We start from the raw sequence: 167,859 nt of genomic DNA on the forward strand, positions 1-167,859 counted from the left end.
AAAACCCGCTTTCGCGGGTTTGATCTGAATTTGGTGCCCAGGAGAAGACTCGAACTTCCACGACCTTGCGATCACCAGCACCTGAAGCTGGCGTGTCTACCAATTTCACCACCTGGGCAGCATCAACAACGTTGCTGTCGTCGATGGCGCGCACTATACGGAGCGATATTTGAGCTGTAAACCCCTGCCATGAAAAAAGCCTGGAAAATTTCGCCACTGGTCGTGCAAGGTGCGCTCCGGGGGCCGCAAAGGGCTTTTAAACGCTTGTTGATACCTGAAATTTCCCGTTTCAATACGCGTATGCCAAACTAACCCGCATATAGACAAGGTGAAAACTCTCTAATGGCCGATTGGCAGTCCCTCGATCCCGAGGCCGCTCGTGAAGCGGAAAAATATGAAAACCCTATTCCTAGCCGCGAACTGATCCTGGCGCACCTCGCCGATCGTGGTTCGCCTGCTAGCCGTGAGCAACTGGTTGAAGAATTCGGTCTGACCACCGAAGACCAGCTCGAAGCCCTGCGCCGCCGTCTGCGTGCGATGGAGCGCGATGCTCAATTGATCTACACCCGTCGTGGCACTTACGCGCCGGTCGACAAGCTGGACCTGATCCTGGGTCGCATTGCCGGCCACCGTGACGGCTTCGGCTTCCTGATCCCGGACGATGGCAGCGACGACCTGTTCATGAGCCCGGCGCAAATGCGTCTGGTGTTCGATGGCGACCGTGCCCTGGCGCGGGTTTCTGGCCTCGACCGCCGTGGTCGGCGTGAAGGCGTGATCGTCGAAGTGGTGTCCCGCGCCCACGAATCCATCGTCGGCCGTTACTTCGAAGAAGGCGGCATCGGCTTCGTTGTGCCGGATAACCCGAAGGTCCAGCAGGAAGTGCTGATCACCCCGGGCCGTAATGGCGCCGCCAAGGTCGGCCAGTTCGTCGAGGTGAAAATCACCCACTGGCCAACGGCGCGCTTCCAGCCCCAGGGCGATATCGTTGAAGTGGTCGGCAACTACATGGCGCCGGGCATGGAAATCGACGTTGCCTTGCGCACCTACGATATCCCTCACGTCTGGCCTGAGGCCGTGCTCAAGGAAGCCGCCAAGCTCAAGCCGGAAGTCGAAGAGAAAGACAAAGAAAAACGCATCGACCTGCGTCATCTGCCGTTTGTCACGATTGACGGTGAAGATGCCCGCGACTTCGACGATGCGGTCTACTGCGAAGCCAAGCCTGGCAAGCTGCGCCTGTTCTCCGGCGGCTGGAAGTTGTACGTCGCGATTGCCGACGTGTCCAGCTACGTGAAGATCGGTTCGGCCCTGGATAACGAAGCCCAGGTGCGCGGCAACTCCGTGTACTTCCCAGAGCGCGTGATCCCGATGCTGCCCGAGCAGCTGTCCAACGGCCTGTGCTCCCTGAACCCGAAAGTCGACCGTTTGGCCATGGTGTGCGAGATGACCATCTCCAAAACCGGCGAAATGACCGACTACCAGTTCTACGAAGCGGTGATCCACTCCCAGGCACGCCTGACCTACAACAAGGTCAGCACCATCCTGGAAACGCCGAAGACCAGCGAAGCCAAGGCCCTGCGCACCGAGTACGCTGGCGTGGTGCCGCACCTCAAGCAGCTGTACTCGCTGTACAAGGTGTTGCTGGGTGCCCGTCATACCCGTGGCGCGATCGATTTCGAAACCCAGGAAACCCGCATTGTCTTCGGCTCCGAGCGCAAGATTGCGGCGATCACCCCGACCACCCGTAACGACGCGCACAAGCTGATCGAGGAGTGCATGCTGGCGGCCAACGTGGCCACTGCCGAGTTCCTCAAGAAGCACGAAATTCCTGCGTTGTACCGTGTGCACGACGGCCCGCCGCCGGAGCGCCTGGAAAAACTTCGCGCCTTCCTCGGCGAACTCGGCCTGTCCCTGCACAAAGGCAAGGACGGCCCGACGCCGAAGGATTACCAGGCCCTGCTGGCCAGCATCAAGGACCGTCCGGATTACCACGTGATCCAGACCGTGATGCTGCGCTCGCTGAGCCAGGCGGTGTACAGCGCCGATAACCAGGGCCACTTCGGCCTGAATTACGAGGCGTACACCCACTTCACTTCGCCAATTCGCCGTTACCCGGACTTGCTCACGCACCGGGCGATCCGCAGCGTGATCCATTCCAAGCAGAACACCCCGCACGTCAAGCGCGCCGGTGCCATGACCATTCCGAAAGCACGGATCTACCCGTACGACGAAGCGGCCCTGGAACAACTGGGCGAGCAGTGCTCCATGAGCGAGCGCCGCGCTGACGAGGCCACCCGCGACGTGGTGAACTGGCTCAAGTGCGAGTTCATGAAGGATCGCGTGGGCGAGTCGTTCCCGGGTGTCATCACCGCCGTGACCGGCTTTGGCCTGTTCGTCGAGCTGACCGACATCTACGTCGAGGGCCTGGTGCACGTCACCGCCTTGCCGGGTGATTACTACCACTTCGATCCTGTGCATCACCGCCTGGCGGGCGAGCGCACCGGTCGCAGCTTCCGCTTGGGCGATACCGTTGAAGTGCAGGTCATGCGTGTCGATCTCGACGAGCGCAAGATCGACTTCGGCATGCCTGACAAGCCGGCAGAGCCTGCGGGTCGTAAAAAACGTGGTGAAACCACGGCGCCTGCGTCCAAAGGCAAAGCGGCCACCCCAAAAACCACGGCCGAGCCTGCACCTGCCAAGGCTGGTCGTCGTTCTTCCGCCAAGGACAAGGCCCCTGAAGCCTACCGCCCAAGCGACGCGGCGGCGAAAAACGCCGAGCTGCGCAAGAGCCGCGAGTTGAAGCAGCAGTTGCTCAACGAAGCCAAAAGCGGTGGTAAAGCGGCGTCTGGGGGAAAGTCCCACGGGGCGGAAAAGCCGTCGAGCAAGCCAAGTAAACACCGTAAAGGCCCGCCAAAAGCGGGTTCGGCTCCCGCAAAAAGCGGCGGGTCGCGCAAACCTAAGGCCAAGTCATGAGTCTGGAAAAAATCTACGGCGTGCACGCCGTAGAAGCACTGCTGCGTCACCATCCCAAGCGCGTCAAGCAGGTGTGGTTGGCCGAAGGTCGCAGCGAGCCGCGCGTACAGGTGCTGGTCGAGTTGGCTACGCAGAATAAGGTTGCCATCGGCCAGGCCGAGCGTCGTGAAATGGACGTGTGGGTCGAAGGCGTTCACCAAGGTGTGGTGGCTGACGTCAGTCCGAGCCAGGTGTGGGGCGAGGCGATGCTCGACGAGCTGCTCGACCGTACCGAAGGTGCACCGTTGCTCTTGGTGCTGGACGGCGTGACCGACCCGCACAACCTCGGCGCCTGCCTGCGTTCGGCGGATGCTGCCGGTGCGCTGGCAGTGATCGTGCCCAAGGACAAGTCCGCGACCCTGACGCCGGTGGTGCGCAAGGTCGCCTGCGGTGCGGCGGAAGTGATTCCGCTGGTGGCCGTGACCAACCTGGCGCGTACCCTCGAGAAGCTCCAGCAGCGCGGCCTGTGGGTCGTGGGCACGGCGGGGGAGGCTGAGGTCAGCATTTATGACCAGGACCTTACCGGCCCTACCATCCTGATCATGGGCGCCGAAGGCAAAGGCATGCGCCGCCTGACCCGTGAGCATTGCGATTATCTGGTGCACCTGCCGATGGCCGGTAGTGTCAGCAGCCTCAATGTGTCGGTGGCGACGGGCGTGTGCCTGTTTGAAGCCCAGCGTCAGCGTGGTGCGAAGGCTAAGGCCAAGCCCAAGAAGTAATCACCATGTGGGGCTTGCCCCAATCCTGATGTAGGAGCGAGCTTGCTCGCGAAAAACGTCAACGATAACGCGGGCTTCCTGAATGAGCGCGGTGTCTGTGAGTTTTTCGCGAGCAAGCTCGCTCCTACATTTGTGTTTGTGGTGCTTGGGGTTGTTCAAATAATCACCAATTGCCTTGCGCCGCTTCTCCCCCTTCTCTACAATTGCGCCCCTTGCCTTCCTGGCAGGCACCGATGTGCCTCCCCTGCGGCAAGATCCATAAGTGTCATTCACTCCTTGTCTGACCGTTTTTGAGCGGCAGGCTACAACCCGTAAGGAGCATTCATGCGTCATTACGAAATCATCTTTTTGGTCCACCCGGATCAAAGCGAGCAAGTCGGCGGCATGGTTGAGCGTTACACCAAGCTGATCGAAGAAGACGGCGGCAAAATCCACCGTCTGGAAGATTGGGGCCGTCGTCAACTGGCCTACGCAATCAACAATGTTCACAAGGCTCACTACGTGATGCTGAACGTTGAGTGCACTGGCAAGGCCCTGGCCGAGCTGGAAGACAACTTCCGCTACAACGATGCTGTGATCCGTAACCTGGTCATCCGTCGCGAAGAAGCCGTTACTGGCCAATCCGAGATGCTCAAGGCTGAAGAAAACCGCAGTGAGCGCCGTGAGCGTCGCGACCGTCCTGAGCACGAAGGCGCTGATAGCGCTGATAGTGATGACAGCGACAACAGCGATAACGCTGACGAGTAATCCACGGACCTTTTAAGGAGCCTATCAAATGGCACGTTTCTTCCGTCGTCGTAAATTCTGCCGCTTCACCGCTGAAGACGTGAAAGAGATCGATTACAAAGATCTCAACACTCTGAAAGCCTACGTATCCGAGACCGGCAAAATCGTTCCAAGCCGTATCACCGGTACCAAAGCACGTTATCAGCGTCAGCTGGCCACCGCTATCAAGCGCGCCCGCTTCCTGGCCCTGCTGGCCTACACCGACAGCCACGGCCGCTGAGACCGGGCAGTCGACAAGTAGTAAGGGATTGAATGCATGCGCGCCTTAGCTGAGTTCATCATGCGCGGTCGCGTGCAGGCCACTCTGGTAGTGGCTGGATGTGCGGCATTGCCGTTGCTTTATTGGTTGGGTGCTGCCGCAGGTTGCCTTGTGCTACTGCGGCGCGGTTTGAAGGACGCCCTTGGCGTTCTTGCCCTGGGTTTGTTGCCGGCCTTGATCTGGTGGCTGCAAATGGGTGATCCACGGGTACTTCTGGTACTGCTGGGGTCATCGAGCCTTGCGTTGGTTTTGCGCGCAAGTGAGTCCTGGGTCCGCACGCTGCTGGTCAGCGTGGCATTGGGGTTGGTGTACTCAGTGATGCTTGGCGCGGCTTTCCGCCCGCAGATCGAGGCGCTGGCGCAGGAGATCGTCAAGATCCTGCCGTTGGCCCTCGGGGATCTCTACCAGCATTTGTCGGTAGATGAGCGAGCGCGGTTTGCGTCACTGATTGCCCCGGTCCTGACCGGCCTGATTGCGGCTTTGTTGCAGGTCGTCAGCGTGCTGAGCCTGATTCTTGGGCGTTATTGGCAGGCGTTGTTGTACAACCCGGGTGGTTTTGGTCGCGAGTTTCGCAGTATCAGAATCCCAGCGGGGCCGGCGATGTTGCTGCTGGCGTGCATGGTTGTCGGGCCGAACTTCGGCCCACAGATGGCCTTGCTGGCGCCGATTTGCAGCGTACCGCTGGTGTTTGCCGGGCTGGCCCTGATTCATGGGCTGGTTGCGCGAAAGCGCCTGGCCAGGTTCTGGCTGGTGGGGTTGTACGTCACGCTGTTGCTGTTCATGCAGCTGATCTATCCGTTACTCGTGGTCTTGGCCATTGTTGACAGCCTGATTGATTTTCGCGGTCGTCTGGCGTCGAAAGACGCCGATAACGCGAACGGTGAAGGTTAAAAGTTAGAGGATTTTCACATGCAACTGATCCTTCTGGAAAAAGTCGCCAACCTGGGCAACCTGGGCGACAAAGTGAACGTTAAGGCCGGCTACGGTCGTAACTACCTGCTGCCATACGGCAAAGCCACCGCTGCAACCGCTGCCAACCTGGCTGCGTTTGAAGAGCGTCGTGCTGAGCTGGAAAAAGCCGCAGCAGACAAAAAAGCGTCGGCCGAAACTCGCGCTGCCCAACTGGCTGAGCTGGAAGTGACTATCACTGCCACCGCTGGTGACGAAGGCAAGCTGTTCGGTTCGATCGGCACCCACGACATCGCTGATGCACTGACCGCCTCCGGCGTTGAAGTGCAGAAGAGCGAAGTTCGTCTGCCGAACGGCACCATCCGCAACGTAGGCGAATTCGACGTAGCCGTGCACCTGCACGCCGAAGTTGAAGCCACCGTACGCGTTGTCGTGGTAGCAGCTTAAGTCGCACCTAACTGACTGGCACCTCGCGTGCCAGCCGGTTAACATCGGGCACGATCCTGTTTACAGGTCGTGCCTTTTGTTTTTCTACACACCCCAAATTCCAAGTGGCCATGAACGAAATCTCCGCTCCTGAGCAATACGATCTGCAAACCGCTGCCCTGAAGGTGCCGCCGCATTCCATCGAGGCCGAACAGGCCGTGCTCGGTGGCTTGATGCTGGACAACAACGCCTGGGAACGCGTGCTGGATCAAGTCTCGGACGGTGACTTCTATCGTCATGACCACCGCCTGATCTTCCGCGCCATCGCCAAGCTGGCCGACCAGAACTCACCGATCGACGTGGTAACCCTGGCCGAGCAGTTGGACAAGGAAGGCCAGACCTCCCAAGTGGGTGGTCTGGGCTACCTCGGTGAGCTGGCAAAAAACACGCCGTCCGTCGCCAACATCAAGGCCTATGCCCAGATCGTCCGCGAGCGCGCCACGTTGCGCCAGTTGATCGGCATCAGCACCGAAATCGCCGACAGCGCCTTCAACCCCGAAGGCCGCACCGCTGCCGAGATCCTTGACGAAGCCGAGCGCCAGATCTTCCAGATCGCCGAGGCCCGCCCGAAAACCGGCGGCCCGGTCAGCGTCAACGACCTGCTGACCAAAGCCATCGACCGCATCGACACCCTGTTCAACACCGATGCCGCGATTACCGGTATTTCCACCGGTTACACCGACCTCGACGAAAAGACCAGCGGCCTGCAGCCGTCCGACTTGATCATCGTCGCCGGTCGTCCGTCCATGGGTAAGACCACCTTCGCGATGAACCTGGTGGAAAACGCCGTGTTACGCAGCGACAAGGCGGTGCTGGTGTACTCCCTCGAGATGCCAGGCGAATCGTTGATCATGCGTATGCTCTCGTCGCTTGGCCGTATCGACCAGACCAAGGTGCGTTCCGGCCAGCTTGAAGACGACGACTGGCCGCGCCTGACCTCAGCGGTCAACCTGCTCAACGACCGCAAGCTATTCATTGATGACACTGCGGGTATCAGCCCGTCCGAAATGCGCGCGCGTACCCGGCGCCTGGTGCGTGAGCATGGCGACATCGCCCTGATCATGATCGACTACCTGCAGTTGATGCAGATCCCCGGTTCCAGTGGCGACAACCGTACCAACGAGATTTCTGAAATCTCTCGTTCCTTGAAGGCCCTGGCCAAGGAATTCAACTGCCCGGTGGTGGCGTTGTCCCAGCTCAACCGTTCCCTGGAACAACGTCCCAACAAGCGTCCGGTGAACTCCGACTTGCGGGAATCCGGAGCGATCGAGCAGGACGCCGACGTGATCATGTTCGTGTACCGCGACGAGGTGTACCACCCCGAGACGGAACACAAGGGCATTGCCGAAATCATCATCGGCAAGCAGCGGAACGGCCCGATCGGGTTTATCCGGTTGGCGTTCATCGGCAAGTACACGCGTTTCGAGAACCTGGCGCCGGGTAGCTACAACTTCGACGACGACGAGTAGTTTCAAGCGCCTGTAAGGGCCTCATCGCAGGCAAGCCACAATTCCGACTACTACCGTCGGAATTGGTCAAAATTTGTGCTATATTCCGCGCCCGCGATTTTTCATCTTCACACCGGTCACCGTCATGCAAACAGCCAAGCCGTTATTTGACTATCCCAAGTACTGGGCCGAATGTTTCGGTCCTGCGCCATTCCTGCCGATGAGCAGGGAGGAGATGGATCAGCTTGGCTGGGATTCGTGCGACATTATCATCGTCACCGGTGATGCCTATGTTGACCACCCATCGTTCGGCATGGCGATCATCGGCCGGCTGCTGGAGTCCCAGGGCTTTCGCGTCGGGATCATCGCGCAACCGAACTGGCAGTCCAAAGACGACTTCATGAGGCTCGGCGAGCCGAACCTGTTCTTCGGCGTCGCGGCCGGCAACATGGACTCGATGATCAACCGCTACACCGCCGACAAGAAAATCCGCTCCGACGACGCCTATACCCCTGGCGGCATGGCCGGCAAACGTCCCGACCGTGCAAGCCTGGTGTACAGCCAGCGTTGCAAGGAAGCCTACAAGAACGTGCCGATCGTGCTTGGCGGCATCGAAGCTTCCCTGCGTCGTATCGCCCACTACGACTACTGGCAGGACCGCGTGCGCAACTCGATCCTGATCGACGCCACCGCCGATATCCTGCTGTACGGCAACGCCGAGCGGGCCATCGTCGAAGTTGCCCAGCGTTTGTCGTGGGGCCACAAGATCGAAGACATCACCGATGTGCGCGGTACCGCGTTCATCCGCCGTGATACGCCAGCCGGTTGGTACGAAGTGGATTCCACGCGCATCGACCGTCCGGGCAAGATCGACAAGATCATCAACCCGTACGTGAACACCCAGGACACCCAGGCCTGCGCCATCGAGCAGGAAAAGGGGCCGGTGGATGATCCGGAAGAAGCCAAGGTTGTGCAGATCCTGGCCAGCCCGCGCATGACCCGTGACAAGACCGTGATCCGCCTGCCATCGGTGGAAAAAGTCCGCGGCGACGCGGTGCTCTATGCCCACGCCAACCGCGTGTTGCACCTGGAAACCAACCCAGGCAACGCCCGCGCCCTGGTGCAGAAGCACGGTGAAGTGGACGTATGGTTCAACCCGCCGCCCATTCCGATGACTACCGAAGAAATGGACTACGTGTTCGGCATGCCTTATGCCCGCGTACCGCACCCGGCGTATGGCAAGGAGAAGATCCCGGCCTACGACATGATCCGTTTCTCGGTGAATATCATGCGTGGCTGCTTCGGCGGCTGCACCTTCTGCTCGATCACCGAGCACGAAGGCCGCATCATCCAGAACCGTTCCGAAGAGTCGATCATTCGCGAGATCGAAGAGATCCGCGACAAAGTGCCGGGCTTCACCGGCGTGATCTCCGACCTCGGCGGCCCGACGGCGAACATGTACCGCATCGCCTGCAAGAGCCCGGAAATCGAATCCGCGTGCCGCAAGCCGTCGTGCGTGTTCCCTGGCATCTGCCCTAACCTGAACACCGACCACTCGTCGTTGATCCAGCTGTACCGCAGCGCCCGTGCGTTGCCGGGTGTGAAGAAGATCCTGATCGCTTCCGGCCTGCGCTACGACCTGGCCGTCGAGTCGCCGGAATACGTCAAAGAGCTGGTCACCCACCACGTCGGTGGTTACCTCAAGATCGCCCCGGAACACACCGAGGAAGGTCCGCTCAACCAGATGATGAAGCCGGGCATTGGCAGCTATGACAAGTTCAAGCGCATGTTCGAGAAGTACACCAAGGAAGCGGGCAAGGAGCAGTACCTGATCCCGTACTTCATCGCCGCCCACCCGGGCACCACCGATGAAGACATGATGAACCTGGCCCTGTGGCTCAAGGGCAATGGCTTCCGTGCCGACCAGGTGCAGGCGTTCTACCCGTCGCCGATGGCCACCGCCACCGCGATGTACCACTCGGGCAAAAACCCGCTGCGCAAGGTCACCTACAAGAGCGACGCGGTGACCATCGTCAAGAGCGAGGAGCAGCGCCGCCTGCACAAGGCGTTCCTGCGTTACCACGACCCGAAGGGCTGGCCGATGCTGCGTGAAGCATTGACCCGCATGGGCCGTGCCGACCTGATCGGGTCGGGCAAGGACCAGTTGATCCCGCTGCACCAGCCGTCCACCGACAGCTACCAGAGCGCCCGGCGCAAGAACTCGACGCCGGCCGGCAGCCATAAGGTCGCCAAGGAAACCACCACCAAGATCCTCACCCAGCACACCGGCCTGCCACCCCGTGGCAGCGACGGCAGCAACCCGTGGGACAAGCGCGAGCAAGCCAAGGCTGCGGCCCAGGCGCGCAATAAGCAGGCGGCCAAAGAGCGCAGCGATGCGGCCAAGGGCAAGGGCGGCAAGCCTACGCGCAAGCCGGTTGTACCGCGGTGATCGACGTCTGAAATGCAAAACGCCAGCCTCGTGCTGGCGTTTTGCTTTCTGGTCGGTGGTGAGTCTGTTTGGTAAGGTGGCGCCCATTAGATTGCTATCGCAGGCAAGCCAGCTCCCACAAGAGAATGTATTTCAAGCGTGGGAGCTGGCTTGCCTGCGATGAGGCCGGTCTGGGCACTCTCGATTTCAAGGAAGAACACTTATGGGCAACCCCTTGCTCAACATCGGCATGGACTCCAACCGCTCCCAATTCATGGCGCGCCAGCGCATTGAGAGCCAGATCAACCTGCCGCGGCTGTTCGCCGTCATTGACGCCGACCCCAGCATCGTCGGCGCTGGCGTGGTGTACATCGACGCCGACTTCAACGTGATCACCCTGCGCGAATTCAAGCCCATCTGCAGCATCAAACCCAAGCGCGTCATTTTGCGCGAGGCGCAGAAGTACATCTCGCCGGCGCAGTTTGTCGAGCAGGTGAAGACCGACCCCCGTGAAGGGCGCCTCCAGAAGGAGGCCTTTGACATGGGGCTTTCCTGTGGGGCGGCGGTGATCGGCTGGATCGTGGTGTTCAGTGGCAGCGTCGCCGTACCGTTCACCGCCGGTGCCAGTGCTTTTGTGGTGGGTATCGGTGTCACGGCTGCGCTGGCCAGCAGCGCTCAGTGCGGGTTTGGCGTGGCCCGGACCTATAACGAGATCCTTGACCCAGATGCCAACGACCGCATGGACGACGCCCAGTGGTATGGCGCGGTGTCACCGATTCTCGATGCCGCGTCGTTGGTCGGGATCGGAACGGGAGCTTTCACCACATTAAGGCTGCTCAAGGCCAAAAAAGCCGCTGCGTTGGGCAAGAGCTGGTATGAATTGCTCAAGGGCTTGAATCGCCAGGAGCGCAAGAAGTTGACCCAGGAATTGCTCAGTCTCAAAGACCCAAGCCTGACCCCCAAGTTGCTCAAGTTGCAGCAGCGCGCCGGCACGTTGCCCAAGCGCTACAGCTCCACGGAAATTCGTCATGCCACGCTCACCCAGCTCAAGGACGCCTTGGGCGGCATGTTGGGTATCTGGGGCAGCTATCGAACCGGTCACGTTGGCTCGGCGTCGACGCTTGCCATTGGCCTGTATGAGGAACTGACGGAATGAAGGGGTTTCCCGATAGGCGCAGTTTCCTTGCGCGTTATTTTCCGGTGTTCATGGGCACCATCTTCATGGCGATTTTCTCTGGTTCGGTGGCTGTGTCCACGGCGGGCGTAACCTATTTGCGCGGGGTTGAACCGGCGCTCAAGGCCAACTACTCCGGGGCTGCAATCCTGATGCTGGTAGCGGTGCTGGTGTTTGGCAATGTGATGATTGCACGCGGATTCCCCTGGGCGACCCGGCTGGTGGCGAGCTACTTGGTGTGTTGCCTGCTGTTCGTTTTGCCGATGATTCAATACGGCCTCAATACCCTGGTGTACGGTTCGGCGGTGCTGTTTCCGCTGCTGGGTTTGTTGCTGCTCAACAGCAAGCGCCATCGTGAAATGCGTCAGCGATTACTCGAAATACGTCACCTGCGTCGGGCGGCGATTGCGCAACGCAAGACCCGTTGATTAGATAGGTTTATTGGCGGTAGGTGGCCTGTTTGTTAGGGGGGCGCTCATCAGATTGCTATCGCAGGCAAGCCAGCTCCCACAGGGGAATGCATTTCAAGTGTGGGCGCTGGCTTGCCTGCGATGAGGCCGGTCTGGGCACTTTCAATTTCAAGGAAGAACACTTATGGGCAGCTCCTTGTTCAACATCGGCATGGATTCCAACCGCTCTCAATTTATGGCGCGCCAGCGTATCGAGAGCCTGATCAACCTGCCACGGCTGTTCGCCGCCATCGATGCAGACCCCGCCATTGTCGGTGCAGGTGTTGTGTATATCGATGCCGATTTCAACGTTGTCACCCTGCGCGAATTTCAGCCCATCTGCAGCATCGCACCCAAGCGTTTGATCCTGCGTGAGGCGCAGAAGTACATCGCACCAACGCAATTCGCTCAGCAGGTGCAAGACAATCCGCGTGAGTCCCGCTTGGTGGGCGAAGCGGTCAATACCACGCTATCGTGTGCCGGCGCGGTTATCGGTTGGATCGTGGTGCTCAGTGGTTCCGTCGCAGTTCCGTTTTCGGCGGGGGCCAGTTCGGTGGTCGTGGCGCTCGGCTATACGGCCGCGGCAGCCAGTTCTGTGCAGTGCTTTGCCAGCGGCTATCGCACCGTCAATGAGATCCGCAACCCCGCGCGCAATGATCAGCTCGACAGTGAGGAGTGGTACCAATACACCATGATTGCCCTGGATGCGGCGTCGTTGGTTGGGGTGGGTTCATCGGCATTGGCAACGGTCAAGCTGGTGCGGCTGAATAAGGCCTCTACCGGGAAAAGTGTGAGAGAGGTGCTCAGGGGCCTGAATCGACAGGAGCGCGCCAAGTTGACCAAAGAGCTGCTGAGCATCAACGACCCACGCTTGACGTCCAAGATGATCAAGTTAAAGCAGTTGTCGGGCGAGTTGCCTAAGCGGTTCACGCCCACCGAGGTCAAGCATGCAACGGTCACGCAGATCAAGGACGCGTTGGGCGCAGCCATCGGTTTTACCGGTAGTGCGGTGTCAGGGAACGTACGCACAATTGCCATAGGTCTGTATGAGGAGGCCGAACAATGAACGAGCTGCCTAGCATTCGCAGTTTTCTGTCGACGTATTTCCCCGTCTTTATGGGGGCGATATTCGTCTGCATTTTCACCCTCGTGTTTGCGGTTCCGGTGTTCTTCGATAGCTATATGCCAAGCCTGTCCATGGCAGATAATGCCAAATACTCCTTCCTGGCGGGTATCGCACTCACGCTAGTCATTGTGCACTGCAATTTCATGATCGCACGCGGGCGTCCCCAATGGATTTGGCCGCTAGTGTTGCTGCTGGGGGTATGCTTTCTGGGTGTATTGCCAACACTCAATGATCAACCGAACGGGGTGGTATATGCCTTGAGCCTGGTGTTTCCATTAATTGGGCTATTGCTGTTCAACAGCAAACGCCACCGTGAAATGCGCCAGAAACTGGTCGAAGTCCGCTGCCTGCGCCAGGCCATGATTGCCCAACACAAACACCATTGATTGGGTAGATTCACCACCTGCCCTCAGCCCGGCGCTACAAATGTGTGCAGCGCCTGCACCATAGCCACAACGTTGGCGCCGTTTTGGTGCTGTACTGCACCGGGCCTGACGTTTTAGTGCAATGACTGCTGCTGTGGCATAAGTCTTGCGCGCGTTGTGCTTATGCCCTGGCTCGCAGGAGGCCGCCGTGTCGATTCATGTCGCGTTGCACCACGTTACGCATTACCGCTACGACCGTGCTGTCGAACTCGGCCCACAGATCGTTCGGCTACGTCCGGCAGCCCATAGCCGTACGCGAATACTGTCCTACGCGCTGAAGGTGTTGCCCGGGCAGCATTTCATCAACTGGCAGCAAGACCCCCAGGGCAATTATCTGGCGCGCCTGGTGTTCCCGGAAAAGACTGACGAGTTGCGCATTGAGGTCGACCTGGTCGCCGAGATGGCGGTGTTCAATCCGTTCGATTTTTTCCTCGAGCCCTACGCCGAAAAAATCCCGTTCAGCTACGCCGCCGATGAGCAGCGCGAGCTGGCGCCGTACCTGGAAACCTTGCCGCTGACGCCAAGGTTTGCCGCTTACCTGGCCGGTATCGATCGCACGCCGCTGCCTGCTGTGGATTTCCTGGTCGGCCTCAACCAGCGCCTGGCCGCCGATATCGGTTACCTGATTCGCATGGAGCCGGGTGTGCAAACCCCGGAATTTACCCTGGAAAACGCGTCCGGCTCCTGCCGCGACTCGGCCTGGTTGTTGGTGCAATTGCTGCGCAACCTCGGGTTGGCGGCGCGATTTGTCTCTGGTTACCTGATACAGCTCACCGCTGACGTCAAAGCCCTCGACGGCCCGTCCGGTACCGAGGTGGACTTCACCGACCTGCACGCCTGGTGCGAAGTGTATCTGCCCGGCGCTGGCTGGATTGGCCTGGATGCCACGTCCGGGTTGTTCGCCGGTGAAGGGCATATCCCCTTGGCCTGCAGCCCCGATCCATCGTCTGCCGCGCCCATCAGTGGGTTGGTTGAGCCGTGCGAATGCGAGTTCACCCATGAGATGTCGGTGGAGCGCATCTGGGAAGCGCCACGGGTGACCAAGCCCTACACCGAAGCACAATGGTTGGCGATCCAGGCCCTGGGCCGGCAGATCGACGGCGACCTGCTCAAGGACGACGTACGCCTGACCATGGGCGGCGAGCCGACCTTCGTCTCTATTGACGACCCAGACGGCGCCGAATGGAACACCGCAGCCCTGGGCCCGGACAAGCGTCGCCTGTCGGCCGAGCTGTTCCAGCGCCTGCGCCAGCACTATGCGCCCAAGGGCCTGGTGCATTTCGGCCAAGGCAAGTGGTATCCCGGCGAGCAACTGCCGCGCTGGTCGCTCAATTGCTACTGGCGCCGCGACGGGGTGCCGATCTGGCACAACAGCGCACTGATCGCCGATGAGCAAGAAGACTACGGCGCCGATGGGGTGATGGCCGGGCGTTTCCTGGCCAGCGTCGCCGAGCGCCTGAAACTGCCGGCGCGCTTTGTGTTCCCGGCGTTCGAGGACAATTTCTACTACCTGTGGCGCGAAGGGGCGCTGCCCCAGAACGTCACCGCCCAGGACCCGCGCCTGAGCGACGACCTGGAGCGTGAGCGCCTGCGCAAAGTGTTCAGCCAGGGCCTGGATAAAGTCATCGGCCAGGTGCTGCCGCTGGCACGTACTGCGGCCAATGACCGCTGGCAGAGTGGGCGTTGGTACCTGCGCGACAACCATTGCCGGTTGGTGCCGGGTGATTCGCCGCTGGGTTACCGGCTGCCCTTGGCTTCCCAGCCCTGGGTGACGGCGGCTGAGTATCCGTTCATACACCCCACCGACCCGAACCAGGACCAGCCCGAGCTTCCCACTGCGGCGCAATTGCGCAGCCATGGCGAGCCGGCCCCGGACGACGAGCGTGTGCCCAAGGTCGACGAGTCCGCCGACTGGCTGACCCGTACCGCGCTGTGCGCCGAAGCACGGGAAGGCCGCCTGTACCTGTTTATGCCGCCGCTGGAGCGCATCGAGGATTACCTGGAGCTGGTGACTGCCATTGAGGCCACCGCCGAAGAGCTGCATTGCCCGGTACTGCTGGAGGGCTACGAGCCGCCAGCGGATACGCGCCTGAGCAATTTCCGGGTCACGCCAGATCCCGGTGTCATCGAGGTCAACGTACAGCCGTCCGCCACCTGGGACGAGTTGGTAGAACGCACCGAATTCCTCTACGAAGAGGCCCGGCAAACCCGCCTGACCACCGAGAAGTTCATGATCGATGGGCGCCATACCGGCACCGGTGGCGGTAACCACTTCGTACTGGGCGGTGCGACGCCCAAGGATTCGCCCTTCCTGCGCCGACCGGACCTGCTGCGCAGCCTGATCAGCTACTGGCACAACCACCCGTCGTTGTCCTATTTGTTCTCCGGACTGTTTATCGGCCCCACCTCCCAGGCGCCCAGGGTAGATGAGGCGCGCAACGATGCGCTGTATGAACTGGAAATCGCCTTCGCGCAGATGCCTGCACCGGGCGAGGAGTGCCCGCCGTGGTTAGTGGATCGCCTGTTGCGCAACCTGCTGATCGACGTGACGGGTAATACCCATCGCGCCGAATTCTGTATCGACAAACTTTACTCACCCGACGGCGCCACTGGCCGCCTGGGGCTGCTGGAACTGCGCGCCTTTGAAATGCCCCCCCATGCGCGCATGAGCCTGACCCAACAGTTGTTGCTGCGGGCGCTGGTCGCGCGGTTCTGGCGCGAGCCCTATGCGCCGCCGAAGCTGGCGCGCTGGGGCACTGAACTGCATGACCGTTTCCTGTTGCCGCACTTTATCGAGCAGGACTTTGCCGACGTGATCGTCGAGCTGAACGCGGCCGGCTACCCGCTGCGTGCCGAATGGTTCGCGGCGCATCTGGAGTTTCGTTTCCCCAAGGTGGGCGACTACGCCGTCAGCGGTATCGAACTGGAACTGCGCCAGGCCTTGGAGCCTTGGCATGTGCTGGGCGAGGAGGGCGCAGTGGGTGGCACGGTGCGGTATGTGGATTCGTCCCTGGAGCGCCTGCAAGTGAAGTTGAGCGGGTTGCCACCGCAACGCTACCTGCTGACCTGCAATGGCGTGCCGGTGCCGCTGCAACCAACCGGCCGCGTCGGCGAGTTCGTGGCGGGCGTGCGTTACCGCGCCTGGCAACCGGCCAACTGCCTGCAACCGACCATCCCCGTGCATGCGCCGCTGGTATTTGACCTGCTCGACACCTGGATGCAGCGTTCGTTGGGTGGCTGCCAATACCATGTGGCGCACCCGGGCGGGCGCAATTACGACAGCCTGCCGGTGAACGCCAATGAGGCGGAGAGCCGGCGGATGGCGCGTTTTTTCCGCTTGGGGCATAGCCCGGGCAAGCTGCCAGTGCCGACTGTAACGGTAAACGATGAGTTGCCAATGACCCTGGATTTGCGGCGTTTCACAAAAAATAAGGAATGAACATGATCCAAGTGTGGGAGGGCTTTTGTGGCGAGGGAGCTTGCTCCCGCTGGGGTGCGAAGCACCCCCAATAGCAGGCGACTGCTGCGCAGTCGAGCGGGAGCAAGCTCCCTCGCCACAACAAGCCAGCCCCCCACATTGGATCGTAGTGAATTTGAGTTAACCTGACTTCCCTTGCCTCTGCCGAGCGTTCCATGTCCGACTTGCTCGACCGTTACCCGCTCACCGCGGGCACCTATCACGAACTGCTGGACGCCAGCGGCGCGGTGCGTGCCCATTGGCGACGCTTGTTCGATCACCTGCAACGCAGCACGCCCGCACAACTGGCCCAGCGCCAGGCGTTGTTGACGCGTCAGATCCAGGAAAACGGCGTCACCTATAACGTCTACGCCGACCCCAAGGGCGCCGACCGCCCCTGGGAACTGGACCTGCTGCCTCATGTGCTGGCGGCCGAGGAGTGGCAGCAACTGTCGGCCGGCATCGCCCAGCGTGCGCGCCTGCTCAATGCGGTGCTGGCCGACCTGTATGGCCCGCAGCGCCTGATCAAGGAAGGCTTGCTGCCGGCCGAACTGGTGTTCGGGCATAACAATTTTCTGTGGCCGTGCCAGGGCATCCAGCCGCCCGACGGTGCGTTCCTGCATCTGTACGCGGTCGACCTGGCGCGCACGCCGGACGGCCGCTGGTGGGTCACCGCCGACCGTACCCAAGCCCCATCGGGCGCCGGCTACGCCCTGGAAAACCGCACCATCGTGTCCCGCGCCTTCCCGGACCTGTACCGGGATATGCAGGTGCAGCACCTCACCGGTTTCTTTCGCACGCTGCAGGAAACCCTGGCGCGTCAGGCCCCTGGCGATGACCAGCCGCCGCTGATCGTGCTGCTCACGCCGGGGCGTTTCAACGAAAGCTATTTCGAACACCTGTACCTGGCGCGCCAGCTCGGGTACCCCTTGGTAGAGGGCGGCGACCTCACCGTGCGCGACAGCACCGTGTTCCTGAAAACCCTTAGCGGCCTGCGCCGGGTGCACGCGATCATGCGTCGCCTTGATGATGATTTCTGCGACCCGCTGGAGCTGCGCACCGACTCCGCGCTCGGCGTGCCGGGCCTGCTCGACGCCGTACGCCAAGGCAATGTGCTGGTGGCCAATGCCTTGGGCAGCGGCGTGCTGGAGTCCCCGGGGTTGCTGGGCTTTTTGCCCAAGATCAACGAGTTTTTGTTCGGTGAAGCCTTGATCCTGCCGTCGATTGCCACCTGGTGGTGCGGCGAAGCGCCGGTGCTTGCCGAAGCCCTGGAAAAACTCCCGGAGCTGCTGATCAAGCCGGCATTTCCCTCACAAAGTTTCGCCCCGGTGTTTGGTCGCGACCTTGACGACGAACAGCGCCAGGCCCTGGCTGAACGCATGCGTGCGCGGCCCTATGCCTATGTCGCCCAAGAGCTGGCGCAACTGTCTCAGGCGCCGGTATGGCACACCGTGGATGACCACCTGCAACACCGTGCCATTGGTATGCGTGTCTACGCCGTGGCCAGTGAAGACGGTTATCGGGTACTGCCCGGTGGCCTGACTCGCGTGGCGGCCGACGCCGATGCCGAGGTGGTGTCGATGCAGCGCGGCGGGGCGAGCAAGGACACCTGGGTACTCGGCGAACGCGTGCCGGGTGGCGAGCAGTGGCGCGCCCAACGCACCATTGGCGCCTATGACCTGGTGCGCCGCGATCCCTATCTGCCCTCGCGCGTGGTGGAAAACCTGTTCTGGTTCGGTCGTTACTGCGAGCGCTGCGACGACAGTGCGCGCTGGCTGCGCATTGTGCTGGCGCGGTATGTCGACGGCGACGATCCGCTGGCGTTGCAGGCCGCCGTCGAACTGGGCGAAAGCCTGCGCCTGTTGCCTGAGGAGGGCGAGCTGCCTGAGCGCCTGCTCGCCGCTTTGCTGGGTGATGACTGGCCTTCAAGTCTGCGCGCCAACCTGCAGCGCCTGCAGTGGGCGGCATCCCAGGTGCGCGGCAAGTTGTCCAGGGAAAACTGGCAAGCCCTGGTGGAGCTGCAACGCGAAGCCATGGAACTGGAAAGCGACACTGCAGACTTTGGCGAGCTGCTCGACTTTCTCAACCGCCTGGTGATGTCCCTGGCGGCACTGTCCGGTTTTGCCCTGGACGACATGACCCGCGATGAAGGCTGGCGCTTTTTGATGATGGGCCGGCGTATCGAGCGTTTGCAGTTTCTGAGCAGCAGCCTTGCGGCGTTCCTGCGCGGTGTGGCGGTGTTCGATCAGGCCGGGCTGGAATGGTTGCTGGAGCTGGGCAACAGCAGTATCACCTACCGCTCGCGCTACCTGGCGGTGCCGCAGTTGATCCCGGTGCTCGACCTGCTGCTGCTCGACGAGCAGAACCCCCATGCGGTGCTGTTCCAGCTCAAGTTGGTGAGCCGCACCCTGCGCCGTCTCAATGATGATTTTGGCGTGCCCCGTGAAACCGGGCTGGTGCCTTTGGTCGAGTGCCTGGCGCGTTTTGACCTGGGCTGCCTGGAGAACGGCCTGTTTGGCGAAACCAGCGTGCGTGCCGCGCTGGACGGCCTGGCCGACCTGTTGCAAGCGGTGGCCGATGAAAGCGGGCAAGTGTCGGATCGCCTGGCGCTGCGCCATTTTGCCCACGTGGATGATGTCAGCCAGCAAACGGTGTCGGTGTAATGAGCGCGCGCTACCAGATTTTCCACGATACCCATTACCACTATGACAGCCCGGTGTCCCTGGCCCAGCAACTGGCGCACCTCTGGCCAAGGCCGTGCGCCTGGCAGAAGTGCACCTGGCAGCAGTTGGATATCAGCCCGGAACCCACCTCGCGCCGCGACGAACTGGACGTATTCGGCAACCCGATCACTCGCCTGGCGTTCGAACGGCCCCATGATGAATTGCTGGTGAACGCCGGGCTCACCGTGGAAGTGCTGGCGCGACCCGCTCTGGACTTCCAGCGGTCGCCGCCCTGGGACCACACCCGCGACAGCCTGACTTACAGCAGCCAGGCATTGAGCTCCGAACTGATCGAAGCCTGTCGTTATCGCTTCGAGTCGCCCTATGTCCATCTGAAGAAAACTTTCGTCGAGTTCTCCGAAAGCTGCTTCCCGCCCGGCGAGCCTTTACTGCTGGGCACGCAGGTATTGATGGAGAAGATCTTCAGCGAATTTACCTTCGATGCCGAAGCCACCCAGGTCGCCACGCCGCTGGTTGAAGTGCTGGAGCGCCGTCGCGGCGTGTGCCAGGACTTCGCTCACCTGATGCTTGCCTGCCTGCGTTCCCGTGGCCTGGCGGCGCGCTATATCAGCGGCTACCTGCTCACCCAGCCACCGCCCGGCCAGCCACGGCTGATTGGCGCGGATGCTTCCCATGCGTGGGTTTCGGTGTTTTGCCCGGTATCAGGCTGGGTGGATTTTGACCCGACCAACAATGTGCAGCCGGCGCTGGAGCACATCACCCTGGCCTGGGGCCGGGACTTTTCTGATGTGTCGCCATTGCGGGGGGTGATTCTGGGGGGAGGCAGCCATGACCCGGAGGTGCGGGTGACGGTGATGCCGCTGGAATGAAAAACGATCATTCCCACGCTCTGCGTGGGAATGCCTGCTGTGACGCTCTGCGTCACCCTTGCGCTGGCTTCAAGCCTGGTGCGGGACGCGGAGCGTCCGGGGCTGCATTCCCACGCGGAGCGTGGGAACGATCATTCAGTTGGGGCTTTCGGGGTTTCGGTCTCGTCAGGTGCCGCTTCACCTTCGGCATCCGGGTTCAGCGCGCCGGCTTCTTCCTCAGCAGCGGCTTTCTTGCGTTGCAGCTTTTCCTCTTTCTTCTGTTCCTTGGCCAAGTCTCTCTGACGTTTGGCGAAGGAGTAATTAGGTTTGGCCATGGGCGATCCTCTAGGGTCGAAGGTGAGGGTGGGCGGCGCGCAGCTGCCTCGGGTCGTCATGGTAGCAGCTTCGGGGGGGCGTTTGCTTTCACTTACCGCAGGCGTAGGCAGCCAGGAGGCCGTTGAACAGGTGATTGAGGTGCATGGCATGAACTCCCGTGAGTGATGGGCCGATCATAATCAGGGTGCGGCAGTTTGGCTGGTTGATTGTGTTGATGAAGCTGATAGCCTAAAGTTGTATACAATCTGTTGATTCAGATCATAAGAACTCAAGCCTGATTGAGGCACCCTTACCGCAATCCGCGTTTTTAAAACCCTGCCTTGGAGATTCACATGTTTGCCAAACTCGTTGCTGTTTCCCTGCTGACTCTGGCGAGCGGCCAGTTGCTTGCTGCAGAGTGCAAGGTCACTGTCGACTCCACCGACCAAATGTCGTTCAACACTAAAGAAATCACCATCGACAAGAGCTGCAAGCAGTTCACCGTTGAGCTGACTCACTCGGGTAACCTGCCCAAGAACGTGATGGGCCATAACTGGGTGCTGACTACCGAAGCCAATATGCAACCGGTGGCAACCGACGGCATGGCTGCGGGGATCGACAAGGATTACCTGAAAGCCGGTGATGAGCGCATCATCGCCCACACCAAGATCATCGGTGCTGGCGAGAAAGACTCGGTGACCTTCGACGTCTCCAAGCTGAAGGCCGATGAGAAATACAGCTTCTTCTGCTCGTTCCCAGGCCACATCTCGATGATGAAAGGTGCTGTGGTTCTGAAGTAAGACCGCGTTATCGTTCATCGCAGACAAGCCAGCTCCCACATTCGACCGCATTCCCATGTTGGAATCCGGTCAAGTGTGGGAGCTGGCTTGCCTGCGATGGCGATGTGACAATCAATGCAAAACGATCAGGTTCACCTCAAGGCGCAAACGGCATCACCCGCTTGTGCTCAGTCTTGCGATAGGTCTCGCAGATAATTCTGAACGCCTCCTCACGCACCGGCTCACCCTGCAGGAACGCATCAATCTCGGCATAGGTCACGCCATGTGACGCCTCGTCCGGCTTGCCCGGCGACAGGTCTTCGAGGTCGGCGGTCGGCACCTTCTCCACCAGCGATTCCGGCGCGCCAAAGTGACGGGCAATGGCCCGCACCTGATGCTTCACCAGCCCGCTCAACGGTGCCAGATCGCACGCGCCATCACCGAACTTGGTGTAGAAGCCCATCACCGCTTCCGCCGCATGGTCGGTGCCGATCACCAGCCCACCGGCCGCGCCGGCGATGGTGTACTGCGCCACCATACGCATGCGCGCCTTGGTGTTGCCCAGCACGAAGTCACGGGACGCCGCGGCCTTGCCTTCAAATGCGGCCACTTCATTGGCCAGGGCTTTAACCGCCGGGCCGATGTTCACGGTGTGACGTTCATCCGGCTCGATAAAGTCCACCGAGGCCTGGGCGTCGTGCTCGTCGAACTGGGTTTCGTAGGGCAGGCGCACGGCGATAAAGCGGTACGCCTCATCGCCGGTGCTGGCGCGCAGTTCCTGCACCGCACGTTGGGCCAACAGGCCTGCGGTCAGGGAGTCGACACCACCACTGATGCCGAGCACCAGGGTCTTGAGCCCGGAATTGCGCAGGCAGTCCTGGATAAAGGCCACGCGCCGGGCAACCTCGGCTTCGAGTGCGGCCTGGTCCTTGAACGGGGCTTGCACCTTGAGCTGTTGTGCAATCTCACGCTGTACGGCTTGCATGATTCACTCCTTGCTGGATAGGGCAGGTACTTTGAAAACGTGACGCAAATAGGCGACAAAATTCGGGTCGGTGCAATGGGTCTTGCCCGCTTCATCGGAAATCTTCGCGACGGGCTGGCCATTGCAGGCGGTCATTTTAAGCACGATGCTCATCGGTTCCACCCCTGGAATATCACAGGTCAGGTTGGTGCCGATGCCAAAGCTCACATTAATGCGACCGCGCAACGCCCGAAATATTTCCAAGGCTTTGGGCAATGTCAGACTGTCGGAGAACACCAGGGTCTTGCTCATCGGTTCGATGCCCAGCTTGTGGTAGTGAGCGATGGCTTTTTCTGCCCACTGGATCGGATCACCGGAGTCATGGCGCAGGCCGTCGAACAGCTTGGCGAAGTACAAGTCGAAGTCGCCGAGGAACGCGTCGGTGGTGATGCAATCGGTGAGGGCGATACCCAACAGGCCACGGTACTCGCGCACCCAGCAATCAAGGGCGGCGATCTGGCTGTCGATCAGGCGCGGGCCGAGTTGCTGGTGGGCCATGATCCACTCGTGGGCCATGGTGCCCAGCGGCTTCATATCGAATTCGCGCGCCAGGTGCACGTTGCTGGTGCCGACAAAGCGCCCAGGGAAATCGTGCTTGAGCACGCTGACCACTTCCTCCTGCACCCGGTAGGAAAAACGCCGGCGCGTGCCGAAGTCTGCCACTTGCAGCTCCGACAGCTCATCGCTGCTGGCGTTGGCGGTCAACCAGTCGAACTTGCGATACAGCTGCTCGCGGGCCTGTTCAAGGATCACGGTCTGGTAGCGGTAGCGGTTACGCACCTCGCTGACGATGGCCAGCATTGGCACTTCAAACAGGATCACATGCAGCCACGGTCCGCGCAGGCGGATAAACAACTCGCCGTTCTCGATGCCGGTTTGCACATACCGCAGGTTGAAGCGAAACAGCCCGAGGAAGCGCAGAAAATCCGGCTTCATAAAGCTGATGCGTTCCAGGAAACCCAATTGATCGGGGCTCAGGCTCAGCTCGGCGAGGCGCTCGATCTGGTAACGAATCTCCGCCAGGTAAGGGCGCAGGTCTTCGCTGTTACGGCAACGAAACTCCCATTCAACTTCCACGTTCGGGTAGTTGTGCAGCACCGCCTGCATCATGGTCAGCTTGTAGAAGTCGGTGTCGAGCAGGTTCTGCACGATGCGATCGGCAAACACACTCTCGCTCATAACGGGAATCTCCAGACGGGTCGGCGATGGAGGCCGGCCTTTACGCACAATTGAGGAAGGGGGTTAGTGGCGCATAGACTTGTGGGGTTTTGCCAGTGATTTTTTCAGTAAGGCCACTGGCGCCATCGCAGGCAAGCCAGCTCCCACATTTGGAGTGCATTCCAAACGGTGGGAGCTGGCTTGCCTGCGATGGCGATTCTCCAGGCGCTAAAGCACCTGCTCCATCATCCACTTCACAAACTCGCGCACCTTGGGCACCTCCGCCGAATGCTCGGGATACGCCAGGTAGTAAGCATCCTGGCTCGGCATCGCATGTTGCCAGGGGATCACCAACTTGCCCTCGGCCAATTCCTCCTCCACCAGAAAACGCGGCAACAGCGCCACGCCGCATCCCACCTGCGCCGCACGAATACACATATAAAACGTGTCGAACCGCGGCCCATGGTAGCTGTGCTCGGTATGGAAACCCTGGCTGGCGAACCAGTCATGCCAGCCCTGGGGCCTCGAAGCGTTTTGCAGTAGCACCAGTTCACTCAGTTGTGTGGGGTCGGTGAAGGGCTGGGAGGGCAGGCTGTCGGGCGAACACACCGGTACCAGTTCTTCACTGAACAATTTCAGGCTCTCGGTGCCGGGGCGTGCGCCCTGGCCGAAATAGAACGCCATGTCGGCCTTGCCTTGCAGTAACTCGTCCGGCTCCTGTTCGTTGCACAGGTCCAGGTGGATCTGCGGGTGGCGCAAACGCCAACCCTTGAGGCGCGGCACCAGCCAGCGTGCGCCAAAAGTGTAGGGCGTGGACACGCGCAGCACTTCGGTTTCACCGCCGTAGGAGCGCAGGTAGTGGGTGGACATTTCCACTTGGGTGAGGATCTTGCGCACTTCCACCAGGTACAGGTCGCCCGCCGGAGTCATCTGCAAGCGGCGGCGCACGCGGCGAAACAGCAGGTGTTGCAACAGTTCTTCCAGCTGCGCTACTTGTTTGCTCACCGCGCTTTGGGTGAGGTTCAGTTCCTCGGCGGCGCGGGTGAAGCTCAGGTGGCGGGTGGCCGCTTCGAAACACTGCAGGGCGGTGATCGAGGGCAAATATCTTTTGTTCAGCACGGCATGCCTCTTTTTATTCTTTGCATGAATAAAGGGAATGATATCTCGCCTAATCGTCGTTTGTTGGCAAGTCTTGGGCCAGCTACAAATAGGCTCAGGATCGCCGTGCAAGCAGCGGCGCGATTTTTCTACGCAGATTTGAAGGAGTGACCCATGGTTGCCGCATTGCTTGATCGTCTCGGGGTAAACCCGGCGCTGTACCAGGCTGGGAAACAACCCGTGCATTCACCGATTGATGGCAGCCGTATCGGCAGTGTCCATTGGGAAGGCGCCGCCGAGGTGGAGCAACAGGTCAGTCGCGCCGAGCATGCATTCGAAGCCTGGCGCAAGGTGCCGGCGCCGCGGCGTGGCGAGCTGGTGCGCCAGTTCGGCGACGTATTGCGCGAGTACAAGGCCGACCTGGGCGAACTCGTTTCTTGGGAGGCCGGCAAGATCACCCAGGAAGGTTTGGGTGAAGTGCAGGAAATGATCGACATCTGCGATTTCGCCGTCGGCCTGTCGCGCCAGTTGTACGGCTTGACCATCGCCTCCGAGCGCCCCGGCCACCATATGCGTGAAACCTGGCACCCGCTGGGCGTGGTCGGCGTGATCAGCGCCTTCAACTTCCCCGTGGCCGTGTGGGCGTGGAACACCGCGCTGGCCTTGGTGTGCGGCAACGCGGTGATCTGGAAACCGTCGGAAAAGACCCCGCTCACTGCACTGGCGTGCCAGGCCTTGTTCGAGCGCGTACTGAAAAAATTCGACGGTGCCCCCGAGTACCTCAGCCAAGTGATCATCGGCGGCCGCGACGCCGGCGCTGCGCTGGTGGATGACCCGCGCGTTGCCCTGATCAGCGCCACCGGCAGCACGCGTATGGGCCGTGAAGTGGCACCCAAAGTCGCCGCGCGTTTCGCCCGCAGCATCCTTGAGCTGGGCGGCAACAACGCGATGATCCTCGGCCCAAGCGCCGACCTGGACATGGCCGTGCGCGCTATCCTGTTCAGCGCAGTGGGCACCGCCGGCCAACGCTGCACCACCCTGCGCCGCCTGATCGCCCATGAGTCGGTCAAGGAAGAAATCGTCACCCGCCTCAAGGCCGCCTATTCCAAAGTGCGCATCGGCCACCCACTGGAAGGCAACCTGATCGGCCCGCTGATCGACAAGCACAGTTTCGACAACATGCAGGACGCCCTTGAGCAAGCCTTGAGCGAAGGCGGCAAGGGGTTCGGCGGCAAGCGCCAACTGCAAGACAAATTCCCCAACGCCTACTACGTATCGCCGGCCATCGTGGAAATGCCCGAGCAAAGCGACGTAGTGTGCAGCGAAACCTTCGCGCCGATTCTTTACGTGGTCGGCTACACCGACTTCGCCGAAGCCCTGCGCCTGAACAACGCCGTGCCACAAGGCTTGTCATCCTGCATCTTCACCACTGACGTGCGTGAAGCCGAGCAGTTCATGTCGGCGGTGGGCAGCGACTGTGGCATTGCCAACGTCAACATCGGCCCGAGCGGCGCGGAGATCGGTGGCGCGTTCGGGGGTGAAAAAGAAACCGGCGGCGGGCGTGAATCGGGCTCGGATGCGTGGCGCGGGTATATGCGCAGGCAGACCAATACCGTGAACTACTCGCTGGAACTGCCGTTGGCACAAGGCATCACGTTCGACTGACCAGACTGATCGTTCCCACGCTCTGCGTGGGAACGCATTCTGTGACGCTCCGCGTCACGACAATGCGGACGCGGAGCGTCCAAGGCTACATTCCCACGCAGAGCGTGGGAACGAGCGGTGGTGAATTCATCCCGGAGTCTGGCAATGGCACTGCGCGAAACATGTTTATGGGAACACCTCACTCCAGGCCGCCCCGACCGAGCCGCGCTCAAGGGCGCGGTCAAGGTGGATGTGTGCGTGATCGGCGCTGGCATCACCGGTTTGTCGGCGGCCATTCATTTGCTGGAACAGGGTAAAAGCGTCGCCGTACTCGAGGCCCATCGCACCGGCCACGGTGGTTCGGGGCGCAACGTCGGGCTGGTTAACGCCGGCCTGTGGATTCCACCGGACGAGATCGAGGCCGGTTTCGGCACGGCGGTGGGCAGCCAGCTCAACCGCATGTTGGGTGCGGCGCCGTCCCTGGTGTTCAGCCTGATCGACAAGTACAACATCGACTGCCAATTGCGCCGTGAAGGCACCTTGCACATGGCGCACAACGCCCGTGGCGAGGCGGATTTGCGCAGCCGTGAGCAGCAGTGGAAACGCCGTGGCGCACCGGTTGAGTTACTCACCGGCCAGGCTTGCGAGCAAGCCACCGGTACTCGGAAAATCGCCGCCGCATTGCTGGATCGGCGCGCAGGCACCTTGAACCCCATGGCCTACACCACTGGGTTGGCGAATGCCGCCGCAGCGTTGGGCGGGCAGTTGTTCGATCATTCCCCGGTCACCCAGCTTGAACGCCAAGGCGCCGATTGGTCGGTGCAGACCGCCGAGGGCGCGGTGCAGGCCGCGCAGGTGGTGATCGCCTCCAACGCCTACACCGAAGGCGAATGGACCGAACTGCGGCGTAACTTCTTCCCCGGCTATTACTATCAGGTGGCCTCGGCGCCGCTGACCGATGACGCGGCCAAGCAGATCCTCCCCGGCGGCCAGGGTTCGTGGGACACTCGCCAGGTCCTGAGCAGTATTCGCCGCGATGCCGACGGGCGCCTGTTGCTGGGCAGCCTGGGTAACGGCAGCCAGAAACCGGCATGGTTTCTCAAAGCGTGGGCCGATCGGGTGCAGCAACACTACTTCCCGTACCTCAAACCGGTGCAATGGGAATTCACCTGGACCGGCTGCATCGCATTCACTCCCGACCACTTGATGCGCCTGTTCGAACCGGCCCCCGGCCTGGTGGCGGTTACCGGTTATAACGGACGCGGGGTGACCACCGGCAGCGTGGTGGGCAAGGCGTTTGCCGACTACCTGTGTCACCAGGACACCCAAGCCTTGCCGATCCCTTTTACGCCCATGCAACCCTTGGCCGCGGTGGGCTTGCGCAGCTGCCTGTATGAAGCCGGCTTCTCGCTCTATCACGCCGGGCAATGCCTGAGGATCGTGATCTGATCAGCGAAATACCCCTCAAAAGCCTGCGTTTTCTTAGCAGGCTACCCATCTGTATTGGTGCAAGTCGTAGCAATCACGCACTGTAAATGTGCAGTTCCGTTACGCACATTGTTACAGCTGCAGGAACTGTCGTTTATGCCTGGGGTTGCAGGTGCGACCTGCCAGGGTTGTACTTTTTTGAAGTGTTGGTTGCACCTATAGACGCTAGACGGTTGCACGTCCTGGCAAAAGGCGTCGAAACGCCTGTAATAACAATGACACCGTGTCTTTTTGAAGAATAAAAAAGTAATGGCACGCGGCTTGCTCTGAGCTTTCGGTGAAAGGTTTGAATGCAAGTTGTCGTGCCAAAAATCAAAAATATCGGAGCACCACTCATGTCCCAGACGTTTTACAAGAAAGGTTTTCTGGCCCTCGCCGTTGCTGCGGCGCTGGGTGTTTCTACGTTTGTTCAAGCTGATGTGAAAATTGGTGTGGCGGGCCCGATGACGGGTGCCAACGCCGCTTTCGGTGAGCAGTACATGAAGGGTGCCCAGGCGGCAGCCGACGTTATCAACAAGGCCGGCGGCATCAACGGTGAGCAGATCAAGCTGGTGGCGGGCGATGACGCCTGCGAGCCCAAGCAGGCCGTGGCCGTGGCCAACCGCCTGGCCGACCAGGACAAAGTGATCGGTGTGGTCGGGCACTTCTGCTCATCCAATACCATCCCGGCGTCTGAGGTTTACGACGAAGCAGGCATCATCGCCATCACCCCAGGCTCCACCAACCCACAAGTGACCGAACGCGGCCTGGGCGCCATGTTCCGCATGTGCGGGCGTGACGACCAGCAAGGCATCGTCGCCGGCGACTACATCGTCGACGTGCTCAAGGGCAAGAAAGTCGCGGTGATCAACGACAAGGACACCTACGGCAAAGGCCTGGCCGACGCCACCGCCGCCCAGTTGACCAAGCGCGGCGTCAAGCCGGTGCTGGAAGAGGGCCTGACCCGTGGCGAGAAAGACTTCAGCGCCCTGGTCACCAAGATCCGCTCCCTGGGCGCCGACGTCGTGTACTTCGGCGGCCTGCATCCGGAAGCCGGCCCACTGGTGCGCCAGATCCGTGAAGCGGGCTTGAAAGACGTCAAGTTCATGTCCGATGACGGCGTGGTCACCGACGAGTTGGTGTCCACCGCAGGTGGTGCGCAGTACGTCGATGGCGTGTACATGACCTTCGGCGCCGACCCGCGCCTGCTGCCGGACAGCAAGACGGTCGTGGAAGAGTTCCGCAAGAACGGCACCGAGCCTGAAGGCTACACCCTGTACGCCTACGCTTCGATCCAGGCCTTGGCCGCCGGCTTCAACGGTGCCAAGTCCAACAAGGGCGAAGACGCTGCCAAGTGGCTCAAGGCCAACCCGGTTAAAACCGTCATGGGCGAAAAAGCCTGGGATACCAAGGGCGACCTGAAAGTCTCTGACTACGTGGTTTACCAGTGGGACAAAGACGGCAAATACCATCAGCTGGAAAAGCAGAAGTAAGTACAAGCACCACGGGCCTAAGGTTAGGGGGGCTTGCTGTGGCGAGGGAGCTTGCTCCCGCTGGAGTGCGTAGCACTCCCAACCGCTTACCGAAATACATCTGATGTATCTCGATTGCCCAGTTTGGGGCTGCTTCGCAGCCCAGCGGGAGCAAGCTCCCTCGCCACATAAGCCAGCTCCCACAGAGGGCGTGGTTGCCTGCTCCATTGCAACAAACCTGTCTTTTCCTCCAGAAGCGCCGCACACCCACCGGTGTGCAGGTGCTCACCGCGTGAGATTGCGTTATGGATGGTATTTTCCTGCAGCAACTGGTCAACGGCCTGACCCTCGGGTCGGTCTATGGCCTGATCGCCATCGGCTACACAATGGTCTATGGCATCATTGGCATGATCAACTTCGCCCACGGCGAGGTTTATATGATTTCCGCTTACCTCGCGGCGATCAGTCTGGCACTGCTGGCTTACTTCGGCATCGAATCCTTCCCGCTGCTCATTCTCGGTACCTTGATCTTCACCGTGGTCGTCACCGGCGTGTACGGTTGGGTGATTGAGCGTGTCGCCTACAAACCCCTGCGTAACTCCACCCGCCTGGCACCGCTGATCAGCGCCATCGGTATCTCCCTGATCCTGCAGAACTACGCGCAGATCGCCCAGGGCGCCAAGCAACAAGGCATTCCCACCCTGCTGGCCGGCGCCTGGCGCGTCGATATCGGCACCGGGTTCGTGCAACTGACCTACACCAAAGTGTTCATCCTGGTCGCCGCTTTTGCCGGCATGGCCTTGCTCACCTACATCATCAAATACACCAAGCTCGGCCGCATGTGCCGCGCTACCCAGCAAGACCGCAAGATGGCCTCGATCCTGGGCATCAACACCGACCGCGTGATCTCCTACGTGTTTGTCATCGGTGCCGCCATGGCCGCCCTGGCCGGCGTGCTCATCACCCTCAATTACGGCACCTTCGACTTCTATGCCGGCTTCATCATCGGCATCAAGGCGTTTACCGCGGCGGTACTCGGCGGCATCGGCTCCCTGCCTGGGGCGATGCTGGGCGGGATCATCCTCGGTATCTCCGAGTCGCTGTTCTCGGGGTTGATCAACTCTGACTACAAAGACGTGTTCAGTTTCTCCCTGCTGGTGGTGATTCTGATTTTCCGTCCCCAGGGCCTGCTTGGTCGCCCACTCGTGGCGAAGGTGTAAACATGTCTGCTGCCAAATCCATTGATATCAAGAAAAGTGTGGTCGATACGGTACTCGCGGGGCTGATTTCGCTGATCGTGTTCGGCCCGATTGTCGGCGTGGTGCTCGACGGCTACAGCTTCAACCTGGAACCTGCGCGGGTTGCCGTGCTGGTCGCCATCGTGATGGCCGGGCGCTTTGCCCTCAGCCTGTTCCTGCAAACCCCCAAGGGCGTGAAGATCCTGCAGGGGTTCGAGAGCAGCGGCTCCGGCGTGCACGTGCTGCCACCGGATTACAAGTCGCGGCTGCGCTGGATCATCCCGGCGCTGATCGTGATCGCCATCGTGTTTCCGATCTTCGCCAACAAATACCTGCTCACCGTGGTGATCCTCGGGCTGATCTACGTGTTGCTCGGCCTGGGCCTGAACATCGTGGTGGGCCTGGCGGGCCTGCTCGACCTGGGTTACGTGGCCTTCTACGCCATCGGTGCCTACGGCCTGGCGCTGGGTTATCAATACCTGGGCCTGGGCTTCTGGACGGTCCTGCCACTGGCGGCCATCGCGGCGGCGTTGGCGGGGTGCATACTCGGCTTCCCGGTGCTGCGAATGCACGGGGACTACCTGGCCATCGTGACCCTGGGTTTTGGTGAAATCATTCGCCTGGTGCTCAACAACTGGCTGTCGTTCACCGGTGGCCCCAACGGTATGCCCGTGCCGTCACCGACCTTCCTGGGCCTGGAGTTCGGCAAGCGTGCGAAGGATGGCGGCATTCCGTTTCACGAGTTTTTCGGCATCGATTACAACCCCAACATCAAGTTCATGTTCATCTACATCGTGCTGTTTTTGGTGGTGCTGGCCGTGCTGTACATCAAGCATCGCCTGACGCGCATGCCGGTCGGCCGCGCCTGGGAAGCCCTGCGCGAAGATGAAATCGCCTGCCGTTCCATGGGCCTGAACCATGTGCTGGTCAAACTCTCAGCCTTCACCATCGGCGCGTCCACCGCCGGTTTGGCCGGGGTGTTCTTTGCCAGCTACCAGGGCTTCGTCAACCCGTCGTCGTTTACCTTCTTCGAGTCGGCGTTGATCCTCGCCATTGTGGTGTTGGGCGGCATGGGCTCGACGGTTGGCGTGGTGATCGCAGCGTTCGTGTTGACCGTGGCGCCGGAACTGCTGCGTAGTTTTTCCGAGTACCGCGTGCTGCTGTTTGGGGTGTTGATGGTGGTGATGATGATCTGGCGACCGCGTGGCTTGATTCGGATTAGCCGTACCGGTGTGACGCCACGCAAAGGGGTAGCGCCATGAGCAAGGAAGTCGTGCTGTCCGTCGAACACCTGATGATGCACTTCGGTGGTATCAAAGCCTTGAGCGATGTAAGCCTCAAGGTTGAACGCAACTCGATCTTCGCCCTGATCGGCCCCAACGGCGCCGGCAAGACCACGGTGTTCAACTGCCTCACCGGCTTCTACAAAGCCAGTGGCGGCAAGATCGAGCTCAACGTGCGCGGCAAGCAAACCAACGTGATCCAACTGCTCGGCGAGCGCTTTGAGGCCACCGACTTCGTGTCGCCCAAAAGCTTCCTCAGCCGCGTTTACTACAAGATGTTCGGCGGCACCCACCTGGTGAACCGTGCCGGCCTGGCGCGCACCTTCCAGAACATTCGCCTATTCAAGGAAATGTCGGTGCTGGAAAACCTGCTGGTGGCCCAGCACATGTGGGTCAACCGCAACATGCTTGCCGGCATCCTCAACACCAAGGGCTACCGCAAGGCCGAAAGCGATGCGCTGGACTGCGCGTTCTACTGGCTGGAAGTGGTCGACCTGGTGGACTGCGCCAACCGTCTGGCCGGCGAGCTCTCCTACGGCCAGCAGCGCCGCCTGGAGATCGCCCGCGCCATGTGCACGCGGCCGCAGATCATCTGCCTGGACGAACCGGCAGCGGGCCTCAACCCGCAGGAAACCGAAGCCCTCAGCGCGATGATTCGCCTGCTGCGCGACGAACACGACCTTACGGTGGTGCTGATCGAACACGACATGGGCATGGTGATGAGTATTTCCGACCACATTGTGGTGCTGGACCACGGCAACGTGATCGCCGAAGGCGGCCCGGATGCGATCCGCAACGACCCGAAAGTGATCGCCGCCTACCTGGGCGCGGACGAAGAGGAGCTGGTATGAGCGCACCTATCCTCGAAATGAAGGACCTGGACGTGTTCTACGGCCCGATCCAGGCCCTGAAAAAAGTCTCGCTGCACATCAACGAAGGCGAAACCGTCAGTCTGATCGGCTCCAATGGCGCGGGTAAGTCCACGTTGCTGATGTCGATCTTCGGTCAGCCTCGGGCCGAGTCGGGGCAGATCCTCTACAACGGCGTCGACATTACTCACAAGTCGTCCCACTACATCGCTTCCAACGGCATTGCGCAGTCGCCGGAAGGGCGGCGGGTGTTCCCCGACATGACCGTCGAGGAAAACCTGCTGATGGGCACCATCCCCATTGGCGACAAGTTCGCCAGCGAGGACATGCAACGCATGTTCGAGCTGTTCCCCAGGCTCAAGGAGCGACGCAACCAGCGGGCGATGACCATGTCCGGTGGTGAGCAACAAATGCTCGCCATCGCCCGTGCGCTGATGAGCCGGCCCAAGCTGTTGTTGCTCGATGAGCCAAGCCTGGGGTTGGCTCCGATTGTGGTGAAGCAGATCTTTTCCACCCTGCGCGAGCTGGCGTCCACCGGGATGACCATTTTCCTGGTGGAACAGAACGCCAACCATGCGTTGCGCCTGTCGGACCGGGCGTATGTGATGGTCAATGGTGAGATTCGCCTGACAGGCACCGGCAAGGAGTTGCTGGTGAACGAGGAAGTGCGCAACGCCTACCTGGGCGGTCACTGACCTAAGATCCAGGCGCATCAACCCTGTGGGAACCGGGCCTTATGTGGGAGCCGGGTTTGCCCGCGATAGCATCACCTCGGTTTAGCTGGCATACCGAGGTGGCCGCATCGCAGGCAAGCCAGCTCCCACCCAAAGCCGGTTCCCACATTTGTTTTTGCGGTGTCAACAAGCCCTCCACCAAATTGTGGAAAACAAATCCAGCCCACCTCAAAAGCGCGACATATAGCCGCCGCAAATCCCTGTTTTGTCACAGTTTTGACTTGTCCCCATCCACTGTGGAACCGGCTGTGGGTAACGTGGGAGTAGCTGGCTGAAAGCCTTTAACCACGTGGCTTGTAGCGTATTGGTTGTTTTTCGATCAGGGTGTTTTTCACGACCGTCTCAAGGGTTTGTCAACCTGTTTAAAGACACAGGTATATGAACGAAATAAGTTCTTTCAGCCTGTGGATAAGTCTGTGACTAAACTCTGGAAAGACTTGCGCAGGGGCCGGAATGACTGGCCTGGAGCCATCGTTGTGTTTTTCTGCATTTGTCAGCGGCTACATAGGCGCTCGCCCAGGTCAAGCAAAAAACTTTATAAAACCGCCTGAAACCCTTGTACACAGCGGCTTTGAGCCGTTTGCACTTGCCCCCAAAGACTGTGGGCGCAGTTGTGGATAACCTGCGCGCATATGGCTGCAAGCTACGGTTTATAAGGCTTTGCTTCGATTGATTAAAAAATGATCAGCCAAGCATGCGTGTGTGTGCACAGCGGTTGCCGCAAACGCGGCGTAAAGGCATTCTGCTGGCTGTTTTTTTCCCGATGCCCGCAAGGAGAACACCATGTCCGACACGCTGTTTATCACTGGCGCTACTTCAGGTTTCGGCGAAGCCTGTGCCCGTCGCTTTGCCGAGGCCGGTTGGAAACTGGTGCTCACTGGTCGTCGTGCCGAGCGCTTGAACGCCTTGGTCGAAGAGCTTTCCAAGCAGACCGAAGTGCATGGCCTGGTGGTGGATGTACGCGACCGCAAAGGCATGGAGGAGGCCATCGCCAACCTGCCGGCGTCGTTCGCCACGCTGCGCGGCCTGATCAACAACGCCGGCCTGGCCGTGGGCACCGACCCTGCGCCCAAGTGCGACCTCGACGATTGGGAAACCATGGTCGATACCAACATCAAGGGCCTGCTGACCACCACTAACCTGCTGTTGCCGCGCCTGATTGCCCATGGCCGCGGTGCCGGGATCATCAACCTGGGTTCCATCGCCGGTAACTACCCGTACCCGGGCAGCCATGTGTATGGCGGTTCCAAGGCGTTCGTGAAGCAGTTCTCGTTGAACCTGCGCTGCGACTTGCAAGGCACCGGCGTGCGCGTGACCAATATCGAGCCGGGCCTGTGTGAGAGCGAGTTCTCCCTGGTGCGCTTCGGCGGTGACCAGGCGCGTTATGACGCCACCTACGCAGGTGCGGAGCCGATCCAGCCGCAGGACATTGCCGATACGATTTTCTGGGTGATGAACACTCCGGCGCACGTGAACATCAACCGCCTGGAGTTGATGCCGGTGAGCCAGACTTGGGCGGGGTTTGCTATTGAGCGTGGGGCCAAGGGCTAAGCGCCTGCGCGACACACGCTGATCGTTCCCACGCTCCGCGTGGTAATGCCGCCGGGGGCGCTCTGCGCCCCGCTTTCTGCTGGTGACGCAGAGCGTCACGCGATGCATTCCCACGCGGAGCGTGGGAACGATCAGTGGTGGCAAATCGGTCAAAATGCGGCATAAGGTACACTGCCCGCCTGAAAACCCCACCGCACCCAGCGGTTTAAAGGTTTTGACAGGAGGCAATGTGAGTAACCGAGGTGAGCAGGCACTGCTCAAACAATCGACTATCCTGATGTTCGCAGTCGCGATCGCAGGGATTGTCACGGGTGTGATATCCGGCGCCCAATCCATTCTGTTCGACGGCTTTTTCTCGCTGATCGCCACCGCCATCAAGGTGCTGATGCTGATCACGGCCAAGCTGATCGCCAAGAAAAGCAACGAGCGTTTCCAATTCGGCTATTGGCACCTGGAGCCGATGGTGCTGTTGATCGAAGGCAGTTTCCTGCTGCTGATCGCCATCTACGCGTTCCTCAATGGCGTGTTCGGCATTATCAATGGCGGGCGCGAAATCGAGCTGGGGCTGGTGATCATTTATGCGGCGGTGTTTACCGTCGTGGAGTTCGCCTACTTCTTCTATGTGCGCTACCGCAATCGCACACTCAAATCGTCATTGATCCAGTTCGACAACATCAGCTGGCTGGTGGACGCGATGCTGTCGGTGGGCTTGCTGATCAGCTTCCTGGCGGCGCTGTTGCTCAAGTCCCAGGGCTATGGCGAGTGGGCGGTCTACGTGGACCCGTTGATCCTGATCCTGCTGGCCCTGAGCATGCTGGCGCCGGCGTTCAAGATCCTGCGCCCGGCGCTGCGCGAAGTGTTGGGGATCGCGCCGGATCACTTGGACGACAAGGTCCGCGAGGTGATGGACGCGGCGCAGGCCAAGCATGGTTTCGACGACTACGTGTCCTATGTGCAGAAGCACGGGCGGGCGCGGTTTATCGAGATTCATGTGGTGCTGCCAGCGGATTACCCGGTGGATAACGTCGCCACCCTCGATGGGCTGCGTGAAGAGATATCCACAGGGCTGGGGGCGGCGGATGCGGCGCGGTGGTTGACGATCAGTTTTACGGGCGACCGCAAGTGGATTGCCTAAAGTCTGTTAGAGCGAGGTGAGGCTATCGCAGGCAAGCCAGCTCCCACATTTAAATGTGCGAACACAATCAACTGTGGGAGCTGGCTTGCCTGCGATGGAGCCCTGCAGGTCAGCCCAGATGCTGGACCAAACCCTGATAGCAAGTCGCCAAATGATAGGGCGTAGTCGAAGGCATATCCCGCCGGCTCACCTTACCCTCGGCATCCAGGCATTCATGCCAACCCTTGGCATGCAAAAAGCGCTGTTGCAGCGCCTGCAACTGACGCTGCAGCATCGCTTCGCTGCCTGGCCGCAAGGTCAGTGCCCGCAGGTACTCCGCCTGAGCCCAGATCCGTTGGGTACCGTCGCGCACCGTGCCATCCAGCGCCAGCATGCCGCTGACCGCACCGCTTAACTTATCCACACCCTTTTGCTCGGCATAGGCAAATGCCCGTGTCAGCGACTCATGCAGTGCAGTGCCGCGCAGCACAGCTGAAGATTCCAGCAAAAAGAACCATTCGAACTGGTGCCCCGGCTCAAACCAGTTATCCACAGCGCCCAAAGGTTTCTCCATCATCACGCCGTGCTCGCGGTCGATGAAGCGTTGCTGCATGGCCGTCGCCAGTGCCAGCAGGGCCGCTTGTACCTGGGCGTCCTCACGCACCGCGAGGGTAGCCAGGAAACCTTCGGCCAGGTGCATCAACGGGTTTTGCAACGGGCCGGAGTCGAGCGAGGCCCAGTTGCGCTCCAGTACGGCCTCGTACAAGCCGTCACCGGTGGCAAAGCGTTGGGCGACGACTTCCAGGGCAGCGTTGAGCACTGACTCTACCAACGGCTCACGCACCTTGGCCCAGTAATGGGCGCAGGCAAAGATAATGAAGGCGTGGGTGTAGAGGTCTTTGCGCTCGTCCAGCGGCTGGCCGGCGGGGTCGATGCTGTAGAACCAGCCACCGTGTTCGGCATCATGAAAGTGCCGTTGCAGGGAGCGAAACAGCGCCGCCGCACGTTCTTCGGCGAAAGCCGCGCCGGGTTCGCCGATCAGGCTGGCGAACAGGTACAACTGCCGGGCGCAGGCCATGGCGCGATAGCGCTGGGGGGGCAGTGGCTGGTGATCGGCATCCAGTGCCTCAAAGGGCAGTGCCAGGTCGGCATTCCAGCCCGGGCCTTGCCAGAGAGGCACGATCAGGTCATGGAAGTGCGTGAGCACAGGCGTCAGGGAAGAGGGGGAAGCGATGGGCATTGGCTGGCGTCGTCACGGCAGGGGTGTAGGCGCGCATGGTAGCAGGCTGATCGTTCCCACGCTCTGCGTGGGAATGCATTTTATGACGCTCTGCGTCATGCTTTGGGACGCAGAGCGTCCTAGGCTGCATTCCCACGCGGAGCGTGGGAACGATCTTTTCCTCAGCCTGCCAGCAACCACACCCCAGTCGCCGCCGAAGCCGCCCCGGCCACGCGCACCAAGGGTGCCGCAGATGCCGGCAAAAAGCGCACCACTGCATAACCCGCAGCGTGCAACACGGCTGTTGCCCCCACGAACCCAGCCGCATACGCCCAAGGGCTGGTCATATCCGGCAGTTCCAGGCCATGGGCCACGCCGTGAAACAGCGCAAACAACGCCGTGGCGCCCACGGCCACGAACAGTGGCGGCCGCACCGCCAACGCTACCGCCAGGCCCAAGGCCAGCACCGATGCAGCAATCCCGCCTTCCAGCGCCGGCAATTGCAGCCCTTCGAAACCCAATACCCCGCCGATCAGCATGGTGCCGACAAAGGTGCACGGCAGCGCCCAGCGCGCGGCGCCTTTTTGCTGGGCCGCCCAGAGGCCCACCGCAAGCATGGCCAGCAAGTGATCGAGGCCGCCCAGGGGGTGGCTGATACCGGCCACCAGGCCATTGTCGCCATGGCCCGGATGGGCGAAGGCCAAGGCAGGGGCGAGCAGCAGCGCGGCGGCGGCGAAAAGTCTGTTGAGTCTCATGGACAGGTTCCTTATGGGTTGATCAGGCGGCGGTCAGCAGGCCCTGGCGTTCGATGAAGGCGACGATGTCGTCCAGGCCGACCCCGGTCTTCTGGTTGCTGAACACAAAGGGTTTGCCGTTGCGCATGCGCTGGGTGTCGCTGTTCATCAGTTCCAGCGAGGCACCCACCAGCGGGGCCAGGTCAATCTTGTTGATCACCAGCAGGTCGGATTTGCAAATACCGGGACCGCCCTTGCGCGGCAGTTTGTCGCCCGCAGAGACATCAATCACATAGATGGTCAGGTCCGACAGTTCCGGGCTGAAGGTGGCCGACAGGTTGTCGCCGCCGGACTCCACCAGAATCAGGTCCAGGCCGGGAAAACGGCGGTTGAGTTGGTCTACGGCCTCCAGGTTGATCGAGGCATCTTCGCGAATCGCCGTGTGTGGGCAGCCACCGGTTTCCACGCCGATGATGCGCTCCGGCGCCAGGGCCTGGTTACGCACCAGGAAGTCGGCGTCTTCACGGGTGTAGATGTCGTTGGTGACCACCGCCAGGTTGTAGCGATCGCGCAGCGCCAGGCACAGGGCCAGGGTCAGGGCGGTCTTGCCCGAGCCTACCGGGCCGCCGATACCGACGCGCAGGGGTTGTGTGTTCATGTGCTTCTCCAGAATCAGGAACGGAACAGGCGGCTGTACTGGCGCTCGTGGGCCATGCACGCCAGGGACAGGCCAAAAGCGGCGCTGCCCAAATGGTTAGGGTTAATGCGTTCGGCATCCTGCTGTGCTTGTTGCAGCAGCGGCAGCAGTTCGCTGGTCAACCGCTGGGCCGCTTGCTGGCCCAATGGCAGGGTTTTCATCAGTACCGCCAGTTGGTTTTCCAGCCAGCTCCATAGCCAGGCGGCAAGAGCATCGCCGGGGTTGATGTGCCAGGCGCGTGCGGCCAAGGCCCAGCCCAGGGCCAGATGCGGTTCGTCGCGTTGTGCAAGAAAATCACGGGCGCTGTCGTCCAGTTCCGGCAAGCCGTTGAGCAGTTGTTGCAGGGAATAGCCCATCTGACGACTCTCCTGATACAGCTCCCGGGTCTCACGGCTGGCGCGATGCTCGTCGCACCACTGCGCCAATTGGGCCCAGTCCTGTTCGACGGCTGCGCGGCAGTGGGCGAGCAGCAGCGGGGCTTCGAAACGCGCCAGGTTGAGCAGCAACTGGTCACTGATCCAGCGCCGGGCGCTCGCGGCATCCTGCACGCGGCCGTTGTCCACCGCCATTTCCAGGCCTTGGGAATAGCTGTAGCCGCCAATCGGCAGTTGCGGACTGGCCAGGCGCAGCAGCGCCCAGGCTGGGTTCATAGACGCACGCCGAACTGATGCAGCTTGGGCGCGTAGTTGAAGTCTTCATCACCATGCCGTGAATGATGATGGCCGCCGCCATAGGCGCCGTGCTCGGGTTGAAACGGCGCCTCGAGGGTCTGCGCATCGGCACCCAGTTGTTCGAGCATGGCCTTGAGCACGTAGTCATCGAGCAGGCGCAGCCAGCCGTCACCGACTTGCAGGGCCACGTGGCGGTTGCCCAGGTGATAGGCGGCACGGGTGAGCTCGAAGGCGTTGCGGCAGGTGACGTGCAGCAGTTGTTCAGGGCGGGCGCATACCCGTACGACGCGTCCGTCTTCTGCCTGCAGGAATTCACCATCGTGCAAGGGCGGCTGGCCCCGCTCCAAAAACAGGCCGACGTCTTCACCGTCGGCACTGAAACAGCGCAGGCGGCTTTTGCTGCGGGCTTCGAAGTTGAGCAGCAACTCGGCGGCCCAGAGGGCTTGGGGGGCGATTCGGCGGTGTATCACCAGCATCAGAGAGCTTCCAACTGTGAGCGATGAAAGACCTAGAGCAAGGGGCTTGCCAATCAGGGAATCGAGTAGGAATTCCCTGTAGTCAGGCAGGCATGCTGCTCAATAGGGCGTCGGATGATTTCCGCGCGTGTATCAATTTGGTGCGTGCCGAGGTTTATAGCACCGGGGAAGGGCATTCTGCGTTGATGGCGCCGCTCAGTTTGATGAAGTTTCTTTCATCTTTTTCTTTGTTGGTGTTTTTTAGGATTTTTCCTACGAGTCATCAGGATTTGGAGCTCATGAGATTACCTGCGGGTTCTTTAGGCTATGCGGCCTGTTTAATTCCACCGCGACGTTCATCATGCTTCGATCAATTTTTTGTGTATGCCTTGTCAGCCTGACCTGCTTTATTTCATCGGCAAAGGCCAATTTCCAACCCCGCGCCACCTTCAGCTCTTCGCTGCAAAGCATCAAGCCGGCCTCTATCGACGATGTCATTGATCGCGCCCATGAGTTGCTGGGTACGCCCTATAAGTGGGGCGGCACATCGGCAGAGCAGGGCTTCGATTGCAGTAGCTTCCTGGTGTACTTGTTCAAGACCCAAGCCAATATCCAGCTACCCCGCACCACTGCCGCCATGCACCGTTCATCGGCGACAACCATCAAACGCAGTGCTTTAAAGCCAGGGGATGCAGTGTTTTTCAAAGGCAACGGGCGGGGCCAGGTCAGCCATGTCGGCCTTTATATCGGCCAGGGCAAATTCATCCATTCGCCGCGTACCGGCAAAACCATCCGTATCGATTCATTGAGCAATAGCTACTGGAACAAGCACTACACCACCGCCAAACGGTTCCACACGGCGGGTTGATTGACTTACTCGGTACTGCCCAGCCCTTGCCAATGTTTAAGGCCGATAAAGATAAAGCGCAGCTGCTGGGTGATTTTCGCCTGGGGCGTAAGGTGGGCCGGCAAGGCGTGGGCCGGTGGGTCGATGATATCGGGCAGGGTGGCGAACACACTCTTGACGATCAGGTCGGCCATCACGTGCAAACCTTCGGCATCCAAGTGCTGAAGTTTGGGCATCAGTGTCAGGTCGGCGGCCAGGTCGCGAGTGATGTCTTCGCGCAGGGCGGCGATGGCTTGGCGCACGGCCAGGCAGCCGCCGTACTGTTCGCGAGCCAGGAACAGGAACTGAGAGCGGTTGGCCGAAACCACATCGAGAAAGATGCGCACCGAGGCATCAATGATGCCGCCCATCACGAATTCGTTGTGGCGCACCAGGCGGATCGTGGCGCGAAAGGTCTGGCCGACCTCGCTTACCAGTACCAGCCCAAGTTGGTCCATGTCGGCGAAATGGCGATAGAAACCGGTGGGCACGATACCCGCGGTCTTGGCCACTTCGCGCAAACTCAGGCTGCCAAACCCACGGCCACACTCCATCAGATGGCGGGCTGCGTCCATCAGGGCGAGGCGGGTCTGTTGCTTCTGTTCGGCGCGGGGCAGCATGAGCGGATGAGCTTTGTCGGCAAGTACAGCGACGCACTCTAGCAAAAGCGCTTTGCCGGCGTCGAACTTGGCAGGGGCGGGGCGTGACGCGTTCTATATAAAAGCAAAAGCCCGATCGGCAGATCGGGCTTTTTTCTGGGCCACCACAGGCTTAGCTCTGTGCTTGATGCAGTTCTTGCAGACGGTCGGCACCGCCTTCAGCAACGCCTTCGGTGTAGGCGCGTTTGTTGGCTTGTTCAGCACCGCCTTCGACCAGACCTTTCTCTTGCAAGCGGTTGTAGCCATTTTCAGCTACGGCGCCTTTGGCGTAATCACGGTTTTCGTCTTCTTGCGAACCGCTGCGAGCCACGGTTTGGCTGGTTTGCACGGCTTGAGCTTTGTTCTGCGGGGTGGCCTGTTCGGCAGCTGGCAGGGCAAAAGCGCTGGAAGCCAGGACAGATAACAGAACGGTAGCGAGTAATTGGCGTTTCATGATGGTTGCTCCTAGGGAGGGCGATAAAGTGGGTACAGGGCTAATGTTACCCTTGATAAGTCGATATAAAAGTTCATAAACACAATGGTAATAATCAACAGAATTGATTGTTCTCGCCGGAGGCTCTAGATCGAGCCTCTCAAGCCCGCGGCTTTGCACCGATGTGGGTATTTTCGACACGAGCCTGGGTAACAATGGTGCGTCGTCGATGGGGAAAATTGTCTGGTTGATCAGGAAAATCGCTTTTTTCGGTTAAATCCGCGGTTGTGTTAAACCCCCAGGCACTTTGCCAGTCGTAGTCCTATAAGCTGTTTAAAAGGCTGTTGCCCAGCCAGTCGTATTCAGGAGTCCTGTGCAATGACGCGCACTCGTAAAATTCTCGCTTGGAGCTGCGCCAGCTTCGTTCTGTTGATTGCCATCGTGGTACTGGTGTTGGTGTTCTTCGACTGGAACCGCATCAAACCGCCCCTCAATGCCAAGGTCTCCGAAGAACTGCATCGTCCGTTCGCCATCAACGGCAACCTCGCCGTGGTGTGGCAGCGTGAGCCCGATGAAGGCGGCTGGCGCGGCTGGGTGCCGTGGCCCCATGTGATTGCCGAAGACCTGACTCTGGGTAACCCCGATTGGTCGAAACAACCGCAGATGGTCACGCTCAAGAAGGTTGAGCTGCGCATTTCGCCCCTGGCCTTGCTGGTGCAGCGTGTGGTGATCCCGCGCATCGACCTCACCGAACCCAGTGCCCAGTTGCAGCGCCTGGCTGATGGCCGCGCCAACTGGACGTTCAAGTTCGACCCCAAGGACCCCAACGCCGAACCGTCCAATTGGGTGGTGGATATTGGCGCCATCGGCTTTGACAAAGGCCATGTGACCCTTGACGATCAAAGCCTCAAGACCCAGTTGGATGTGATCATCGACCCGCTGGGCAAGCCGATTCCCTTCGGTGAAATCGTCGGCGATGCCGATGCCAAAAAAGCCCTGGAAAAAGGCTCGGCGCCCCAGGACTACGCGTTCGGCCTCAAGGTCAAAGGCCAGTACCACGGCCAGAAACTCGCGGGCACTGGCAAGATCGGTGGCTTGCTGGCCTTGCAGGACGCGGCCAAGCCGTTCCCGCTGCAAGCCCAAGTCAAGATCGCGGACACCAGCATCGCCCTGGCCGGCACCCTGACCGACCCGCTGAACCTCGGTGCCCTGGACCTGCGCCTGAAACTGTCGGGCAGCAGCCTGGGCAACCTGTATCCGCTGACCGGCGTGACCCTGCCGGATTCGCCGGCCTATTCCACCGACGGCCACCTGATCGCCAAACTGCATGAGGCCAGCGGCGCCTCCTTTCGCTACGAGAATTTCAACGGCAAGATTGGCAACAGCGACATCCACGGCGACCTGGCCTATGTTGCCAGCCAGCCACGGCCCAAGCTCAGCGGCGCGCTGGTGTCCAACCAACTGCTGATGGATGACCTGGCGCCGCTGATTGGCGCAGATTCCAATGCCGAGCAAAAAGCCCGTGGCGGTGAAAGCAAGCAACCGGCGACCAAAGTGCTGCCGGTTGAAGAGTTCCGCACCGAACGCTGGCGCGAGATGGATGCCGATGTGGAGTTCACCGGCAAGCGTATCGTGCACAGTGCCGACTTGCCCTTTACCGACCTCTACACCCACCTGGTGCTCAACGACGGCCAACTGAGCCTTGAACCCCTGCGCTTTGGCGTGGCCGGTGGGAAGCTTGATGCGCAGATTCGCTTGAACGGCCGCACTACGCCGATGGAGGGCCGCGCCAAGCTGACGGCGCGCAACTTCAAGCTCAAGCAGCTGTTCCCGACTTTCGAACCGATGAAAACCAGCTTCGGTGAACTCAACGGCGATGCCGATATTTCCGGGCGCGGCAACTCGGTGGCGGCACTGTTGGGCACGTCCAACGGTGACCTGAAGATGCTCATCAACGATGGCGCCATCAGCCGAAGCCTGATGGAAATCGCCGGGCTCAACGTGGGCAACTACGTGGTCGGCCGCCTGTTCGGCGACGAGGAAGTGAAGATCAACTGCGCAGCGGCGGACTTCGGCATCAAGACTGGCCTGGCGACCACGCGGCTGTTTGTGTTCGATACCGAGAACGCGATCATCTACATCGACGGCACCGCGAATATGGCCACCGAGCAGTTGGACCTGACCATCACGCCGGAATCCAAGGGCTTTCGCCTGTTCTCCCTGCGTTCACCGCTCTACGTCAATGGACCTTTCATCAAGCCCAATGCTGGCGTGAAAGCCATTCCGTTGGCGCTACGCGGTGCGGGCATGGTCGCCCTCGGCGTGATCGCCGGGCCTGCTGCTGGCTTGCTCGCCTTGGTTGCCCCAAGCGGTGGCGAGCCCAATGAGTGCGCACCGTTGCTGCAACAGATGAAGGAAGGCAAGGCGCCCAAGACCGTGAAGTAACTGTGGGAGCGGGCTTGCTCGCGATAGCGGAGTATCAGTCAATGATTTATCAACTGATCCAACGCTATCGCGAGCAAGCCCGCTCCCACAGGGGGATGTTGCGGTGTTAGTTATTACAGATCCTGCAGAATATCCGCCATATCGTCGGCGTGTTCTTCTTCCTGAGCCAGGATGTCTTCGAAGATGCGACGGGTAGTCGGGTCTTTGTCACCGATGTACTGGATGATCTCGCGGTAGCTGTCTACCGCGATCCGCTCGGCCACCAGGTCTTCGTAGACCATTTCCTTCAAGGTGTTGCCCGCCACGTATTGCGCATGGGAGTTTTTCGACAGCAGGTCGGGGTTGAACTCCGGCTCGCCGCCCAGTTGCACGATACGCTCGGCCAGTTTGTCAGCGTGCTCGGCTTCCTGGGTCGCATGTTCCAGGAACTCATCAGCAGCCACGCTGGCCTTGAGGCCGTTGGCCATGAAGTAGTGACGCTTGTAGCGCAACACGCAGACCAGTTCGGTGGCCAGCGACTCGTTGAGCAGGCGGATGATTTCTTCGCGGTCGGCGTCATAGCCTTCGGTCACGGCGCCGTTTTCGACGTTCTGGCGGGCGCGGCTGCGCAGGGTTGCAACGTCAGTCAATCGTGCTTCAGTCATTTCAATCTCCTGGGGCTAATCCGGTTGTACGCCACGCTCTGCCGGCGTGATCGCTATTGGTTGTGAGTCCCGGGCCAGGCGAAAAGTTTTATCGGATTTAACAGGATGTGTCCTGAGGGCGTCTGACCGGTGTGGTCCAACGCTCTGACAGAATTACTCCACCCAGGGTCAGCAAGCCCCCCACCAGGTGATACAGCGCCAACTCCTCCTTCAGCACCACGGCTGCAATCAGCGCGGTAATCAACGGCAGCAGGTTGAAAAACAGTGTGGTACGGCTTGGCCCCAGGGTCTTGACCGAGTGCATCCACGCCAGCGGTGCCAGCATCGAAGCCAGCAGGCAGGCATATAGCACCAGCGGAATATTCGCCCAGCCCAAACCGGCCTTGGCCGAGAACAGATACAGCGGCAGCAGCACCACCACCGCGACCAGCACCTGCAAATACAGCAGCACCAAGGGCGGCAGGCGCAGTTGCCATTTTTTCAGCAGGGTGCTGTAGACCGCATAAGCCAGGGTCGCCACCAGCATCATGCCGTCGCCCAGGTTGACCCCATGTTGCAGCAAGGCGCCCAGGCTGCCGGCCGACACCACCACTACCACGCCTGCGAACGACAGCACCGCGCCGGTCAGCGCGCCAAAGGTCAGGCGTTGGCCGAGGCTGATAATCGCGGCGGTCAACGCCATCAGTGGCATCAGCGAGAGGATGATGCCCATGTTGGTGGCACTGGTCAGCGTTGCGGCGTAGTAGGCCAGGCTTTGATACACCGCCATGCCGAGTACGCCGAGGATAAAGATCTTGCCCAGGTTGGGGCGGATCTGCGGCCAGTGGGCGATCACCGGCTTGAGCATGAACGGCGTGAACAGCAACGCAGCGAACAGCCAGCGGTAAAAGCCGATTTCAGCCGGGAAGATCGAGCCCACGGCCAATTTGTTGACCACGGTGTTGCCGGCCCAGATAAAGATAGCCAGCAGCGGATACGCGTATTGCATTGAAAAGAAATCCAGTGTGTTGACGAGGCAGGATTATCCTCTGTCTGGATCGAAGCCTATACTGCGATCCAGACAACTAAGCGTTGAATCCAGACAATATGTCCCGACATACCGTGCGCCTGCCCGATTTTGCCCGCCTGCCAAGCCCGGTGTACTTTCGGTATTCCGATTTTGCCCCGGACACCGAATGCACCCCGCACCAGCACACCTGGGGCTCGCTGGATTACTCGGCCAGCGGTGTGATGCGCATGGAAGTGGCGGGCAATCGCTTCATGTCGCCACCGCAATACGCGGTGTGGGTGCCGCCGCATACCGAGCACAGCTCCTACAATGCCGAGGCGATTGTCTACCACTCCGTAGGGCTGGCGCCGCAGCTGTGCGAGCAGTTGCCACAGCAGCCTTGCACGCTGGCGATCAGCGACATTCTCAAGGCGATCCTCAAGGATTTCGCCCTGCGCGATGTCAATGCACCGCGCACCGACGCCGACATCCGCCTGGCCCAGGTGCTGGTGGACCAGCTCAGGGAGGCGCCGGTCCACGACTGCTTCCTGCCCTACGCCCGCCACCCGGGATTGCTTGGGGTCTTGGAGGGCATGCAGGCAGAGCCGGGAGACAACCGGCCACTGGCGCAATGGGCCGAGCAGGTGCATGTGAGCGAGCGCACCCTGGCGCGCCAGTTTGTGCGCGAGCTGGGCATGAGCTTTGGCGAATGGCGCCAGCGCCTGCGCTACCTGGCGGCCATCGAGGCGCTGGACAGCGACCGCAGTGTGCAACACGTGGCGTTTGATCTGGGCTACAGCACCGCCTCGGCGTTTATCGCCATGTTCCAACGTCACGCCGGCTGCACGCCGGAGCAATACCGGCGGGCGAATATTCGTGGCCGGTGAAGTTGTAACAGGTTTTGACTACACTGCGCTGTAGGTCGTGCCCGTCGGCACGGTAACAGGGAGAAAACTCCATGAAGATGCTGCGTATTCCGTTGTTGATGATGGGCCTGCTGATGTGTGCCCAGGGTTTTGCCGCCACTGCCCAGCAGAACAAAATGACCACCTGCAATGCCGAGGCCACCACCAAGACGCTCAAGGGCGATGACCGTAAGGCCTTCATGAAGACCTGCCTGTCGGCACCTGCCGCCAACGACGCCAAGACCCTGACCCCGCAGCAGCAGAAGATGAAAGATTGCAATGCGTCGGCGAAAACCCAAGCCTTGGCCGGTGATGCGCGCAAAACCTTCATGAGCACTTGCCTGAAGAAATAATAGCCCCGGGCCATAGAAGGCTGCGACACTCGCACACAGCCCCTTTGTAGGAGCGAGTAAGTGTGGCGAGGGAGCTTGCTCCCGCTGGAGCGCGAAGCGCTCCCAAACCGAACAGACGAGTATGCCTGGTGCACACCGGCTCAATGGTTTGGGGCTGCTTCGCAGCCCAGCGGGAGCAAGCTCCCTCGCCACAGTAAGCTCGCTCCTACAACATCCTTCAACGCCGTTTGTTTTGAGGCTGTATGCCAACGTTTTCTCAGCGTCATGTGTTGTTGCTGTCCAGCTACATCATCATTTTCGGCGGGTTGCTGCTGGTACTGCCGCTGAAATTGCTGCCCAGCCTGCTGGCCGGCCTGTTGGTCTATGAACTGGTCAACATGCTCACCCCTCAACTGCAACGCCTGATCGAAGGCCGGCGCGCGCGTTGGCTGGCGGTGGCCTTGCTGGGCACCCTGATCGTCAGCGTGTTGGCCTTGATCTTCGCCGGCGCCATCAGCTTCCTGCTCCACGAAGCGGAAAACCCGGGGGCTTCCCTGGACAAATTCATGGGCGTGGTCGACCGCGCGCGCGGTCAATTACCGCCGTCCATCGACGCCTATTTGCCCGCCAGCGCCGCGGAGTTTCGCGTGGCCATTGGCGATTGGCTAAGCAAGCACTTGAGCGAACTGCAACTGGTCGGCAAAGACGCCGCCCACATGTTCGTCACCTTGCTGATCGGCATGGTGCTGGGTGCGATCATCGCCTTGCAGCGCGTGCCCGACCTGACCAAGCGCAAACCCTTGGCCGCCGCGCTGTTCGACCGCCTGCACCTGCTGGTCCAGGCGTTTCGCAATATCGTGTTCGCCCAGATCAAGATCGCCGCGCTCAACACCGCCTTCACCGCGGTGTTCCTGGCAGTGGTGCTGCCGTTATGCGGCATTCACCTGCCGTTGACCAAGACCCTGATCGTGCTGACCTTCCTGCTCGGTCTGCTGCCAGTGATTGGCAACCTGATCTCCAACACCCTGATCACCATCGTGGCGCTGTCGCTGTCGATCTGGGTGGCGGTGGCGGCACTGGGGTATTTGATCGTGATCCACAAGGTCGAGTACTTCCTCAACGCGCGAATCGTCGGCGGGCAGATCAGTGCCAAGTCATGGGAGTTGTTGTTGGCGATGCTGGTGTTTGAGGCAGCGTTCGGCCTGCCGGGGGTGGTGGCGGGGCCGATTTACTATGCCTATCTGAAGAGCGAGCTGAAGCTGGGTGGGATGGTTTAAGCCTTGTGTCGCCTGGGCTGACGCCATCGCGGGCAAGCCCGCTCCCACGTTGAAATGCGATCACCTGGGGGAGCTGGCTTGCCTGCGATGACGGCCTGCAGCCGAAGCCTATCTACCTGACACAACCCGATCAAATTGTGGGAGCTGGCTTGCCTGCGATGACGGCCTCACAGCCGGCCCCTATCTATCTGACGCCCCGCGATCAAACTGTGGGAGCGGGCTTGCTCGCGAAGGCGGCCTGACTGCCGACCGGGATGTTGGATTTGACCGCGTACATATCCGTTATTTAGGTAACGGCCACTTAGGGTTCCGCCCTGACGGCGGCTCACTTTTGAAAAGCGCAAAAGTAAGCAAAACGCTCTTGCCCCACCACTCGGCACCTCGCTTGGGCTCGGTGTGCCCGTAATTCGCCAGTGATTTGGGGGGCCGCCGCCACGCGCCATCCATGGCGCGGGGCGGCTAAACCGGCATCCCTGCCGGTTTACCCCCCAAATCCCTGTCGAATTCCGGCCAGCGTGGTTTAACGGGGCGCCTAAGATCAAAAGCAGATCAAGATCAAAAGCGGCTCGCTTCGCATCGTGGTTACCGTCAAGTGGGCGCGCCACGGTTTCAGCTGAAACTCAGCTGCCGTAGCGCTTGCTCGCCTCAATCGCCAAACCACTGCCAATGCTGCCGAAGATATTGCCTTCCACATGCCGCGCATTCGGCAGCATTGCAGAGATGCTGTGGCGCAGCGCCGGGATGCCGCTGGAGCCGCCGGTAAAGAACACCGTGTCCACCTGCGCCACGCTCACCGAGGCGTCGTTGAGCAACTGCGTGACGCTGCCGCGTACACGTTCCAGCAAGCTGTCGATGGACGACTCGAACAGTGCGCGGCTCAGGTCTACGCTCAGGCCCGCTTCGATGCGGTCCAGCGGCACGTGGCGGCTGTCTTGATGGGTGAGCTGGATCTTGGTTTCTTCCACTTCCATGGCAAGCCAGTGCCCGGCGCGCTGTTCGATCAGTTTGAACAGGCGGTCGATGCCGCCGGTGTCTTCGATGTCGTAGCGCATGCTGCCCAGGGCCAGCTGGGATTTTTGCGAGTACACCGAGTTGATGGTGTGCCAGGTGGCCAGGTTCATGTGGTGGCTGGTGGGCATGTAGGCGCCGCTCTTCATGCGGCTGCCGTAGCCGAACAGCGGCATCATGCCTTGCAGGCTGAGCTGTTTGTCGAAGTCGGTACCGCCGATGTGCACGCCGCCGGTGGCGAGGATGTCGCTCTGGCGATTGTCGTTGTGACGACGATCCGGCGACAGGCGCACCAGGGAGAAGTCGGAGGTACCACCGCCGATATCGACGATCAACACCAGCTCTTCTTTCTCGATGGTCGACTCATAGTCGAACGCCGCTGCAATCGGTTCGTACTGGAACGAGATGTCCTTGAAGCCGATTTTGCGCGCCACATCCACCAGGGTGTTTTCCGCTTCCTGGTCGGCCATCGGGTCGTCATCGACGAAGAATACCGGGCGGCCCAGTACCACTTCTTCGAATTCACGACCGGCGTTGGCTTCGGCGCGGCTCTTGAGTTGGCCGATAAACAGTGCCAGCAGGTCGGTGAAGGGCATGGCAGTGCCGAGCACGCTGGTGTCGTGCTTGATCAGCTTGGAACCCAGCAGGCTCTTGAGCGAGCGCATCAGGCGGCCTTCGTAGTTCTCCAGGTATTCGTGCAGCGCCAGGCGACCATATACCGGCCGGCGCTCCTCGAAGTTGAAGAACACCACTGACGGCAGGGTGATCTTGTCGTCCTCCAGCGCGATCAGCGTCTCCTCGCCGGGGCGGATCCAGCCGACGGTGGAGTTGGACGTGCCGAAGTCGATGCCGCAGGCACGGGCTGGAGATTCGTTTTTCATGTCTTACAGGTTCCGGGCAAAAAACGGCCGCGCAGTGTATGTCACTCGCGAGCGGATGCGTAGACCGGCGATCCGTAAATTCGCGCTATATAGCTACGTCTTGAACCGGCAGGGGCTTGGTTAGGCTCGGGTTTTACTGCCCTCACGGACGAATCGCTATGCCTGATGCAACCTTCAACGCCGACCTGCGCGGCGTGCATTACGACTTTCTCAAACAACGCGTGCCGAACTGGTTCATGGAAGGCTCGCCGCAACGCCAGCAAGAGCTAGGCACGCACGAGATGGATATTCCTGCCTGGTACCTGGCCGCCACTCACCAAGACAAAACCACTCTGGCTGTCCGGCACACGCGCTTTCGCGAAACGCTCAATGCAATTGAAGAGCACCTGGGCCAGATTGAAGACGTCCTGGCCTTCGCCGAACAGCCGCTCAAAGAGGCGATCAAGAAAGAATTCAACCTGGAACTGGATGTGCGCAATGTATTTTTCGTGCGCAAATACGGCTCAAAAGGTGCTCGCGATGACTTCTACGGTGCCTTTGTTTTCGAGCAGCAAAACGACCCGTCACTGAGCTACAGGTATCGCGGCATTTCCCTGTTGGAAGCAGCCCTGGCCAATTTCGAGGCCGATGAAGAGCAGCCGTCGTCATGCACCGATTGCCAACTGATCACCACCTTCAACCTAGAAAACCCCCACATCATTGCGACCTTCGCGGCCGTCCAGGCACAGGCGGTGGCGATCACGCCCCATGCTTTCGCCAGGCTTTGCCGCACATTGGACCTTGGCGCGCTTTATCAGGCGCATATCAAGGCCATTGTAGAGCCCCAGGACGCGGATGAACGCCAGGCGCTTGAACAGCTGTTGGAAGAGCATCAACGCGAGCAGTTGGCACTGTGCATCGATATTGCCCGGTTGCAAAGCACCGGACCGCTCAGTGCCGACGCCTGCCAGATGCTCCAGAATGTGGTCACGGGCTCCGCCACGCCGAAACTGGCCGGAAAGCCTGTGACATACACCGCGCTCAACGTGTTCGACAGCGTATTGGTGGGGCCGCTGCTGATCGGCCCTGATCGGCAAAACACCAACCGCCCCGAGCCTCTGGTGGTGTACATCCCCGGCGACCCGCAACAGCCCCTCAAGGAGTATGCGTCCAGTGGCGAATTCATGGCCGACTTGCGTACCCGTCTGCACAGCGCATCGTACCGGCGCTTCTTCAGCCGCTTTGTGCCGGTGCGCGAACAAGGCGGGTTCTTCACCCGGTTCAACCGTCTGTACCAGCCTGCCAGTAACGGCAATGGCGGCGCGGACTACCCGTTGCGCACGCCGTTGGCGCGCTTGCCTATGCAAGAGTTCGCCCTTGCCGGTGACCTTTGGCAGCGCAGTCGCCAGGCGCATATCAGCAAGATCCTGAGCGATGCACGCGCAGTGGCCGTGCCCACCGAAGACGAGGACCGCAAGGCCCGGCTCGAACGCCTGGAAGGCTTTTTCGAGGCGGCCGTCAGCGTATTCAACCTGGCCGCGTTCGTGGTGCCGGGGCTCGGCCCGATCATGTTGGCCGTGGGCGCATCGCAGATGTGCTACGAAGTGTTTGAAGGCATCGAGGCCTACGATCAAGGCGAGCCCCGGCAGATGTGGGCGCATTTTGCATCGGTAGCCCTGAACGTAGCGTTCATTGCCACCGGGTCCAAGGTGCTGCCCGCCGTCAAATGGCAAAGCGCAGTGGATCACCTCAAACCGGTGACGCTGCCCACGGGCAAGCAGGTGCTGTGGAACCCCGACCTCAGGCCCTATGCCTCTACCACCAAACCGGCGCCAGAGGTCAAGCCCAATACGTTGGGCCTGTACGATCATGCCGGTCAGCAATGGGTGTCGTTCGAGAATACGCATTACCAGGTCAAGCAAGACCCGAGCGGCCAGTACCGTATTCAGCACCCGACTCGCCCCGACGCCTACGCGCCGGAATTGGAACACAACCATAACGGGGTGTGGACCCATGAGCTGGAAGAACCGCTGACCTGGGACGAGCCCACCTTGATCAAGCGCCTCGGGCTGGTCGAGCAGGCGGATCCGTTGCGTATCAGCGGCGTCGAAACTGACGCTCTGCGCCAGGTTGCGGTCGATCATGAACCCTTGCCGCTGTTGCTTGACGACACCATCAAGCGCTTCGAGCTGCATCAGCAACTGACTACCTTTGTCGAGCAAATCAAAAGCAGTGACCCGCTGGTCTACCAGAAGGCCGAACCGGCACTGCAGTTTGACCTGCTTCAACGCCGCGGCCTGCTGCCTGATGGCGTAGCGCTGAAAGTCATCGGCCCAACGGGCGAGGTCGTGTGGGAAAGCGCCGATGCGTCGCCCTTGTTGCCCAAGCGCGTGATGGTGTTGACCGAGACCGCCATGGCCCAGGGCCGTTTACTCAGGGAGTTGCTGTACACCTTGCAAGGCGTCGACCCGCAGCTCAAGGAATTCCCCGGCAGCCCCGAAGAGTCGCTGGACGTTCGCGCCGCCAAGCTGCGCCAGTACCTTGGCGATGCCGTTGATAGCCTCAAGGGACCGCTGCTGGAGGAGCGTTACCGTGCGTTGAACCCAACGCCTGACGCCGATGTGCAGCGCGTGCTGGATGCTTACCCGGCCTTGCCGACGCTGGCCGCCGAACGCTTGCTGCAAGGCGCTGCTGTGGATGAGCTGACCGCTTTTCGCAGCAGCGGGCGCCTGCCTGACCGGTTGGCCACGCAGGCTCAATGGTGCGCGCAGGAAACCCGCGTGGCGCGCGCCTACGAAGGGCTGCACCTGGACACTCAGACCCACCTCGACAGTCAGCGCCTGGCCTTGCGCACCCTGGAAACCCTGCCGGGCTGGCACCGTGGCTCGCGGGTGGAGTTGCGTCAGTATTCGGCGGAGGGCACGCTGATGGATGCCATCGGCTCCCCCGACTTCCCGCACAAGCGCAGCCTGATACTGCTGGACAGCGGTGAGTTCCAGGCAACCATGCCCGGCGATTTCTACAGCGCCATCTGGGAGCAACTCGCGCCCGATGAGCGTCAGCGTCTCGGGTTGGGCAGCGCGGTCGAATTGAAGCAGGCGATTCAACGCAGCCCTCTTTCGCGCCAGGCGTTGCGCACGGTGCTGGAGGACCAACCGCTGCGCAAGCCCGAGTACGATCCGATGGTCCGCTTGATGGGCGGCGCTCCGGGCTTTCGGCATATGGCAAGGGTGGCGGCTAATGTGCTGCGCTCTCCAGCAGAGCGGGTACGCCGGTTGTATCCATCATTCACTGAGGAGCAAGTCACAGCGTTTATTCAGTCGCTGGGCGAAGATGTCCCAGGCGGGTTGGCCAGTCGTGAGCTGGAATACCACCACCTGAAAAAATCCTTGAAAGCGTGGGCTCGCTCCAGAGGGCCACATGCCCTGGCGTACTACAGCGCCGAATGGCGTGTGAGTGATGCAATCAAACGCTGCTGGCGTCGCGAGACCGGAAGCCAGTTGAATATCCGTCGTTCAAAAGACGAGATTCGTTGGGTGGATTTGCCGCCGCTGAAGGCCGACTTCAGTCATGTCCAGGAAGTGGCGTTATCGGGGCTCACATGGAAGGGGCACTCCAGCTCGTTGTTCCTCGAAAATTTCACGCATATCAAGAGCCTGAGCATGACTGGCGCCGAGTTGGTCGAGTTGCCGGCGGTGATCGGCGATATGAAGCAGCTCACGTCGTTGAAACTGCCCTCCAATGAACTGAAACTGAGCGAGCGTAGCGCGGCAAGCTTGAGCGCTCTGGATGCCTTGCAAGTGCTGGATCTTTCGGAAAATCCGCTGGGTACATTGCCTGATTTCGGCGGTATGCCGCATTTAAGAGCGCTGAATCTATCTTTCACCCGAATCGAGCGTTGGCCTTCGGGGTTGAGGACGCAGACTGGGCTGGAGCGCGTCGACTTACGTCACAATCGACTGCTGCAGGTACCGCAGGACAATCTTGTTCCGCCGGCAGATCAACTGGAAACGATCGTGCGGATCAATAACGTCACCTTGCTTGATGGCAATCGCTTCCCACACGATTACTGGGAAACATTCGATAAGTATTGGCAGGACGTGAACCAGTCACGCCCCGACCTTGTGTCAGGCGCTCTCGATGGCGCCTTTGACAGCAGAAATCCACGCCTGGAAATGGTGCAGCACATGTACCCCGAGTATTCCCTGCAAAAGGCCCGGGAGCTTGTCTGGAGCTGGGGCGAAGGCGCCGATACCGAGCTGGACCGGCGCTGGCAGGAGTTTTCTGTGCTGCTCAGGCAGTTGAACGCGTGGGCATTTTCAGGCGGCGGCGAGCGCCAGCGCTATGTGCGCGTGGGGGAGCGCGCCACCGATGCTGCGTCACTGCGTGATCGCAACCTGGCGCACAACCGCATCATGCGCTGCTGGCGCCGTGAAACCCCGCAACAGCTCACCAACGACGGCGAGCCCTTCGGCCTGGAGCTGGACCTCAGCGGCCTGACGCTGCCAAGCCTGCCCGACCTGGATGCGGACTTCAGCCACGTAGGCTCACTCAAGCTGAGCAACATGAACCTCAGTACTTCGCCTGAGGGGTTCCTCGCTCGCCATCAGGGCGTACGCTGGCTGGACATGTCGCGCAACCAGTTGCGCGAGTTGCCGCCGGCGCTGGGGCAGATGCATGGCCTGACCCGGCTGTCGTTGCAAAATAACCAGATACGCCTGAACCCGGAGTCGGCTGCGATGCTGGCGTCGCGCAGCACCCTCAGAGCCTTGATCCTCAATTCAAACCCCCTTGATATCGCGCCGGATTTCAGCCAGATGACGGATTTGCGTTCGCTGGGGATGGGCAATACCCATATTGAAACCTTTCCCACCGGGCTGGGGGCGCAGCCCAGCCTGGATGCGGTGTACCTGAGGGGCAGTCGGATTTCAACGCTGCCCGATGCGCTGATTGCCCCCTCGGACGAGGCGTTGGCGCAATCCCTGCGGGTAACCAGCGTCACTGACCTGGGCCTGAACCCCTTGTCCGCCGAAACTCAGGCGCGAATCGCCGATTACAACCGTCGGCTTACCGACCCGGAGCAAGCGGCCAACAGGTTGGTGCGCAGCACTCTGGAGGTGACTGTGCCGCAGGCCGTTACTGGCGACTCAGCGCCGTTTCAGCGCTGGGCCAGAGGGTTGTCAACGCAGCAGCTTGCCCAGCGCCAAAGCCAATGGTCCACCCTGCGTGCACTGCCAGGCTCGGACGGTTTTTTCGACATGCTCAGAGACCTGAACGTGGCGCCCGCTGAATATGAGGATGTGCAGCAGCGGGTGTGGGAGGTGATCGACGCGATTGCCAGCCACAGCGCCGAGTCGGAGCAGCTGCGCAAGGAGATGTTCGAATGGGCGGGCCAGGCGACGTGTTGCGACCGTGCCGCGTTGACCTTCGGTAATCTGGAAATCCTGCTGATGACCAGCAATGCCAAGGCCCAGGCGTTGGATTCGACTCAGGGCGCCGCGCTGGTGAAGCTGTCCAGGGGCTTGTTCCGTCTGGAGGAAGTGGAAAAGATCGCCCTTACGGATATCGACCAGCGCCGGACTGCGATCAATAGCCGCGAAGACCTGACGGCGACGCAGAAGGCTGACGCTCTAAGGGCTCTGGAAGAAGTGGAAATCAGGCTGGCCTATCGTTACGGCCTTAAAGAGCGGCTTGACTTGCCTGGCCAGGCGCAGCAGACCAGGTTCATTCGTTTCGGCAACGTCAGCCAGGCGATGCTGGATGCTGCGTACGATAAGGTGATCGGCCTGGATAATTCGGTGCATGAGTTTCAAGCCATGCTCGCCAGGGAATTCTGGCAAGACTACATCGCGAACAAATACCGCTCGCGGTTCGAGGCGCAGAACCAACCCCATCACGAACAAATGAATGCGTTGTTGCGCGATTTCGAGTCCGGTGCAATCTCCAAGGCGGTGTTCGACGGTGAGGCCGAAGCACTGCAGGGGCAGTTTGCAATCGAAGAAGCACAGCTGATTCAAACCCTGTCCCGCGATGAAGTGGCGCAGGCGTTGATGCCCACTGCGAGCCTTGAAGTGTTGGTGGAGCCTGTGGGTCAGGAGCTGCAACTGTCTGAGGCTAAAGCCATCGATTTCAACGGCAAACAGTATTTTGTCGCGAGCATGCCGGATGCGGGCGATGGCGAGCATTACATCTTGCGGGTGCAGGCACCCCAGAACCCGTTGGCGCTGGTCAGCAGTGGGGTGGTAGCCAAGCCCGATATCCATGGGGTCTGGAAGCGCAGGGGGTTGGCGGGTGGGATGAAGCCGCAGGGCTCCGACGATGAGTTTTTCGACGCGTCGGAGTCCATGCCGGTAACGCCCTACACGGCGGAGGAACTGCGCCATATGCGTCGCGATATCCACTTTACGGCCAGCCCCAATCGCATCGGCAGTTATAACCGTGCCAATAACGGCAAATACCCGCTCAGGGACTATCAAGGCCGGGCGATCCGCATTCGCGAATTGGAGCAAGCGGTCACGATAGCTCCCGGTGTGCGCTACACCTCGGAGCAGATCAAGCCCTACATTCAATTTCAGGGCTATGAGCAGGTGGGCGCACGCTATGAAGAGAAACTCCAGCTACGTTCGTTTACGGCCCAGGACATGAAAGCGCCCGGTGAAAGCGCGTTGATAGGCCAGGCCACGGTGGTTGCCAACCGGCGTATCGCCAAGGGCGAGATCGTCGGCGTGTACGGCGGAACGGTATTGCCCATGGGGATCTTCGGACCCAGCGGGCAGACGTACACCATGAGGGTAGGAAGCAAGGAGGTCGCGCGGGGCAATACCCTGGTGGAAGAGCCGATCCACCTGTCGGGGGATAATATTATTTCCAGAATCAATACCCTCTTCGAGTATGACGCCCAGGGCAAACCGTTGCGCCAGGCCCCCAGTGGCTACAACGTTGAAGCGGTGGGCTTCAATGTCGAGGCAGACAGGTGGATGGGGGTAGGGGAGGGTGCGCGAACCAAACGCGAGAATTTGATACTGACGGCGGTATTTGCCACTGAAGACATTTCAGCGGGCGCCGAGCTGCGCATGGATTATCAGTACACTGAGGGGGCAATAAAAAACCTGTTTGCTTGATCCTACCCGAGTAAGTAAAGGGTCTGTCGTCGTAAATAGCCATATCCCATCTTGAAAGGGCGGGTTTTGCCCCAATCTTGTGGGCATATCCAGGCGGTACACAGTGATTGCACTGACCCTGTGTGCCGCCGATTAACTTATGACGCGCCCTGACATCAATTCCCAGGCTGCCAGCCATGGCGTGCCGTGTGGCGGGCTGCGCGATATCGATAACGGATGGTGATGCCCCCATGGATTTCAAAGACTACTACAAGATTCTCGGTGTCGAGCCCACGGCTGATGACAAAGAGATCAAGTCGGCTTATCGCAAGCTGGCGCGCAAATATCACCCGGACGTCAGCAAGGAAAAGGACGCCGAAGCCAAGTTCAAGGATGCGTCCGAGGCCTATGAAGCGCTTAAAAGCGCCGACAAGCGCGCCGAATACGACGAACTGCGCAAGTACGGCCAGCATGGCCAGCCGTTCCAGGGTCCACCGGGCTGGCAGAGCCGTGGCGGCTTTGGTGGTGGCCAGGACGCGGGCGACTTTTCGGACTTTTTCAGTTCGATCTTCGGCTCGCGTGGTGATGCTTTCGGTGGCGGCCAGCGCCGTCCTACCGGGCGCAAGGGCCAGGATGTGGAGATGCAGCTCACGGTCTCCCTGGAGGAAACCCTGTCCACTGAGTCCAAGCAGATCAGCTTCCAGGTGCCGCAATACGATGCCTCCGGTCGGCATGTGAGCAACACCACCAAAAGCCTGAACGTGAAGATCCCGGCCGGTGTGGCCGATGGCGAGCGCATTCGCCTCAAGGCCCAGGGCGCGCCTGGCATTGGCGGCGGGGCCAATGGTGATTTGTACCTGATCATCAAGTTTGCGCCCCACCCCAGGTTCGAGGTGGACGGCGAAAACCTGATCATCAACCTGCCGCTGGCACCCTGGGAGTTGGCGCTGGGCACGGAAGTGGCCGTGCCGACCCTCACCGGCAAGATCAACCTCAAGGTGCCTGCCGGTAGCCAGAACGGCCAGCGCATGCGTGCCAAGGGCCATGGTTTGCTGAACAAGGCCGGGCAACGTGGCTACCTGTTCATCCAGCTCAAGGCCGTCATGCCCAAGGCGGCGGATGATGAGGTCAAGGCATTGTGGGAGGCCCTGGCGCAAAAGGCTGCGTTCAACCCGCGCGAGCAGTTCTGAACGGGTCATTGATTTAGTTAGCGCCAGCCGCAAAAACGGCGTGCCTAGGATGACAACCTCTTCCAAGAAAAGGTTGTCATCCCATGCCGGACTTTCAGGTCACCGACCCCGTCACCCCGCTTCCTGGTGAGCAGGGCCAACATTACGAACTGATCAAACAGGCGATCCCCACTTGCCTGGTCAACAGTTCGCCCTCCCGTCGCAAGGCCCTCAAAGACACGCCGCCAGCCATTCCCCGCTGGTATGACGCTGCTTCCCAGGCGCACAAAGATCAGCTCAAAGTGTTGCTGGACGCCCGTTGCGAGTCGCTCAACGAACTGGAGAAAACCTTCAGTCACATACGCTCGGAGCAAGCGTTTGCCCAACCCTTGTTGGAAGCCAAGCTAAAGGCTATCGGCCACGAGCTGGACGTCAATCAAACCTGGTTGCGCCTGTATGTACCGGTCGAAGATGCCTTTGGCGTAAAGACCAGTGGCTTCAGGGTCAAAACGTTCTCCCTGCTGCACGCTGCCCTTGGCAACTTTGAGCAACGCGAGACTCGAGAGGGCTATTTCGACAGTGCCTCAGGTTTCATCACCCAACCGGACGTGCGCGATCATTTCGAGCGCCACACCACGACCCTGAAGATTCATGCGTTCACCCAGCTTTGCCGAGAACTGGACCTGGGCAAGCAGTACCAGGCTCACCTCAAGGCGCAGTTGAAACCTGACGACGCCGAGTCCCAGGCCGAACTGCGCGAGCGTTATGTCCGGCACCAGAAAGCCGCCTTCAAGGCGGCAGCGTACCTGGCGTTGCTCAAGGGCGACATTGGTGACAGCGACCACGCCTTGCTGATGCGTGTGGCAGCCGGGGAAAAACACATTCTCAGCGACGGCAAGCCCATCGTGTATCGCAGCCTGAGCCTGATGAACCTGCACCTGCATGATTGCCTGGTCATCGACGCTTGCGCCAAGCCTGGCTACACCTGCTGGGTCATCGTTTATATTCCCGATGACCCCGACCATCCCATCAAGCGCTATGACACCTTCAATGACTTCAGCACTGCATTGACCGAGCGCCTGAGCGCGAAAACCACCCAGGAAGCTGACCGCTCTCAAGGCTGGAGGGCTACGCCGAACCAGCATTTTTTTGCCCGGTTCGTTGCCGACAAAGACCGCGCCTACTACTACAAACGGCTGACCGAACTGGTGCTGGACGCACCCCCCCAGCCGTTTGGCGCACAGGCCTTGCGATCGGAATGGGGGCGCCTGCTCACTTCTCCGTCCTTTGCCACGCCTTCGACACTGGGCGAACCACATCCCTACGTGCGCGTGCATGCCACTGCCCCTGAATTCAACATTCGCGCCCACACCCTGACGGACCTATGGCAAGTTGCAGACCTGTGGACCTATCGCCTGGGCAGCCTGCGTGCCCGCCTGTTCGAGAATGCGCGGCATCGTGCGGTGAGCACCGCCGATGTCGATGAGGCCTCGCGCTCACTGCGCGCCGCGCATTACATGAGCATTGGCCTGTTCGGTCTCAACCTGGTGGCCATGGCGGTGCCACCGCTTGGCGTGCTGATGGCCGTGGCGATGGCCGGGCAAATGCTCTACGAAGTCATCGAAGGTGTCATCGAGCTGAGCGAAGGCGATCGCGAAGAGGGCTGGGCGCACATCACCGACGTGGTGGAAAACCTGGCGACGCTGGCGGTGCAGGCAGCCGTGGTGCACTTCACCGTGTCGCCGTTTATCGAGCAGCTCAAGGCCGTCACTCTCCCCAGTGGCAAGACTCGGCTGTGGAAACCCGACTTGTCGACCTATGAGCACACCGCGTCCCTACCTTCAGTGGCGTTGGATGAGCAAGGCCTGCACCGGCACAACGGCCAGACCGTGCTGCCATTGGAGGGTAAACGCTATGCCGTGCAACAAGACCCGCTGACCGAGCAATACCGCATCCTCCATCCCACGCGCGCCGAGGCCTATCAACCGATATTGAAGAGCAACGGCGCTGGCCTCTGGAACCATGAAGTGGAACGCCCGCACACCTGGGAAGGCGCCACGTTGATGCGGCGATTGGGCCCGGTGACGGAGGGCTTCAGTGATGCCGAGTTGGAGCAGGTGCGCAGCGTTGCGGCGGTGAGTGAGGACGTGCTGCGCCGCGTGCATGTGGAAGGCGAGCCGGTACCGGCGATCCTGCTCGACACCCTGCGCCAGTTCAGGGCGTATCGCGATGCGGTGAGCGTCGCCGAGGGTATTCGCCAGGGCTCGCTCAGCAGCGCACTGTGCAGCTATGCCGCATCCCTGGCGGTGGAGTTGCCGGGATGGCCAGCGAGCAAGGCGATCGAGGCATTTTCCGGCACCGAGTTGAGCGGGCCGTCGATCAAATACGGTAATCAGCAGGCTGCGGCGGCGGACACCGTGCAGGTCCACCGCGCCGAATTGATGAGCGGCCAGTTGCCCATACGCATTATCGAAGCGTTCAGCGAACCTCAGCGCGATGCTCTGGTGGGCAGTTACACCGCCCGCACACCCGAGGCGAGAACCGAGGCCCTGCAATTGAAACTCGAACAAAGGGCCATCGAGGTGCGCGAGCGGTTGATGAAGAGTATTTACGTCGAGCAGCAGCCACTCTCCGACACCGCGATTATGCTGATCCAGCGTGACTTCAGCGGTGTGCCGACGATTTTGGCGCGCGAAGTGCTGGCGGACGCGACGCCGACCGAGCGCGACACGATGAGCCGCGCCAAGCGCATTCCCCTGCGCCTCGCTGAAAAGGCGCGCCGGGCGCAGCAGCAAATGCGCCTGACCCTCGCGTATGAAGGCTTGTACCTCGATGCGTTGGCCGGCCCAGACACCGAAACCCTGGCCCTCCACACACTGCCGGCGCTGCCCGGCTGGTCGGACAATCTGCGCCTGGAAGTGCGCGAGGGTCGGTTTGAAGGCCCATTGCGTGCCAGTTTTGGCCCTCAGGAGGCGAGCAATCGCAAGGTCCTGGCACGTACGGAGGATGGACGTTATCAAGCCTTTGATGAGCGCGGTCAGGATCTGCATGGCCTCAATGGTTTCTATGGCGCCTTGCAGCACGCGTTGACCGACGCCCATCGCAACGCGATTGGCCTGCCCCATGTCGGCCAGGGTGAGCAATTGAAGGGGTTGATCCAGCAACATGCATTAGGCCGAGCACCGTTGCGCAAAGCCTTGGGCATGTCGCCGGAAAAGCTGCCGTTTTTTCGACCGCCGAGCGTGTTGCCGGGCGAGCGTCGCGGCTATCCATTGAGCGGGCGCGGTGGCACTGAGTGGGAAAAAATCACACGCGAGCGGGTCCGCAGCCTGTACCCGGAAATCACCCGGGACGAAATGCTCGCCCTGATCAACGAGCGCGGCGCGCTGGATCTGAGCTGGCTGCGTGCGTTGGAGCAAGAGTACAAGACCCTGCAGGCCACCTTGCACAACTGGTTGAGCACACCGCCCCAAGGCATGGAGGCGTTCGGTGACCAGCAACGCCAGGTGCTGAGGGCCAGGCGCAAGATTTATACGGCGCTGGATGACGCCTGGAGAAAGGTTGGCCCACGGCACTACGATCGAAATGGGCGCCTCTTGGGGCAGAAAATCGAATGGTTGGAAGAGGACCTGGCGCAGCAGCTCCGAACCTTGCCCGCACTGACTGCAAACTTCGACCATGTCAGCTACTTGGGCATTGTGGGAACCGAAGGCTCGCAGCTGACGGATGCGGATGTGCAGCCACTGCTCGCCAACTTTCGCGGTCTGCGTCAATTAGGGATCGAGGCCGCTCAACTGACACGCCTGCCGTCAGCCATCGAACAGATGCCGCATTTGCAGCGGTTGCATTTGGGCGGTAACAGTATTGTCCTTACGCCTGAAGACGTCTTGCGCTTGAAAGATCGGGTGCATCTCAAAGAGTTATTTTTGGAAATGAACCCACTCGGCTTGCCACCCGATGTCGGGCGCATGCCGCGCTTACATACCTTGCTGCTCAATGAAGCAAGCCTGGTGGAGTGGCCTAGCAGTGTGTTCCGTGTGCCCAGGCCGGAAGACTTCATTCTGGATATGCGGCAGAACCCGATAGCGCGGATTCCCGAGTTCGCGCCGGGCTCGGATAAGGCATTGATTGTGGCGAAAACCTTCCTCACCCGTGAAACGCTGACGCCTGAACTGCTTGCTCAATTCAAGCGGTACATCGAGGCTGCCGGCCGGGATCCGGATCGCCAATTGCCGAAAAGGGGCGCGCGCGACAGCGAGCGGTGGAAAACCGGTTATTCGGCGCAGGAATGGCCCTCCAGGCAGGTGTTATGGGACATGCTTGAAGGTTCGTTTGGCTCTGAGGGCTTTTTCAATGTTCTTCGTGCCGTCAGAAACTCCGGGGACTCGACACTCAGGGGCGGCGTATGGTTGCCGGAACTGACCGCCAAGGTCTGGCGCATACTTGAGGCGATGGGCGAAGACGCCGAATTGCGCGAGCAGTTGTTCCTGATGGCCCGGGACCCTGCGGCCTGCGTGGACGCCGGGGCGCAGTTGTTCAATTCGATGGGCGTTGCCGTGCTGCATTGGTCGGCGTACTTCAGCGAGGACGTGGCCTCCGTGCGCAAAACTGTCTTCAACCTGGCCAGGGGCAAGTGGCGGCTCGATGAGTTGGGCCGTATCGCCCATGAGCGCGTGTCCCAACTGCAGGATGACGGCGTCAAGTTTCCGGAGTACGACGCCAAAGGCGCACGCATCGATCATTACGATGCCCGCGGCAATTTGATCGCTGATATCGACGAAGTCGAGATCTACCTGGCGTACACAACGCCATTGGCAACCCGTCTGGACCTGCCCTGGCAATCGCGGAGCATGATGTTCCGCGAGGATTATGTGACGGCGCCCATGGTCGAGGAGGCATTCAACCGCGTACAGCTACTGGACCAAGGCGAGCTGCTGCGTGGCAACCTGCTGGAGCAACCGATGTGGACCGACTTTCTGCAGCGGGCTCATCCAGCTGACTACGCGTCGATTGCCGCAAAATTCGATGCACTGATTGACTATCAGGCCGCGCAGGAACAATGGGCCGCCGCAGCCAACCTCCCTGAGAGCGCGAGGCAGGCCCTGCGCCAAACCATCAGCCGGTCGGCTCAGCGCCTGGGCCGACCGGCTTCGGAAAGTGAGCCGGGGCAACTGATGTCCCAGCAAGACTACGACGACACCTTTGGTCGCATCAATGGCGAACTGATCACCTTGAACCAGACACTGACCGATCAAGCGATCCGCGCCATCCTCTAGAACAGGAAGTACCGCTGGGCCATCGGCAACACCTCGGCCGGTTCGCACCACAGCAACTGACCGTCAGCCTTGACCTGATAGGTCTGTGGGTCCACCTCGATATCCGGCAGGTAATCGTTGTGGATCAGGTCGGTTTTCTGCACGTCGCGGCAACCCTTGACCACCGCGATCTGCTTCTTCAGGCCCAGGGCCTCGGGCAGTCCGGCCGCCTGAGCGGCCTGGCTGATAAACGTCAGGCTGGTGGCGTGCAGGGAGCTGCCGAAGCTGGCGAACATGGGGCGGTAATGCACCGGCTGCGGCGTCGGGATCGAGGCGTTGGCGTCGCCCATCAGGCTCGAAGCAATGGCGCCGCCCTTGAGGATCAGCGTGGGCTTGATGCCGAAAAACGCCGGGCGCCACAGCACCAGGTCGGCCCATTTGCCGACTTCGATGGAACCGACGATATGGCTGATACCGTGGGTGATCGCCGGGTTGATGGTGTACTTGGCGATGTAGCGTTTGGCGCGGAAGTTATCGTTGCCCACGCCGTCGCCCGGCAGGGGGCCACGCTGTTTTTTCATCTTGTCGGCGGTCTGCCAGGTGCGCGTGATCACTTCGCCGACACGGCCCATGGCCTGGCTGTCGGAGCTGATCATCGAGAACGCGCCGAGGTCGTGCAGGATGTCTTCGGCGGCGATGGTTTCGCGGCGGATGCGGCTTTCGGCGAAGGCCACGTCTTCGGCAATGCTTGGGTCCAGATGGTGACACACCATCAACATGTCCAGGTGTTCGTCGATGGTGTTACGCGTGAACGGCCGCGTCGGGTTGGTGGAGCTGGGCAGCACATTGGGGAAACCGCAGGCCTTGATGATGTCTGGTGCATGGCCGCCACCGGCACCTTCGGTGTGGTACGTGTGGATGGTGCGGCCTTTGAGCGCGGCGAGGGTGGTTTCGACAAAGCCCGACTCATTGAGGGTGTCACTGTGGATCGCCACCTGCACGTCGTAGGCATCAGCGACGCTCAGGCAGTTGTCGATGCTCGCGGGTGTGGTGCCCCAGTCTTCATGTAGCTTCAAGCCGATAGCACCGGCCTTGACCTGCTCGATCAGCGGCTCGGGCAAACTGGCGTTGCCCTTGCCGGTAAAGCCAATGTTCATCGGGAACGAATCGCTGGCCTGCAGCATCCGCGCAAGGTGCCACGGGCCGGAAGTGCAGGTGGTGGCGTTGGTGCCGGTGGCCGGCCCCGTGCCGCCGCCGATCATGGTGGTGACGCCGCTGGTCAGGGCCTCTTCGATCTGCTGTGGGCAAATGAAATGCACGTGGGAGTCGATGCCGCCGGCGGTGAGGATCATGCCTTCCCCGGCGATCACTTCGGTGCTCGCGCCGATGGCCATGGTCACGCCGGGCTGGATGTCCGGGTTGCCGGCTTTGCCAATCGCGTGGATGCGGCCATTCTTCAAGCCGACGTCGGCCTTGACGATGCCCCAGTGGTCGATGATCAATGCGTTGGTGATTAGTGTGTCGACCACTTCATGGGCGAGCAATTGGCTCTGGCCCTGGCCGTCACGGATCACCTTGCCGCCGCCGAATTTGACTTCTTCGCCATAGACGGTGAAGTCCTGCTCGACTTCGACGAACAGTTCGGTGTCGGCCAGGCGCACCTTGTCACCGACGGTGGGGCCGTACATGTCGGCGTAGGCTTGTCTGGATATCTTCATGGGTGTGTCCTCGATCGTTCCCACGTTCTGCGTGGGAATGCATCCTGTGACGCTCTGCGTCACGACGTAAAGAGCGGACGCAGAGCGTCCCTGGCGGCGTTCCCACGCGGAGCGTGGGAACGATCTAATTGCATTCCAACGGTGGGAGCTGGCTCGCCTGCGATGAGGCCCTAAAGGTCGCCCATGACTCGCCCTGCAAACCCAAATACCCGCCTTGCACCACTCAACTCCACCAACTCCACCTCCCGACGTTGCCCCGGCTCAAACCGCACCGCCGTGCCCGCCGGAATATTAAGGCGCATGCCACGGCTGGCCGCGCGGTCGAATTCCAGCGCGTCATTGGTCTCGAAAAAGTGGTAATGCGAGCCCACCTGGATCGGCCGGTCGCCGCTGTTGGCTACGCCGAGGATGAGGGTGCGGCGGCCGACATTCAGTTCGATCTCGCCAGGCTGGATCTGATATTCACCAGGAATCATGCAGGTTGCCCCAGGGTCTTGTAGTAGATGGCGGTCGGGCTGTAACGCCCGTCCGGGCTTTGGCAGTAGTCGGGCAGCTCACCGAGCTTGGTGTAGCGCAGCGACTGATAAAAGGCTTCGGCGCCGGAGCCGGCCTCGGTGTCCAGGTACAGCAGGCCACGCTTGTGCTGGCGCGCGGCGAGTTCCAGGGTATTCATCAATTGCTGGCCCAGGCCATGGCGACGGGCGCTGCTGTGCACCAGCAACTTTTGCACCTCGGCGCGGTTCAGGCCGTTGGCTTTCTGGCACAACGCCAATTGCACGCTGGCGATCACCTGCTCGTCGCGCACCACTACCCACAGCAGCAGGCTGGTGTCCTCGACGCCGGCTTGCACGCCGGTCAGGTAGTCCCGGGCCTGGGCCTCATCGAAGTCGGCCATGAAGCCCACCGAAGCGCCGTGCTGCACCGCGTCCAGCAACAGCTCGATCAAGCCCCGGCGGTAATGGGCAAAGCTTTCAGCATTGACTCGACGCAGTTGTGCAGCGCTCATCGATCTCACTCCTGGGGCGGTTCGGCGCCCGGATTCAACGTCAGTTGCATAAAGGTCAGGTCCAGCCAGCGGCCGAACTTGATGCCCACTTGCGGCATTTGCCCGGTAGTCACGAAACCCAGGCGCTCATGCAGGCGGATCGAGGCCAGGTTGCCGCTTTCGATGGCGGCGACCATGACGTGCTTGCCGCAGCTGCGGGCGCGCTCGATCAGGGCCTGCATCAGGCGCGGGCCGAGGCCTTTGCCGCGCTGGTCATTGCGCACGTATACCGAGTGTTCGACGCTGTAGCGGAAGCCTTCGAAGGGGCGCCAGTCGCCGAATGAGGCGTAGCCGGTGACTTCGTCGTTGTCCACCGTGACCAGGATCGGGTACTGCTGGGCCTGGCGCGCACTGAACCAGGCCTGGCGGTTGGCCAGGTCCACCGGTTGCTCGTTCCAGATCGCCGTGGTGTTCAACACCGCGTCGTTGTAGATGGCGCGGATCGCCGGCAGGTCGTGTTCGGTTGCATCACGAATCATGGCTGCGCCTCAGGCAATGGGCTGGTGGACGGTGACCAGCTTGGTGCCGTCGGGGAACGTGGCTTCCACCTGGATATCCGGGATCATTTCCGGGATACCTTCCATAACCTGTTCGCGGCTGAGCAGGGTGGTGCCGTAGTGCATCAGGTCGGCCACCGTGCGGCCATCGCGGGCGCCTTCCATCAGGGCGGCGGAGATATAGGCGATGGTCTCCGGGTAGTTGAGCTTCACTCCGCGTGCCAGGCGCCGTTCGGCGACTAGGCCTGCGGTGAAGATCAGCAGTTTGTCTTTTTCCCGTGGGGTCAGGTCCATGGTTCAGTCCGTAGTAAGGCAGTTAAAAAGACGAGCGCTTACCCCTGTAGGAGCGAGCTTGCTCGCGAAAAACCCGAGGGCGCCGCGTGCATTCAGGATGCCCGCGTTATCGTTAACGATTTTCGCGAGCAAGCTCGCTCCTACAAAAGGGCGCATCTTCATGTGCTCCAGATTCTTGGTGCGACTGCTTCACGCCCAAACAGCGCCGGGCGTAAAAGCCGCCATAAATCAATCAACCACCCCCGCGCCAGCAGCGCTTCACTGGCCAAACAACGCGCCACCAGTAAGCCAGGCAATTGGGTCAAATCCCCGCGCACCGCATGGGGCAGTGAGCGGCATTGCTCAAGCAGTTCAGGGTCGATCTCGCCTGTCACCAGCAACGTGGCAAACACCGGTTGCCCATCCAGCCCGATAGGCGAATCCAGCAATCCATCGGCGCCCACAATGCGCTGGCGCTCATGCCAGAGCAACTGGCCGTCGCGGCGAATGTCCAGGTGCGATTGAAAGTGGCCAAGGTCGAACCGTTCGCCACTGGCCGGGCGGCCCAGAGCGACCACATCCCAGTAGAACAACCGCGCATCGCCCGACAGCTCCACTCGCGTGGTCAGTTCGGCCTGGGCGGCGCTGAATACGATGGTTTCCTGGGGCAGCCATTCCAGCGTCGCGCCGGCCTCGACGGTCAACTTGACGTGTTGAAACGCCGGGCCGCTGGCGCGGTACCACTTGGCGGCGCCGGGGCTGGTCAGTTGTGCCCAGGCACCCGTGCCCACATGGGCGCTGATGTCCAGGCGATCGCCACCGGCAATCCCGCCGGGCGGATGCACGATGATGTGCTGGCATACCTCGGGGCCTTCGGCGTACAGGTGTTTTTGCACCCGCAGCGGGCCAAGGTGGCGGCGCAGCACCGGGCGCGTGGTGTCATTGACACGCGCGTAGCCGAGTTCCAGCTCGGCGTGCCAGCTGGGCGTGAACAGGGCAGGGGTAACGGGCAGGTTCATGGCGTGTGCTTATCGTTAGGAGGCTACAGATTAGATGGTTACCAGCCCACGCACACCTTCGCGTTCCATATTTTCACCACGGCCCTGCTGCACGATTTCCCCACGGGACATCACCAGGTACTGGTCAGCCAGTTCAGCGGCAAAGTCATAGAACTGCTCCACCAACAGGATCGCCATATCGCCGCGCGCCGCGAGCTTCTTGATCACCGCGCCGATTTCCTTGATCACCGACGGCTGGATGCCTTCGGTGGGCTCATCGAGAATCAACAGGCGCGGGCGGCTCGCCAGGGCACGGCCAATCGCCAACTGTTGCTGCTGCCCGCCGGACAAGTCGCCGCCGCGTCGATGCTTCATTTGCAGCAACACCGGGAACAGTTCGTAGATGAAGGCCGGCACCTCTTTGGCTTCGGAACCGGGGAAACGCGACAGTCCCATCAGCAGGTTTTCTTCTACGGTCAGCCGCCCGAATATCTCCCGGCCCTGGGGCACGTAGGCGATGCCGGCATGTACGCGCTGGTGCGGCTTGAAACCGGTGATGGCCTTGCCTTCCCAGTTCACCGCGCCTTCCTTGGCTGGCAGCAGACCCATCAGGCACTTGAGCAGGGTGGTCTTGCCCACGCCGTTACGCCCGAGCAGGCAGGTGACTTCGCCGACCTTCACGTCGAAGGACAGCCCGCGCAGAATGTGGCTACCGCCGTAATACTGGTGCAGCTTGTCGACTTGCAGCATGTTCGATTCTCCTCAATGATCGTTCCCACGCTCTGCGTGGGAATGCTTCCCGTGACGCTCTGCGTCACCGTTGCTCAGCGGGACGCGGAGCGTCCAACTTGGCATTCCCACGCGGAGCGTGGGAACGATCAGCCGTTCGTGTCAGCGTTAGCGGCCGAGGTAAACCTCGATCACCCGCTCATTTTCCTGCACCTGTTCCAGCGACCCTTCGGCCAGCACGCTGCCCTGGTGCAACACAGTCACATGGTCGGCAATCGAGCCGACAAACCCCATGTCGTGTTCCACCACCATCAACGAGTGCTTGCCGGCCAGGCGCTTGAACAGTTCGGCGGTGAACTCGGTCTCGGCATCGGTCATGCCCGCCACTGGTTCATCGAGCAGCAACAGTTGCGGGTCTTGCATCAGCAACATGCCGATTTCCAGAAACTGCTTCTGGCCGTGGGACAGCAAACCGGCGGGGCGATGCACCGAGGCGGTGAGGCGGATGGTGTCGAGCACTTCCTCGATGCGGTGCTTCTGTTCCCCGTTCAGGCGCGCACGCAGGCTGGCCCACACCGACTTGTCGGTCTTCTGCGCCAGCTCCAGGTTTTCGAACACGCTGAGGGCTTCGAACACCGTGGGCTTCTGGAACTTGCGCCCGATGCCGGCCTGGGCGATCTGCACTTCGCTCATGCGGGTCAGGTCCAGGGTTTCGCCAAACCAGGCCTTGCCGTGGCTGGGCCGGGTCTTGCCGGTGATCACGTCCATCAGCGTGGTCTTGCCCGCGCCGTTGGGGCCGATGATGCAGCGCAATTCGCCCACGCCGATGTACAGGTTCAGGTCGTTGAGGGCCTTGAAACCGTCGAAGCTGACGCTGATATCTTCCAGGGTCAGAATGGTGCCGTGCCGGGTGTTGAGCCCTTTGCCCGCGACCTGGCCGATGCCAATCGCATCGCGGCCGCTGCCTGCGTCGAAAATTGGTTCAAGCATGACGTTCCTCATTTCTTCAGCAGGCCGATAACGCCCTTGGGCAGGTACAGGGTGACGATGATGAACAGCGCGCCCAGGAAGAACAGCCAGTACTCGGGGAAGGCCACGGTAAACCAGCTCTTCATGCCATTGACCACACCAGCGCCGAGCAACGGCCCGATCAACGTGCCACGCCCGCCCAGCGCTACCCACACGGCGGCTTCGATGGAGTTGGTCGGTGACATTTCGCTGGGGTTGATGATGCCCACCTGCGGCACATACAGCGCACCGGCAAGGCCGCACAACACTGCGCTCAACACCCACACGAACAGCTTGAAACCGCGTGGGTCGTAGCCGCAGAACATCAGGCGGTTCTCGGCATCGCGCAGGGCGGTGAGCACACGCCCGAACTTGCTTTTCGCCAGGCGCCAGCCGATGTAGAGGCTGGCCACCAGCAACAGCACCGTGGCGAAAAACAACACCGCCCGGGTGCCCGGTTCAGTGATGCCAAAACCTAAGATGCTGCGGAAGTTGGTAAAGCCGTTGTTGCCGCCGAACCCGGTCTCGTTGCGAAAGAACAACAGCATCCCCGCGAACGTCAGGGCCTGGGTCATGATCGAGAAATACACGCCCTTGATCCGCGAGCGGAAGGCGAAGAAACCGAACACCAAGGCCAGCACACCGGGGGCCAGTACCACCAGGCACAACGCCCACAGGAAGTGGTCGGTGCCGGCCCAGTACCAGGGCAATTCGGTCCAGGACAAAAAGGTCATGAACGCCGGCAACTCGCTGCCTGCCGCCTGGCGCATCAAGTACATGCCCATGGCGTAGCCGCCCAGGGCGAAGAACAAACCGTGGCCCAGGGACAACATCCCCGCGTAACCCCACACCAGGTCCAGCGCCAGGGCGACGATGGCGTAACAGAGAATCTTGCCCACCAGGGTCAAGGTGTAGGCCGACACATGCAGCGGGTTGTCCGCAGACAATAACGAACACAGGGGCAACGCCAGCAGCAGGAGCAGGATGACTGCACCGACTGCAATCGTGACTTTGGGGCCGGCCTTTTGCGTGGCCGTAAGCATCAATGGCTGGTTCATCAGTCGATCACCCGTCCTTTCAGTGCGAAGAGTCCTTGCGGGCGTTTCTGGATAAACAGAATGATCAGCGCGAGGATCAGGATCTTGCCGAGCACGGCGCCGATCTGGGGTTCGAGGATTTTGTTGGCTATTCCTAAGCCAAAGGCGGCCATGACACTGCCGGCCAACTGGCCGACGCCGCCGAGCACCACCACCAGGAACGAGTCGATGATGTAGCTCTGGCCCAGGTCCGGGCCGACGTTGCCGATCTGGCTCAGCGCCACGCCGCCCAAACCTGCGATACCGGAGCCGAGGCCAAAGGCGAGCATGTCCACGCGCCCGGTGGGCACGCCGCAGCAGGCGGCCATGTTGCGGTTCTGGGTGACGGCGCGCACGTTCAGACCCAGGCGCGTCTTGTTCAGCAGCAGCCAAGTGAGCACCACCACGAACAGCGCAAAGGCGATGATCACGATGCGGTTGTACGGCAGCACCAGATTGGGCAGTACCTGGATGCCGCCAGACAGCCAGGCCGGGTTCGACACTTCGACGTTCTGCGCACCGAACACCAGGCGCACCAGCTGGATCAGCATCAGGCTGATGCCCCAGGTGGCGAGTAGGGTTTCCAGGGGGCGGCCATACAAGTGACGAATGACTGTGCGTTCCAGCGCCATGCCGATGGCCGCGGTGACAAAAAACGCCACCGGCAATGCGATCAACGGGTAGAACTCGATGGCCTGGGGCACATAGCGCTGCATCATCAATTGCACCACATAGGTGGAGTAGGCGCCGAGCATCAGCATCTCGCCGTGGGCCATGTTGATCACGCCGAGCAGGCCGAAGGTGATCGCCAGGCCCAGGGCCGCCAGCAGCAGGATCGAGCCCAGGGACATGCCGCTGAACGCCTGGCCGAGGATCTCACCCATCATCAGTTTGCGTTTGACCTGGGCCAGGCTGGTCTCAGCGGCGGTGTGTACGGCGGCGTCGGCTTCCACGCCTGGCGCCAGCAGCGCCTCTAGGCGCGTGCGGGCCAGCGGGTCGCCGGTGCTGCCGAGCAAGCGCACGGCCGCCAGGCGCACCACCGGGTCGGGGTCGACCAGTTGCAGGTTGGCCAGGGCCAGGCTGAGGGCGCTGTGCACCTGCTCATCCGTCTCGGCGGCGACCTGCTGGTCGAGGAATTTAAGTTGTGCAGGCACCGCGCTTTTTTGCAGGGTGCGCGCTGCGTCCAGGCGCACCTTGGGGTCGGCGGCGAGCAGTTGCTGGCTGGCTTGCACGTTATTGATCAAACCGCGCAGGCGGTTGTTCAGGCGCACGGTCTTGGTTTCACCGTTGAGTGTGAGTTGGCCTTGCTCAAGGGCATCCACCAACTCGATACGCGTTGGGTCGGGTTGGGCGGCCCAGTCCTGCAGGAGTTTGGCTTGCTGCACCGGGTTGGCGGCAAGGAAGTCTTCGGCGTCGCTGGCGTGTGCGCCAAAGGGCAGCAACAACAGCAGGGCGAGGATGAGGCGGTGGAGGGCAGTGGGCATATAAAAATGTCCTGGTCATGCGGGGACAGTGTGGGAGCAGGCTGTGTGTAAGAGCTGGCTTGCCTGCGATGGCATCGCTGCGGTGTGTCAGGCACACCGAGTTGTTTGCATCGCAGGCAAGCCAGCTCCCACAGTGACCATGTCCCACATTCGAGCCGTGGGGGCGTTAGTTGCTCTTCACGGCATAGTCCGGTTTTTTGTCATTGCCCGGAATGTAAGGGCTCCACGGCTGTGCACGAATCGGCGTTTCGGTCTGCCACACCACCGAGAACTGCCCGTCGGCCTGGATCTCACCGATCATCACCGGCTTGTGCAGGTGGTGGTTGGTCTTGTCCATGGTCAGGGTGAAGCCCGACGGCGCAGCGAAGGTCTGGCCGCCCAGGGCTTCACGCACCTTGTCGACGTCGGTGGACTTGGCTTTTTCCGCCGCCTGCGCCCACATATGGATGCCCACATAGGTGGCTTCCATCGGGTCGTTGGTCACGGCTTTGTCGGCGCCCGGCAGGTTGTGTTTCTTGGCGTAGGCTTTCCAGTCGGCCACGAACTTCTGGTTCACCGGGTTTTCCACCGACTGGAAGTAGTTCCAGGCCGCGAGGTTGCCCACCAGCGGCTTGGTGTCGATGCCGCGCAGTTCTTCTTCACCCACCGAGAACGCCACCACCGGTACCTCGGTGGCTTTCAAGCCCTGGTTGGCCAGTTCTTTGTAGAAGGGCACGTTGGAGTCGCCGTTCACGGTGGAGACCACCGCGGTCTTGCCACCGGCGGAGAACTTCTTGATGTTGGCGACGATGGTCTGGTAATCGGCGTGGCCGAACGGGGTGTAGACCTCCTCGATGTCTTTATCCGCCACGCCTTTGGAATGCAGGAACGAGCGCAGGATCTTGTTGGTGGTGCGCGGGTACACGTAGTCGGTGCCGAGCAGGAAGAAACGCTTGGCGCTGCCGCCTTCTTCGCTCATCAGGTATTCCACCGCCGGGATCGCCTGCTGGTTCGGGGCCGCACCGGTATAGAACACGTTGGGCGACATCTCTTCGCCTTCGTACTGCACCGGGTAGAACAGCAAGCCGTTGAGTTCTTCGAACACCGGCAGTACGGATTTACGCGACACCGAGGTCCAGCAGCCGAACACCACGGCCACCTTGTCCTGGGTCAACAGTTGCCGACCTTTCTCGGCGAACAGCGGCCAGTTGGACGCCGGGTCCACCACCACCGGTTCGAGCATCTTGCCGTTCACCCCGCCCTTGGCGTTGATCTCGTCGATGGTCATCAGCGCCATGTCTTTGAGCGAGGTTTCGGAGATCGCCATGGTCCCGGACAGCGAGTGCAGGATGCCGACCTTGATGGTCTCGGCGGCCTGGACGGTCCAGGTCAAACCCATGGCGGCAATGGATGCCGACAAAGTGAAAGCCTTGATCAAGCTGCGACGCTTCATGGTGCGATCTCCGTGTACCGATAATTGTTGAGGGGCAGATACACAGGGCTTTGCAAAGGCTGTGCCTGCTACGCCAGACACGGATTACCGGCGGGTTCGTGAGGTAAAGCCGCTCCGTGGCGCACCAGGTTGGCGCCACGGAGGCCGTTGAGTGCACGGCAGGCTTCAAAAGAGGGCGTTGCGCGACAATGCTTCAGGCGGTTGCGCTGATGCGTGACAGCAACAAGCGATCCAGCGCCCACACCAGGACCAACGAAGCCCCTACCAACGGAAAAATGATCGCCAGCCCGAGCATGATCGCCATCGCGGTTTTCCACTTGGGCAGGTCATGGCGCAGCGGCGGTACACCTAGCCCGCCTTGTGGCCGGCGCTTCCACCAGATCACCACGCCGCTGACCGCGCTGAGCAGAATCATCAGGCAGATCAACAGCACGATCAGTTGGTTGACCCAGCCGAACATCTTGCCCTCGTGCAGCATCACGCCGGTTTCGGTGGCGCGTGCGACCAGGTTGTAATGATCCCAACGTACATCGGCCAGGACCTTGCCGGTGTACTGGTCCACGTGCAGGGTGGCGTCGTTGCGCGGGTCGTCGGCGAACACCGCGACGGTGAATACACCAGTGGCGGTGGTGGGGAAGGTAATGCTGTAGCCGGGCTCGACCTTGCGTGCGTTGGCCAGGTCGACCACCTGTTGCAGACGCACCGTGGGTGCGGCCGGGCCTGCGTGCATTGCGCCGTGATTCATATGCTCGGCGTGGTCGCCGGACATTGGCATCGGCGTGTTTTCCAGGGCCCAGGGCACGGTCTGCTGGGTGGCGGTGTTGAGCACACGGGCCTGCTGGTCGGACTGCGGCACGCTGTTCCACATCGCGGCTGGGAAGGTGTTCCACAGGTCGGCGTATTGCTTGCCCCAGAACCCGGTCCAGGTCATGCCGCTGAGCAGCATCACCAGCAGGAACGCCGCGCCCCAGAAGCCGGCGACAGCGTGCAGGTCACGCCAGAACACCCGACCACGGGTATTGAAGCGAGGCCACAGAATGCCTGCAGATGACTTGCCCCGCGGCCACCACAGGTACAGGCCGGACACCACCAGCATCACGCCCCAGCCGGCGGCGAGTTCGATCAGGCGATCGCCGACGGTGCCGATCATCAGTTCGCCGTGCAGGGCGCGGACGATGGCTTGCAGGTTGTTGTTTGCGTCCTGCTCACCGAGGACGGTACCGCGATAGGGGTCGATGAACACCGTCACTTCGTGGGCGCCGTTGCGCATCACGAACTGCGCGCTGCGAGTGGCATCGGCAGGGGGCAGGTATTTGCTGATCGCGGCGTGGGGGTAGGCGGCCTGGGCGCGCTGCAGTTGCTCGTCGGCGCTCAGCGCGTGTTCGGCGGCGGGCACGGTGAGCAGGTGGCCGTACATCAGCGGGTCGAGCTGGGGTTTGAACAGGTAGATGATGCCGGTGAGGGCCAGCAGCACCATGAAGGGGGCGACGAAGAGACCGGCGTAAAAGTGCCAGCGCCAGGCCAGGTTGTAGAAGGAAATTTTTTGTGTGGTCATCGGGTGCTCCGCATAAGGCTTTTGATTTTTCTTGGTCTGTTACACCGCCATCGCAGGCAAGCCAGCTCCCACAGGGGACTGTAATCCACCTGTGGGCGCAGGCTTGCCTGCGATGCTTTTAGAAGCTCATGTCCACCTTGGTCCAGAGCGTACGCCCAGGTTCCTTGATGGCCTGCGGGTCGTTGGCTGGGTAACCGAAGCCTGCGTTACCGGCCAGATTCAGATGCTCGGCATAAGCCTTGCCGAACAGGTTGTCGACCCCGGTGCTGACCTTGAAGTGCTTGTTGACGCGGTATGCCGCGTTCAGCGAGAACACGCCGAAGCCGCCACTCTTGTCGTAGTCCTTGCCGACCACGTTGCCTTTGTTTGGATCGATACGGTGTTGCGCCGCGACCACCCTCCACAACGCACCAGCGCTCCAATCGTCTTCGCTGTAGGTCAGGCCCAGGCGCGTGTCCAGCGGTGGCATTTGTGGCAGGGCCTTGCCGTCGCTGCTGTTCTTGCCCCAGGCATAGGCGAGGCTGGCGTCGGCTTTCCAGTGTTGGCTCAGCTTGTACGCTGCGCCCACTTCGCCGCCCATGATACGTGCGTCCACATTGCGCGCCTGGGAGGTGGTGCCCATCATGCCGGGCCTGTAGTCGAACAGGATGAAGTCGCGCACCTGGCCGACATAGCCCGACACCCAGGCTTCCAGGTCGGCGCTCTTGTATTGGGCACCGAAGTCGAGCTGGGTGGTTTTCTCAGGCTTCACGCCGTCGAAGGCATTCACCGAACCGGCCGCGCCGGTGTTGGGGGAAAACAGCTCCCAGTAATCCGGGAAACGTTCCGCGTGGCCCAGGCCGGCATACAGCGTGGTGGGGCTGTCCGCCAGGTCGTGCTCATAACGCACAAAGCCCGAGGGCAATGTATCGGCGCGGGTGTCGCCGGCGGTCGGGTTCGGGCGCGACATCATTCCCGAGCCGGTGCGTTGACGGAAGTCCTTGGCCGAGGCGCGGTCCAGGCGTGCGCCGGTGATCAGGCGATCGTTGTCGGCGGCGTACCAGGTCAGTTCGCCGAACACACCGTAGTTGTGGAAATTGGCGTCCTTATTGCGCGGCAGATCCTTATACGTGTCGATGCCCATGCTGCTGCGCGCACGGTGTTCATTGGTCTGTGCATCCAGGCCGCTGATCAATTGCACATCCGCCCAGCGCCAGGTCGCCTTGATGCGTGCGCCAAGGGTGCGGCGGTCGACGTTGGACGCCATGGGGCCCGCCATCATGCCGGTGCCCGAAGGGACACGCAGGCTGTAGTTGTCCATCACATGGTCGGCGTAGTTGTAGTAGACCTGGGCCTCGACCTTATCCAGCACCTCGCCGATATTGGATTTCTCGAAACGCAGCCCCAGGCTTTCGCGCAGGAACTGCGAGCCGTCCATGCCGCGACCGGCGTAGCGCGCTTCACCATCGCCACGCCCGGCGGTGAGTTCCAGCAGGGTGTCGGCGTCGGGCGTGAAGCCCACAGCCACGTCACCGTTCCACTTGTCATAGCGCGAGGCGACGGTGTCGTTGTTGCCGTCCTTGTAATCGTCGGCGTGGGCCTGGTTGCCGATCACGCGCACATAGCCCAATGGGCCGCCGGCAGCAGCATCGATGACCTTGTCGAAACGCCCGTTGGAACCGGCCAATACGCTGGCGTTGACCCGCGTGCCCAGCTCGCCGAACTGCTCGGGTTCACGGTCGAACAGGATGGTGCCCGCTGACGCGCCCGGGCCCCAGAGCACGGTTTGCGGGCCTTTGATCACGGTGAGCTTGTCGTAGGTTTCCGGCGAAATATACGAAGTTGGCGCATCCATGCGGCCCGGGCACGCGCCGAGCATCATGCCGCCGTTGGTGAGGATATTCAGGCGCGAGCCGAACATGCCGCGCAGCACCGGGTCGCCATTGGTGCCGCCGTTGCGCACCAGGGCGAAGCCGGGGATGGTCTTGAGGTAGTCGCCACCATCGCTGGCGGGCACCGGTTGGCGAGGGTCTTTGGGGTTGGTGACCACGGTCAGCGGTGAGCTGGGGGCGATCGCGGTGATGACGGTAGGGCTCAGCTCATGCTCGTCGGCGTGAGCGTGGGCAGCCAATAGTGCGCCGCATAAGGCGGTGAGCAGGGCAGTACTTCCCAAGCGGGTGTCAGCAGAAAACCTGGACATGACAAATTCCATCAATCAATCGTAAACAACACGGCCAGCAGCCTGCGGCTGTCTGTCTAAAGTCGGCCGGGGTGAAGTAACGCGGTGAAGGGCTTACGAAACGATGGGCGGCGCGCGGCTGCGGGCTCCGGGGAAGATGCTCTGCCGGGCATGGCCCAGGCGCGTGGCGGGGGTGAGGGCGTTGGCGGGCGGCGGGGTGCCGAGGGTTACGTAGGAGACGCTGCCGGGCAGGGCCGGGCAACTGAACAGCAAGCTGCAATAGCCGCATTTTTCCCAGAGAACATGATGCTCGTCCGGGGCTTTGCTGTGCTGCGCAGGTTCACCATGGCAGTTGGGCATGTCCATGGTCATGGACATGCTGGCGTGATGATCCATCGGCATCGCTTGGGAAATCAGCGGACCGATAAAAATCATCAGCATGGCGAACAGGCTGATCCAACTGCCGCGCATCAGGCGGCGGTGGGGAGACAACCTGGCGCGAGGGGCGCCCATCGAGGTTGGCTTACTGGGCGTGCATGTGCTCGTGGCCGGCCATTGGCGGCGCTTTGTGCACCGACACTTGCACCTCGACCTTGCCGGCTTTTTCGAAGGTCAGGGTCAGCGGGAATTGCTTGCCGTCGGCCAGCAGGCTGCGGTCTTTGAGGCCAAGCAGCATGACGTGATAGGCCATCGGCGCGAAGGTCAGTTCACCCTTGGCCGGTACGGCGACGCTGGGCACTTGTTGCATCTTCATCAAATCGCCTTGCATCACGTGCTCATGCAGCTCGGCTTTTTCGGCAACGCTGGTTTCAACGCTGAGCAGGCGATCCGGGGCCGCCCCGGTGTTATGAATTACAAAGTAGGCGGCGACGGTAGGCGCATTCGGTGGCAACTCCTGAGACCAGGGGTCGCTCACCAGCAAATCGCCGGCCTTGTAGTCTTCGGCATTGGCAGCACTGAACACCGGCAGCAGCAACGCAGCCAGAAGCAGGGAAGATTTAAGCATGGCAGTTCTCCAGAACGGTTCTAAACGCAGTTCACTTGCGAAGAAGATCAGACCGTTGGAGAAGCGCGGGGGTTAAGGCTCGGCCATTGCTGGCGCGGGGTTGGATTGCGCAATAAGCGCGGCGGCAAGTTCTGCACCGCCTCGAAGCGCGTCACATACAACTGCGGCACATGCCCCGGCAACGCCACCAACGGCGCAGAGCCCGAGCAACACCAGCAATGCTGCATGGCAGAGTGATCGTCCGGCGGTGCGGGAATTTCCAGCTTGCCCAGGGCAATCGCCTTGAGGCTCGCGCCATTGGACGAACAGAACCCGCCCCACATCAGACGCTTGACCGGGTCATCGGTCTGCTGCATTGCACTGGCCAACGGCATGGCAAACGCATTGAACAGCACTGCAAGGCAGGCGATCCAGGCAATTGCAAAGCGTTGACGGGCCATGGCGGATAATCCGTAGGGTTAAACGATCAGGCGGGTATTTAGCCTGATCGGGGGGGATAAGTAAAAAGGGCGGGTGTGGTTTGGTGTCGCAGTGTTGGGTTTGAGGATAGACGAGAACGGCCGCTTGCCAATTTTGCAGAAAGGACGCGGCGCACCAGGCGGGCTGATCGTTCCCACGCTCTGCGTGGGAATGCCGCGTTGGACGCTCTGCGTCCGCTTTTAAAGCCGTGACGCGGAGCGTCACAGGATGCATTCCCACGCGGAGCGTGGGAACGATCAAGTCAGGTATAGGGCTTTTTCCAGCCAATGGTTGCGCAGTTGATTGAGCTAGCGCCTTGGCTGGCTGATCTACTACCGTCATTTGATAACGCAATTCCAAAGTGTGGGAGCGAGCAAGCACGCTCCCACATTGGATAGGTGGTGTTTAGAAAAGAGTGATTGCTTGTAGCAACGCCGGCACTGCTGTGAACTCTCGATCTACGGCAGCCAACACCGGCCGCTTCAACACCAGCACCGGCACCCCACGCTCACGCGCCACTTCCAGCTTCGGCTCGGTGGCGGTGCTGCCGCTGTTCTTGCTGATCAGCACATCAATCCGCCGTTCTTCGAATAACGTCCGTTCATCCTCGATCAAAAACGGCCCGCGTGCGCCGATCACCTCACAGCGCTCGTTGCCGGGATACACATCCAGCGCGCGCAAGGTCCAGAACTGCTCGGCGGGGATTTCGTCGAGGTGCTGCAAGGGTTCGCGACCCAAGGTGAACAGCGGGCGCTTGAAGGGTTTGAGCGCTTCGACCAGTTCGGCCCAGTCGGCGACCTCTCGCCAATCATCCCCCGGCTGCGGCTGCCAGGCTGGGCGTCGCAATGCCCAGCAAGGCACATCGCTCAATTGCGCCGCTTGGGCCGCGTTTTGGCTGATCTGCGCTGCATACGGATGGGTGGCGTCAATGATCAGGCTGATACGTTCGTCACGAATAAACTGCGCTAACCCTTCAGCGCCTCCGTAACCCCCGACACGAACCTTGCAGTTCAGGTCGGTTGGTACGCGGCCCACGCCGGCCAGGCTGTAGATATGCTGCGGCCCCAGGGTACGGGCGATGGCCAGCGCTTCCGTGACCCCGCCCAGTAATAGCATCCTTTTCATAGCGGCTTGATCACTTCCAGCAACGTGATCGGCAGCGCCTGGCGCCAGGTATCGAACTCGCCCAGGGGCTGCGCCTGGGCCACGTGGATGCGGGTCAGTTCACCGCCATGCTCGGCGCGCCAGTTCATCAAGGTCATTTCGCTTTGCAGGGTCACGGCATTGGCAACCAGGCGGCCACCGGGGCGCAGGTGTTGCCAGCAGGTGTCGAGCACGCCGTCGCGGGTGACGCCGCCGCCGATAAAGATGGCGTCCGGCGTTTCCAGGCCGCTTAACGCCTCCGGCGCCTTGCCGCGAATCAGTTGCAGGCCGGGCACGCCGAGGGCGTCGCGGTTGTGTTCGATCAGGCTTTGTCGGCCTGCGTCGGCTTCGATCGCGAAGGCGCGACAGCTGGGATGGGTGCGCATCCATTCAATACCGATGGAGCCACTGCCCGCGCCTACGTCCCATAACAGTTCGCCCGGCATGGGCGCGAGGCGGGCGAGGGTCATGGCGCGCACATCGCGTTTGGTCAGTTGGCCATCGTGTTTGAAGGCCGAGTCCGGCAAGCCGGCAAGACGCGACAGACGCGGTGCGTTCGCATCCGCCAGGCAGTCGATGGCGATCAGGTTCAAATCGGCAACCGCCGTGTGCTCCCACGCTTGCGCGTGCCCGTCGATACGCCGTTCAGCCGGGCCGCCCAAATGTTCAAACACACTGATGCGGCTGGAGCCAAAACCACGTTCGACCAACAACGCGGCAATCAAGGCGGGGCTGCTGGCATCATTGCTCAACACCAACAAGCGCACGCCACTGGCCAGATGCGCATTAAGTGCCGCCACCGGACGAGCCACCACGGATAACGTCACCACCTCCTGCAACGGCCAGCCCAGGCGCGCCGCCGCCAGGGATACCGACGATGGCGCGGGCAAAATCAACAACTCTTCAGCTGGCACTTGCCGCGCCAGGCTGGCGCCGACGCCATAGAGCATCGGATCGCCACTGGCCAGAACGCACACGGGCTCCCCGCGCCGCGACAACACTGGCTTCAGGGAAAACGGGGTCGGCCACACCTGGCGTTCGCCACGAATACACACCGGCAACAGGTCCAACTGGCGTTGGCCGCCTATAATCCGCGTGGCGCGCAACAGGGCATGCCGGGCATTTCTGCCCAGGCCTTTGAAGCCGTCTTCACCGATGCCTACAACCGTCAGCCAGGGCGACATATCAATTCCTTGAACGACATCCGACGGGCAGGCTTTTCATGCCGCCGGACAAAGCAGGCATAATACCGCGCCTTTACCCGTCAACCGGTAGCCCCGTGAACCCAACGCCCGCTGTGAATACCTTGCGCCCCTCGGCTTGTCCGGGGTTGCTGCGTATTGTCCAGGCGTTGGACGGTGGCATTTGCCGAGTCAAATTGGCGGGCGGCGCGATCACTGCCGCCCAGGCCCACGCCGTGGCGGACGCGGCCCAGGCGTATGCGGGCGGGGTGATTGAGGCGACCAACCGCGCCAACCTGCAGATCCGCGGCATCGGCGCTGAGCAGGAGGCGTTGATCGCCCGACTACTGGCGGCGGGCCTGGGCCCCAGCAACGCGGGCGGTGACGACGTGCGCAACCTGATGCTCAGCCCCAGCGCCGGCATTGACCCGCAGATGCTGTTCGACACCCGCCCGCTGGCCGCGCAGATCCTCGCCACCCTGGAGAACCATCCGCGTTTCCATGAACTGTCGGCCAAGTTCGCGGTGCAACTCGATGGCGGCGAAGACCTGGCGATGCTCGAGCATCACCACGACCTGTGGTTGTCGGCCTTCGTACGCCATGGCGAAACCCTGCTCGCGTTCGGCCTGGCCGGCTGTCCGGGCCTGGATGCGCCCCTGGCCGCCGTGCCTTTGAACCAGGGGCATGGGTTGGTCGTGGCCGTGCTGGAAGCGTTTCTGGACCTCGCCACCCCAGAACAAACGCGCATGCGCCATTTGTCTGTGGATAACGTGCTGAACCATTTGCGCTTGCCGTTGCTGCCAGCCGACGGCTTCATACGCCCGCCCAGCGACGCGTCGCTCCAGGTGGGCACTTATCCACAAGTGCAAAAGAATCAGTTCTACGTCGCCGCCCTCGCGCCATTGGGCCGCCTGAACCCGGCGATGCTCAAGGGCGCCGCACAACTGGCCAGTGACTATGGGGACGGCACCTTGCGCTTTACCCCCTGGCAAGGCGTGCTGGTGCCCAACGTCGAAAAGCCTCACGCCTTGACCGAGCGCCTGGCGCAACTGGGCTTTATCTGCTCGCTCGGCCACCCGCTGGCGCGCATGATTGCCTGCACCGGTTCCAGCGGCTGCGCAAAAGGCTTGGCCGACACCAAGGCCGACGCCGTGCAACTGGCCGCTCTGCAACCGGGCGTTGAGGTGCATCTGTCCGGCTGCCTGCGCTCCTGCGCTGCCGCGCACACCGCGCCAGTCACCTTGCTGGCGGTGAGCCCCGGCCACTACGACCTCTATTTTTGCGATGCAACCCAGCCTGGTTTTGGCCGGCTTCACGCGCGCACTCTTTCCATTGAAGCGGCGGGCGCCCTGTTGCGCGCTCGTCCACGGAGCAACACCGATGATTGATTACATCCGCGACGGTCAGGAGATCTATCGCAACTCCTTCGCCATTATTCGCGCGGAAGCCAAGTTGGACCGCATCCCGGCTGATTTGGAAAAACTCGCGGTGCGGGTGATCCATGCGTGCGGCATGGTCGAGTCCATCGACGGTCTGCAGTTTTCCGAAGGTGCGGGCAAGGCCGGGCGCGATGCGCTGGCCGCTGGTGCGCCGATTCTGTGCGATGCGCGGATGGTCTCCGAAGGCGTGACCCGCGCACGCCTGCCAGCCAATAACCCAGTGATCTGCACCCTGCGCGACGACAGCGTGCCGGAGCTGGCGCGGGAACTGGGCAACACCCGTTCGGCCGCCGCCCTTGAACTGTGGCGCCCGCACCTGGAAGGCAGTGTGGTGGTGATTGGCAACGCGCCGACCGCGTTGTTCTATCTGTTGGAAATGCTCGACGCCGGCGCGCCGAAACCGGCGTTGATCCTGGGTTTCCCGGTGGGCTTTGTCGGCGCCGCCGAATCCAAGGCCATGCTCGCCGCTGATAGTCGTGGGGTGCCGTTCGTGATCATGCAAGGTCGCCTGGGCGGCAGCGCCATGGCTGCTGCCGCCGTCAATGCCCTGGCCACGGAGGTCGAATAATGCAGGTGCGCGGACGTTTGATCGGCCTGGGCGTCGGCCCCGGTGATCCGGAACTGATTACCCTCAAAGCCCTGCGCCTGCTGCGTGAATCGCCGGTGGTGGCGTACTTCGTGGCCAAAGGCAAGAAGGGCAACGCCTTCGGCATCATCGAGGACCACCTGGTGCCGCAACAGACCCTGATGCCGCTGGTGTACCCGGTGACCACCGAAGTGCTGCCGGCGCCGCTGTCCTACGAGCAGGTGATCAGCGACTTCTACGACAATGCCAGCCTCGACGTGGCCGCGCACCTGGACGCGGGCCGCGACGTGGCGGTGATCTGCGAAGGTGACCCGTTTTTCTACGGCTCCTACATGTACCTGCATGACCGCCTGGCCGAGCGCTACGAGGCCCAGGTGATTCCAGGTGTGTGCTCGATGCTCGGTGGTGCCTCGGTACTCGGCGCGCCGTTGGTGTATCGCAACCAGAGCTTGTCGGTGCTCTCGGGCGTATTGCCCCATGAGGACCTCAAGCGCCGCCTGGCGGATGCCGATGCCGCAGTGATCATGAAGCTGGGGCGCAACTTCCCGAAAGTGCGCCAGGTGTTGGAAGAGTTGGGTCTGGCCGAGCGGGCGTTGTACGTGGAACGCGCGACCATGGCCAACCAGAAGATCGTGCCGCTGGATCAGGTGGAGCCGATGTCGTCGCCGTATTTCTCGCTGATCATCGTGCCCGGTGAAAGGTGGCAAGGTTGATGACCCCGGCGATTGTGATTCTGGGCCAAGGCAGCCTGGCGACTGCGCGCAGGCTCCAGCAGGTTTACCCCGGCGCGTTGATCCACGGTTTGGCCACACGGGTTGAGGGGGCAGACCGTACCTACAGCGAATTCGGCGCGACCTTGCGTCAGCTCTATCAGCAGGGCACGCCACTGATTGCCCTGTGCGCCGCGGGCATTGTGATTCGCACCCTGGCACCGTTGCTGCTGGAAAAGGGCGAAGAACCCGCCGTGCTGGCCGTGGCTGAAGACGGCAGCGCTGTGGTGCCGTTGCTCGGTGGTCTGGGGGGCGTAAACCTCATGGCGCGTGATATTGCGGCAGCGCTCGGCGTGTCCGCCGCCATCACCACCAGCGGCGAGTTGCGTTTTGGCACCTGCCTGCTCAACCCGCCGGCGGGCTATCAACTGGCCGACATCGAGCTGGGCAAACGCTTTGTCTGCGACCTTCTGGCCGGCGAAAGCGTGCGCATTGAAGGCGCGGCGCCATGGCTGGAGGACGCTAACCTGCCTCAGGATCAACAGGCGCGCCTGGCGATTCATGTGGGCAGTGCCGAGCGCACACCGGCAGCCAACGAGTTGCTGATTTACCCGCAGAATGTCTACGCCACCTGCCGGCCGGGTGCGCAGTTGGCCGAGCGTGTGCGCTCGGCGTTGCAGGAGGCTGGCGTGGCCGTGCAATCCCTGGCCTGCTTGCTGGCCAGCGACCTGCAGATGGCTGACGCGTCCTTGCATGAAGCCGCGTCGGCCTTGGGTGTACCGCTGCGTTTTGCCGTACTGGAACCCGTTGCGGACATCAGTATCACCGTGGCCGAGCAGCCCTTGGATCTGTCACAGGTTGGGCGCCCCCGCGGGCGTCTGGCGGTGATTGGCCTGGGCCCCGGCGCTGCTGAATTGATGGTGCCGGCGGTGAAGGCGGAACTGGCGCGTTGCACCGATGTGCTGGGGTATGAAACCTACGTGCGCATGGCCGGGCCGTTCCGGGACGACCAAGTGCAACACTGCACTGACAACCGCGAAGAAATGCAGCGCGCCCGCCACGCCTTCGAGCTAGCCGCGCAAGGCCGCTCGGTGGTGGTGGTGTCCTCTGGTGACCCAGGTGTATTCGCCATGGCCGCAGCGGTGATCGAGGCGCTGCACGAGTCCAGCGAGCCGGCCTGGCATCAGGTCGACCTGGAAATCCTGCCGGGGGTTTCCGCTTCGCTGGCCACCGCTGCCCAGGCGGGCGCGCCGCTGGGGCATGATTTCTGTGTGATGTCGCTGTCGGATAATCTCAAGCCCTGGGCGATCATCGAAAAACGCCTGGACCTGGCTTCCCAGGCCGACCTGGCCTTGGCGTTCTACAACCCGATCTCCAGGTCGCGGCCTTGGCAACTGGGACGCGCCCTGGAGATCGTCGCGCTGCATCGCACGCCGCAGACGCCGGTGGTGCTGGGCCGTGACATCGGTCGTCCAGGCCAGACGCTGCGCGTCACTACCTTGGGGCAACTGACGCCCGAGCAGGTGGACATGCGCACCATGGTGCTGATCGGTTCATCCACCACCTGTGTGTTCCCGCGCGCGGGTGGCGGCGAGTGGGTGTACACACCACGTTGGTATGGCGACAAACCCAACTCCTGAAAACAGCCCGGTTGGCTGCCGGAAAGCTCCGAATAACCCAGGGATTCCCCTGGCGTTGTTCGGGGCTTTTTCTTTTTTATGCGATGAAAACCGCACGCCTGCCCGCCGCGCCTTGTCATTGCTGGACGCTGGTTTTGGGCGGGGCAGTCCAAGGGATGTTTATCGCATGGAAACCCCGCTGCTCCCTGGACTAGGGTGGAAGCAAGCCCCATGTGGGGTGCTTGTGGAGAACAGAAAATGGAGCGACGTCACAGAAGGATCAACAGTAAAAAAAGGCGCAAGTTGATTGCCGCCTACAAATTGCCGGGCGCACCTGCCAGGCAGGCCGCTTGCGCGCTGGATAGCGACGATGATTGCAATGCGGCCGTGGTCAACAACGGGGTGATTTCATTTGCCGAAGGCTTGTCGGCGTTGAACCGCGAATACGTACGCAAAAGCTATCTGCTGGCCAGCAGTTATGTGAGCGATGTGCTGAACGTCCAGCGGGGCAGCGAGGCGTGGTACGAGGAATTTATCAAGGTGATGGTCAGCCTGGGGTGGCTGCCGCTGCGCAGTCGCTTTGAACGGGTCTCGCGTGCGGGCAAGGGCCTGACGGTGCAACTGGCGGCGCTGAATATCATCGCCTCGATGCTGACGTCGACGGCGCTGTTCGGGCCACTGCTTAGCGCCTTGCCCAAGCTGGCCGCCGATGCGCTGGATGCATTGAAGCGTCAGCCAGCGTCTTTCGAGCTGTTCAAGCGCAATTGCGCGGTGCATGAGGGCGGCGATTTCGGCCTGGCCTCCTGCGCTGAAACAGACGGCGAGTTGATCATGGTGCTGGTGACCTACAGCACCCATGGTGTGGATAAACAGGTGGGCCTGCCCTTCCTGGAGTGGGATAGCTCCTCGTTCGAGGCCTTCAGCGGGCAGACTTGCCTGGTGCTCAATACCTCTATGGTCAACGAGAAAACCATCCAACTGATGCGCGAAAGCGCCGGTGACAAAGTGGAAATGGCTATCGCCAAATACCGGATCTAGGGCACCAGGTAGCCGCGTACCCCGGTAAAAATGATTTGCGCGGCCAGGGCGCAGACGAACAGGCCCATCAACCGGCTGACAATCTGCAAGCCCTGGTCGCCGAGAATGCGTTCGATACGGTTGGACAGGTACAGCACCACGCCCACCGTCAGGCTGGCCAGGGCAATACTCAGGATGGCGGTAAGCTTGTCGTCCCAGTGTGGTTGGCTGACGCCCATCACCAGCAAGGCGCCGATGGTGCCGGGGCCGACGGTGAGGGGGATGGTCAGCGGCACGATGGTCACGTCCTGCTGCACGTTGTCGGTCTGCACCGCCGACTTGCCCTGGGCCATGCCCAGGGCGGAGATAAACAACACGCTGCCGGCGCCGATACGGAACGCGTCGACGGTAATGCCGAACACACTGAAAATCACCCGGCCAAACAGGTAGAGCAGCACGCTCGATACCAGGGTGGCCAGTGCAACTTTCCACGCCAGGCGCCGACGCTCCTTGCTGGAGTAGCCACGGGTCAGGCTGATAAAGCAGGACAGCACAAAGAACGGGCTGTAGAGCACCAGCATCTTCAGGTAAACGCTGAATAACACATGGAGCATGGGGGCGGCTCGCGGGCGGGGAAAGTGTGGAGGAGTCTATCCGACACAGATCAAATGTGGGAGCTGGCTTGCCTGCGATAGCGGTGGGTGTGATCGTTCCCACGCTCTGCGTGGGAATACATCCAGTGACGCCCTGCGTCGCGTTCAAGCAGGACGCGGAGCGTCCCGGGCGGCATTCCCACGCGGAGCGTGGGAACGATCATCACGGGCTGTAGAGCACCAGTATCTTCAGGTAAACGCTGAATAACACATGGAGCATGGGGGCGGCTCGCGGGCGGGGAAAGTGTGGAGGAGTCTATCCGACACGGATCAAATGTGAGAGCTGGCTTGCCTGCGATAGTGGTGGGTGTGATCGTTCCCACGCTCTGCGTGGGAATGCATCCAGTGACGCTCTGCGTCGCGTTCAAGCAGGACGCGGAGCGTCCCGGGCGGCATTCCCACGCGTGGGAACGATCATCAGGAAAGGGTGCTGTGCTCAGGGCGCTGTTGGCGCTGCGCGACCCAGTAGTCCACCAGCTCGCGCAGCTGCGACAGTTCCACCGGCTTGGCCATATGCCCGTCCATGCCTGCCTGGCGTGCGCGTTCTTTGTGTTCCGACAGGATATGCGCGGTGAGCGCCACCACTGGCGTGCGCACGCGTTGGTGGCTGACTTCCCATGCCCGCAGTTGCTGTGTGGCGGAGAAGCCATCGAGAATCGGCATTTCGCAGTCCATCAATACCAGGTCATAGCGCTGGGCTTTCATCGCTTGCAGCGCTTCTTCGCCGTTGCTGGCGGTGTCCGGGTCGAGATTGAGCTTGCCGAGCATGCCGCGAATCACTTTGGTGGAAATGCTGTTGTCTTCGGCTACCAGGATGCGGAAATCGCTGGGCACGGTCATGGCTGCCGGTGCGCTGGGGGCCGGGCGTGCCACGGGTGCGCCTTTGCTGCGCTGGGCCAGTTCATCAGCCAGGGTGGTCTTGAGGGTATAGCCAGCCACCGGTTTGGCGAGGATGCGCTTGATCCCGCAGTTGCGCGCAATGATCTTGCTCGGTGCATTGCTGATTCCGGTGAGCATGATCAGCAGGATGTCGTGGTTCAGGCTCGGGTCTTCCTTGATTTTCGCCGCCAGTTGCATGCCGGTCATGCCGGGCATGTTCTGGTCCAGCAGTACCACGTCGAAATAATCACGCAGGTGCGCCTTGGTGCGCAGCAGCGCCAGGGCCTCCTTGCCCGAAGGCACGGCGCTGACGTTCAGGCCCCAGGCCGTGCATTGTTGCACCAGGACTTTGCGGCAGGTGTCGTTGTCGTCCACCACCAGCACGCGGGCGTCCTTGAGCGGGCCGTCGAGGTCGCTGGTCGGGTGTTCCAGGCGTTCCGGGTCCAGCGGCAGGGTCAGCCACAGGGTACTGCCCTGGTGGCTCCCACTCTTGACGCCGAACTCGCCGTTCATCAACAAGATCAGCTGGCGTGCGATGACCAAGCCCAAGTGGCCGCTCAAGCGCGTCGCCGAAAGGAAGTTCTTGCTGTGCAGTTCGCTGTGCAGCAGGGCGTCGCGTTCGGCAGCTTCCATGGGCACGCCGCTGTCTTGCACGGCAATGCGCAGGCGTGGCTTGGTGCTGCGCTCATCCAGGGCGACAACGATCAGCACTTCGCCTTCATCGGTTTTGTGCAGGGCGTTTTCCAGAAGGCTCAGTAAAGCCTGGCGCAGTCGCGTCGGGTCACCGCTGATCACTCGTGGTACCTGGGGTTGGATGAAGCTGATCAGCTCGACATTCTGTTGCTCGGCCTTGGCGCGGAAGATGCTCAGGCAGTCGTCGATCAATGCATTGAGATCGAACTGCACATCATCGAGTTCGATCTGCCCGGATTCGAGCTTGGAAATGTCGAGAATCTCGTTGATCAGGGTGAGCAACTCATTACCGGCGCTGTGGATGGTCTGCACATAGTCGCGTTGCTTCACCGACAACGGCGTGCCCAGCAGCAACTCGGTCATGCCCAGCACACCGTTCATGGGCGTGCGGATTTCGTGGCTGATCTTCGCCAGGAACTCGGCTTTGGCGGCGATTTCGGCATTGCTGGCCGCCAGGTCGCGGCTCAGGCTGAAACGGGTTTCGACAATGGCGCGCTGGCGCTCGCCGAGGGCCAGGCTCATCAGCAGGCCACTGAGGCAGATAAAGCTCAACAGGGTGACGATCAGCCCCTGTGGCGCCACCAGGGTAAGGCCGAGCAGTGCGGGCAGAATGATCAGCGTGCCGATGTTGAATACCACCATGGCCGCCACGAACAAGCGCGCCGGGCGGTAGCCTTTTTGCCAGTGATAGGCCGAGACAAACAGCATGCTCAGGCCCGCCAGCGCGACCAGGGCATAGGTGATGATGTTCAGCGGCAAGGTGTTGACGAACAACAGGAGCAGGCCGCACAGGATGATCAGCAGGATGTCGGCCATCAACACTTTGTTCAGCGGGTGCGGGCCCAGGGGCATGAAGAAGCGGTAGGCGAACATCAGCCCACAGGGTGCGGTCAGCAGCAGGGCCAGGTAGGCACCGGGGGTCTGGATTGCGTGCCAGTTCGGCAGCCATGGCCCCACCAGGTTGAGCAACAGCGCCAGGCTGAGCATCAACAGGAACTCGCACGCGGCCAGCCACAGGCTGCTGCGCGAGCGGTGGTAGGCGAAGCGCGTGAGGTTGTGCAGGATCAGCATCGACAGCACGCCGAACAGCAGGCCGTAGATCAGCGTCTGGTTCTGGTTGGCGGCGGCCAGCACCGCTGGTTCCAGGGTGATGTAAGGGCGCAGCTCGTGTTCCGAGACCAGGCGCAGGTATACCTCCAGTGGCCGTTGGCTCTGAGGCATCGGCAGCATGAAGTCACTGCTGGGCAACGAGCGCTCAGCCTGGGGTTGGCGTGTGCCGGTGGTTTGTTGCTCCACCAGGGTGTCGCCGTCCAGCACATACAGGCTCAGGCTGGAGAGGTCCGGGGCGAACACCCGCAGCACTTGTTCGTGCTTGCCGGGCTGCAACCTGAAACGCACCCACAACGCACCGTCCGGCTGCGCGGCGGTGATCCGGTCCAGTTCGATGGGGCTGAATTGATTGGTATAGCGGGCGGAACGGATATCGCTCAGTTGCAGGTCGGCCTGTTCATCAAGCAATACTGCCCAGCCACTGCCTTGCGCAGCGGCCTGGGCCGGTAGCAAGCAGAGCAGGGTCAGCAGACTGATTGTGAAACCTATGGCGATCCTGAGCCAGCGCACGGCGAAATCCCTTCGGTAGGTGGATGCACGGGTTAACTATGCGCGGGGCAACAGGGTACGGCAAGGGCCAAAGGCCCTTACCTAACCGAACGGATAGCTACTGCAAGTGTAGCTGCTCAGTTGTTCTCACCGCGTTCGCGGGCAATGGCACGGTAGCCAATGTCGGTGCGGTAGAAGCAGCCCTTCCAGTCGATTTTCGCCGCCAGTTTGTATGCCTGTTGTTGCGCGGCATCGACACTGGCACCCATCGCGGTGGCGCACAACACGCGGCCACCGGCGGTTACAACTTTGCCGTCCTTGAGCGCGGTGCCTGCATGGAACACCTTGCCTTCCAGCGCAGCGGCGGCGTCGAGGCCTTCGATCACATCGCCCTTGGCGTAGTCGGCGGGGTAGCCACCGGCCGCCAGCACAATCCCAACGCTAGGTCGTGGGTCCCACTGCGCTTCGACCTTGTCCAGGGCCTGGGCGAGGGCGGCTTCCACCAGCAGCACCAGGCTCGATTGCAGGCGCAGCATCACCGGTTGGGTTTCCGGATCGCCGAAGCGGCAGTTGAACTCGATGACTTTGGGGTTACCGGCTTTGTCGATCATCAGGCCGGCATAGAGGAAACCGGTGTACACGTTGCCTTCATCCGCCATGCCGCGCACGGTTGGCCAGATCACCAGGTCCATGACGCGCTGGTGGACGTCGGCGGTGACAACGGGCGCCGGGGAGTAGGCACCCATGCCGCCGGTGTTCGGGCCACTGTCGCCGTTGCCGACGCGCTTGTGGTCCTGGCTGGTGGCCATCGGCAATACGTTCTTGCCGTCGACCATCACGATAAAACTGGCTTCCTCGCCGTCGAGGAACTCCTCGATGACTACGCGTGAACCGGCGTCACCAAAGGCATTGCCGGCGAGCATGTCGCGCACGGCGTCTTCGGCTTCCTGCAGGGTCATGGCGACGATCACGCCTTTGCCGGCAGCCAGGCCATCGGCCTTGATCACGATCGGTGCGCCTTTCTCACGCAGGTAAGCCAGGGCCGGTTCGATCTCGGTGAAGTTCTGGTAGTCGGCCGTCGGGATCTTGTGGCGAGCCAGGAAGTCCTTGGTAAAGGCTTTCGAGCCTTCCAGCTGGGCGGCGCCAGCGGTAGGGCCAAAGCAATCCAGGCCACGGCTGCGGAACAGATCGACGACGCCTGCTACCAGTGGCACTTCCGGGCCGACGATGGTCAGGGAAACATTCTTTTCGGCAAAATCCGCCAACTGCTCCAGGGCCAGCACGTCGATGGCGACGTTTTCACACTTGGCTTCGATGGCGGTGCCGGCGTTGCCGGGGGCCACGAAGACTTTCTGCACGCGTGGGTCCTGGGCTACTTTCCAGGCCAGGGCGTGTTCACGGCCACCGCTGCCAATGATCAAAACATTCATTTCAAAAACCTCGTTAACTTGATCGTTCCCACGCTCTGCGTGGTAATGCTACTTGTGACGCTCTGCGTCACGCTTTGGAACGCAGAGCGTCCCGGACTGCATTCCCACGCAGAGCGTGGGAACGATCAATCAGTGGCGGAAGTGGCGCATGCCGGTGAAGACCATCGCAATGCCAGCTTCATCAGCGGCGGCGATGACTTCTGCATCACGCATCGAACCGCCCGGTTGGATCACGGCGGTCACGCCAGCTTTCGCGGCGTTGTCCAGGCCGTCACGGAACGGGAAGAACGCATCGGAAGCCATCACCGAACCCACCACCTGCAAACCGGCATGTTCAGCCTTGATCGCGGCGATACGTGCCGAGTTCACGCGGCTCATCTGGCCAGCGCCGACACCGATGGTCTGGCGGTTCTTGGCGTAGACGATGGCGTTGGACTTGACGTATTTGGCCACTTTCCAGGCGAAGATCAGGTCGTTGATCTCTTGCTCGGTCGGCGCGCGCTTGGTCACGACTTTCAGGTCATCGCTGCCGATCATGCCGATGTCGCGGCTCTGTACCAGCAGGCCGCCATTGACGCGCTTGTAGTCCCAGGCCGCGGCGCGGTCTGCCGACCACTCGCCACAGGCCAGCAGGCGCACGTTGGCTTTGGCGGCGACGATGGCGCGGGCTTCTTCGCTGACGCTTGGGGCGATGATCACTTCGACGAACTGACGCTCGACGATGGCCTTGGCGGTCTCGGCATCCAGTTCGCGGTTGAAGGCAATGATGCCGCCGAATGCGGATTCGGTGTCGGTGGCGTAGGCCAGTTCGTACGCCTGGCGGATACCGCCTTCAGCGTCCGGGCTGACGGCCACGCCGCACGGGTTGGCGTGCTTGACGATCACGCAGGCCGGCTTGACGAAGCTCTTTACGCATTCCAGCGCGGCGTCAGTGTCGGCCACGTTGTTGTAGGAGAGTTCTTTGCCTTGCAGTTGAGTGGCGGTGGCGATGCCCACTTCGGCCGGCTTGGCTTCCACGTAGAACGCCGCACTCTGGTGCGGGTTCTCGCCGTAGCGCATTTCCTGGGCCTTGATGAACTGGCTGTTGAAGGTGCGCGGGAACTGGCTGCGACCTTCTGTGCTCAGGGTGTCAGCCGCTTGGTTCACGGTGCCCATGTAGTTGGCGATCATGCCGTCATAGGCGGCGGTGTGTTCGAACGCCTTGAGCATCAGGTCGAAGCGCTGGGCGTAGGTCAGGCCACCGGCCTTGAGGTTTTCCAGGACGTTGGCGTAGTCGCTGGCATTGACCACGATGGCCACGTCCTTATGGTTCTTGGCCGCCGAGCGCACCATGGTCGGGCCGCCGATATCGATGTTTTCGATGGCGGTCGGCAGGTCGCAGCCTGGCTTGTTGATGGTGGCTTCGAACGGGTAGAGGTTAACGGCCACCAGGTCGATCGGCTTGATGCCGTGCTCGGTCATGATGGCGTCGTCGATGCCGCGACGGCCGAGGATGCCGCCGTGAATTTTCGGGTGCAGGGTCTTGACGCGGCCGTCCATCATTTCTGCGAAACCGGTGTAGTCCGCGACTTCTACTGCGGCCACGCCGTTGTCCTGCAGCAGTTTGAAGGTCCCGCCCGTGGAGAGGATTTCCACACCCAGGGCTTCCAGCTCCCGGGCAAATTCGAGGATCCCGGTCTTGTCGGAAACACTGATCAAGGCACGGCGGATCGGCAGGCGGGTGGTCTGGTCGGTCATCTCAATTTCCATCAAAAGCAAAGGAAGTCAGCAAAAAAGGCGACCGGTTTTACGCGGGCGCCTTTCTGGTTTGATTGAATGCTTACAGCAAATCGTACTGCTTGAGCTTTTTGCGCAAGGTGCCACGGTTGAGGCCTAGCAGCTCACTGGCTTTGGTCTGGTTGCCCTTGACGTAGTTCATCACGCTTTCGAGCAAGGGCGCCTCGACTTCGGAGAGCACCAGGTTGTACACATCCGTGACGGAAGCGCCCTCAAGGTGGGCGAAATAATTGTGCAGCGCCTTCTCGACACTCCCGCGAAGGGTCTGGCCTTCTTCGCTCGGCGTGTTGAGGTGCTGTTTCAAATTGACATTGTCGCTCACGGGTGTTGTTCCACTCACTAAAGTCTCGGTCATCATCGTCATGCGGCCACCCCTTCTCCATCCCCTGTTCCCAGGCTCTTGTCGCGTCCGGCGAAGAACTCACGAACGGTGGCGACCTGTGCCTGCGTTTCATCCAAACGATTGAACTGAGCGCGGAATTCCTTGGCGCCCGGCAAGGTGGCGAGATACCAGCCGACATGCTTGCGAGCAATGCGTACTCCCATCACGTCCCCATAAAAGGCGTGCAGGGCGGCCAGATGCTCTAGCAGAATACGTTCCACCTCGACCAACTCTGGTGCCGGCAAGACTTCACCGGTACGCAGGAAATGCTCGATTTCACGAAAAATCCACGGCCGCCCCTGGGCGGCCCGGCCAATCAACAAGCCATCGGCACCGGTCGCGTGCAGCACGCGCCGGGCTTTCTCGGCACTGTCGATGTCGCCATTGGCAAAGACGGGCATCGACACGGCCTGCTTGATCGCGGCAATGGTGTCGTACTCGGCTTCACCGGTATAAAGGTCGGCGCGGGTACGGCCATGCACCGCCAGCGCTGTAATGCCTGCCTGTTCAGCGATCTTCGCCACCGTCAGGCCATTCTTGTTGTCCCGGTCCCAACCGGTACGAATCTTCAGGGTCACCGGCACATCCACTGCACCAACAACGGCCTGCAGGATCTCGGCGACCAACTGCTCATCTTTCAACAGTGCGGAACCGGCGGCCTTGTTGCAAACCTTCTTGGCCGGGCAGCCCATGTTGATGTCGATGATCTGTGCACCCAGCTCCACATTGGCCCGTGCGGCATCCGCCAGCATCTGCGCATCGCCCCCGGCGATCTGCACCGAGCGTGGCTCGGGATCACCTTCGTGGATCATGCGCATCCGCGACTTGCGGGTGTTCCACAGACTCATGTCGCTGGTAACCATTTCAGAGACTACTAGACCCGCGCCCAAACGCTTGCACAGCTGACGAAAGGGCTGGTCGGTGACACCCGCCATCGGGGCGAGGATCAAGCCGTTTTGCAATGTGTATGGGCCGATGCGTACCGCCGACATAGGACTTCCCTGTTGTGGGGCCGGATCATTAGAGTTCGAAAAAGGGTTGGCATGATACCCGCTCTCGATGACTGGTTAAAGGCTGAATTGGATAAAATCTGAACAGTTACTTTTTTATCGCCATCGGTTTGGTTGACGGCGGTCAAGTCAATAATCCGCCGTCAAACCTCGGTGGGCACGCCGTTTTACTCGGGCGAGTGGAAGCTCAGGCTGTAGTTCACGGCTCTATTGCCCGGATCAAGAATGTCCAGGGAGATGTGGATAGGCGTCTGCGAGGGCATTTCGCTGACGCCAGCCAACTCGCCGCTGAGGTATTCGGCGGGCTTGAAGCGACGACTGGCAATCAGGCTGCCGTTCAAGTCTGCAAAGCGCAACTCCAGCAGCGGGAAGGGCTGAGAGAAGGTCGCACGGTTATAGATGATGGCATCGACCACCAGCGCCCCGGCGAATTCGGGGTGGCTGCGCACCACCAGATTGCTGCTCTTTATGTGAGTAATGTCGACCCGCGATGGCACGGTGCACCCCAGTTTCGGGCATAACGCCTGGAACCAGGGACGGTAGGCGTCCTGGCGGGCCAGGTCGTCGAATTGGTAGGCGATGTACTGGCCGGCCAGACCGGCAGCGGCGAGTACCACCAACAATATCCAGACCAGACGGCGACCCCAGCTTGACGGACGCTTCTGCGCATACAGGTGCAGGGGGTCGTCTTCCAGGTCCTGGAGTAACTCGTCGTGTACACCAGCCTCCGTTCGCGCGCGCTTGCGGCGCGGCTGTGCGCGGTCTTCGGGTTCAGGTTCATCGTGCTCGTCGCGGGTGGGTATCAGCGGCGGGTCGAGGTCGTCATCCACGGTAGTGGCGTGCAGAGCTGGTGCGTCATCGAGTTCGTCGACGTGGGCCGACATGGACGGTTCGGTGCGCTGTTTGGACGCAGGTGCCTTAACCGGCTCGGGCTCTTCTTCTGGTGCCTGGGCGCGCTCTTGGGGTGGCTCACTGAACAGGCTGGCCGCCCACTTTTCTTCCTCGGCCTTGACCGTATCGCGGCTGGCGCTGAAGGACTCTTCCTTTTGCCGACGGTCGGCACCTGGCTGGCGACGTTCCGCACCCAAGGCCTGGGTATGTTGGATCTCGCGACGTTCCAGCTTGGCCAGTTCCTTGTCCAGGTTATCCAGGTCCAGCTCTTCGGCCGTCCACTGTTTCTGGCTGATGGCCCGTGGTGGCTCGGGAGGTGCTTCGCCAATCGGTTCGGGGGGTGTCGGCGCTTCAGGTTCCGGCGCAGACGCCTGGGCCCGTTGCTCCAGCAACTGGCGGGCGGCGTTGAACACTTGCAGGCACGAGCCGCAACGCACCACGCCGCGGGCCACGCTCAACTGAGCGTGGTTGACGCGAAAGCGCGATTGGCAATGTGGGCACTGGGTGACGAAACTGTCGGTCATGCGGCCATCCGATTCAGGCAAGCGCTCATTCTAGCGCCGACGACCGCTGATGCGTACCCAGCCATCACGGTTGGCGATCGGGTCCAGCTCGAAGTCTTTGGCGTAGGCCGCAGCCACGTCTTCACCTTGCTCGGCGAGGATGCCCGACAGCGCCAGGCGCCCGCCCGGCTTGACCAGGCTCGACAGTTGCGGCGCCAGCGACACCAGTGGCCCGGCGAGGATATTGGCCACCAGCACATCGGCCTGAACCTGGGGCAGGTCCTCAGGCAGGTAGAGTGGGAATTTGCCTTCGGCAATGTTGTTGCGCCCGGCGTTATCGCGGGAGGCTTCCAGGGCCTGCACGTCGATATCGGTGCCCACGGCCTCCTTGGCACCCAACAGCAGGGCGGCGATGGCCAGGATCCCCGAGCCGCAACCGAAGTCCAGCACGTTGCTATCGGTCAGGTCCTGGCCGTCCAGCCATTCCAGGCACAGGGCGGTGGTCGGGTGCGTGCCGGTACCGAACGCAAGACCCGGGTCCAGCAGCAGGTTGACGGCGTCTGGCTCGGGCGCGGCGTGCCAGCTTGGCACGATCCACAGGCGCTGGCCGAAACGCATGGGCTGGAAGTTGTCCATCCAGCTGCGTTCCCAGTCCTGGTCTTCGATGACTTCGCTGTGATGCTCGGGCAGCGGGCCGCCGGTGAGCAGTTCCATATGGGCCAGCACGGCGGCGGCGTCGGTGCCGTCCTCGAACAGGGCCAGCAAGTGGGTGTGGGACCACAGCGGCGTGGTGTTGAGTTCCGGCTCGAAAATCGGCTGGTCTTCGGCGTCCATGAAGGTCACCGACACGGCGCCCACTTCGAGGAACGCGTCTTCGTAGGTTTCGGCTTGTTCTGGGCTGATGGCGAGACGGACTTGCAGCCAAGGCATGGCGGGCACCTTTGAAAAAAATGAATGTGCGGCGGGCAGGCCGCGAAAGCGCGCAAGTTTACGCGAGAGCAAGCCAGAAGACGACTGCGCCGACGATCGCTCCCACGCTCGGCGTGGGAATGCCGCCTCGGACGCTCCGCGTCCCGTTGTTAAGGCGTGGTGCGGAGCGCCACAAGAGGCGTTCCCACGCGTGGGAACGATCAGGGGGCGGTGGCCCATAAACAACAAAACCGCCCGAAGGCGGTTTTGTTGGGTGGAGCACTTACTGGTTGGCCAGCTTGTGTTCCAGGTAGTGAATGTTCACACCACCTTCGCAGAAGCCTTCATCACGAACCAGATCCCGATGCAGCGGGATGTTGGTCTTGATGCCGTCGACCACGATTTCGTCCAGGGCGTTGCGCATACGGGCCATGGCCTCGTCGCGAGTGGCGCCCCAGGTGATCAGCTTGCCGATCAGCGAGTCGTAGTTGGACGGAACCTTGTAGCCGCTGTACAGGTGCGAATCCACACGTACGCCGTTGCCGCCGGGCGCGTGGAAATGCTTGACCAGGCCAGGGCTTGGGATAAAGGTTTTCGGGTCTTCGGCGTTGATGCGGCACTCCAGGGAGTGGCCGTGCATCTTCACGTCGTCCTGGGTGAAGGACAGCACGTTACCGGCTGCGATGCTCAGCATCTCCTTGACGATGTCGATACCGGTGACCATCTCCGATACCGGGTGCTCTACCTGCACACGAGTGTTCATCTCGATGAAGTAGAAGCGGCCGTTTTCGTAGAGGAACTCGAAGGTACCGGCGCCACGGTAGTTGATGTCGATGCACGCCTTGACGCAACGCGCCAGTACTTCCTGGCGGGCTTTCTCGTCCAGGCCCGGTGCCGGGGCTTCTTCCAATACCTTCTGGTGGCGACGTTGCAGCGAGCAATCGCGATCACCCAGGTGGATGGCGTGGCCCTGGCCGTCGGACAGTACCTGGACCTCCACGTGACGTGGGTTGGTCAGGTACTTCTCCAGGTAGACCATCGGGTTGCCGAACCAGGCGCCCGCTTCGGAGCGGGTCTGCTTGGCGGCTTCGATCAGGTCTTCTTCCTTGTGCACCACGCGCATGCCGCGACCACCACCGCCACCGGCGGCCTTGATGATCACCGGGTAGCCGACTTCGCGACCAATGCGCAGAGCGGTTTCCTCGTCTTCAGGCAGTGGGCCGTCGGAGCCTGGAACGGTGGGCACACCGGCCGCGATCATGGCGTCCTTGGCCGAGACCTTGTCGCCCATCAGGCGAATGGTTTCGGCTTTCGGGCCGATGAAGGCAAACCCGGATTTTTCCACTTGTTCGGCGAAGTCGGCGTTTTCCGCGAGGAAGCCGTAGCCCGGGTGGATGCCATCGGCGCCGGTCACTTCTGCCGCGGCGATGATATTCGAGACTTTCAGGTACGAGTTCGTGGCCAGTGGCGGGCCGATGCAGATGCTTTCGTCCGCCAGTTTCACGTGCATCAATTCGGTATCGGCCGTCGAGTAAACAGCGACGGTCTTGATGCCCTCTTCCTTACAGGCGCGCAGGATACGCAGCGCGATCTCGCCGCGGTTGGCGATCAGGACTTTTTGCAGTTTCTTCGCAGGTTTCAACATCGAAGGCGCTCCGCGGTTCAAACGATGGTGAACAGCGGCTGGTCGTACTCAACCGGCTGACCGTTTTCTACCAGGATGGATTCAATGACGCCGGCTTTTTCCGCGGTGATGTGGTTCATCATTTTCATCGCTTCAACGATGCAGATGGTGTCGCCCACTTTCACGGCCTTGCCCACTTCAACGAAGGCTGGCGAGGTCGGTGCCGGGGTGCGGTAGAAAGTACCGACCATTGGCGACTTGACCACGAAGCCGTTCAGCGCAGGAGCGGCTGGGGCGGCAGGTGCAGCGGCGGCGGCAGGTGCGGCAGCCGGAGCTGCGGCGGCTGGAGCCGGTGCTTGCATCTGTGGCGCGTAGAACTGTTGGGCCGGGGTCTTGCTGTGACGGCTGATCCGTACGGACTCTTCGCCTTCCTTGATTTCCAGCTCGTCGATACCGGATTCTTCCAGCAGTTCGATCAGTTTCTTAACTTTACGGATATCCATGAATCATCAACTCCCAAGGGTCGGTCAGGGGCGTTTAGCCTGTTCTTCAATGTGTTCCAGGGCGGCCTCCAGGGCCAGTCGGTAACCGCTGGCGCCAAGGCCGCAGATCACTCCTACCGCTACGTCGGAGAAGTAAGAGTGATGGCGGAAAGCTTCGCGTTTGTGCACGTTCGATAAATGCACTTCGATGAATGGGATGCTCACCGCCAGCAGCGCGTCACGTAATGCAACGCTTGTGTGCGTAAAAGCGGCGGGATTGATCAGAATAAAGTCCACGCCTTCGCCGCGCGCGGCATGGATGCGATCAATCAATTCATACTCGGCATTGCTTTGCAGGTAGAGCAAATGGTGGCCGGCTTCACGGGCCCGCTTTTCCAGGTCGAGGTTGATCTGGTCCAGGGTCACTGCCCCGTAGACGCCCGGTTCGCGGGTGCCAAGCAGGTTCAGGTTGGGGCCGTGAAGAACCAGTAAGGTCGCCATTGGCTGTTCCTTGTTATTGGTGTGGGTGCGTCAGAACCCGGCGACTATGCCGCAAAGCCTTTGTGACTGTCCAGTTCTATGCAGTAGCCGGCACGATTAGCGAGGATTGCGCAAAATTTGTGACTGGGAGACGGCATTTGGTCAGTGTGGGAGCTGATCGCACCCACGCTCCGCGTGGGCACGCATCCAGTGACGCTCTGCGTCACGGCTTTAAAGCGGGACGCGGAGCGTCTGGGGCGACATTCCCACGCGGAGCGTGGGAACGATCAGCCACATTGCGGTCTTCATAGAGGGCCGGATCGGGTTAGACGCGGAAGGCTTGCACGGCGGTAGTCAGTTGCCCACCCAGTACCAGCAGGTGCTCGCCCTGGCTACGGCCCTGGCCAATACGCAGCAAATTATCCTCACCCAATTGATGAATCCGCTCACTGTTGTCGCGTATCTCGCTCACGGCGCCACTCTGCTGCGCGGTCACATCGGCAATGCGTACGGCGGTATCCGAGATGGTCTGGATCGCCCCGACGATTTCATCCAGCGCGCCATCCGCCGCCTGGGCCTGCTGGGCGGTGGCTTCGGCGTGTTCGACCTGGGCGCGCATGCCTTCTACCGACTGGTGCGCGGCGCTTTGCAGGCCGGCGATCAGGCCCTGGATTTCGGCGGTGGCGCCGGCAGTACGCTGGGCCAGGGAGCGCACTTCGTCGGCTACCACGGCGAAACCACGTCCGGCTTCACCGGCGCGGGCGGCTTCGATAGCGGCGTTGAGCGCCAGCAGGTTGGTCTGGTCGGCAATCGAGCGAATCACCGTGAGCACGCCGCCGATGGTGGCGGACTCTTCGGCAAGTTTCTCGATCATCTGCGCGTTTTGCTGCACTTCGCCTACCAGCGCATGCAGCCCGGTGAGGCTCAGGCCGATAACGCGCTGGCCTTGCTCCACGGCTTGGCCTGCACTGCGACTGGCCCCGGCGGCCTGGCTGGCATCCCCGGCGACTTGCTGGATGGTGGCTTCCAGCTCGCCCAGGGAATCACGGATTTGCGCGGTGTCGCCGGCCTGGCGCTCGGCTCCGTCGTGCAGGCCGCTGCTCAGTTCGGCCAGGGCGCGGCTGCTGCCTGCCACTTCTTCGGCATTGCCACGGATGGTGCCGACCAGATCCACCAGGTAGGCGCGCAGGCGGTTAAGGGAGGCCTCGATATCGTGCAGTTCACGGTTGGTCTTGCCCAGGGCAATCGGTTGGCTGAAGTCGCCTTCGGCCCAGGTCGACAAGGCGGGTGCCAGGTTGGTCAGCACGCGCGCCAGGCGGCGTTGCAGGGTATCGATCAGCAATGCGATCAGCAGGATCAGACCAATCATCACCCCCTGCATCACACGCACTTCACCCTGAATCTTCGCGTGTTGCGCGCGCACCACGGGTTCCAGGCCGGCGATGGCCTGTTGTACGTTGGTGATTTTAAGGTGGGTGCTGGCGGCGAGATCGGCGCGTTGCTGGATCTGTTCACGGGTGCGTTGGAGTTCGGCGGGGTAGCGGGTCAACAGGCTGTTGAGTTCGCGCTTGAGGTCGACGCCGGTGTCCTGGGCTTCGGTTTTTTCGGTATTTTCCAGGCCCATCAACGCGGAAAAATCATCGGTGTGGGATTCAGCGCTGGCCTTTATTCCCAATAAGGGCAGCTGCGCAAGCAGGTCGGCCTGAGTGCGCAGGTTGGTCACTTCCCGCTCGACATCCGCGGCCAACTCGGCGCGCCCGCTGCTGACTAGCTTGTCGCGGGCCAGGGACAGTTTGCCCAGGTGCTGTGAGGCTGCGAGCAATGGCGACATATAATGCGCAGCCTCCGCGGAATTGACACCGCTGGCGTACTGGCTCAATTGTTCCAGGTTCGCGCCCAGTTCACGCTCGGCTTGCAGCAACAGGGCTTGCGGGTCGCCAGCCAATTTACCGGCGGCCAACAGGTCGGTCTTGCTGAAAGTCTCCAGGTCCATGAGGCTGGGGCGCAGGTTTTGCGCCAAGTCGGGCGGCAGTTCGCCCAGCTGAAGCTGCAGGCTTTCCAGGCTCTGGGTTGCACTGCTCAGGCGCAGGGCATCGCCGCTGGCTAAGTAGTCCTCGATGTTACGGGCAGCCTGGTTTTGAAAGGCCTGGGACAACCCGAGGTAGCGCTCCATCAACAAGTACGGACGCTCCAGCGCCCGTTGCGACCACCACAGTGTCGCCCCGAGGGCCAGGCACACAGCCACCAGCAGAAGGGTATTGAGATTGGTCAGCAGCTTCAGGCGCATGCGGGGTTTCAACCGACGGCAAGAGATAAGCGCCTGAATTTATTGCGTTTGTATTACAGCGTTATGACCGAATCGGTGGATTCTGGTGAAAAGATGGCACTTTGCTTTGATGTGCGAGCTGCTTGCACGCGATTACGTCCGGCGTCCTTGGCGCGGTACAGCGCTTCGTCAGCCTGGGCGGCCATCATCAAGCTGTCGGAACCGTCGCACAGCTCCACCAGGCCGGCGCTGAAGGTGCACCACAAATCCTGCGGTTGGGCGGGGTAGTGGATTTCTGCAAAGCGCCGACGAATGTCGTCCAGCACCTTGCAGGCCGATTCCAGGTCGGTGTCGGGCATCACGATGGCGAACTCTTCACCGCCGTAGCGGCCGATGTAATCGGTCTTGCGCAAACGCTGCTTGAGAAACAGTGCCAGGCTCTTGATCACCCGGTCGCCCATGGGGTGGCCGTGGCTGTCATTGACGCGCTTGAAGTGGTCGATATCGAGCATGGCAAAGCTCAACGGCTTGTTCTCGCGGCGTGCGCGGAAGCTGCAATCTTCGAGCAGTTGCAGGATATGCGTGTGGTTGTACAGCCCGGTCAGGCTGTCGCGCACCATCCGTGCCTTCAAGTTGCGCGCACGTGACGCACGGTTGCGCACAGTGGTGATCAGGTGACGCGGCTTGATCGGTTTGGTGAGGAAATCGTCACCGCCCTCGCTCATCGCATCCAGCTGTTTATCCAGGTCGTCCTCGGCCGACAGGTAAATGATCGGCACACTGACGTAGCGGTCGTTGTGGCGAATCACCTTGGCCAGTTCGGTGCCGGTACAGGCAGGCATGTACATGTCGAGGATGATCAGGTCGGGCTGGAAATCCGCCAGCTCGGCCATGGCCTGGATCGGTTCGGTCAATGTGCGAGTGACAATGCCGGCACTGTTGAGCAGGCGTTCGGTGTGCAGCGCCTGGGCCCGCGAGTCGTCGATGATCAGCACTTTGTACGGTTCGTACTGGGCCGCGCAGGTTAGCACTTCGATCTTTTCCAGCAGGCTTGAGGCCTCCAGGGTGCCGGTCAGGAACTCTTCGCCGCCGGCGCGTACGGCGGCCAGGCGTGTCGGGGTGTCGGTTTCGTGCAGGCTGAAAAACAACAGCGGCAGCTTTTGCTCCAGGCCCTCCTGGGCCTCTGCCGCGAGCTTCAGGCCCAGGCCCGTGCCGCAGAAGTCCACGTCCATCACGATCGCTGACGGCAAACGCTCGGCCATGGACGCGCGAAAGGCGGCGACGCTGTCCAGGGCGTGGGCGCCCATGCCGAAGAACTCCAACTGCTTGGCCAGGCGTTCGGCGCGGTCATGGTCGGCCAGCATCACATAGATCGGCTTGCGCATCGGCGGCAGGAAGGTTTGCTCCAGCTGATCGCCCTGGCGCAGGCCGGTGCGGGACAGGCGTTGCATCAAGCGGTTGAGCTCGGTGATCAGTTGGCTGCTCAGACGGCCACGGTTCTCGTCCACAGCCTGCAAGGATTGACTGATATGCCGTGCCAGTTGTGTGTGTTCGGGCTGTTCGAAGCGTTCGGCGAAGCGTTGCAGGCGCAGGTTGGCTTCGCTGAGTTCGGAAAAGTCGGCGTTCGACCACTCGCTGCGTTGCAGGCGCTGCCAGATCTCAAGAATTTGACGTGCCTGATGAATTACCCGCTGGGCAAAGTGCTGCTTGAGACGCTCGCGGCTGGGGTCTTCTGACTCGGTCATATCCTGACTACTGTGAGGGTGCATGCTGAGGTCGACTGATGGCTCTATGCTAGCACCTCTTTTCTGATAGATGAGTGTCATACGTCAATTAAGTCTGCGTGCCTGCCATTCAGTTATTGACCAGTGGGTCGCGCAGCGTAAATCGCGTGCATCCTTTATAGTCCAAGCGCGCTGGTGCGCCACTTTCGTGTAAAAGCCCCGCACCGATGGGCACGATGGGGTAGGGTTGTGGTCGGAATGTCTGAACGCACCCGGACAATTGACGTGCATGAACTCAAGTGATTGAAAGGATATCGCCATGCTGGACTGGAAAAACCGCGAAGGCAGTGCCAAAGGCCCCGCCCCTGAGCCCAAGTCGGCCAACCGCAGCTATTTTCGCAACCTGCTGATGAGCCGGGCGTTGCTCAGCATCATCGGCTTGTACCTGCTGGTCACCGGTGGCCTGGGTTGGTACTGGAGCCAAGAGCCGGCGCTGTTTCCGGTGCAGCAAAATGCCCAGCTTGCCGCCGAGAAGGAAGGCAAGCAGATGGTGGTGGGTTACACCACCGTCGAAACCCTCAAGACCGTGGTTGGCACCTTGCTGAACAAGCCAGGCGGCTACATCTCCAACGACCGTTTCCCGCCAGGCTTGTGGATGGACAACATGCCGAGCTGGGAATACGGCGTGCTGGTGCAGGTGCGTGACCTCACCCGTGCCCTGCGTAAAGACTTCGCCCGCTCCCAGTCGCAGTCGGCTGAAGACGCTGACTTGGCCAAGGCCGAGCCGCGCTTCAACTTCGACAACAAGAGTTGGGTGCTGCCATCCAGTGAGTCGGAATACCAGGAAGGCATCAATTCCCTGAGCCGCTACGAAGCGCGCCTGTCTGACCCGAACCAGCGCGGCGCGCTGTTTTATGCGCGTGCCGACAACCTCAACAACTGGCTGGGCGATGTGGCCACACGTTTGGGCTCGCTGTCCCAGCGTCTGTCCGCCAGCGTGGGCCGGGTCAAGTTGAACACTGCGCTGAAAACCGAGGCGCTGGCGCCGGGTGAAGTGCCGCAGGTCGATGAAGAAGTGGTGGAAACCCCATGGATGCAGATCGACAACGTGTTCTACGAAGCGCGCGGCCAGGCATGGGCGCTGTCCCATCTGCTGCGTGCCATCGAAGTCGATTTTGCCGACGTACTGGCCAAGAAAAATGCCACCGTCAGCGTGCGCCAGATCATTCGGGAGCTAGAGGCCTCGCAAGAACCGGTATGGAGTCCTATGATTCTTAACGGCAGTGGCTTCGGCGTACTGGCGAACCATTCGCTGGTGATGGCCAACTATATTTCCCGGGCAAACGCTGCAGTGATCGACTTGCGTCAGCTCCTCAACCAGGGTTGATGATGGACGCTACTCAAAAGGAGGCCGCACACCGAGCAGCCTCCGACGCTGAACTGATCTGCTGGGTCGACGAGCAGGACCACCTGCTCGGTCACCTGGTCAGGTCCGACCTGCGCCAGCGCGGCTTGATCGGCCGTTGCACGTTTATCTTCCTGTTCAATTCCAAAGGCGAGCTGTGTGTGCACCGGCGCACGCTGAGCAAAGCCCTGTACCCGGGGTTCTGGGATACGGCGGCGGGCGGGATGGTGGCGGCGGGAGAAAGCTATGCCCTGTCGGCACAGCGGGAATTGGCGGAAGAGCTGGGCGTGAGTGGCGTGGAGTTGGTCGAGCACGATCATTTTTACTTTGAAGATGGCGACAGCCGCCTGTGGTGTACGTCCTACTCTGCTGTATGGGACGGCCCACTGTGTTTGCAGCCTGAAGAGGTCATGGAAGCGCGTTTTCTATCCATTGAAACGGTGCTTGCAGAGGCCGAGCAAAAGTCTTATTGCCCGGACGCCCAAGAGGGCTTGCGGCGGTATCTCGCCTCACGTCGCTAAAGTTGTATAAATTGGCGCCATTTGGCTCTTAGCAACTTGGCTTTTTGCCGTTACACTGCGCGCCTTTTCACCCGAACCGCTATTGTTTCACCCTGTAGGAGCGAGCTTGCTCGCGAAAAACGCCAAGACACCGCGTGCTGGCTGAATGCCCGCGTTATCGTTGACGATCTTCGCGAGCAAGCTCGCTCCTACAATGGTGGTGGCCTTGACGGTTCGGTAGCGCTGCCCCTGCCTGAGTGGGGCTTCGCGGTCGGTCACCGCCTTGTGCGGCGCCGATCAGTCTTCATCCTCCCAAGAGGATTGCCGGTGGCCAAAAAAGCCGCATCCTTCGCCGCCCTTGGTGGCCTGGTATTTTCCACCGACGCAGGTCGACACTGCCCGGACTGTCGTCAGCCCGTGGATTCGTGCACCTGCAAACAGACCCTGATCCCCGAAGGCGACGGTATTGCCCGCGTGCGTCGCGAGAGCAAAGGCCGTGGCGGCAAGACGGTGACCACTATCACCGGCGTGCCCCTGGCTGAAGAAGCCCTGAAGGAATTGGCCACCTCGCTGAAAAAGCGCTGTGGCACCGGTGGCGCGTTGAAAGACGGGGTTATCGAGATTCAGGGCGATCACGTCGAGTTGCTGTTGGCCGAGCTGATCAAGCTCGGGTACAAGGCCAAGAAGTCCGGCGGCTGAAAGCCTCTTCCCAACCTGTGGCTAAACTCTGTCCTGCCAGTGGGGTCTACTTCCCTTGCAGGCAAATCGTCATTTTCATTCTTTAGACTGCGCCAGCCTCCGCGAGAGGTGGCGCCTTCGCCTTCATTAATAGGGGACTTCGATGTCCGTACGACGCACACGCAAAGACGATGGCAGCCAATGGACAGTTGCGGACAGCCGCAGTGTTTACGGGATTCGCCATTGGGGGGCCGGGTATTTCGCGATCAATGAAGCCGGTCGCGTAGAAGTCCGTCCGAACGGCCCGAACAGCACGCCCGTCGACCTGTACGAGCAAGTCGATGAGTTGCGCAAAAGCGGCCTGTCGTTGCCGCTGCTGGTGCGCTTCCCCGATATCCTGCAAGACCGCGTGCGCCAATTGACCGGTGCCTTCGATGCCAACATCGAGCGCCTGGAATACCAGAGCAAGTACACCGCGCTGTACCCGATCAAGGTGAACCAGCAGGAAGCGGTGATCGAGAACATCATTGCCACCCAGAACGTTTCCATCGGCCTGGAAGCCGGCTCCAAGCCTGAGCTGCTGGCCGTGCTGGCCCTGGCGCCGAAGGGCGGCACCATCGTCTGCAACGGTTATAAAGACCGTGAGTTCATCCGCCTGGCGCTGATGGGCCAGAAGCTCGGCCACAACGTGTTCATCGTGATCGAGAAAGAGTCCGAGGTGGGGCTGGTGATCGAAGAGGCGGCGAGCCTCAAGGTCAAGCCGCAGGTGGGCCTGCGTGTGCGTCTGTCGTCCCTGGCATCGAGCAAGTGGGCGGACACCGGTGGCGAGAAATCCAAATTCGGTCTGTCGGCAGCCCAGTTGCTGTCAGTGGTCGAGCGCTTCCGCGCAGCCGGCCTGGACCAGGGCATCCGCCTGCTGCACTTCCATATGGGCTCGCAGATTGCCAACCTGGCCGACTACCAGCACGGGTTCAAGGAAGCCATTCGTTACTACGGCGAACTGCGCAACCTCGGCCTGCCGGTGGACCACATCGACGTCGGCGGTGGCCTGGGCGTGGACTACGACGGCACGCACTCGCGCAACGCCAGTTCGATCAACTACGACATGGACGACTACGCCGGCGTGGTAGTGGGCATGCTCAAGGAATTCTGCGACGCGCAGAGCCTGCCGCACCCGAACATCTTCTCCGAAAGCGGCCGCTCCCTGACCGCTCACCACGCCATGCTGGTGGTGCAGGTGACGGACGTCGAGAAGCACAACGACGAAATCCCGACCATCGAAAACAAGGAAAGCCTGCCGGAAACCGTGCAATGGCTGGTGGACCTGCTGGGCCCGACCGACATCGAGATGGTCACCGAAACCTACTGGCGCGCCACCCACTACATGAGCGACGTGGCCACCCAGTACGCCGATGGCAAGCTGACCCTGGCCGAAAAAGCCCTGGCCGAACAGTGCTACTTCGCGGTGTGCCGTCGCCTGCACAACTCGTTGAAAGCCCGCCAGCGCTCGCACCGCCAGGTGTTGGACGAACTCAACGACAAGCTGGCCGACAAATACATCTGCAACTTCTCGGTATTCCAGAGCTTGCCGGATACGTGGGCCATCGGCCAGGTCTTGCCGATCCTGCCGCTGCACCGCCTCGACGAAGAGCCGCTGCGCCGCGCCGTGCTGCAAGACCTGACCTGCGACTCCGACGGCAAGATCAAGCAATACGTCGACGAGCAGAGCATCGAAACCAGCCTGCCGGTTCACGGCTTGAACGAAGGCGAGGACTACCTGCTGGGTATCTTCCTGGTCGGCGCCTATCAGGAAATCCTGGGCGACATGCACAACCTGTTCGGTGACACCGACTCGGTGAACATCTACCAGCGTGAAGACGGTTCGGTGTACAGCGCCGGGATCGAGACTCACGACACCATCGAAGACATGCTGCGCTATGTGCACTTGTCGCCGGAAGAGTTGATGACGCACTACCGCGACAAGTGCGCGAGCGCGAAGATCTCGGCGTCCGAGCGTACCCAGTTCCTGGATGCGTTGCGTCTTGGGTTGACTCGTTCTTCTTACTTGTCTTCTTGAGTCGTGCGGCCTCACCGGAACTGAGCGAGTGTTCGTTTAGTTCCTGTGAGGCCGGCCGCATTGGCACGACGTTGATCAAGTCACCTTACGAGCAAGCATTGCGTCACTGGGCATTTGCTCTCTGAGTGAACGTTGAGGGCTATCTGCGTTATTGTGCCCTGACTGTTGAGGCGCGACAGGAGCACCTCTTTTCCATCGATTGTCAGGTCCTTTGATTCGCCTTTGGTGATTCTGTGCTGTTCAGTCCCATGTATCACCACGAGTGTGTACTCACCGGCCATTTGGTTCTCCACCCGCAGTGTCCCGGTCGGCTGCGCTGTTGAGTTCGATGGCGCCGTGCAGCCTGCGGTATTCAGCGTGGCGATTACCCAAAGGGTGACGATGCCTGTTTGTCGTTTGATATTCATAGCGATTTTCCTTGGCGTAAGCAGGGGAGGTTGCCCACCGCTATTCAACGCTTGAAAAATCGGCTTGTAACCTGTCAGAAGTAACAGGTAGGGGCTCGTGTCAGCGGGTATCGCTTAGCCAGCGATTCTGCGTGCTCAGCCACCAGGCAATCGCCCCCAGGATCAAGCTGCGTACCGCCATGAATAGCAAAAAAGTTATCCACAGTCCGTGGTTGCCCAAGCCCTGCAAGGCCCAGGCAATCGGCAGTACCAGCATCACCGTCAGCAACATCCCATCGCGCATTTCCCGCGCCCGCGTTGCACCGATAAACAGCCCATCGAGCAAATAACTCCACACCGCAATCAACGGCAATACCGCGAGGTAGGGCAGGTAGATAGCGGCGGTTTCGCGCACGCTGGGGATATCGGTTTGCATGGCGATGAACAGATGGCCGCCGAAGGTGAACAGCAGGGCGAAACCCACGCTGGCGATCAGCGACCAACCACAGGCAACCACCAATGACTGCCGTAACGCTTGCCGGTCACGTGCGCCGATGGCGTGGCCGCACAGAGCCTCGACCGCGTGAGCCAGGCCATCCAGGGCATGTGCCGTCAGTAACAGCCCATTGAGCAGCAAGGCATTGGCTGCAACTGTGGCATCTCCCAGCCTTGCGCCTTGCACCGTGATCATGAAAAACACCGACTGCAACGCCAGGCTGCGGATAAAAATGTCGCGGTTGACCGCCAGCAACGGGCGCCAGCTTTGCCACAATTTCAAGGCGGCCCAAGCGATATGCCCAGGATAGGCGCGCAGGGCTTTTTGCGTAAGCGCCAGGCCGAGCAGGGCGCCGGTCCACTCTGCGATCACCGAGGCTCGGGCGGAGCCGACCACGCCCCAGTCCAGCCCGAGGACGAACCATAGGTTAAGCGCGATGTTGACCAGGTTGGTGGTCAGCAAAATCGCCAATGGCGCTCGTGCATTCTGGGTGCCGAGGAACCAGCCGACCAGTGCATAACTGGCGAGAGCGGCGGGCAGGCCGAACAGGCGGGTGTGGAAAAACTCGCGGGTAAGTTGGTTCAGTTCGGGCGAGGGCTGCATCCATTCCAGGGCCAGATGGCTCAGGGGAATGCCCACGGTACCCAGTAACATCGCCAGCCCCAGCGCCAACAGCAAGCCTTGCAACAGGATTTGCCGCAACGCTGCACCATCGTTACGCCCGGCGGCCTGGGCGGCGAACCCGGTGGAGCCCATGCGCAGGAAACCCATGGCCCAGGCGAGGAAGGTATACAGGCTGGCGCCGACAGCCACGGCACCCAGTTGGTGGGCGTGGGGCAGGTGGCCGATGACCATGCTGTCCACCAGAGCCACCAAGGGCACCGAGATATTCGACAGGATCATCGGCGCGGCCAGGGCCCAGACGCGGCGATGGGTGGGGCGGTGGCGCCAGTCGGTCAGCAGGGCGGTCATGAAGGCTCCTTGGTAGAGCGGCATTGTAACCGTCAACCCGCCACACAGCAGAACCAATGTGGGAGCTGGCTTGCCTGCGATAGCAGTGGGTCAGCCAGTGAAGATATCGGCTGAAAGACCGCTATCGCAGGCAAGCCAGCTCCCACCGTTTGATCTCCAGTGGCTGTGGGATTTGGCTTGGCTTCATGCCCACCTAGAACCAACCGCCCCTCCGTCGGTCAATGTGACCGGCGCCGCAGCAGCTTGGTCGGCGCTGATATATAGTTCACCCCTCGGTTCCCTCTGACTATGAGTGCCCCATGCTTAACAAAGGACTGTTCCTGGCCTGCGCGCTGGCCCTGCTGAGCGCTTGCGATTCTTCCGATAAACCCGCTGCACCGCCTGCGCCCACCGTGGCGGCAGCGCCGAAGCCGGTGAAAGCGGCGGTGGACGTGGCAGCGTTGAAGCAACGCTATGCCGGGCGTGAGCTGAGCGTGGTGGATGTGTCCGAGGTGCAGTTGGATGGGGCCAGCACGCTGTCGGTGAGTTTTTCCATTCCGCTGGACCCCGATCAGAAATTCGCCGACAAGCTGCACCTGGTAGACAGCAAGTCCGGCAAGGTCGATGGCGCCTGGGAACTGTCCGATAACCTGATGGAATTGCGCCTGCGCCACCTTGAACCGCAGCGCAAACTGGTGCTGACCGTGGACGCAGGGGTGAAGGCGGTCAACGGCAACACCCTCGCCGCCGAATACAGCGCCCGCCTGGAAACCCGCGACCTGCAAGCCACCGTCGGCTTCGCCAGCCGTGGCACCCTGTTGCCGACGCGCCTGGCCGAGGGCCTGCCGGTGATCGCGTTGAATGTCGACAAGATCGACGTGGAATTCTTTCGGATCAAACCCGAATCCCTGCCGTCGTTCCTGGCGCAGTGGGGGCGTAATACCAGCCTGCAAAGCTATGAGTCCCGTGAACTGCTGCCAATGGCCGAACTGGTGTACGGCGGGCGTTTCGACCTGAACCCGGCGCGCAATACCCGCGAAACCCTGTTGCTACCGATTGCCGGCCTCAAGCAGTTGCAGCAGCCGGGCGTGTACCTCGCGGTGATGCGCGCTTCGGGCACCTACAACTATTCGCAACCGGCCACCCTGTTCACCTTGAGTGATATCGGCCTGTCGGTGCACCGCTACGCCAATCGCCTGGATGTGTTTACCCAGGCCCTGGAAGGCGGCAAGGCACTCAACGGCGTCGAACTGGAAATCCTCGATGCCGAAGGCCGCGTGCTCGGCCAGGGCAAGACCGAAGACGGTGGCCACGCCGAGTTGCCGCTGCCGAAAAAAGCCCAGGTGTTACTGGCCAAGCAGGGCGAGCAAACCAGCCTGCTGCGCCTGGACAGCGCCGCGCTGGATTTGGCGGAGTTCGATATCGGCGGGCAACCGTCCCACCCGTTGCAGTTCTTTGTGTTCGGCCCGCGTGATTTGTATCGCCCCGGCGAAACCGTGCTGCTCAACGCGCTGTTGCGTGACAAGGATGGCAAGGCGGTGAAGCCTCAGCCGGTGAGCGTCGAAGTGCGGCGCCCGGATGAACAGGTGAGTCGCAAGTTCGTGTGGGAGGCCGACGCGTCGGGCCTGTATCAATACCCGTTGCAGCTGGCTGGCGAGGCGCCGACCGGGCGCTGGCAGTTGGTGTTCGACCTCGGTGACGGCAAGCCGCAACTCTATGAATTTCTCGTCGAAGACTTCCTGCCCGAACGCCTGGCGCTGGAACTCAAGGGCAGTGACACGGCGTTGAGCCCGGCGGATAACCCGGTCATCCAGGTCAACGGTCGTTACCTCTACGGCGCGCCCGCCTCCGGTAACCGCGTCAGTGGCCAGGTGTACGTGCGGCCACTGCGCGAGGCGGTCAAATCCCTGCCGGGCTACCAGTTCGGTTCCGTCACTGAAGAAGAGCTGAGCCAGGATTTCGAACTGGACGAAAGCGTACTCGACGCCAATGGCGAGCAAGCGCTGACCCTGGAAAGCAAGTGGGCCGAGGCCAAGTCGCCGTTGCAACTGATTGTGCAAGCCAGCCTGCAGGAGTCCGGCGGTCGGCCGATCACCCGGCGCCTGGTGCAGCCGATCTGGCCGGCCGAGCAATTGCCGGGCCTGCGTGGCCTGTTTGACGGCAAGGAAACCAACGGCGATGGCCCGGTGGAATTCGAAGTGCTGGTGGCCAACCAGGACGGTCAGAAACTGGCCGCGCAAGACCTCAAGGTGCGCCTGGTGCGTGAGCGCCGCGACTACTACTGGAACTACTCGGAGAATGACGGCTGGAGCTACCACTTCAACGAGAAATTCCTCAACCTCGATGAGCAGAGCCTGAACATCAAGGCGGGCGACACCGCCAAGGTCAGCTTCCAGGTGGAGTGGGGCCCTTACCGCGTGGAGGTCGAAGACCCGCAGACCGGGCTGGTCAGCAGCCTGCGTTTCTGGGCCGGCTACCAGGCCCAGGACAACACCGAAGGCGGCGCCGTGCGCCCCGACCAGGTCAAGCTAGCGTTGGACAAACCCGCCTATGGCGATGGCGACACCGCCAACGTCACCGTCACGCCACCGGCTGCCGGTAAAGGCTACCTGTTGGTGGAGTCTGCCGAAGGCCCGCTGTGGTGGCAGGAAATCGACGTGCCGGCCGAAGGCAAAAGCTTTGCGGTGAAGCTCGACCCTAAATGGTCGAGCCACGATCTGTATGTGAGCGCCCTGGTGATTCGTCCCGGCGAGCGCAAAGCCAATATCACGCCTAAACGCGCCGTGGGCTTGCTGCACCTGCCGCTGGATCGCACCCAGCGCAAACTCGGCCTGACCCTCACTGCACCTGAAAAAATGCGCCCCAAACAACCGCTGACGGTAAAGATCGCCGCCAAAAACGCCGATGGCAGTGTGCCTCAAAAGGTGCACGTACTGCTTGCGGCAGTGGACGTGGGCATCCTCAATATCACCGAATTTCCAACGCCCGATCCGTACGCCAGCCTGTTTGGCCGCAAAGCCTATGGCGTCGACCAATTCGACATCTACGGCCAGTTGATTGAAGCCGGCCAAGGGCGCCTGGCCAGTCTGGCATTTGGTGGCGACGCGGCGTTGGCCAAAGGCGGCAAACGCCCGGACACCAGCGTAACCATCGTCGCCCTGCAAAGCGCCCCGGTGACGCTGAACGACAAAGGCGAGGGCGAAGTCAGCGTCAATATCCCCGACTTCAACGGCGAACTGCGCCTGATGGCCCAAGCCTGGAGCGATGATCGCTACGGTATGGCGGAAGGCAAGACGGTGATTGCCGCCCCGCTGATTGCCGAGTTGTCGGCGCCGCGCTTCCTGGCAGGAGGCGACCAGACCACCCTGGCCCTGGACCTCTCAAACCTGTCGGGCAAGGCGCAGAAACTCGATGTGCAATTAACGACGCAAGGGCCGTTGGAACTGGTCAACAGCGACGCGCAATCGGTTGAACTCAAGCAAGGCCAGCGCACCACCCTGCGTATTCCGGTACAAGCCTGGGGCGGTTTCGGTCAGGGCAAGGTCAAGGTTACGGTCAATGGCCTGGACCTGCCGGGGGAAAACCTGCCTCCATTCAGCCGCGAATGGACCTTAGGCGTGCGCCCGGCGTACCCGGCCTTGCTCAAGCATTACCGCGCCGTGATCAAGGATCAGCCGTGGAGCTTACCGGCGGGCGCACTGGATCAGTTCGATGCCTCGGGGCGTGAGGCGCTGTTGAGCCTGTCGAGCCGGCCGCCGTTGAACCTGGGCGCGCAGATCAGTGCGCTCAAGGCGTACCCCTATGGTTGCCTAGAGCAAACCGCCAGTGGCTTGTACCCGTCGCTGTATGCCGACGATGCGCTGCTCAAGCGCCTGAGCATCAAGGGCGAGCCGGATGCCGAGCGCAAGCGCAAGATCGAGTTGGGCATCGAGCGCCTGCTGGGCATGCAGCGCTACAACGGCAGCTTCGGTTTGTGGGGCGCTGATGGCGAGGAAGAATATTGGCTGACTGCGTATGTCACCGACTTCCTGCTGCGCGCCCGCGACCAGGGTTTTGCAGTACCGCCTGAAGCCTTGAAGAAGGCCAGCGAGCGCCTGTTGCGGTATGTGCAGGAACGTAACCTGATCGAGGTGGATTACAGCGACAACGCCGAACACACCCGGTTTGCCGTACAGGCCTACGCCGGTATGGTGCTGGCGCGCAGTCAGCAGGCGCCGTTGGGTGCGTTGCGCAGTCTGTTCGAACGGCGCAGCGACGCACGCTCCGGCTTGCCGTTGGTGCAGTTGGCCATCGCCCTGCAGAAAATGGGCGACCAGCCGCGTGCCGATCAAGCCTTGCTTGCCGGTTTGGCGGCGCAGCGCAGTGCCAAGGAGTGGCTGGCCGACTACGGCAGCCCGTTGCGCGATCAGGCGATGATTCTGGCGTTGCTGGAGGAAAATGACTTGGCCAAGGGCAAGCGTGAAGAGCGCCTGTTTACCTTGTCGGACCAGTTGGCGGCCAGCCCCTATCTGTCGACCCAGGAGCGCAACTCGCTGTTCCTGGCCGGGCGGCTGGGTTTCGCCCAGCCCGAATCGGCGTGGAAGGTGCTGTTGGATGGCAGCGACGGGGAGCATGAGCTGAATAACCAGCAGTCGACGCTCAACCTGGAAGGCAAGCTGCTTTCCGGCAATTTGAGCCTGACCAATCAAAGCGATGTACCGGTCTACCAGCAACTGACAATCTCGGGTTACCCACAAGTGCCGCCTGCCCCGGGTGGCGAGAACCTGAGTATTCGCCGCGAATACCTGGGCATGAATGGCCAGCCGTTGAATTTGCGCAGCCTCAACAGCGGCGACCTGGTGCTGGTGCACCTGGCCGTCAGTGCCAAGCAACGCGTGCCGGATGCCTTGGTGGTGGACTTGCTGCCCGCCGGCCTGGAACTGGAAAACCAGAACCTGGCACAAAGCGCAGCGAGCCTGGAGAACGCCAGCAGCCAGGTGAAGGAGTGGCGCGAGTCGATGCAGAATGCCTCGCTCAAGCATCAGGAGTTCAGGGACGACCGCTATGTGGCGGCGATGAATCTGGATGGCTATGGCACCACGCACTTGTTGTACCTGGCACGGGCGGTGACGCCGGGAACCTACCGCGTGCCGCCGCCGCAAGTGGAGTCGATGTATCGGCCGAACTGGCAGGCGGTGGGCGAGACGCCAGTGGATATGGTGATCAAGGGCCGCTGAAAGACACTGTAGGAGCGAGCTTGCTCGCGAAAAACGTCAACGAGAACGCGTGTTTCCTGAATCAACGCGGCGCCTTTGAGTTTTTCGCGAGCAAGCTCGCTCCTACAGGGGGAATCGAGTGGTTGCACCGTCAGTGCACGACCCAACTGAGTAGCCAAAGCCCCAGCATCAGCCAGATGATCCCCACGATAATCGAGGCCCGCATAAAGGCGCGTACCGCCGAGTACAGGAAGAGCAACCCGACGATCAGAGTGATGATGCTGATGATCGAGGTGTCCATGCCCAAGGTGCGTGACAGGCCGTCGATAAAGTTGCCGCCGGCGTGGGTCAAGGCCCCGAACAAACCGCTGAGCCCGTCGACGATAAAACGGATGACGGAACCGAGCGCCTGGCCCAACCATTCGAAAAAGCTTTCTACCTGCATGTGCGTGTCCTGATGAGAAGGTGGGCGTAACTGTGCCTTTGGTTGTCGATAACGCAGGCGAGTTCCCTGCAAGCATAGAGGTTTGCCCGTTTGAGTTTTAGTTTAATCACCTGCGGATGTACGCGGCCCAATGTGGGAGCGGGCTTGCTCGCGAAGGCGGCGTGCCTGTGACATCTCTGCCAACTGACCCACCGCTTTCGCGAGCAAGCCCGCTCCCACAGTTTTTGCGCTGGGCTTTGGGTTGTGTGGTGTTGGTGGTTGCCCTGCTATGGCTGGCCGATCGCATCTGGCCCTTGCCCCTGCCACAGGACGACCTGGCGCGGGTGGTGCTGGCCGAAGATGGCACGCCGCTGTGGCGATTTGCCGATGCCAATGGCGTATGGCGCTACCCGGTACAAACCCGCGAAGTCTCACCCTATTACCTCGACGCGCTGCTCACCTATGAAGACCGTTGGTTCTACCAACACCCCGGCGTAAACCCGTTGGCGCTGGTGCGTGCGACCTGGCAAAACCTGAGCGGCGCGCGAGTGGTGTCCGGCGGCAGCACCTTGTCGATGCAGGTTGCGCGCCTGCTCGACCCGCACTCACGCACCCTGCACGGCAAGTTACGCCAGCTGTGGCGTACCGCGCAGTTGGAGTGGCACCTGTCCAAGGACGAAATCCTCAACCTGTACCTGAATCGCGCGCCCTTCGGCGGTACGCTGCAGGGCGTGGCGGCAGCGAGTTGGGCGTACCTGGGCAAGTCGCCATCACAACTGACTCACGCCGAAGCCGCGTTGCTCGCGGTATTGCCCCAGGCGCCGAGCCGTTTGCGCCCGGACCGTCATCCGCAGCGCGCCCAGCAGGCCCGGGACAAAGTGCTGCGCCGCCTGGCCGAGTTTCAGGTATGGCCGCAATCGGCGGTGGATGAAGCCTTGGAAGAACCCCTGTTGCTCGCCCCACGCCTGGAACCGAGCCTGGCGCCCTTGCTCGCACGTCGCCTGAATCGCCCCGACAGCCCGCCACTGATTCGCACCACGCTGGATGCCACCTTGCAACGCCGTCTCGAAGACCTGCTGTTGGGCTGGCGCGCACGCCTGCCGGAGCACACCTCGGCGGCCATCCTGGTGGTGGAAGAAGAAAGCATGGCGGTGCGCGCCTACCTGGGGTCGGTGGATATCAATGACACCAAGCGCTTTGGCCATGTGGACATGATCAGCGCGCTGCGTTCGCCCGGTTCCACCTTGAAGCCTTTTCTCTACGGGATGGCGTTGGATGACGGCCTGATTCACTCCGAATCGCTGTTGCAGGACGTGCCTCGGCGCTATGGCGATTACCGTCCAGGCAACTTTTCCATGGGTTTTACTGGCGCGGTGCCGGCGAGCACCGCGTTGTCCAGCTCGTTGAACCTGCCGGCGGTGCAGCTGCTGGAAGCCTACGGGCCCAAGCGCTTTGCCGCGCAGATGCGCATCGGTGGCATGCCGTTGGCGTTGCCGGCATTGGCCGAGCCGAACCTGGCGCTGATCCTCGGCGGTGCGGGCAGTCGCCTGGAGGACCTGGTGAGTGGCTACAGCGCCCTGGCCCGCGATGGCAAGAGCGCCACCCTGCGGTTGCAACCGGACGATGCGCTCAGGGAGCGGCCGTTGCTGTCGCCCGGCGCCGCGTGGATTGTGCGGCGCATCCTCAGCGGCCAGGCGCGGCCCGACCGCGACCCGCGTGCCGAGCTGGTCCAACGCCCGGTGCTGGCGTGGAAGACCGGTACCAGTTATGGCTTTCGCGATGCCTGGGCGATTGGCGTGGGCCCGCGTTACCTGATTGGCGTATGGATCGGCCGGCCCGATGGCACGCCGGTACCGGGGCAGTTCGGCCTGGCGTCGGCAGCACCGTTGATGTTGCAGGTGCATGACGTGCTGACCAACCGCGACAGCCAGCGCGGTATCAGTGCGCCAGTCAAACCGGTGCCTGCCAATATCGGCGTGGCAGCGATTTGTTGGCCGCTGGGCCAGCCCATGAGCCGCAGCGACCCCAATTGCCGCCGCCAGCGTTTTGCCTGGACCCTGGACAACACCACGCCGCCGACCTTGCAGGCATTGGATCAACCCTTGAGCGTGGGCTTGATGGAAAGCATCTGGGTTAACCCCAAGGGTTTGAGGGTCGATGCCCATTGCCCTGGCGCAACCCCCAAAAACATCGCGCTGTGGCCGGCGCCGCTGGAGCCCTGGTTGCCAAGGATTGAACGCCGGGAAGCGCGCATTCCTGCGCCTGACCCGGATTGCCCTCCGCCGGCGCTGGCCGCTTCATCGCCGTTGTCCATCGTGGGCGTACGCGAAGGCGACCAACTGCGCCTGCCCGCTGCCAGTCAACAAGCCTTGCGCCTGAACATCTCCGCCCTGGGCGGCAGTGGCCGGCGTTGGTGGTTCCTCAATGGCGCGCCGTTGGGGGACAGCGCCAATCAGGACAGCATCAACGCCAGTTTTGAACGGCTGGGGCGCTATCAGCTCAGCGTATTGGATGAAGCCGGCCAAACCGCCAGGCTCGAGTTCAGCGTTGTCGACTGATCGCTGATCGTTCCCACGCTCTGCGTGGGAACGCCGCCTGGGACGCTCCGCGTCCCGTCATGGGGTAAGCTATACCCATTCAGGAGCCCCCGCATGAACCTCGAACACCTCACCGAACGCCTGCACCGCATCCGCGATACCAACGACTGGAAGCAGTTCCACAGCCCGAAAAACTTGGCCATGGCTGCCAGCGTGGAAATGGCCGAGCTGGTGGAAATCTTCCAATGGCTCACCGAAGACCAATCCCGCCAACTGCCCGCCGATAAACTCGCCCATGCGGGCCAGGAGGTCGGCGATATTGTCCTGTACCTGCTGTTGCTGTGCAGTGAGCTGGGGCTGGATATGAACGAAGTGGTGCGCGCCAAACTGGCCGATAGCGAACGGCGGTTTGCCCATGAGTGATCGTCATTTCGACCAGTTGGCCACGCGCTTTGCCGAAAAAATCTACGGCGGTGCCAAGGGCGCGATTCGCCTGGCGGTGCTCCAGGCCGACCTGGTGCAAGCCTTGCCGCAGCGGCCGTTGCGCGTATTGGATATCGGCGCAGGCCTGGGGCACATGTCGCTGTGGCTGGCCGAGCAGGGCCACGAGGTAACCTTGGCCGAACCCGCTGCGCCGATGCTTGAAGGTGCGCGCCAGCGCTTCGCCGACGCGGGCCAAAGCGCGACCTTTATTCATGCACCGTGGCAAGACTTGCTCGGCCAACTCACCGAGCCTTACGATCTGGTGCTGTGTCATGCCGTGCTGGAGTGGTTGGCCGAGCCCCACGCTATCCTGCCGGTACTGCACCAACTGACGCTGCCGGGTGGCTGGTTGTCCCTGGCGTTCTACAACCGTGATGCGTTGATCTACCGCAATCTGCTCAAAGGCCACTTCCGCAAAATGCGCAAGAACGACATGGCCGGCGAAAAGCAGAGCCTGACGCCGCAACAACCCCTGGACCCACGGGAGTTGGCGGCGCAACTCGAAGGGCTGTGGCAGGTCGAAAGCCAAAGTGGCGTGCGGGTGTTCCACGACTATATGCCGGTGGAATTCCAGGCTCGCGCCAACCTGCAGGACTTGTTGGAGATGGAGCTCGCTCACCGTCGTCACCCAAGCTTTGCCGGGCTTGGGCGATATTTGCACTGGATCTGCCGCCCGGTTTAAGCGGCCCAGCGTGGGAGGTCGACATGCGTCGTCTCGGTTTAATCCTGTTGTCTCTAGGCCTTGGGGCGTGCTCGAGCCCCAATCCTTACGTCGCCAGTTCGGCACCGATGCCGCCGGCGCCCGCCCAGGCGGCTACTACCTTTGATGCCAGCGCCTACCCCGCGCCGGTGCGCGACTATGGTGCCTACCGCAGCTGGGGTTGGCTCAACGGTCAGTTGCCGGCGGGCACGGCCTGGGCCGATTCGGCGCAGATTGCCGAGGCGGTCAGCGGCGCCCTCGATCAGCGCGGCTTGCGCCCCTTGCATGATAAGCGTGCGCCCGACCTGCTTGTGAGCGCCGATGTACGCCTGGAAAAACGCCTGCGCCAGGTCCAGGACGATTATGGTTACGGCTACGGCGGCTATAACCGCTATGGCAACGGTTACGGCATGTACAACAGCGTGCCCGTGGTGCGCACCTATGAAGTGACAGTGGCCGTGGCGCGTATCAGCCTGTTTGATGCGCGCAGCCGCCAGCCGGTGTGGAGCACCAGTGCCGAAACCACCAGCCAGGGCAGCCTGAGCGAACGCGCCGATAGCTTGCGCAAGGCGATGCAGAAGGCAATGGCTGCCTATCCGCCCAGTTAGCAGCTATTCTCATTACATGCCCACGTTGTTTTTGGAGAACACCATGCTTCGTCGCATCGCTGCGCTTGCTGTTGTCATGTTGCTGGGCGGTTGCCAGAGCAACCAGGTCAACCACGATTTCGACGCCAGCCGAGACTTCGGCGCCTACCGTAATTGGGCCTGGAAAGACCCAGCGTTGCAGTACCGTCCCGATGACCCGAGGATCAAGAGCGACCTCACCGAGCAACGCATCCGCCAGGCCGTGGGCGAACAGCTGGATCAGCGCGGTTTGCGTCCTGCGGCGGCGGGTACCAAGGCTGACCTGAATGTACAGGCCTACCTGATCGTCGAAGACCGCCAGCAGCAAGTCACCACCAACTATGGCGGTGCCTGGGGCGGCCCGTGGAATGGTTACTGGGGCGCGCCGATGTACAACGAAACGCGCAACATTACCTACAAAGTGGCGACCATCCAGATCGACCTGCTCGACGGCAAGGACGGCAAGCTGGTGTGGCGCGGCAGCGACGAACAGATGATGGCCAGCACGCCGAACCCCGAGGAACGCAACAAAGCCATCCGCAGCACCGTGACCAAGATCCTTTCCAACTACCCGCCGCGCTGATCGCTCACTGTAGGAGCGAGCTTGCTCGCGAAAAACGTCAACGATAACGCGTACTTCCTGAATCAACGCGGCGTCTGTAGGTTTTTCGCGAGCAAGCTCGCTCCTACAGTATCAGGGCGTATCAGGGCATCTCCGCCAGTCGCCAATGTGGCGAGTTGCCAGCAACCTGCCGAAGCCTTGTCTACACTCCAGTGCAACGGAGAGTTAGCGCAGGAGTGCTTCGATGTCTCCCCGATTCGGCTCCAGACAGCGTGGTGCAATTGGCTTGATGGCGGCAGGCACTTTGGCCTTGGCCTTGGTGTTTACGTTGCTGGCGGTCGACAGCGGGCGCTTGTATTTGGAAAAGCGCAAGCTGCAATCCGTCGCCGATACCTCGGCGTTGGAGGCAGCCAGTCTCGGTGGCCAATGCGGTACCAACACCACCGCAAACGCCTATGCCACGCAAAATGCGGCGCGCAACGGTTTTGTGGTCGGTAATGGCAGCACCCTGGCGGTGACATGCGGCACCCTGGCGACCAATGCTCTGAACACCCGTGTGTTTACCGCTGATGCCACCAAGAGCGACGCTATCCGCGTGGTGGCTTCCCGCACTGTGATGACCAGCGTTGCCAATGGGCTGTGGAACCTGTTCAGTGGTGCGCCGATTACCCCGCAAATCAACTTGAGCGCCACCGCCGTCGCGGCGACACCACCGCCCGTGGCGCAGCTGTCGATCCGCAGCAGCCTGGCCAGCGTCGATTCAGGCAAATCCCCGCTGCTCAACCTGGTCATCGGCAACCTGCTCGGCGGCAACCTTTCGCTCACGGCGGCGGGTTGGAACGGCTTGCTGCAGACCAACGTCAACCTGCTCAGTTATTTGGACCAACTGGCGATTAACCTGAACGTGAAGGCCGGTGACTACGATGCCTTGCTCAGTACCGCAGTCTCGGCTACTCAACTGATCGACGCTGCTGTGAAGGTTTTGCAGAAAAACGGTGCGGCGGTCACAGCGGTCGTCAATGACGTGATTTCGATTCAAGCCATTGCGCCCAACAGCAAGCTGTTGACCGTGGGTGACCTGATTGACATCGCCACCGGCACGCCGACGGCGGCGCTGAATAGCAACGTGCAATTGTTTCAACTGTTGGAAGCGGTGGCGCAGTTGTCCAGCAGCAAGAATGCGGTGAGTGCGGCGGCGCAGGTCGCGATTCCGCTGGTGGGCAATGTGTCGATCCAGACCAAGGTCATCGAACCGCCGCAGCTGTCGGCCATTGGCAATCCTATGCTGGCCAAGAAGGGCTTGCAGAATACCCCGCCGACCGATCAGATTTTTGTACGCACCGCGCAAGTGCGCACGTTGGTGACCGTGCAGGCGCCGATCATCAAGGCGGTCTCTGGCGTGGCGTCCATATTGACGGGCCTGGGCACGCCGGTGTCCCAGGTGGTCAAGGGCTTGTTGAACCTCAACCTGCCGGCGGTGGTTGGCGGTGTGTTGTGCCTGGTGGCCTGTAATGTGGCTGACGTCGATGTCACCACATCGCTGGCCATTTACATCGAAGCCGGCAGTGCGCAAACCAATGTCACGGATTTCAATTGCGACTCGCCGGCCTCCAAATCCTTGACGGTGAAAACCACTACGTCCCTGGCGACCCTGGCGGTCGGTACAGTGGATCCGGTGGCGGCTTTTTCTTCCTCCGCAGCAGTCGATGTGCAGCCGGTCAGGCTGATCGATTTTGGCCAGCGCTACTGTGTGGTCCTGACGCTGCTGTGCAGCCCCAACCGTACACCCAATGTGGGGGGTGGTTTGCTGTTGAAAGCCAACTCCACCATTGCCGCGCAAACCAGCACGATGGTGTTTGCGCCGGTGGCCGAGATGAATGCGCCGCCCACCTACAAGTTCGCGCCGGGCACCGCCAATATCGTCGGCAGCCTGGCGGCGACCCTTAATGGCTTGCAGGTGACTTACGCACCGCCCAGCGGCAGTGTCTCCAGTGGCGCGTTGGCTGGGGTTGCCGGGCTGTTGGCGACCATTACCACGGCGGTGGTGGGGCTGATCCAGAATGTGCTGTCACCGATTCTCGACCCTGTCGTCAACACCTTGCTCAGCGCCTTGGGCATCAACCTGGGCAATGCCGAAGTCGGTGCCAATCTCTCTTGCCATATGGGCCGGGCTTATCTGGTGATTTAGCTGACTCCCCGAGTTCCAAATGTGGGAGCTGGCGTGCCTGCGATGGCGGCCTGCCAGCCGACGCCTATCTACCTGACCCCCCGCGATCCAACTGTGGGAGCGGGCTTGCTCGCGAAGGCGGCCTGGCAGTCAACACAGTTGGAACGTGTACATATCCATTCCTGCGGTAACGGCCACTTAGGGTTCCGCTTTTACAGCGGCTCACTTTTGAAAAGAGCCCAAAAGTAAGCAAAAGGCTCTTGCCCCACCACTCGGCACCTCGCCTAGGCTCGGTGTGCCCGCAATCCGCCAGTGATTTGGGGGGCCGCCGCCACGCGCCATCCATGGCGCGGGGCGGCTAAACCGGCATCCCTGCCGGTTTACCCCCCAAATCCCTGTCGAATTCCGGCCAGCGTGGTTTGACGGGGCGTCTAAGATCAAAAGCAGAGCAAGAGCAAGAGCAAGAGCGGCTCGCTTCGCATCGTGGTTAGCTGATTGAGTTTTGTGCGATGGGTAACTCGACGCAGAATTTCGCGCCGGCCTCGCCGTTGGTAACGCTCAGGCGCCCACCCATGTTTTCCACAATCCCATAGCTCACCGAGAGCCCCAGTCCGGTGCCGACGCCTATCGGCTTGGTGGTAAAGAACGGTTCGAAAATCCGCTCCAACAGGCGCGGGTCGATCCCGCCGGCGTTGTCTTCGACCCAGATACGCACATGGCGGCTGTCGTGCTCGCTGTGCAGGGCAATCCAGGGGCGCAGGGCAGGGTCTTTTTCTCGCCGGCTGAGTAATGCGTCGCGGGCATTGACCATCAGGTTGATCAGCACCTGTTCCAGCTGGTCGACATAGCCTTTGACCTGCACCGAGAAGTCCGCAGGGCTGATGCGCACGTCTACACCTTTGCCGCGCAGGCCTTCGCTGAGCAGGGACAGGGTGCCCTCCAGCGCCTGCGCGGGGTCGAACGGTTGCTGCTCGATTTCCGAGCGGCGGCCGAACACGCGCATATGGTCGACCACCCGTGCCGCGCGTTGCACCTGGGCGTCGATACGCTGCAGTTTTTCCGTGAGGTAGTCGATTTGCACATCGCCATTGCCCAGGCGCTTGAGCACATTGGTGATGGCCATGTGCATCACGTTCAGCGGCTGGTTGATCTCATGGGCCAGGCCGGTGGCCATTTCGCCGAGGGTGGCCATTTTCGCGCTTTGGGTCAGTTGCTGCTGGGAGCGGCGTACTTCGGTGTTGTCGCGCCCTACGGCTTGCACTTCGATCAGGGCGCCTTGTTCATCGAAGACGCCACGGTCCGACCACACCCACCAGGCATGTTCGCGCCCCGGCAGTTGCAGGCTGATTTCCGCGGTGCTCACCGGGAATTCCGGGGTCAGTTGCTGAATGCGTTGCATAAAGGCGGCGCGCTGTTCATCCGACAGCCACTGGCCCAAGTCGATGCCTGGCAATTGGTCGGGCCGGCATTCCAGGTAATTGGCCAGCGGCGTGTTGCCAAAGGTGAGGATCAGGTCGGGACGGTAGCGACAGATCATCGCTGGCGAGTCTTCCACCAGGATGCGGTAGCGCTCTTCACTTTGGCGCACCTGCTCGGCGGCCAGGGTCGCCTCTGTGACGTCCAGCCAAAGGCCCACGGCTTCCACCGGCAAGCCGAGGTCGTCGCGCAAAAGCTTGGCTTCGTCGAGCAGCCAGTGGTAGTTGCCTTGCTTGTCGCGCAGGCGGTAGCGGCTGCGCACGTTGCCTTCGCGCAGCAGCTGGCGGGTGCGTTCGAAGTAGTGTTCTCGGTCGTCGGGGTGGATCAGCGCCGCCAGGGTGTCGTGGTTGCAATCGGCCAAGGTCCAGCCCAGCAGCGGCAACAGGCTGGCGCTGAAAAACGCTGGGTGCAGCGCGCCGTTGACGTAGCGCTGCACATAGATGACGGCCGGTGAGCTGGCGATCAGGTTGTCCAGGCGCGCATGGGCGGCGGCGGCTTGCAGTTGCTGGTTCTGAATGTCGCTGATGTCGAGCATGAAGCCGACCCAGCGCCGTTCATTGCCGGCTCCCAGCACTTGGCCTTGTATGCGGTACCACAGGGGCGACTGCTCGGACTCGGTGCGTTGCAGGCGCACGTTGGTCAGCAGTGGCTTGCCCAGGGCTTGCAGGTCTTGCAGGCGGCTGTCGAGGGCCTGACGGTCGGCGGGGTGGATGAGCTCGAGCCAGGTACCGAGGGGTTGGCGGGTGGGGCCGTCGTCCAGGCTCAGGTTGCGCAGCAATTGTGGCGCCAGTTGGATTTCCTGGGTAGCGGGCAACAGTTCCCACCAGCCAGTGCCGAGCAGGCCTTGCAGGGCTTCTACCCGTTCCAGTTGCTGGTGGTGACGCTGTTCGCGCAGACGGCCCAGCAGCGGCGCGGCGAGTGCTGCGCACAGGTTCAGCCAGTCACGCTCGCCGGTGTGGTGTGCCTGGCCGTTATAGAAGCCACACAGCAGCCACGCGGCGGCGCCATGGCTGTCGCGGTACGGCACCAGGAAGCCGTCGGCATTGCCAAATACACTGTGCAGGCGCGGGTTGTCGCTGCGCCCCTGGGCAATGTCCAGGCTAAGTGGCGTGTTGCCGTTGATGCTGTCCAGGCTGGTGCCCAGGTGTTGCCCGGTCTGCCACAAGGCCGGGGCGTCGTGAGCGGCGTAGTGACTGTAGATGCGCCAGCCTTGATCATCTTCGTCGAGCAGTGCCATGGCGACGCAGGGGATGCGCCAACGCTGGGCCACGCTGCGCAGGTGTTCGCTGAACACCTGGGGCAGGCGGTTGAGGCTGCACACGCGCAGCTGTTCGCTCATCAGGGCGGCGAGTTGGTGGTTCTGTTCGCGTTGCTGCACCCGTACTCGGTCGGCCAGCAGGTCAGTGATGTCCAGCAGGTGCAGGGCCCAGCCGTCGCCCTCCGGCTCGATCCAGCCGCGGGTATGCAGGACCTGGCCAGCAGCGCCCTGGAAGTCGAGGTCCAGGCCGTGTCGTTGCCACTCCTGCGGCGTGCCCTCGACACTCCGCGCGCTGTCGGCACACAGCAAGGTCTGCAAGGGGGGGTTGGGCGCGTTGGCAAGATGCTGGGCAAGCAAAGGCCTCAAGGTGCCTGAGATGTTCAGCACCCCACCCAGGTTGTCCAGTTGCACTTGCAGGCCCGGCGCGGGGGTTGCTGGCGCGCCCAAGGCCAGGGCGCTGGTGCGCCCGCGCAGGCGTGCGAACAATTTATCCCCCGTCGTCAAAACTGAAGGCTCGAGGTAGCAGTGAGGTTGGTGGGCAGGTTGGGTACGGTGCCCACCCCGGGCAATACCAGGGCCGGCAAGACCGCTTTGATATTGGCCGAGGGGTAGGTGATCTTCACTGTCAGCAAATTATTGGTGTAGGTGGCGGTGATATAGCCGGGCAAGAATTTCAATGAGCCGGGGATCCAGTTCAATTGGGCCTGGGCGGCATCCTTGGCGCGTTGCACCACCAGGGCCGAATAGCCTGCGGTGCTGGGGTCCAGGGACACACTGCGGCGGACCCCTTCGGCTGCCGCTTGGTGAAATGACTGCATCAACAGCAGCGGCAAGCTGTAGCTGAGCATGCCGTAGAACACTGCAAAGAAAATCACGAAGACCAAGGCAAACTCGATCGCCGCAGCGCCTTTTTGCTTTCTCGGGAGGCTCGATTTCATGACTGCGTCTACCCTGAGTCGAGTACTTGATATCAGCATAGAATCATTCAGCCAAAAGGGATGTTTTTTACGTGATCCAGACGCTAGTGATTGTGCTGTGGTTGGGCGTATGTGCTGTGCAGGATATTCGCCAGCGCCAAATTTCCAATACGCTGACCCTGGGCGTAGGCCTGCTGGCGCTGATTTACCTGCTATGGGCGGGCTCGACCTGGCTGGGTGCGCCCCGCAGCGAGGGTGGCCTGGCCTTGGCTTTGGCGCTGGTGCTGACCCTGCCCGGCTACGCGTTGGGCCGCTTTGGCGCGGGGGATGTGAAGTTGCTAGCCGCCTTGGGGCTGGCCTCCAATATCGACTACCTGTTGGGGGCGTTGATCGGCGCTGGCATCGTAATGGTGGCCTGGACACTTATGCATCAATGGCTTAGCTCAAATCGCGTTGAGCGGGCAGGGCAAGCGTCAACAAAACAGCCCTTTGCGCCCTTCGTTTTGACAGGTTTTGCCGGCAGCTGGTTTTGGATCCATCAGTCGCACGAGTTGATTAATGCTATGTACATAGTCGGAAAGTACGTCTACGTTTAATGAGTAGTTGTGTAGGAGTTTTCGTCAGAAAGGATAGGTCATCATTTGGCTTGCCAGGCATGGAGTAGCGCGTGAACAAGCTTACGTCTGCAGTAAAAGTGCTCGTTGTCGACGATCAACCATTGATCGTGGAGGAACTCTGTGAATTTCTTGAAAGCAGCGGGTACCGTTGTGTCCCGTGCGAGTCCAGCCAGCAAGCGGTCCAGCGTTTTGGCGAAGACCTTCAGATTGGTTTAGTGCTGTGTGACCTGCATATGCCGGACATGGACGGCATCGAACTGGTCCAGGCGCTGCAACGGATCGCCGGCAAACATCGTGCGTTCGAAGCGATCATGCTCACCGGTCGTGCCGACAAACAGGATGTGATCAAAGCCCTGCGTGCGGGCATCGCCGATTACTACCAGAAGCCGATCAACCTCGATGAATTGCTCGAAGGCCTCAAGCGCCAGGAAGCGGCGTTGGAGGAACGGCAAAAAGACCTGCAGCTGGGCACGCTCAACCAGAAGTTGCAGTACCTGTCCGAATCGATCAATGACTTGTATATGGACTTGGACAAAGTGCGTCGCAACCCGACGCTCCAGGACCATGATGGGGACCCATCGGCCGATGAAGCCGGGCCGTTGGAGATCCCGGCGATTTTCAATCAGCTGTCACCGCGCCAGCTGGATGTGGCTCGCCTGGTGGGCAAGGGCCAGACCAACTATCAGATTGCCTGTGAATTGGGGATTACCGAGAACACGGTGAAGCTGTACGTGTCCCAGGTGCTGCGCCTGACCCATATGCACAACCGCACGCAGTTGGCGCTGGCGTTGTCACCGAGCAACTCGGCGATGCGCCAGCGGGTGACTGCGCACTAAAGGCCCAAGCAAACCTTGCAGGAGCCATCTTTCTGTGGCGAGGGAGCTTGCTCCCGCTCGACAGCGCAGCTGGAGTCGGCTTTTCTTGGGGGCGCTTCGCTCCCCAGCGCAAGCAAGCTTGCTCGCCACAGTAGCTTTACTTGCTTCCACTTTGCGCAGTGCCGCCTATTTTCTGATCAAAGAACTCCGGAATCGGGTGCTTGTTGCTGTCCAGCCAGCGCTTGAGCGCCTGTTCGCGTTCTGCCGGCGTGGTTTTCTGGGGGTTGGCCGAGGCTGCGCGCCCGCTCAGTTGCAGTGCCATCCAGTTTTCCGTTTCGGCCTGCCGGGGTGAAGACGGCCCCGCTTCGATGGCCGAAGCGAGGAGGGGCAGGGCCAGGCATGCAAGGCCGGCGAGGTATTGGAATTTCATCATCGACTCCTTATTTCACAGAGGCCGGCAGCGTATCGCTGACCGCCGCTACCTGATCTTTGACTGGGCGCTGCGGTGCCGTGCCAGCGTCCTTGAGGTGTTGCGCCCGTGCCTGGGCTCGGGTCACCTGATCAGGGCTCAACCCGAGTTGGCCGACCACTTTCGCGGCTTGCTCCCAGTTGTCCTGATAGATCAGCAAGGTCACCAGGTTGACCGCCGCTAATTGATCGCTCTGCTTGAGTTCGATGGCGGTCATGAATTCAAAGCGCGCGTCTTCAAGGCGCCGTTGATCGAGGTACACCACGCCCAGGTCGTTGCGGATTTTTTCGTCGGTGGGCGCCAGCCGTGCTGCGCGTTGCAGGTGAGCCATGGCCTGGCCGTTGTCGCCCTTGGCCGACGCCAGTTGCCCCAGGCCGTGCTCACCGTCGGCGGCCAGGCAGGTGCCCAGCAGGCTGCGGTACAACGGCTCGGCGTCGGGACGGCCTAGCAAGCGATAGGCACGGGCCTGGCGCTGACGAACCTGGGGCAGGGCGCTGGGCAGGTTCTGCAGGTTGGCAAGGCTGGCGTGCAGCTTGCCTTCGTTGGCCATGTCATCGGCCAGGTTCAGCGACAGCTCCTGGTCCGAGCTGGGCTTGGGGCAACTGCCCGGCGCCAGCAACCCGGCCCACGGAACCTGGCCGTTGCTGGCACAGCCGCCCAGCATCAGCAGGCTCAAGGCGACGATCAGTGGTTTCATGGCAGGCTCCTCAAAAGTTATTCAAGGCTCGGGAGATGGCGATCATGGCCGGCCCCCCGAGCACGATCAGCAAGGCGGGAAACAGGAACACCATCATCACCACGGACATCTTCGCGGACATCTTCGAGATGTATTCCTGCAGGCGGGTCAGGCGGCGGTCGTCAAGCAACTGCTTGAGGGCCAGCAAGGATTTCATCGCGCCGCCGCCCTGGTGGATCAACTGCTGAAGGATGATGCAGGTGTCGGTGAACTCATCCACGGCCAACAGGCGTGCGGTCTTGCCCAGCTCTTCGGACAGTTCCAGGCCCGAGTCGACCCTTGCCAGGATCAGGCGCAGTTCATGGGTCAGGTCTGGCAGCAAGCGCTGGGCTTCGGTGCTCAACACCCGCAGCGATTGCTCAACTGCCATGCCGGATTCGAACAGGATGCGCAGTAACGGAATGAAGGTGGAGATTTCCCGAGCGATACGCTCCTGGCGGTATTTCGCACTGAGGGCGAGGATGCGTTTGGGCAGCAAGTAACCGATGCCTAGGGCAATCGCCGGGGCAATCCAGGGTGAGCCGGCATGGGGAAACAGCAGCTGTTGGCCGAGCAGGGTCAAGCCCAGCAACACGATGGGCACGCCGATCTGGAAAGCGGCAAACATGGAGCGCTGGTTGGCTTTACGCCAACCGACTCGGTTGAGCAGGGTCTGGGTTTCGTTGTCCAGGCTGACCGAGCGCTGGGCCACGGCGCTGGCGCCCAACTGGCGCATCAGGCTGCCGAGTTTGTCCTCGCGGGTCAGTTGGCCTTGCAGGCGTTGGCTGACCAGGCGTTGACGGCGCCTTTGCTCTAGCAGGTTGCCGACGATCAAGGCGACGGCGGCGAGCGACAACAGGATGCAAATCAGGATGGCCATCTCAAATACTCCGCAACATGCGCCACATGACGAAGGTGCCCGTGATGTCGAGCGCCACCGCGGCCAGCAGCAGGTGGCGCCCGGTTCCGTCATTCCACATGCTCATCAGGTAGCCTGGGTTGACCATCAGGAAGTAGCCGACCATGACGATAGGCAAACCCGCCAGCACATAGGCGGTCATGCGCGTTTCGCCAGTCATGGCCTTGAGTTGGCGCGCACCCTGTTCGCGCTCGCGGATCATCTTGATCAGGTTTTCCAGCAGCTCGCTGGCGTTGCCGCCGTAGCGGTGGTTGACCTTCAGGCCAAGAGCAAACAGGCGGAATTCATCGCGCTCGTAAAACTCGGCAAAGTCGCTGACCGACTCCGGCAGGCTCACGCCCATTTGCACGTTGCGCTGGATGCGGCTCATGGCCTGCTTGAGCGGCGCTTCGGTGCTGTCGATCGCGCCCAGCACAGCGTCCGCCAGGGTGCGCCCAGACTTGAGGCTGCGCACGCTGTGGTCCAGCAGCTGCGGTAATTGTTCGACCATGCGCTGCACTCGCCGTTGGTAGCGCCAGGCGATATACACCCGCAGCAGCAGCAGCGGCAGGATCAGCATGGCCAACAGTCCCAGCCCGCCGGCCAGCAGATAGCCCAGCAACATGCCCAGCGCCCAGCCGCTCAGCCACAAACCCAGGCGGTCGGTGGGCTTGCCCAGGCCGGCGCGCTGGAACATGCGCTCCAGCGCGACCCAGCTGCCGTTCGGCTCCTGGGGCACCGGCTGGCCGTCGCTGAGCCGCTCCAGCACCCGGTCGGTACCGGCCTGGCGCAACCCTCGCTGGAACAGCCAGACGGACAGGCTGATCAGCAGGATGCAAATGAGCAGCAAGACAAGTCCGGTCATGAGCCCTCTCTACAACGGCAATGCCGATTCGCGCCGCAGCTTGTCGCCGGCCGGGTTGAGCGCTTCGCGCAGAAAGCCGAAACCGGTACGGCGGTCGAGGCGGAACAGGGTGTTGGTGACATACACGTCGTCGCGCACCCCCACCACTTCCACCACCTCGCTGACGCAACGGTGCCCATCGGGCAGGCGCGTCAGTTGCACCACCACATCCAGTGCGGCACAGATCATCTGCCGCAGGGTTTTCTCCGCCACCACCCGACCGGTCAGGCCCACCAGGGTTTCCAGGCGCAGCAACGCGTCCTGGGCATTGTTGGCGTGCACGGTGCTCATGGAACCGTCATGGCCGGTGTTCATGGCCGTCATCACGTCGAGCACTTCGACGCCACGGATCTCGCCAAGGATGATGCGGTCCGGGCGCATCCGCAGGGCGTTGCGAATCAGGTCGCTGGCCTTGACCTCGCCATGCCCCTCGGCATTGGGCGGGCGGGTTTCCAGGCGCACCACGTGGGGGTGGCCCAGTTGCAGCTCGGCGACGTCTTCGATGGTGACCAGGCGTTCGTGGGGGTTGATCAATTGGCTGAGGATATTGAGCAGCGTGGTCTTGCCGGTGCCGGTGCCGCCACTGATCAGGATATTGCAGCGCTTGCCCACCGCCTCCTGGAAGAACTCTAAGATGTTGTGGTCGATGGTTTGCATCGCCACCAGGTCGCTGCTCTTGAGCATGTCCTTGCGAAATTTACGGATCGACAGGCACGGGCCGTCCAGGGCAATCGGCGGGATGATCGCATTGACCCGGCTGCCATCCGGCAAGCGCGCATCGACCATCGGCGACGACTCATCCAGGCGCCTTCCAAGGGGCGCGAGAATGCGCTGCATCACGCGTTCTACATGGTGCGCGTCGATAAAGCGCAGGTCGCTCTGGTGGAGTACTCCGTCACGCTCGATAAACACCCTGTGCGGGCCGTTGACCAGGATCTCGGTGATCGACACATCGCGCAGCAGCACTTCCAGCGGGCCGAAGCCGGTCAGCTCATCGACGATTTCCTCGGCCAGGCGCTCCATCTCATAGCGCGAGATCGCCAGGTGCATGCGCGTGATGTATTCGGCCACTTTGTCGATGACAAATTGCGCCAGGGATTGGCGCGAGCCTTCCAGCAGGTTCTGGCCCGACTCTTCGATGGCATCGATGATGTAGCGATGCAGCACCAGTTTCAGGCCGTCGTGGTCGTTGTGCGCGGTACTTCCACGGGCCGGAGCGCCGAAGAGTTTTTCGCCGTTCATCGACTCGCTCCCAGAAGGCGTTCGAACCAGCGCGTCGAAGGTTTATCCAGGCCTTCGGTGCGTTTGGCCAGGCGCTCGCCCAGGTGGCGCAGGGCTTGGGTCAACGCTTCGCGGGGGGCCAGGGTGAACAGGCTTTGCCCCTGGTTCTTGGCGTTCAGGCGCACTTCGGGGCTCAGGGGCAGCACGGCGATGCACTCCAGGCCGAAGCTTTTTTCCAGGGCTTCGGTGCCGGGGGCACAGCCTTTGACGTAGCGATCGACCAGCAGCTTGGCATGGTCGAGTTTCATGCCTTTCTCGCGCCACAGGTTCAGCATCGCCAGGTTACGCCGACAGTCGAGTACGCACTGGTCGGTGCACCACAACAGCTTGTCGCAGTGGCTGACAAAGGTGCGCAGGGCTTCGCTGTCCGCTTGCCCGGTGAGGTTGACCACGATGTGCTGGAAGTGCTGACGCAAGGCGCTGAGCAGCATGTACAGCTCGGCGGCGCTGGTCATTTCCAACGGGTCATCGCTGGCGGCGTAGGCGAGGATCCGCAGGCCGTCGTCGGTGCTGGTGAACGCGCTGTTGATCAGGGTGGCGTCCAGGCGTCGCAGGTGGCGCAAGGCGTCGCCGAAATTGAAGGTGCTGTCCAGGCCCAGCAGCGCCAGGCTGTCGCCCCTGGGCAGGCCGAGGTCGAGCATCAGCGTCTGCTGGCCGCTCTTTTGCACCACCATCGCCAGGTGGCTCGCCAGCAGGGCGCCATCGGTATTGCCCTGGGCACCGTAAAGCACGGTGAGGCCGCCCAGATGGGCGTTCGGCGCGCTGGGCGGCAAGCGCTTGCTCAGGCGCCGCACCAGCCCGGCCACTTCGCTGGAGCGTGAACCATAGGCGACAAAATCCCGAGCGCCGGCACGCATGGCGTTGAGTACCAACTGGTTGTCCATGCCGTCGCCCAAGGCCACCACCGCCAACATCGGCTTGGCTTCCAGGGCGCCTTCGATCAAGGCGCTCTGGGCTACCAGGTGCTCGCGGTCCAGGCCCACGAACACCAGGTTGGCGAAGGTCACGTCCACCAGTGCCAGCAATTCATCCAGGCTGCCGCCGCCCACGTTGATCACTTGGCCAAGAGGGGCCAGGGCACCCTGGAGCCATTCCAGGTCGGTGCTGTTACGGGTGATTGCCAGGAAGGTCTGGCTCAGGCTATCGCTCATTGGGAAAGTCCACTGCGACGGTCGAAGTTGCCGTTTTCCAGGAAGAACAGGCGGAACCAGTTCGGGTCATAGGTGCGCAGTTTTTCGCCGGGCAGCGACGGCAACTGCGCATTGGCAGCCAGTGGCTGGACCAGATGCGGCGTGACAATCATCAGCAGTTCTTTCTCTTCGCTCTGGATATTGGAGTCGCGGAAAAACGCACCAAGGATCGGGATATCGCCCAGGCCCGGGAGCTTGGCGATGGTGGAGCGGTTGGTGCTGCTGATCAGGCCGCTGATCACAAAGCTTTCACCGTCGGCCAGTGACACACTGGTGTCGGTGCGCCGGACGGTCAGGGCCGGCACCTGGATATTCTGGATTCGGATCGCGTTGCTGTAATCCAGCTCGCTGACTTCCGGGGCGACTTTCAGGGCGATGCGGTTGTGGTCGATGACCGTGGGCGTGAGGGTCAGGCGAATACCGAACTCCTTGTATTCGATGGTGATGGTATCGCTGCCGGCACTGGGCACCGGAATCGGCACTTCGCCGCCGGCCAGGAAGGTCGCGCTCTGGCCGCTCATGGCCACCAGGCTCGGGCGCGCCAGGGTATAGGCGAAACCGCTGCTTTCCAGGGCGTTGATCAGTGCCTTGACCCGGCCACCGCCAAACCCGATGTTGAAGTTGTCGGCACTCACCGGCAATTTGAAAATGCCCTCTGACGGGGACAGCAAGTCGGGGCTGCCGAGGAAGAAGTTTTTACCCATGCCCAGGATCTTGGTGCTGGCTTCCTTGAGCTTGGTGCGGCTGACCTCGACGAAGCGAATATCGGTCTGCACCTGGCTGGGTAGCGTCGGGTCTTCGGAGGGCGACAGCGATTGGCTGGTCAGCGCCGAAGTAGCCTTGCCCTTGACGAACACCATGCTCTGGCGCGGCGTGGTCGAGCAGCCGGTCCACACCATCAGGCTGGTAGCGCCGCTGCCGACGCCAGTGAGCAGGAAATGGCGGTCGCCGTTGACCCGCACATCGGCAATTTTCGGGTCGCCGATAGCCAGGCGCGTAATCGCTACCGGCGACTGCAGCTCGGTCTGCAAGCCTTCGCCTACCTCGATCACGGCGGGCAATTGGCCCAGGGCGTTGCAGCTGCCCGATGCGCCCATCGCCATGCCCAGGGGCAGGCACGGCAGCATCAAGGCCAAGGCCAATTGAGCGTAGCGTTGGCTCATTCAAGGCATCCTTGTTCAATCAGGGGGTAGGTTGTGCTGCCGCCGCGCCGCGAATCACTTCGATACCCCGACGCTGGCCGGTGACGGCCACCGCAGGGGTGATTTTTTTCGGCGGGCCGCTGAGGGCCAATTGGGTGAATTGGTAGAGGTCGCGGTTGGCGCTTTGCACCTTGTCCGGGGTGTCGCTTTCACCGGCCCAGTAGCGGCTGAGCAATTGTTCGTCGGCACTGCGCACGGCCAGGCGCAGCGTGCCGGCTTGGGAAGCGAGCATCAACCGACTCAGCAATTGTTCGGGCACCGCCAGCACCACACTGCGCGCGGCGGTGCGACGTTGAGCCGCCTGGGCGCGTTCTTCGGCGGTGGCGGGTGGCGGTACTGCCGGGCTGCCGTCGTTGGCCAAACCCAGTTGGTCGCCGACGCTGAGCAGGCGAATCGCCGGGATGACCACCTGCGCCGATTGCTCGGCATTGGCATTGTCCTGGCGCAAGAACAACAAGACATCCACGTAGTCGCCGGGGCTCAACTGGCCACCGGCACCGATGACCTCGTCGACGGCGACGGCGAGCGCGCGTTCATCCGCACGAATCATGCGGGCCAGGGGGCCGCCGGCGGTGAAGCTTTCATCATTGAGCCAGGTGCCGGCACCCAGGGCCCGCAAAGGCGTACGACCGATGGCCTGGTCAACGCTGGTCAGGCTGCCTGCCGGCACGGTGCGCAGTTTTTCCACGGCTACATCGGCAGCGGTGAGGGGCACAAAAGGCGCAACCGCGTGCACCAGTACCACGACGGGCTGGCGGGTCTGGTCTTCCACGACTGCAACGGTTTTTCCCACGGAAATGACAGGTTGTGGCGAGGGTGCTACGGCAGGTGCCGGTGGACGGCTGAGCACCAGGCCCCAATACCCTGCCACCAGGGCTCCGATAAGCAGCAAGCCAGCCAGGACCATGCTGATGCGACTGTTCATGACGGCGCTCCCTATCCTGTTGCACTACTTTTATTCCCGTTAATCCAAACGAGTTAAATTCGCAACTGGGCTGTGATGAACAACTAACGATTTGGCTATTTGAAGGTAGCTCAGCTAGGACGAAATGCCATTACCGAACGAAAAATTTATCGATGTTTTTAGCATCGGGCCCTTAAACAACGGACTTGCAGGGCGCATGGAGCCACTAATACTTTATGATTAATTCATTCTTACAGTTGTGAGTGTTAAATTTGTTGACAATGCTCTAGTGGCACACGGCAATCATTGTGCGGGCCAGCTGTATCGGCGCTTTGTGGCGCATGAAGGAGATCTCAACATGATCCTTGACCTGTTCTTGAAATTTTATGTTCACGCTCAGTTATTCCTGCGCCGCAGAGATGGGGCGTCGGCTATTGAATATGTGATTATCGTCGCGATAGTTGCGTTGGTGATCGTCGGTATTGGTACTGGGCTTGGCGATAAGATAAAAGGCATCTTCGAGCAAGTGTCCGATGCGCTGCCAGCGGCGACTTAGCCGTCATTGCGGTATTCTTTCGTTCCGGTGATTCTTTTTATCAGGTACCGCCCATGACCCACCCTTCGTCATCCCGCCAACAAATCCTATTGGTGGACGACGAGGAGGATGCGCTGGTGGAGTTGGCCGAATCCCTCGAAAACGAGGGGTTCGTCTGTTTCACCGCGACCTCCGTCACCTTCGCCTTGCAAGAATTGACACTTCACCCTGATATCGCCCTGGTCATCACCGATCTGCGCATGCCCGAGGAAAGTGGTATCTCCTTGATCAAGCGCCTGCGCGAACATACCTCACGCTCGCATTTGCCTGTGATCGTGATGTCTGGCCATGCAGAAATGGACGATGTCAGCGATATGCTGCGCTTGCAGGTGCTGGACTTGTTTCGCAAGCCGATCTACCTGGTGCGCTTGCTCGATACCCTCAACAGCCTGTTTCCCCTCTCTACACCTGGTCGGTAACGGGCCTGCACCGCTTATTAAATGTGGGAGCTGGCTTGCCTGCGATGATGGCCGAACAGTCAACGACTAACTGCCTGACACTCCGAAACCCAACTGTGGGAGCGGGGTTGCTCGCGAAGGCGGTATGGCAGGTAACCGAGATATGTACTCATTCCAACCCAATTGTAGGGTCGACCCGAAGAGTGCCATCGCAGGCAAGCCCGCTCCCACATTGATTACAGGTGCCCTCGTCACAGTTGATAACTGAAGCTCAGCGTATACCGAGGCCTGCGATTGAAGCTGTCCAGGGCGATATCCGACATTGGCTTGGCCGCTTCCAGCGCGATGTTGTAATACTTGTTGTCGCCAAAGCGTAAACCTACCGCCGCCGACGACATGTCGTTGGCCTTGACCGGCAGGTCGTTGAACCAGGATTTGGCGCGATCGACCACTACGTAGGGTTGCAGGATTTTCACCCAGTTGCCGGCGCGGTTGAAGCTGTAGTTGACCTCGTACGCCACCCCCCAGCCCTTGTCGCCCGAGCCTTGGTCGTCCGGGTAGCCGCGGCCGAAATTTTGCCCCCCGAAGGTGGCGCGTTCGCTGTCGGGCAGGGTGTTGTTGCTCCAGTACAGCGCGCCGGAAAGTACGCCTTGCCAGTTGTCGAAGAACTTGTCACTTTGCACGCCGGAGAGGCGCAGGCGGAAGAAGTCGAGGTCGGGTTTAGCCACGTCCAGGTCACTGCGGGCCTTGGCGCCCAGACCATCGATGCCCTGGTACAGGCCACCGCTGATGATGCGTAGGCGTCGCGCGTCGGCTTTGCGCCAATCACCTTCGAAGGCCAGGGCGCGCAGGTTGGATTCGATGTCGAAACGCAGCGGGTAACCCACCAGTTTATAGCGCGTAGTCTGGTCGACCGCGTACAGGCGTGTGCCCAGGGTGAAGGACTCGGTCGGGGAGGCAATGAACGGGTGGCTCAGGCCGATGGAGTAGCGGTCGATGGACTGGTGCGGCTTGAGTTCGAAACCGCCGTCCAGTTGCACGCTGCTGCTGGGGTCGGCGCGATAGCGCTCGGCGGCGAGCGCCAGTTGGGTGCCTTCGGCATTGATGAATTGGTTGTAGTCCACGCGGTAGTAATGCTCTTTGTCCTCGCCGGGTGGGAACAGGCCGCTGATGCTGAGCTGCTCGCCCATGGACGTCTGGGAATTGCTGGTGGCGCTCAGCAACGCTTGCGTGCCGCCACGGCTTTTCTGCACCAGGCTCATGCTGGTGGTGAAAGGTTTGCGGCTGGCCTGGATCTGCATGTGCGTGGCGCCATCGGTGGTGCCTGGCGGCGGTACTTGCGCTTGTACGCTGAGGCCGGGGATGCGGCTCATCAGCGTGGTATAGCGCTCGAAGGTCTTGCGAGTCAGTGGGCGTTCGGCCAGGAGCTTTTGCGCGAGTTTATCGACGTAGGCCGACACCGAACCAATGTCGCCGGTTTGTTGATAGTCCTTGATGTAGCCTTCCACCAGTACCACGCGGACCAGGCCATTTTCGAAGTTCTGTTGCGGCAGGAAGGCGTAGGACAGCAGGTAGCCATCCTCCTGATAACGGCGGGTGATGCCACGGGTCGCTTCAATCAGTTGCGCAAGGTTGGTTTCACGTCCAATCAACGGCGCATACACCTGCGCCGTCTCGGCGAGCGGGTAGACCGTTCCGCCTTCGATCTGCAACTTTCGAATAGTGACCTTGGTGTCCATCAACAGCGGCTGGCCTGCAGTCGGCGGCGCCTCGGGTACTTGGGTTTTCGACGTGGGTGGTCGGTAGGCGTCCGCGGGCAGGTTGGGTACCGGCAGGGTGCGGACAGTGTCGTTGCTGTTAAGAAAGCTGGGAAGGGTCTCGGCCTGGGCGTAAGCACTGAGGGTGAGCAATAACAACGGGGTCAACACGCGCATAGGACACTCCATGGTCAACTGCAGCAGCGCTTCGGGCCCGCCGGGTTCTGGGACTCGGTTCGGGAGGGCGGCGACTGATCACAGGTGTCGCTGCCCATAAAAAAGACGAGAGACTTATTAAAGGTCTCTCGTCTCAACCAAGCGTAGGCGCTGTAGGGGAGGCCGTCTAATCGGCCAGGTGCATTTCTATTTGCCGGTCAGGCCATTCAACAAACCGCCCAGACCGCCTGTGGCCGTAGTGCCGCCCGTGGTGGTGGCAGTGCCGGTTGCTGTGGCGGTGGTGCCGATATTCAGGCCGCCGAGCAAACCACCGCTGGTGCCGCCAGTCGCGCCGCCGGTTACCAGGCCACCCACCGAGGCGACGGTGCCGCCGACCGCTGTGACGGTGGTGCCTACCGCGTTGGTGATCGGGTTGGCATTGGCTGCCGTCAAGTTAGTGCCCACGCTGCTCACAGCGCCGCCGACTTGAGTGACCAAACCATTGACCGGAACACCCACACCGGTCGTGGTGCCGATGGTTTGGGTCAGGTTGGTGACGCCGCTGGTCACAGGGTTGAGCGCTGCGCCGACATTGGCCGCTACGGTGGCGACCGGTGCGGTGGCTGCGGTGTTTGCTACACCTGTGCCACCCAGCACAGTGCCCAGCGACGCAACGGTGCCGCCTACTGCACCACCGGTCACACCCGCTGCACTGACTGTGCCGTTGGTATTGCCCACGTTCAGGCCGGTACCCACGTTAGCCACCAGGCCACCCACCAGTTCCGGAATGCCGGGAGCCGAGGTGCCACCGGTTGGGGCGACATAACCACCTGATTTATCCAGGGTGCCACCGACGCCAGTGAGCACGGTGCCGACAACGCTGGTGACCGGGTTGCCCGTGCCGCCCGTGCTGGCGACTTGAGTACCCAAGCTGGTGACGGTCGAGCCGACCTTATCCAGTACGCCATTGAGTGGAGTGCCCAGGCCGGTTGCGTTACCCAGGTTGCCGGTGGTGTTTTCCACCAGCGACACCACAGGCACCACGACTTTGCTGCCCAAGGTGTTGGTCAACGAACCCAGCGGGCCGGTGGTGCTGGCCGTACTTAGGGTATCGCCGAGCATGGTGACGGTGGTGCCGACCTTATCCACGACGCCACCTACCGCAGTACCCACTCCGCCTGTCGCGCCGCCGACCACAGGTATTCCGCCGAGAGTGGTTGACAGTGTTTGGCCGGTGGTCGAGAGGCCGCCGCCCAGGTCGGCCACGCCATTACCTACGCCTGCCACCGTAGTGCCCAGGGAGTTGGTGTTGGTGCCCAGTGAGCCCAAGCCGGTGGTCACACCTGTGCCGATGCTGTTAACAGCGGTGCCTGCCGAGGTGACCAGGCCGCCAGCGGTTGCGCCGACGATGGGTACGCCATTCAACGTCGAACCCAGGTTACCGACCGCTGTACCGACATTGCCCACAGTGGTGCCAAGGGTGCCGGCAATCTGGCCGGTGACCAGTGGGGTGGTTGTCGAACCGGTGCCGCCGCCAGTACCGCCGCCGGTGCCGCCGCCGGTGCCGCCGCCAGTGCCGCCGCCGGTGCCGCCGCCAGTGCCGCCGCCAGTGCCGCCGCCGGTGCCGCCGCCAGTACCGCCGCCGGTGCCACCGCCAGTACCGCCGCCAGTACCGCCGCCGGTGCCGCCGCCAGTGCCACCGCCAGTTCCGCCGTCACCACCGCCCGTGCCACCGCCGGTTCCGCCGCCAGTACCGCCGTCAACGCCGCCTGTGCCACCACCGGTACCACCGCCTGTACCGCCATCACCGCCACCAGTACCGCCTCCGGCACCTGCACCTGCACCTGCATCCGGCGATGACGCCGCCACGCTGGATTTATGCCCGCCACCACCGCTGCTGCAGCCGCCCAGGCTCATTGCCAGAATCAGGGCCAGCGCGGTACTTGCTTTCCAAAACACGACTTGAGTTTTCATGATTGAGTTCCTTGCACCTGGTACAACCTTGGTTGTTTCAAACCTTCGTTACTTCTTTGGATAACGATAGGTTTGTCCGTGTGGCTATCTCAGGCGAGGGCACTCTTTCACGCAATGCTCAACTTGGTATTAACGATTTATATACATCCGGCCATCGTCGGCTTAATGACTAATACCAAAGGTGTAATGGAAGGGTGTTTCAGGATTTTTATATTAGTAAAATCAAAGTGTTGTAAATAAAGACGGACCTCGTAAGGTCCGCTATAACTTAGGGTGTATATATACAATTAATCAGGGTTTTCAGGCAGTCGGCTGCCACTGCCCCAGCATATGTTGTATATCCCCAGCGCCTTTGAGTTCCAACGCCCCGCTGGAGCCGGCCGCGCTGCTCATCAATATCACTTCACTGGGCAGGCGCACCGGCTTCATGAACGCGACGTCGATTTCAATATTGGCGGCCGGCAAGTGTTCTGCCAGCGCCGCGAGGGTGCGCGCCTTGTTCCATAACCCGTGGGCGATGGCCTGGGGAAAACCGAACAACTTCGCGGTCGGGGTACTGAGGTGGATGGGGTTGTAGTCGCCAGACACTCGGGCGTAGCGTCGGCCAATATCAGGGGGGGCTTTCCAGCGCGTCAGTTCGGTGAGCGTTCCTGGAGTCTGCGATCCGCTGTCCGCCGCCTCGCCTTCAACCTTTACGCCCCGACATAGCATTTGGCTTTCGCCCTCCCACAAGAGCCCAAGGGCATCCTCGACAACCGTCACGATGTCAAAGGTGGCCCCCTTGGGATGGGTGCTGAGATTGCGTGCGTAGACACCGACACTCACGTCACCCACGCCACCCAACGGGCGATGAATACGGATGCGATTGCGCAGGTGGATCAACCCCAGCAACGGAAACGGAAAGCTCTTGTCCGTCAGCAGTTGCAGTTGCAGGCCGAACGCGAGGATATGCGGATAAGTCGCCGGCAGCATCGGGCTGTCAGCAAAACCGCACACCTTGCGGTACGCGGCAACGGCGCTGGGGTTGATATTCATCCGGCAGCGCAACCCACGTTCGGGCAGTGAGCTGCCGGTGATCTTGCGCTTGAGCGCCGCACGCCAATACAGCGGCAGTAGGGGCGGGGTGCTGTCCAACGTTTGCCATTGCATGCTTACGCTCCCAGAAGACTTTGCCCACACACCCGCAGCGCTTGCCCGCTGACCGCGCCGGAACCCGGCTGGCTCAGCCAGGCGACGGCTTCGGCCACGTCCTGGGGCAAGCCACCTTGGCCCAGGGAACTCATGCGGCGCCCGGCCTCGCGCAGGGCGAAGGGAATATGCGCGGTCATCTGGGTTTCGATAAACCCTGGCGCGACGGCGTTGATGCTGATCCCACGCTCCTTCAACAGCGGCGCCCAGGCTTGAGCCAGGCCGATCAACCCGGCCTTACTTGCGGCATAGTTGGTTTGCCCACGATTGCCGGCGATGCCACTGATGGAAGCCAGCAACACCACCCGTGCATTGTCCTGCAGGGTGCCGCTGTCGAGCAGGGCCTTGGTCAGCACTTGCGCAGCCTTGAGGTTGACCGCCAGCACTGCGTCCCAGTATTCCGGGGTCATGTTGGCCAGGGTTTTGTCGCGGGTGATGCCAGCGTTGTGCACCAGGATGTCGAGCCCGTCTGGCAGGTGCTCGATCAGTTGGCGTGCGGCATCTTCGGCGCAGATATCCAGGGCCACCGTGCGTGCATTCAGGCGTGCGGCCAGGGCTTCAAGGTCGGCCTTGGCCTGGGGCACATCGAGCAGAATGACCTCGGCGCCGTCGCGGGCCAGGGTTTCGGCGATGGAGGCACCGATGCCTCGAGCGGCGCCGGTAACCAACGCCTTGCGCCCGGCCAAGGGGCGCGTCCAGTCTTGCACCGGTGTGTCGCAAGCTGACAGGCGAATCACCTGGCCCGATATATAAGCGCTTTTGGGCGAGAGAAAAAACCGCAGCGCGCCCTCCAACTGGCCTTCGGCACCGTCGCCCACGTACAGCAATTGCAGCACGCCACCGCTGCGCAACTCTTTGGCCAAAGAGCGGCTGAACCCTTCCAGGGCGCGCTGGGCGCTGGCGGCGAACGGATCGCTGAGGCTTTCCGGCGCCCGGCCAAGGATCACCAAGTGGGCACTGTGGTCGAGGTTTTTAAGCAGTGGTTGGAAGAATTCGCGCAGCTGCTTGAGCTGGTCGGTGTGCTGCAAACCGCTGGCATCGAACACCACCGCCTTGAGCTTGGGGCCGTGTCCTGGAATCCACGCGGGCGCTGTCGAGGCTTCGGCGCCGTAGCTGTAGACGGCGTCGGTGAGTCGGTTGGCAAATGCCAGCACCTGGGTAGCCAATGCGCCACCGCCCAGCAGCAGCGCACCTTCGACCGGGCGCAGGCGCCCGGCTTGCCAGCGTTCCAGGCGTACCGGTGACGGCAGGCCAATGGCGGCGACCAGGCGATGGCCGAGGCTTGAGTTGGCGAAGTCGATATAACGGTCAGACATGGAACGCTCTCCGAAGGCTGGGGTTCAAAGGTTGACCACCCTGGGGTGGCAGTCGTTCGATTGAGCCTAGGCTAGGCTTGATGATTCCACCCACCACCACGAGGGAGCTTTCCATGACTCAATTGCGCCGTGTAGCGATCATTGGCGGTAATCGCATTCCTTTCGCCCGATCCAATGGCCCCTACGCCACGGCGAGCAACCAGGCGATGCTGACTGCCGCACTGGAGGGTCTGATCGAGCGCTACAACCTGCACGGCCTGCGCATGGGCGAAGTGGCCGCCGGCGCGGTGCTCAAGCATTCCCGTGATTTCAACCTGACGCGTGAATGCGTGCTCGGTTCGCGCCTATCACCGCAAACCCCTGCGTACGACATTCAGCAAGCCTGCGGCACGGGGCTTGAGGCGGCGCTGCTGGTGGCCAATAAAATTGCCCTGGGCCAGATCGAATGCGGCATTGCCGGCGGGGTGGACACCACCTCGGATGCACCGATTGGTGTGAATGAAGGGCTGCGCAAGATCCTGCTGCAAGCCAACCGCAGCAAATCCCTGGCAGATAAATTAAAACTCCTGTTACAACTTCGTCCTCATCACCTCAAGCCGGAACTGCCGCGCAACGGCGAACCGCGTACCGGTCTGTCCATGGGCCAGCACTGCGAACTGATGGCCCAGACCTGGCAGATCCCTCGTGCCGAGCAGGACCAGCTTGCGCTGGAGAGCCACCAGAAGATGGCGGCGGCTTACGCCGAAGGCTGGCACAACGATTTGCTCACGCCCTTTCTCGGCCTCACCCGCGACAACAACCTGCGCCCCGACCTGACCCTGGAAAAACTCGCCAGCCTCAAGCCGGCCTTCGAGCGCAGCGAAAAGGGCACGCTCACCGCCGGTAACTCCACACCGCTGACCGATGGTGCCTCCCTGGTGTTGCTGGGCAGCGAGGCGTGGGCCAAGGAGCGCGGCTTGCCGATCCTCGCTTACCTGCGCGATGGCGAAGCGGCGGCGGTGGATTTCGTCCAAGGTGCCGAGGGCCTGCTGATGGCGCCGGTGTATGCGGTACCGCGTTTGCTGGCGCGCAACGGCCTGACGTTGCAGGACTTTGATTATTACGAGATCCACGAAGCTTTCGCCGCCCAAGTGCTGTGCACGCTCAAGGCCTGGGAAGACGCCGACTATTGCAAGACCCGCCTGGGCCTGGACGCGCCGCTGGGGTCGATCGACCGCAGCCGCCTCAACGTCAAGGGCAGTTCCCTGGCGGCGGGCCATCCGTTTGCCGCCACCGGTGGGCGTATCGTCGCCAGCCTGGCTAAATTATTGGATGCAGCGGGCAAGGGCCGTGGGCTGATTTCCATCTGTGCAGCCGGTGGCCAAGGCGTGACGGCGATTATCGAACGCTGATTGCCGACAAAATTGGCCCATTGAATGCATTCTCAAGGGGTCAGAGGTCAGTAGCCTCTCCCCCCGGCGAGCCGATTGCCGTATAACGAGTGCCACACGCGTGTTTGGTAATACAGGACCCACAATAAAAGCTGATGAAGACTCCTAAACGCATTGAACCCCTGATCGAAGACGGTCTGGTCGACGAAGTGCTGCGCCCACTGATGAGTGGTAAAGAAGCAGCTGTTTATGTGGTGCGCTGCGGCAATGAATTGCGTTGCGCCAAGGTTTACAAGGAGGCGAATAAACGAAGTTTTCGTCAGGCATCCGAATACCAGGAAGGCCGTAAGGTCCGTAACAGCCGCCAGGCGCGAGCCATGGCCAAGGGCTCCAAGTTCGGCAAGAAAGAAACCGAAGATGCCTGGCAGAACGCTGAAGTGGCGGCGCTGTTTCGCCTGGCCGGTGCGGGCGTTCGTGTGCCCCAGCCGTTCGACTTTCTCGAAGGCGTGCTGTTGATGGAACTGGTGGCCGACGAATACGGTGATGCGGCGCCGCGTCTGAATGACGTAGTGCTGGAGCCGGACCAGGCGCGCGAATACCACGCTTTCCTGATCTCTCAGATAGTGCTGATGCTGTGCACCGGCCTGGTGCACGGTGACCTTTCCGAGTTCAACGTACTGCTCACGCCTACGGGCCCGGTGATCATCGACCTGCCCCAGGCGGTGGATGCGGCGGGTAACAACCACGCGTTCAGCATGCTGGAGCGCGACGTTGGCAACATGGCTTCCTACTTCGGGCGTTTTGCCCCGGAGTTGAAGAAAACCAAGTACGCCAAGGAAATGTGGGCGCTGTATGAAGCCGGCACCTTGCACCCGGCCAGTGTATTGACCGGTGAGTTCGACGAACCGGAAGAACTTGCGGATGTGGGCGGTGTGATCCGCGAAATCGAAGCGGCGCGGCTGGATGAAGAGCGTCGCCAGGCGATTCGCGCGGCGGATGATGCGCCACCAAGCAAAGTGCCGGACGAGCCACCGCCGCCGCCTTGGATGCAGTAACTTACAGCGACGCTGATCGTTCCCACGCTCTGCGTGGGAATGCATCCCTGGACGCTCTGCGTCCTAAAGCGTGACGCGGAGCGTCGAAAGCGGCATTCCCACGCGGAGCGTGGGAACGATCATTGCGTGCTGTCTGTCAGGCGCAGCAGTTGCCCGCTGCCAACTCCTTGAGGATCGGGCAATCGGGCCGGTGATCGCCCTGGCAGTGCTCCATCAGGTCCTGCAAGGTATCGCGCAGTTGCCCCAGCTCGCGAATCTTGTGGTTCAGCTCGTCGATGTGCTGGCGCGCCAGGGCTTTTACGTCGGCGCTGGCCCGCTGGCGGTCCTCCCACAGGGTCAGCAACTTGCCGACTTCTTCCAGTGAAAACCCCAGGTCTCGCGAGCGCTTGATGAACGTCAGGGTGTGCAGGTCGTCGTGGCCGTACACCCGGTAGCCGCTGTCGGTGCGGTGGGCGGTTTTCAGCAGGCCAATGGATTCGTAGTAGCGAATCATCTTCGCGCTTAGCCCGCTGGTGCGGGCGGCTTGGCCGATGTTCATGGGCGTTGATCCTCCAATTCCTTGGGTTTCCAGGTTTTCAACAACAGGGCGTTACTCACCACGCTGACGCTGGACAAGGCCATGGCGGCGCCAGCCAGTACCGGGTTGAGCAGGCCGAAGGCGGCCAGGGGAATGCCGATCAAGTTATACACAAAGGCCCAGAACAGATTCTGTCGAATTTTCGCGTAGGTCTTGCGGCTGATCTCCAGGGCGGCCGGCACCAGGCGCGGGTCGCCACGCATCAAGGTGATACCGGCGGCGTGCATGGCCACGTCGGTGCCGCCGCCCATGGCGATGCCGATATCGGCAGCGGCCAGGGCTGGTGCATCGTTGATACCGTCGCCGACCATGGCCACCACGCCGGTTTTTTTCAGCTCGGCCACGGCAGCGGCTTTATAGGCGGGCAGTACTTCGGCATGCACATCGTCGATGCCCAAGGCCTCGGCCACCACCCGTGCACTGCCGTGGTTATCGCCGGTGATCAGGTGGCTGCTGATGTGCTGCGCCTTGAGTTGTTGCACGGCTTGCAACGCGCCGGGCTTGAGCGTGTCGCCAAAGGCAAACAGCCCCAGCACACGGGGTTGCGCGCCTTGTTCGATCAGCCAGGACAAGGTGCGGCCTTCGGCTTCCCATTCCTTGGCTCGCGGGCCTAAATCGCCTGCGTCCAGGCCGGTCTCTTCCAGCAAGCGGCGATTACCCAGCGCCAATGGCCGACCGTCGAGCGTACCGGCAATGCCGCGCCCGGTCAGGGATTGGCTGGCGCTCACATCGGCCACGTCCAAGCCTCTGTCGCGACAAGCATCCAGCACGGCCTTGGCCAGTGGGTGCTCACTGCCGCGCTGCAGGGCGCCGGCCTGTTGCAATAACAGGGCTTCATCGCCATCCACGGCCGCCAAATGCGCAATGTTGGGCGCGCCGGAGGTGAGGGTGCCGGTCTTGTCGAACACTACGGCGCTCACGGCATGGGCGCGCTCCAGGGCTTCGGCGTCCTTGATCAGGATGCCGTGGCGTGCGGCGACGCCAGTGCCGGCCATGATCGCGGTCGGTGTGGCCAGGCCCAGGGCACAAGGGCAGGCGATCACCAATACGGCCACCGCATTGATGATGGCGGTTTCCAGGGATGCGCCATACAGCCACCAGCCCACTACGGTAATCAGCGCCAATACCAGCACGGCCGGCACGAACACCTGGCTGACTTTATCCACCAGTTTCTGGATCGGTGCCTTGGCGGCCTGGGCGTCTTCGACCAGGCGGATGATGCGCGCAAGCACACTTTCCGCGCCCAGGGCCAGGGTGCGCACCAGCAGGCGGCCTTCACCGTTGATGGCGCCACCGGTGACCGCGTCGCCGGGTTGTTTGGGCACCGGCAGGCTTTCGCCGCTGATCAACGCCTCATCGGCATGGCTCTGGCCTTCCACCACCTCACCGTCCACCGGGAAGCGTTCGCCGGGTTTGACCAGCACTAGGTCGCCGTGCTTCAACGCACTGATGGCGACGTCTTCTTCACGGCCGTCCTGCACGCGAATCGCCCGTTCCGGACGCAAGGCTTCAAGGGCGCGGATGGCGCTGGCGGTCTGGCGCTTGGCGCGGCTTTCCAGGTATTTGCCCAGCAGCACCAGGGCGATCACCACCGCCGAGGCTTCGAAGTACAGGTGCGGCGTCACGCCTGGGGCGGCGGTGAGCCATTCATAGATACTCAAGCCGTAGCCGGCACTGGTACCGATCGCCACCAGCAGGTCCATATTGCCGGCGCCGGCGCGCACGGCTTTCCACGCGGCGACATAGAAGCGCGCACCCAGGATGAATTGCACCGGCGTGGCCAGGGCAAACTGTATCCAGGCGGGGAGCATCCAGTGCAGGCCGAAGGGTTCTACCAGCATCGGCAGCACCAAGGGCAGCGCCAGCAGAACGCCCGCCACCAGCGACCAGCGCTCGCGGCGCAGGCGCCGGGCCTGATCGGCGTCGGTAGCGGTTTCGCTTTGGGGCAGGCTGGCGGTGTAGCCGGCTTTGTCGACGGCGGCGATCAACACGCTGGGGTCCATCTGGCCCTGTACTTCGATGTGCGCGCGCTCATTGGCCAGGTTGACGCTGACACGTTGCACGCCAGGCACTTTGCCCAGCGCGCGTTCGACCCGCCCGGCACAGCTGGCACAGGTCATGCCGCCGATGGGCAGGTCAAAGGTGGTGGATCCATTCATGGGGCAGTCCTCCAGAAGAAGTTGCCACTAGGATCAACCTTAACCTGTGGGGAAGGTCAAGCCCGATCGTTCCCACGCTCTGCGCCGATCGTTCCCACGCTCTGCGTGGGAATGCGGCCGTGACGCTCCGCGTCACCCTGGCGTTGAAGCAGTGCCTTGTACCCGGGACGCAGCACGTCCGATGAGGCGTTCTCACGCGGAGCGTGGGAACGATCGTGGGGTTACTCAGTATTCCAGTTTCGCCGCTTTGAGGTACATACCGTCCGGGCCCAGTGCAATGCGTAATTTGCGTACATCACCGGCTTTCAAGGTGATGTTCTGCGCGGGAGGCGCGAGCATGCCTGGCAGACAGCCGGGGGCCTGACTCGGCAACACTTTCAGGCGCAGCGACACATCGCCGGGGGGAAGGTTGAAGGAGGTGGCCTGTTCCTGGAACAGACGCCCGGCCAGTTGGTCCTGGATATACAGGCCGATCTCGCAGTGGGTCGGCACTTCCAGGCGTTCGCGGGAAATAATCAGCACCGCATAATCTTCAGCTGCCAGGGCTTGGGGCGCAGCGGCAGGCAAGCTCATCAGGCCGGCAAGGGCAAAAAACGACCAGCGCATGGCGAATGCTCCATGGTTCACAGCTAGGGAGGTTGAAGCTTGGACGACGCCGCCGCCGAATACCAGCCCGGCAGAAATACTGAGAACTTGACCTTGCCATCATGGCAAGCTCGACACTGGGCTCAACCTCATCAAAGGAGTCATGTCATGCAAATATTCAGCGTTGAAGGAATGACCTGTGGCCATTGCGTTAAAGCGGTGACCCAGGCGGTACAGAGCAAGGATTCGGCAGCAAGTGTGGAGGTCGACTTGAAGGCTAAAGAAGTGCGGGTGGCAAGCAGTCTGTCCTCTGACCAAGTGATCGATCTGATTGCCGAGGAAGGCTACAGCGTCAAGTTGGCGTGATTTTCTGATCGTTAGCCACCTAACGTAATGTTCATGGCACCCAAGCGCGGCTAGACTGTCGAGCTGCCGACTCACTTGGGTGTCTGATGAACCTTCGCATAATCCTGATTCTGGGCGCCTTGAGCGCCTTCGCGCCGTTGGCGATCGACTTTTACCTGCCGGGATTTCCGGCAATGGCCTCGGCCTTCGCCACTGACGAAAAACATATCCAGCTGACCCTGGCGGTGTATTTCGCGGGCCTGGCTATTGGCCAATTGATCTACGGGCCGCTGGCCGACCGCTTTGGCCGGCGCGTGCCGTTGCTCAGCGGCGTCACCCTGTTTACCCTCGCGTCTTTCGCTTGTGCGTATGCGCCGTCCCTGGAATGGCTGATCGGTGCACGCTTCGTGCAGGCCCTTGGCGGGTGTGCGGGCATGGTGATTTCCCGGGCGGTGGTCAGTGACAAATGCGATGCCGTGGGTTCGGCCAAGGTGTATTCGCAACTGATGCTGGTGACCGGCCTGGCCCCGATCCTGGCGCCGTTGGCCGGTGGCCTGATGGTCGGCGTGTGGGGCTGGCAGTCGATTTTCCTGGCGTTGTCGTTGTTCAGCGTGATGGCGGCCATCGCCGTGGCGGTCGGGTTGCCGGAAACCTTCCCGGCCGATCAGCCGCGCCAGCCGTTGTCGGGCTCATTGCGCCGCTACGGCTCGCTACTGTCAGACCGGGTGTACCTGGGCTATGCCTTGACCGGCGGTATCTCGATTGCCGGAATGTTTGCCTACATCGCCGGTTCCCCCTTCGTGTTTATCAAGCTCTATGGCGTACCGGCCGAGCATTACGGCTGGTTGTTTGGCTCCAACGCCGCGGGCTTTATCCTGGTGGCGCAACTGAACGCAAGATTGCTCGCCAAGCGCGGCCCGGCGTTTTTGTTGTCGCGTACCGTGTGGGTGTACGTGGCGGCGGCGTTGACGCTGTTGGGAATTGCCGCGTTGCGCACTGAAGCGCTATGGCCGTTGTTGGTGCCGCTGTTTATTTGTATCGCCAGTCTGGGCTGTATTTTGCCGAATACCTCGGCCTGTGCCATGAGCGGGCAGGGGGCTCGGGCCGGCAGCGCATCGGCGTTGCTCGGTTGCATTCAGTTCGGTGTGGCTGCAGGGGCGGCGTCGTTGGTCGGTGTGTTGCACGACGGCACGGCGATGCCGATGGCCATGGTCATCAGCCTCTGCGGGGTGCTGGCGGTGACCATTGCCATGGCGACCCAGCGCCTGCAACGGGCAAGGGCCGTACAGGCGCAGGTCTGAAGTTGGGCTCAGCCAGCGGAACGTTGCTGGTTGAGAGGGAAGCGATGGGGCGCCTGGATCCGGGCCTGCAGCGTGTCGGCGAAGGCGCGGGCCTCGGCTTCACTGCGAAAGGTGATGGCCTCGCCGTCGAGACGAACTTGCCATTGGCTGCCTGGGGATTTTGCTAACGCTTTTATCAGGATTTTCATTGCTGACTTCCTCACGTAAAAGAATCGTGGCAAAGGCGGCCAATATAAACCTGAACGGGCGCATAAATATGACAAGGATCAACTCTCGGACTAATGGTGTCGTCCGTTACCTACGTGGATAACAGACGACACTGACAGCCGTTTTTTCAGAACCCTTCCAGCACGATCTTGCCCTTGGCCTTGCCGCTTTCCAGTAGGGCGTGGGCGCGGCGCAGGTTTGCTGCATTGATCACACCGAAGTGCTCGCCTACCGTGGTTTTCAGGGTGCCGGCGTCGATCAGTTCGGCCACGCGGTTGAGCAGGTTGTGCTGCTCGATCATGTCTGGCGTTTCGAACATCGAACGGGTGTACATGAACTCCCAGTGCAGCGACAGGCTCTTGCGCTTGAGCTTGCTCACATCCAGGGCCTTGGGATCGTCGATCAACGCCAGCTTGCCTTGGGGTTGCAGTGCTTCGACCAGTTGGTCCAGGTGTTGCTCGGTCTGGGTCAGGCTGGCGACGTGGGTCACTTGCCCGTGCCCGGCCTGTTTCAACACTTCGCTCAGCGGCTGGCTGTGGTCGATCACCACGTGTGCTCCCAGGGCCTTGGCCCATGCGTGAGTCTCGGGGCGCGAGGCGGTGCCGATGACCTTCAACGCGGTGAGCTGGTTGGCCAACTGAGTCAGGATCGACCCCACACCACCGGCAGCGCCGACGATCAGCAGGCTCTGGCCTTGATCGTCTTTGCCTTCAGTCACCTGCAAACGTTCGAACAACAGCTCCCACGCAGTGATAGCGGTCAACGGCAATGCGGCCGCTTCGGCAAACCCCAGGCTTTGGGGCATATGGCCGACGATGCGCTCATCAACTGTGTGCAATTCGCTGTTGCCGCCTGGGCGTACCAGGGAACCGGCGTAGTACACCTTGTCGCCGGCCTTGAACAACGTCACGTCACTGCCGACCGCCTTGACCACACCCGCCACGTCCCAACCCAGCACCTTGGCGGCGCCATTTTCCGGGGCGACGTTCTGGCGCACCTTGGTGTCCACCGGGTTGACCGAGATGGCTTTGACTTCCACCAACAGGTCACGGGGGCCGGCCACGGGGGCTGGTAGTTCGATGTCTTGCAGGGATTCTGGATCGGTGATCGGCAGTGAGGCGTAGTAGGCGATGGCTTTCATGATGACTCCAAGTGAATACGGTCAAGGTAGGAGCGAGCTTGCTCGCGAAGATCGTTAACGATGACGCGGTGTTTCTGGTTTCGCGCCTCGTCGTTGGGGTTTTCGCGAGCACGCTCGTTCCTACAAAAAAGGCGGGATCAGGCGAGAAATTTCAGGCGCTTGAGTTCGAAGTGTTCGATCACATCGGCGGCCTTGGCGCGAAAGCTCTGGATATGCGCGCTCTGGTCGTGGTCGGCCAGTGCAGCGTCGTCGCTCCAGCGCTCGAGCATGTAGAAGGTCTCGGGGTGTTGCAGGTCCTGGTGCAGGTCGTACTGCTCGCAACCGGCTTCCAGGCGGGTCGGTTCCAGCAGGCCGCGCAGCAGGGTTTCCAGGGTGGCGTGCTGGCCGGGTTTGGCGATCAGCGTGGCGATGACATTAAAAGCGGTGGGCATAGTCGACTCCGGGCACGGGCTAACGGGATGGGCAGATGATTGGCTATTTCCCACGCCGATAAAAGCGGCTAAAACAGCAGGCTGTTTCAACCAAATATTGATAATGAGCGGAAATGCATGCTGCGTTTTGATGATTTGCAGTTGTTTGTGCGGGCCGCCGACTTGGGTAGCCTGTCGGCTGCGGCGCGGGTCATGGACCTGTCACCGGCGGTGGCCAGTGCCGCGCTCAAGCGTATCGAACAGCAACTGGGTACGCGCTTGCTGGCGCGCTCCACCCGCAGCCTGCGCCTGACGGCCGAAGGTGAGGGCTTCCTTGCGTACGCGCGGGCGTCACTGAGCGCGCTGGATGAAGGGCGGCGCCTATTGGCCAGTGGCCAGGATCATGTCAGTGGTGTGCTGCAATTGTCGGCACCCTCGGATTTCGGCCGCAACCAACTGTTGCCGTGGCTGGATGCGTTCCAGCAGGAGCATCCGCAACTGAACGTGCGCCTGTTGCTCGGTGATCGCATCGCCGACCTGTTCCGCCAGCCCGTGGACATTGCCCTGCGTTACGGCGAACCCGAAGACTCCAGCCTGATTGCGCTGCCCATTGCCCCGGACAATGTCCGCGTACTCTGCGCCGCCCCCAGTTACCTCGCCCGGCATGGCGAGCCGCGCCATCTGGAGCAATTGGCCCAGCACAATTGCCTGCTGTACATGCTCGGCAGCCGCGTCCACGACCACTGGGGTTTTTACGATGGCAAGCGTCATGTGGGCCTGACGGTCAGCGGCGATCGCTTCAGCGATGACGCCGATGTGGTGCGCCGCTGGGCGGTGGCGGGCATGGGCATCGCCTACAAGTCCTGGCTGGATGTGAGCACCGATGTGCTGGCCGGGCGCTTGCGTCTGATCCTGCCGGAACTGCAGGGCGAGCGCACCCCGCTCAACCTGCTGTGCGCCCACCGTGCGCAATTGAGTAAACCCATCAATCTGCTGCGGGACATGCTCGTGTCCCGTTGTGCGACATTGACGGCCCAGCGACCGGGACGAATGGCTTCTCGTCAATAGCCTGCGCCACGCTCGGAAGTTTCACTCATATCTTGTCCTGATTTGCACCGTCAGACACCGGGGAACCTCCTGCCTGCGCACCTATACTTGGGCGTCAACCGCAGCAGAAAAATGGTTTAACAGGGAGTGAATACATGGGAGCAGCACCTTGCATCAGTCAGATCGCCAGCTTGCTCGCCGAGCCTAAACGCACGGCCATGCTCTGGGCCTTGATGGACGGTTCGGCGAAGACTTCCGAAGAACTGGCGACGCTGGCCGGGCTGTCGCCGGCGTCAGCCAATGCACATTTGGCGCGGCTGTCCGGCAGCGGCCTGTTGCGGATCGAGGCGCGGCGGGGCCAGCGCCTGTTTCGTGTAGCGGCGGCCGATGTCAGTGCTGCCATTGATGCGCTGGCCAGCACCACTATGGCCAGCGCGGCCCGCAGCACACCTGATGTTTTGCCAGCGGCGCTGCGCGCACCGCCATTGCTGCGCCGTGCCCGCTGGTGCCATGGCCACCTCGGCGGCGAGCTGGCGGCGCAGTTGTATCAACGGATGCTTGAGGCCGGGTGGATCGAGCGCCATGAGCCGCGTACAGAGGTGACGCCCAATGGCGTGCAGGCATTGGCGCAGCTGGGCATTTTTACCCAGGCATTGGCATCGCCGCTGGCCTGCGACTGTTTCGACTGGAGCCAGCAGCAACCCCACCTGGGCGGTGCGTTGGGGGCGGGCTTGATGCAACTGTTTCTGCAGGCGAACTGGATCAGCGTGATCAACGAGTCACGGGCCTTGTCGGTCAATGACCTGGGGCTTGAGCACATAGCCCGCATCGCCAAACTGTAGGAGCGAGCTTGCTCGCGAAAAACTCGAGTGCGCCGCGTTTTATCCAGAAACCCCGCGTTATCGTTGACGATCTTCGCGAGCGAGCTCGCTCCTACAGGCGCTGGCGTCGTTCTCAGCTGTCGTCAGGTCGCATCCAGCAATAGCCGGCGCAAACGATGCCGCACACTCGCAAGGGGGATTTTTCATACGAGGGGTGTGGCATGGGTAGGCAGGGTTATAGCGCGGCGGAACGCCTGGAACGGTTGCCCATCAGCGGTTACCACCGAATCATTTTCATCATCATCGCCCTGGCGTTTTTCTTTGACTCCATGGACCTGGCGATGATGACCTTCCTGTTGGGCTCGATCAAAACCGAGTTTGGCCTGAGCACGGCCCAGGCCGGGTTGCTGGCCAGTTCGAGTTTTTTCGGCATGGTGGTGGGCGCTTCGCTGTCCGGGATGCTTGCTGATCGATTCGGTCGCAAACCGGTGTTTCAGTGGAGCATCGTCCTCTGGGGGTTGGCGAGCTATTTGTGTTCCACGGCCCAGACGGTGGAGACGCTGACGTTGTTTCGGATCCTGCTGGGCATTGGCATGGGCATGGAGTTTCCCATTGCCCAGTCGATGCTGTCGGAGCTGATCCCCGCCAAAAGACGCGGGCGCTATATCGCCTTGATGGATGGTTTCTGGCCGTTGGGCTTTGTGGCTGCGGGCGTACTGTCTTACTTCTTGTTGCCGGTGATTGGCTGGCGCGACATCTTCCTGGTGCTGGCGGTACCGGCGGTGTTCGTGCTGGCCATCCGTTTCTTTATCCCGGAGTCGCCGCGTTGGCTGGAACAGGCTGGGCGCCATGAGGCGGCGGACAAGGTCTTGCTTGGCATCGAGCAGAAGGTGCGCGATTCCCTGGGCGGCGCCGACTTGCCGGAGCCAGTTGCTTTGCCACGGGTAGAGAGTACGCCGGGGACGTTTTTCTCCGCGTTCCAGCAGCTGTGGTCGGCGCAGTACCGCCAACGCACGATGATGATCTGGAGTGTGTGGTTCTTCGCCCTGCTTGGGTTCTACGGGCTGACGTCGTGGTTGAGTGCGTTGTTGCAGCAATCGGGTTTTGCCGTGACTCAGTCGGTGTATTACACGGTGATCATTTCCCTGGGCGGAATCCCAGGTTTTTTGATGGCCGCGTGGTTGGTGGAGCGCTGGGGACGCAAGCCTGTGTGCGTGGTGACCCTGCTGGGCGGCGGGGTGATGGCGTTTCTGTATGGGCAGAGCGCAGTGTTTGGCGGCAACGTGGGCCTGCTGATCACCTCGGGGTTGTTGATGCAGTTCTTCCTGTTTGGCATGTGGGCGGTGCTGTACACCTACACGCCGGAGTTGTATCCCACCTCGGCACGTGCAACCGGCTCGGGGTTTGCGTCGGCGATTGGGCGGGTTGGTTCGTTGCTGGGGCCGTTGGTGACCGGGTTGGTGTTCCCGATAACCGGGCAGGGCGGGGTATTTGCCTTGGGCGCGCTGTGCTTTGCGGTGGCGGCGCTGGTGGTGTGGCTGTTCGGGATGGAGACCAAGGGCAAGACCCTGGAAGAACTCACCCAGGCTTGAAGCTGATGGGGCCATATGGGAGCCGGGCTTGCCCGCGATAGCGGTAGGTCAGGCAATAAGAGGCTGGCTGATACACCGCTATCGCAGGCAAGCCAGCTCCCACAGGTTGAGTCCAAGTCTATTCAGTTACGGTTTCACGAGCCGCGCATCCAGACTGTTCTGCGCCAGGCGTTTGGCCTGGTCCTGGGTCATGCCCAGGGAGGTGTGCAGCGCGTGGAAGTTCTCGGTGACATAACCGCCGAAGTAGGCAGGGTCGTCCGAGTTCACGGTGACTTTTACACCACGCTCGAGCATGTCGAGGATGTTGTGCTGGGCCATGTCGTCGAACACGCAGAGCTTGGTGTTGGACAGCGGGCATACCGTCAGCGGGATCTGTTCGTCGATGATGCGCTGCATCAAGCGCTCGTCTTCAATGGCTCGCACGCCGTGGTCGATGCGCTGGATTTTCAGCAGGTCGATGGCTTCCCAGATGTACTCGGGCGGGCCTTCTTCGCCAGCGTGGGCGACGGTGAGGAAGCCTTCGTGGCGGGCACGGTCGAACACGCGCTGGAACTTGCTCGGTGGGTGGCCCATTTCCGAGCTGTCCAGGCCCACGGCCACGAACGCGTCACGGAACGGCAGCGCCTGGTCGAGGGTTTTCTGCGCTTCGTCTTCGCTCAGGTGGCGCAGGAAGCTGAGGATCAAACCGCTGGTGATGCCCATTTGCTGCTCGCCGTCTTTAAGCGCAGCGGCGATGCCGTTGAGCACCACTTCGAACGGCACGCCACGGTCGGTGTGGGTTTGCGGGTCGAAGAAGGGTTCGGTGTGGATCACGTTCTGGGCTTTGCAGCGCAGCAGGTAAGCCCAGGTCAGGTCGTAGAAGTCCTGGGACGTGCGCAGCACATCGGCGCCCTTGTAATACAGGTCGAGAAACTCTTGCAGGTTGTTGAAGGCGTAGGCTTTGCGCAGGGTTTCGACGTCGTTCCATGGCAGCGCAATCTTGTTGCGCTCGGCCAGGGCGAACAGCAACTCAGGCTCCAGCGAGCCTTCCAGGTGCAGGTGCAATTCAGCCTTGGGCAGGGCGTTGAGCCAATCGTACATTTTTAGAATCTCATCAGGTGCAATGGCGGCATTCTACAGGCCATGGCTGAAATAATCGGCAAAACCTGACCAGCAGGAGAGTATTTCTGTCACTCACGCAAGGGCGGCCTGAACTAAGGTGTAACGAAACGTTAGCGGCTCGGCGCAGTCTGTACCCCATCAATGACTGATTCGCTGTACGAAAAGGCCCGGAATGCTCACATCCCTCAAGCAAGAAAAATTCATGCTGCTGGCGCTGATTGCCGCCATCGCCGCCTACCCGCTGGAGCACTGGATGCTCCACAGCGGCCAACTGGTTGCGTTGCTGGCCGGCTTTGCGCTGATCGCGTTTATCGTGATGGCGTCGATGCGCGTGGCCCATCACGCCGAACAGTTGGCGGAAAAAGTCGGCGACCCCTACGGCACCATGATCCTGACCCTCGCCGCGGTATTGGTGGAAGTGGTGATCCTGGCGATCATGATGAGTAACGAGCCATCGCCCACCCTGGTGCGCGACACCATCTACTCAGCGGTGATGCTCGATATCAACGGTATCCTCGGCCTGGCCGCGCTAATGGGCGGCATCAAGCATGGCGAACAGTCCTACAACGATGACTCAGCGCGCACCTACAGTGTGATGATTCTTACCGCCATGGGGGTGTCGATGGTGGTACCGGAATTTATCCCCGAAGCGGACTGGAAAATTTACTCGGCCTTCACCATTGGCGCGATGGTGGTGCTTTACACCTTGTTCCTGCGCATGCAGGTGGGGCCGCACAGTTATTTCTTCAGCTACAGCTACCCGGAGAAACGCCGTAAGAAACAGCCGGAAGACGAGCACGCGCCGTCTGTCAGCCTGACGTTTTCCATTGCGACCCTGGTGTTTGGGGTGATCGTGATTGGCGCGCTGGCCGAGGTGATGTCCAAGACCCTCGACCTGGGCCTGGAAGGCACAGGCGCACCACCAGTGATTACCGCGATTGTGGTGGCGGCTATCTCGGCCGCTCCGGAAATCCTCACGGCATTGCGCGCCGCGTTGGCCAACCGCATGCAATCGGTGGTCAACATCGCGTTGGGGGCTTCGTTGTCCACGGTGATCCTGACGGTGCCGGTGATGGAAGCCATGGCGCTCTACACCGGGCAGCCGTTCCAGATGGCGATGACGCCGGTGCAAACGGTGATGGTGTTTATCACGCTGATCGTCAGCGCGATCAACCTCAACGATGGTGAAACCAATGCGATAGAAGGGATGACGCATTTTGTGTTGTTTGCGACCTTTATCATGCTGTCGCTGTTGGGGCTGTAACCCGATTTGAAAGGCGCCGCAGACCCAATGTGGGAGCCGGTTTTTGGGGGCGCTACGCACCCCAGCGGGAGCAAGCTCCCTCGCCACAGAAGCCCGCTCTCACATTTTGATTGGCGCCTGGCTTAGGTGCCCGCGATCAAATGGCGCGCGGCCTGGCTGTGATCGGCGATCAAGCCCTTGAGGTCCAGGCCTTCGACTTGACCGTCGATCACCCGCCACTTGCCGCCAACCATCACTCGATCCGCCCGGTCCGCGCCGCACAGCAGCAGTGCGGAAATGGGGTCATGGCTGCCGGAGAAGCGCAGCTCATCGAGCTTGAACAGTGCCAGGTCCGCCTGCTTGCCGACGGCCAACTCGCCAATGTCTGTGCGCCCCAGCAACTGCGCCGAGCCCTTGGTGGCCCAGCCCAATACGCCTTCGGGGGTGATCTTTTCCGCGCCGTAGCGCAGGCGCTGGATGTACAGGGCCTGGCGGGCTTCAAGGATCATGTTCGAAGCGTCGTTGGAGGCTGAGCCGTCCACGCCCAAGCCGATCGGGGCGCCGGCGGCGAGCAGGTCCAGAGTGGGGCAGATGCCGGAGGCCAGGCGCATATTCGAGCTTGGGCAATGGCAGATGCCGGTGCCGGCTGCGCCCAGGCGCTCGATTTCGTCCGGGTTGAAGTGAATGCCGTGGGCCAGCCAGGTGCGCGGGCCGAGCCAGCCGACGCTGTCGAGGTAATCCACGGTACGCAGCCCGAAGCGTTGCAGGCAGAAATCTTCCTCATCGAGGGTTTCCGCCAAATGGGTGTGCAGGCGCACGTCCAGCTGGTTGGCCAGCTCGGCGCTGGCTTGCATGATTTCGGGGGTGACGGAAAACGGCGAGCACGGCGCCAGGGCGATCTGGATCTGCGCACCGTCACCGCGCTGGTGATATTCGCGGATCAGGCGCTGGCTGTCTTCGAGAATCACCTGGCCTTGCTGCACGGTTTGCTGCGGCGGCAGGCCGCCATCGGCTTCGCCCAGGCTCATGGAACCGCGGGTGAGCATGGCGCGCATCCCCAGTTCACGCACGCTGCCTACCTGCACATCAATGGCGTTTTCCAAACCATCGGGGAACAGGTAGTGGTGATCGGCCGCCGTGGTGCAGCCCGAGAGCAGCAATTCGGCCAGGGCGACTTTGCTGGCCAGGGCGAGCTTTTCCGGGGTGAGCCGCGCCCATACCGGGTACAGGGTTTTCAGCCAGGGAAACAGCGGCTGGTTGACCACCGGGCCCCAGGCGCGGGTCAGGGTTTGATAGAAGTGGTGGTGGGTATTGATCAGCCCAGGCAGCACCACATGCTCGCGGGCATCGAACACCTGCGCGCAGGGTTGTGCAGGCGCTTGCCCTTGGGCCAGCACTTCGGTGATGACACCGTCTTGCAGCACCAGGCCGCCACGGGCATCGAGGCCATTGGCAGTGAAAATCGCGAGGGGGTTTTTTAACCAGATACGGGTCGCAGGCATTGGCCGGCTCCTCTGAATGATGGGTTCAGGTTTGCCAGCTCAGTGTTGCCCTGTCTGCTGATCCAGGGTCGCCGGGGAGGGCGAGGTGGGCAGTTTACCTCTGTGGGAGCGAGCTTGCTCGCGAAAATCGTCAATGATGACGCGGGCAGTCTGGTTTAACGCAGTGCTTGGGCGTTCTTCGCGAGCAAGCTCGCTCCTACAGTTGGGGGGGTTACCAGGTGATGGTGTCGCCCTTGTAGTCGACGAAGTGATGGCCGCCTTTGCCGGTGTAGGCATTTACCTGGTCCACCAGGCCGCGCACGCTGGTCTCGACGTCGATGTGGGCATTTTCGCCGCCCATGTCGGTCTTCACCCAACCTGGATGCAGCGACAGCACCGTCGGCTTGGGCTCGCCCAGTTGCGTGATAAAGCTATTGGTCATCGAATTGAGGGCGGCCTTGCTGGCCTTGTACAGCGCCAGGTCCGAGCCGTCGGGAATGGTCACGCTGCCCAGTACCGAACTCATGAAGGCCAGCACGCCGGTGTCTTTGCGGATCTGCCCGACAAAGCGCTGGGCCAGGTTGATTGGCGCCACGGCGTTGGTGAAGAACAACTGGCCGACTTCCGCCAGGGTCGCGTGGCCGGGCTCCTGGTTGGCCGGGCCCTTGACGCCGGCGTTGACGAACAGCAGGTCGAAGGTGCGGTCTTTCAGGCGTTGGGCCAGGGCGATCACGGCTTGCTGGTCGTCCATATCCAACTTCTCGATCTGCACCGGCCCCGCGGCTTTCAGGGCATCTGCCTTGTTCGGATCGCGCACGGTAGCGGTCACGCCCCAGCCGTCCTGGAGCAGTTGCTTGACCAGGCCAAGGCCCAGCCCGCGCGAGGCGCCGATGATCAGTGCGGTTTTTGGCGTAGACATGAAAGGCTTCCTTTGAAATCGCGGTTCAGGGAGTTCAGCGCATAACAGTAGCAGTTTCAGCGTTCGAGCAGGATGCGCCCACGGCTCAGGTCGGCGAGCTGGGTTTGCAGGGTGTCGATGTGCGCCTCCCCCAGGGCGAGTTGCAGCTCTACGCCGTTGGCGGTGAAGGTTTCTTCCACCACAAGCCCGCCGAGTTCAGCGACACGCAGCTTCACCAGGTTCAGCTCGGAGAAGCCACAGGCGCAGCTCAGAGGTACGCGGCTGATCAGCTCGATGCGCTCGGCATTTTGCAGGCATTTATTGGCCCCGCCGCCATAGGCACGGGCCAAGCCACCCGTGCCCAGTTGAATGCCGCCGTACCAGCGGATCACCAATACGGCCACCTGATCAAAGCCCTGGGCCTCGATGGCCGCGAGGATCGGGCGCCCGGCGGTGCCACCGGGTTCGCCGTCATCGCTGCTGCGGTATTGATCGCCCAGCTTCCAGGCCCAGCAGTTGTGCGTGGCGTTCAGGTCGCTGTGTCGCTCGAAAAACGCTTGGGCGTCCTGCGGGCTGGTAATCGGCGCCGCCAAGGTGATAAAGCGGCTTTTGCGTATTTCTTCACGAAACTCGCAAAAACCGGTGAGCGTAAAAGACATAAATCGCTTCGTTTATAGGGCTGGCTTGATGCCGCAGCCTTTGAGAATGATATGGATCAGATTGGTGCCGGCATCTTCCATGTCCTGCTTGGTCAGCTTGGTGCGACCGGTGACGCGGCAGATCTGGGTGGCGAAGTCAGCGTAGTGCTGGGTGCTGCCCCACAGCAGGAAGATCAGATGCACGGGGTCGACGGGGTCCATTTTGCCGGCGTCGATCCACGCCTGGAACACTGCGGCACGGCCACTGAACCAGGCCCGATAGTCCTGGCCGAAATATTCCGTGAGGCATTCGCCACCGCTGATGATCTCCATGGCGAAGATCCGCGAGGCTTGGGGTTGGCGGCGCGAGAATTCCATCTTGGTGCGGATGTAACGAGCGAGCGCCACGGCTGGGTCATCCTCGGCGGTCAGCGCGTTGAAGGTGCTGTCCCAGAGTTCGAGGATGTTGCTCAGCACTGCGATGTACAGGCCCAGCTTGTTGGTGAAGTAATAGTGCAAGTTGGCCTTGGGCAGCCCGGCGCTGGCAGCGATGGTGTTCATGCTGGTGCCTTTGTAGCCATGGCGCGCGAATTCATCTTCAGCAGCCTGGAGAATCGCTTGTTCATTCTTTTGCCGAATGCGGCTGGCGGGTTTACCGCCGTGGTTGCTGTGGGCAGGAACTTCGAGGCTCATGGAGGTTTCCGTGCTGATCGATAGAGACGACGTGTGCACAGATAACCCACCCTCAAGCCTCAGACAAGTCCTGATGCAATAAAACCGTCAAAGCGGTTCCAGGCTGTCGCGTTCCGGGGTGTGGTTTGCGGCGGTGGTACTTGCCTTGGCCTCCGGCAGTAACAGGCACAGGAGGATGGCGGTGATACCGCCGCTGGTGATGGCGGAGTCGAACAGGTTCTGCACCAGTGTCGGCATCAGGTGCAGCAGGTTAGGTTGCGCGGCGATACCCAGGCCAACACCGAACGAGGTGGCGATAATCAGCATGCTGCGTCGATCCAGCGGTGCCTGGGCGAGAATGCGCACGCCGGCCGCGGCCACACTGCCGAACATCACCAGGGTCGCGCCGCCCAGCACCGGCTTGGGGATTTGCTGCAGCACGGCGCCAATCAGCGGAAACAGGCCCAGACAGAACAGCAACACGCCGATGTATAAACCGACGTAACGGCTGGCCACGCCGGTGAGCTGGATCACACCATTGTTCTGCGCAAACGTGGTGTTGGGGAAAGCGCTGAAAGTGGCGGCGATCATGCAGCTCACCCCATCGCCGAGGACGCCGCCCTTGAGCCGGCTTATATAAGAAGGGCCGCTGATAGGCTGGCGGGCAATCATGCAATTGGCGGTGAGGTCGCCGACGGTTTCGATGCTGCTGATCAGATAAATCAGCGCAATCGGCAGGAAGGCGCTCCAGTCGAAGTTGAAACCAAAGCGGAATGGTGTAGGCAGGCTGACCAATGGCAGGTCAGGCAAAGCCTGGGGAACAAGTTTACCGCTGAACCACGCCGCGAGGCTGCCCAGGGCCAGGCCGATGATGATGGCCGACAGGCGTACCCAGGGCGTGTTCGAGCGGTTGAGCAGGATGATCGTCAAAACCACGAACAGGCCCAGCGCCAGGTTGGCGGGGGCGCCGAAGTCCGGTGCATTGAAACCGCCGCCGAGGTCGGTGATACCCACTTTGATCAGGCTGATGCCGATCAGCGTAATCACAATGCCGGTCACCAGCGGTGTGATCACGCGGCGCAGCTGGCCGATAAAGCGGCTCAATACAATCTGTACCGCCGCGCCAAAGAAGCACACGCCGAAAATCATCGCCAGAATGTCTTCCGGACTGCCGCCGCGTTGTTTCACCAGAAAGCCTGCAGACAACACCGCGCCGAGAAACGCAAAGCTGGTGCCTTGCAGGCAGATCATGCCGGCACCGATACCAAACGGCCTGCGTGCCTGGATGAAGGTGCCTACGCCGGAAACCATCAACGCCATGCTGATCAGGTAGGGCAAGTGGGCGGTGAGGCCGAGGGTGGAGCCAATAATCAGAGGCGGCGTGATGATGCCGACGAACGCCGCCAATACATGTTGCAGCGCCGCGAGGAAAGCGGGCAGTGGTTTCGGCCGGTCGTTGAGGCCGTAGATCAGGTCGCTGGGGCTGGAGGATTCTGGGGGCATGGCGGGTCAACTCAAGGCGGACGGTTCAAGGTCCTTGAGTCCTTGCAAAAAGCTGTCCATATGCTCAGCTTTTTGCGCGAGGCCCGAATCAGCGGGTGGCGGCCAGGCTTTCCAGGAAACTTTCCAGCACCAAATGAGGGCGACGGCCCTTGCGCGTGACCGATGCCAGGCTCAAATCGTAAAAACGTGTAGCCGGTTTCAGCGCACGCAGTCGGCCTTGTTGTACCCACAGGCTGGCGTAGTGATCGGGCAGGTAGCCGATATAACGCCCGGTGAGAATCAGGAACGCCATGCCTTCACGGTCTGACGCACTGGCGGTGCAGTTGAGCGCCTGGTAATGGGCCTGGATTTCCGCAGGTAAGCGGAAGGTGGGGGCGATGGCGTCCTGGCTGTCGACGCGCTCGTCGTCGAGTTGCTTGTTGTCGGCGTAAAACAGCGGGTGGCCGACCGCGCAATAGAGCAAGGAACGTTCGCTGTACAACGGCTGGTATTCCAGGCCCGACAGTGCGCTGGCCTGGGGCACCACACCGACGTGCAGGCGACCGTCGAGTACGCCTTGCTCCACTTCATTGGGGGCGATCATGCGGATCTGGATCTGCACGTCCGGGCCGCGTTCTTTCAACTGCGCCAATGCGTGGGTGATGCGCATATGGGGCAGAGTGACAAGGTTATCGGTGAGGCCAATGATCAACTCGCCGCGCAAATGTTGGTGCAGGCCGTTGACCTCGGTGCGAAAACTTTCCAGGGCACTCAGCAGTTGCAGGGCAGATTGATAGACCTCGCGGCCTTCTTCCGTCAGGGAAAAACCGGCGCGGCCGCGTTGGCAGAGCCGTAGCCCGAGTCGTTGCTCAAGGTCGCTCATCTGCTGGCTGATGGCCGAGCGCCCGATGCCGAGAACGGTTTCCGCTGCCGAGAAGCCGCCGCACTCCACTACGCTGCGAAAGATGCGCAGCAGGCGAATATCGAAGTCACTGACTTGGGCCAAAGGGTCGGGACGACGGCTGCTCATAGTTTAGTGAAGTCCTGACTGAAGGTTAGAAGAGTTGGATTTCACCGACTTTATCCCCGTGGCAATTTAGCTGCAACAACGCTTTTTCAATCCCGACGCTGCCTTTTGCCCTGCGAGGTTTTGCTGATGAACATGCCCGAAAACGCCCCATCGTCCCTGGCCAGCCAATTGAAGCTGGATGCGCACTGGATGCCTTACACCGCCAACCGCAACTTCCAGCGCGATCCACGCCTGATCGTGGCCGCCGAAGGTAGCTGGTTGACCGATGACAAGGGGCGCAAGGTCTATGATTCGTTGTCGGGCCTTTGGACCTGTGGCGCCGGGCATACGCGCAAGGAAATCCAGGAAGCGGTCGCCAAGCAATTGGGCACCTTGGACTACTCTCCAGGCTTCCAGTACGGTCATCCGTTGTCCTTCCAGTTGGCGGAAAAAATCACCGACCTGACCCCAGGCAACCTGAATCATGTGTTCTTCACCGATTCGGGCTCTGAATGTGCCGATACGGCGGTGAAGATGGTGCGGGCCTACTGGCGCCTGAAAGGCCAGGCCACGAAGACCAAGATGATTGGTCGCGCCCGTGGTTACCACGGCGTTAACATTGCCGGTACCAGCCTGGGCGGTGTGAACGGTAACCGTAAGCTGTTTGGCCAGGCGATGATGGATGTTGACCATCTGCCTCACACCTTGCTGGCCAGCAACGCTTTCTCCCGGGGTATGCCGGAGCTGGGCGGCATCGCGCTGGCCGATGAGTTGCTCAAGTTGATCGAGCTGCATGACGCGTCGAACATTGCGGCCGTATTTGTCGAGCCTATGGCCGGTTCCGCTGGGGTATTGGTGCCACCGCAGGGGTATCTCAAGCGTCTGCGCGAAATTTGCGACCAGCACAATATCCTGTTGGTGTTCGACGAAGTGATCACGGGCTTTGGCCGCACCGGCTCGATGTTCGGTGCCGACAGCTTCGGCGTGACCCCGGACCTGATGTGCATTGCCAAGCAAGTCACCAACGGCGCGATTCCGATGGGCGCGGTGATTGCCAGCAGCGAGATCTACCAGACCTTCATGAACCAGGCGACGCCGGAATACGCAGTGGAATTCCCCCACGGCTACACCTACTCGGCGCACCCGGTAGCTTGCGCGGCGGGCTTGGCGGCATTGGACCTGTTGCAGAAAGAAAACCTGGTGCAGAGCGTAGCCGAAGTCGCGCCGCACTTTGAGAATGCGCTGCACGGTTTGAAGGGCAGCAAGAATGTGATCGACATTCGCAACTACGGCCTGGCCGGTGCGATTCAGATTTCCCCACGTGATGGAGATGCCATCGTGCGTCCATTCGAGGCCGGCATGGCGTTGTGGAAGGCCGGTTTCTATGTGCGTTTTGGCGGCGACACCCTGCAGTTCGGGCCAACCTTCAACAGCAAGCCGCAGGACCTGGACCGTCTGTTTGACGCGGTCGGCGAAGTGCTGAACAAGATCGACTGATTTCTCCTTCTATATAGAACAATTTTTCAGGAGCCCTGCATGAGCCTTATCCAGCATTTGATCAGCGGTGAACTGGTCAACGACAGCGGTCGTAGTGCCGACGTCTATAACCCGTCTACCGGGCAGGTGATTCACCAGGTGCCTTTGGCCAGTCGTGAAACCATTCAACAGGCGATTGACTCAGCCAAGGCGGCGTTTCCGGCTTGGCGCAATACGCCGCCGGCCAAGCGTGCCCAAGTGATGTTTCGTTTCAAGCAACTGCTGGAGCAGAACGAAGCACGGATCTCGCAGTTGATCAGCGAAGAACATGGCAAGACCCTGGAAGACGCCGCGGGTGAACTCAAGCGTGGGATCGAGAACGTGGAGTACGCGTGCTCGGCGCCGGAGATTCTCAAGGGTGAATACAGCCGCAACGTAGGGCCGAACATTGATGCGTGGTCGGACTTCCAGCCGTTGGGCGTAGTGGCGGGTATCACCCCGTTCAACTTCCCGGCGATGGTGCCGTTGTGGATGTACCCGCTGGCGATTGTCTGCGGTAACTGTTTCATCCTTAAACCTTCAGAGCGCGACCCGAGTTCGACGCTGTTGATCGCGCAGCTGTTGCAGGAAGCCGGATTGCCCAAAGGCGTGCTCAGCGTGGTGCATGGCGACAAGGGCGCGGTGGACGCATTGATCGAAGCGCCGGAAGTCAAAGCCTTGAGCTTTGTAGGTTCGACGCCGATTGCCGAGTACATCTATTCCGAAGCGACCAAACGCGGCAAGCGCGTGCAGGCGCTGGGTGGGGCGAAGAATCACGCGGTGCTGATGCCGGATGCAGACCTGGATAACGCTGTGAGTGCCCTGATGGGCGCGGCTTATGGTTCCTGCGGTGAGCGTTGCATGGCGATCTCGGTGGCTGTGTGCGTGGGCGACCAGGTAGCGGATGCGTTGATCGCCAAGCTGGCGCCTCAGGTCAAGGCGTTGAAGATTGGTGCGGGCACTTCTTTCGGGCTGGATATGGGCCCGTTGGTGACGGGGCAGGCGCGAGATAAAGTCAGTGGCTATATAGAGGACGGTGTGTCGGCGGGGGCTGAGCTGGTCGTTGACGGCCGTGGCTTGAGTGTTGCAGGGCATGAGCAAGGTTTTTTCCTCGGTGGCAGCTTGTTTGACCGCGTCACCCCTGAGATGCGTATCTATAAAGAAGAGATCTTTGGGCCGGTGCTGTGCGTAGTGCGGGTGGATAGCCTGGAAGCGGCGATGCAGCTGATCAACGATCATGAATACGGCAACGGTACTTGTATCTTCACCCGTGACGGTGAAGCGGCGCGCCTGTTCTGTGATGAGATTGAAGTCGGCATGGTGGGGGTGAACGTGCCGCTGCCGGTGCCGGTTGCGTATCACAGCTTTGGTGGCTGGAAGCGTTCGCTGTTTGGCGACTTGCATGCCTATGGGCCGGACGGGGTGCGTTTCTATACCCGTCGCAAGGCAATCACCCAGCGTTGGCCGCAACGGGCCAGCCATGAAGCGTCGCAATTCGCCTTCCCTAGCCTGTAAGGCTCGGTAGGTAAAAGGCCGGCCCCTTGGGGCCGGCCTTTGCATTATTGGGGCTTTTTTGACTTATATGACAGAAATGTGAAAAAGAAGGTTGACGGCAGATTCTGGAAGCCTATAATTCGCCCCACTTCCGGCGCAGTCGAAACGGAAAACTCCTTGGTAAACAATGAGTTATGCAGTTTTCGGCAGCAAGTTGCTTCAGTTCATCGAAGCCAAAAGGAAGTTGAAAAAGAGGTGTTGACAGCAGCGTGTAACGCTGTAGAATTCGCCTCCCGCTTACGAGAGATCGCAAGCGCAAGTGGTTGAAGTTGTTGAAGAAATCTTCGAAAACTTCTGAAAATAACCACTTGACAGCAAATGAGGCTGCTGTAGAAT

General features: G+C 61.4%; 138 protein-coding genes, 1 tRNA gene and 1 pseudogene. 63 read left to right on the plus strand and 77 right to left on the minus strand.

What is annotated here, in order from left to right:
• Positions 1-31 precede the first annotated feature (31 nt).
• Positions 32-118 (minus strand) — tRNA-Leu (locus ACP7CZ_RS09600).
• Between the two features lie 224 nt (positions 119-342).
• On the opposite strand from ACP7CZ_RS09600, the gene rnr reads away from it, so the two are divergent.
• From rnr to ACP7CZ_RS09675, 15 genes are all read left to right on the plus strand, one after another.
• Positions 343-2,970, plus strand: a complete 2,628-nt coding sequence (gene rnr / locus ACP7CZ_RS09605) for a ribonuclease R (protein WP_054896269.1) — start codon at positions 343-345, stop codon at positions 2,968-2,970.
• A complete protein-coding gene (rlmB, locus tag ACP7CZ_RS09610; protein WP_294148185.1) occupies positions 2,967-3,728 on the plus strand; it encodes a 23S rRNA (guanosine(2251)-2'-O)-methyltransferase RlmB in 762 nt (253 codons plus the stop codon). The genes rnr and rlmB overlap by 4 nt, the downstream gene beginning before the upstream one ends.
• 324 nt (positions 3,729-4,052) lie before the next feature.
• Positions 4,053-4,475, plus strand: coding sequence for a 30S ribosomal protein S6 (gene rpsF, locus ACP7CZ_RS09615; protein ID WP_003236224.1), 423 nt, complete (start codon positions 4,053-4,055; stop codon positions 4,473-4,475).
• A gap of 28 nt (positions 4,476-4,503) precedes the next feature.
• On the plus strand, positions 4,504-4,734 hold the full coding sequence (gene rpsR / locus ACP7CZ_RS09620) for a 30S ribosomal protein S18 (RefSeq protein WP_002551829.1): 231 nt from the start codon (positions 4,504-4,506) through the stop codon (positions 4,732-4,734).
• Positions 4,735-4,770: 36 nt separating this feature from the next.
• The gene (locus tag ACP7CZ_RS09625) at positions 4,771-5,664 is read left to right on the plus strand and encodes a hypothetical protein (RefSeq protein ID WP_014716675.1); all 894 of its coding nucleotides are present in this window, start codon (positions 4,771-4,773) and stop codon (positions 5,662-5,664) included.
• An 18-nt stretch (positions 5,665-5,682) separates the two neighbouring features.
• Positions 5,683-6,129, plus strand: coding sequence for a 50S ribosomal protein L9 (gene rplI, locus ACP7CZ_RS09630; protein WP_003171376.1), 447 nt, complete (start codon positions 5,683-5,685; stop codon positions 6,127-6,129).
• 110 nt (positions 6,130-6,239) lie between these two features.
• Entirely contained in the window at positions 6,240-7,637 is a 1,398-nt protein-coding gene (gene dnaB, locus ACP7CZ_RS09635) for a replicative DNA helicase (RefSeq protein ID WP_003188079.1), read from the plus strand.
• 124 nt (positions 7,638-7,761) lie between these two features.
• Positions 7,762-10,065 carry a YgiQ family radical SAM protein gene (locus tag ACP7CZ_RS09640; RefSeq protein ID WP_197900120.1) on the plus strand — a complete coding sequence of 768 codons (2,304 nt, stop codon included), beginning with the start codon at positions 7,762-7,764 and terminating at the stop codon, positions 10,063-10,065.
• 202 nt (positions 10,066-10,267) lie between these two features.
• On the plus strand, positions 10,268-11,200 hold the full coding sequence (locus ACP7CZ_RS09645; RefSeq protein WP_014716676.1) for a hypothetical protein: 933 nt from the start codon (positions 10,268-10,270) through the stop codon (positions 11,198-11,200).
• On the plus strand, positions 11,197-11,646 hold the full coding sequence (locus tag ACP7CZ_RS09650) for a hypothetical protein (RefSeq protein ID WP_072445896.1): 450 nt from the start codon (positions 11,197-11,199) through the stop codon (positions 11,644-11,646). Before ACP7CZ_RS09645 ends, ACP7CZ_RS09650 begins: the two co-directional genes overlap by 4 nt.
• Positions 11,647-11,812: 166 nt before the next feature.
• A complete protein-coding gene (locus tag ACP7CZ_RS09655) occupies positions 11,813-12,733 on the plus strand; it encodes a hypothetical protein (RefSeq protein ID WP_034125657.1) in 921 nt (306 codons plus the stop codon).
• Positions 12,730-13,179 carry a hypothetical protein gene (locus tag ACP7CZ_RS09660; protein WP_034125658.1) on the plus strand — a complete coding sequence of 150 codons (450 nt, stop codon included), beginning with the start codon at positions 12,730-12,732 and terminating at the stop codon, positions 13,177-13,179. Before ACP7CZ_RS09655 ends, ACP7CZ_RS09660 begins: the two co-directional genes overlap by 4 nt.
• Positions 13,180-13,366: 187 nt before the next feature.
• Complete coding sequence (locus ACP7CZ_RS09665) at positions 13,367-16,657, plus strand: DUF2126 domain-containing protein (protein ID WP_294143719.1); 3,291 nt, start codon at positions 13,367-13,369, stop codon at positions 16,655-16,657.
• A gap of 194 nt (positions 16,658-16,851) precedes the next feature.
• Positions 16,852-19,338 carry a circularly permuted type 2 ATP-grasp protein gene (locus ACP7CZ_RS09670; protein ID WP_054896365.1) on the plus strand — a complete coding sequence of 829 codons (2,487 nt, stop codon included), beginning with the start codon at positions 16,852-16,854 and terminating at the stop codon, positions 19,336-19,338.
• On the plus strand, positions 19,338-20,228 hold the full coding sequence (locus tag ACP7CZ_RS09675; RefSeq protein ID WP_197900123.1) for a transglutaminase family protein: 891 nt from the start codon (positions 19,338-19,340) through the stop codon (positions 20,226-20,228). The genes ACP7CZ_RS09670 and ACP7CZ_RS09675 overlap by 1 nt, the downstream gene beginning before the upstream one ends.
• 131 nt (positions 20,229-20,359) lie before the next feature.
• On the opposite strand, the gene ACP7CZ_RS09680 is transcribed toward ACP7CZ_RS09675, so the two are convergent.
• Entirely contained in the window at positions 20,360-20,542 is a 183-nt protein-coding gene (locus ACP7CZ_RS09680; protein WP_034125662.1) for a hypothetical protein, read from the minus strand.
• Positions 20,543-20,875: 333 nt separating this feature from the next.
• On the opposite strand from ACP7CZ_RS09680, the gene azu reads away from it, so the two are divergent.
• The gene (gene azu / locus ACP7CZ_RS09685; RefSeq protein WP_003188091.1) at positions 20,876-21,322 is read left to right on the plus strand and encodes an azurin; all 447 of its coding nucleotides are present in this window, start codon (positions 20,876-20,878) and stop codon (positions 21,320-21,322) included.
• Between the two features lie 136 nt (positions 21,323-21,458).
• On the opposite strand, the gene nadE is transcribed toward azu, so the two are convergent.
• The 3 genes from nadE to ACP7CZ_RS09700 form a co-directional block, all read right to left on the minus strand.
• Positions 21,459-22,286 carry an ammonia-dependent NAD(+) synthetase gene (gene nadE / locus ACP7CZ_RS09690; RefSeq protein ID WP_014716685.1) on the minus strand — a complete coding sequence of 276 codons (828 nt, stop codon included), beginning with the start codon at positions 22,284-22,286 and terminating at the stop codon, positions 21,459-21,461.
• Positions 22,287-22,289: 3 nt separating this feature from the next.
• A complete protein-coding gene (gene pncB, locus ACP7CZ_RS09695; RefSeq protein WP_003188094.1) occupies positions 22,290-23,504 on the minus strand; it encodes a nicotinate phosphoribosyltransferase in 1,215 nt (404 codons plus the stop codon).
• A 207-nt stretch (positions 23,505-23,711) separates the two neighbouring features.
• Complete coding sequence (locus ACP7CZ_RS09700; RefSeq protein ID WP_197900124.1) at positions 23,712-24,602, minus strand: LysR family transcriptional regulator; 891 nt, start codon at positions 24,600-24,602, stop codon at positions 23,712-23,714.
• Positions 24,603-24,755: 153 nt separating this feature from the next.
• Here ACP7CZ_RS09700 and ACP7CZ_RS09705 point away from each other — a divergent pair, with 153 nt between their 5' ends.
• The 9 genes from ACP7CZ_RS09705 to ACP7CZ_RS09745 all read left to right on the plus strand — a co-directional run bounded on the left by ACP7CZ_RS09705 (position 24,756) and on the right by ACP7CZ_RS09745 (position 35,974).
• Positions 24,756-26,246 carry an L-piperidine-6-carboxylate dehydrogenase gene (locus ACP7CZ_RS09705; protein ID WP_294143678.1) on the plus strand — a complete coding sequence of 497 codons (1,491 nt, stop codon included), beginning with the start codon at positions 24,756-24,758 and terminating at the stop codon, positions 26,244-26,246.
• Between the two features lie 144 nt (positions 26,247-26,390).
• Positions 26,391-27,674, plus strand: a complete 1,284-nt coding sequence (locus ACP7CZ_RS09710; RefSeq protein WP_426174158.1) for an NAD(P)/FAD-dependent oxidoreductase — start codon at positions 26,391-26,393, stop codon at positions 27,672-27,674.
• A 374-nt stretch (positions 27,675-28,048) separates the two neighbouring features.
• On the plus strand, positions 28,049-29,185 hold the full coding sequence (locus ACP7CZ_RS09715) for a branched-chain amino acid ABC transporter substrate-binding protein (protein ID WP_034125665.1): 1,137 nt from the start codon (positions 28,049-28,051) through the stop codon (positions 29,183-29,185).
• Between the two features lie 284 nt (positions 29,186-29,469).
• Positions 29,470-30,384 carry an ABC transporter permease subunit gene (locus tag ACP7CZ_RS09720; protein WP_003188099.1) on the plus strand — a complete coding sequence of 305 codons (915 nt, stop codon included), beginning with the start codon at positions 29,470-29,472 and terminating at the stop codon, positions 30,382-30,384.
• A 2-nt stretch (positions 30,385-30,386) separates the two neighbouring features.
• A complete protein-coding gene (gene livM / locus ACP7CZ_RS09725) occupies positions 30,387-31,664 on the plus strand; it encodes a high-affinity branched-chain amino acid ABC transporter permease LivM (protein ID WP_003188100.1) in 1,278 nt (425 codons plus the stop codon).
• Positions 31,661-32,536, plus strand: a complete 876-nt coding sequence (locus ACP7CZ_RS09730; protein WP_005784285.1) for an ABC transporter ATP-binding protein — start codon at positions 31,661-31,663, stop codon at positions 32,534-32,536. The genes livM and ACP7CZ_RS09730 overlap by 4 nt, the downstream gene beginning before the upstream one ends.
• Entirely contained in the window at positions 32,533-33,249 is a 717-nt protein-coding gene (locus ACP7CZ_RS09735) for an ABC transporter ATP-binding protein (protein ID WP_005784287.1), read from the plus strand. Before ACP7CZ_RS09730 ends, ACP7CZ_RS09735 begins: the two co-directional genes overlap by 4 nt.
• 822 nt (positions 33,250-34,071) lie before the next feature.
• Positions 34,072-34,839 carry an SDR family oxidoreductase gene (locus tag ACP7CZ_RS09740; RefSeq protein WP_034125868.1) on the plus strand — a complete coding sequence of 256 codons (768 nt, stop codon included), beginning with the start codon at positions 34,072-34,074 and terminating at the stop codon, positions 34,837-34,839.
• A gap of 229 nt (positions 34,840-35,068) precedes the next feature.
• A complete protein-coding gene (locus ACP7CZ_RS09745; RefSeq protein ID WP_003188105.1) occupies positions 35,069-35,974 on the plus strand; it encodes a cation diffusion facilitator family transporter in 906 nt (301 codons plus the stop codon).
• A gap of 109 nt (positions 35,975-36,083) precedes the next feature.
• Here the strand turns inward: ACP7CZ_RS09745 and ACP7CZ_RS09750 are convergent, their stop codons facing one another.
• From ACP7CZ_RS09750 to ureE, 5 genes are all read right to left on the minus strand, one after another.
• A complete protein-coding gene (locus tag ACP7CZ_RS09750; RefSeq protein ID WP_054918835.1) occupies positions 36,084-37,193 on the minus strand; it encodes an AGE family epimerase/isomerase in 1,110 nt (369 codons plus the stop codon).
• Positions 37,194-37,354: 161 nt separating this feature from the next.
• Positions 37,355-37,927, minus strand: coding sequence for a HupE/UreJ family protein (locus ACP7CZ_RS09755; protein WP_054918833.1), 573 nt, complete (start codon positions 37,925-37,927; stop codon positions 37,355-37,357).
• A 22-nt stretch (positions 37,928-37,949) separates the two neighbouring features.
• On the minus strand, positions 37,950-38,564 hold the full coding sequence (gene ureG, locus ACP7CZ_RS09760) for an urease accessory protein UreG (RefSeq protein WP_003188109.1): 615 nt from the start codon (positions 38,562-38,564) through the stop codon (positions 37,950-37,952).
• Between the two features lie 14 nt (positions 38,565-38,578).
• Positions 38,579-39,253, minus strand: coding sequence for an urease accessory protein UreF (locus ACP7CZ_RS09765; protein ID WP_127880448.1), 675 nt, complete (start codon positions 39,251-39,253; stop codon positions 38,579-38,581).
• Entirely contained in the window at positions 39,250-39,750 is a 501-nt protein-coding gene (gene ureE / locus ACP7CZ_RS09770) for an urease accessory protein UreE (protein ID WP_054896372.1), read from the minus strand. Before ureE ends, ACP7CZ_RS09765 begins: the two co-directional genes overlap by 4 nt.
• A gap of 340 nt (positions 39,751-40,090) precedes the next feature.
• Here ureE and ACP7CZ_RS09775 point away from each other — a divergent pair, with 340 nt between their 5' ends.
• Positions 40,091-40,597 (plus strand): C40 family peptidase, encoded by a 507-nt coding sequence (locus ACP7CZ_RS09775; RefSeq protein ID WP_034125672.1) that lies wholly within the window; start codon positions 40,091-40,093, stop codon positions 40,595-40,597.
• A 5-nt stretch (positions 40,598-40,602) separates the two neighbouring features.
• Here the strand turns inward: ACP7CZ_RS09775 and ACP7CZ_RS09780 are convergent, their stop codons facing one another.
• Positions 40,603-41,235, minus strand: coding sequence for a TetR family transcriptional regulator (locus ACP7CZ_RS09780; RefSeq protein WP_003188114.1), 633 nt, complete (start codon positions 41,233-41,235; stop codon positions 40,603-40,605).
• 151 nt (positions 41,236-41,386) lie between these two features.
• Positions 41,387-41,707: a hypothetical protein gene (locus tag ACP7CZ_RS09785; RefSeq protein WP_003188116.1), complete on the minus strand. Its 321-nt coding sequence runs from the start codon at positions 41,705-41,707 to the stop codon at positions 41,387-41,389.
• 357 nt (positions 41,708-42,064) lie between these two features.
• On the opposite strand from ACP7CZ_RS09785, the gene ACP7CZ_RS09790 reads away from it, so the two are divergent.
• The gene (locus ACP7CZ_RS09790) at positions 42,065-44,131 is read left to right on the plus strand and encodes an AsmA family protein (protein WP_054896373.1); all 2,067 of its coding nucleotides are present in this window, start codon (positions 42,065-42,067) and stop codon (positions 44,129-44,131) included.
• Positions 44,132-44,244: 113 nt separating this feature from the next.
• On the opposite strand, the gene ACP7CZ_RS09795 is transcribed toward ACP7CZ_RS09790, so the two are convergent.
• The gene (locus tag ACP7CZ_RS09795; protein ID WP_034125674.1) at positions 44,245-44,775 is read right to left on the minus strand and encodes a ferritin-like domain-containing protein; all 531 of its coding nucleotides are present in this window, start codon (positions 44,773-44,775) and stop codon (positions 44,245-44,247) included.
• Between the two features lie 97 nt (positions 44,776-44,872).
• A complete protein-coding gene (locus ACP7CZ_RS09800; RefSeq protein ID WP_034125675.1) occupies positions 44,873-45,763 on the minus strand; it encodes a DMT family transporter in 891 nt (296 codons plus the stop codon).
• A gap of 98 nt (positions 45,764-45,861) precedes the next feature.
• Between ACP7CZ_RS09800 and ACP7CZ_RS09805 the strand changes: the two genes are divergently transcribed.
• The 3 genes from ACP7CZ_RS09805 (at position 45,862) to ACP7CZ_RS09815 (ending at position 48,277) form a co-directional block, all read left to right on the plus strand.
• The gene (locus ACP7CZ_RS09805; protein ID WP_181124976.1) at positions 45,862-46,650 is read left to right on the plus strand and encodes an AraC family transcriptional regulator; all 789 of its coding nucleotides are present in this window, start codon (positions 45,862-45,864) and stop codon (positions 46,648-46,650) included.
• 71 nt (positions 46,651-46,721) lie between these two features.
• On the plus strand, positions 46,722-47,021 hold the full coding sequence (locus ACP7CZ_RS09810) for a PsiF family protein (RefSeq protein ID WP_003188123.1): 300 nt from the start codon (positions 46,722-46,724) through the stop codon (positions 47,019-47,021).
• Between the two features lie 242 nt (positions 47,022-47,263).
• Positions 47,264-48,277: an AI-2E family transporter gene (locus ACP7CZ_RS09815; protein ID WP_003188124.1), complete on the plus strand. Its 1,014-nt coding sequence runs from the start codon at positions 47,264-47,266 to the stop codon at positions 48,275-48,277.
• Between the two features lie 620 nt (positions 48,278-48,897).
• On the opposite strand, the gene ACP7CZ_RS09820 is transcribed toward ACP7CZ_RS09815, so the two are convergent.
• Positions 48,898-50,166: an Hsp70 family protein gene (locus ACP7CZ_RS09820; protein ID WP_034126391.1), complete on the minus strand. Its 1,269-nt coding sequence runs from the start codon at positions 50,164-50,166 to the stop codon at positions 48,898-48,900.
• Between the two features lie 158 nt (positions 50,167-50,324).
• Between ACP7CZ_RS09820 and ACP7CZ_RS09825 the strand changes: the two genes are divergently transcribed.
• The 3 genes from ACP7CZ_RS09825 (at position 50,325) to ACP7CZ_RS09835 (ending at position 63,690) form a co-directional block, all read left to right on the plus strand.
• Positions 50,325-57,266, plus strand: a complete 6,942-nt coding sequence (locus ACP7CZ_RS09825; RefSeq protein WP_294166396.1) for a dermonecrotic toxin domain-containing protein — start codon at positions 50,325-50,327, stop codon at positions 57,264-57,266.
• 230 nt (positions 57,267-57,496) lie between these two features.
• Positions 57,497-58,435 (plus strand): DnaJ C-terminal domain-containing protein, encoded by a 939-nt coding sequence (locus tag ACP7CZ_RS09830; RefSeq protein WP_034126393.1) that lies wholly within the window; start codon positions 57,497-57,499, stop codon positions 58,433-58,435.
• 83 nt (positions 58,436-58,518) lie between these two features.
• The gene (locus ACP7CZ_RS09835; protein ID WP_294166397.1) at positions 58,519-63,690 is read left to right on the plus strand and encodes a dermonecrotic toxin domain-containing protein; all 5,172 of its coding nucleotides are present in this window, start codon (positions 58,519-58,521) and stop codon (positions 63,688-63,690) included.
• On the opposite strand, the gene ureC is transcribed toward ACP7CZ_RS09835, so the two are convergent.
• From ureC to cbiE, 18 genes are all read right to left on the minus strand, one after another.
• Entirely contained in the window at positions 63,687-65,387 is a 1,701-nt protein-coding gene (gene ureC / locus ACP7CZ_RS09840) for an urease subunit alpha (RefSeq protein WP_054896378.1), read from the minus strand. The genes ACP7CZ_RS09835 and ureC overlap by 4 nt on opposite strands.
• 170 nt (positions 65,388-65,557) lie before the next feature.
• Entirely contained in the window at positions 65,558-65,863 is a 306-nt protein-coding gene (locus ACP7CZ_RS09845) for an urease subunit beta (protein ID WP_054896379.1), read from the minus strand.
• Entirely contained in the window at positions 65,860-66,393 is a 534-nt protein-coding gene (locus ACP7CZ_RS09850; RefSeq protein ID WP_054896380.1) for a GNAT family N-acetyltransferase, read from the minus strand. The genes ACP7CZ_RS09845 and ACP7CZ_RS09850 overlap by 4 nt, the downstream gene beginning before the upstream one ends.
• A gap of 5 nt (positions 66,394-66,398) precedes the next feature.
• A complete protein-coding gene (locus ACP7CZ_RS09855) occupies positions 66,399-66,911 on the minus strand; it encodes a GNAT family N-acetyltransferase (protein WP_054896381.1) in 513 nt (170 codons plus the stop codon).
• Between the two features lie 9 nt (positions 66,912-66,920).
• Positions 66,921-67,223 carry an urease subunit gamma gene (ureA, locus tag ACP7CZ_RS09860; protein WP_003171437.1) on the minus strand — a complete coding sequence of 101 codons (303 nt, stop codon included), beginning with the start codon at positions 67,221-67,223 and terminating at the stop codon, positions 66,921-66,923.
• 158 nt (positions 67,224-67,381) lie between these two features.
• A complete protein-coding gene (locus ACP7CZ_RS09865; protein WP_054896382.1) occupies positions 67,382-68,221 on the minus strand; it encodes an urease accessory protein UreD in 840 nt (279 codons plus the stop codon).
• A 30-nt stretch (positions 68,222-68,251) separates the two neighbouring features.
• Entirely contained in the window at positions 68,252-68,950 is a 699-nt protein-coding gene (urtE, locus tag ACP7CZ_RS09870; protein ID WP_294166409.1) for an urea ABC transporter ATP-binding subunit UrtE, read from the minus strand.
• Positions 68,951-69,097: 147 nt separating this feature from the next.
• Positions 69,098-69,931 carry an urea ABC transporter ATP-binding protein UrtD gene (gene urtD / locus ACP7CZ_RS09875; RefSeq protein ID WP_161975077.1) on the minus strand — a complete coding sequence of 278 codons (834 nt, stop codon included), beginning with the start codon at positions 69,929-69,931 and terminating at the stop codon, positions 69,098-69,100.
• Entirely contained in the window at positions 69,928-70,995 is a 1,068-nt protein-coding gene (urtC, locus tag ACP7CZ_RS09880) for an urea ABC transporter permease subunit UrtC (protein WP_034126400.1), read from the minus strand. Before urtC ends, urtD begins: the two co-directional genes overlap by 4 nt.
• The gene (urtB, locus tag ACP7CZ_RS09885) at positions 70,995-72,497 is read right to left on the minus strand and encodes an urea ABC transporter permease subunit UrtB (protein ID WP_054896384.1); all 1,503 of its coding nucleotides are present in this window, start codon (positions 72,495-72,497) and stop codon (positions 70,995-70,997) included. The genes urtC and urtB overlap by 1 nt, the downstream gene beginning before the upstream one ends.
• Before the next feature lie 166 nt (positions 72,498-72,663).
• Positions 72,664-73,929 (minus strand): urea ABC transporter substrate-binding protein, encoded by a 1,266-nt coding sequence (gene urtA / locus ACP7CZ_RS09890; RefSeq protein ID WP_294166413.1) that lies wholly within the window; start codon positions 73,927-73,929, stop codon positions 72,664-72,666.
• A 193-nt stretch (positions 73,930-74,122) separates the two neighbouring features.
• Positions 74,123-75,484 carry a PepSY-associated TM helix domain-containing protein gene (locus ACP7CZ_RS09895; protein WP_181124979.1) on the minus strand — a complete coding sequence of 454 codons (1,362 nt, stop codon included), beginning with the start codon at positions 75,482-75,484 and terminating at the stop codon, positions 74,123-74,125.
• Between the two features lie 118 nt (positions 75,485-75,602).
• A complete protein-coding gene (locus ACP7CZ_RS09900) occupies positions 75,603-77,663 on the minus strand; it encodes a TonB-dependent copper receptor (protein ID WP_054896386.1) in 2,061 nt (686 codons plus the stop codon).
• A 93-nt stretch (positions 77,664-77,756) separates the two neighbouring features.
• Positions 77,757-78,155: a DUF2946 domain-containing protein gene (locus ACP7CZ_RS09905; RefSeq protein WP_072445925.1), complete on the minus strand. Its 399-nt coding sequence runs from the start codon at positions 78,153-78,155 to the stop codon at positions 77,757-77,759.
• A 10-nt stretch (positions 78,156-78,165) separates the two neighbouring features.
• Entirely contained in the window at positions 78,166-78,648 is a 483-nt protein-coding gene (locus ACP7CZ_RS09910; RefSeq protein ID WP_054918811.1) for a copper chaperone PCu(A)C, read from the minus strand.
• A 47-nt stretch (positions 78,649-78,695) separates the two neighbouring features.
• Entirely contained in the window at positions 78,696-79,088 is a 393-nt protein-coding gene (locus ACP7CZ_RS09915) for a DUF2946 domain-containing protein (RefSeq protein WP_034126406.1), read from the minus strand.
• A gap of 424 nt (positions 79,089-79,512) precedes the next feature.
• Entirely contained in the window at positions 79,513-80,232 is a 720-nt protein-coding gene (locus ACP7CZ_RS09920; protein ID WP_054896389.1) for a cobalt-precorrin-6A reductase, read from the minus strand.
• Entirely contained in the window at positions 80,229-81,434 is a 1,206-nt protein-coding gene (gene cbiE, locus ACP7CZ_RS09925; protein ID WP_181124980.1) for a precorrin-6y C5,15-methyltransferase (decarboxylating) subunit CbiE, read from the minus strand. The genes ACP7CZ_RS09920 and cbiE overlap by 4 nt, the downstream gene beginning before the upstream one ends.
• A 38-nt stretch (positions 81,435-81,472) precedes the next feature.
• Between cbiE and cobG the strand changes: the two genes are divergently transcribed.
• The 5 genes from cobG (at position 81,473) to ACP7CZ_RS09950 (ending at position 86,823) form a co-directional block, all read left to right on the plus strand.
• Positions 81,473-82,819, plus strand: a complete 1,347-nt coding sequence (gene cobG / locus ACP7CZ_RS09930) for a precorrin-3B synthase (RefSeq protein WP_181124981.1) — start codon at positions 81,473-81,475, stop codon at positions 82,817-82,819.
• Complete coding sequence (locus tag ACP7CZ_RS09935; RefSeq protein ID WP_181124982.1) at positions 82,812-83,438, plus strand: precorrin-8X methylmutase; 627 nt, start codon at positions 82,812-82,814, stop codon at positions 83,436-83,438. Before cobG ends, ACP7CZ_RS09935 begins: the two co-directional genes overlap by 8 nt.
• A complete protein-coding gene (locus ACP7CZ_RS09940; protein ID WP_003188163.1) occupies positions 83,438-84,169 on the plus strand; it encodes a precorrin-2 C(20)-methyltransferase in 732 nt (243 codons plus the stop codon). Before ACP7CZ_RS09935 ends, ACP7CZ_RS09940 begins: the two co-directional genes overlap by 1 nt.
• Positions 84,169-85,806, plus strand: coding sequence for a precorrin-3B C(17)-methyltransferase (cobJ, locus tag ACP7CZ_RS09945; protein ID WP_220382814.1), 1,638 nt, complete (start codon positions 84,169-84,171; stop codon positions 85,804-85,806). The genes ACP7CZ_RS09940 and cobJ overlap by 1 nt, the downstream gene beginning before the upstream one ends.
• Before the next feature lie 237 nt (positions 85,807-86,043).
• Positions 86,044-86,823 (plus strand): hypothetical protein, encoded by a 780-nt coding sequence (locus tag ACP7CZ_RS09950; protein WP_054918794.1) that lies wholly within the window; start codon positions 86,044-86,046, stop codon positions 86,821-86,823.
• Here the strand turns inward: ACP7CZ_RS09950 and ACP7CZ_RS09955 are convergent.
• The 13 genes and pseudogenes from ACP7CZ_RS09955 to ACP7CZ_RS10015 all read right to left on the minus strand — a co-directional run bounded on the left by ACP7CZ_RS09955 (position 86,820) and on the right by ACP7CZ_RS10015 (position 104,124).
• Positions 86,820-87,416: a MarC family protein gene (locus ACP7CZ_RS09955; protein ID WP_003171467.1), complete on the minus strand. Its 597-nt coding sequence runs from the start codon at positions 87,414-87,416 to the stop codon at positions 86,820-86,822. The genes ACP7CZ_RS09950 and ACP7CZ_RS09955 overlap by 4 nt on opposite strands.
• 456 nt (positions 87,417-87,872) lie before the next feature.
• Positions 87,873-90,647 (minus strand): hybrid sensor histidine kinase/response regulator, encoded by a 2,775-nt coding sequence (locus ACP7CZ_RS09960; RefSeq protein ID WP_034126413.1) that lies wholly within the window; start codon positions 90,645-90,647, stop codon positions 87,873-87,875.
• 116 nt (positions 90,648-90,763) lie between these two features.
• The gene (purD, locus tag ACP7CZ_RS09965) at positions 90,764-92,056 is read right to left on the minus strand and encodes a phosphoribosylamine--glycine ligase (protein WP_014716727.1); all 1,293 of its coding nucleotides are present in this window, start codon (positions 92,054-92,056) and stop codon (positions 90,764-90,766) included.
• 129 nt (positions 92,057-92,185) lie between these two features.
• Positions 92,186-93,793: a bifunctional phosphoribosylaminoimidazolecarboxamide formyltransferase/IMP cyclohydrolase gene (gene purH, locus ACP7CZ_RS09970; protein WP_034126415.1), complete on the minus strand. Its 1,608-nt coding sequence runs from the start codon at positions 93,791-93,793 to the stop codon at positions 92,186-92,188.
• An 82-nt stretch (positions 93,794-93,875) separates the two neighbouring features.
• Positions 93,876-94,196, minus strand: a complete 321-nt coding sequence (fis, locus tag ACP7CZ_RS09975) for a DNA-binding transcriptional regulator Fis (protein WP_002555375.1) — start codon at positions 94,194-94,196, stop codon at positions 93,876-93,878.
• A complete protein-coding gene (dusB, locus tag ACP7CZ_RS09980) occupies positions 94,193-95,206 on the minus strand; it encodes a tRNA dihydrouridine synthase DusB (protein WP_034126416.1) in 1,014 nt (337 codons plus the stop codon). The genes fis and dusB overlap by 4 nt, the downstream gene beginning before the upstream one ends.
• 185 nt (positions 95,207-95,391) lie before the next feature.
• Positions 95,392-96,639, minus strand: coding sequence for a DUF3426 domain-containing protein (locus tag ACP7CZ_RS09985; RefSeq protein ID WP_181124985.1), 1,248 nt, complete (start codon positions 96,637-96,639; stop codon positions 95,392-95,394).
• Positions 96,640-96,669: 30 nt separating this feature from the next.
• Positions 96,670-97,548 (minus strand): 50S ribosomal protein L11 methyltransferase, encoded by an 879-nt coding sequence (gene prmA, locus ACP7CZ_RS09990; RefSeq protein WP_034134793.1) that lies wholly within the window; start codon positions 97,546-97,548, stop codon positions 96,670-96,672.
• Positions 97,549-97,810: 262 nt separating this feature from the next.
• The gene (gene accC / locus ACP7CZ_RS09995) at positions 97,811-99,172 is read right to left on the minus strand and encodes an acetyl-CoA carboxylase biotin carboxylase subunit (protein ID WP_003188188.1); all 1,362 of its coding nucleotides are present in this window, start codon (positions 99,170-99,172) and stop codon (positions 97,811-97,813) included.
• Between the two features lie 17 nt (positions 99,173-99,189).
• A complete protein-coding gene (accB, locus tag ACP7CZ_RS10000; RefSeq protein ID WP_054918788.1) occupies positions 99,190-99,654 on the minus strand; it encodes an acetyl-CoA carboxylase biotin carboxyl carrier protein in 465 nt (154 codons plus the stop codon).
• Positions 99,655-99,678: 24 nt separating this feature from the next.
• Positions 99,679-100,134 carry a type II 3-dehydroquinate dehydratase gene (aroQ, locus tag ACP7CZ_RS10005; RefSeq protein ID WP_003188192.1) on the minus strand — a complete coding sequence of 152 codons (456 nt, stop codon included), beginning with the start codon at positions 100,132-100,134 and terminating at the stop codon, positions 99,679-99,681.
• Positions 100,135-100,438: 304 nt separating this feature from the next.
• A pseudogene (locus ACP7CZ_RS10010) lies at positions 100,439-100,954 on the minus strand (methyl-accepting chemotaxis protein); the annotation flags it as partial.
• A 1,499-nt stretch (positions 100,955-102,453) separates the two neighbouring features.
• Positions 102,454-104,124 (minus strand): response regulator, encoded by a 1,671-nt coding sequence (locus ACP7CZ_RS10015; RefSeq protein ID WP_034126420.1) that lies wholly within the window; start codon positions 104,122-104,124, stop codon positions 102,454-102,456.
• Between the two features lie 298 nt (positions 104,125-104,422).
• Between ACP7CZ_RS10015 and ACP7CZ_RS10020 the strand changes: the two genes are divergently transcribed.
• From ACP7CZ_RS10020 to speA, 4 genes are all read left to right on the plus strand, one after another.
• Positions 104,423-105,490 carry a DUF2333 family protein gene (locus ACP7CZ_RS10020; RefSeq protein ID WP_003188197.1) on the plus strand — a complete coding sequence of 356 codons (1,068 nt, stop codon included), beginning with the start codon at positions 104,423-104,425 and terminating at the stop codon, positions 105,488-105,490.
• 2 nt (positions 105,491-105,492) lie between these two features.
• Complete coding sequence (locus ACP7CZ_RS10025; RefSeq protein ID WP_034126422.1) at positions 105,493-106,029, plus strand: NUDIX hydrolase; 537 nt, start codon at positions 105,493-105,495, stop codon at positions 106,027-106,029.
• A gap of 306 nt (positions 106,030-106,335) precedes the next feature.
• The gene (locus ACP7CZ_RS10030; protein ID WP_003188201.1) at positions 106,336-106,707 is read left to right on the plus strand and encodes a translation initiation factor Sui1; all 372 of its coding nucleotides are present in this window, start codon (positions 106,336-106,338) and stop codon (positions 106,705-106,707) included.
• A 142-nt stretch (positions 106,708-106,849) separates the two neighbouring features.
• A complete protein-coding gene (gene speA / locus ACP7CZ_RS10035) occupies positions 106,850-108,763 on the plus strand; it encodes an arginine decarboxylase (protein WP_034126423.1) in 1,914 nt (637 codons plus the stop codon).
• Positions 108,764-108,843: 80 nt separating this feature from the next.
• On the opposite strand, the gene ACP7CZ_RS10040 is transcribed toward speA, so the two are convergent.
• Both ACP7CZ_RS10040 and ACP7CZ_RS10045 read right to left on the minus strand, forming a co-directional pair.
• Positions 108,844-109,170, minus strand: coding sequence for a hypothetical protein (locus ACP7CZ_RS10040; RefSeq protein ID WP_294166966.1), 327 nt, complete (start codon positions 109,168-109,170; stop codon positions 108,844-108,846).
• A gap of 100 nt (positions 109,171-109,270) precedes the next feature.
• Positions 109,271-110,617 (minus strand): MATE family efflux transporter, encoded by a 1,347-nt coding sequence (locus ACP7CZ_RS10045; RefSeq protein ID WP_294166968.1) that lies wholly within the window; start codon positions 110,615-110,617, stop codon positions 109,271-109,273.
• Between the two features lie 299 nt (positions 110,618-110,916).
• Here ACP7CZ_RS10045 and ACP7CZ_RS10050 point away from each other — a divergent pair, with 299 nt between their 5' ends.
• Positions 110,917-115,812 carry an alpha-2-macroglobulin family protein gene (locus ACP7CZ_RS10050; protein WP_197900134.1) on the plus strand — a complete coding sequence of 1,632 codons (4,896 nt, stop codon included), beginning with the start codon at positions 110,917-110,919 and terminating at the stop codon, positions 115,810-115,812.
• Positions 115,813-115,942: 130 nt separating this feature from the next.
• Here the strand turns inward: ACP7CZ_RS10050 and ACP7CZ_RS10055 are convergent, their stop codons facing one another.
• Positions 115,943-116,236, minus strand: coding sequence for a hypothetical protein (locus ACP7CZ_RS10055; RefSeq protein ID WP_003188208.1), 294 nt, complete (start codon positions 116,234-116,236; stop codon positions 115,943-115,945).
• A gap of 245 nt (positions 116,237-116,481) precedes the next feature.
• Between ACP7CZ_RS10055 and pbpC the strand changes: the two genes are divergently transcribed.
• The 6 genes from pbpC (at position 116,482) to ACP7CZ_RS10085 (ending at position 123,311) form a co-directional block, all read left to right on the plus strand.
• Complete coding sequence (pbpC, locus tag ACP7CZ_RS10060; RefSeq protein ID WP_294166971.1) at positions 116,482-118,773, plus strand: peptidoglycan glycosyltransferase PbpC; 2,292 nt, start codon at positions 116,482-116,484, stop codon at positions 118,771-118,773.
• A 93-nt stretch (positions 118,774-118,866) separates the two neighbouring features.
• Positions 118,867-119,175: a MazG-like family protein gene (locus ACP7CZ_RS10065; protein ID WP_003188211.1), complete on the plus strand. Its 309-nt coding sequence runs from the start codon at positions 118,867-118,869 to the stop codon at positions 119,173-119,175.
• A complete protein-coding gene (locus ACP7CZ_RS10070; RefSeq protein WP_047712475.1) occupies positions 119,168-119,917 on the plus strand; it encodes a methyltransferase in 750 nt (249 codons plus the stop codon). The genes ACP7CZ_RS10065 and ACP7CZ_RS10070 overlap by 8 nt, the downstream gene beginning before the upstream one ends.
• A 23-nt stretch (positions 119,918-119,940) precedes the next feature.
• On the plus strand, positions 119,941-120,543 hold the full coding sequence (locus tag ACP7CZ_RS10075) for a DUF4136 domain-containing protein (RefSeq protein WP_181124989.1): 603 nt from the start codon (positions 119,941-119,943) through the stop codon (positions 120,541-120,543).
• A gap of 43 nt (positions 120,544-120,586) precedes the next feature.
• Positions 120,587-121,144, plus strand: a complete 558-nt coding sequence (locus ACP7CZ_RS10080; protein ID WP_034126431.1) for a DUF4136 domain-containing protein — start codon at positions 120,587-120,589, stop codon at positions 121,142-121,144.
• Positions 121,145-121,367: 223 nt separating this feature from the next.
• Positions 121,368-123,311: a pilus assembly protein TadG-related protein gene (locus ACP7CZ_RS10085; RefSeq protein WP_089042152.1), complete on the plus strand. Its 1,944-nt coding sequence runs from the start codon at positions 121,368-121,370 to the stop codon at positions 123,309-123,311.
• Between the two features lie 466 nt (positions 123,312-123,777).
• On the opposite strand, the gene ACP7CZ_RS10090 is transcribed toward ACP7CZ_RS10085, so the two are convergent.
• Positions 123,778-126,528, minus strand: a complete 2,751-nt coding sequence (locus ACP7CZ_RS10090; protein ID WP_198791524.1) for a PAS domain-containing sensor histidine kinase — start codon at positions 126,526-126,528, stop codon at positions 123,778-123,780.
• Positions 126,525-126,962, minus strand: a complete 438-nt coding sequence (locus ACP7CZ_RS10095) for a TadE/TadG family type IV pilus assembly protein (protein ID WP_003188217.1) — start codon at positions 126,960-126,962, stop codon at positions 126,525-126,527. Before ACP7CZ_RS10095 ends, ACP7CZ_RS10090 begins: the two co-directional genes overlap by 4 nt.
• Before the next feature lie 71 nt (positions 126,963-127,033).
• Between ACP7CZ_RS10095 and ACP7CZ_RS10100 the strand changes: the two genes are divergently transcribed.
• Together ACP7CZ_RS10100 and ACP7CZ_RS10105 are read left to right on the plus strand one after the other, a co-directional pair.
• A complete protein-coding gene (locus tag ACP7CZ_RS10100; protein ID WP_054896406.1) occupies positions 127,034-127,537 on the plus strand; it encodes a prepilin peptidase in 504 nt (167 codons plus the stop codon).
• Between the two features lie 71 nt (positions 127,538-127,608).
• Complete coding sequence (locus tag ACP7CZ_RS10105; protein ID WP_034125881.1) at positions 127,609-128,394, plus strand: response regulator transcription factor; 786 nt, start codon at positions 127,609-127,611, stop codon at positions 128,392-128,394.
• A gap of 136 nt (positions 128,395-128,530) precedes the next feature.
• Here the strand turns inward: ACP7CZ_RS10105 and ACP7CZ_RS10110 are convergent, their stop codons facing one another.
• From ACP7CZ_RS10110 to cpaB, 8 genes are read right to left on the minus strand one after another with little or no spacing between them, the layout of a single operon-like run.
• Positions 128,531-128,803 carry a DUF3613 domain-containing protein gene (locus ACP7CZ_RS10110; RefSeq protein WP_034125882.1) on the minus strand — a complete coding sequence of 91 codons (273 nt, stop codon included), beginning with the start codon at positions 128,801-128,803 and terminating at the stop codon, positions 128,531-128,533.
• Positions 128,804-128,813: 10 nt separating this feature from the next.
• Positions 128,814-129,539, minus strand: coding sequence for a tetratricopeptide repeat protein (locus tag ACP7CZ_RS10115; protein WP_034125883.1), 726 nt, complete (start codon positions 129,537-129,539; stop codon positions 128,814-128,816).
• Between the two features lie 10 nt (positions 129,540-129,549).
• Positions 129,550-130,437, minus strand: coding sequence for a type II secretion system F family protein (locus tag ACP7CZ_RS10120; RefSeq protein ID WP_259037839.1), 888 nt, complete (start codon positions 130,435-130,437; stop codon positions 129,550-129,552).
• 1 nt (position 130,438) lies between these two features.
• Positions 130,439-131,320 carry a type II secretion system F family protein gene (locus ACP7CZ_RS10125; protein ID WP_054896409.1) on the minus strand — a complete coding sequence of 294 codons (882 nt, stop codon included), beginning with the start codon at positions 131,318-131,320 and terminating at the stop codon, positions 130,439-130,441.
• Between the two features lie 9 nt (positions 131,321-131,329).
• Complete coding sequence (locus tag ACP7CZ_RS10130) at positions 131,330-132,601, minus strand: CpaF family protein (RefSeq protein WP_205548029.1); 1,272 nt, start codon at positions 132,599-132,601, stop codon at positions 131,330-131,332.
• Positions 132,598-133,791: an AAA family ATPase gene (locus ACP7CZ_RS10135; protein ID WP_034125887.1), complete on the minus strand. Its 1,194-nt coding sequence runs from the start codon at positions 133,789-133,791 to the stop codon at positions 132,598-132,600. The genes ACP7CZ_RS10130 and ACP7CZ_RS10135 overlap by 4 nt, the downstream gene beginning before the upstream one ends.
• Positions 133,788-134,993: a type II and III secretion system protein family protein gene (locus ACP7CZ_RS10140; protein ID WP_034125888.1), complete on the minus strand. Its 1,206-nt coding sequence runs from the start codon at positions 134,991-134,993 to the stop codon at positions 133,788-133,790. The genes ACP7CZ_RS10135 and ACP7CZ_RS10140 overlap by 4 nt, the downstream gene beginning before the upstream one ends.
• Before the next feature lie 19 nt (positions 134,994-135,012).
• A complete protein-coding gene (gene cpaB, locus ACP7CZ_RS10145) occupies positions 135,013-135,957 on the minus strand; it encodes a Flp pilus assembly protein CpaB (protein WP_294150455.1) in 945 nt (314 codons plus the stop codon).
• Positions 135,958-136,294: 337 nt separating this feature from the next.
• Here cpaB and ACP7CZ_RS10150 point away from each other — a divergent pair, with 337 nt between their 5' ends.
• Both ACP7CZ_RS10150 and ACP7CZ_RS10155 read left to right on the plus strand, forming a co-directional pair.
• Positions 136,295-136,492, plus strand: a complete 198-nt coding sequence (locus ACP7CZ_RS10150; protein ID WP_034125890.1) for a Flp family type IVb pilin — start codon at positions 136,295-136,297, stop codon at positions 136,490-136,492.
• 53 nt (positions 136,493-136,545) lie between these two features.
• Positions 136,546-136,950: a response regulator gene (locus tag ACP7CZ_RS10155; RefSeq protein WP_034125891.1), complete on the plus strand. Its 405-nt coding sequence runs from the start codon at positions 136,546-136,548 to the stop codon at positions 136,948-136,950.
• Positions 136,951-137,180: 230 nt separating this feature from the next.
• Here ACP7CZ_RS10155 and ACP7CZ_RS10160 read toward each other — a convergent pair whose 3' ends face one another.
• The 4 genes from ACP7CZ_RS10160 to ACP7CZ_RS10175 form a co-directional block, all read right to left on the minus strand.
• A complete protein-coding gene (locus tag ACP7CZ_RS10160; protein WP_072445967.1) occupies positions 137,181-138,863 on the minus strand; it encodes a ShlB/FhaC/HecB family hemolysin secretion/activation protein in 1,683 nt (560 codons plus the stop codon).
• A 186-nt stretch (positions 138,864-139,049) separates the two neighbouring features.
• Entirely contained in the window at positions 139,050-140,816 is a 1,767-nt protein-coding gene (locus tag ACP7CZ_RS10165) for a collagen-like triple helix repeat-containing protein (protein ID WP_294363444.1), read from the minus strand.
• Positions 140,817-141,116: 300 nt separating this feature from the next.
• On the minus strand, positions 141,117-141,965 hold the full coding sequence (locus ACP7CZ_RS10170) for a MaoC family dehydratase (RefSeq protein ID WP_294195959.1): 849 nt from the start codon (positions 141,963-141,965) through the stop codon (positions 141,117-141,119).
• 2 nt (positions 141,966-141,967) lie between these two features.
• Positions 141,968-143,320: a 3-oxoacyl-ACP reductase gene (locus ACP7CZ_RS10175; protein ID WP_054896414.1), complete on the minus strand. Its 1,353-nt coding sequence runs from the start codon at positions 143,318-143,320 to the stop codon at positions 141,968-141,970.
• Positions 143,321-143,433: 113 nt separating this feature from the next.
• On the opposite strand from ACP7CZ_RS10175, the gene ACP7CZ_RS10180 reads away from it, so the two are divergent.
• Both ACP7CZ_RS10180 and ACP7CZ_RS10185 read left to right on the plus strand, forming a co-directional pair.
• Complete coding sequence (locus tag ACP7CZ_RS10180; protein ID WP_034125895.1) at positions 143,434-144,711, plus strand: acetyl-CoA C-acetyltransferase; 1,278 nt, start codon at positions 143,434-143,436, stop codon at positions 144,709-144,711.
• Between the two features lie 134 nt (positions 144,712-144,845).
• The gene (locus tag ACP7CZ_RS10185; RefSeq protein ID WP_014716761.1) at positions 144,846-145,745 is read left to right on the plus strand and encodes a PA4780 family RIO1-like protein kinase; all 900 of its coding nucleotides are present in this window, start codon (positions 144,846-144,848) and stop codon (positions 145,743-145,745) included.
• A gap of 136 nt (positions 145,746-145,881) precedes the next feature.
• On the opposite strand, the gene cueR is transcribed toward ACP7CZ_RS10185, so the two are convergent.
• From cueR to ACP7CZ_RS10200, 3 genes are all read right to left on the minus strand, one after another.
• Entirely contained in the window at positions 145,882-146,283 is a 402-nt protein-coding gene (gene cueR, locus ACP7CZ_RS10190) for a Cu(I)-responsive transcriptional regulator (protein WP_003188242.1), read from the minus strand.
• Positions 146,280-148,481, minus strand: coding sequence for a heavy metal translocating P-type ATPase (locus tag ACP7CZ_RS10195; protein ID WP_072445973.1), 2,202 nt, complete (start codon positions 148,479-148,481; stop codon positions 146,280-146,282). Before ACP7CZ_RS10195 ends, cueR begins: the two co-directional genes overlap by 4 nt.
• 225 nt (positions 148,482-148,706) lie before the next feature.
• Positions 148,707-149,087, minus strand: coding sequence for a hypothetical protein (locus tag ACP7CZ_RS10200; protein ID WP_034125899.1), 381 nt, complete (start codon positions 149,085-149,087; stop codon positions 148,707-148,709).
• 147 nt (positions 149,088-149,234) lie between these two features.
• Between ACP7CZ_RS10200 and ACP7CZ_RS10205 the strand changes: the two genes are divergently transcribed.
• Both ACP7CZ_RS10205 and ACP7CZ_RS10210 read left to right on the plus strand, forming a co-directional pair.
• Positions 149,235-149,432: a heavy-metal-associated domain-containing protein gene (locus tag ACP7CZ_RS10205; RefSeq protein WP_054896417.1), complete on the plus strand. Its 198-nt coding sequence runs from the start codon at positions 149,235-149,237 to the stop codon at positions 149,430-149,432.
• 86 nt (positions 149,433-149,518) lie between these two features.
• Positions 149,519-150,712, plus strand: a complete 1,194-nt coding sequence (locus tag ACP7CZ_RS10210; RefSeq protein WP_034125901.1) for a multidrug effflux MFS transporter — start codon at positions 149,519-149,521, stop codon at positions 150,710-150,712.
• Between the two features lie 8 nt (positions 150,713-150,720).
• Here the strand turns inward: ACP7CZ_RS10210 and ACP7CZ_RS10215 are convergent, their stop codons facing one another.
• From ACP7CZ_RS10215 to ACP7CZ_RS10225, 3 genes are all read right to left on the minus strand, one after another.
• Positions 150,721-150,900: a hypothetical protein gene (locus ACP7CZ_RS10215; RefSeq protein ID WP_014716767.1), complete on the minus strand. Its 180-nt coding sequence runs from the start codon at positions 150,898-150,900 to the stop codon at positions 150,721-150,723.
• A 146-nt stretch (positions 150,901-151,046) separates the two neighbouring features.
• The gene (locus ACP7CZ_RS10220) at positions 151,047-152,060 is read right to left on the minus strand and encodes a zinc-binding alcohol dehydrogenase family protein (RefSeq protein ID WP_034125902.1); all 1,014 of its coding nucleotides are present in this window, start codon (positions 152,058-152,060) and stop codon (positions 151,047-151,049) included.
• Positions 152,061-152,197: 137 nt separating this feature from the next.
• Complete coding sequence (locus ACP7CZ_RS10225) at positions 152,198-152,491, minus strand: putative quinol monooxygenase (protein WP_034125903.1); 294 nt, start codon at positions 152,489-152,491, stop codon at positions 152,198-152,200.
• A gap of 117 nt (positions 152,492-152,608) precedes the next feature.
• Here ACP7CZ_RS10225 and ACP7CZ_RS10230 point away from each other — a divergent pair, with 117 nt between their 5' ends.
• From ACP7CZ_RS10230 to ACP7CZ_RS10240, 3 genes are all read left to right on the plus strand, one after another.
• The gene (locus ACP7CZ_RS10230) at positions 152,609-153,538 is read left to right on the plus strand and encodes a LysR family transcriptional regulator (protein WP_198791529.1); all 930 of its coding nucleotides are present in this window, start codon (positions 152,609-152,611) and stop codon (positions 153,536-153,538) included.
• Positions 153,539-153,672: 134 nt separating this feature from the next.
• Positions 153,673-154,359 carry an ArsR/SmtB family transcription factor gene (locus ACP7CZ_RS10235; protein ID WP_034125905.1) on the plus strand — a complete coding sequence of 229 codons (687 nt, stop codon included), beginning with the start codon at positions 153,673-153,675 and terminating at the stop codon, positions 154,357-154,359.
• Positions 154,360-154,559: 200 nt separating this feature from the next.
• Positions 154,560-155,930, plus strand: a complete 1,371-nt coding sequence (locus ACP7CZ_RS10240; RefSeq protein ID WP_054896421.1) for an MFS transporter — start codon at positions 154,560-154,562, stop codon at positions 155,928-155,930.
• Positions 155,931-156,056: 126 nt separating this feature from the next.
• Here ACP7CZ_RS10240 and ACP7CZ_RS10245 read toward each other — a convergent pair whose 3' ends face one another.
• Positions 156,057-157,010, minus strand: coding sequence for an adenosine deaminase (locus tag ACP7CZ_RS10245; protein WP_294195948.1), 954 nt, complete (start codon positions 157,008-157,010; stop codon positions 156,057-156,059).
• A 193-nt stretch (positions 157,011-157,203) separates the two neighbouring features.
• Here ACP7CZ_RS10245 and ACP7CZ_RS10250 point away from each other — a divergent pair, with 193 nt between their 5' ends.
• Complete coding sequence (locus ACP7CZ_RS10250) at positions 157,204-158,295, plus strand: calcium:proton antiporter (protein ID WP_003188263.1); 1,092 nt, start codon at positions 157,204-157,206, stop codon at positions 158,293-158,295.
• 122 nt (positions 158,296-158,417) lie between these two features.
• Here ACP7CZ_RS10250 and ACP7CZ_RS10255 read toward each other — a convergent pair whose 3' ends face one another.
• The 6 genes from ACP7CZ_RS10255 to ACP7CZ_RS10280 form a co-directional block, all read right to left on the minus strand.
• Positions 158,418-159,776 carry an 8-oxoguanine deaminase gene (locus ACP7CZ_RS10255; protein ID WP_054918745.1) on the minus strand — a complete coding sequence of 453 codons (1,359 nt, stop codon included), beginning with the start codon at positions 159,774-159,776 and terminating at the stop codon, positions 158,418-158,420.
• A 211-nt stretch (positions 159,777-159,987) separates the two neighbouring features.
• A complete protein-coding gene (locus ACP7CZ_RS10260; RefSeq protein ID WP_054918743.1) occupies positions 159,988-160,674 on the minus strand; it encodes an SDR family oxidoreductase in 687 nt (228 codons plus the stop codon).
• A gap of 56 nt (positions 160,675-160,730) precedes the next feature.
• Complete coding sequence (locus ACP7CZ_RS10265; protein WP_054918742.1) at positions 160,731-161,312, minus strand: IMPACT family protein; 582 nt, start codon at positions 161,310-161,312, stop codon at positions 160,731-160,733.
• Positions 161,313-161,324: 12 nt separating this feature from the next.
• On the minus strand, positions 161,325-161,984 hold the full coding sequence (locus tag ACP7CZ_RS10270; protein ID WP_034125910.1) for a TetR/AcrR family transcriptional regulator: 660 nt from the start codon (positions 161,982-161,984) through the stop codon (positions 161,325-161,327).
• 87 nt (positions 161,985-162,071) lie between these two features.
• Positions 162,072-163,466 (minus strand): uracil-xanthine permease family protein, encoded by a 1,395-nt coding sequence (locus ACP7CZ_RS10275; protein WP_054918737.1) that lies wholly within the window; start codon positions 163,464-163,466, stop codon positions 162,072-162,074.
• 88 nt (positions 163,467-163,554) lie between these two features.
• Positions 163,555-164,475, minus strand: a complete 921-nt coding sequence (locus ACP7CZ_RS10280; protein ID WP_034125912.1) for a LysR family transcriptional regulator — start codon at positions 164,473-164,475, stop codon at positions 163,555-163,557.
• Between the two features lie 126 nt (positions 164,476-164,601).
• Here ACP7CZ_RS10280 and ACP7CZ_RS10285 point away from each other — a divergent pair, with 126 nt between their 5' ends.
• Positions 164,602-165,951, plus strand: coding sequence for an aspartate aminotransferase family protein (locus tag ACP7CZ_RS10285; RefSeq protein ID WP_054918734.1), 1,350 nt, complete (start codon positions 164,602-164,604; stop codon positions 165,949-165,951).
• Between the two features lie 39 nt (positions 165,952-165,990).
• Positions 165,991-167,484 (plus strand): CoA-acylating methylmalonate-semialdehyde dehydrogenase, encoded by a 1,494-nt coding sequence (locus ACP7CZ_RS10290; RefSeq protein ID WP_294195942.1) that lies wholly within the window; start codon positions 165,991-165,993, stop codon positions 167,482-167,484.
• Between the two features lie 112 nt (positions 167,485-167,596).
• Here the strand turns inward: ACP7CZ_RS10290 and ACP7CZ_RS10295 are convergent.
• Positions 167,597-167,859 (minus strand): hypothetical protein (locus ACP7CZ_RS10295; RefSeq protein ID WP_208727548.1); only part of this gene is annotated, 263 nt, incomplete at its 5' end.

It is taken from the genome of Pseudomonas sp. DWP2-2, from assembly GCF_049897065.1.
Lineage (GTDB): Bacteria > Pseudomonadota > Gammaproteobacteria > Pseudomonadales > Pseudomonadaceae > Aquipseudomonas > Aquipseudomonas paracarnis.

Coding starts and splice junctions, on each gene's coding strand:
- rnr (WP_054896269.1), top strand. CDS start 343: ATGGCCGATTGGCAGTCCCTCGATCCCGAGGCCGCTCGTGAAGCGGAA.
- rlmB (WP_294148185.1), top strand. CDS start 2,967: ATGAGTCTGGAAAAAATCTACGGCGTGCACGCCGTAGAAGCACTGCTG.
- rpsF (WP_003236224.1), top strand. CDS start 4,053: ATGCGTCATTACGAAATCATCTTTTTGGTCCACCCGGATCAAAGCGAG.
- rpsR (WP_002551829.1), top strand. CDS start 4,504: ATGGCACGTTTCTTCCGTCGTCGTAAATTCTGCCGCTTCACCGCTGAA.
- ACP7CZ_RS09625 (WP_014716675.1), top strand. CDS start 4,771: ATGCGCGCCTTAGCTGAGTTCATCATGCGCGGTCGCGTGCAGGCCACT.
- rplI (WP_003171376.1), top strand. CDS start 5,683: ATGCAACTGATCCTTCTGGAAAAAGTCGCCAACCTGGGCAACCTGGGC.
- dnaB (WP_003188079.1), top strand. CDS start 6,240: ATGAACGAAATCTCCGCTCCTGAGCAATACGATCTGCAAACCGCTGCC.
- ACP7CZ_RS09640 (WP_197900120.1), top strand. CDS start 7,762: ATGCAAACAGCCAAGCCGTTATTTGACTATCCCAAGTACTGGGCCGAA.
- ACP7CZ_RS09645 (WP_014716676.1), top strand. CDS start 10,268: ATGGGCAACCCCTTGCTCAACATCGGCATGGACTCCAACCGCTCCCAA.
- ACP7CZ_RS09650 (WP_072445896.1), top strand. CDS start 11,197: ATGAAGGGGTTTCCCGATAGGCGCAGTTTCCTTGCGCGTTATTTTCCG.
- ACP7CZ_RS09655 (WP_034125657.1), top strand. CDS start 11,813: ATGGGCAGCTCCTTGTTCAACATCGGCATGGATTCCAACCGCTCTCAA.
- ACP7CZ_RS09660 (WP_034125658.1), top strand. CDS start 12,730: ATGAACGAGCTGCCTAGCATTCGCAGTTTTCTGTCGACGTATTTCCCC.
- ACP7CZ_RS09670 (WP_054896365.1), top strand. CDS start 16,852: ATGTCCGACTTGCTCGACCGTTACCCGCTCACCGCGGGCACCTATCAC.
- ACP7CZ_RS09675 (WP_197900123.1), top strand. CDS start 19,338: ATGAGCGCGCGCTACCAGATTTTCCACGATACCCATTACCACTATGAC.
- ACP7CZ_RS09680 (WP_034125662.1), bottom strand. CDS start 20,542: ATGGCCAAACCTAATTACTCCTTCGCCAAACGTCAGAGAGACTTGGCC.
- azu (WP_003188091.1), top strand. CDS start 20,876: ATGTTTGCCAAACTCGTTGCTGTTTCCCTGCTGACTCTGGCGAGCGGC.
- nadE (WP_014716685.1), bottom strand. CDS start 22,286: ATGCAAGCCGTACAGCGTGAGATTGCACAACAGCTCAAGGTGCAAGCC.
- pncB (WP_003188094.1), bottom strand. CDS start 23,504: ATGAGCGAGAGTGTGTTTGCCGATCGCATCGTGCAGAACCTGCTCGAC.
- ACP7CZ_RS09705 (WP_294143678.1), top strand. CDS start 24,756: ATGGTTGCCGCATTGCTTGATCGTCTCGGGGTAAACCCGGCGCTGTAC.
- ACP7CZ_RS09710 (WP_426174158.1), top strand. CDS start 26,391: ATGGCACTGCGCGAAACATGTTTATGGGAACACCTCACTCCAGGCCGC.
- ACP7CZ_RS09715 (WP_034125665.1), top strand. CDS start 28,049: ATGTCCCAGACGTTTTACAAGAAAGGTTTTCTGGCCCTCGCCGTTGCT.
- ACP7CZ_RS09720 (WP_003188099.1), top strand. CDS start 29,470: ATGGATGGTATTTTCCTGCAGCAACTGGTCAACGGCCTGACCCTCGGG.
- livM (WP_003188100.1), top strand. CDS start 30,387: ATGTCTGCTGCCAAATCCATTGATATCAAGAAAAGTGTGGTCGATACG.
- ACP7CZ_RS09730 (WP_005784285.1), top strand. CDS start 31,661: ATGAGCAAGGAAGTCGTGCTGTCCGTCGAACACCTGATGATGCACTTC.
- ACP7CZ_RS09735 (WP_005784287.1), top strand. CDS start 32,533: ATGAGCGCACCTATCCTCGAAATGAAGGACCTGGACGTGTTCTACGGC.
- ACP7CZ_RS09740 (WP_034125868.1), top strand. CDS start 34,072: ATGTCCGACACGCTGTTTATCACTGGCGCTACTTCAGGTTTCGGCGAA.
- ACP7CZ_RS09750 (WP_054918835.1), bottom strand. CDS start 37,193: ATGCCCATCGCTTCCCCCTCTTCCCTGACGCCTGTGCTCACGCACTTC.
- ACP7CZ_RS09755 (WP_054918833.1), bottom strand. CDS start 37,927: ATGAGACTCAACAGACTTTTCGCCGCCGCCGCGCTGCTGCTCGCCCCT.
- ureG (WP_003188109.1), bottom strand. CDS start 38,564: ATGAACACACAACCCCTGCGCGTCGGTATCGGCGGCCCGGTAGGCTCG.
- ACP7CZ_RS09765 (WP_127880448.1), bottom strand. CDS start 39,253: ATGAACCCAGCCTGGGCGCTGCTGCGCCTGGCCAGTCCGCAACTGCCG.
- ureE (WP_054896372.1), bottom strand. CDS start 39,750: ATGCTGGTGATACACCGCCGAATCGCCCCCCAAGCCCTCTGGGCCGCC.
- ACP7CZ_RS09775 (WP_034125672.1), top strand. CDS start 40,091: ATGCTTCGATCAATTTTTTGTGTATGCCTTGTCAGCCTGACCTGCTTT.
- ACP7CZ_RS09780 (WP_003188114.1), bottom strand. CDS start 41,235: ATGCTGCCCCGCGCCGAACAGAAGCAACAGACCCGCCTCGCCCTGATG.
- ACP7CZ_RS09785 (WP_003188116.1), bottom strand. CDS start 41,707: ATGAAACGCCAATTACTCGCTACCGTTCTGTTATCTGTCCTGGCTTCC.
- ACP7CZ_RS09790 (WP_054896373.1), top strand. CDS start 42,065: ATGACGCGCACTCGTAAAATTCTCGCTTGGAGCTGCGCCAGCTTCGTT.
- ACP7CZ_RS09795 (WP_034125674.1), bottom strand. CDS start 44,775: ATGACTGAAGCACGATTGACTGACGTTGCAACCCTGCGCAGCCGCGCC.
- ACP7CZ_RS09800 (WP_034125675.1), bottom strand. CDS start 45,763: ATGCAATACGCGTATCCGCTGCTGGCTATCTTTATCTGGGCCGGCAAC.
- ACP7CZ_RS09805 (WP_181124976.1), top strand. CDS start 45,862: ATGTCCCGACATACCGTGCGCCTGCCCGATTTTGCCCGCCTGCCAAGC.
- ACP7CZ_RS09810 (WP_003188123.1), top strand. CDS start 46,722: ATGAAGATGCTGCGTATTCCGTTGTTGATGATGGGCCTGCTGATGTGT.
- ACP7CZ_RS09815 (WP_003188124.1), top strand. CDS start 47,264: ATGCCAACGTTTTCTCAGCGTCATGTGTTGTTGCTGTCCAGCTACATC.
- ACP7CZ_RS09820 (WP_034126391.1), bottom strand. CDS start 50,166: ATGAAAAACGAATCTCCAGCCCGTGCCTGCGGCATCGACTTCGGCACG.
- ACP7CZ_RS09825 (WP_294166396.1), top strand. CDS start 50,325: ATGCCTGATGCAACCTTCAACGCCGACCTGCGCGGCGTGCATTACGAC.
- ACP7CZ_RS09830 (WP_034126393.1), top strand. CDS start 57,497: ATGGATTTCAAAGACTACTACAAGATTCTCGGTGTCGAGCCCACGGCT.
- ACP7CZ_RS09835 (WP_294166397.1), top strand. CDS start 58,519: ATGCCGGACTTTCAGGTCACCGACCCCGTCACCCCGCTTCCTGGTGAG.
- ureC (WP_054896378.1), bottom strand. CDS start 65,387: ATGAAGATATCCAGACAAGCCTACGCCGACATGTACGGCCCCACCGTC.
- ACP7CZ_RS09845 (WP_054896379.1), bottom strand. CDS start 65,863: ATGATTCCTGGTGAATATCAGATCCAGCCTGGCGAGATCGAACTGAAT.
- ACP7CZ_RS09850 (WP_054896380.1), bottom strand. CDS start 66,393: ATGAGCGCTGCACAACTGCGTCGAGTCAATGCTGAAAGCTTTGCCCAT.
- ACP7CZ_RS09855 (WP_054896381.1), bottom strand. CDS start 66,911: ATGATTCGTGATGCAACCGAACACGACCTGCCGGCGATCCGCGCCATC.
- ureA (WP_003171437.1), bottom strand. CDS start 67,223: ATGGACCTGACCCCACGGGAAAAAGACAAACTGCTGATCTTCACCGCA.
- ACP7CZ_RS09865 (WP_054896382.1), bottom strand. CDS start 68,221: ATGAACCTGCCCGTTACCCCTGCCCTGTTCACGCCCAGCTGGCACGCC.
- urtE (WP_294166409.1), bottom strand. CDS start 68,950: ATGCTGCAAGTCGACAAGCTGCACCAGTATTACGGCGGTAGCCACATT.
- urtD (WP_161975077.1), bottom strand. CDS start 69,931: ATGAGGAACGTCATGCTTGAACCAATTTTCGACGCAGGCAGCGGCCGC.
- urtC (WP_034126400.1), bottom strand. CDS start 70,995: ATGAACCAGCCATTGATGCTTACGGCCACGCAAAAGGCCGGCCCCAAA.
- urtB (WP_054896384.1), bottom strand. CDS start 72,497: ATGCCCACTGCCCTCCACCGCCTCATCCTCGCCCTGCTGTTGTTGCTG.
- urtA (WP_294166413.1), bottom strand. CDS start 73,929: ATGAAGCGTCGCAGCTTGATCAAGGCTTTCACTTTGTCGGCATCCATT.
- ACP7CZ_RS09895 (WP_181124979.1), bottom strand. CDS start 75,484: ATGACCACACAAAAAATTTCCTTCTACAACCTGGCCTGGCGCTGGCAC.
- ACP7CZ_RS09900 (WP_054896386.1), bottom strand. CDS start 77,663: ATGTCCAGGTTTTCTGCTGACACCCGCTTGGGAAGTACTGCCCTGCTC.
- ACP7CZ_RS09905 (WP_072445925.1), bottom strand. CDS start 78,155: ATGGGCGCCCCTCGCGCCAGGTTGTCTCCCCACCGCCGCCTGATGCGC.
- ACP7CZ_RS09910 (WP_054918811.1), bottom strand. CDS start 78,648: ATGCTTAAATCTTCCCTGCTTCTGGCTGCGTTGCTGCTGCCGGTGTTC.
- ACP7CZ_RS09915 (WP_034126406.1), bottom strand. CDS start 79,088: ATGGCCCGTCAACGCTTTGCAATTGCCTGGATCGCCTGCCTTGCAGTG.
- ACP7CZ_RS09920 (WP_054896389.1), bottom strand. CDS start 80,232: ATGAAAAGGATGCTATTACTGGGCGGGGTCACGGAAGCGCTGGCCATC.
- cbiE (WP_181124980.1), bottom strand. CDS start 81,434: ATGTCGCCCTGGCTGACGGTTGTAGGCATCGGTGAAGACGGCTTCAAA.
- cobG (WP_181124981.1), top strand. CDS start 81,473: ATGCCGCCGGACAAAGCAGGCATAATACCGCGCCTTTACCCGTCAACC.
- ACP7CZ_RS09935 (WP_181124982.1), top strand. CDS start 82,812: ATGATTGATTACATCCGCGACGGTCAGGAGATCTATCGCAACTCCTTC.
- ACP7CZ_RS09940 (WP_003188163.1), top strand. CDS start 83,438: ATGCAGGTGCGCGGACGTTTGATCGGCCTGGGCGTCGGCCCCGGTGAT.
- cobJ (WP_220382814.1), top strand. CDS start 84,169: ATGACCCCGGCGATTGTGATTCTGGGCCAAGGCAGCCTGGCGACTGCG.
- ACP7CZ_RS09950 (WP_054918794.1), top strand. CDS start 86,044: ATGGAGCGACGTCACAGAAGGATCAACAGTAAAAAAAGGCGCAAGTTG.
- ACP7CZ_RS09955 (WP_003171467.1), bottom strand. CDS start 87,416: ATGCTCCATGTGTTATTCAGCGTTTACCTGAAGATGCTGGTGCTCTAC.
- purD (WP_014716727.1), bottom strand. CDS start 92,056: ATGAATGTTTTGATCATTGGCAGCGGTGGCCGTGAACACGCCCTGGCC.
- purH (WP_034126415.1), bottom strand. CDS start 93,793: ATGACCGACCAGACCACCCGCCTGCCGATCCGCCGTGCCTTGATCAGT.
- fis (WP_002555375.1), bottom strand. CDS start 94,196: ATGACGATGATGACCGAGACTTTAGTGAGTGGAACAACACCCGTGAGC.
- dusB (WP_034126416.1), bottom strand. CDS start 95,206: ATGTCGGCGGTACGCATCGGCCCATACACATTGCAAAACGGCTTGATC.
- ACP7CZ_RS09985 (WP_181124985.1), bottom strand. CDS start 96,639: ATGACCGACAGTTTCGTCACCCAGTGCCCACATTGCCAATCGCGCTTT.
- prmA (WP_034134793.1), bottom strand. CDS start 97,548: ATGCCTTGGCTGCAAGTCCGTCTCGCCATCAGCCCAGAACAAGCCGAA.
- accC (WP_003188188.1), bottom strand. CDS start 99,172: ATGTTGAAACCTGCGAAGAAACTGCAAAAAGTCCTGATCGCCAACCGC.
- accB (WP_054918788.1), bottom strand. CDS start 99,654: ATGGATATCCGTAAAGTTAAGAAACTGATCGAACTGCTGGAAGAATCC.
- aroQ (WP_003188192.1), bottom strand. CDS start 100,134: ATGGCGACCTTACTGGTTCTTCACGGCCCCAACCTGAACCTGCTTGGC.
- ACP7CZ_RS10015 (WP_034126420.1), bottom strand. CDS start 104,124: ATGACCGAGTCAGAAGACCCCAGCCGCGAGCGTCTCAAGCAGCACTTT.
- ACP7CZ_RS10020 (WP_003188197.1), top strand. CDS start 104,423: ATGCTGGACTGGAAAAACCGCGAAGGCAGTGCCAAAGGCCCCGCCCCT.
- ACP7CZ_RS10025 (WP_034126422.1), top strand. CDS start 105,493: ATGGACGCTACTCAAAAGGAGGCCGCACACCGAGCAGCCTCCGACGCT.
- speA (WP_034126423.1), top strand. CDS start 106,850: ATGTCCGTACGACGCACACGCAAAGACGATGGCAGCCAATGGACAGTT.
- ACP7CZ_RS10040 (WP_294166966.1), bottom strand. CDS start 109,170: ATGAATATCAAACGACAAACAGGCATCGTCACCCTTTGGGTAATCGCC.
- ACP7CZ_RS10045 (WP_294166968.1), bottom strand. CDS start 110,617: ATGACCGCCCTGCTGACCGACTGGCGCCACCGCCCCACCCATCGCCGC.
- ACP7CZ_RS10050 (WP_197900134.1), top strand. CDS start 110,917: ATGCTTAACAAAGGACTGTTCCTGGCCTGCGCGCTGGCCCTGCTGAGC.
- ACP7CZ_RS10055 (WP_003188208.1), bottom strand. CDS start 116,236: ATGCAGGTAGAAAGCTTTTTCGAATGGTTGGGCCAGGCGCTCGGTTCC.
- ACP7CZ_RS10065 (WP_003188211.1), top strand. CDS start 118,867: ATGAACCTCGAACACCTCACCGAACGCCTGCACCGCATCCGCGATACC.
- ACP7CZ_RS10070 (WP_047712475.1), top strand. CDS start 119,168: ATGAGTGATCGTCATTTCGACCAGTTGGCCACGCGCTTTGCCGAAAAA.
- ACP7CZ_RS10075 (WP_181124989.1), top strand. CDS start 119,941: ATGCGTCGTCTCGGTTTAATCCTGTTGTCTCTAGGCCTTGGGGCGTGC.
- ACP7CZ_RS10080 (WP_034126431.1), top strand. CDS start 120,587: ATGCTTCGTCGCATCGCTGCGCTTGCTGTTGTCATGTTGCTGGGCGGT.
- ACP7CZ_RS10085 (WP_089042152.1), top strand. CDS start 121,368: ATGTCTCCCCGATTCGGCTCCAGACAGCGTGGTGCAATTGGCTTGATG.
- ACP7CZ_RS10095 (WP_003188217.1), bottom strand. CDS start 126,962: ATGAAATCGAGCCTCCCGAGAAAGCAAAAAGGCGCTGCGGCGATCGAG.
- ACP7CZ_RS10110 (WP_034125882.1), bottom strand. CDS start 128,803: ATGAAATTCCAATACCTCGCCGGCCTTGCATGCCTGGCCCTGCCCCTC.
- ACP7CZ_RS10115 (WP_034125883.1), bottom strand. CDS start 129,539: ATGAAACCACTGATCGTCGCCTTGAGCCTGCTGATGCTGGGCGGCTGT.
- ACP7CZ_RS10120 (WP_259037839.1), bottom strand. CDS start 130,437: ATGGCCATCCTGATTTGCATCCTGTTGTCGCTCGCCGCCGTCGCCTTG.
- ACP7CZ_RS10125 (WP_054896409.1), bottom strand. CDS start 131,320: ATGACCGGACTTGTCTTGCTGCTCATTTGCATCCTGCTGATCAGCCTG.
- ACP7CZ_RS10130 (WP_205548029.1), bottom strand. CDS start 132,601: ATGAACGGCGAAAAACTCTTCGGCGCTCCGGCCCGTGGAAGTACCGCG.
- ACP7CZ_RS10135 (WP_034125887.1), bottom strand. CDS start 133,791: ATGAGCGATAGCCTGAGCCAGACCTTCCTGGCAATCACCCGTAACAGC.
- ACP7CZ_RS10140 (WP_034125888.1), bottom strand. CDS start 134,993: ATGAGCCAACGCTACGCTCAATTGGCCTTGGCCTTGATGCTGCCGTGC.
- cpaB (WP_294150455.1), bottom strand. CDS start 135,957: ATGAACAGTCGCATCAGCATGGTCCTGGCTGGCTTGCTGCTTATCGGA.
- ACP7CZ_RS10150 (WP_034125890.1), top strand. CDS start 136,295: ATGATCCTTGACCTGTTCTTGAAATTTTATGTTCACGCTCAGTTATTC.
- ACP7CZ_RS10155 (WP_034125891.1), top strand. CDS start 136,546: ATGACCCACCCTTCGTCATCCCGCCAACAAATCCTATTGGTGGACGAC.
- ACP7CZ_RS10160 (WP_072445967.1), bottom strand. CDS start 138,863: ATGCGCGTGTTGACCCCGTTGTTATTGCTCACCCTCAGTGCTTACGCC.
- ACP7CZ_RS10165 (WP_294363444.1), bottom strand. CDS start 140,816: ATGAAAACTCAAGTCGTGTTTTGGAAAGCAAGTACCGCGCTGGCCCTG.
- ACP7CZ_RS10170 (WP_294195959.1), bottom strand. CDS start 141,965: ATGCAATGGCAAACGTTGGACAGCACCCCGCCCCTACTGCCGCTGTAT.
- ACP7CZ_RS10175 (WP_054896414.1), bottom strand. CDS start 143,320: ATGTCTGACCGTTATATCGACTTCGCCAACTCAAGCCTCGGCCATCGC.
- ACP7CZ_RS10180 (WP_034125895.1), top strand. CDS start 143,434: ATGACTCAATTGCGCCGTGTAGCGATCATTGGCGGTAATCGCATTCCT.
- ACP7CZ_RS10185 (WP_014716761.1), top strand. CDS start 144,846: ATGAAGACTCCTAAACGCATTGAACCCCTGATCGAAGACGGTCTGGTC.
- cueR (WP_003188242.1), bottom strand. CDS start 146,283: ATGAACATCGGCCAAGCCGCCCGCACCAGCGGGCTAAGCGCGAAGATG.
- ACP7CZ_RS10195 (WP_072445973.1), bottom strand. CDS start 148,481: ATGAATGGATCCACCACCTTTGACCTGCCCATCGGCGGCATGACCTGT.
- ACP7CZ_RS10200 (WP_034125899.1), bottom strand. CDS start 149,087: ATGCGCTGGTCGTTTTTTGCCCTTGCCGGCCTGATGAGCTTGCCTGCC.
- ACP7CZ_RS10205 (WP_054896417.1), top strand. CDS start 149,235: ATGCAAATATTCAGCGTTGAAGGAATGACCTGTGGCCATTGCGTTAAA.
- ACP7CZ_RS10210 (WP_034125901.1), top strand. CDS start 149,519: ATGAACCTTCGCATAATCCTGATTCTGGGCGCCTTGAGCGCCTTCGCG.
- ACP7CZ_RS10215 (WP_014716767.1), bottom strand. CDS start 150,900: ATGAAAATCCTGATAAAAGCGTTAGCAAAATCCCCAGGCAGCCAATGG.
- ACP7CZ_RS10220 (WP_034125902.1), bottom strand. CDS start 152,060: ATGAAAGCCATCGCCTACTACGCCTCACTGCCGATCACCGATCCAGAA.
- ACP7CZ_RS10225 (WP_034125903.1), bottom strand. CDS start 152,491: ATGCCCACCGCTTTTAATGTCATCGCCACGCTGATCGCCAAACCCGGC.
- ACP7CZ_RS10230 (WP_198791529.1), top strand. CDS start 152,609: ATGCTGCGTTTTGATGATTTGCAGTTGTTTGTGCGGGCCGCCGACTTG.
- ACP7CZ_RS10235 (WP_034125905.1), top strand. CDS start 153,673: ATGGGAGCAGCACCTTGCATCAGTCAGATCGCCAGCTTGCTCGCCGAG.
- ACP7CZ_RS10240 (WP_054896421.1), top strand. CDS start 154,560: ATGGGTAGGCAGGGTTATAGCGCGGCGGAACGCCTGGAACGGTTGCCC.
- ACP7CZ_RS10245 (WP_294195948.1), bottom strand. CDS start 157,010: ATGTACGATTGGCTCAACGCCCTGCCCAAGGCTGAATTGCACCTGCAC.
- ACP7CZ_RS10250 (WP_003188263.1), top strand. CDS start 157,204: ATGCTCACATCCCTCAAGCAAGAAAAATTCATGCTGCTGGCGCTGATT.
- ACP7CZ_RS10255 (WP_054918745.1), bottom strand. CDS start 159,776: ATGCCTGCGACCCGTATCTGGTTAAAAAACCCCCTCGCGATTTTCACT.
- ACP7CZ_RS10260 (WP_054918743.1), bottom strand. CDS start 160,674: ATGTCTACGCCAAAAACCGCACTGATCATCGGCGCCTCGCGCGGGCTG.
- ACP7CZ_RS10265 (WP_054918742.1), bottom strand. CDS start 161,312: ATGTCTTTTACGCTCACCGGTTTTTGCGAGTTTCGTGAAGAAATACGC.
- ACP7CZ_RS10270 (WP_034125910.1), bottom strand. CDS start 161,984: ATGAGCCTCGAAGTTCCTGCCCACAGCAACCACGGCGGTAAACCCGCC.
- ACP7CZ_RS10275 (WP_054918737.1), bottom strand. CDS start 163,466: ATGCCCCCAGAATCCTCCAGCCCCAGCGACCTGATCTACGGCCTCAAC.
- ACP7CZ_RS10280 (WP_034125912.1), bottom strand. CDS start 164,475: ATGAGCAGCCGTCGTCCCGACCCTTTGGCCCAAGTCAGTGACTTCGAT.
- ACP7CZ_RS10285 (WP_054918734.1), top strand. CDS start 164,602: ATGAACATGCCCGAAAACGCCCCATCGTCCCTGGCCAGCCAATTGAAG.
- ACP7CZ_RS10290 (WP_294195942.1), top strand. CDS start 165,991: ATGAGCCTTATCCAGCATTTGATCAGCGGTGAACTGGTCAACGACAGC.